Genomic DNA, 227,534 nt, shown 5'->3' on the forward strand with positions numbered 1-227,534 from the left:
AACGGCACGGTCACGGCCCCGGCCAAGATCGCCAAGCCGTACGGTGTGCTCAAGGTCGAAGCGCACGTGGGGCGTGAGGCCGGGCGCGAGCAGATCACCGTCCTGCACCCGCTCGACGGCCTGGAGCTGTCCTCGCAGCGCCTGTCGATCGCCGACGCGACGCCCGCCGCCGCGGCCACCGTCGCGGTGACCGGCCGCGACGACCAGGGCTACACCGCCCCGATCGACCCGCGAGACCTCGACCTGGACTACGACCACAACGTCGTCGACATCCAGTCCGTGGACGGCAAACTGAAGATCGTTCCGCTCGCCAACGCGAGCACGCTCCTCACGGCGTCGGTCGGCGACACGTCGGTCCAGCTCCCGATCACGGTCGGCGTCCAGACCACGACGTTGTATGACTTCAACGACGACGTGCTCGCTCGCTGGCGCAACAACAGCACGGCGGCCACGACGTTCTCGGTGGACCCCGACGGCCTGCGGATCGACTTCAACGCGATGCGCAACGTGGGCATCTCGGCGGCGTCGGCGGCTCAGCGCATCCCGGTGCCCGGCCAGCCGCTGCGCCTGCGGGTGCGGCTCAAGTCGAGCATCAGCGTGCCGAGCGGCCTGACCTACCTGGCCTACACCGACGGGACCGGCAAGGGCACCGGCATCTACGGCACCGCCCTGACCGCGAGCAACGACTGGCAGTACGCGACGTTCACGCTGCCGGCGAACGCGGCGTTCCCGATCTCGATTTCGGGATTTCAGGGCATCAACACGAGTGTCGCCCAGCAGAAGGCGGGCACGTTCGTCCTGGACCGCGTCGAGGCCGACGTCCCGACCTCGATCGAGTTGCCCGCCCAGCCCGCGCTGCGGGCCGACCCGCTGATCTCCAGCGACGGTTCGCTGCTGCAGAGCAACAAGACCTGGCAGTTCGCCACGCTGTCGGACGTGCAGTTCACCGCCGACAACCCGGCGCTGACCCAGGTCGCCACGTCCGCGATCAAGCGGATCCGCGCCACCAAGCCGGACCTGATCGTGCTCAACGGCGACATCACCGACCGGGGCCTGCCACAAGACCTCACCCTGGCCCGTCAGGTGCTCACCGACGCCGGATGCGACCTCATCCCGGTCGGCCAGGAACCGGCAGCAAACAGCACCCCGGATGCGAAGGCCGGCTCGGTGCCGTGTTACTACGTGCCGGGCAACCACGAGTCCTACGGGCTCAACAACGTCCAGTCCGACCTGACGAACTTCACCAACCAGTTCGGCCGGCCCTATCGGACGTTCGATCACAAGGGCACCCGGTTCATCCTGCTGGCCAGCTCCCTGGGATCGCTGCGCGGCACCGCGTGGGACCAGCTGCCGATGATGCAGCAGGCGCTCGCCGAGGCCCAGAAGGACACCTCGGTGCACAACGTCATGGTGTTCGCCCACCACCCGGTGGACGACCCCGCCGAGACCAAGTCCAGCCAGCTCGGCGACCGTGACGAGGTCGCGCTCATCGAGAACATGCTCACCGATTTCCGTGCGGCCACGAACAAGGGCGCGGCGATGGTCGGCTCCCACGCCCAGATCGCCAACGTCCACCGCGTGGAAGGCGTGCCGTACATGGTGCTGCCGTCTTCGGGCAAGGACCCGTACGGCACGCCGGATCGCGGCGGGTTCACCGGGTGGGTCGACTGGTCGGTCGATTCACGGCAGAACGCCGACGAGCAGTGGATCGAGGCGAACGTGCGCGCGTTCGCGCAGTCCATCACGCTCGATGCCCCGGCCTCACTGGAGGTGGGCACGGCGGCGCAGCTCTCGGGCAGCATCGTGCAGCCGCAGGGCGTGTCGGCGGGCACGCGGGTGGTGCCGCTGCGCTATCCGATGTCGGTGGACTGGGACGGCTCGTCCAATCTGGCGATCGGCAGCGGCAAGGACGCCGTGGAGGAGGCTCGCGACGCGGGCAAGGTCGCGATTCTTGACCCGCGGACCCGGACGCTCACCGCGCTGAACGCCGGTTCGGTGAGTGTGTCGGTGACGAACGACTCGATGCGCGCTTACACCGATGACAGCTCGCTCGCGCCGATCACGACCTCGAAGACCATCCAGGTCGTGCCCGGCGGAAAGTGACCGTCGTCAACACCGGCACGCAACCACTGCGGATCGGCCCCTGGGCGGTCTGATGCGCGAGGCGGCCTGACTGAGGGCGAGCACGTACGTGCTCGCCCTCAGTGCTGCCCGGCCGGATGACGTGAACCGCGCGTTGCCGTAGGAGCCTCCGCGGCTGTTCTTCATCGGTCAATGCTTGAAGACGCTTACGTCTCCGGGCTCGGTCTCCAGCGCCTGGCGGTTGAACAACAGCAGACCGAGGAAGAACAACCCGCCCGCCAGGAGCAAGCCGACCACGATCAGGACAGGGACCAACGCCCCCGCCGGCACCACCAGCATGAACAGCGCGACGACCGACCACACCAGTGCGCCGATCGCGACCGGCAGCTCGAAGCGCCCGAGGTCGAACGCGCCCTCCTTGCGCTCCAATCGTCTGCGCACCCCCAGGTAGAGGACGATCGTCAAGCCGTAGATGATCGCTGGGAGAATCGTCGCCGCCGTGATCAGCTTCAACAGCGCGGCACCTGGCAGCGCGACCATCAGGACGACACCCATGACGAAGATCAGGATCGTCGCCGGGACCGGCGTATGCGTGCGCGGGTCGACCCGCCGCATCAGCCGGTGGGCGGGGAAGCGTGCGTCGCGCGACATCGCGAAAACGATCCGCGAGCACGCGGTCATCACCACCAGTCCGGCGCCGAAGAACGCGAACGTGATCGCGACCAGCAGCGTCCTCTCCATCACCGGGCCGAGCTGATCGCGCATGATCAGCGCGACCGGGGAGTCGCTGGCGCTGACCCGGGGGATGTCGTCGATCGCGACGGTGAGCGCCACCAGGAACAGCAGCCCCAGCAGCCCGGCTGCCACGACCGATCCCACGATCGCACGCGGGACGTTGCGATAGGGATCTTTGGCCTCCTCGGCCAGGTTCGCCGCGGCGTCGAAGCCGACGAGCGTGGCGAGGCCCATGAGCATCGCGAACATCAACCCGCCCCCGACGGCGAAATAGTCGGGGGCGTTCTCGGTGACACCGCGGGAGGTGAGGTTGCCGACCGCGCCGTCGCCCGTGATCGCCACGGCGATGAAGAGCGCGATCGCCACCACCACGACGAGCACCAGTTCGAGTCCCACCGCGCTCGCGTTGATCATACTGACGATGCGCGTCGAGCCCACCGCGAACACCACCTGGATGAGGAGCACCACGAGCGTGATCAGGCGCGCGGTGCCCTCGTCCGGCGCGATGCCGATGAGCGGAATGAACGCCTGGCTGGCCAGCGCGTTGTCGACCGCCACCACGGCGATCGCCAGATAGCAGAAGGTCAGCCAGCCGAACCCCCAGCCGACCTTCGGGTTGGCCAGCCGCGAGGCCCATTGGTAGGAGGAGCCGCTGAGCGGGATACGGGCCGCGAACTGCGCGACTATCAACGCCACCAGGGTCTGCCCCACCGCCGCGATGACCCAGAGCCAGATCCCGACCGGCCCCGCGTTCTGCAGCACGTCGTCGTACGTCGCGAAGATGCCGACCGCCACCGAGATGAACGCGAACGAGATCGCGAACACCTGAAAGGGGCCGAGCGTCCGTTTCAGCTCCTGCTGGTAGCCCCCAAGCTGGACGGAGTTCTCGCCGCTCTGCTCGCCCGCCAAAGCTTCCGCCATCTCGGCCACCTCACCTTGCGTGGAGGGGGCACAGCCAAACCTAGAGCAGCCGAGCCGAATGCTGCCCCGAAGACTCTCTTCAAAAGATCCTTTTTCCGGAAACTACTGACCTTCGAACCCGTGGTGTCGCAACAGCTGACAAGCACAGGTCTGTGCAGTACGCGAGGCCTCGGAATCCATGTCGTCGAACGCCGATCTGGGACGCGCCGTTGGCTCGCGGAGGGCGGGCGCTGCTGGTGCGGCGGGACTGGGACGGGCCTCATGATCTTGAGTACGCGGTCGACGGTGTCTATGCCACAGGCTTCAGCGTCACCACCCCTGGGGAGCGGTGGGGCCGTCACCCCGATGCACTCGATTCCTACACGCAGGGGTTGCGGTTCGACCTGATGGATTCGAGTTGGGAGAGCGATCCCGACCTCACACCGGGATGGATGGAGTACACCGCATGGGAGGAGGCCCGGATGGAGAGCGGACGGGATTACGGGGAAGAGGACGACGCTCTGCCACCGGAGGGAAATGACTGCATGCGACTCGCTTATAGCGGATACGACCCGCCCAGGGCGACGTGCATCACCTCGGCCCTAACGCTGGTCGGCAGGGTGACGGGGCGGGAGTTCGACAGGGAGTGGATGAACGGGATCCACCCCCGCTACGTGCTCCCCGGGTAGTGCGGCGGACGGGGAATCCGGTCGGCCTGGTGAGGTCGGTGTCGCAGCCACCCGGATCGGCGGCATTCCCTCCGGTCAGTCTTGTATGGCGAGCAGCGCCTCCCGCGCTGCGGCGAGTGCCTCCTCCTCAGAGGCTCCGGCGTGCAGAGCGGCCCTGGCGAACTCCTCGGCCGCCGCGGCGAGCTGGAGGCGGAACTGGTCGGCCGTGCCGGTGATGACGGCCGCTCGGCCGCGGCGTAGCTCCACCAGCCCCTCGTCACGCAGCTGCTGGTAACCCCGCAGAACGGTGTGCAGGTTGATGCCGAGGGTGGCGGCCACGTTGCGCGCCGAAGGGAGCCGGTCCCCGGGGGCTGCCATGCCGTTGGCCAGCGCGGCGCGTACGGAGCCCGCCACCTGGTCGGCGAGCGACTGTGCCGATGAGGGGTCAACCGTGATCAGCACTACGCGGTCCCCACTTGTCGTTCTCTGCTCAACCATCCGTTGACCAGCGCGGCCGCCGTCTCCGCTTCGCGCGTGGAGTAGACGAACCACCGGTCGTCACTGAGTGACAGGGCGAGCACCGGCCCCTTCCCGCTGACGACGCCCCAGCCTGCGTTCCCGTCGTCCAGCTTGTATCGTCCGGGGGGAGCTTCGCTCCTGGCATCGGCGAACCGTACCATCGAATATGGCACGGTCCGGCGCAGGGCGGGCAGCCAGGGGAGCCTCACCGTAACCCCCGAGCCGTCGATCTGCAGGCGGGTGCGCGCCTGCGCCGCTTCGAAGACCGTCCACAGTGCCAGCAACGCCGTGCCCTGCCATGCGCTGGAACCATCGGACACGGTCCACGCGGTGACCGCGGCCATCACCGCGGCGATCAGCAGCCTGCGCGCCGACCAGGCGGAGGCCACGAACATGACACGCTGCACCGGGCCGAGCGCCATGGTGGGCGCGTGCGGCGGTGGCGTGGCGGTGGCCACGGGCGGCGGTGGCAGCGGACCTGCCGCCACCCAGCCCAAGGCGAGCGCTCCGGCGGTGGCGGTGATCTCCACCGCCAGGTGCCAGGTGGGCCGGGCTACGGCGCCCGGGGCGTCGACCAGGGCCAGCAGCCACAGCGCGCCGGACACCGGAACGGTCACGCCGATGAGGGAGCTGCCGACCACCAGGACCCGCTGGACCTGAGGTAAGCGCCAGTAGCGCAAGAACGAGACGACGAACAGCGCTTCGAACCACACCACCACCCCCCAGAGCGGCTGCGAGACCCAGCCTTCCCAGGTGGCCGCGGTCTCGGTGTCGACGGCCCAGTTTTGGATGTAGACGCGGTCGGGAAGGCGTTCGCTGTACAGGGCGACCAGGACCATGGGTACGACCAGGAGGAGCAGCGGGCCGGAGGCCGTCAGGATCAGGCGACGGAGCCTGCCCGGCGCGGCGTGATCGGGGTAATGAGGAGATGCGGGGGACAGTGGGATGAACACGGCATAACCTCCAACTGTTTGCCTTTGACTATAACGGTGCAAACAGTCTCTTGGAGGGTGACAGAATGCTTCCCAGGCCGGGCGGCTCCCACCTCTGTGCGTCCCGGTCGGCGAAGGCCAGGCAGAGCGCAGTACCGGCCGCGCGGCCGGCCGGTTCAGGTCCACCCACACACCGACTACCGTCCACACGTCTGATCACAGACCCTCCGACACGACCAGGGGCGCTCCGCCTGGCTCGAAAATCGGAAGGTCGGCGGTTAGGCCTCACCTCTGACCGTCCCCACGCCTCCGTGGACGCAAGCCCCTGGCACCGCCAGGACGGTCAGGCGGCACGCCGAGCAGCGGGTACTGCTGGACGGTCATGACATGATCATCTTTCCGCGACAGGCCCAACGAGCATCGGGCGGTCGAGCATGTCCGGGCTGAACGGCACCCCGGTGACCTTCGCCGCCAGGGCGAAGCCCCTTGGCACGGCGGTGTCGTAGTTGTCCTCCCAGGCGGCGTCCCACGCGGCCTCGTCTTCCGGTTTGTCCAGCCCCATGCCCAGCTCCCGCATGAAGCCGTTGAGCCGGTCAGGGTCGGAGCCGTAACGCTCGTGCGGGTGCCGCAGTCGGTAGCCGGTGACGACCGTGCCGTCGATCGCGTACTCGAAGCTGTGCTCGGCGGCGTAGTCGTGCCGGGTGACCGCCAGCACCTCACAACCCCGAGACAGCTCGGTCACCACTTCATGGAGCGTGACCATCCAGCCGTAGGGCTCGATGGCCACGCACCACTCGCCGGCCTGGAAGACGCCCACGTAGCCGCCGCCGTCCCCGCCGTCCGTCTCGTTGACGAACTCGTAGGCCTTGTCGTCGAGTCCGCTGAAGTCCGACTCCTGGCCGGAGTCCTCACCCCGGCTGAAGCGGCGCACCACCTCCGCCGGGTCGAGCCCGCGGAAGAAGGCCACGCTGAAGATCACGCCCAGTGCGCCGCCACCCTCGTTCATGTTGAGCCACTGGAACGGGGTTAAGGGGTCGGATGTCGTCATGCGGGACATAGTGGCAGGTCATACCGACAATCAGCCGAGATCGGCTGTCACCCCGACGAAGGCCGGCACTGGAGTTGACCCGTTTTGATGGACACCTGATTTCTGCGGAGGAAGCGCTGTACAGCAGCCGATACAGCAACACCGCCTCACACGATCACACGCCACCGGTTGGCCCAGGTACGGGAGGCCGCCGGTGACCGGAACGTCACCGTCGCGGGCGGCGCACGGACGGTGAATCAGTACTTGGCGGCGGGATTGATCGACGAGTTGCGCCTGCACGTCGCGCCGGTGATCCCCGGTAAGGGCGAGCGGCTGTTCCACGACCTTGGGGACACCACTCGGCGACGCGTCGGGCATCGCTCTGGTCATCCACCCGGGGTACCGCGTGATCCGCCGGCGCCGTCCGCGGCCTACATGACCGGTGGGCCTTGTTCGATACGGCGCAGTACCGGCCCGAGCTTGTCGAGGTCTTCGCCGCCGATGTGCTGCCGCTCGTCCCACCAGGTCGCGCCGGCGTCGGCCAGCGGGCCGATCAGGTCGCGCGCCTTGGCGGGGTCGGCCGGGCTCATACCGCCGACGACGATCTCGAAGGGGGTTTCTCGGCTGTCATCGCGGTGCTGGTGGAGGAAAGTGGCGAGGTCGCGGACCTCGTCTGCGGGCGGCGGCTCGCCGTGCGTGGCGGAGGCGAACAGCGGCACCGCGCCGTCCCAGCGGGCGGCTCGGCGCATCGGACGCCGACGTGGCCAGTACCCCGCGATCCAGACCGGCGGGTGGGGGCGCTGCACCGTGGCGGGCAGCAGGGTCACATCGCGCACCTGGAAGTGCGGTCCTTCATGGTTCACCGGCTCGCCCGACCAGTAGCGCCGCAGCAGGTCCAGCCCCTCGTCCAGGCGCTCGGCGAGCACGACCGGGTCGGTCGGCTCCCCGAAGCTCCCGAACTCGTCGTCGATTGGCGCGCCCAGACCCGCCCCGAAGATCACCCTCCCACCACTGAGCGCGTCGAGGGTGGCCACCTGGCGGGCCAGTTGCTGGGGACGACGGCGGGCGACCGGGGTGATCAGCGTGCCCAGCCGGATCCGCGAGGTGGCCAGCGCCGCGGCGGTCAGCAGCATCCACGGATCACCGAAGGTACGGCGGAGCTGCTTGCGGTGCACGATGTGGTCCCAGACGAACAACGCGTCCCAGCCCGCACGTTCGGCCGCCACGGCCACCGATGCCACGGTCCTGGCGTCCGCGAAGTCCCCGAAGTTCGGGATGTTGATCGAAAAGTGCATCTTCACATACTCCCTCAGGTCGTTCTCACGCTCGGGAGCAGGTCCCCGTCCAGCGTTCGAGCTTGCCCGATCCAAGCGGAGCGGCAACACCCACACCGGCCAGATCTTCTTCACGGAGTTTCTGGTGCGTGCCGGGCAGCAGGCGCGCATGCCCTTGTACCGTGGTGTTGAGATCAGGAATCCACGCTGGGAGCACGCCGCATGCGCTGGCAGGTCCACTCCGAAGAGCCGCTCTACACCGACCAGTGGCTCGACGTCCGAGTGGCGGATGTGGAACTTCCCGACGGCAGGCACCTCGACCACCGCCTCATCCGTACGGCACCGGGCGCCGGAGCCGTCGTCACCGACGACGACCGGCGGGTGCTGCTGATCTGGCGGCACCGGTTCATCACCGACTCGTGGGGCTGGGAGATCCCCATGGGTAAGATCGACGAAGGTGAGGAGCCGGTCGCCGCCGCCGCGCGGGAGGCCGAGGAGGAGACCGGCTGGCGACCCGGACCGCTGAGCCCGTTGCTCTACACCCAGCCGACCAACGGCCTCTCCGACTCCGCGCACCACATCTTCCGCGCAGGCGGTGCCACGCACATCGGCCCGCCGACCGAGGCGTGGGAAGCCGAGCGCATCGAGTGGGTACCGCTCGCCGACATCCGTCGATTGATCGACAAGCGCGACATCCTCTGCGGCACCAGCATGGCCGCCCTGCTGTACATCCTCACCGAGCCGTAGCCCGCGGGAATCCGTGACGTGGTGACGCAGGCCCAGCCGTTTCGCGGCCTTTCGGAGATGCCGCATCGCCGGCGTTGTGCCCGGCACCCTCCGAGGAGTCGATGCCGTACGGTGACGCGGTCATGGTCGCGGTGCGCCTCCTCCACTGAGGAGGATCCCGTCACCGAGCCTGAGCTGGAGCGGCATGGTGAGTCTCGCCGTGTTCTGGGCCACCGGAAAGCCCTCCACGCTCCACGTTATGCTCGCCGTGCAGTCGCCCGCGCGCAGGCTCATCAGGCGACCGTTGCGAATGCTCGCCTGGAGTAGGCCGACGCCGAACTCCAGGTCGATGCCGAAGCCGATGCGGGCCACGTACTGACCCTCGACGTACACGTCGACGTAGGGGGAGTGCTTCGACGTGATCGTGTGTCCGGTCAGGCGCACTATTTCGGTGCTTCCGGGTTGTTCGACGCTCCTGCGTGCGGCGAGCCCCAGCTCCCGGTACTGCAGCCAGCCGCCGAGCAGGACCGTGCCCAGCTCGATGCCGCGCAGCAGTTCGCCGCCCGCATCGGCGACCCTGCCGTTGAGCGCGCCGCGGAAGGCCGAGCCCGCTCGCTGGGTGCCGTCCTCGACCTGCTCGAGGGTGCGGCGCGCGTCGAGGGCCCGCGACAGCTCCGCCGCCGCGTCCCTCGGGTCCGGGAAGAGCAGGAGATCGGCGGTGCCCGGCTCGGTTTCGATGTGGACTGTCACGATACGACCTCTCTCAGTTCCTGGCGGCCGGGGTCCGCGAACAGTTCCACCCGAATGTCCGGCACCGGGGCGGACGGGGCCGCGCCGGGCGGCGGAGAGCCGGTCAGGTGGATCTCCAGGCGCGGGGCGGGATCGGGGTGCGGATCGCAGTGGATCGACGGCACCTGCTGGGGCTGGGTTTGAGGTGGGAGCTGGGGATACGGCAGGGTCTGGGCCGAGGCCGAGGCCGGGGCCGGGGACGAGGCCTGCTGCGGGTCGCTCCCTCGCACGGTACGGCGGGCCCGCAGGGTCCGGGCGACGAGGACGACGATGAGGACGATCGCCAGTCCCGGGAGCACGATCCCTACGAGCGCTACGGGGATCAGCGGTGAGGAGGAGCCATTGCCGGTCCCGGGGATCTCCCCAGGGCCCGTTTCGTTTCCGCCGTCGTCCGGGTTCAGCGTCTCCGTCACCGCCTCCCGCAGCGACACCGTCACGGTCGCGCCCTCGGCGACCTGGCTGTCGGCCACGGGATTCTGGCGGTCGATCTTCCCCGTCTCGGGTGAATCGGGATCCACGCTGAGCACCAGGCCGGCCTCCGAGAGCCGCAGCGTGGCCGCTGCCGGGTCGAGGCCGATCAGCGACGGCACGGTCACCTGCCGCCCCGGCCTCACGGGCGGTGGTGGAGGAATGACGACCTCGGGCGGGGGCGGATTCGGGGAGACCAGGTCTATTCGCACGGTCGTGCCGAAGCTCACCAGCCGGTCCGCGGGCGGATCCTGGCGGGTGACCTTCCAGCCAGTGCTCGCGTTCGCCGGCTGCGGGTCCTTGCCCAGGCCGGCGGCGTCGAGGGCGGTTTCGGCGTCGGTGCGGGAAAGACCTCGCACATCGGGGACCTTCGGGCCGACCGTGAGGACGACCGTGTAGACGACGTCGTCCTGAGCGGCGAAGCCACGGTCCGCCGAGCAGTCTTCCACCACGTAGTCGATGACGTAGGACGTCGAGGTCGGCAGGAGGGTCTGGGGAAACACCTGAATGTTGATGTCCGCGTCCGGCACGTTCCGAAGCGTCTCGCTCGCCACCTGGAGCTCCTGACCCCGTACGTCGGGTGGCTCACAGCCGTCGGGCACGATCGGCGTGGGGGACGGTGACACCGGGCTGAGGACCACGGCCAATGACACGGCGAGCATCGAGAGGTGGCGAAGCATCGGCTACTCCGCGGGGGATGCGGTCACGACGCCCGGGACACGGCTGGTGCTTGACATTTGATTCACTCCCCTTGAACGAGGTCACTTACCCAGGGCGATGATGATGAGGAAGAGCACGATCAGCACGGCCCCCGCCATGACCGCCCACCTCACTTTCCCTTCCGAACCTTCCGAACCTGCCGAGGTGGCCGGCACCGGAGGCGTGACAGTGATCGGGGCCGGTGTCACGGCCGACTCGCCCGTCGGCCAGGGCTTCTTGATGAAGCCGTCCACGTTGACGTAGAGCCGCTCCCCGATGACCATCCTCGGCCACACCGCGGCCGCCTCTCGGAGCCGCTCCCGCACACCGGGCGGCGGCAGGGTACGGCTGCACTCGATGAGCGTGTCGGCGAGGGCCGACGGCATGACCCTCCGGAGGACCACCGGATCCGGCTGCCAGGTTTCGACCGTCTCCTGGACGCAGCGCACCACCGCCCAGGCGAACTTGTAGTGGTCCGAGGTCACGTCGAAGGCCACCCCACGCTGCTCCACCGGAAGCTTCCACTGCTCCGGGTCGACGGGAGGCATCGCGCCCTCACCCAAAAGCGGCACGCAGGAGTCGCAGTCGAGGAGATACGCCCTGGGGCGCGGATCGATCGTGAAGACGGCGTTGCGCAATTGCAGATCCCCCACCGCGTACCCGTGCTGGTGCAGCCAGGTGACGGTGTCCAGCAGCTCACCGAGCACGGCCAGCTTGTATGGCGGCTCGTAGTACGCCTTCTTCACCTCGTACCGTTGCGCGATCCGCCTCGCACGGTCCGGGCTCCGGGTGAGCTCGTCGAGGTGACGCGGGGTCTCGGTCGTCTCGCCCGAGCCGGAGGTCCGCTGTTCGAACATCGACCTTTCGGCGAGCCTGATCAGGATGCCCTCGGCCCTGGCGGGCGTGCCGACGACGGCGATCGGCCAGGCGCACCTCTCGTCCAGCACCGCACGCTCCTCGTCCGGGAGCTCCCTGCGCCAGCGGATCATGGAGTGCAGCGCGGGGACGCGCACCTCGTCGGCGGTCTCGGACTTGTACCTCTTGAACAGGTAGGTGCGCTGGTCGGGGGCGACGCAGAGCCGCAGTCCGTCCGTCTGCCCTCCGTCGCGGAGCACCGGCCCCTCCCCGGTGAATGTCAGCTCGCCGACGCGGACGATCATCGGAAGATCTGTCACGGCACGGCCGTATCGTGGCGTCCGGCCCAGATCGCGACCACCGTCCGGTCGTCGTCGAAGGTGGAGAGGCGGAAGTCGACCTCCCGGACGAAGTCGACCAGGCTCGGCGGCGTGCGCCAGGTCTGGGACAGCCGCTGGGTCAGCGGGGTCAGGCCGCCCGCGACGCCCGCGGCGAAGCCGTCACTGCTGAGCACCAGCAGGTCACCCGCGCGCCACGAGAACACCTGGACCTGGATGTCGGCGAGGTCGCCCGGAATCGCCGCCGTCACGTTGTCGCCGCCTCCTCCCTCGCCCGCCAACGCCTGCCACCGGCCGCCGGTGACGAGGATGGCCGGGGAGTCGCCGACGGCGGCGCACACGGCTTGCCCCTCTCCCTCCGAAGGGAGGACGGCCACGGTCAGAGTGGTCCCGGGCCGTGCGGAAGGGGCGCGTTCGGTATTGGTGCCCGGCCGCGGCGAGCCCAGGGACTCGGTGGTCCGCCGGACCGTGTCGGACACGTAGGCGAGCACGGATTTCCAGTCCCAGCTCTGCGGGCGTTCGCCGGACCGCAACGCGGAGTCGATCCCGTCCAGCGCGGCCCTGACGGCGACCGTGGACGCGATCTCCGCGTGGCGCGCGCTGCCCAGGCCGTCGGCCACGACCGCGATGACCCAGCGCTCGTCGCTGCTGAGCCGCACGCCGTACGCGTCCTGCCGGGTCTCGCCGCGGAAGCTGTGCGTGCGGCCCCGTACCGTGGCGGCGCGCACTGTCGTGCCCTTGACCAGGCCTCCGTCGAGCGCCAGCCCGGCATCGGCCGAGGTGGTGCTCCAGGGCAGGTGCACGGCGATCGGCCTGGGCTCGGGACCGACGACCACGCGGGTGTCCCGCGTGGCGGCGGACTGCGGCGCATCGGGTGTCGCCACGTCCGATTGCCTCCCCCCACGCACGGCGGTCGTCGAGGGACGCCGGCTGAGGAGGTAGAGCACGGTGAACGCCGCCGCCCCGCCCAGCAACAGGGCCAGGATCATCTGTGCCAGAGGGAACCCGGACGACGTCGGCACGTTGTCGCCCGCCCAGTCCCTCGCCACGTCGGCCGGCCTCTTCCCGTTGTTCTTCACCTCGGTGAGCAGACGGTCGACGACCTGCGGGGTGAGCGTGTCCGTCACCTTCTGGAGCACCCGCTCGGCCTCCGGGTCCCCCTTGGCGACCTGGTCGCTGGCGAACACGCTCAGCGTCCGGGGAGGCAAAATATTGTCCAGGTCTCCGAGCGTGACGAGGTCTCCCTTCTTCGAGCCGTCCGGGACGATCGCGCCTCCCGTGAAACCGGACCCTGTCAGGGCGGCGTCGAAGGCGGCCTGGTCGGCCTGATCCCTGACGTCGAGTCCCCGGTCGGTCAGCGCCCGCTTGAACACGCCGAACTCTGGCGGGACCAGGACGGTGACGCCGGCTATGTCGTTCTGATACCTCTGCGCGAATTCGGCGATCGTCCGGACGCCCTGCTGCAGCGAGGGGGACACGACGAGCACCGCGCGGCTCTGGATCGCCGTCCTGCCCACGAGTGTGTGCCCAGGGAGGGCGGTGGGGAGTCGCCGGTCGTCCGGCGTCGGCGGGGCCGGCGACGCGGCCACGAGCACGTCGAGGTCGTAGTCGACGGCGACCCGTGCGTCGTCCGGCTGCTTCGCGTAGTCCGCGACCTCGGCCACCTTCTTGGCGACGCCGTCGACGCCGGCCCGGTCGAGCGCGGCGGCGTAGATCTCGGCGACGAGCTGCTCACGCTCTCCCGCCCGCGCGTTGACGATGATCTGCCGCCCCGAGTCGCCGGACCCGCCGCAGCCCGCGACGGCGAACCCGATGACGAGGGCGGCGACCGCACTGGTACGGACCCGGCCCGGCGGGCCCATCAGGAGCCTCCGCACGGGAGTCGGCGCATGCCGGCCGGAATCGGGATCACGAAGTCGGAACTCCTGATCGAGCTGCCGATGCTGTCCTGGACCGCCTGGGCTATCGCCGCCACCACCTTGACCGCCTGGATCGACTCGTCCGCGACGTACGCCAACGGGTTGTTCCGGAAGGAGGTCGCCACCTGGCAGAGGGTCTGCTCGGTGACCTGGCCGAAGCCCATCGCCGTGATGTGCGGGCGGTGCGGGAACGCGGGGTCGATCAGCCTGGCACGGGCGGGCAGCCAGACCTCGGCAGGCTGGCGGGCATTTCCGACGAAGGGCTCGCCGTCGGTGATGAAGAAGACCACCGGGGTCTTGAGCTGGTACTGCCCGGCCAGGCGGGCGCAGTCGGCCTGGATGAGCTGCCGCAGGGTCAGGAACGCCTGCTCGTAATTGGTCTGACCGCCCTTCGGCAGCGCGGGGATGTTGCTCGCGTCACAGGGCCGGGTGAGCGGAAGCACGACGTCGGCCCTGTCATGGAAGGCCACGATGGACACGTGCGCGGCCTCGCTCACCCCCGGATCACCGGCCTCGAGCTGAAAGAGCAGCTCCCCGACACAGTTGGAAAGGATGTCGAACGGAGTCTGCCTGCCGTCCTCGCGGGGGGCGTGCATCGAGTGGGAAACGTCGCACGTGATGTAGAAGGGAAATGCCCTCGGAAGGGCATAATTGTAGGCAGGCTCCGGAGAATGCGACACGGCGACTACTCTCCTCAAGATCGCTGACGCGGACGGCCCGAGTGCGCGATACGGGCCCCCAGAGCGGACCCCATCACCCCATTAGATACGTCGCGAAGGCCTCGGCATTACTCATTTTCGGGAATTCATATTCGGGAATTCATAGCCGCGGCACGGTGACAGACCCTGACGACGCCGGTCTGTAGGGTCGGGAGCCGGCGCGGTTTGCCGTGTTTCATCGATGATCTACTCCAGGTCGATCACCGGTCCAGGCGCACACCAGGACCGAACCGGAGCGGAAACGGGCGGAACTCTCGAGACAGAAGCGCAATTGTCACTTCTTCAAGCGCGCTGACCTCGGCTTTTGGCAGAGGCGTAATCATCGAGGAATCGGCGATCCGGGCGAGTTCTTCACCCAGCGCATCCAAACCGATCTCTGATCTCATGATCTCTCCTCGGCGCTCCCACGCCGGGTCGGAATAGCGATCTACAACGCGAAGGGATTCGCCGGTCCAGTGGCCAGACCGTGGTTCCCCTCCTATTGGCCGAAACCGTCCGGCCTCGCCGCTCCACAGCGGTCCTACCCGTCTCGAACCGCTCCCGATGTGCGGGGATGAGAAATAACGAAGGGCACAGATCGCCGCGCATGATGCCCATCATGTAGATCGGTGTCGGAGGTTTGCCGAAACCTGAGCGCATCCGCATACGGATGCCGTACGTGCCGATTCCGGTGAGGTTGCAGATCATACGGACCCGCTCAAGATTCTCGCGAGCAGTGCAGTCGGCCCCACTGATGGCTTGGTGAAGACGTCGGCGGCGGACGCTGCTCGCTCGTGGATGACGCGGGCGTAGACGTGCAGGATGATCGCCGGGTCGGCGTGGCCGCGGCTCGACGTAATGGGGACGCTCATCGAGGGTCAAAAACGATCTATGAAGTATCTCCCCAGTGCGCACGGCGGTCTCTTTCGAGATACATACCCTTAAAGGATTGTTCGACGCTTGGGCGGGTTGGACAGGTGGTGGGTAAGGGGGGACCGCCATGACGACCAACGACGACCTGGAGGACTGGGCGGGGTATGGGTTCAGCGAGGAACTCGTCAGAGCCCTGTTCCACGGTCTGCGCGTGGGTCTGTACGTGGTCAGCCATACGGGGAAGATCCTCCTGGTCAATCCGTATGCCGAGAGGCTGCTCGATCGTCCCGCACGGCAGTTGATCGGGGCCGACCCCCACGACCTGCTCCACCGCAACGCCGACGGAAGCCCGATCCCCCGGGAGGACTGCCAGATTCTGGCCGCGTTCGCCGAGGGGGTGTACGTCCGTAGCGAGGAGGCGTGGTTCACTCGCGGATCCGGAGGCCTGGTCCCGGTGGGCGTGATGGCGGCCCCGCTCTCGTTGGGCGCGAAGAAGGACATGGGCTCAGTGGTCCTGTTCTACGACCTGTCGCGGCACAAGGCCGTGGAACACAAGCAGGCGGCCGCCCTGGCGGCACTGGAGAAGCTGACCGACCGGTTGTCGCTGATGGCCGAGACCAGCACCGTGCTGGCCTCCACCCTGAAGGTGGATGAGGCGCTGCGGCGGCTGTCTCGTCTGGTGGTGCCCCGGCTGGCCGACTGGGCGATGATCGACCTGCTCGGCCCCAGCGGCGACAGGGTGGACAGGGTGGCGGTCGTGGTCAAGCAGGGCCGGAGCGGTGTCGAGTGCAAGCAGTGGGAGGGGCCGCTTCCGGCGTTTCCGGAGACCTCCCAGGCGCCGATGGCGCAAGTGCTGCGCGGCGGCCCCGCGGTGTTGTTCGGCCCTGAGGATCTGGCCGAGCGAATTGACCCGGAGGAGGAGTGCAGTGTCCAGCGGCGGCGGCCGTACGAGGAGTTGGGTGCCCATTCGGTCATCATCGCGCCGCTGCGTACGCCGCGCCGGGTGCTGGGTGCGCTCACCCTGGCCCGGTCCGAGACCTCCCCGGTGTACGACTCGGCCGATCTATCCCTTATCGGCGACATCGCCAGCCGAGCCGGGCTCGCCGTGGACAACGCGGACATGTTCGAGGAGCAGCGTCGGTTCGCCTCCTCCACCTCTCACGAGCTCAGAACGCCGCTTGCCGGTCTCCGCGCCCGGCTCGAGGAGGCGGTGCTCTACCCCGCCGACGTCGACCCGCACGAGACCATCAGGGAGGCGCTGGCGGTCACCGATCGGCTGGAGACGATCGTCGACGACCTGTTGGTGTTGGCTCGGCTCCGTGCCGGAGGGCCGGCCGCGTACGAGGCGATCGACGTCGGCGCGCTGGTGGTGAAGGAGGTGGCGACCATGGCGGGTCGCGTGCCGGTCCACGTCGACGCGGGCCGGGATGTGAACGTTCTGGGCAACCGGATCCAGCTGATCCGGGTCATCGACAATCTCCTGGTCAACGCCCGACGACACGCCGACAAAAGGGTCGAGGTCACCGTGGGACGAGTGGAGGACTCGGCCGTCATCATCATGTGCGACGACGGCGCTGGAATCGCGCCGCAGGACCGAGAGCGCGTCTTCGAGCGCTTCGTCCGACTGGACGAGGGTCGACGCAGGGAGCCGGGAGGTACCGGGCTCGGCCTGGCCATCTCGCGCGACATCGCCCACGCCCACAACGGGACCCTCACGATCGAAGACTCACCGCGTGGTGCCCGGTTCGTCCTCCGGCTTCCGCTGACAGACAGGCGTCCGTAGCTTTCGCGGACCTCCGGCCGTCCTCGAGCGGCGGCTCAGGCGTGGGTCGCCTTTGGACGACAGGACTTCACCCGGGAAAAGGATCACGAGTCTGTGAAGCCGGCAGGTTGGAAGGTCGAGGGGAGTCAGCGAGCACCACCAGGCGGGTGAGGTCGGCCGCGGCCGGAGCGGCGCATGCGACCACGTACAGCACTCCGGGCCTGTCCATGCGCTTGATCCTCTATAGCCGCGCTCGCGTATCTCCGCCAGCGGTCTGGGCTCTGGCTTGATGGCGGCGTCGCCGGGTGGACCAGCGGAGCCCAGAGGACGGCATCGCGTGTGGGCTGGACGAAAAGTGTTTCGTGAACAGGCGCTGGGTCTCGTTGCAGGTGAGTGAAGTCAACCCGTCCGGGGCGGGATGGCGGGCATGTTCGTCAGCGCAAGGCCAACGGCACGTACGGGCCGAAAACGTGGCGCAGGCGGATGCGCACGGCGCCGCGGATCAGGTCGATAGCGTCGCGCGGATTGGGTCGGCTTCGGCCACTATCGGCTGTCGCGAGAAGAACGCCGAGCATCTCTTCCTCGTGCACCGCCCGGAAGGCTTGGGGATACCAGGCGATCAGGCGGCGGTAACGGCGCTCCAGTTCGCTCATGCCGTGCCCCCCAGGAGTCGCAGTCGCGCCGACGCGGCATCGGCGTGCAGTCGGAGGCGCTCGGCCTCGGCGTTCAGACGGATCGCGCCCTCGCCCGTCAGCCGGTAGTAGCGGCGGATTCGCCCGTCCACGATCTCCTCACGGTCTGTCGCGATGAGGTCCTCGGACTGCAGCCGGTCGAGCGCAGCGTAGAGAGTCCCTGCACGCAGGCGCACTTGGCCGCCGGAGATCTGTTGGACGTCGGTGATGATGCCGTAACCGTGCTGGGGCTTCGCCGCCAGCGCGGTGAGGATGAGGAAAGTTGGCTCCTGCATTGCCTTCATGTCATCTTTATATACCGATGATCTGTACAACGCGCGATCGGTGAGAGGAATCTATCTCCGCGGGAATGATCGAAGCCCGTCCAAAGATCATGGAGGTGCATGACGCCTCAATGCGCGGTCTTGCCGCCACGGGAAATCGGCTCCCTCCCCTATCAAAGGGACAACAGGCAAGATGAACCACCGGCTCCGCCGCGATGGTCACATCGTTGCGCGCTGCACCGTCTTGCGACTTGGTTCTGCGCGTGAGTTTTGGCACCGGTGCCGTGCGAGTCTTGGTACCAGCGTGTAGCCGAGCGGTGACGGTTCAGCGAGTTTGGGTACCACTGCCCAATGTGGTTAAGCCTTGATTGATGCGGCCGCCCTGGCCGCCAGTTCGATCTTCGCGCAGTAGGCTGCACGGGCTTCCTCGTCGATCTGCTCCTCGTATTCGGGGCGCAACCCGGTCCGGCCGTCGAGGCCCTCGCGCAGGATATCGGCGTGCCCGGCATGCCGGGTGGACTCGCCGAGGACATGGACCATGATGGCGAACAGGTTCGTGTGCCAGGCCGGCGTTGACTCCGGCCACCACGGCACGTGGCCGGGGGCGTCGAGGGGAAGCTCGTTGATCGTCGCGTCCGAGTGTTCCCACGTGCGCCGGTAGAACCCGATGATCTGTTCGCGGGTCTCATCCTCGGTCGCCCAGTGGCTGCTGTCGGAGTCCTGCCACCGGGGCAGGGGTTCCGGGGAAGGGCGGTCGAAGACCTCGCCGAAGTACCTGGCCTCGACGGTGGCCATGTGTTTGACCAGGCCGAGGAGGTTGGTCCCGGTCGCTGTCAAAGGTCGGCGGGCGTCGTATTCGGACAAGCCGTCGAGTTTCCAGAGCAGCGCCTTGCGGTCCCGTCGCAGTCTCTCGTGCAGGTTGTCTTTCGCGAAATCGTCGATCATGGGTCACGATTCTGTCATGCTGCGCCGGTGGGCTCAGGTTGCGAGCTGCCTGGCGTCGGCTCCGCCGACTATCGCTCACAGCCACACTGCGATCGGCATAGCCGTCCGACGCCGGATCATCGACGAGTGCGAACAGACACTCCACACGCCTGACCGCTGGGCAGACGACTGGCCCGCCCACGCGATCAATATCTGGCACATCCTCGGTGCCCTCGCCTTGCCCCATGAGCTACACACCTTGACTGGCGAGAGACTTGGCGCCCTTGAGGGCCCTCCGCTCCCGAAGCTGACCCCAGCCCCAAATAGGTCTGCGGTGCGGGGCGGCCGGGTCAGTGGGCGGCACCGAGTTCGATGAGCAGGACGCCGCCGATGATGAGCCCGATGCCCGCGATCATGGCCCTGGTGAGCGGTTCATCGAAGAGTACGCGGGAGGCCAGGGCGGTGATTGCGGATCCTGATCGTTTCCGAGCGGTAGAGCGCCAACACACCCCTAGGGTAGATCAAATGCCCCCCGTTTTCCGTCGTTACGTCACCGCCGACGGGTTCAGCCAGTCCGGCACCCAGGTCACGCGTGTGGCCCTCCCGCTGGTCGCGCTGCTGGTGCTCGGCGCGGGCCCGTTAGAGATCGGCCTGCTCGGCGCGGCCCAGATGATCGGTTTCCTCCTCTTCGGGCTGCCCGCCGGCGTGTGGGTGGACCGGTTGCGCAGGAAGCCCATCCTGGTGACGGCCGACGTGCTGCGCGCGGTGTCCCTGGCCTCCATCCCGATCGCCGCGCTGTTCGACGCGCTCACGCTGGCGCAGCTCTACGCGGTCGCCGTGATCGTCAGCATCGGCACGGCCTTCTTCGACGTCGCCCACATGAGCTTCCTGCCCTCCATCGTGACCAAGGAGCAACTGCCCAAGAGCATGGGAATCCTGGAGTCCGTGCGCAGCCTCTCCGTGCTCTTCGGCCCCGGGCTCGGCGGCTGGCTCGTGCAGGTGCTCACGGCGCCGATCGCCATCGTGGTCGACGCGATCAGCTACATGATCTCCGCCACCCTGTTGGCGACCGTCAAGGCCAAGGAGACCCCCTCCGGGGGGCGTGTGAGCCTGATGGAGGGCCTGCGCTACGTGCTCGGCCACCCCATCCTGCGCCTGGTCGGCCTCGTCGGCGCCATGAACATGTTCATCAACGGCATCTGGGGCATCGTCCAGCCGTTGTACCTGATCAACGAGCTGGGCGTGAGCGCGGCGGTCTACGGCCTGATGATCTCGGGCGCGGGGGCGGGCGGCCTGCTCGGCGCGCTCCTCGCGTCACGCGTGATCGCCCGCTTCGGTCACGGCCCCACGATGTTCGGCACAGCCGTCCTCATGCTGCCGCTCTTCGTGCTCGTCGCCTTCACGGGACCCGGCTGGCGGCTCGCCCTGTACCCGATCGGCATGGCGCTCATCTTCCTGGTCGCGGTCATGAACGACATCGCTCAGGGCAGTTACCGCCAGGCAATCTGCCCAGAAGCCCTGCGCGGCAGGATGAACGCCAGCCTCCGCTTCCTCATGTGGGGTTCGCTGCCGCTCGGCGGTCTCGTCGGCGGGCTGCTGGGCGAGGCCATCACCGTTCACCAGCTCCTGTGGATCGCCTGCCTCGGCACCGCGGCGGCCCACCTACCCTACGTGCTGGCTCCCGCCATACGAAAGCTCAAGATCACGGACGACGGCGGCCTTCGGGACCTCACCTGAATGCCGCGGGAACCGGCCCTCCTGCTCGAAGAACTTCAGCAACAGACGGGAGCGGAGGGCCTTGAGGACTGGTACCAAAACTCGTTCACCGAACCGATCCCGAAGATCGCGAACTGGTACCAGAATTCACACGAATCGCGGTCCCAAAACTCGTTCGTCAAACCATGCGACTGATGTGCGACGACCACGCTGCAGCGGCTGCCGCTCCTTTGCTTGCAGGGTTCCAGTGATCTTGCTAACGCCGGTGCCAATCCGAAATCGGAGCGTTGGTGGGCAGGCGGTAGCGGAAGCGCTGTACAACGGCCCGTACAGCAACACCGCCTTAAACGATCACATGCCACCGACTCGCAACCACCGTCTGAGCAGGGCGAGATCCTGCTGACGAGGCATTTGCCCTTGCCTAAGGATCAGAAGGCTGGGGTTTCGAGAAGACGTGGGAAAGATCAGCCCCCGGGACAGGTGCCACAGAGCGTCTAATCCCACCTGATGCTTGATGGCCGGCTTAGGGATCGCGCATCGATTCCTCATCGTCCGTGACCGCGGGCCCAAGAGGGAGACGCTACGTTCGCTCATGCCGATGAGCGCGCATCGGCTGGGTTCCGGCCGGAGGTCACGCTAGCGCGGCGGGTTTGACCTCGCCCCTGGGGCATGGCACAAGCTGGGCGGGTGGACAACGAGGACCTCATGCTCGCCGGCGAGTTCGGCGCGGCCAGCCGTCTGTCGCCGAAAGCTCTACGGCTTTACGCCGAGCAACGACTATTCGTCCCGGCGAGCACCGATCCGGTTACCGGGTACCGCTACTACCGGCGGGACCAAGTGTCCCGGGCCCGCCTCATCGCGCGGCTGCGGAGCTTGGACCTGCCGCTGGCCCGGATCGCGGTGCTGCTCGACCTGCCGGCCGAGTCCAGGCAGGCCGAACTTCGGGCGTGGCTGGACGCGCAGGAGGCGGACCTGCGGCACCGTCGCGAACTCGTGGAGACCCTGAGCGACGGCGACGAACCCGCTTTCGGCAAGGTCCGCACAAGACAGGTCATCGAGCACAAGTTCCTCTACCGCGAGCAGCGTCTTCACGTCGATGCGCTCAACGACTTCACCGCCGAGTCGCAGGCCCGGATCCGTACCTGGCTAAACGATGCCGGACTGCCCGGTGACGGGCCGGTGCAGGTGCACTTCCACGGCCTGGTCACCCGCAACAGCGACGGGCCGGTCGAGGTCGGCATCGCCTTCGCCGGCTCCGTCGAGCCGGTCGACGATCTTCGGATCCGTCTCGTTCCCGCGCATCTGGAGGCTTACCTTCCGGTGCCGAAGGCCTATTCGGTGTTTCCGCATGTTCTTCGGGTCTATGACGCCCTTGAGGCGTGGATCGACGCGAACAAACTCCTCTGCACCGCCAGTCCGGTGGAGATTCATCCCGGCACGGGTGGCGCCGTCTTCGACGTCGCCTATCCCGTCGTTTCGCAGAAAGGCTGAACAAAGTGCAGCCCTACATCGGTTCCGGACCGTACTGCTACAGCAATTCACTGGCCATGATGCTCGGCGACCATGCCCCCTCGCCTTCGGTGATCGAGGTGCTCACCGGTTCGCCGTTCGGCTTAGAGATGCTCGCCGGTCACCTTCCGCTGTTCGATCCGTACGGCTGGGATCCCGATCAGGGCCTGGACACCGCGATCGACCTGCTCGGCTGGACCTGCCGTCGGGAGGGCGCCGAGGACGACGAGGAAGCGATCGCGAAGCTGCGTGACGCGGTCAAGGCGGGTCCGGTGCTTGTCGGTCCGGTCGAGATGGGGCTGCTGCTCAACCATCCCGGTTTCGGCCAGCCGATCGAGGCGGATCACTTTCTGCTCGTGCTGGACGTCGATGACGATCGGGTCAGGTACCACGACCCGCACGGCTTCCCGTATGCGACGTTGCCGGTGCCGGCGTTCCTCGCCGCGTGGCGTGCGGACACGATCGGCTACAAGTCCACGCGGTACACGATTCGCAGCGACTTCCAGCGGGTCAGAGAGGTGTCCGAAGAAGCGGCGTTGCGTGCTTGTCTCCCGCAGGCGGCGGCATGGCTATCGCAGCGCGATGACGTCGAAGTGCCGCCGGGAACCATCGGCGGCCAGGACGCCAGCGACCGCCTCGCCGAGATGATCCTCGCCGGGCTGGATCCGGGAGTCCACGACCACATGGTGCACTTCGCGATCCGGGTCGGGGCGCGACGCCTCGCCGACGCTGCGACGGCGCTCGCCGGTCTCGGCCTGCACGAGGCCGCCGATGTCGCCGGCGAGCAGGCCCGCCTTGTCGGCAGTCTCCAGTACGAGCTTGTGGCCGGCTCGGCCGAGCGGGCCGCGGAAGCGGTGCGAACGCTGGGCCCGACCTACGCCATCCTCGCTGCGCTCCTCAAACGCGCCTGACCCCGCTTTAGCGGGCCTTCCTAGAGTGGCGGGCAGGCGTATGCTCGCGCGAAATAGTCCGATCACAACATCGCGGCCCGCAACACACCCGAGGCAACGGCGCACTCATTTGCCGCTATGGGTGCGCTCGCGCCAAGTGCGGCACCGGTATCGAGGCATATCCTGTGGGGCCTGCACCCAGGCAGTCCGGCGCGGCAACGCAGCAGTGGACAGCGACGTCACCAGGTCATTGGCTCCTGGGCCATCTTGGCTTGACGCGATCTGGATCGGCAAGCGGAACGAGCCGTCGCTCGCCGAGACGGGTGATGACCGCCAGCGGCCTGGTCGCCAGGTTGACGACTCGGGCGAGCCCCGGGCGGCCCTGCCGCTGAAGTAGCCGAGGGCCGATGTCGGCCATAACCGCAGCAAGGCCGGGCATTGGGCGACCGAACAGGGTCAGTTCGTGGATCAGGCCGGCTGGGTCAAGCCGTAGAAGCTGGGCTTCCTCGATTTCCTCCCGACCAGCATGGGCGTGGTAGAACAACGCACGGGTGTAACCGGTGCCGACCGCCGTATGAAAGCGGATGCCGCTGATGACGTCGAATGCGGCGCCCAGCATCTCAACGACTTGATCTCGGCCGCGGAAGCGGAACTGTGCGGTCAGCGGTGAAATCACCTCTACGTCGTCCGCCAGACACCGAGCGGCTGCCAGCGCGTCACCGCTTTCCCCGGCGGCTTGCCACGCTGCGATCGTCTCATCGTACGAGTCGGCTTCGCTCACGGCGTCCATCGTAGTCTCTCGCTTCGCGATCGTCGGGTTGGTTGATCTCGGCGATACGGCCCCCTGAGTTGTGCTGGCTACCGACGCCAGAGCGTCCTCAATTGCCGCAAGTCGCACATCCGGCACGAGTCCGGGTTAATCATGTCAACAATCAACCGAGACCGCAGTGTCAAGCATCAATCGAAGTAGGACACCCTTACCGGTCTAGGTGAGGCTTTCCAGACGCTGGGCAAGCTCGTTGATGCCCTGGCCGGAAGGCCACCCCTCCAATATCCAGCCACGCTTGACGGATCGCCCCCGTCCCGGTTCCGGGCATGGCCCGCAGCGCGTCCAACAGTCGCTCTAATCGAAGACTCGAAATGAAGGATCGCGTGAATTCGGAGCGCAGGCCGCGCCCCTGGGTGCAGTCTGAGGTCCCAGGGGCGCGGCTGCGTCAGTTCGACCGCGACCTTCCCGTGCCTACTTCTTCGGCACGTACAGCCGGATGTTGTCGATGCGGGCCTGGCCCTCACCGACGTTCGTGTACGGCTCACCGATGACGAAGTAGTCGGGGTAGGCCGAGCCGGCCGGCCACTGGTTGTCCCACGTCTTGGAGCCGAATGCGCCCTGCGCGGTGTGCGACGTGTTGAACTGGCCGTTGTACTCCTCGGCGTCCACGTTGTAGTGGAAGATCGGGACGTTCGCCCCGATCACGCCGGCGTCGTCGTCGATGAAGCCCCGGGTGAACCGGTAGGTCTGCTTGCCGACGTTCTTGAAGACGCCGCTGACCTCCATCGTGTAACCCGCCGGGGTGCGCTCGATGGCGAAGGCGTAGTCCTTGTGGGGCATCAGCTCGGGCTGCAGTTCCACGGCCGACTTCTGCACGCCGGAGACCGGCCGGCGGTCGCAGCTCGTCACGAACGTCTGCGACTGGCCGAGCGAACCCGTGAAGTAGAGCATGTTCACCGTGGTGCGGTTGCTCTGGTCCCAGGGGTACTTCTCACCGGTCAGCGAGTTGCAGACGTCGTAGCCGTTCGTGTTCCGGGACGGGGCCGGGCTGAACTGGTCCATGAGCACCTTGCGGTGCCAGTGGTACATCGCCAGGTTCCGGGGCATCGCCGGGAAGTCCAGGATCGACATGTAGTGGAACGCGTTGTACGCCTCGTTGCTGTCCTCCCGCACGGAGTGTGTGGCGCAGGGGTCGGCCGGGTCGATGTCGTTCGGGTCGCCGACCCAGGGGTAGAACGTCTTGCACTCCCCGAGGGTGTACCCGTTGTACTTGCCGTCGTAGAACAGCGAGCCGTTACGCAGGCCACCGAAGTCGAGCGTCTTGAGCTCGTACTCGATGCGGTAGTACTTCGGCAGCGGCTCGGTGTTGCGGATGATCGCGCCACCTGTGTATTGAGGCACGGCGATCTTGGCGACGGCGCCTACGGTCTCCAGCTTCTCCGTCTTGATCGACGGACGTTCGGCAGTGTCGGTATAGCTGTCGTCGACCCGCCCGCCGCTCTCTCGCGCGGAGAGGGACGCCGTGAGCCAGCCGTCCTTGCCGAACTCGGTCTCCTGCCGGTAGGTCCGCATGGTCGCCATCGACGCGTCGAACTCGGGACCGAGCTGAAGGCGGTAGAGGTCGCCGTTGTCGTCGTTGAAGTCGTCGACCGGCTCGCTGTAGTCGTCGAGCACCCACGGGCTGGCCTCAGTACGGATCTTCTTCTCGAACGGCTCGTCGTACTTGAGCTTCCAGCGGATGGGGACGGGTTCCGGCTCGGGATCGGCGGCCGCGCACGGCGGCGTCACGCCGTCGTCGTCCTGGATGATCGCCAACTTCACGCTGTGGAAGGTCACCCCGGCCGAGCCCGCCTCGACGCGGAAGTCGGCGCCGCCGTTCTCGCGGTTGGCGAACCGGGCGTCCATCAGCTCGAAGCCCGCCGTCTTCCACGTGTTCGACCCGGTGCGGTTCACCGAACCCGTCGAGCCGTACGCGCTGCTGGTCGAGTCGTACTGGACGCGGAATGTGGCCCCGCCCTCGTCGAAGTACTCGACCTGCAGGCACGCGACGAACGCGCCATCGAAGGCGACCGCGTCGTCGACCTGGAAATACATGTGCTGCGCCGGTGCCGAGGTCTGCACGGTCTTGCGTGCGCTCAGCCCGCCAACCGTCACGGGTGCGGTCGTGCCGTCACCCTGCTCGATCTGGCGGAGACCGTTCTCCTCGTTGACCTCGCCCAAGATGATCGAGGCGCTGGGCCCGTCCGCGGCGGCCGACGTCGCGGCGGTCGGCGTCGCGGCGAGGAGCAGAGATGCCCCCAGGGTGACCACGCTCAGGGCCGCCACGGCCGAGCGACGTCTGCGATTGCGAGTTTTTGCTCTCATTGCGCTTCCTTCTTCGTTGAGCAAGGCGTCCGTTCGTGCCGCTCCGGGCCTCGGGGCCGCGCGTGAGGCGCGGCCCCCGTCACGGGTGCCGATGTGCGCTGGTTCGGTTCACTCGTCGGTCACGCTCGCGCGCGGTAACTCCTTCCCGCCACCATCGGTGAGCACGAGCGTCGCGGTCGCACCGGACTCGACAGGTGCCGAGAGTTCGTGCGAGACGTACGCGTCACCCGTGAGTCGCACTCGTCAGCGTGCTTCCGGTCGAGTCGTCGACCAGGGCGGCCGTCACGTCCTGGCCGATGAGGGTTGTGAACACGCTGGCCGTGACCGACACACCTTCGTCGTCGTGGGCGAACCCGACGTGCGCGGCGCCGTCGGCGGTGGCGTTGGTGACGTCGGCGAGCCCAAGCGCCGGCGCCAAGGACTCCGTCCACGAGCCCGTCTGGTGCGGCTGGAGGACCGCCGGGGAGAAGAACCTGTCGGACGTACCCGCCCAGAGCTCGATGTATGGCCGTTCGGACGACCCGCGCCGGAATATGGTTGTGTCGAAGGAGCCGTTCTGTCCCCACTCCCAGAACTTCATGCCGGGCGTGATGGTTTTGTCCCCGACGCGGACGGCGCTTTCACGGTTCTCGTGGTTCACCACGCCCCAGAAGTTGTTCTGCGGGGTGGTGGCCAGATCCTGACCGTAGGCGATGCCGTCGCCACGCCACTCGCTCATCTTCTTGATCTTGTCGAGCACGAGATAGCGGTCGGTCGGCGTCTGCGGGTGAGCCGGCTGCTCGACGTCGGCCATCCAGCGGTAGGCCGAGTCGCACCGGAAGGTGTCGACGTTCGTGACGATGTCCATCGTCGGCGAACCCCAGGTCGACTCCTCGCCCGGTGCAAGCGTGGTACAGGTCCAGTACTCGTAGCTCTTCGCCGTGTCCGTCGGGTTGTGCAGCGCCACGGACATGTCCACGGACGGGCTGTCCTCGAACACCGTGTAAGGGACCTCGGCTTCGATCTGCGTGGCCCCGTACGCGAATCGGCTGGGCCGGTCGGGATGGTCGATCGTGTCCTTCTTGGTCATCGTGATGTCGACGAGCCGGTACCGGCCGCCGCCGTCCTTCTCCAGGACGCCGAGCTCAAGCAGGGATGCGGCGTAGCGGTGGGCCGTGCTGACCGCGACATGGGACGCGGCTGCCAGATCGTACGGGCTCGCACCCGCTGTGCCGGCGGACGCCACCGTCTCCAGCAGTTCGAACGTCTTGGTCGTACTCGACGACTTTCTTGTCGCCGGTATTTCTGTCGTCACCATTCGAATAACTCGAATCCTCTTCGATTTGGTACTGATCACAGCCTTGATAAATGCGAGACCCTTTGTCAAGGGTTTCGATTCGTGGACTTTCCTGGCTGATCGACGGATTCCTAACCGGGCATTCGAGTATGTCGAATCGACGGTTCATCCTGACACCGGCGTGGGCCGTCGACGGCCGCGGCCACGGTGATGGGCACCGCGGCAACCGGTTACGCCGCTTGTCGCAAGGGGAGACAGACTCCCGCCGCACGTCGAGCGCGAGCCCGGTCACCGGCAGGCGGCGTTCGAAGGACGTCAGGCGCACGCTTGCTCGTGCCAACCCTGAGGTCCACTCGGTGGACTTGGCCACCAGCTGCGTTGTCAATGGCCAGTTGCTAAGTGAATCAGAACAACTTGAGGAGGGCCTTGCATTAATTGTGGAAGGCCTCCAGATCGCTGTAGAGCGGGATTTCCCCGATATCGTCCGCGTGGCAATAATGCTCCTCCGCAACCTTTATCAGCAGAACCCTTCGGAGGTCGCGGAGACGTGGCGCAAGGCGACCTCAACTGAACCGCCGGAGTGGATGACGCAGTGATCATCTTGGCGCAGAGGGTGGGCCCGTCCATCAAGCAAGCGAAAGCCTTCAGCCAGCCCTAAGCCACGCCGCACGCCCGATCCCTAATTGCGAGGAGAATTGGTAATGGCGTTCCAGGGTCTTTTGATGACGGGCGGCCAGGTGCTGGGTGTGGCGGGCGCTGCGGCGGCGTGGAAGTCGTTGCCGTCTTCTCGATAGTCGATATTGCTAGCCATGACCGCCTAAGCGATGACAAAGCAGGCTGTCGGCGACGGCGTCCTTCTTAGCGTGCTGTTTACCGAAGCCGCGGCCCAGGCGGCGCAGCCGGGTGCCGATGCTGGACCGGGTGCGGGCGGTGACCCAGGTTGCCTCGACCATCGCGGCCCTGAAGCTGGCTTTGGCGGCGATGGCGCGATTGCGGGACACGCACGGGATGATCAAGCGGGGGCGGCACTGGTACAGGTTGTTTGCCCAGGTCAGATCAGTTGGCGGAACGGTTCCGGCCGCGCTCTCCTAATGCGGGTGTCGCATGTTCGAATCATGCCGGGGGCACCTGATTGACCTTGTGGTTTGCCGTGTGACCTGGGTGTTCTTCCCGGTACGGCTTGCGCCCGTGTGCAGCCGTAGGCCGTCGGGAGCAGCCCTCGGCCGGAAAGCCGTACCCCACCGGTGCTATCGGGTGACAGATAGCCACTACCCGGACGCCACAACCTCGCCGGCCGTGACCTGAGGAGGGTTCGGAAGCAGGGAGATAAGATTCTCCCGCACGAAGTCCGCAGCCCTTTTGGTGGATTCTTCGGCCCCAGCTTGATCTTCAAAGACGCCAGTGGAAACCATTACCCCACCCCCTGCGTCGACCCAGTAGTAAGCCACGAACCCGGGGACCTGGCGAATGAGCGGCACGAACCCCTCACTCACTCGGCGTCCCGCCTCGGCGGGATCGGTTACCCCCTCGTATCGCCGTACCGTTGCGTACATAGCTGGCCTCCTCCCTAGGCTCAAGATCACCCATGAGGGCGACATACCCCCACCCAGCGTCCTCAGCGCCAAGGGGCTGTAAATGAATAACACGCTCAGGGTCACACGGCTGTAAGTGTGACGGTGGAGTTCCATTCCGGCTGCCAGTCGTGGCGGCGGAGGCGGGTTCGCTCCAGTTCCCGCATGTCCTTACAGGTGATCTTTGTGCCTCGGGTATTCGCCCGAGCCGCGTCCGGCGTGGATGGTCAGCCGGTGCGGGTGGTGGTCCCGGCGATGAGGTTGGAGTTGACCCGGTTTGGTGGACACCTGATTTCTGGGGAACCCTGGTTCCCGGAAGAAGGAGTTCACTGTGCCGAACAACTATCCGCCGGAGTTTCGCCGGCAGATGGTCGAGCTGGTGCGCGCGGGACGGTCGCCGGAGGAACTCGCCAAGGAGTTTCAGCCCTCCGCCCAGTCGATCCGCCTCTGGGTGCGCCAGGCCGACCTCGACCAAGGCCGCCGTGACGATGGCCTGACCAGTGCCGAGAGGGATGAGCTGGCCAGGCTACGTCGCGAGAACAAGATTCTCCGCGAGGAGAAGGACATCTTGCGTAAGGCCGCGGCTTTCTTCGCGCGGGAGACGGATCTGCCGAGATGAGGTTCCGGCTGATCCATGCGGAAAAAGACCACCATGGTGTCTCCCTACTGGCCCGGGTGCTCGGTGTGTCGCGCCAGGGCTACTACGCCTGGACCAAGCGCGGTCCGTCGACGCGTACCCGCCAGGACCAGGTGCTGACCGAGAAAATCCGCACGCATCATGCGGCCTTCGATGAGATCTATAGGGCGCCACGGATCCACGCTGACCTGCGCGAGATCGACGGCATCGGCATCGGGCGCAAACGAGTGGCCCGGCTGATGCGCGCGGCCAGGCTGGCCGGGGTGAGTCGCCGTAAGGACTGCCGCACCACGATCGCCGACCGGCGAGCGGTCGCCGTAAGTGACCTGGTGCAACGGAAGTTCACCGCGGCCGAGCCGAACCGGATCTGGACCGCCGACATCACCTACGTGCCGACCTGGCAGGGCTTCCTCTACCTCGCGGTGGTGCTCGACGTGTTCTTGCGGCGGATCGTCGGCTGGGCGATGGCCGAGCACATGCGCACCGAACTGGTCACCGACGCGTTGGCGATGGCAATTCATCAGCGCCGCCCTGAGGCCGGGGTGATCCATCACAGCGACAAAGGCGGTCAATATACCTCGATCGCCTTTGGCCGACGCTGTGAGCAGGCCGGCGTGCGCCCCTCGACCGGCCGCACCGGCACCTGCTTCGACAATGCCATCACTGAGAGCTTCTTCGCCTCGCTGGAATGCGAGCTGATCGACCGGCGGACCTTCCGCACCAGGTCAGAGGCCGAGCGCGCGGTCTTCGCCTACATCGAGAGGTTCTACAACCCGCGCCGCCGTCATTCTGCCAACGGACAGCTCAGCCCCATCGAATACGAGCGACGCCAAGCTCTCAAGCCCATTCACGAAGACGACTATGCTGCCGCGTAGTCGAAAGCCCTGATGTGTCTACCGAACCGGGGCAACTCCACAAAGCACAGCAGAGCCCATTCTGTTAGGCGCACTTAGAGCACGTGTTGGGCGGCTGATCTGACGTATATGCCGACCGCGTCCGGGTGGATGTACACCCATTAGTGATGGATCTATACTCGCGGCTAATTGCGTCTGATGAGTGACCAGATAACCGATTGCGCAGGGCGACCGTTGGGCGGACCTGGGAGGTGGCATGCTGGTCAGCGACGTCATGACGGCATTTCCGGCCTACATACGGCTCGGCGCGACCATCCGGCGGGCGGCTGAGATGGTCAGCGTGTCGGAGGTCGGCCAGCTGATGGTTCTGGACCACGACGGCCGGTTCGTCGGGTCACTGTCCGAGGAGGACCTGGTGCGGGCCATGCTGCCCGGCTTCGACGATGTGACCGCCGGCGGCGGTACGCTCGCCGACGCGTTCCGGATTTTCCTGGAGCGGGGCCGCGACCTCGCCGACCGTGTCATCGACCCCCTCGTCACGCGCGACACGGCGACGGTCCGACCGGTCGACGAACTCGCCCGGGCGGCGATCGTGATGATCGAACGCGGGATCCGAAGGCTTCCCGTGGTCGACGATGGGACCCTCGTGGGCACGCTGTCCCGGGCCGATCTGTGTCGCGCGGTGATCTACCATTCTTGAACTCCGGTTGATCCTCGCTGATCGGCACACCCGAGAGACCAGCGAGCGGGTGTGCGTGCTGCCGGCCACTCTCGGCAGGGACAGCGGTGCGGCGGCGGTTGTGCTGGACGACGGCGCCGTCTCCCGGCGCCACGCGCGGCTGGAGTTCGTCGACAACCATCTGGTGCTCACCGATCTCGGCAGTTCCAACGGAACCTACGTGAACGACGCGCGGGTGACGCGCCAGGTGCTCGTCCCCGGGGATCGAGTGCGCATCGGCCGATACGAGCTGACGTGGACGTTCCTCGACCCGGAGGTTACGGCGTTAGTCGATCTGAACCAGCTGACCATGCTGCGGCCGGTTGGGCCGTCGCGTGTCGCCGCACGACGCGTGGTGGAGGCCGCCGAGGCGCACAACCGGCGGGTCGGGCACGAACTCGATGGATTCCTGTCGCTTGCGCACGGATTTCTGCCGGCCGAGCCGCCGCTGCTGGCCTTCCCGGAATCGCACCAGGCCTGGGACGAGATGACCGGCCGGCTCCCCGACCTGTTCCGTCGGCTGTCGCTGCGCCGGGCCTTCGACGCAATGCCGGTGCTCGACGCCCGGCCTGCGGCGTTGCCCGACCGATACCTTTTGCGCGCCTCGACTTTGCTCGGCGTTTTCGCCCACGCCTATCAGTACATGGCGATCGATCCGCCGACCGCTCTGCCCGAGTCGCTGCTGCGACCGTGGACCACGGTCTCGCGCCGACTGGGCAAGAAGCTCCCGGCCGTCTCCTACATCGATCTGTTCTTCTACAACTGGCGGCTGCGCGATCCCGGCGGGCCGCGGGCGCTGGACAACATGGACCTGCTCGTGCCGACCTGGAACAACGCTGCGGAGCGGGTGTTCTACCTGGTCACCACCGAATTCGCGATGGGGCTCACGCCCGTGCTGGGCGCCATGCTGGATGCTCAGGAGGCCGTTGTCGCGGACGATCCGGCCGCCTTGGAGAGCGCGCTACTGATGATCCTCGACCGGCTGCAGCACGTCACCCAGACCATTTATCCGCAGATCGATCCCAACCCCCGCGCCCGGCATCCGCTCGACCAGGTGCTGTGGGCCAAGACGGTCGGCACCGCGGGCGTCCCGATCTTCGACGGCGCACCCAGCCCGAGCGGCACCGCGCAACCGCAGATCCACGCGCTGGACGCGTTTCTCGAGCGCCGGGACTACGGTTCGGTGGTCGGGCAACAGAGCGTCTATCTCGCCGGATTTTTCCCGCGGCACTGGCAGGAGTTGGTGGCCGCGCTGCGCGAGGTGTCGGTACGCCAGTACGTCGAGGACACCCGCAACAGCACCTTGCGCGGCATTTACAACGCCATGCTCGACGCCTATGTAGGCGACCGCGGCTGGATGGGCCTGCACCGCATCAAGGCGTACGGCTTCCTGGAGGTGGCGTTCAAGGTTGGCCGGCAGGTGACGACCGGTGCCCGGTTCACCGGACTGTTCAAGGATCGGACCTGGGACAAGGTGGACGGCGAGCTGGCCGTCGTCCGCGAGGAGCGCCGCCCACCGGTGGGTCCGCCGGTGGTGTTCGGGACCGCCCGCCGAGGCCGTGTCGTCACCGGAGAGTCCGGCGCCTGGACCTGCTACTTGGAGATCGACGTCACCGGGCAGGGTGTGCACCACTTGCCCGGTGACCGGGTCGGCGTGCTGGCCGAGAACGACGAAGAGCTGGTGCGCCGTACCGTCGCCGCCCTGCAGGCGACCGGCGACGAGCTGGTGCCTCTCACCCCGAAGTGGCGAGCGACGGTGGCCTACCGGGCAGGCTACGGCGAGGTCGACGTGCTGCCGCTGCGGACATTGCTGCGCTTCGCCCGGCTCCGGCCGATCGGACGGGAGGTGGCGAAACAGCTGGTGAAACTGACAGCCGTGGGCGCATGGCAACGAGTGGTGGACTCCCGTATGGAGGACCAGTGGGAGCTATGGGACGTCCTGAACCTGTTGTACGCGGGCGGATATGACGTCACCCGGTTGTGGAAGGCCGATCCACGGGAGGACGATGCGTTCTGCGCGGTGATTCCGCCCGAGCCGTTCCGGTTGTATTCGATCGCCTCGGCGCCGCCGCCCGGCCAACCGGCCACCACGCTGCGGTTGGTGGTCGCTGGCCTCGACTACACCTCCGCCCGGACGCCGTGGTCGTACCCACGGGAACGGCAAGGCACGGCATCGCATTTCCTGCGCCGGGCGAGCGTCGAGGGTCGGCACCGGCTGTCGCTGCAGATCACCTCCGCGCCCCGGTTCCGGCTGCCGGCCGATCCTGCCCGGCCCGTCCTCATGTTCGCGGCCGGTTCCGGGATCGCCCCGTTCCTGGGGTTCGTCGCCGCGCGCACCGGGTCGGGCGAGAATCGGCTCTATCTGGGGATCCGGACGCCGGAGGAATTCGTTGAGCGCACAGACTTGGACGCGGCGGCGGCCGCGGGCCGGCTGAAACTCTCCGTCGCGTTCTCCCGCGCCGATGCCGCGATCGAATTCGACGGCTTGCGCCACGTCGTCCAAGCCGGACAGCGGCGCCGGGTGGACGACGTGATCCGCGCCGAGGCGGACGCACTCTGGGAGTTGCTGCGGTCCACCGATGAGGGCGGCCGCAGCGCATTCGTCTACGTGTGCGGCAGCGCACGGTTCGCCGTCTCCGTACTCAAGGCGTTGACCGACATCGTCCCCGGCGACGGCCGCGAATTCCTCCGCCAACTGGTGGCCGACGGACGTCTGGGCGAGGACGTCTTCACCACATATATGGGCCACGCGCAGCAGGGTCCCCGCTTCGAGGTGTCGGATCTGGCGCAGCACACCACCCCCGACGTGGGCTACTGGATGGCGATCGGCGGCGCGGTGTTCGACGTCAGTGAATTCCTGCACCTGCATATCGGCGGGCCGCACATCATCCGCAATTACGTCGGGCTCGACGCGACCGCGGCGTATCGGAAAGTGCTGCACCACACGCACGCCGAGATTGACGCACAACTCGCGATGTACCAGATCGGCCATCTGCGCCGGCTGCAGTTCGGCGCCCGGTGGGGCGTGGGGCTCACCGAGGACGGTCTGCACGCGCTGCCGCTGGAGGAACTGTTCCGGACCTGGGTACGGTTCGTGTACCTGCTGGTCGGCATGGAAAATGCGTTGACCGCCGACTACGGATTCACCACGTCGGTCACCACCTTGGGCGAAGATCCCCGGGAGTTGACGCCCTTCAAGGCGCAGTACGTCCTCGAGGCCCACCGGCGGTTCATGGTCAGTTATCTGGACGGGCTGGTGCACGAGGAACTTCGCACCTTGTGGCAACTCACCGTCGGCTTCTGCGATCCGCACCTGGACATCCGGTCCTTCGACATCGATCTCGCCGCCATGTCCGCGCGGTCGGATGTCGGGCTGGTCCGGAATTCCGTATCCGCCGTTAAGGAGCTGCTGCTCGCCGGGGACGATTTCCGGCAGGTCACGGCGCTGTGCCGCATCTACGCGCACGCCGACGTCCAACTGCTACGCGACCTGAAAAATGCTGTGCTGGAAGGAATTCGGGCGTTCGAGATCCACGAGGCCGACGTCGTCGAGCAGGCGGGAGCCACGCTGCTGAACGCGGCGCACGAGGCGCTCGCTGCGGTCTCGGCCTACTACCAGCGCCTCGCTGAGCAGATCCGCGGCCAGGGCATCACCGTCAATGGTGCGGTCGAGGAGGCGATCCCGGTCGACCGGGGCCTGCCCGGCCACGGTGGTCCACTACCGCTTCCCGATTGACGCTCGATCGCGACAAGGGATCAGCGGCGGCGGACGGGAGGACGGTCTTCGTACGATCTGGATCGACCGGGGAAGCCGGCCCAAGCACGAGCACAACGCCGATCATGTCGTCGGCGATGCCCTGGAGACCATGACGATTTCGGCTACCTGTCACCCGATGAGCGGAGCTCCTCGCCGCGGGCCCGTGATCGGAGTGAAAGATCGCCCCGGTCAGGTCCCCGTCCCACGTGACGACGGCGGCCCGCAGCGCGTCGGTCACCAGTTCGATCCGCAGGTGATCGGCGATCGACCAGCCGGCCAGGCGGCGTGAATGCAGGTCGAGCACGGTCGCCAAATACAGGAACCGGCCGTCGCAGGCGGGCAGGTACGTGATGTCACCCACATACCGCTGGTTCGGCGCGTCCGCGGTGAAATCCCGATTGAGCAGGTCATCCACCTTCTGGTGAGAGGACCCGGGCACCGTGGTGCGGACCTTCTTGCGCAGATGCAGCCCGACGATGCGATGGACGCGCATCACCCGGGTCACGCGCTTGTGATTGACCCACAGTCCCACATCACGCAACTCGGCGGTGATGCACGGCTGCGCCGGTTTCGTCCTGCTCCGCCACCGCATCCTCTTGGGCTGACGCTACGTCACCACCGAAAGAGAGACAGAGCCGTTTGATTGACAGACCCGGGGGCGGCCGGGCATAGAGTGAAATGCTGCTCATCGGCTGTGGCCACGACGTATTCGAGTGGACCAGGCATCAGGATTCATCGTTCTCGACGATCGAACGGATCAGTTTCTTCTGTTGGACAGCTCAATCCGAGTCGCGCAGACTTCGCTATGGATCTCGTCGAAGGAGGCAGACCGATGGAGTACCGCACCTTGGGCAGCACCGGCACGGTGGTGTCCTCGCAGTGCCTGGGCACGATGACGTTCGGCAAGGAGAGCAGCGAGGAGGTGTCGCATGCTCAACTCGACCGGTTCGTTGAGCGCGGGGGGAACTTCATCGACACCGCCAATGTGTACTCCGGGGGATTGTCCGAGGAGATCGTTGGTCGCTGGTTGGCGGCCCGGCGGGGGCTACGGGATCAGCTCGTCATCGCGACGAAGGGACGTTTTCCGATGGGGGGTGGGCCCAATGATGCGGGCCTGACCCGCACCAACCTGTCCAGGGCGTTGGAAGCGAGTCTGCGGCGGCTTGGGGTCGAGACCGTCGACCTCTACCAGGCGCACGCCTGGGATCCCCTGACCCCGATCGAGGAGACGCTCGGCTTCTTCGACGACGCGGTGCGCGCCGGCAAGATCCGCTACGCGGGCGTCAGCAACTTCCTTGGCTGGCAGTTGCAGAAGGCGGCGCTGCTGGCGCAGTTCCGTGGGCTCGCGCCGATCGTGACGCTGCAGCCCCAGTACAACCTGCTGGTGCGTGACATCGAGTTCGAACTGGTGGATGTGTGCCGCAACGAGAATATCGGGATCCTGCCGTGGTCGCCGCTGGCCGGTGGCTGGTTGACTGGGAAGTACACGCGTGACCATGCGCCGACCGGCGCGACTCGGCTCGGCGAGGACCCGCAGCGTGGCATGGAGGCCTATGCCCCGCGCAACGCGCAGGAGCGCACCTGGCAGGTCATCGACACGGTGCGGCAGGTCGCCGAGGTGCGTGGCGTGTCCATGTCACAGGTGGCGCTGGCCTGGGTCGCGGGCCGGCCCGCGATCACGTCAGTGATCCTTGGCGCACGCACGCTCGAACAGCTCGACGACAACCTCGGCGCAGCCGAGTTGCACCTGTCCGAGAAGGAGACAGACCTGCTCACCGAGGCTAGCTCGCCAATCGTGTCCGACTATCCGTACGGCACACCGGGCATCCAGCAGCGCTCGCGTGTCCTGAACCCTCCCAATTGATCAAGAGTCCTTCGCCGGGAGCAAGGACTTCCAGACGGAGCGAGTGTCCCGGTCGACCATGGCGACAATTACCATTACGACAATCATCGGTGCAGGTCAAGCCGCACGTTGGTATTCCTGAGGACACCGCCGAGTCGGTCATGTCGGCAGACGTCAAGTCGGGTGATCTGGGCTTGGTCGGTGCCCGGGGCAGGGAGCGGTCGGAGTGGGGCGGCCTGCCGGAGGATCCGGCGAGCCCGGTGTTCGTTGTAGAACGTCTCGAACTCGCGCAGGGCATGTATGAGGTGGCGCTGGTTCTGCAACTCGACATCTCGTCCGACGGCCGCGCAGTGGTCAGCCACGCCGGCTCACGCCTGCTGACGGACCTGCCACCGGCCTCACCAAACGCTTTCACCAACGCACTGCGTGAACTTATTGCGGCGACGGCATGGTGAAGTGGCTCGAGTCGACGGTTGGTTAGGGCGTGGGCGTGGGCGTGGACCCCGGGGCGACGATGGTGATCCCATGGGTGGCCCACACCGCGGATACACGGTCGGGGTCCGGCATGGGGACGTCCGGGCCGGGGACTTGCAGCTGCTGGGCGGGGTCGCCCAGCTCGCGGATGAGATCCTCGAACCCGGCTGGATTACCGATGAGCAGCAGTCGGCCCGGTCCGTCGTCGGACACCCGGAAACCGTGGGGCACGTCGCGCGGCAGGAACACCAGCGACCCCGGGCCGATCTGCCACGACTGCGACCCGCACACAAAGGAGAACCGACCATCGAGGATGTAGAACGTCTCGTCCTTGCCGCTGTGGATGTGCACCGGCGGCGCATAGCCGGCGGGCACCAAGGATTCGACAATGCTCAGCCCGCCGTGCGTCGATCCTCCGTCCAGCTTGTTGATGGCCAATGACCCCAACCACCAGAACGCGTCGCCCTGGTCCTTGTCGAGAACGAAGCCTTGCGGGGTCGTTCCGGGTTCCGAGGCAGAGCTCACTGTGGCCTCCGATGCGTCTTGACGGGCTGGTCGGCGTCAGATATCACTCTATGTGAGCGGTTGAGAACTGCCACGCAGCCTGGGCCGGTGTTGACTATCCGCTGTTCGCGCCGGCCACGGTGGGTCCGGGGATCGGGCTGTGAGAGCATCATCCGGGGCTGGATCAACCGGCGATGCGGTCCACGGCGGGGCGACGCGTACGGCGAGCAGGTGAGGTCGGCCCGAAGGCCGCACGCCAGACGATCCGCGGTCACCGCGATGTCGGTGCTGTAGTTCACGTAGTTTTGTGCCCGGCTGTCAAGCAGAGCGGGGGAACAGTCTGAGCGCGTTGTCCCGTTCCACGCCGCGCAGTTCGTCCCCGGTGAAGCCGTCGAAGCCGGTGAGGTTGGCACCTCCCGGCTGATCGTGGACGGCGCACGACCCAGCTCGCGTGCGATCTGTCGGATCGACACCTTCTCCCGCACCCGGTCGGCAATGTGAATGCGCTCGTCTTCGCGCAGGTAGTGAGAGGGCTCATCAGAAGGCGGTGCCTCCGATCCAACAGGAGGCACCGCCTTCTTGTCGCCGCCAGGCGAGTGGTGACCGTTGCGCCACTTTCTGCCCGTGCGCAGGTTGATACCGACGATTCGGCATGCCTCGCGGCTGCTGAGGCCTTGATCCATAAGGCGGAAGTATTCCTCCCGCTCATGGGTCAACCTCTTCGGCCCCTGCGGTTTCCGGTCCTTGCGGATCTCGAAGTTCATCGCATCCCCTGAGCTGGGGTGTTGCGACGACCTCTAGAACTTAAGATCTCCCGGAGGGCCTTTTTTGTGCCCGTACAGCAGTGTTGTACAGCTACGCGGGCTCACACAGACGATCTCCTACGGACAGCAAGCGTCAAGGTCGGGGCGGCGCAGTTGGAGTGAGAACGACGAGCATTAAGGGCTGGCGCCCCAGCCCCGGTCACGTCCAGCGGAGTGGTGTATGAGTTGATCTCCCTGCGATCCTATTGCTGCAGTTTAAGCCGTAAGTGTCTGCAGGAGGGGGTCCTGCGGTGTGTCGCCGACGCGTTCGGATTTGCGTCAGATGCCGGGGCTGATGGCCGGTGGGGTCCGGATGACCCGGGCTACGTCAGCGGGCGCGCTGTAGTTCAGGGTGTGCCCGGCGCCGGGCACTTCCACGAGCTTTCCCTGGGGAAGCAGGCTGGCGACCCGCCACGCCCACGCCTGGGGCACGATGAAGTCGTGTGCTCCGCGCATCACCACGGCGGGAGTGCGCACGTGCTGGAGTTTGTCCTCGATTGGGTCGGCGAGGGCGGCGGCGAGTGTGGCGAAGTAGCGGCGCGGGCCGCAGACGAGGTAGTCGCGTGCCAGCACCGGTATGAGGCTGGGATGCTCGAATCTCATGTTCGCCGCCAGCCGGATCCCCTGCCGCCACGCGGAACGTGCGTCCGCGTCCATGGTGGGGCCGATGAGGACTACCGGCCCCAGCAACTCAGGGGCGTGTGTCGCCAGATCGACGACAACCTGGCAGCCGACGGAGTTGGCCACCAGCGGTGCGCCGCCGCGCCCGGTGGCGCGCAGCCATCCGGCCAGTGCCAGGGACAGGCCACGGATGTTCAGCGGCTCGCGTGGGCCGGGCGTCCGGCCGAATCCCGGTAGGTCGACGGCGACCACCCGCGATGCGGGGACGAGGTGCCGGGCCAGGGGGAGGAAGTAGCGGTGCGAGCAGCCAAGGCCGTGAACGCACACCACCTCGGGCGCGGACGGGGGCCCCAGCACGGCGGCGTGCATGCGCGTCCCCGCGGCAGCGGTGATCTCTCGTCCGGTCCAGCCGGTCAACACAGCAGGCGCCGCGCGCCCATGACGACACCGACCAGGGCCGCCATCGCGGCGATCCAGCGCACGGTGGTCTTGCGCCCGCCGTCCCACGAACCCGGCCCAGGCGCCGGCTCGTACAGGTTGCCCGACGTGGCGGGCGCCCGCTCCTTCCGGGACAGATGGGTGTGGTCAACCTGGGTAGCCATCATCCGTTCGGTGCGACCGGGAAACATCTTGGACTGCCGTACCAGGGCACGTCCCGCGGGGCCGACGACGACCTTGTCTTTCACCCTCATGCCGATGGCTCCCCGAAATAGAAGGTCAACAGACCTGCCACGGCCCGTTCTCCTTCCCTCCCCCGGAGGTTTGCACCGAAACAGGACCGCCCCGACCGGGGTGCCCGATGCCCGCGCTGCCAGAGGACGTCTGAAAACCAGGCCGGGGTTCCCCTGAATGCGGACTGGTGGTGAACCAAATCCCGGGGACATCGAGCGTGGCTCGATGGTTGATCATGTGGAGCTTTCTGAAGCTGGAGGAGATTTTGTGGTGAGACCTCTTCTACCGGAAGCTCCACACTGTTTCGCAGGCGGTCATGTTCAGTGGGGTGCTGTACAGCAGCCGATACAGCAACACCGCCTTACACGATCACACGCCACCGACCCGCAACCACCATCTGAGCAGGATGAAACGCTGTTGACCAGGCATCTGCCCTTGCCTACGGATCAGAAGCTCAAATCCCTGCCCACCACGTTGTCCGATCAGCGGGCATCCCAGGTTCTGGATTTCAGGTCGAAGGCCAGTTGCAGGGAGATGTCCTCAGATAGAGGTGAGCCGAGCCGCCACCGCGTGGGAGTGAAACCCATGGTCATCCGCCGCCAGGGATCTCTGTCCAGGATGGTCCCGACCCAGTATGTGCTCTCCCGGAGCATGTTCTCTGCGATGGAGAACTGGGGTTCGGCAACCATGACCGACTCCGTGTCATCGTCGAGAAGCGCGGATCCTCCGAACAGCGCGATCAAGCGGGTAAAGATCCGAGTGGGCATGGTCGGGTCAACGCTCTCCACGTGGAGATAGCAGTCATCGTGGCCTGAATAGAACACGCGTGACCGCGGGAATTCGCGCAAGAGGCAAGAGCCTTGGCTCCAGAGGCGGGAGGCGAGTGCGACTTCGTCCGCCACGTCATCGGAAAGCGGACCCTCCACGTCCAGGACATCGGCACCATAGTGGCTCCAGCTGCCATCAAAGAACCGGTTGAGATCACTCCAGTCCATCGTGAGCAGGTCGCTGGGCGCTGATCCGTGGGCTTGCGCCCAGGTGATGTCCTGGGCAGTGGCCTGGATCCCTTGTTGCCGAGCGATCTCGCGTGGTCGAAGGGGATCGCCGTCAGGGTCGAGCCAGGAGTATTGATCGATGTTCAGGACCACAGCGGTGCTCTGTGTTGTCGGGGTGAGCACGTCGATGAGGTCGCAGGTCCGCGCCGCGGTTCCGTTGACGATATGGACGCCGTGGGAGGCGCTGACGTTGATCGTCAGTGGAAAGCCGGGGCCGTCGAGACCGAGTCGGTTGGTTCCGAAGGCGTTCCAGCCGTCGACACGGACGTCCTTCATGAGCCGCTGTCATCGTGCCGGGTTGCTGCCGACTCGATGATCAGTTGCTCGGGGCGCGGAAGGGCCGCTGGTTCGTCTTCGACGGAGTAAACCTCAAAGCACGACAGGTAGCCGTCCTCGACGAAAAGGAGCGCTCCGGAACCCTCATCGCGAAGATGCGCTGAGATGAGCACGCCGTTCTGCACAGGTGCGCTGGCGGCCCGCGGAGCCGACTCGACGCGGAGATCTATCGTGGCGCATCCGCACGTGCAGCGGCCGGTGACAACGGCGGTCGGAACCTGGGCGCGTAGTTCCTCACTTCCGGGGAAGTCCTGCGCCAGCATGGCCAGCACCACGGCCTGTTCCTCAGACGTCATACGGCGATCGGTCATGGTCACGTGATCTACGGTACGCGAGCGGAGTCCGCGAAAAATCGGCAGAACCGCCGCCACGGAATCTCCGGTGGAGATCGGTGGGCGAAAAAGCCTGATCTTGCTAACGCGGTTGCTAACGACGCCAATGCCGTTTAGATACGGGTTTGGGCTGGTAGCTTCCCCTGATGGCGGAGTGGATCAAGACCGGTGGGCCGTCCCGATTGACGGATCTGGTGGCACTGGGTGCGCTGACGTCGTTGCTGCCGCGGGCGGTCCTGGACGGGGCAATCGAAAAGTACGAGCGCCGTGAGCAGCGGGTGCGGAAGCTCCCTGCGCACGTGGTGGTCTATCTCCTGATCGCGCTGTGCCTGTTTCCCGACGATGACTACGAGGAGGTCGCCGAGAAGCTGACCGGGATGCTCGCGTTGATGCCGGGCTCGCGGTGGGAGCCGCCGACGCGAGGTGCGGTGACGCAAGCCCGGCAGCGGCTGGGCGCCGAGCCGGTCAAGGAAGTGTTCGAGTGTGTGGCCCGCCCAGCCGCCTCCCCGACGACGGAGGGTGCCTGGCTGGGGCGATGGCGGCTGATGGCGATCGACGGATTCGTGCTCGACCTGCCCGACACTCCGGCGAACCTCGAGGAGTTCCCCAAGGACAGCGCGGGCGGCTACGAGACGGTATTTGCGCAGGCCCGGGTCGTGGCCATCAGCGAGTGCGCCAGTCACGCGATTGTCGCGGCGGATGTGTCGGGCTGCTGGGACGGTGAGCAAACCCTGGCCTACTCCTTATATGAGCGGCTGGAGGAGGACATGTTGCTGCTCGCCGATCGCGATTTCTACAGCTTCTACGCCTGGGGCCAGGCCCGCCGTACCGGCGCCCAACTGCTGTGGCGAGTGCAGGCCGGGCTGCGCCCGTACTGGCTGCGGGATCTGGACGACGGGTCCTGGCTCGCGGTCATCACCAACCCTGTGGTCGGCCTGCACAGGTCGCAGAAGGATCGACTGCGTGAAGACGCCCGCCAGGGCCGCTCCCTCGATCCCGACCGGGCGGTGATCGTCCGCGTGGTCGACTACACCGTGCCCGACCGCAAAGGCGACCACATCAGGCTGATCACCACCATCCTCGACCCGGCCGAGGTCACCGCCGGGCGCCTGGCTTCCTGCTACCACCAGCGCTGGGAAGCCGAAACCGGGTTCGACCAGTTAAAGACTCATCTGCGCGGGCCGGGCCGGATCCTGCGCTCCCGCACTCCCGACCTGGCGCGCCAGGAGATCTGGGCCTACCTCCTCACCCACTGGGCCCTGGCCACTCTGATCTGCGTTGCGGCCACCACCGAGGGGGTCGACCCCGACCGGATCAAATTCCTGGCCACCCTGCGCATCGTGCGCCGCTCGGTCACTGACCGGGCGGCCTTTCCCCCCTGAGCCCCACGACGGCCTTTGGACCCGCACCGTCCACCAGGTCGGCCGACCTCGCAACCGCAACCCCGCCCGCCGGCACCGCAGCTATCCCCGAGCCGTCAAGCGCGCCCGACGCAGCAGCTACAGAGAACGCCGCCCCTCCGACAAGGGCATCCGGCACGCGGGACCGCCCACCGTCGCGTTACTGCCGCGGCAACCTCGAATCAGAGCATGATCGTTAAATAAACGGCATTGGGCTAACGACGCCCCTGGACATCGGTGGACGTCCCTGGAAGACGATCAAGTGGAGAGGGGCTTTGAACAGGCGTTTGTGACACTCGTAGACGTCGATGGACGAGCTCGGCCTTACTACGGATCAGATGTTCGGTGCGGAGTTGCCACCTGGCCCTAAGCAGCACGAAGAGCATTGGCCCCGAAGGACAGAGTTTCTTTCAGCGATCGACGTACATGGCAAAGGGGCTCGGAGGAGGGTCGTAGGTGACCCGCACACGCAGCTCCCAATGGCTGGGCTTGTCTGTGTTCTCCCTGGCTGGTCGACCGCACGGGCAAGTCCATGGATCGGTGTCGTCAATGTCTTCGATCGGTGGCCAGAATCGGAACCACACCTCCCGCGTCTGAGGCTCCTCTCGCCCTGCTGGCCAGTGCTCGATATGGAAGCGGTAAGGCTGGTTGGCGTGAATCAGAAGCGGCAGGCTGATCGGCGTGCGGGATGTGCCGTTCCAGCCTGCGGCCTGCACTCGATATGCGCGTGGCACGGTGATCGTAGCGAATAGGCTCGGCGACCCACCGATCGCGCTGTCTTCAAGAGTGGCTGCGACCTTCCCAGGATGTGGAGGCGCCAGCCTGTCGTGCCGATCCTCGCGCTCATCGTGACGTCGTTCGGCCTCAATCCCGGAGAGTCTTGCAGCCTCATCAGCCGACCTGCGCGCCGCTCTGGCGGATACTGCGGCGAAATACCCCGCTCCCACAGCGACGACAAAGGCGGCCAAAGCGATCCAGTCCCCAGCGTCCATAGCCGATTACCGTAGCTGTGGAAGGACCATGAGGGTGGAGTAGCGGAGAAGTTCTTGGTCACGTCCAGCGGAGTGGTGTACAGCAACACCGCCTTACACGATCACACTCCGTCGGACCGCATTCACCGTCCGATTAGGACGAGGAGCCGCCAATAAGGCTGTGCCCTTGCAATGAAGGGAACAGCGTTGGATGACTCCCCCTCTGCGGAACATGTACGGAATGATCAAGAACAAGATGATCGGCAACTGTGTCGTTTCGGCAGGTCACGGTAGCCATGCAGGGCGAGAGGCGATCGCACTTCTAAAGCGGTGCCTTTCGGAATCGGTCATCTCCGCATGAAGGGGACCGTATAGGAGGGCTGTCGGCCATTCATCGCGTCAATCAGGTCGTTCTCGGTCAGGTTGAGTGTGAAGGCGCTACCTGCTTGTTGTGGGTCCCAACCGTGATCAATGGCCCTGCGTATGGTCGCCGTCACGAGCGCGGGTTGTATGGCCATCGCTCGTTCCCCGTACCAGGCATCCGGCCGAGAGCAAGGAAGCGACACCAGGAGAACGCGCCCCGGCCCATCAGCCGATTCCACTGCAAAGGTCAGCGGTCCCCAACTGTTTGCCTCGCAGTACGTGGGCTTATGGCGGACCCGCCAGCGGTAGGCGATGCCGTCGACCGTGATGAGCCGTGAGCCCTTCTTGGGGATCGACATGAAAACAGCCTCCTGCTCTGGTCCGTGGGAGAGCCGAAACCAATGACAAGTGACACGAGACGCCCGCAAGCTTAACCCCTGCTCAGTCGCATGATCGAGTGATTTCCGCAGGTGGCTGGATCCGGTGCCGGAGATCACTCAGATTTACGAGGGCAGGGCGCAACAAGGGCACACGATGGCGCGGGACGCTCGGAAACGCCGAGAACCGGTGAGAGCCCGAGATGCAGGTGAAGTGCCCGCCTGGGATATCCGCCCAGGTCTGGGACCGGGCCTTCTCGACGCTCAGGGGGTATGCGTCGACTCCTCCTCACGGGAGGGGCGCGAAGCCTCCGCCGGTGACCAGAACTGCACTTTGAACAGGACCAAGCTGATGATGTCCGTCGTGAAATCCTCATCGCTGAGAAACTTGCGGTGGATTCGGAACCGCCACTCTTGATCTCGGCGGCCGAGGTCGAACTCCTCGTTGTACGTAACGCCCCCGGACCAGGAGCTGATCGCGTAGACCTTCCCGGAGGTCAGGTGGATGCTTCCCGACTGGCTCTCATCCCAGTCCGTGGCGGCCGGCTCGCCGTCCCAGAGCTCGTACTTGATGAGCGCGTGATCGCAGTGGGTGGGGTCGAGCGCGATGGCGTTGAGGCTGCTGTCGGCCCAGATCTCGCCGGTGGCGAAGAAACCGGAGATACGATCCTTCGCGTCGACGTCTTCGACGTCCACGATCCCCTCCAGGTACCGCTGTATCTTGCGCGGGTCGAGAAGCGTTTTGATGATCTCTGCCATGGCGCTCCCTGCGAGTGTGCTGGATACATGCGCGCTGATCATGGCGCACGGAGCCGACAATTTGGACAAGAAGGCTGCGCCACCGGCGTTCCGTCACGGCGGGGCGCCAGCGGGACCAGTACGCCGCCCGTCCGCCTGCTCGGCTGAATAAAAGGCGAAGAGATGGAGTGTGGTGACGAATGCTCCGTGAAATGATCACGACATGATCGATGCTCGGACCGGTTGGTACTTCATGCACGCTTCGGTCAAGGGCGTGGTGCTGGTGGACGGTCGAGTGTTGCTCTGCCGGAATCCGCGGGGAAAGTGGGAGCTTCCGGGAGGATGGCCATCGAAGGATGATGCCACTCTGGCGGATGTCGTTCAGCGGGAGGTTCGGGAAGAGAGCGGTCTTGACGTGGTGGCGGGTCCGGTCGTTGGTGCGGAGATCTTCGATATCGAGGGCGCGGGGAAAGTGCTCATCGTGGCCTTGCGTGCCACGGTGAGCGGTCCGGTTTCCCTGCGCCTCAGTGGAGAGCACAGCGACCTTCGATTCTTTCCATTTGACCAGCTTCCCGAAGACCTTGAGTCCGGATATGCCCCGCTGATCAATGCGGCGAGCCATACCGCATAGCCCGAGTCTGGGTGACCAACTGGGTGACAATGACCCTGGACGGAGCCGGACACCTGTGGACCACCGTGGACCGCACGCCGAGCTCAGAGCCGGTATCGGCCCTGATCAGGTACGTGCCCCGGTTGCCTGGGGGTCAGGAGGGCTTGGTGGCTGAGGGCAGGACGCCTACACCTTCGCGATCTCGACGCTTACGATGACGCCATGGGCCTGGGTAAGGGGAAAACAGAGCACTCCGGAGCGCGTGACATGAGCCGCAAGCATGGGCACTGGGGGTTCACGGAGGAGGCGAAGGCGTGGGCCAGTAGAGCTCGCCGGCGCGATGAGAAGGACGAACTGGAGACCGCGCTCGACGAGCTGACGGACGATGAGTCCGAATAAGAGGCGAGGGCGCTAGCGGGTCCAGTGTTTGATTGTCGGCCGAACTGTCCTTACCTACCTGTTCGTGGCGGTCAACTTCTTGAAATCGTTGTGGAACGGTGTAAACCGACGAGCTGAGGCGGCTGTCTTCCTGGGTGGCACGTGTGGCAACGAGTCACACGGCCGAGGAAGGCGTGACAATGGCTTACCGGTTTAACTCACCCCCTGGATGGCCGGTCCCGCCGGAAAGCTGGCGCCCTCCGAAGGGATGGCAGCCGGATCCATCCTGGCCTCCGGCACCACTCGGTTGGGAGTTCTGGGTAGCCGCGCATGAGCCGCCGGCGCCTCCCGCGCCCCAGGTCCTGCCGCAATCCACTCCTGCGCCCGTGCTACCGGAACGGAGCGGCGGAGGGCTGTTCGGCGGGAAAAAGAAACTGGAGGCGGAAAACGCCGAACTGCGCGCATGGGTCGAGCGGCTGGGCGGCATGGATGCCATGCGGGTCTCCGCGATGACCGGGGCGTTGCATGCCGAACATCGGGGTCTGCAGACGGCTATCGCCGATGCCACGCGGCGCCTGCACGAGATCGAGCAGCAGATTGTGCAGACCGAGGAAATCGCGCTGCTGCAGGAGGTTGGCGTCTACGAATACCGGCACCCACTGAGCGACGCGGTGGCCTACAAGGACCGGCTGGCACAGGTCAAGACCCGCATCAAGGCGATGTCCAAGGACAACGAGGCGGTGCTGGGCTCCACCGGCTGGCAGGTCAACGGGTCGGCGGCCGAGGGACGCCGGATGGTGCGTGATTTCTCCAAGCTGATGCTGCGCGCCTACAACGCCGAGGCCGACAACTGCGTACGCACGATGCGCCCCTACAAGCTGCAGTCGGCCGTCGACCGCCTGGAGAAGGCCGTGGAGATGATCGTCAAGCTCGGCAAGACGATGAGCATCCACGTCAGCGGTGACTACCACCGGCTGCGCATCTACGAGCTGGAGCTGACCGCCGACTACCTGGCCAAGCAGGAGGAGGAAAAGGAACTCATCCGTGCCCAGCGCGAGCAACAGCGCGAAGAGGAGGCCGCGCGCCGGGAGTTCGAACGGGAGAAGACCAGGCTCCGAAAGGAGGAGGCCCACTATCGCTCCGCGCTGTCCAAGCTACTGGCCAAGGGTGATGAGGCAGGAGCGGAAGAGCTCAAGGCGAAACTGGAGGAGATCGGCGCGGCGGTCAGCGACGTCGAGGCACGCGAGGCCAACATTCGAGCCGGCTACGTTTATGTGATCTCCAACGTCGGCGCGTTCGGTGAGAACGTCGTCAAAATCGGCATGACCCGACGCCTGGAACCCGAGGACCGCGTCCGGGAGCTGGGCGATGCCTCGGTGCCGTTCAGGTTCGACACCCACGCGCTGATCTTCAGTGACGATGCGGTCGGCCTGGAGGGGCGGCTGCATGCCCTGTTGAACGACCAGCGCGTCAACAAGGTCAACCACCGCCGAGAGTTCTTCCACACCACGCCCGCAGAGGTCAGGGATCTCCTGGAAAAGGTCGCCGGTCAGCATCTTCTTGAGTACCGGGATACTCCTGAGGCCCTGGAGTGGCGTCAGTCGGTTCATGCGAAGCCGGCAGCAGTCTGAGACCGCATCGTGCAACTGATCGCCAGGACGCCCAGGGCACATTTAGGGCACATGGCGTTGGAAGGCAACCGAAAGTACTGTCAAATGATGGCAGCGTTTTCGCAGCTCAGGCGAGGTTCCCCTGATTCCGATGCAGGTCAAAGACGTGTGGAATTAGAACCCGGCCTACAGGCCGACTCGTCCGCCCTGTCCTCCTCTGACCTGCGGTGAAGCCTTGATCAAGCAAGATCAAAGCGGCCGGAGGGCACAATGGGGGCACATTCACGTGAGCCCACTCGCCGCGGCGAAGGCGTGGTCCAGGGCCGTACGCGCCCGCTCGGACACCTCGGGGACCAGCAGTCCGTGGAGATCCACGATTGTGGTGACGGCCGCAGGCGATTATTTTTCCGCGCCGGGTCCACGAGCATCGGACGGTCGAGCACGTTCGCCGGGAATAGCACCCCGGTGACCTTTGCCGCCAAGGCGAAGCCCTATCGCACGGCGGTGGGATGGTCGTCCTCCCACGCGGCTTCGTCCTGCGGTTTGTCCGGCTCCATGTCGGCTCCTACATGAAGCTGTTGAGTCGGTCAGGGCCAGAGCCGGAACGCTCGCACGGATGCCCCATCCGATAGTGGGTGACGGTGTGTCATCGATCGAATACCTTAAGTGGCGCTAGATGTGGTCGTGTTGGGTGACCGCCGACCTCTCATGGCCTCGCGCCAGCTCCGTGGCCATCTTGCGGAGCGTCATCGCCAGCCGCGAGGCTCGATGGTCACGTACCACTCGCCAACCTGGAAAACGCTCACGTGGCTGCCGTCGGCCTCGTCATCCCTCTTGTGGACAAACGCGCAGATCTTCCCGTCGAGTTCGCCGATGTCCGACTCCTGGCTGCGGCTGAAGCGGCGCATCAGCTCCGCCGGGTCGAGCCCGCGGAAGAAGGGCATACTGAAGATTGCGCCCAGTAGTTCGTCTCCCCGGCTCTCGCACACGTCGAGCCACTGGAACGGGGCCAAGGGCTCGGTCGTCGTCATGCGGGACATGGTGGCAGGCCGTACCGACACCCGGTCGGGATCGGCCACCACCCCAACGGGAGCGATCCGGGATCACCCGGATCGACGCGAGCAGGGCACGACGAGGGCGCACGAGTGTATGAGACGACCGGAAACACCGGGAACCGGCGGGAGGCCGAGTTCTGCGGGCACTGCGACTGCACCCGGTCAGGTCGGCGCGCTCATCTTTTCCAGTACGCCCATGAGCGAGCCCACGCGGCGGCCTCCGTGATCGCCGAGCCGTAGTGTGCCGATCCGCCAGATGGCGTCCTGTGCCGCAGTCTTCGCATCGTCCCCGAGTGCCGCTTCCAGGACCTTAAGTGCCCTGAAGGGTGCGTGCCAGCGTTCGATGGTCGAGGGTGGCGCGTCGGCGCCCGGGTACTGAGTCAACAGGTCCTCGCTGAGGTGGCGCACCTCGTCGCGCAGTTCGGCGAGCACGGCCGGGCCGGGTGTCTGCGCCAGCGAGGTCATAACGCGTCTGGCCAAGGGGACGTCCAGGCCGGTCAGTTCACAGGCGGTCTCCGCTATCAGGGCGGCGACCTCGCGGATTCTGCCGGGGGCGGGATCGGCGATGAGATCGGCCACGCGCGGGTCCCCGGCGAGGTAGGCCAGGTGATCGATCCTGTCCTGGTCGGCCGCTAGCGTGTCCACGGTGTCCTGCGACGCGTCCAGGATAGCGCTCAGGTGCTCGCCCGCCAGCCACCTGGCATCCAGCCGCCTGTGGGTGACGGCCTCTCCCAGTGCCAGCCCGGCCACGCGGGGATCGTCCTGTTCGGCGAGCTCGGCCCAGGCCGACAGGGCGGGAGGGAGCTCTTCGAGTTCTTCGAGCTCTTCGGGATCGAATAGGTCGAGCACGGTCAGCAGCCGGCCGTGCTCGGCGTAGACCAGCTGCCCGTCTCCGTTGGCGTTCCAAAACACGCTGAGTGCCCGCCCTCTGCGGGACAAACCGGTCAGGACATCCGGCCGCGACCCCTGGAAACCGTTCGGCTCCACCAGTACGGTCCACTCTCCGAGGGGGCCGGCCAGTGCCGCGCCGGCATGGACGGGAATCGCGTCGTACGCGGCCTGGACCGTCTCCGCGTACGTCCGGCTGCCGACCCCGTCCTCCCGTCGGCCCGCTGCGGCGAGCACATCGGTGGCGGGCAGATCCTCGACCCAGGTGATGCACAGCGGCACGGTCAGCGTCTCCTCCACCAACCGGCCGTAGTACGCGAGCACCTCCGCGTCCAAGTGCTTCTCCTTTGACCTACCTCGAACGGCCCGGCCTGCCGAAGTACCGGAGACCGGGCCGAACCGCCCACGATGCGCCTGACGGTTACGGGGCTTCGGAATCAGGAACGATCTGCTCGTCCGCGAGTGTATCGGTGCCTGGTGGCGGCGGGTAGTACCCGTTTATTCCCGGTTGCTGACTGTCTGAAATCCGTAGCACGAACTTCTGTTTTTCCAGTACACGGTTGCGCTCGAACCACCAGCCTAGCCAGGAGCCGGAAGTGGAATTATCGGTGGCTAGGATTGCGCGTGCCGAGTAGTTCGTGCCCGCCTTCGATGCCCCTTGGTGCGAAGCGGCGAAAGGAAACTCATCGCACGATCTTACTATAGTGACCCCGTTGATCACCAACTTCTTCGTGTATCGCTTGCCAGGCGGACGAGGCCTCGGGTCGCTGAAGCTGATGTCGCATTGCTTAATGGCGATCTTTCTGTTCTCCCCGCCTAATCCCTTCCTGGAGGTATCGGTGTTCCGCTGCAGCGCTTTGTTCCAAGTGGCGCCCGGAACCTGTTTGCCGGGGTCACCTGGAACAGTGCTGGAGGCATTGTTCCAAGCATCCCAGATGTGCTGTGCCGACTCCTTGACCGGATTGGTGATCAGCTGGTTGTTCGGACCCTTGACTTGGTTCGCCTTGCTCAGCTCGAACACCGGGCGGCCATCCTTGAAGACCACGCAACCACCCTGGGACGTCTTGATGGCGGGAGAGCTGTCACACCGGAAGACCGGGTTCTCCGTCATCAGGTAGCCGTAAGGGTCGTCTATCTGCTCCGTCATGTGAACCTGTGGCTGCAGCTTGCAGCGGTGCCTGTGGTCAGGGCCCGCGAAGTCCGCGGCGTTGGAGGTGAAGGTGTAGTTGCCGCCGTTCTGGGCCCATCCCTCGGGGCTGTTGTAGATGAATTTGTTGAGACCTACCGGAGCCACTGAGCATTTGTTCGACGGATTGAACGCGAGTCCCAGGTTGAACGGGAACACCTGCGCTGCCGCTTTGGCGCCGGCCACGGCGGCCGGGATACTCGACTTCCCATCACGGTCGACCTGATCCAGATAGACGAACAACTTGAATTGCCGACTCTTGTACTGGTTGGCCTGCCGAGCCTGATCGTTTTTGGATTCTCCGGTGAAAGAATGGGCGATGAGCGTGATCCGGGCGTCGTACCTGAGCGAACCCATAGTTCTGCCGTTCACTGTGTGCGTGACGCTGGAGCCGATCTCACCCCACATACACCAGTTATAGGAGTTCTTCACCGCGTAAGCTTTCGGCCCGGTCAGCGCGCGGCATTCTGCGGGGTTCTGGATACGGTCGTAGCTGAACGCCGGCTCCGCCGCCTGGGCGCTCACCCGGGGAGCGGACGGAGAGGCGGGTGGGTCCACGGTGAACGTCTGCCAACCAGACCATCGCCCGGTCACACCACCGGTGGTGGCACGAGCCCGCCAGCGCACCTTCCAACCATCGGAGAGCTTGCCGGTCGGCACCCGGACCAATCCCACGGACCCGGCTCCGGACTTGGCGCTGCCGACCCAGATCAGCCCCTTGCCCTGGGACGGCGCCGCCGGATCGTGCTCGACCTCGACCTCCGCGACGGCCCTGCGCTTTCCCCCGGTGGTCTTGACCAGGAGTTCCGGCGTGCTCGTCCCCACGACGGCACCGTCGGCGGTCTTGCGTGTGTGTGTCCACGCCCCTTCCACCGACGGGGCGGCTTCACCGGCCTGGGCCGAGGTTTTCGCCCGTTGCTTCTGCGCCATCGACACGAACGACCCGATGCCGAACCACCACTCGTAGGGTTCGGCCATGGTGTTGCCCGCGCTGTCTCTGGCGCCGCTGACCGTGACCCAGTACCAGGAGTCAAGCCCCGTATCTGGGGTGAATGTCAGCACCCTTCTGTCGGCACTCATTGTCGTCTGGCCCGTCAGCGGCCCGTCGAAGATGTCCTCAAGCAGCAGGGACGCGTGGGTCACCGGCTCGCTGAAGGTCACCCTGACCTGGGCGTCGGGGCTCACTTCCTCGTCGCTGTCGGCCGGCTCCACGTCAATGACGGTCGGCGCGGTCGTGTCCGGTCCGGGGGTGGGCGTCGGATTCTGACCGCCACCGTCATCGATGTACGTCACCTTCAGCACGGGCGGGTGCGGATCGAACGTATTCGACGTATCCGCCTCGGACGCGTGGTAGCCGCGATCGTACATGGGAGCATCCGCCGACTCATCGACACCGCGCAGCATGAACCCGTAGCCGTTCTGGCCCGAGGCCCAAGTCTGGACGATGTCCTTGACCTGCCAAGTCCAAGCGACATCCACCTCCGGGGCGTCGTCGGCGCATCCACCAGGATCCCGGGCGACCACTTGGCCGATATCAGTCGTCGGCGGCTGGTTGTCCCAGGTCAGTGTCTCGGCGTTCCACGCGCTGGTGACCTGCTGTGCCACGATGCCCGACGTACTGGTCCCACAACCGTAGGCGTCGTTGTTCCATAATTCCAGCTCGGCGGTGACGATCGCCTTGCCCGCAAGCGCCGACGCGTCGAAACCTAGGTAAGTACGCTCTGTAGCTTTGGAGAACTCCTCATAATTGTATGAACCGGCCCAGAGCGTCGGCCCATCCGGCCCCACCGACCCCAGGTCGTCTACCCAGGTGTCGCTCTGCACCGGCAGGGAGATCGTGCGCTGCTCGCCCGGAGGATCGGTCGGGGTGGGCGTCGGCGTGGAGGTTGACGACACTATGGTGAACAACCAACTGTACGGCGCCACCATCGGGTGCCCATCAACGTCCTGGGCCCCGCTGACCTCCGCCGCGTACTGGGTGCCCAGCGTGAGGGGCGCGGCTGGTGTAAACGTCACGGATTGGCTGGACGCCCCGACAGCTGACGCGCCCTGAACCGTCTGTCCGGCCGGGTCCTTGAGAGTGATCTGCACCCCGTTGATCGGTTCGCTGAAATGTGCCTCGATGCGGACATCCGGCTGCGCGTTTGTCGCCCCGAGGTCGGGTACGGTCCTGATCACGGCGGGTTCGTCGGGATCGGGCTGGGGGTTGTTGGGATTGAGCGAGTTCTACAACTCCTCGCTCACATCGTCGGGGCGCGCGAACGCCACTCCGGGGTTCTCCACGAACTCCGTCGCCGCCCCCTGCATCGCGTCCGCTGCCTCCTCGGAGACCTCACCCGCCTCTACCGGCGTGTTTGACCGATGCGTGACAGCGCGAATCTCATCGGGGGTCGCGTCGTCGGGGAAACCCTCACCCACCTTGAACCACGAGATCTCGTCAACCGGGGGATGTGCCGCCGGCGTGTATTCGATCATAAGGGTGGGCGGGTGGCGGTAGCCCGGGTAGGGGTCGCCGCTGTGTTCGCTGGAGTAGTACTGCCGCCAGTTGATGGTCGCGCTCTCGCTGAGGGCCCGTAGCACCATTCCGTGGTTGGGCTCGTCTCGTTCGATCCAGCCGCGGGCCATGCTGGTGACCCGGTGCACCAGCTGCTCTTCCTTGGCGCACCAGCTGGCGGGGTCGGCCTCGTAGTTGTAGCCGGCCGCGTTCGCGCCTTGCAGGCTGCTGGAGAACGAGGGCTGCCTGGACCAGCTCAGGTTGTTCGTGCCGCCGTTGAGGGTCCAGGTGGAGGTGACCTGGGCGGCCGCGATCGACCCGAGGTTGTTGCCGCACAGCTGACCGCCGGGGCCGCCGGACTTGTAGTTCCACATCCACAGGTCCGCGTCCACCACGGTGGCACCTTCGAGCGCGGGGTCGTCGGTGTCAAACTTCAGGTACACCCGGGCGATGTCGGCGCTGGTGGAGGTGGTGCCGACACGCAGCCAGCCGGCTGCGGCGTTGTTGGTGCTGGGGCTGTTCTTGCTGACCCAGGCGTCGTCGGGTTCTCCGCCGCCGAACCATTCGGAGGCGGCGGCGATCGTCACCGGGTAGGCCACCGCGGTGTCGGCCAAGAACTTCTCGTCCGGGGTGAACACCAGCTCCGACGTCGTGCCGGAGGTTTCCACGCGCGCGTCGACTGGTGAGGTCCTGCCCTCGTCGGGGGAGGCCTCTACCTTGGCGTCCATGGCGGTCAGCACGATCGGCGCCGCCGCCGCCTTGCCCTTGGCGTCCTTGAGTTGCGGCAGTCCTTGGGGCGTCGTGCCGAACGTGGTGCCTTCGGGCAGGGTGAGCGGCAGCCGTACGGTCACCGGGCCGGCCGGTTTGCGCCGGAAGACCACCTGGGAGATGAATCCGTCGGCCAGGGCCATCACCACCAGGTCCGCTCCCGGCGCCACGGCGTCGGGGTAGGTGACCGTGCTGCCGGAGATTTTCGGCTCGGGCAGCGCCCGGGTGGCTTTCAGGCCGGTCGTGCCCTGCTCGCCGTCCGCCGACACCAGGTGTTTGGTACCGCGTCCGCCGAAGGTTAGCGGGCTTTTGACGCGCGTGGCCTGGAGCTTGCCGTCGCGGGTGACGATGCGGGTGTCGATGGGCTCCCAGGCGCCGCTGGCCGGGTTCTTCAGCTGGACGGGGCGGGTGTACAGCTCGGCTCGCAGGTTCTTGCCGTTCGGAGTCGCCCAGACCTTCATGGTCTCGGTGAACCGGGAGGGCACCTCAACGGGTTTGCCGGACGTGGCCGCTTTGTCCCAGGCGGTCTTGAGCGTTGGGTCCGATGCGGCGCCTGATTTTGTTGTCGATGCGGAGGCCGGGGTGGGGGGTGGTGTGGGGCCCTGGGCGATCGCGGGCGCGCTCATCAGCGCGAGCGGCAGCGTGAGAGCCGTGATCAGGGCAGCGCGACGGCGCGTCCGGGCGGATAAGCCCGACGCTAATCGTGATGTGTTCACTCCAGCCTTTCGAACGTATATGGCAAAGTGAAGTGATCATCACACAAGGCAGCAATAAAAGTAAAGATCGCTGTCAGTCCAAATATCGCGGCACCCGCGGGCGCCGTCCTTCATCAGGCCGGCCAGTCGATCAATGAACACGGCGAACCGCTGCAGGCGGGTCGCCCTTGAATGCCCGTAGAGAAATTCCTCATACCACAGACAGATCTCGGCGCAGATCGTGCTGTTACTCGCGTTGGTTCCGTTCCGGGGTTGAGAAACAATGGAACAGCCATTATCGTTGATAACGATCTTGCTTCTCGCAGCCGCCTCGACCTGGCCAAACATGAAGTTCCGAGAAGCTAAGACCATCTGAAACGAAGGTCGCCACCACGAAAAAGCTGCCGCGCCACCCTACCTAACCTACGACGGGATGCCCCAGTACTAACGGCTGCCCTGCCGTTCCTCAACCCCGGATTCCAATGGGTGTCTTTGTGGTGCTCGGGTCGGCCCGCCTGACCTCCTATGCCTTCGTGAACACTCAACCCAATCTTGCCCATCAGCCCGCTTTGACGGCCGGAAGAGTAAGCGACATAGTCACCTACTCATGCCTGCGGGTTCCTTTATCCAGCCCGCATGCCCGGCAGTAGAAAAATGTGACCTTCGTCATAGACTTTAAGGAGCGTACTTCCTGGAAGGTATTGTCGTTCACATCATCTGAGGTGGGACTCTGTGACGCGCCGATATTCTGTGCACCCATTTGGGATCCCGGTACTACATTCGTAGATCTTGATTCGTTTAGCTTCGTGATCAGGCGGAGTTGGTTCATCGTCTGTGCGTGACCTGTCGCCTCACCTACGATCTCGTCGTGTCCTGGGATGTCGAGCTGACCGCGCTGACCGAGCGGATCACTGGTCCGCTGTTCACTCGACCCGAACCTCGCCAGACGTTCTCCGATCTGGTGCGTGCCCTGCTGGCCGACGTACCGCGCAAGAATTCCTGGCAGTTGGCCGACCACGTCGGTCATCGCACCGCCTACCGGTTTGAGTGGCTTCTGAATGGCGCCAAGTGGGACGCCGACGCGCTGCGTGATGAGATCCGCAGCTATGTGCTGAAGCACCTGGGCCGCGACGATGGGGTGTTGATCGCCGACGACACCCAGGCGATTAAGAAGGGCGGCAAGTCGGTCGGGGTGGCGCCGCAGTACTGCGGCGCGACCGGCCAGGTGGAGAACTGCCAGGTCATGCCGATGCTGGCCTACGCCTCCAGCGCGGGGCATACCTTCATCAACCGACGCCTGTATCTGCCCGAGAGCTGGGTCGATGACGCCGACCGGCGAGCCGCCGCGGGCGTGCCCGCCCACGTCACCTTCACCAAGCCGCACCAGGTGATCGCCATGCTGACCGAAGAACTGATCGCCGGCACCCCGTTCGGCTATTTCTGCGCCGATTCCGGCTACGGTCGTGACCCAGCACTGCGTGCGTTCTGCCATGAGGAGGAGATCGCCTACGTGATGGCCGTCCCGGTCGATCTGCCCCTGATCGCCGTGCAGGGCACGGCCGAGCCGCTCGGGCATGTGCTGGATCGACTACTGGCCCGCGGCGGGGTCGGCCTGTGGGAGCGCCGCTCGTGTGGTGCGGGCACGAAAGGGGCGCGGTTGTATGACTGGGCGGCCGTAGCGGTGGCCGTCAAGGACCAACTCCCGACCTGCGGTTTCGCCCACACCGTGCTGATTCGCCGGTCCATCGCAGATCCGGCCGAGGTGGAGTTCTTTCTGGCCCACGCCCCGACCGGCACCGCCATCACCGAGCTGATCAAAACAGCGGGACTGCGCTGGAAGATCGAAGAGAACAATCAGAGCGGCAAGGACCTGCTCGGCCTGACCCAATACCAGGTCCGCAAATGGGCGCCCTGGCACCGGCACGTCACCACCGCCATGCTCGCCCTGGCCTTTCTGGCCGTCACCCGCGCCAGCCTGCCCACCGACCCCGCCGACGCCCCTCCCAGGGCCAACCAGGGAAAAGACCGTCCGCCACCGGAGAAGACCAGCTGATCCCACCCCGGCTGATCCGGCCTTCACTCGCCGAGATCCGCCGCATCCTGGCCCGCCTGCTCATTCCCGCCGTCAACGCGATCGGCCATGTCCTGGCCTGGTCCGCCTTCCGCCAGATCCACCAAACCCGCGCCCTGATCAGCCACTACCGCCAACGCGGCGATCCTCTACCTCAAGATCTACGAATGTAGTACCAGGAAGCGCCTCTTAGGTCTGCTCTTGTTCCGTCGCTGTTCTGTGGGACATCGGAATCAGCGAGAAGTGATGTGAGGCGTTCGCAAGCGTAACCGCTGATCATCGGCAAGATCGAGCTGTCTTCGCAGGTGACCACGTTACGGGTCGGAGGTCACCCAGATCTACGAGGGCAGGGCACTTCCAGGGCACATGGGCGCGAGAAGCAATGCGAAACAACGAGAACCAGTGAACGCTAAAAGCCCAGCTCAGAATGCCTTCTAGGAGATCACCGCAGGTCAGTCACGATGACGGATCAGATCTCGATGTTTTGAGCCCACAAGCTGTCTACCCGGATGTTCGGACATAGTCGGACGACTCGGGGCATAGGTTATGACCCTCCATTCGGTTACTTGAAATCGCGGCGTGCCGCTGAGGACAGCAGGAGAGTCGTGATCACCAGGGGGATTGCCACGAAGAACACCGCCTGAAGGACGGACATCCTCCACTCGGGATTCTGGGTGCGGGCTGCCCAGTCTGGGCCTCGTACCAGGAGGGACAGTTCGGCCAGCAGTTGTGAGAAGAAGGCAGCGCAAGCGCAGACCGACACGACGACCGCGGCCCAGCGGGCGGTGGCCCGCCGGCGCAGGACGCCCACGGCGAGCGCTGTCAGGCTGACGATGAGGATCGCGGTCGGTGGGAGTAAGACCATGACGAGGATCCCGTCCATCTCCATGGCCTCGCGGCGAGCCACGTCCCAAAGGACCGCTGACAACACCGCGCCGCCTATCAGGAAGACCGCCGCCACGGTGGTCGCCCAGGACGCCCGATGCTCTGCATGTTCGGAGCGAGGTGTGCCCTGCGTGAGCAGATCTCGCGCGGCGATGCCGACTAGGACACCGGCGACGGCGCCGAAGGGGGCGCCGATGATGGCCAGTCCGCCGATTCCCAGGCCGAAGATCGCTGACGTCTCGGGCCCGATTACGGCTCCGGCGACCGCGCCTGCGATGGCGGCCATCCCTGTGTGGTGCGGACGCAACAGGTTGAGGCCCGCTGCCTTCGATACGTTCGTCTCCATGCCTTAAGAGTGGGGGACGAGGGCTCCGCGGGCTATCCGTTCCCGTACTCAGATGGTGGGAGGGTTACGATGCTCAGCTGCCCAGCAGCGAAGCACGACAACAGGGCCGTGCATCCCGCACATTGGCAAGCACTACCTCATGCCGGAGCAGCCCGAGACCTCACATCGACATATCGCACGCTTTCAGCGTGGGGATGTTGTTGGTGATTTCTGTTCCGGCCGTGCGGGTGTGGCTGATCGATTTGGGAATCCGGAGGCTTAGAGGGCACATCTGTCAATGTGAGGTCTCGGGACATGCTTAACCGGTCGTTCTCATGACACGCTTGACGACTGCGCGGCACCATGTTCACCCGGAATGATGGTCGGATCGAACTCCGCACGGGTGGCGAGCGTGGATCAACAGGCGTTGGTGGAGTACCGGTACCGGGCGGTGCGCGAGGTGCTGGCCGGTTCGCCGATCGGGGAGGTCGCGGCCCGGTACGGGACCTCACGCCAATCGGTGCACACCTGGCGGCAGCGCTTTCAGCAGGAAGGCATGCCCGGACTGGCCGACCGCTCGCGGCGGCCCCGCACCAGCCCGACCCGGCTGTCGGCCGAGATCGAGGCGCTGATCTGCGAGATGCGGCGGCAGCATCCGCGCTGGGGCGCCCAGCGGATTACCCACGAGCTCGGCGCATGCGATCTGGAGCGGGTGCCGGGCCGGGCCACGGTGCATCGGGTGCTGGCCCGGAACGGGCTCATCACCGCTCAGCAGCAAGAGCACAAACGCACCTGGCGGCGCTGGCAGCGTGAGGCACCGATGCAGCTATGGCAACTTGACCTGGTCGGCGGGGTACCGCTGGCCGATGGCCGGGAATGCAAGCTGGTCACCGGCATCGACGACCACTCCCGGTTCGTCGTGATCGCCGCCGTGGTGGCGATCCCGTCCGGGCGCGCGGTGTGTGCGGCGTTCACCGCGGCGATGCGCCGCTACGGCGTTCCGTTCGAGGTACTCAGCGACAACGGCAAGCAGTTCACCGGCCGGCACATCCGCCCGCAGCCGGTCGAGGTGCTGTTCGAACGAGTGTGCCGGGAAAACGGCATCACGCAGCGACTGACCAAACCCCGCTCACCGACCACCACCGGCAAGATCGAGCGATTCCACAAGACCCTGCGCCAGGAACTGCTCGACCACGTGGCACCGTTTGAGTCGCCGGCCGCGGCTCAGGAGGCCATCGACGCCTGGGTGCACACCTACAACCACGCCCGCCCGCACCAGGCACTGAACATGGCCACCCCGGCCAGCGCGTTCCGCTCGCATGGGCCCACCCGCGACGACGCCCCGTCCTCTGCGCCCGCTGTGCCCGCTGCCTCCGCTGAACCCCACCCCGCGCCGATGCCGTCGCCGCGACTGATGATCGAGGTGGTTGAGCCGCCTCTTGCGCCTTCACCCGCCGCAGCGGTGGAGTTCGACGTCCGCGTCCCGCCCAGCGGGGAGCTCAGCCTGGTGCCCGGCAAACAACGCGTCGGGGTGAGCCAGGGCCTGGCCGGTCGAACCCTGACCGTTTGGGCCGGCCTGCGCAGCATTCACCTTTTGCTGGAGGGGCACCTGGTGCGCACCGTCGCCTCCCGGCTGCTGCCCGAGGATCTGGCTTACCTGGCCATGCGCGGGGCTCGCCCAGCGGGAGACGAACCCGCTACCGCGGCGCTGCCCCGGTTCAACGGTCGGCCGGTGCTGGCTGCGGGCCAGGCCGTTGAGGTGGATCGCAAGGTCCACCGCGATGGCCACGTCCTGATCGCCGGCATCACGTGCCAGGTCGCCTTCGCGCTGGCCGGACGCTCGGTCACGCTACGGCTGGACGGTCATCTGATGCACGCCATCGCCGACGGCGCCCTGGTCGGCACCTGGCCCTGCCCGATCAGCGCCGACCAATTGACCGGCCTGGCTGGAGCGCGAGCGGCATCAGCGTCGCTGCCGCCGCCTCCGTTACCCGCAGGGTCAATCCGCGCGCAGCGACGCGTTCACGCCAGCGGCCGGATCATGATCGCGAAACAGTCGATCAAGCTTGGGTCGCGTCACGCCGGCAAGCTCGTCACCGTCGTCATCGAAGACACTCACTTCCGGATCCTCCACGGCGAGGAAGAGATCGCCGTCAAGCCACGCAAGGACCTCACACCCATCACCCGGCTCTACGTTCGCGGCAAGGACACCCAGCCGGGTAACTGACGTCAATCATGTCCCGAGACCAATGCGTCAAGGATGTCCTGAGACCTCACATCGACAACATCGGGGGCACATGGCGTCGGAAGACAGTGGAGAGCACTGTCAATTGATGGCAGCGTTCTGGCAGCTCAGAGGCGATGCCCCTGATTCCGCCGCAGGTCATGAGCAGGCCGAATTAGAACCCGGCCTACAGGCCAACTCCATCGACGCCGAGTTACATCACTTCAAGGTGATCATGTCCATGCCCGGGACAACTCCACTCCTAGCGCGGCTGTTGGTTGAGGAGTTGGCAAACGCAGAGCCCCGCCGCCTGTGGTTGGCGACAGGGCTCAGGAGGTGCAGGATCAGCCTTTGTAGTTGAACACCTGGCGCAGCGTGTGCTGGATCGTGACCAGGTCCTTCTGGTCCGCCATCACCTGGTCGATCGACTTGTATGCCTCCGGATGCTCATCGACCAGAGCTGCGGCACGGTTGGTGTTCCAGGTGCGGCCGCGCATCGCCTCGGTCAGGGACACGGCGGTCAGTTCCCGCTTCGCCCGAGTGCGTGACATTCTGCGGCCGGCTCCGTGAGAGCAGGAGTTGTACGACATCGGGTTACCGAGCCCGCGCACGATGTACGAGCGCGTGCCCATCGAGCCCGGAATCACGCCCTCGTCGCCGGTGTCGGCCTTGATGGCTCCCTTACGGGTGATCCACAGGTTCTTGCCGTCGTGCGTTTCCTGTTGGGTGAAGTTGTGGTTGCAGTTGATCGTCCGGAGCCGTTGGCCCTTGCCGATGACCCGGAACAGGGCGTTGCTCAGAACCTTGTCCATCCGGGCACGCGAGGCCATGGCGTATGCCTGTGACCACAGCATGTCCTCGATGTAGGCGGTGAACTCCGGCGTCCCCTGGACGAGGTAGGCCAGGTCCGGATCCTCCAGGCCGATCGCCTGCTTCTTCATCATCTTCTTGGCGTCGACGATGTGCCTGGTCGCGAGCAGGTTGCCGATGCCGCGCGAGCCCGAGTGCAGCACCGTCCAGACCCGGTCACGCTCGTCGAGGCAGACCTCGACGAAGTGGTTGCCGGACCCGAGAGTGCCGAACTGCAGGGACACCTTCTTCTCCTGATGAGGGGTCAGATCGGTGTGCGGGCGGCCGAGGTCGCTGAGTGCGCGGTCCATGGACGGGTCGTCGTGGCCCTTGCCGACGCCGGCGGGAATTCGCTTCTCCACCAGCGACATCAGGGCGTCGAGGGTGTCCGGAAGGTCGGCGGCGGTGAGCGTCGTCTCGGTCGCGACCATGCCGCAGCCGATGTCGACGCCGACGGCGGCCGGGATGATTGCTCCTTCGGTGGGGATCACCGAGCCGACCGTCGCGCCGATGCCGATGTGAGCGTCGGGCATGAGAGCGACGTGTCCGGACACAATGGGCAGGCGGGCGGCGCGCGCGGCCTGCATGATCGTACCCTCGTCGATCTCGCTGGCCCACGACACCAGGTTCGGTGCGGGCTGGTTCGGCATCATGATCTCCTTCGTTGCGAGATCCAGTTTGCCTAGGTCTGTCGCAAGATCCCACTGGTTTTCGGACAGGCGAAGCGCACCATGGTTACTCACCATTCTTCTCCGGTCCCGCCGCGTCATTGTTCGTGGCCCTCGATTAGCGTCAACTCATCTGCGCGGGTTGCGTGGGGAAACGGTGTACGTCGTGGGTGGTGCACACGCGAAGACGGAGTTGACGCCTCAATCGGGCTACACAGGCGGCAGCTATCGGGGGCGGGGGAGGACTGGACCAGGAGACGTCTTGGATGCTCCTGGCAGGCGTGGCGGCGCCGTCCCTCCAGATCCCACGCCGCCACGCCCGTCTGTGAGGTCAGGAGACCATCCGTAGCGGAGCACGCTGCCGGGACTGATCTTCCAACCGTGTCTCGATCTCCAGACCGGATGCCAGGTCTGCCAGGGTTGTCCCGCATCGGACCTCTGACAGGCCGAGATCATGCATGTGGGTCGAGAAGGGGCCGCGCCGGATGGCGTACCAGCCCGCGCCGACGCCCGGACTGATCAGCCAGCGCCGTCCGTAGAGCTCACTTAACTGGTTGAGAGTCATTGGTTCCCTGGTCACGGCTTGCGGGCCACCCCGCACCTAAGGGCCCGTTCCCGGTCGCTGAAGTAGGTGACGTGTTCGGGGTGCCAGTCGCAGACACCGACCAGGCCGGGGTCGAGCAAATCCATCCCGTCGAAGAACCGGCTGACGTCCTCGGCGCTGCGCAGGATTACCGGGGAGCTTGCGTGCCGGTAGTTGGCTGCCGCCGTCTCCAAATCTGGTCGCCGTTCCACATGGGAGATCACCAAGTGTGAGCCGGGTGCGAGGCCGTTCATCAAGGTCTTGACGATCCGGTATGGATCTTCGTCGTCGGTGATGAAATGGAGGACCGCCACCAGCAGCACCGCCACGGGGCGCGACAGGTTCAACAGTCCCAGCGTGTCGACGGTGTCCAAGATCTCGTCGGGCGTGCGCAGGTCCTGCTTGATCACCCATGTGTGATCGTCGGACATGAGCAAGGCCCGCCCGTGAGACAGCACGACGGGGTCGTTGTCGATGTAGACCGTCCGGGCACCCGGGGCGAAGCGCTGGGCGACCTGGTGGACGTTCTCTCGCGTCGGTAGGCCCGCGCCGATGTCGAGGAACTGGTTGATGCCCATCTCACCGGCGAGGTAGCGCACCGCCCGTCCGAGAAAGAGACGGTTCTCCCTCGCCATGGTGATCACGTGTGGAGCCTGCCGGATCACCTCGTCCGCGCACGCACGGTCAGCGGCGTAGTTGTCCTTGCCGCCGAGGTAGTAGTCGTACATCCGGGCGACGTTGGGCGTGGTGGAGTCGATCCCGGGTGGCGTGTGATCAGATCTCGCGGCGTCCGCGCGTAGTACTGACATGACCTGGTCTTCCCTCCTGGCAGCGGGGTGCGGCTGGTGGCGTCTGCGCGCCAGGAGGAACCGTAGGTTCGGGCCGATGGCCGAACCCGTACCGCGGTGAGGGCAAAGAACCCGCACTTTTGTGCGGGTCCGCGGGTCAGGCGATGCCGGCCCGGGTGGCCAGGCCGCGAAGTTGCGGGGTGCTGGCTCGATGCTCGCGTTTGAGGAGTTGGGTCAGCAGGTCGCGGGTGCGCCCGCCGTAGCGAACGAGTTCGGGGGAGAGACGTTCGGCCGCAAGGAGCGTGTTCACCGATGCGGCGTCCTTACGCTGGACGGCGTAAGCGCGTGCAAGGTCCAGGTGAACCTGAGCGCGTCGCCCGATCAGCCCGGGGGCCAGGTTGCCGACATCGAGCGTCTCGGCCTTGGCGATGGCCTGGCGTGCGTCTCCGGACTCCGCCGCTGCCGACACTTCGTGGATGGTGACGTTGGTCAGCCCAAAGGCGGTCCAGAAGTCGTTGCGATCCTCACCGATGCGCTCGGCGGCTTGCCGGGCTTGCGCAAGGAAAGTTCGTACGGCTGCCTGGTCGTACTGCGCGGCGGCGGCCGTGACCGCCACCAGGTAGAGCGCGCCGAGCATCGACAGCGACCGGGGACCGGTGTGGTGGGGGGAGCGGTGCAGGGCGTCGGCCGCGCGGAGCACGAGTTGGAGTGCCTTGTCCGGCTCGCGCAGACGCACGAAGACATAGCCGAGCCGATAGGCGCTCACAGCGGCCAGCAATGGCCGTTCGGCCTCTTCGGCGGCGGCCAGCGACCGGTCGGCGGCCAGCCAGGCGAGGTCGGATTCCCCGACGCGGCGCAGCGTGGTGGTGGCGCAGTGGTAAGTCAGCGAGCGCAGTGTCTGGTAGGTCCGGCGCCGATCGACTGGAGCATGACGGCTGCCGAGTTCGGTTGCGACGATGAGTCCCGGCAGACGTCTGCCTACCTCGTCGTACTGCGTCGACTGGTAGAGCCGATTCACCTGGCGGATCTCGTGACGCAGCCAGACGAAACTCTCCGGTGAGCCCTCGGCCTGGCGGGGATCGATCAGAGAGGCCAGGCCGTCGTAGCCCATCATGGCGTGGCGGATCGCGGATGCTGCCTGGTAGTGCGTCATGGCATCTGTCCTCGTGGTGGTGAGGTCATCGGCGGCCAGGCCCAGGATCTCACCCAGCGCTTTGATCACGCTGTGGCTGTCCACCGAGCGCTGCCCGCGCTCGACCTGGCTCAGCCAGCTCTCTGACCGGCCGATCAGCCCGGCGAGGACAGACTGTGACAGGCCACGACGGCGACGTGCCCGAGCGATCCGCTGACCGATGTCCTGGAGGGCATCCACACCATCACTCCTGTGAGTGTCGTCCCCCGACAACGCTGCGCAGTTCCTGCATGACCTCTTCCCAGGATGGCATGCGCGCATGTGACGGCGCGGCAGGATCGAACAGCACCCGCACTCCCATCTCCCGCAGCGCGTCCAGGCTCCGGCCGAAGGCCAGGTGCCGAGCCAACGCGTCTTTGAGCAGGGGAACGGCCAGGATCGGGACGCCGAATCCCATCGTCTCGCACAGCAGACCGACCGCGAAGGTGTCGGCGATCCCTCCGGCCCATTTGTTGATGGTGTTGAACGTCGCCGGAGCCACCACCACCGCATCGGCAGCAGGCAATCCCTTCGGCTCGTCCGGCATGCGGTAGGCGCTGCGAACCCGGTCGCCGGTCAGCCGCTCCAGTTCCTCGGCGTCGACGAACCGGGCACCCATCGGCGTGGTGACCACGTGCACCTGCCAGCCGTCGTCCTGGGCGAGCACCACCAGGCGGGCGAGGTCGGCCGCGGCCGGAGCGGCACACACGACCACGTACAGCACTCCGGGCCTCTCCATACGCGTGATCCTAATCAGGGCCGGACCATCCGGCGTAGTGATCGAACGGCCGCGATACCGCTGGCCGAACTCGATTGGCGTGCCCTTCGGGTGCCTGTTGGCATTCCGCCAGCCGCATCACTCCGTACAGGGCCCTGTCTCTCCTTCGTTAGCCGGGGTCCGACTGTTCCTGTTCTCGGGTCATCCGGCGAGCGGTGGTGATGCGTTGCCGGGCGAGTTCGGCCCAGAAGGGTTCGCCGTGCCGGTGGCCGCTTCCGCCGTAGTGCCACTCCGAGACCGTGAGCGTCTTGCCCTCGGCAGGGTCCGGCAGGCCGAGGATCATCCGGGCCTGCTCGGCCCGGTAGTCGGCACGGGTCCGGCGCAATGCGCCCAGGGTGGTGGAGTAGTGGCGGGACTTCGTGGAGAAGTGCCCCTGTAGCCGAGCATGTGCGACCACTGCCGCAGTGGAATCTCCCGATACTTAGGTAGGTCGGCCAGCGCGAAGCAGGTGTAGATCATGCGGCGTGCGTGCTCGTTCACCTTCAGGAAGGCCACGTCCCGTGGATGGCGGATCGGGCGGTCCACAGTTCCCGCCGGAGGCGGATGACCGCATGGAAGTGGACCAGACCGCGTGACTGGTATTCGGCGACCTTGGCGTACGACAGTCGGAGCGTCCGGCGCAGCTCCACCCGGCTGACCCCGAGCCGCCGGGCGAAGACGCCGGGAACGGTCTTGGTGAACTCCTGCCAGAGCCGGCCCGCGTGCGCGTTCCACAACACCGCGCCCTGGTAGTTGTAACAACTCACGCAGAGCGGCTGCCCCACCTGGGGATCATCGCGGTCATGACGCAGTCCGCAGCCCTCGGGCTGCCCGTGCGCGCACACCGGGCGATCGCGACGCGGACGGCACGGCAGCGTCTTCCCGCCCTTCTCTCGATGGGCGTACACCGAGCCGAAGGACGGGGCGGTGAAGGTGGCGAACACGCGGGGATGACCGCTGACGTCTTCCGGGACGCCCTTGCCGCCGCGTAGGCCGGAGATGATCAGGTGATAGGTGTCGTCCTTGTAGGTGGCCGAGCACGCCGGACAGCGGGACGCGCGCCGGTTGCCGCACGCGGTCAACAGGAACCCGGTCGGCTCGTCGGCGGTCCGGTAGACATCCAGGACCTCACCCGTTCCAGCGTCCAGGGTGATCCGCTCACCATGGAGCCGGACAGGCTGAGCACAGCCGCCCGTGGCGTACACCATGCGCTGCCATCGGTCGAAGTCCGGCATGGCCGCGCGCTGCATCGCGGCCAGGATGTCAGGAGAGAAGGAGGGAGCCTCACTCATGCGGCGTCCCTCCCGCTCTCGTCGGCGGGTGGGGGATCGGCCGTCTCGTGCTCGTCAGCGACACGGACGCCGAGCAGGGCGGCGATGCGCTGCCACTTCTCGTCAGACCACGGCGGAGATTGTGCGGCTTGTTGTCTGCCCCACTCCTGGGCAGACAGGGGGGTTGGTCGGTTCAGGCGGACTCCTTCCCTCGTGGGTGGAGCCACCGCCGCAGCTGACGGACACGACGCTGTGCACCCGCCTCGGGGCAGCCTGAAGACAGCCGTTGGCGTGGGGTGCGCATCAGCGAGGAAGATCGATTGGAGTGCGGCGAGAGAAGTGAATGGCGCGCTCTACGTGGATACCTGCCGCCGGGCCGGCTGCTACCGACGATCGTCGGTGATCATGAAATGTATTTGTCCCGGATGCTTGTATGCGCCTGAGGTGATTCGCCGAGATGCTCGCTGGGTCGTGCCGTGAGAGGGTCGGTGGCTTCTTGCGTAGATCGGTTCTACCACCGGATGGGCGAGTTGAACCAGCTCGATGTTCTCTTGCCGTTGGTTCTCAATGTTGTGTGAAGTCGTCCGTTGCCGTCCGTCTGTGTCTGTCGACGTCCGTAGACGTCCCTCTGTTCCCCGTGGTTCGGGGTGAAAAGTAAGAGAGCTGTCGCCCATGGGTAAGGGAGGGCGGCCCCCTCGAAGCCGCAAGACGTCCTGGACGTCCTGGGACTCAGGCCCGCCAGATCGGTTCGAGCTTGCTGTGGTCGAAGGTGCTCCGGCTGCCGTTGCCCTGGCCCACCGGGTGAACGATGATCGCGTGGAACGCCTCGCGGACGTAGGCCCGCTTCTGTGACATGTCCAGGCGGTCGTCGTCGGTCTCGGAGAACCACCGTCGCCGGACGTCGGTGATGTCGGCCTGTGCCCGCTGCACCGCGACCGAGTGACGCTCTCGCTCGGTGGTCAGCCGGGCGATCTCCGCCTCCAGCCGTTCGGCCTCCGCGAAGAAGAGCGGGTTGCTGATCTTCTTCATGTGCCAGTGCTGGCGGAGCTCCCTGAGCTGCTCTTCGGCTTCTTCCAGGTTGCTCGCCCCGGCCCACGGCCCGACCTCGGGCGCCGTGACGGTCCGCTCTTCGAGCTTGGCCAGCACCGCTTCGGTGATGTACTCGTCCACTTTGTCCCCGCGCCGGGCCAGCCTGCCGCAGCCGCCGTAACTCCTGGAACGGCACTGGTAGACGTGGTGATCGAAGTCGGGATGCTGCGCGACCCTGAGCTTGGCCATGCACAATGTGCCGTCCTCCCGCGGTCGCCCGCACCGCAGGATGCTCGTCAGGAGGTATCGGTGCTCCCGGAAGTCGTGGGGGAGGTCGCCCACCACGCCGTGCTCGCCGACCTGCTTGCCCCGCCGCGCATCGAAGATCGCTTGCACGGCCTCCCACTCCTGGGGAGTGATGACCGCCTCCCACTGGCCCACCACCGCGGCCCCGTTGGCGTCCTTGAGGATCTCGCCCTTGATCCGTCGCCACCCGCACAGCCGAGGATTGCGGAGGAGCTGCTTAAGAGTCTGCGGGGTCCAGGCGTTCCCGCGCGTGGTCACGAACTCCTGGCGCTGCCAGTCCATGACGATTGAGTTGAGTGAGTGTCCGGCGATGAGCTGCTTCACCGCCTGCCTGATCGCGTCGGACTGGGTGGGATCGAGGGTGCGCTTGTCGTCCTTCCAGCCGAAGGGGCGGTAGCCGTTCGGGATCGTGCCCTCTTCCGCGCGCTTGCGGTGCCACTGCGTCACGCGCCGCCGCATCTTCTTGACCTCCATGCGGGAGATCACCGCGCCCATCAGGCCCATGGACTCCACGTTCTCGCTGTAGAGATCCTTGGTGTCCCTGGCGTCGGCGAACACCCGCCCGTCGACCACGGTGATGGCGTCGATGAACCGTTCGTAGTCGCCGGCACGCCTCACGAGACGATCCTCGGCGACGACCACGCAGCCCCGCACAGTAGTGCCGTCCGGCAGTTTCCCGGCTCGCAGGACGCGGAGCATCTGCTCGAACTCGTCGCGCACCACGCCGTCCTTGGCGGCCGACTTGTCGTTGTCCGTGAACGATCGCACGATCTGCCAGCCGAGCCGCTCGGCGGTTCTCCGGTTCACCTTGCGCTGATCGGCGACGGTGTGTTCATCCTTGGCCTTGTCCGCACTCGCCCGTTCGTAGCTGACCACCGGGACGAGATCCATGCGCGCCTCCCCAGAAGCTCATGCCTGGAGCAATGTTGTACCACCACAACTACGTGGCCGAGGAGCGGTACGACGACGTGGATGTGCTGGTTACCCGCAAGGGCGCGATCCGCGCGGGATCGGGGGAGCTGGGCATCATCCCCGGCTCAATGGCGACCGGCACCTACATTGTGAAGGGCCTGGGGAACGCGGAGGCGTTCAACTCGGCCTCACACGGTGCCGGTCGCCGGATGAGCCGGACCAAGGCGAAGAAGACCTTCACGCTGGCCGACTTCAAGGCCCAGACCGACGGGGTGGAGTGCCGCAAGGACTCCGGGGTGATCGACGAGATCCCGGGCGCCTACAAGGACATCCAGTCGGTCATGGCCGCGCAGACCGATCTGGTCGAGGTCGTCGCTCGCCTCCGGCAGCTCATCTGCATCAAGGGCTGACCTGGTGTGACAGCCTGCACCGCAGCTGTGGAGCCCCCGCCGACGGAGCCGCGCCCGAGGCTCAGGGGCGGGTGGCTTCCACCAGCCAGACGGCGCCGGGGATGCGAACCCCCTCCGAAGTCTCGTACGCCCTGAGACCCGCCCGCAGTTCCTCCCGCGTCCGTTCGACGACGGCCTGGTCGACCCCTTCCAGATTGAAGCGGACCGGTCCTTGGCCGAGGATGAACTCCGCGGCGTCGGCGGCGTCGCGGCCGTAGTCCATCGGCGCCCCGACCGGGGTGACGCTCACGTCGGCGAACCCGGCCTCACCGAGCACCTCGTGGATGCGGGCCGGGTCGACCAAGGATCCCATTCCCCGCGCGGCGGGGGAAGGGCCGCGCATCAGCGGCTTCAGGGCCGCGGTGGCACGGGCGTAGTCACTGTCGGGGGTGCCGCCCTGCGGGCTCATGAACACGAGCCGCCCACCAGGCCGCAGCGCTCGCCGGATGTTGGCGAACCCGGCCACCGGGTCGCCGAAGAACATCACCCCGCCACGGCTGATCGCGACGTCGAAGCCGCCGTGGGGAAAGGGATGGACCTGGGCGTCCCCCTGCTCGAACCTGACGTTGACGATGCCCTGCTCGGCTGCGTCGGCGCCGGCGCGTTCCAGCATCGGCGCCGAGATGTCGACGCCGAGAACGTCTCCTCGGGACGCTCTGCGTGCGGCCATCAGGGTGGGCTGTCCCGTGCCGCAGCCGATGTCGAGGACGCGGTCGTCCTCGTGGATCGCGGCGACTCGGAACAGGTCGTCGTCGAAGGCGGCGACTATCGCGTTGTAACGGGCGGCGTTGTTCGCCCAGTTGACGCCTTCCCAGCCGTTCCACGCTTCCGCGTGGTGGGTGTTGGCGATGGCCTGCATGGGTTGTCCTCCTGCCTTTTGCGTGGCGGGCGCTCAGGCGGCCGCCACTACTAGAGTTGAACTCTAGATCTGATATCTAGATATAAGCTCCAACCATGAGTCAGGTCAACAGCGAGAGCAAGCGGACTCGCAAGCCCAAGGAGACGCGCAGGCGCATGCTGGAGGCCGCGCGTGAGCTGTTCGTCCAGCGTGGATACGGCGCGACGGCGCTTCAGGAGATCGCCGACCGCGCGGGCGTCGCCGTACAGACGATCTACTTCACGTTCGGCAACAAGCGCGCGCTGCTCAAAGAGCTGGCCGACGTGTCGATCGCGGGCGACGACGAGCCGATCGCGACGATGGATCGGCCGTGGTTCCAGGAGGCCCTCGCCGCCGAGACCGCCGACGCCCAGTTGCGGCTCCATGTCCACGGCACGACAAGGATTCTGGAGAGAGTGGCTCCGATCGTCGAGATGCTGCGCGCCGCCGCCTTGGCCGACCCGGGGATCGCCGAGCTCTTCGACCAGGACACCGACCCGAGGTTCACCGTCCACACGACGGCTGCCCGGTCCCTGGCGACCAAGCCGGGGATCCGCCATGGAGTGACGGCCGAGCATGCCGCCGACCTGCTGTTCGGCCTGCTCAGCCCGGAGCTCTATCTGCTGTTCGTCCGCGACCGCGGCTGGTCGCCCGACCGGTGGGAGAGCTGGGCCTACGACACCCTGAGCTCCCAGCTCTGCTCAAGGTGAGAGGGTCCTCGTCATCTCCGGCGACCTTCCACCTCGTCCACATCACCGTGAGGGTGTCCTGGCAGGAGGTCGGGGCTGAGAAGGTGGCTCGTCCGCATCGAGGACGGACCGATCGTCACTTTAAGGAATCAACCATCCGTAAATGATGTTGTTTGCAGATGGAGCCTGTGTTTTGGGCCGGGCAGGGGGCTGGCCTTAGGCTGGCCCCCTGTTCGAATCGGCGACTGAATGGGAGGTGACGCCCATGTTGCAGGATTCGTTCGGCCGTGTGGCGACTGATCTGCGGGTGTCCCTCACGGACCGCTGTAACCTGCGCTGTTCCTACTGCATGCCGCCCGAGGGTCTCGAATGGCTGCCGAAGCCCGAGTTGCTCACCGCCGACGAGATCGTCCGGCTGGTGACCATCGGGGTTGAGCGGCTGGGCATCACCGAGGTCCGCTACACCGGCGGCGAGCCTCTGCTCCGCCGCGAGTTGGTCGACATCGTGACCCGCACCGCCGCGCTCCGTCCCGCCCCGCAGGTCTCGCTGACCACCAACGGCATCGGGCTGAGCCGTACGGCCGCCTCGCTCGCCGAGGCGGGCCTGCACCGGGTGAACGTCTCGCTCGACACCCTCGACCGCGAGACGTTCAAGACGCTCGCCCACCGCGACCGGCTGGCCGACGTGCTGGAGGGGCTGGCGGCGGCCGACGCGGCCGGGTTGCGTCCCGTCAAGATCAACGCGGTGCTGATGCGCGGCATCAACGACCACGAGGCCGTGCCGCTGCTCCACTACTGCCTGGAGCGCGGATACGAACTCCGGTTCATCGAGCAGATGCCGCTGGACGCCCAGCACGGCTGGCGCAGGGAAAACATGATCACGGCCGATGAGATCCTCGCCAGGCTGAAGGAGGACTTCGACCTCACCGACGACGACCCGGTGGAGCGCGGCAGCGCTCCGGCCGAGCTGTTCCTCGTCGGGGGAGGGCCTTCCAGGGTCGGGGTGATCGGTTCGGTCACCCGGCCGTTCTGCGGAGCCTGCGACCGGGTACGGCTCACCGCCGACGGGCAGATCCGCAACTGCCTGTTCGCCACCGACGAGTCGGACCTGCGGGCCGCGATGCGTTCGGGCGCCGATGACGACCAGCTCACCGAGCGCTGGCTGGCCGCGGTCCGGATCAAGAAAGCCGGGCACGGCATCGATGACCCGTCCTTCCTGCAGCCGTCCCGTCCCATGTCGGCCATCGGCGGATGAGTGCCCGCCGCGCGATGCCCGTGTCCTGGGGGGCGGCCGCGTGAAGCAGGTTCGGATGAGCGCCCGTCATGACGCCCGCGTTCTGGCGGGCGGCTACGTGAGCAGGCTCGGATGAGCGCCCGCTACGACGCCTGCGTCCTGGCGGGCGGCCGCGCGAGCAGACTTGGAGGGCAGGACAAGCCCGCCCTCCAGGTCTCGGGCCGCCCACTGATCGAGTCGGTGGCGGCGGCCGTGGCGGACGCGGGAAGGCTGATCGTCGTCGGGCCGGACCGTCCGGGGCTACCGCACGCGATCTTCCGGCGGGAGGATCCGCCCGGTGGCGGCCCCGTTCCGGCGCTGCGTGCCGGGCTGCCCGAGGTGGACGCGCCATGGGTGGCGCTGCTCGCGGCCGATCTGCCGTTTCTGACCGCCGAGCACGTGTCGGCGTTGCTTGACGCGGCGGGCGGCGACTTGACAGGCGACATGACAGAGGGCGTCGCGGCGGGCGACGGCATGACGGATGGTGACGCGGCGGACGGCGAAACCAGGGCGGGCGCGGTGCTCATCGACGACGGCGGCCGGGAGCAGTGGCTCGCCGGAGTCTGGCGTACGGCGGTCCTCGTGCGGGCGCTGGCCGGCTACGAGGGCCGGTCGTTGCACGGGCTGCTCGCCCCGCTCTTCCCGGTCAAGCTACATCTCACCGGAGAACCGTGGTTCGATTGCGACACCGTAGATGATCTGCAGCGTGCCCGGAGCGGTGAGCCGGGCTTTGAGAGCGGAGGTGCGGGCGCCGAGTGGGAGCCGTGAGAACGGCGAGAACGCGAGGCGACCGCGGCCGCGGACGAGGAGCGAGAGTTGAACGTGCTGATGGAGTGGACCGCGCTGGTCTGCCGGGAGCTGGGCGTCGATCCCGCGAAGATCGATCGGGACGAGGTGCTCGACCTGACCAAGGAGGTCGCACACGGGGTGGCCCGCCCGGCCGCGCCGCTGACGGCGTATCTGCTGGGGCTTGCCCAGGGGGCGGGCACGGCGCCGCCGGACGCCGTGGAACGGCTGACCACGCTGGCGCGTAACTGGGAGCAGGCGACCACGGAGACAATGGGCGACAAGTAGGCAAAAGTCTGCCGTGCGCTGGTGAAAGTTTGAGAAAAGGCAACGCCGGGTGGTTACGGGGGCAAACCACCCGGCGCCGCTTCATCGGCGTTCCGACGGGGGCCCGGAACGCCGGCACCAGTGCCCCGACGGGGGACCAGGGCACTTGGCTAAAGCGTACACCTACTACCCCTGAGATGCGTCAAGACTTAGTCACGACCCGATCTCGCGTCGGTGGCGTGGAATCTCGCTTTGTCCGGAATCTTCCACGTCAGAGCCATGAGATGGTCCCTTTTGGGGGGCGTTTGCCCCAATCACGGCAACGTATGGCAAAAAGATCGCCCCGGCGAAGAGCAGCAGTCGCACGGGCAGCGGAGCAGGCACCGTGAAGGCCAGGACCAGGCAGATCAGCCGGATCCCCATCTTGATGAAGTAACTCTTCTCCCGCTTGCCGATGTCTTCGCTCAGAGACGGCTTGGCATCGGTCACCCGGTGCACTACCGGTCGTCTGCGCCATCCCCTCACAAATCTCAATTTAGACCTCGAATCAGGTGGATGCGAACGGTCATATGATCATGGCTTCCGGGGAAGGAAGATGTGGTGACAGATCGAACGTATCGCGTGACCGAGATAGTCGGCACATCGGGGGAGAGCGTTGAGGATGCGATCCGCAACGGCGTCCGCCGCGCTTCGCAGACCCTGCGTCATCTCGACTGGTTCGAGGTGACGGAGGTCAGAGGACACATCGTCGACGGCGAGGTAGGTCATTTCCAGGTCGGCATGAAGGTCGGGTTCCGCCTCGAGGACGGCTGACCCCTTACAGAAGGGGTCAGCCGTACGGTCCCGGTTCGATGCCTGGCATGGCCGACGGCGACCTCGTTGAGGAAGCACTCCCGGGGGATCGTCAGGGAATCAGACCCTCGGCGCGCGCCGCCTGCTCATCGTTCGGTCCGCTCCGTCGGCGCCAGGTAGGGGTGTTGGGCGGCCTTGTGCGCCGTGTAGGCGTCATGGGCCCGCCGCGTGGTGTCGAGATCGCTGACCTGGCTGACCGGGACGTCCCACCAGGACTCGCTGTCCGGAGCGTGGACGGTGGGGTCGGTCTCGACGTGGATGACGATGGGACCGCCGTCCGCGGGAGCGGCCTTGGCGTCCCTGATCGCCTGCTCCAGCTCCTTGCGGCTGCGCGCCTCGATCACGGTGGCGCCGAGGCTCCGGGCGTTGGCGGCGAGGTCTATCGGCAGCCTCTCCCCGTCCAGGCGGCCGGTGGCGTCGTTGCGGAAGCGGTAGGCGGTGCCGAACCGCTGTGATCCGAGCGACTCCGAGAGCGAGCCGATGGAGTGGAAGCCGTGGTTCTGCACCAGGACGACGATGATCTTGAGTCGTTCCTGCACCGCGGTGACCAGCTCGGTCGGCATCATCAGGTAGGAGCCGTCGCCCACCAGGACGAACACGTCCCTGTCCGGGTCGGCCAGCCGTACGCCGATGCCGCCGGGGATCTCATAGCCCATGCAGGAGAAGCCGTACTCGACGTGGTAGGACTTGCGGTCCCGGACCCGCCACAACTTGTGCAGGTCTCCGGGCATGGAGCCGGCCGCGCACACCACCACGTCCCTCGGGTCGGACAGCTCGTTGACACAGCCGAGGACGGTGCCCTGGGTGAGCACGCCGTCAGCGAGCGCGTCGGTGATCTCCGCCGGCGGGTTGTGGGCCGTCTCCACCCGGGCGTCCCAGTCCCGCCACAACTCCGCCTGCCGGTCGCGGTACGCCGGGTGCACCGCGTACCCGTCCAGGGCGGCGGTCAGCGCGATGAGCGCCTCCCGGGCGTCGGCCACGACCGACAGCCCCGAGAGCTTTCCGGCGTCGAAGCGGGCGACGTTGACGTTGACGAAGCGGACGTCCGGGTTCTGGAAGGCGGTCCGCGAGGCGGTGGTGAAGTCGCCGTAACGGGTACCGACGCCGATGACCACGTCGGCCTCACCGGCGAGGGCGTTGGCGGCGGTCGTGCCCGTCGAGCCGACGGCGCCCATCGCCTGAGGGTGCTCGTGCGGCAGCGAGCCCTTGCCCGCCTGGCTCTCGCCGACCGGGATGCCGGTCGCCTCGCTGAACGCGCGCAGTGCGTCCTCCGCGCCGGAGTAGTGCACCCCGCCGCCGGCCACCACGAACGGGCGTCGCGCCGAGCGGATGAGCGCGGCGGCGTCGGTGATGTCGATGGCCTCGGGAAGGGGCCGGCCCACTCGCCAGACCCGCTCTGCGAAGAGCTCCACCGGCCAGTCGAACGCCTCGGCCTGCACGTCCTGGGGCAGCGCCATGGTCACCGCCCCGGTCTCCACCGGGTCGGTGAGCACCCGCATGGCGCCGAGCAGCGCCGAGGGCAGCTGCTCCGGCCGGTTGACCCGGTCGAAGAAGCGCGACAGCGGGCGGAAGGCGTCGTTGACGGTGAGATCCGCGGCGTACGGCGCCTCGAGCTCCTGCAGCACCGGCCCGGCCACCCGGGTCGCGAACGTGCCCGAGGGCAGGAGCAGCACCGGGAGCCGGTTGACGGTGGCGAGCGCGGCCCCGGTGAGCATGTTGGTCGAACCGGGGCCGACGGACGCGGTGCAGACCCACGTCTGCAGGCGGTCCTTCTGCCGTGCGTAGGCCACCGCCGTGTGGACCATCGCCTGCTCGTTGCGGGCCAGCACGTACGGCAGGCGCTCCTCGCCGGCGGCGAGCTCGTTCTGCAGCAGCGCCTGGCCGATCCCGGCGACGTTGCCGTGACCGAAGATCCCGAGACACCCGGCGAACAACTTCTGGCGCCGCCCGTCGCGCTCGCTCCACTGGTTGGCGAGGAAACGGACGACGGCCTGGCCCACGGTCAGGCGCACCGTCCCTGCGGTCGAGGTCATCGCAATCCTCCGATCGGAAGCCTGGGATCGACGTCCTGCTGGGCCCACGACTCCCGCACCCATCCGTGCGCGGGGTCGTCGCAGATCAGCCAGGCCCGTGTCGTGCCGGGGCCGGCCATCACGTTGAGGTAGTAGAGATCGTAGCCGGGAGGCGCCATCGCCGGGCCGTGCCACCCGTGCGGCACGAGGACGACGTCACCGGAGCGGACCTCGGCGAGGATGTCGATGGGCCGCGCGTCCGTGCCGTAGACCCGCTGGTAGCCGACGGGATCCGCGCTCCCGGCAGGGCCGCCGGGCTCGGTCCTGACCTCGAAGTAGTAGATCTCCTCGAGCTCGGTCTCCACGCCGTCGCGTTCCTCGTCGTGCTTGTGCGGCGGATAGGAGCTCCAGTTGCCCGCCGGCGTGACGACCTCGCAGGCGATGATCGAGTCTGCGTCGAGCACCTGCGGGACGCCGAAGTTGCGCACCTCGCGCGAGGCCGTACCCGCTCCGCGGAGCTCGACGGGAACCTCGGCGACGGCCACATGCCGGAACGGCGGCGGCACCTGCCGCTTGGTCGCCTTCGCGCCGCAGAGCGCGATCCTCACCGGGTCCGTCCCGGGGTTCCGCACGGTGAGGTGCGACCCCCGCGGGACGTAGGCGACGTCGGTCGGACCGGCGAAGACGCTCTCCCGCCCGGCGAGCCGGGCCTCGTGGCGCTCACCCGCGTGGTCGACGGCCGTGACCTCGGCGCCTCCCCGCAGGGGCACGACGAGGACCTCGTCGTCGCCGGTGGCGACGGTCACCTGACCGGCCGGCTCCAGCGTGGCCACCCGCAGGCTCGTGTGCGTCCATCCGTCGAGGGCGTCGTCGATCGACACCTCGAACTCGCCCGAGACGGCCGTCCCGAAGGGGCGGACCCAGCGTTTGCCGTTGCTCACGGCCGCCTCCCGTGCACGAGACCCGCGGCGATGTCGACCGCCGCGGCCACGTCGCCGTCCGGCGGGAACAGCAGCGCCCGCCCCACGACCAGCCCGCGCACGGCGGGCAGGTCCAGAGCCCTGCCCCACGCGGCATACGTCTCGTCGGGGTGCCCGCCCGGATCTCCGCCGAGCAGGAGGGCCGGCAGCGTGGTCGCGTCCATGACCCGTTCCAGCTCGTCGACGACCGGCAGTTTCAGCCAGGTGTGCCGGCTCGTCGCGCCGAGCCCCGCCGCGATGTGGATCGACCTGATGGTCGAGTCAGGGTCGAGCAGGTTCCGCACGCGGCCGTCCTGGCGGACGGACAGGAAGGGTTCCACCATCGCCATCAGGCCCCGCTCGGCCAGATCGGTGACCGCGCGGGCGCTCGCCTCGAGCGTCGCGACGGTTCCGGGGTCGCCGTAGCAGATCCGGGTCAGCATCTTCCCGCCGTCGATGCCGCTGGCCGCGATCTCCTTGGCCGTGTAGGCGGTGAACCGGTCGTCGAACTCGAAGGCCGAACCCTGCAGACCGCCCCGGTTCATCGAACCGATGGCGACCTTGCCCTCCAGCGCACCCATGAGCAGCAGGTCGTCGAGCACGTCCGGCGTGCCGAGCACGCCGTCGACGCCCGGGCGGGACAGCGCCGTGGCGAGGCGCTCCAGCAGGTTGCTGCGCGAGGCCATCGCATGGCTGTCGTCGCGGACGCCGAGTGCGCCGCGGGCAGGATGGTCCGCGGCCACGATGAGCAGCCGGCCGTCCTCGCCGACGAGCTCACGGCGCCTCCTGGCGGCCCACCCATCGGTGATCCGCCGAGGCTCGCGCACCCGGATCTCGGTCAGCTCGGCGATGCTCGCATGGCTCACACGGCTCGATGTTGTCGTCATCGTCCCATCTCCTGTTCCCGGCCGGCGAGGGCGGCCTCGACCTCGGCCTCGGTCGGCATCGCACTGGAGCACTCGAGTTTCGAGGCGACGATGGCGCCGGCCACGTTGGCGAACCGCAGCACGCGGTGCAGGTCCCAGCCATTGAGCAGCCCGTGGACGAGCGCACCGCCGAAGGCGTCCCCGGCACCGATGCCGTTGACGACCGTGACGGGGAGGGGGGGGACTTCGACCCGCTCGTCGGCGGTCGCGGCGAGCACACCCCTGGGGCCCTGCTTGACGATCGCGAGCTCCACCCCGCGTTCGAGCAGGGCGTCCGCCGCGCGCTGCGGATCGGTCTCGCCGACGGCGACCTCGCACTCCTCGCGGTTGCCCACCGCCACCGTGACGTGATCGAGGGCCTTGCCGACCTGTACGGTGGCCTCGCTCGGGTCCGGCCAGAACATGGGCCGGTAGTCGAGGTCGAGGACGGTGTGCGACCGCCGTTCGCGGGCCTCCCAGGCGGCGAAGTGCGCGGCGCGCGACGGCTCCTGCGACAACCCGGTGACGGTGGCCCAGTAGACCGAGGCCTCACGAATCGCGTCGAGCGGGAGCTCCTGCGCTTCGATCATCAGGTCGGGGGCGGTCGGGTAGCGGTAGAAGTACAGGGGGAAGTCGTCCGGGGGGAAGATCTCACAGAAGGTCACCGGCGTCGGTGGGCCGTCGACCTCCGTGACGAACACGTCGTCGACGCCGAAGTCACGCAGCGCCCGGTGAACATACCGGCCGAACGGGTCCCGGCCGGTGCGCGTGATGATCGCGGACCGGTGCCCGTACCGGGCCGCGGCCACCGTCACGTTGGTGGCGCTGCCGCCGAGGAACTTCCCGAAACGCTCGACGTCCTCGAGACCCACGCCGGAGTCGAGCGGGTAGATGTCCACCCCGACCCGGCCCATGGCCACGAGATCGTATGCCGCTGGGGCCGTCGTCATGCCTTCGCCGTGCCCGGGTCGCCTGCCACGGCGAGCAGGTGTGCGATGCTCGCCCGCACGTCCGCCACCGGCCCCGGCCCTTCGCCTCCGGCGGCCGGCGGGCCGGCGAGGATGGTGTCCTGCTCCAGGACGTACCACCCCGCGTACCCACTGCCCTCGAGCGCGGCCACGATGGCGCTGATGTCGACGTCGCCCTCGCCGAGCGGGACGTACATGCCGCCGGCCACGGCCTCGGTGTAGGTCACGTCTCCGGACTGCACGCGCCTGGCCCAGTCGACCCGGACGTCCTTCAGATGGGTGTGGACGATCCGCTCGGGACTGCGCTCGGCGATGGCGACGGGGTCGCCGCCGCCGATGAGGAGGTGCCCGGTGTCGAGGCACAGGCCGATGCGGCTGCCGGCGAGCACCCGCTCGGTCTCCTCGCCGCTCTCGATCATCGTGCCGACGTGGGGGTGCAGCGTGGCGACGAGCCCGTGGGCTGCGGCGGCGTCGGTGATGCGGTCGAGGTTGCCCAGCAGGGCCGACCATCCCGCATCGTCGAGGACCGGACGGTCGTCGTAGCCCTCCTGGCCGGTGGCGGCGGCGATGACGACGGTGGAGGCCTGGGCCGCGACGAGCCCCTCCATCGCGCGCTCGACGTCCGGGAGGGGGTCGTGACCCGGATCGTGCAGGACGACGGGGACGAACTGCCCGACCGCCTTCAACCCGTAACCGGCCAGCGTCGCCGCCTTGGCCTGGGGGTCGTCGGGCAGGAAACCGTCAGGGCCGAACTCGGTGGCGCTGAGGCCGAGGGCGCGCATCTGGCGCAGTACGGTGTCCGGTTCGAGCTGGAACCCCCATCCGGGGACCTCGCTGACGCCCCAGGAGATGGGCGCCCCGGCGACGCGATCGGCCACCGGGCGGCGGTCGCCTGACGACGGGATGTTCGCGGTGCTCACAGTGGTCATGTCCTCAGATTCCCTTGATCTCGGAAAGGGCGACGGGCCTGCGCTCCGCCCGGGAGAGTTCGCACGCCTCGGCGATGCGGGAGGCCTCGAGCGCGTCGCGGACGGTGCAGGGGGAGGTCCGCTCGCCGCGGACGACCTCCGCGAACGCGGTGAGCTCGGCCTGGTACGCGGGGAGGAAGCGCTCCATGAACGACCACTTCTGGGGACCCCGGGGGAAGTCGACGCCCTCCTCGGCGGAGCGCATCGCCAGCGAGTGGTCCAGCCCGACGGCGATCGTGCCCTTCTCGCCGTGGACCTCCATGCGGACGTCGTGGCCGGCGCCGTTGTAGCGGGTTGAGGAGATCAGGGCGATCGTGCCGTCGTCCAGGGTCAGCAGGGCTCCGGCGGTGTCGACGTCACCGGCCGCGGCGAAGAAGTCGGCGCCCTTGTTGGCGCCCGTCGCGTAGACGGAGGCCACTTCCCGCCCGGTGACGAACCGGAGGATGTCGAAGTCGTGCACGTTGCAGTCGCGGAAGATGCCGCCGGAGGTCGGGATGTAGGACGCGTGCGGCGGGGCCTGGTCGTGGGTGTTGGCCCTGATGGTGTGGACGAACCCGAGCTCCCCCGACTCCACCGCGGCCCGCGCCCGCCGGTAGCCGGCGTCGAACCGCCGCTGGAAGCCGACGTGCACCTGCACGCCGGTGGACGCGACGAGGTCGGCCAGCCCGATGGTCTCCGCGAGGGTGGAGGCCACCGGCTTCTCGCAGAAGGTGGGCACTCCCGCGGCGATGCCCTGACGCAGGAGCGGCGCGTGGGCGGGGGTGGCCGTGGTGATCACGAAGCCGTCGACGCCCGACGCGAGCAGCGCCTCGGCGTCCGGAGCGACTTCGATCCCAAGCTCGTCGGCGACGGACTTGGCCGCCCCGAGGTCGGCGTCCGTCACGACGAGCTCGTCGACGAAGTCGAGAGCCGCCAGGGTCCTGGCATGGAAGGCGCCGATCCGTCCGACACCCGCTAGCCCGATGCGCATTCGTGATCCCCGTTTCGATACGTGTTTGGGTCGTTCCAGCCGTGGCATGAGGCCTGTTTCGGCAGCTGACGATGGGGGCAGCGTGCCCGTTGACCACATGCTACGGCAATGCTTTGTCCTGACATATTGTCATAACGTCCTGCCCGCACGCGAGACTGCACCCGGCTCGTGGGCGTCTCGATCGACCGCCGGTGACGGCGGCCGGATGGGGGGCGCCGCCGCGCGACCGGGGAGCGGGCGGCGCATAGCCCGGCCTGCTCCCCGGTCGCGCTGCGGACACTGCGAACACAGCGAACACAGCGGGCCGCGTGACTAGCCCGCTGCAATGCGCAGCCTGATCGTGCGAGCCTCGGGGCGAAGCGCGAACTCGGGCCACACGTCCGGCCCACAGGCCCGTGAGCCGAGCCCGTGCTGGGCCGCATCGACGATCAGGTGACTCGTCGTCGAATCCGGCAGCTGGAACGGGTGTCCGGCCCGTGCGATCTGCTGTGGGGTGTGGCGGCTGAGCGTGAAGCCGGGGCGACGTCCGCGCGTATCCGGCAATGTCGCGATGCGTAGCACCGTGGTGCCGGCACTCGTCAGCGTCAGCTGTCGCAGCCGGGAGCGGTGCCCGGTCTCCTGGGGCCGCGCGTAGTCAACGGAGAGGTCGCCGATGGCGGAGGAGAAACGGCCGGTGCGTGCCGCGCGGAGACTGTCGGGGTAGGACTCGAGCGGGCCGAGACCGAACCACTCAGCGCCGTCGACGGGAGCGGCGCCATCGGGCAGGTCGAAACGGATCCCGATCCGCGGCCACACCGTCAGCCAGCCCCTCGAGGGCTCGATCTCCACACGCAACTCGAGCTCGTCGCCCTGAACCGACCAGACGGACTCCACGATCACCGACAGGGCGGAGTTCGCCGCTGAGACCTTGGCGATCGTCCGCAGGGCGCCCGCGGTGCGCTCCACGGACAGCCGCCGCGTGGTCAGCCGGTCGAGACCGTCGCGACGCCACAGTTCGGCGTTGGAGACCCCGGCGATGCCGGCGTCGCTCTCCTCGACCTCTTCCGAGGCGCCTTCGTCGTTGTCGGTCGGGGCACGGAACAGTTCCAGCTGCGGGCCGGCCACGGCGCGGCCGGCGAGGCGCACGAGGGACCCGTCGACGAACTCGGCGATTCCCAGCGTCAGCGTTCCGTCGCTCTGCCGCCAACCGGTTTCGCGTCGGACGGCGGGCACGGGGCGAGGCGCCGAACGGTCCAGCTGGGCGGTCGCGATCACATGCCCGTCGGGCGCCCAGGCGGTCGCGGCCGCCAGCACCGCGTCAATGGTGAGCCACGTCTCCGAGTCCGGCGACACCGGGATCCGTGGAAGCGGCACCCGCGCCGACTCGCCCGCCGCGACGACGGGGACCTGGAGGTCCCCGGAGTCCACGAGCGTCCCGTCGTGCTCGACGCGCCAGTGGAAGCGCAGGTCAGAGGTGTCGGCCGAGTGTCGCAGGTTGGTGATCGCGACCTCGTCGCCGTCGAAGGCGAAGCGGACCGGCGCCACGACCGCCTTGTACTCGTGGAGGCTCGGAGTCGGGACGTCGTCGCTCAGCAGCATTCCGTCCATCACGAAGTTGCCGTCGTGGACGACCTCTCCGAAGTCGCCGCCGTACGCGTAGAAGGGTGTCCCATCCGGGGTTGTCGTCAGGATGCCGTGATCGCGCCATTCCCAGACGAAGCCGCCGTGCAGCCGCGGATGCTCGTGCACCAGCGCCTCGTACTGGTCGAGCGCCCCCGGCCCGTTGCCCATCGCGTGGGCGTACTCGCAGAGCAGGAACGGCTTGGTGCGCTGCCGGGCGCCCTGCGCGGGAGTGCAGTTCAGCAGCCTCGCGCGTGAGCCGTCGGTTCCGATCTGCTCGGTCTCGAGCACCGAGGAGTACATCCGTGAGTAGACGTCGGTGTACTCGCCGGCGTGGTCGCCTTCGTAGTGCACGGGTCGTCCGGTGTCGCGGGCGTGGACCCACGCCGACATCGCAGCGAGGTTGCCACCGGTTCCCGCTTCGTTGCCGAGTGACCAGATCACGATGCTGGGATGGTTCTTGTCCCGTTCGATGGTGCGCTGGATGCGGTCGAGGTAGGCCTCACGCCACGCCGGGTCATCGCTGGGATTGCCGGCCCAGCCCAGTTTGTCGAAGCCGTGCGTCTCGAGATCGCATTCGAGGATGACCCAGAATCCGAGCTCGTCGGCAAGGTCGAGCAGTCGTGGATGCGGCGGGTAGTGGCTGGTGCGGATCGCGTTCACGTTGAACCGCTTCATGCGGGCCAAGTCCTCGCGGGCGTGCTCCTCGTCGAAGACGCGGCCGCGTTCGGGGTGGGTCTCGTGGCGGTTCATCCCGTGGAACACGACGCGGCGGCCGTTGACCAGGAACCGGTCGCCGCGGATCTCGACCGTACGGAAACCGGCCCGCAGGGCGATGCTCTCCGCGGCCGTCGACACGGTGACGTCGTACAGGCGAGGCCGCTCTGCCGACCAGGGCTCCACGCCGTCGACGTCGAGCGGGGCCACGTCGGCGGCCGTCGCCCAGACCTGCTCGATGCCGAGTTCGGGGAGGCGAAGGGTGACCGGGAACGCCGCCGCCTCGGCGGTGATCTCCGTCTCGATCCGTCCGCGCCCGCCGTCGAACCCGGTCCGCAGCCAGACGTCCTCGATGCCTCCGGCCGGCCGTGCGGTCAGGGTGACATCACGGAAGATGCCCGGCAGCCACCACTGGTCCTGGTCTTCGACATAGCTGGCCGCCGACCACTGGTGCACTCGCACGGCGACGACGTTGTCTCCCGGGCGCAGCGACGAGGTCACGTCGAACTCATGGGCGAGCCGGCTGCCGGCGGCGCCGCCGATCTCGTCGCCGTTCACCCACAGCGTGAAGAGCGACTCGACGCCGTCGAACCGCAGCACGACGCGCTCGGCGTCCGACCAGTCGGCGGGTACGTCGAAGTGGCGGCGGTAGTCGCCGGTGGGGTTCTCGTCCGGGACATGGGGTGGGTCGATCGGGAACGGGAACTGCACGTTCGTGTAGATCGGCCGGCCGTAGGCTCCGTCACCCTGGAGCACCCAGTGGGAGGGCACCGGGATGCCGTCCCAGCCGCTGTCGTCGAAGTCTTCGGCCGCGAAATCCTCCGCCACCGACGCCGTGGGCGACAGACGGAAACGCCAGAGCCCGTTCAGCGAGCGGCGGGGGGCGTCGGAGTGCAGCCACGAGCGCGCCGTGCGCAGCGCGCCCCGCCCCGGTGCGGTGTCCGAAACGTAGGCGGAAAGTTGGGAGGGCACGAGGTCACAACCCTTTCTTGAGAACAGCGGTCGCAGTTGTCTATCGGACCACGACCGTTCGGATCTCCCACGGACCGAGGGCGAGTTCGAGTCCGTCCGCGACCGGCGCCGCGGAGAGGGGGCGGCCGAGCAGGTCGACCGTGGTGGCCTCGGTGAACGCGCCGGTCACGCGGACGGCCGATCCCGTGTCGCTCATCGCGGTCAACCGCACCTCGGTGCCGGCGCCGCGATCGTCGTCGGTGACGCGGCGGATGCTCGAGACGAGGATGTCCGTACCGTCGACCCGCACGCCGGTCGCGTCGGGGGGCAGCTGACCCCCGGCGGGCGCGGTCCCGCGGGCGACCAGCACGTCGTTGCGGAAGTCCTCGGCGAGAGCGACCGCGTTCGCGCCCTGCCAGCCGGTCGCCGAGGGCACGACGGCGAAGCGGTTCTCGACGCGCACGCCGAGATCCTGCGCGCCCGGTGCGGGGATCTCGCTCGCCGCGGGCTCGTCACGGAGCGGATGGATGTTGACGCTGATCGAGCCGATCGCGCGCAGCAGCGTGATGGCCAGTTCGGAGCCGTCGCCGACGAGTTCGTACTCGGTGGCGTGGTCGAGCAGTACGTTGGCGGCTCCGGCCGACACGAACGAGCTCGCGGGGAAGGTCGGGATCGGGTATTCGCCCCAGCCACCCTCGGCGGTGAGCCCGCGCTCGGTGACGGCGAACTGCCCGGCGGACGCGGACACGGCCGCCGGCTCGGGCAGCGGCACGTGGAAGCGGAGCCGGTGGTCGGCGGAGGAGTTCAGGAACGACGTGGAGACGCGCACGAACGGCTCACCCACGCGCACCTCCACGAGGGTCTCCACCGGGGTCGGCACGGTCCGGTCGCTGCGTAGATCACGCTCGGAGGAGAGCGCGGCGGGCCATTCGTAGACGCGGGTGACACGCATCCTCGAACGCAGCGGGCCGTTCTCGAGGAGTTCGACGGAGACCTCCGCCGGCTCCGACACGAGCACGTCCTTCGCCGGCGGAGCGTAGTTGTAGCTGTCGCCGCGGTCACCGCCGTCGACGAGGCGGCCGACTCCGTGCAGCACGGTGCCGTCGGCCCCGGTCACGTCCAGGGTGCCGTCGGCAGTGACCGCGACCTCGACCAGTCCGTTGGAAAGCGTGCGGGCCGTCGCCGTCGCGGGGGCGGACGCCGTCGACCGCGCGGCGGTCCGGTCGCTCGGTTCGACCCGGAAACTCGCAAGCCCGGAGGCGGGGACGTTCACGGGCACCAGCGCGGTCGCGCGGGCTTCCTCCAGCGTCAGCACCCTCCACTCACCCGGATGAGCGGCGGCCGCGGCGGCGACCTCACGGCGCAGGATCAGCAGGTCGAACGGTCCGCCGGCCGGCACCTCGGCGAGGTGGAAGACGAGCGAGCCGGGGGTGAGCTCGTAGTGGTCGATCAGGCGGCCGAAGAGCTCGCGGCGGTGGATGCGGCGCAGCACGCGTTCGAGCTGCGAGGCGTCCATGCGCTCGTCGCTGAGCACGGTCGGGGCCTGCGAGGTCAGCTGGGCGGGATGCGCCGAGCCGTCGGCGGCGGTCGCGACCAGAACGGTTCCCTCGGGCGGGGCCACGACGTCCACCTCGACCAGGGCCGTGCGCGGGAACGGCAGCGGGTTGGCGACCAGGTAGCCGTCGCTCGGCACCAGGGCGGCGGGCTCGGCGAGGGCCGCGTCCCGGACCGCCCGCGCGGCGTGCGCGGCTTCGGCGAGACGCGCCTCGACCTGGTCGGAGGTCTCGTCGGTGCCGGAGCCGACGACCGAGTCGTGCGCGGACGACTCGATGATCTTGTGCCACGCGAGCGAGAGGAACGGCGAGTCGTCACGCTGGGACCACAGGGCGTTCACCCGCTCGGCGTGGTCGACGGTGCGCTCGGCGACGGCCATCCGCTGCTTGAGCCCGAGCCGTACGGAGAGCACGCCCGGGAGGATGTTGCCGCGCACGTGGCTGCGCAGCTCACCGGTGACGACGGCGGAGACCTCGTCGCGCACGTGCTTGCGAATGTACTCGTCGAGCGTCGCGATGGTGATGGCGCGCTCGTCGCTGGACGCCCGCCGCAGCCAGGTCGCGAGTTGCGGGTCGGGCGCGTTGTGGTCGGTGCCGGCCATCGCGAGCAGCGGATCGTCACCCCACCGCTCGGCCGTCATCTCCGCGTACTCGCCGAGCGCGCGCCCGATCTGGTCGGGCACCAGCAGGACGTCGAGGCCGTTGTCGTAGCCGTCGAAGAGGAACTCGGTGCGCACCTCGGAGCCGTCGGGAGCGCGCCAGCGGAAGGCGTGACCGTCGACGGAGCCGGGAACACCGCGCCACAGCGCCGCGTGCTCGATTCCGGCGCGCGCCAGGATCTGCGGCATCTGCGCGACGTGGCCGAACATGTCCGGCAGGTAGCCGATGGGCATCGAGCCGCCGAGGTCCGCCGCGGCCGCCCATCCCATCTGCAGGTTGCGCACGATGGTCTCGCCGGAGCACAGGAACTCGTCGAGCAGGATGAGCCACGGCCCGATGGCGAGCCGGCCGCCGGTGACCAGCGCCGTGACCCGATCGCGGTTCTCCGGTCGAATCTCCAGGTAGTCCTCGATCGCGGCCATCTGCCCGTCGACGGTGAACCGGAAGTCCGGGTTCGCCTCGGCCGTCTCCAGCACGGTGTCGAGAGCGGTGACAAGCCGGTGCCGGAACACCTGGAACGGCTCATACCATTCCCGGTCCCAGTGGAAATGGGGCACGAAGACGGCGGAGTTCTGCATGGGGAGAGGGGACCTTCTGCTGGTGGGAACGTGGGAGACAGGGGGGCGGTGGTACGGGGTCACTTGATCGAGCCGGAGGCGAGTCCGGTGCGCCAGAACCGCTGAAGGAGGATGAACAGGATGATCACGGGCACGATCGAGACCAGCGAGCCGGTGATCACGGATTCCTGAAGAAGCGGGGCACGGGCGGTCTGACCGTTCCACTGGTAGAGCCCGAGGGTGATCGGAAAGAGCGACTCCTTCTGGAGCATCACCATCGGCAGGAAGAAGTTGTTCCAGATGCCGACGAACTGGAACAAGAAGATGGTCACCAGCGACGGCGTCAGCAGCTTGAGCGCCACCGAGAAGAACGTGCGGAACTCGCCGGCGCCGTCCAGGCGCGCCGACTCGAGGATCTCCTCGGGGACGGCGGCGGCGGTGAAGATGCGGGCGAGGTAGACGCCGAACGGGCTGACGATGCTGGGCAGGAACACCGCGAGGTAGGTGTTGACGATCCCGGTCGCCGAGAACAGGAGGAACAGCGGGAGCGCGAGCGCGGTGGTGGGAACGAGGACGCCGCCGAGGATGACGGAGAACAGGAACTCGCGGCCCCGGAACTTGAACTTGGCGAGCGCGTAGCCGCACAGCGCGGAGATCAGGGTTCCGACGGCCGCGCCCAGCACCGCGTAGATCACGCTGTTCAGGGCCCACCGCCCGAAGATGCCGTCGCTGCGGCTGAACAGGGTGTCCAGATTCTTGAACAGGTCGAAGTGCGAGAACGTCAGCCCGAAGGTGGAGGCGAGGTCGCCCTGTGGTTTGGTCGCCGCGACGATCAGAAAGTAGAGCGGCAGCAGGAAGTAGATCGCCAGGAGGAACATCAGAGCCATGGCGGCCGTGCGGCTGACGCGGCTTTCGCGGGTCGGGGTCTGGTTGCTCACAGTCCGGCCCTCTTCGAGGTCAGTCGCATGAACCCGAAGCTCAAGACGAAGGTGATGACGGCGATGACCACGGAGATCGCCGCTGCCTGCTGGTAGTTGTTCCCGGAGGCCACCGCGTACGCGAGCATGTTCGGGGTGAACGTGCTCGAGATGTTCGAGGAGATCTGGCGCAGCACGGCCGGCTCGGCGTAGAGCTGCAGCGTGCCGATGATCGAGAACACCGTGGTGAGGATGATCGACGGCGCGATGATCGGGACTTTGATCCGCCACGCGATCGCCCAGTTGCTCGCACCGTCGAGCTTGGCGGCCTCGTAGAGCTCCTGCGGGATCGCCTGCAGTGCCGAGAACATGATCAGCATGTTGTAGCCGGTCCACAGCCAGGTGGAGACGTTCGCCGCCGACCACAGCACGGCGCCCGGGCCGAGGAAGTCGGGCTGGAGGCCGATGGCTTTCAGCAGGTCGACGAGGGGGCTGAGCTGCGGCGAGTAGAGGAACGACCACATGATCGCGGCGATGACGCCGGGCACGGCATACGGCATGAACGCCGTGATGCGGAAGAACCCCTTCAGCTTCAGCAGGGGAGTGTCGAGCAGCAGCGCGATGATCAGCGCGACGAACAGCATGACCGGCACCTGCACGATGCCGAACAGTCCGATGCGCCCGATGCTGGACCAGAACTCCGTGTTCTGGAACACCTGAACGTACTGCTCGAAGCCGCCGAAGGCCGTGTACGACGTGCCGTACTGGCCGCCGGTGCGGCGCACGACGAGGAAGCTCTGCCAGACGGCGTAGGCGATCGGCACCAGGTAGAACAGCACGAACGGGAGGAAGAACGGGAGCAGGAAGGCGGCGATGGTGCCCGCCCGGGGGCCGCCGCCGTTGTGACGGCTGCGGCCTCCGGTCGTTGCCACCACGCGGGTCGCGCGGGTTGCGATGTCAGTCATGCCGCGGTCAGTTGCCCGCGACGGCCGGGATCGCCAGATCCTGCATCGATTTCAGTGCGGACGCCTGGGCGGCCGAGATCGCGTCGGTGAGCTTGCCGTCGCCGGCCGCCGCCTTGGCCAGCGCATCCTGGAGCGCCAGGTTCACGGTCTTCTGGGTGGGGCCCCAGGCGAAGCTGGTGTCGATGTTCTTGGACGACTCGGCGAAGACGTCGAAGATCTTCTCGTTGTTGTAGTACGGGACGCCTTCGGAGAGCGCGGGAAGCTCCAGCCCGGCGGTGGCCGCCGGGTAGAGACCGCCCAGCTTGTTCTCCATCGCGAGGGCTTCCGGGTCGCTGTTCAGCCAGGAGTTGAACTTGACCGACTCGTACAGGTGCGTGTTGCCCTTCATGAACGCGACGGTGGATCCGCCCCAGTCGCCGGACGCGGCGCTCGAGCCCCACGTCGGCATCGGGACGATCGACCACTTGCCGGACTGGTCGGGCAGGTTGTCACGGAACATGCTGTAGCCCCAGGCGGCGCCGATGTAGCTGGCGATCTGGTTCTTCTGGTACGCGGCGTACATCGGAGTCGAACCGTGGGCGAGGTCGGTGCGGACGAGCTTGGCGTCGATCAGCTTCTGCCAGTACTCGGCGACCTGCTTACTCTGGTCGGATTCGACGGTGACGTGCCACTTGTCGCCGGAGTAGCCGTACATCTTGGCGTTGTTCTGCCAGAGGAGCCCGTTGAAGAACTCGGCGTTGTTCGGGTCGAAGAACGTGATGCTGAGGTTGGGGTCCGCGTCGTGCAGCTTCTGCGCGTCCGCCGCGTACTCGTCCCAGGTCTTCGGGACCTCGAGGTTGTGCTTCTTGAAGATGTCGCTGCGCACGAAGAGGGCCATCGGGCCGGTGTCCTGCGGGAAGGCGAACACGCCGGTGTCACCGAAGCTGCTCTGCGACCAGGTCCACGGCACGAACTTCGACTTGGCCGCGACGGCGTCCGCGCAGGCCGAGGCGTCCACGAAGGCGTCCTGGGTGCGCAGGCTGGGGAGCTGGTCGTAACCGACCTGAGCGAGCTCCGGCGCCTTGCCCGCCTTGAGGGCGTTGCCGATGATGCCGTACTGGTCGGTGGAGATGTTCTTCATCTCGACCTGGATGTTCGGGTTGTTCTTGTTCCACAGGGCGACGACCTGGTCCATCCCCGGAACGGTGTTCCAGTACTGGAGGGTGACGTTGCCCTTCGCGGGCTCACAGGCGGCCGCGGGCGCGGCTGCGGATGCGTCACCCGACGGGGTGGGGGACGAGCACGCGGCGAGTCCGGCGGTACTGGCTGCCGCGGCGATGACGACACCCGCGAGCCGGATGCGCGTGACTGTGTTGCTCATGTTTTCCTTCCAGACAACGCCTGGCGACGGTGCTAGACCGGTCGACGTTGACACCTCAGGCAGGGGGATCTTGGGATGCCTTCCGGTGGGCATCGACCATGACGCAACGGTGTCGGTTCCAACACCGAGCGCAGTGGCGGGAATTAGCAAATCATGTGTTCATAATCGGCCGCAACACTTTGTGAGGTCAAAACTTTGTGAGGACAAAGTTGGACGTGATCACTCCGCCGCGAGAAGCAGCGCGGAAGGCCGGGGCGAGAAGGTGTTGTCGAGCACCAGGGTCGCGGCTCCGACGGCGGCGACATCGACGGGGATCGCGGACTGGGCGAACCGGATGGGGTGCGGCGGAATCAGGGCGGGATCGCTGCGCACCGCATCCGGCAGCGCACCGAGGATCACCGGGGAGACGCGCGTCCAGAACGGCCCGCCGAAGATGACCCGGTCGATGTCGAGGAGATTCACGATCACGACGATCGCGCGGGCCAGGGAACGGGCGGCGTCGGTCAGGATCGCGATCGCCTCGGGGCTCCCGGCCGCGGCGAGGGCCGCCAGCCTGCTGAACGCCGCATCCACGTCGACCGTGTCCTCGAGGTTGCCGGCCTCGGCCGCCGAGAGCACGCCGTCGAGCACCGCACGCGCGACGAGCGCTCGCGGAACGGTGATGTAGCCGACGCAGCCGCGCCGGCCGCAGGTGCACACCGGACCGTCGGGATCGACGGTGATGTGACCCCCGTCACCCGCGTTGGAGCTGATGCCGCGAACGACCTCGCCCGCCACCGACAGGCCGGTGGCGAGACCGGTCCCGTAGTACATGAACGCGAAGTCGCGGCTGCTGTCGGGGCCCGCGAACCACAGCTCGGCGACGACCGCGGCCGTCGCGTCCTTCTCCAGCAGCACGGGCAGGCCCGTCGCCTCGGCGAGCGAGCGCCGCAAGGCCACCCGATGCCAGGTGGGCATCATCGGCGGGTTCAGGAGCACGCCGTCGTCGACGTTCACCGGGCCGGGCGACGCGATACCGATGCCGAGGATGCGGGACCTGTCGACGGCGGAACTCTCGATGAGCGCCTCGATCGCGTTCGCCATCTCGTCGATGACCGCGCTCGGGTCTCCCGCGGTCGGTGTGCCGGTGCGCGAGTGGTCCCGAACCTTGCCGGACAGGTCGACGAGTACGTAGGTCACCGCTGCGGGATCGATGTGCACCCCGACCGCGAAACCGCCGTCCGGGTTCAGTTTGACGACCGCCGCCGGCTTGCCGGGGCCGCTCATGCGCGTGCCGTGCTCGTCGACGAGACCGGCGTCGAGAAGGCGCCGGCAGACCTTCGTCACCGTCATCCCGCTCAGGGCCGTCAGGGCGGCGAGTTCGGACCGGGTGATCCCCTCGGGGCGCCGGCGGATGGCGTCGAGAACGACCGTCTGGTTGTACTCACCGACGGCGGGAAGGTTTGTTCCCGTGCGATCCAAGGCTGCTCCCCACGCGCTGTGGCCAGTGGAAGCCTAGCGGTGCCCTGTTCGGACTCGAACGCCACATCTCGACGTGCGGGACGACACCTACGGACGCCCTTCCCCGTCTCCGGGCGTCCGTAGGTGATCGATGCAGGTCAGGACCGTTTCCGGTCCGGGCGGGCGATTCGGCTCAGGTGTTTCGCACGGGGCGGGCCCCGGACCCGTCCTAGCTGGCCTGGCTGACCGTCGACATGTTGAAGTCGGGCACCCGGATCGGGGGCATGATCGCGCGGGTGAAGTAGTCGCTCCACTCGCGCGGCAGGGTCTGCTCGGAGGTGCCGATCTCGGTGAGACGGCGCAACAGGTCGACCGGGCTCTCGTTGAAGCGGAAGTTGTTCACCTCGCCCACGACCTCGCCGTTCTCGATCAGGTAGACGCCGTCACGGGTCAGCCCGGTGAGCAGAAGGGTCTGCGGGTCCACCTCGCGGATGTACCACAGGCAGGTGAGGAGCAGGCCGCGCTCGGTGGAGGCGATCATCTCCTCCAGCGAGCGTCCGCCCTCGGGGCCCCTCATGATCAGATTGTCGATGTCCGGGGTCAGGGACAGACCGGTCAGCTCGGCCGAGTATCGGGTCTGCAGCAGGTTCGCCAGCCTGCCCTCGGCGATCCAGTCGGTGGGCGCCAGAGGCAGCCCGTTGTCGAACACCGAGCTCTGCCGGCTGGAGGCGTGCGCCACCACGAACGGCGCGCACTCGATGCCCGGCGCGGCGGGAGCCCCGGACAGGTGGATCGGCAGTTCGGAGAGGGTCTCCCCGACGCGGGTCCCGCCCCCGGGACTGGAGAAGACCGTGCGCCCCTCGAGCGCGTCGCGGGCTCCGGCCTTCCAATAGAGGTAGATCATCAGATCGCTCACCGCCGTCGGCGGGAGCAGCGCCTCGTATCGGCCCGCGGGCAGGTCGATCCGGTTCTTCGCCCACTCCAGGCGCTGGGCCAGCGAGGCGTCCAGAGCCGCGACGTCCACGTCGGAGAAGTCGCGGGTGGCCACGCCGGTCCAGGCGGAGCGCTTCATGTCCGGAGACTTGGCGTTGAGCTCCAGGCGGCCGGTGGGCTGGGTGTGCCGGAGCCGCGTGCCGGTGGAGGTGCCCATGAAGGTCGTGGTGACGATGTGCTCGGCGAAGCCGTACAGCTTGCGCCCGCCCGCCTCGGCCGCGGCGAAGGCCTCGCCGAGCGCGGGGGCGAACGCGCCGAACACCTTGATCGACGTGACATCGGCGGGGGCGTCCCAGTCGGCCGAACGATCGCCCTCGACCAGCGGCCGGGCGTCCTCGGACGGCTGGGCGTCTTCGGCGGCGTGATCGGCCGCCGCGACGATGTCGGCGAGCTGCTCGGGGCGGACCGCCGCCCGCGACACCACGCCCACGCCCCGGCCCACGATCGAGATCACGGTGAGCTGCGAGGAGCGGGACACGCCATTGGTGGTGAGGGTGTTGCCCGCGAACCGCAGGTTGGCGCTGGAGCCCTCGTCCACGATGACGACGACGTCGTCGGCCGTGGAGAGGTCCAGAACCTTCTCGATCATCTCCTGGGGGCTCATCCCGCTCCTGTCCTCATCGCTCGTCGAGCCGGTCGCCGATGCGCTGTGTTCATGGGGTCCGTCGGGTCGCACGCGCTGCTCGCTCAACTGCCACTCTCCCGCACGGTGTTGAGAATGCGCACATCGCGGAAGAGCGCGGACGGGCTGCCGTGGCTGACCGGGGCGACCTGGCCCGGCTGGCCCTTCCCGCAGTTGAACGCGCCGCCCAGCACGTAGGTCTGCGGCCCGCCGACAGCCTCCATCGACCGCCAGAAGTCGGTGGTCGTGGCCTGGTAGGCGACGTCGCGCAGCTGGCCGGCGAGCCTGCCGTTCTCGATCTTGTAGAACCGCTGGCCGGTGAACTGGAAGTTGTAGCGCTGCATGTCGATGGACCAGCTCTTGTCGCCCACGACGTAGATGCCGCGATCCACCCCGGAGATCAGCTCCTCGGTGGAGGGGCCGCCGGCGGCGGGCCGCAGCGAGACGTTGGCCATGCGCTGGATCGGCATGTGGCCGGGGGAGTCGGCGAAGGCGCAGCCGTTGGAGGCGCCCAGGCCCTTCAGCAGCGCCATCCGCCGGTCGAGCTGGTAGCCGACCAGGACGCCGCCTGCGACGATGTCGAACTCCTTGGCCGCCACGCCCTCGTCGTCGTAGCCGATCGTGGACAGGCCGTGCTCCGTCGTACGGTCGCCGACGACGTTCATCGCGGGCGAGCCGTATGCCAGCTTGCCGAGCTGGTCGAAGGTGGCGAAGCTGGTCCCGGCGTAGGCCGCCTCGTAGCCGAGGGCCCGGTCCAGCTCGGTGGCGTGCCCGATGGACTCGTGGATCGTCAGCCACAGGTTGGACGGGTCGACGACCAGGTCGTACTGCCCCGCCTCGACGGAGGGGGCCCCGAACTTCTCCTCGAGGTACTCGGGAATGCGGGCGAGCTCGCCCCGGAAGTCCCAGGTGGGGCCGGTGAGGTATTCGTACCCCCGGCCGACCGGCGGGGCGAGCGTGCGCATCGACTCGAAGCGGCCGCCCTGGACCTTCATGGCCTCCACCTCGCAGTGCAGGCGCACCCGCTGCTGGGTGGTGGAGGTGCCGGCCGTGTCGGCGTAGAACTTCTGCTCCTTGACCTGCATCAGCGAGGTCTGGACCTGGTCCACGCGCGGGTCTCTCAGCAGACCGCCCGACCAGTCGGCGAGCAGGGCCACCTTGTCGCGCATCGGCACGTCGAAAGGGTCGATCTCGTAGGAGGAGACCCAGGTGACATCGGAGTGGACCGGCTCGGGGGCCAGCTCGATGGGCTCGCGGTTGACGGCCGCGGAGACGACGGCCACCTCCACCGCCTGCTCGGCGACCTTGACCGCCGCCTCGGGGGTCAGCTCGAGGCCGGCCGCGAAGCCCCAGGTGCCGTTCTTGACGACCCGTACGGCGTAGCCGAGGTCGTCGGCGTCCATGGAGCCTTCGAGGGAGGTGTCGGACAGACGGAGGGTCTCCGCGCGGACACGCTCGAGCCGGAAATCGGCGTGCTCGGCACCGAGGTCACGGGCACGCTGCAGAGCCGCGTCCGCCAGTTGCCTCAGGGGCAGGGCGAGAAAGTCGGAATCGATCTGGCGCATGTCAACGATCCTAACCCTGCGATCTTGTCCTTCCCGGACAAGAGGGTTACCCCCGGGTAGACGATAACGTCAGCTCCATGGCTCGATCTGTTCTCATAACCGGCGGTAATCGCGGCATCGGCCTCGCGATCGCCCGCGAACTCGCCCAGGCCGGCGACGCCGTCGCCGTGACCTACCGCTCCGGAAACCCTCCCGAGGGGTTGTTCGGCGTGCGCTGCGATGTGACCAGCATGGCCGACGTGGAAGCGGCATTCGGGAAGGTCGAGGCCGAGCACGGCCCGGTCGAGGTGCTCGTCGCCAACGCGGGCATCACCAAGGACACGCTGCTGCCGATGATGAAGGAGGAGACCTTCACCGACGTCATCGACGCCAACCTCACCGGCGCCTACCGGGTGGCCAAGCGCGCCACGCGCGGCATGCTGCGGCTCAAGCGCGGTCGCATCGTGCTGATCTCCTCGGTGGTCGGCATGCTCGGCTCAGCCGGGCAGAGCAACTACGCCGCCTCCAAGGCGGGCATGATCGGTTTCGCCCGGTCCGTGGCCCGGGAGCTGGGCTCGCGCGGCATCACGGTCAACGTCGTCTCCCCGGGTTTCGTGGAGACCGACATGACGGCCGAGCTGGACGCGGCCTACCAGGAGCAGATCCGTAAGAGCATCCCGCTCGGCAGGCAGGCCACCCCCGAGGAGGTCGCGAAGGTGGTCGCCTTCCTGGTGAGCGCGGACGCCTCCTACATCACCGGCGCCGTCATCCCCGTGGACGGCGGACTGGGCATGGGCCACTGACGTGACCTCTCCACTTCCGGGGTGAGAGGCTCTTCGCCCTCCTTGAGGAGGGGCTGGGTGACGGACGGGTCCCGCCCGTTGGAACACACGAACGACACATCAGATGAGGAACGGCACTCATGGGAATTCTTGAAGGCAAGCGGCTTCTGATCACCGGGGTGCTGACCGACGCATCCATCGCCTTCTCCGTGGCCAAACTGGCCCAGGAACAGGGGGCGAAGGTCGTGCTGACCGGCTTCGGCCGCCTGAGCCTCGTCGAGCGCATCGCCAAGCGGCTCCCCGAGCCGCCTCCGGTGCTGGAGCTCGACGTCACCAGCACCGAGCACCTTGAATCCCTCGCCGACCGGGTCGGCGAGCACGTGGACGGTCTGGACGGCGTGGTGCACGCCATCGGGTTCGCCCCGCAGAGCGCCCTCGGCGGCAACTTCCTGAACACCTCGTGGGAGGACGTGGCGACGGCCATCCAGGTCTCCACGTATTCGTTCAAGTCGCTCGCGGTGGCCGCGCTTCCGCTGATGAAGGGCGGCGGCGCGGTCGTCGGCCTCGACTTCGACGCCACCAGGGCCTGGCCGGTCTACGACTGGATGGGCGTGGCGAAGGCCGGCCTGGAGTCCTGCTCCCGCTACCTGGCCCGCGATCTCGGCAAGCACGGCATCCGGGTCAACCTGGTGGCCGCGGGCCCGATCCGGACCATGGCGGCCAAGAGCATCCCCGGCTTCACCGAGTTCGAGGAGAGCTGGCCGGCCAAGGCGCCGATCGGCTGGGACATCAACGACCCGACCCCGGCGGCCAAGGCGTGCGTCGCCCTGCTGTCGGACTGGTTCCCGGCCACGACCGGTGAGATCGTGCACGTCGACGGCGGCGTGCACGCGATCGGCGGCTAGGCGTCGCCGGTCACCGCTAGGCCACCCGGTGCCGCCCCACCCGGAGCGGCTCGAACGGCATGGACTCCTCGCCCATCCGCCTGGTGTACAGCAGGCGGACGGCGAGGATCGCCGCGACCAGCAGCGCCGTGCTGAGCACCGTGCCCAGCGCGTCGGACGACCGGGTGGGCTTGAGCGGACGTCGATCCGGCATCTGCCTCTGAAACTCCTGCATCAGCGGGCCCGGCCAGAGCAGCTCCACCCGGGGCGCCTCGGCGTCGACGACGGGGGACGGTTCGGAGATCACCGGTTCGCCCACGTCGGTCGTGAGCGTCCGGGTCTCCGGCGGTCGGAAAGACGCGGCCGGCAGCGGGGCCGTCTTCTCCCGCGTGGGTTCGGGGCTGGGGCTGGGCGACGGGCTGGGACTCGGCGACCCGGACGGCCGGACCGTCGGCTCGGGGGTCGCGGAGGGCTCAGCGGGTTCGGAGGGTCCGGGAGTGCCGCCCGCCGACGGGCCCGCGCACTCGGAGGAGGTCGCCAGGGGCAGGCAGACGCCGCCGAGGACCTTGGGCAGCAGGCTGCCGTCTTCCGACCTCTCCACCGGTTCGGGGGCGGGCGCGCCGGTGGCGTCCGGCGTCGATGAGGACGAGGTGGCCACCGCGGTGTCACCGGCCCGTGCGGCATCGCCGGAGCCTTTCTCGGTCGTCTCCCTGGGGGCGTCGAGGACTCTGACGCTGGGCAGCGGGACGGAGATGCCGTCCGTGAGCTCACTCACGGCCTCGCCGAGGGTGTCGACGGTCTTGCAGATCCCACCCGTGACGGTGCCCAGCAATCCCTTCTGCGGGCAGTCGTCCCGTTGCGTGGCGGCGCTCACGGGGGCGGCCGCGACCGCGGGGACTCCGCCGCCCAGTGCCAGCACCAGCACGCCGGCAGAGATCGCAGTTCGCATTCGTCCCCCTTTAGACATCAACGAAGTCGTCTCGCCGACACCCGAATGCCCCCTGCCAAAGCGTCTCGCCGACATCCGAGCGCCCCTCCTGTCACCCATTGACAGTTTTGTGGGGGGACCCGGTTTTTCCACGGAAAGTTGCGATTCGGTATCGACTAGTGATACGCGAAACGAATTCTCGTTCGGTTTCCATGCCTGTTTCCGTCTGTGGTTCGGTGCGCTCTCCCACCCCTGCCGCCCCTCAGTCGGCCGAGACATCGTCGAGTGCCTCCCTTATCTCCACGGGCAGCGTCAGGTCCTCGGCCTGCAGCACCCCGGCCAGCTGGGCGTGGGTACGGGCGCCGACGATGGCGGAGACGACCCCCGGCTGGTCGCGGACCCACGACAGGGCGACCGACAGCGGCGAGACCCCCAGCCCCTCGGCCGCGGTCGTCACCGACTCCACGACCCGGCGGCACCGCTCATCCAGGTAGGGCTTGACGAAGTCGGCGAAGTGCGGGGTCGCGGCACGGGAGTCGGCGGGGATGCCCGTGCGGTATTTCCCGGTGAGGACTCCGCGCCCGAGCGGCGACCAGGCCAGCACGCCCGCACCGACGTGCTCGGCGGCGCCGAGCAGCTCGCGCTCGGCCTCCCTGGCCAGGAGCGAGTATTCGACCTGGGCGGCGACGATCGGCACCCGGCCGGAGACCGCCCGCTGGCCGACGGCCGCCGCGGCGAGTTGCCAGCCCGCGTAGTCGCAGACCCCGGCGTAGGCCGCCCGGCCGGAGGACACGATGGCGTCCACGGCGGCCAGGGTCTCCTCCAGCGGGACGTCCGGGTCGAAGGCGTGCAGTTGCCACAGGTCCACCTCGTTGACGCCGAGACGGGTCAGCGAGGCGTCGATGGCGGCGATCAGGTGCTTCCTGGAGGCGTCGCGCGGACGGCGGCCGGACGGGGTGAGCACGGCCTTGGTGGACAGCACCAGCTCCGAGCGCGGCACCGAGTCGCGGATCAGCCGCCCGATCAGCCGCTCGGCCTCACCACCGGTGTAGACGTCCGCCGTGTCGATGAGGGTGCCGCCAGCCTCGGCGAACATGCGGAGCTGCGCGGCGGCCTCCTCGGCGCTCGTGTCGCGTCCCCACGTCATCGTCCCAAGTCCCAGGCGGGATACCGACAGTCCGCTCCGGCCCACATAGCGCTGCTCCATGATCCGGCCAGATTACCGCCCGGGCACTTAAAAGTAGTGGAGTGAGGCCTGCAAGACTTACCCACGTGACGACCCTGCTACTGGCCAGACACGGCCTGACCCCCCTCACCGGTCCCGTCCTGGCGGGCTGGACCCCCGACGTCCATCTCAGTGAGGCCGGACAGGCCCAGGCGGAGGCGCTGGCCGTACGGCTGGCGTCGCTGGAACTGGACGCCATCGTCTCCAGCCCGCTGGAGCGCTGCCAGGAGACCGCCCAGGCGATCGCCGGCGGTCGCGCGACGGAGGTGCTGACCGACGAGCGCTTCGGGGAGTGTCACTACGGCGACTGGACGGGCCGCCCGATCGCCGAGCTCGCCAAGGACCCTCTCTGGCCGGTCGTGCAGGCCCATCCGAGCGCCGTGACGTTTCCCGGTGGAGAATCCTTGTCCGCCGTACAGCATCGCGCCGTGGCGGCCGTCAGGGAGTGGAACGAGCGGCTCGGGCCGAAGGCCGTCTACCTGGTCTGTAGCCACGGAGATGTGATCAAGGCCATAGTGGCCGACGCCATGGGCCTCCACCTGGATCAGTTCCAGCGGATAACCGCTGATCCCGCATCGCTCACTGCCATTCGATATACGCCCTTGCGTCCCTTTGTGCTCAGGCTCAACGACCTGGGTGGAGATGTGGCGGCATTGAGACCCGCGGAGGGTTCGGAACACGATGACGGGGGAGAAAACCTCACCGGGAGCGATGCCGCAGTCGGCGGCGGATCCGGGACCACGTAAGGTCGGGCTATGCCGGTCTTCGACTACGACCCACCCGAGAGGTTTGTGGCCGGTGCCGTGGGGCAACCGGGATCACGAGCTTTCTTTCTGCAGGCCCGTGGCCAGGGCCGATTGACCACCGTCGGGCTGGAGAAATTCCAGGTCGCGGCGTTGGCCGACCGTCTCGACGAGCTTCTCGACGAGGTGTTGCGGCGCAGCGAGGGCATTGCCCAGGTGCCCGCCGTCGCCCCCGTCGCGCTGACCGACAACGCGCCGCTGGACGTGCCGATCAGCGAGGACTTCCGGGTCGGCACGATGGCACTGGCGTGGGACTCGGAAACCGCGCAGGTGATCATCGAGGCTCAGGAGGCCGTCGCGGAGGACGAGGACGAGGAGTTCGAGCCGTCCCCGCTCGCCGAGCCCACGGTGCTGCGCGTCCACATCAGCCCCGGTGCGGCCAGGGCCTTCACCAAACGCGCCATGGCCCTCGTCGCGGCGGGGCGCCCCCCCTGCCCGCTGTGCGCCCAGCCACTTGATGCCGAGGGGCATATTTGTGTGCGGCTCAACGGTTACCGGGGTAGTAGTAGCGCTGCATCAGGTGGAGGAGGCGAATGAGTGCCGAGAGTGAGCCGACGCTGAGCGCGGTGCCCGCGGCGGGGCTGGACGACGAGACGGCGATACGCCTGCTTCGCGAAGGTCAGCTGGAGGTGGCCGGTCGCCTGATCGAGGCGACCAACATGACGCTCTACTGTTCGGTCCGGCTCGCCGGGCTCTCCGCGGCCTGCGTCTACAAGCCGGTACGCGGTGAACGCCCGCTCTGGGATTTTCCCGACGGCACGCTGGCCGCCCGTGAGGTGGCCGCCTACGAGGTCTCGGCCGCGACCGGGTGGCGGATCGTCCCGCCCACCGTCTACCGCGACGGTCCCTTCGGCCCCGGCATGTGCCAGCTCTGGATCGACACCGACTCCGAGACCGACCTGATGGTGCTGATCCGCAGTCGCCAGCCCTCCCTGCGCCGGATGGCCGTGTTCGACGCGGTCGTCAACAACGCCGACCGCAAGGGCGGCCACCTGCTGCCGCTCGCCGACGGCCACATCTACGGCGTGGACCACGGCGTTTCCTTCTCCGCCGAGGACAAGCTCCGCACCGTGCTCTGGCAGTGGCGCGGCAAGCCCCTGTCCCGCGACGCCATGAACGTCCTCACCCGCCTGGAGCGAGACCTGGAGCAGGGCCGCCTCGGCCGCCGTCTCCGCGAGCTCCTCACCCTCGCCGAGGTCGAGGCCACCTGGGCTCGCGTACGCAGGCTCCTCAACACCGGCCTGCATCCCCTTCCCTCCAAGGACTGGCCGGCCATTCCCTGGCCCCCGATCTGAGGTCGTCCCCGGCGGGACCTGTACCCTCCGGGCATGTGCACGGTTGCCGTCAGCATCGATCCGAGCGCCGAGATCCCCCTGATCCTCGTCGGGGTGCGCGATGAGTTCATCGACCGGCCATGGGTCCCTCCGGGCGAGTACTGGCCCGGTCTGATCGGTGGGCGCGATCTTCAGGCGGGCGGGACCTGGCTGGCCGTCGATCCCGCGGCCAGGCGGATCGGCGCCCTGCTCAACGGCCACGGTGTGCTCGCCCCCGAGCGGACCCGCCGCTCCCGGGGCGACCTGCCGCTCCGGGCCGCGGCGGGGGAGCGCATCCCCGAGACGGACCTGGTCCATTACGACCCCTTCCACCTGCTCTCCGCCGATCTCGGCGGAGTCCGTCTGTGGCACTGGGACGGGATCGCGCTGAAGCGGGACGACCTCCCGCGAGGGACCCACATGATCGTCAACAGCGGCTGGGAGCGCGGGGAGGAGAACGAGCGCGTCGCGTTCTTCCGGCCCCTGTTCGCCAAGGCCCACCGCCCCTCGGAGCTCGATGGGGACTGGAAGGACTGGCGCGAGACGGCCACCGGCGCGGGGTTGCCCTCCGAGGACCCCCGCACCATGATCGTCCGTCACGAACTGCCCGACGGGCGAATCTTCGGCTCCCTGTCGGTCACCCTGCTCGCCCTCGCCCCCGGCGGGATCCACTACGAGTTCACCGGTGATCCTCGCGACCCGGAGGCTTTCGACCGTGTTCCCGTGGAATGATCCGGCGAGTTCCGGCGGTTGAGGTGATTGCCCTGTAAACCACCATCCCGAGCCGATCGGGGTGGTCTGTCTGCTGGATAGGCTCAATACATGCGATCGTGGTCTACGCCGAAGGTCCCTCGGCTTCCCGGTACCGGTGCTTCTCTGCGGCTTTTCGACACCGCCGCACGAGAGACCGAACCCACTCAGCCGGGTTCCACGGCGGGGATGTACGTCTGCGGCATCACGCCCTATGACGCCACCCACCTCGGTCACGCCAACACATACCTCGCTTTCGACCTGGTGAACCGGATGTGGCGGGACGCCGGGCATGAGGTGGACTACATCCAGAACGCCACCGACGTGGACGACCCCCTGCTCGAACGTGCCGAGCAGATCGGCATGGACTGGCGAGAGCTGGCCGAGCGCGAGATCGAGCTCTTCCGGACCGACATGGAGGCGCTGCGGATCCTGCCGCCGCGCGAATACGTCGGAGTGACCGAGGTGATCGATCAGGTCGCCGAGCTGATCGGGCGCCTGCGCGACAAGGGCGCCACCTACGAACTCGACGGCGACATCTACTTCGACGTCGCCGCGGCGCCCAAGTTCGGCTCCGTCTCCGGATACTCCGAGGGGCGGATGCTCACTCTGTGCGCCGAGCGCGGAGGCGATCCGGGGCGGCCGGGCAAGAAGCACCCGCTCGACTGGCTGCTCTGGCGTGCCGAGCGTCCGGGAGAGCCGTCCTGGCCCTCGCCGTTCGGTCAGGGCAGGCCCGGCTGGCACATCGAGTGCACCGCGATCGCGCTGGCCAACCTGGGCAGCGGCTTCGACGTCGCCGGCGGCGGCTCCGACCTGATCTTCCCGCACCACGAGTGCGGCGCCCACGAGGGCCACGTCGCCACCGGCGAATGGCCCTTCGCCAAGGCGTACGTCCACGCGGGCATGGTGGCCCTCGACGGCGAGAAGATGTCCAAGTCCAAGGGCAATCTGGTCTTCGTCTCCCGGCTCCGTCAGGAGGCCGACCCGATGGCCATCCGGCTGGCCCTGCTGGCCCACCACTACCGCACCGACTGGGAGTGGACCGCCGACCAGCTGACCTCCGCGGAGGCGCGGCTGGCCCGCTGGCGCTCGGCCGTCGCGCTGCAGGCGGGACCGGAGGCCGGCACCGTGCTCGATCGGGTCCGCGCCCGGATGACCGATGACCTGGACACCCCCGGGGCGCTCACGGTCATCGACGACTGGGCGGAGCGGGCACTGTCCGCGGACGGCGCCGACGGCGCCGACCCGCGGGCGCCCATGCTCGTCAGGGACATCGCAGACGCCCTGCTCGGCATCTCCCTCTGAACCTTCCTCTGAGCATCTCCCCCTGAGGGGATCCCGGTTCGGCGGGATCCCCCGAGCCGCCCCTTCGACGGCGCGGCTCGCTCCGGGGCTCCCGTCGAATCGACGGTTTTCCGAGGGCGCGTCCCGCCCTTAGGGCCGAGGGCTCGAAGGGGTGGACTCCCGGCTCCGAGGGTTGGCCCTTCGCGGCCCTGAGGGCGCGCCTGAAGACCGCGTCCGGGGGAGTGGGTAGTTCGGGAGCGAGCCGCCCCAGGGCGTCGCTGAGGCGCTCATCTCCGATGCGCGTCCCCGCGTTCGTTCGGAGGCGCGTCGGCTCGGGTGCGTGCCCGTTCGTTGACAGGAGGCGCATCCGTGCGTCCAGGGGGTCCGTGGCGTTCGGGATGGGCATCCGTGCGTCCATGAGGACCCGTGCCTTCGGGAGGCGCATCCGTGCGTTCAGGAGAGGCGTCCGTGAGGCGGTGCGCGGGGCCGACGGCAGTGCGCAGGGGGGGTCAGACGGAGACGGTGCACGGGGGCCGGAGACGCGCCCTGGGCCGCCCTCGAAGCCGATCGTCGTCGAAGAGTTCGGTGCCGGATGTCAGAGAGCCCGCTGCCGGGCTTCAGGGCGCTCCGCGGGCGTGGAAAGACCTCTCCGGCATAAGCCCGAGCATGCGTGAGGAACGGAGCCGGTCCGGCATAAGCCCGAGCACGCGTGAGGAACGGAGCCGGTCCGGCATAAGCCCGAGCACGCGTGAGGAACGGAGCCGGCTCCGAACGCGCGTGAAGACCTGATGTGCTTCTCATCACTCTGCCCGGATGGCCGTCGCCGACTCCGAAAGCACGTCAAGGCCTGCCTCGAACGCGCGTGAAGACCGGTCTGTCCCGAGCGGAAAAACCCCTGGAAATGATCTGAGCCCGCATCGCCGAAGCGATGCGGGCTCAGTCTGAAGCCTAGCGATCGGATCCTTAGATCAGATACAGATCAGATGACCTGAACCTGGTCGGCCTGCGGACCCTTCTGGCCCTGCGTGGTGGTGAAACTGACACGCTGGTTCTCCTCCAGGCTGCGGTAGCCTCCGGAGTTGATGGCCGAGTAGTGCACGAACACATCGGCGGTGCCGTCATCCGGTGCGATGAATCCGAAGCCCTTTTCGGCGTTGAACCACTTAACGGTGCCCTCAGACAAAACAACTTCTCCTCATTGGGAGCCTCACCGAACCGCCAGGTCGGCGGCACGGGGCTGCGTTGCGGACCCTACCATGCACCCGCGGAAACCTTCCGGAGAAACTGGAATGCCCGCTGTCGGCGGACTTCTCATAAGCACTTGAGATGATAAGGCTTTGCTGAGAACTACGACTGCAACCATGAAAGAGTATCAACGTGACTCCTGATGTGCAAGTCGTGGGATCGAGGCGAGAAAACGTTCTTGCTCGTCCGCCGGGAGATGGTCGATGAAAAGGGTGCCGTCGAGATGGTCGGCCTCGTGCTGGAGGACCCGCGCGAGCATGCCGAGAGCGCGGACGACGACGGGTTTGCCGAACATGTCCCGGCCGCGGGCCGTGACCATGTAAGAACGTTCCAGCGGCCACCACAGATCGGGCGCGGACAGGCAGGCCTCGTCGGCCACGATCTTCCGTTCGGACGGCTCTAGGCGGGGATTGATCAGATGCCCGGACTTGCCGTCCAGTTCGTAGACGACGACCCGCAGCGGGACGCCGAGCTGGGGGGCGGCCAGCCCCGCGCGGCCGACGCCGGCGCGCATGGTGGCCTGCAGGGATTTGACCAGCCCTCGCAGTTCGCGATCGAAGGTGGTCACGGATTCGGCTACGGTGCGTAGCACTGGATCGTTGAACAGTCGGATCGGCTGAACAGCCACGCGCAACTCCCCGAGGCGACGAACGGGCATGGACATGGTTCCCATTGCCGTCTGCCTCAACCGTGACCGGGAGATCTTCCATATTTCCGGGACGTTGCGAGTGCGCGACCTGTGCATTGCGTATTTCCACGGTTAGTCACGTGTAACCGACGCACCATCACAGAACGTGAATGTGCGTAATGTCGTCCTCCTAGATTTCGAGATTGACGCCCCCAAAATCGCAGGAGGAATGATCGTGAAGCGCTGGATCAGCGAGTGGCGGCCCGACGACCCCGGCTTCTGGGAGGAGGGGGGACGGAAGGTCGCCCGGCGCAACCTGATCTTCTCGATCTTCGCCGAACACCTCGGCTTCACGCTCTGGACGGTGTGGAGCATCGTGGCCGTCCAGCTCGGCGCCTACAGGTTCTCCACCGACCAGCTCTTCTGGATCGTCGCCCTGCCCAACCTGATCGGCTCGGCGCTGCGCATCCCCTACACCTTCGCCCCCGCCAGGTTCGGCGGCCGGAACTTCACGGTGGTCAGCGCGCTGCTCCTGCTCGTCCCCGCGGGGCTCCTGGCCGTCGCGGTCAGCGACCCCGGCACGCCCTACTGGGTGTTTCTGGTGATCGCGGCCACCGCGGGGCTGGGCGGCGGCAACTTCGCCTCCAGCATGGCCAACATCACCTACTTCTACCCCCAGGCCAAGCAGGGCTCGGCGCTCGGGCTCAACGCGGCCGGCGGCAACGTCGGTGTCAGCTCCGTCCAGCTCGTCATGCCGTTGATCATCGGCGGGTTCGGCCTGGCCGCCGCCGGGCTGTTCTGGATCCCGTTCATCCTGGCCGCCGCGGTCGGCGCCTACTTCTTCATGGACAACCTGACCTCCGCCAAGGCCAGTCCCAAGGACCAGCTGAAGATCGCCGGGCGAGCCCAGACCTGGATCATGTCGGTCCTGTACATCGGCACCTTCGGCTCCTTCATCGGGTATTCCACCGCGTTCCCCCTGCTGATCAAGAGCCAGTTTCCCGAGCGGGCGTCCCTGGTCACCCTGGCCTTCCTCGGCCCGCTGCTCGGCTCGCTGGTCCGGCCGGTCGGAGGCTGGCTGTCGGACAGGCTGGGCGGGGCACGGGTGACGCTCGTCAACTTCGCCGCCATGGCCGGTGCGGCGGCACTGGTCTGGCAGGGACTGGCCCAGCACGCCTTCGTCCTGTTCTTCTGCGCCTACATGCTCCTGGTCGCCACCACCGGCGTCGGCAACGGCTCCACCTACCGGATGATCCCGGCGATCTTCCGGGCCAGGGCCACCGTGGGGATCGCCCCCGGCACGCCCGCCTACGAGGCCGCGACGGCCGTCGGCAGGCGCGACTCCTCCGCCGCGATCGGGATCATCTCGGCGATCGGCGCCTTCGGCGGCTTTTTCATCAACCGGGGATTCGGCAGTTCCATCGCCGCCACCGGGGGAGCAGGCGCCGCGCTTGCCGCGTTCGCCACCTTCTACGTGGTGTGCGCGGTCGTGACCTGGGCCTGTTATCTGCGGACCGTCGGTCCCGTGCCGAGCCTGGCGGCCGCTCGCGTCTGAAGCCCCAAAGCCTAGCTCACATCCGGCTCATCCCGAATGTGAACACGGTTAGCGGCTTGTAGCACACCGGTAACAGGGGGGACCCAGCTGTGAAACGGCCTGAACGCACCATCGGACCTATGCCGATCTCACTTCCCACCCGGACGCCTGTGAAGGCGGGGACGGCGACGCACTGCCCCTACTGCGCCCTGCAGTGCGGCATGAACGTCACTGTGGACGTCACCGTGGGGAAGACGGTCACGATCACCCCGAGAGAGGACATTCCTGCCAACGCGGGCGGTCTGTGCCAGAAGGGCTGGACCGCCGGTGAGCTGCTGACCAGCGGAGAACGGCTCACCACGCCCCTCCTGTACGGCCGGCCGGTCGGCTGGAACGAGGCACTCGACTTCGTCGCCGACCGGATTCGTGCCGTTCAGGAAGAGCACGGCCCCAACGGCGTGGCCGTGTTCGGCGGCGGCGGGCTCACCAACGAGAAGGCCTACCAGCTCGGCAAGTTCGCCAGGATGGTCCTGAAGACCAGCCAGATCGACTACAACGGCCGGTTCTGCATGTCCTCGGCCGCCGCGGCCACCAACCGCGCCTTCGGCATGGACCGCGGCCTGCCCTTCCCGATCACCGACCTCGCCCGTGCCGACGCGGTCCTGCTCGCGGGCGGCAACGTGGCCGAGACCATGCCGCCGTTCGTCCGCCACCTCACCGCGATGCGCGGGCGGGGCGGCCGGCTCATCGTCATCGACCCGCGGGTCACCGCGACGGCCAGGCAGGCCGACCTTCACCTCCAGCCGACCCCCGGCACCGACCTGGCGCTGGCCCTGGGCCTGCTGCACATCGTGATCACCGAGGGGCACGTGGACGAGGACTACGTGGCCGCCAGGACGAGCGGGTTCGACGCGGTCCGCACCTCGGCCGCCGCCTGGTGGCCCGAGAGGGTGGAGCGGATCACCGGCGTTCCGGTCGCCCAGATGCGCGTCGCCGCCGCGATTCTCGGCGACGCGGACCGGGCGGCGATCCTCACGGGGCGGGGCGCCGAGCAGCACGCCAAGGGCACCGACACGGTGAGCGCGTTCATCAACCTGGCGCTCGCGCTCGGGCTGCCCGGCCGTGAGGGGTCCGGCTACGGCTGCGTCACCGGGCAGGGAAACGGCCAGGGAGGCCGTGAGCACGGCCAGAAGGCCGACCAGCTCCCGGGATACCGGAGGATCGACGATCCGGCCGCACGGGCCCATGTGGCGGCCGTATGGGGCATCGAGCCGGAGGACCTGCCGGGCCCCGGCCGCTCCGCCTACGAACTGCTGGATGCGCTCGGCACCGCCGACGGGCCCAGGGCACTGCTGCTGTTCGGCTCGAACCCGGCGGTCTCCGCGCCCCGGGCAGGGCACATCGCCGAGCGGATCAACTCGCTGGACCTTCTTGTGGTCTCCGACCTCGTCATGTCGGAGACGGCCGCGCTGGCCGACGTCGTGCTGCCCACCACCCAGTGGGCCGAGGAGAGCGGCACGATGACCAACCTGGAGGGCCGTGTGCTGCTCCGCCGCCAAGCGGTCGCTCCGCCGTCAGGGGCGCGGAGCGACCTTGAGATCCTCCGGGGGCTCGCCGTGCGGCTGCGCGGCGCCGAGGGCTTCTCCACCGACCCGCGAGAGGTCTTCGACGAGCTGCGCCGGGCCTCGGCCGGGGGGATCGCCGACTACGCGGGCATCACCTACGAGCGGATCGTCGCCGAGACCGGGGTGTTCTGGCCGTGCCCGGCCGAGGACCACCCCGGCACCCCGCGGCCCTTTCTGGACCGTTTCGCCACCCCCGACGGCCGCGCCAGGTTCGTGTCCGTCGAGCATCGCCCGCCCGAGGAGGACATCGATCACGAGTATCCGCTGTACCTGACGACGGGGAGGGTGCTCGCCCACTACCAGAGCGGCGCGCAGACCCGGCGGATTCCAGCGCTCAACGCGGTGGTCTCGGGTCCCTTCGTCGAGCTCCACCCCGATCTCGCCGAGCGCCTGGAGGTGTCCTCGGGCGAGACGCTGCGCGTGATCAGCCGCCGCGGCGAGACGGAGGGCGTGGCCAGGGTCAACCCGGCGATCCGGCCGGACACGGTGTTCATGCCCTTCCACTGGCCCGGGGTCAACCTGCTCACCAACCCCGCGCTCGATCCGGTGTCGCGGATGCCGGAGTTCAAGGTCTGCGCCGTGAGAGTGGAGCGCGCCGGATGACCCGGCTGGTGGTGGTGGGCAACGGGATGGCCGGCGCCCGCCTGGTGAGCGAGGTCCGCGCCAGGGACAGGCACGTCACGGTGACCGTGTTCGGAGCCGAGACCTGGCAACCCTACAACCGGGTGCTGCTGTCGAACGTGGTGGCGGGGACGATGACGCCGGACCAGGTGCGGCTGCTGGACCCGGCCTGGTACGCCGACCATTCGGTGACGGCCCTGCCGGGCGTCGAGGTGACCTCGATCGACAGGGAGACCCAGGCCGTGATCACCGCCGGGGGCAGGCGGGAGCCGTACGACGTCCTCGTGCTGGCGACCGGCAGCCAGGCCGTGGTGCCGCGGGTGCCCGGGGCGGCCGGGGCCGTCGCGTTCCGGACGCTGGACGACTGCCGGACGATCCTCGAGGCGGCCGGTACGGCACGGCGCGCGGTGGTGGTCGGCGGCGGGCTGCTCGGCATCGAGGCGGCCCGGGGCCTGGCCGGGCGCGGCCTGCCGGTGACACTGCTCCACCTGGCCGGGCACCTGATGAACCGGCAACTGGACGCCGAGGCCGGGCTGGTGCTGGGGGAGACCCTCGCAGGGCTGGGCGTGGAGATCAGGACCGGCGTCGTGGTGGAGGAGATCCTCGACGACGGTGTACGGCTCACCGGAGGCGAGACGGTCGAGGCCGACCTGGTGGTGCTCGCGTGCGGGGTCCGTCCGGTGACCGGGCTGGCCAGGGACGCGGGACTGGAGGTGGCGCGCGGCATCGTCGTCGACGACGAGATGCGGACCGACGACCCGTCCATCTTCGCGATCGGCGAGTGCGCCGAGCACGACGGCACGGTCTACGGCCTGGTCGCCCCCGCCTGGGAGCAGGCCGCGGTGGTCGCCGACATCGTGACCGGGACCGACAAGACCTCCCGCTACCGGGGTTCGCGGATGGTCACCCGGTTGAAGGCCAGGAGCGTGGAGCTGGCGGCGATGGGAGAGACCCACCTGACCGAGGACGACGCCGAGGTCGTGCGGTTCAGCCACCGGGCGGCGGGCACCTACCACAAGCTCGTCATCCGTGACGGTCGCCTGGTCGGCGCCATCCTCCTTGGCGCGACGTCCGCGGTGGGCAATCTCACCCAGCTGTTCGACCGCGGCGGGCCGCTGCCGGGCGACCGGGCGGGGCTGCTGTTTCCGGGCCTTTCCGGCAGCGCGGTCGCCGAGAGCCCGGTCAGGATGCCGGACGCGGCGAAGGTCTGCCAGTGCAACAACGTGACCAAGGGACAGATCCGGGCCTGCTGGGAGTCCGGCGCCCGGGACGTGGAAGCCGTGGCCGCCGCCACCCGGGCCACGACCGGCTGCGGCGGATGCCGCGACGTGGTCGAGGGCGTCGTCGGCTGGCTCTGTGAGCAGGAATGGGTCTCCGCATGACAAATGGTCTTCGCGTGTCGGAGCGGCGAGCTGACGTAGTGAGTGGAGCGTCTCGCGAGGGACGAGCGGGCCGTGGAGCGAATGAGGAGGCGAGTGCGACCGATGTGTCGGAGCGGCGAGCTGACGTAGTGAGTGGAGCGTCTCGCGAGGGACGAGCGGGCCGTGGAGCGAATGAGGAGGCGAGTGCGACCGATGTGACAGCTTCGGAAGGCGTGACCGTGTCGCGGGTTGTCGTGGTGGGGCACGGGCCGACGTCGCACCGGCTGGTCGAGGCGCTGGTCGACAAGGGATTCGACGGGCGGATCACGGTGTTCGGGGAGGAGCCCCGGGCGGCGTACGACCGGGTGGCGCTGACCTCCTACCTGGCAGGAAGGAGCGCCGCGGATCTCACCTACCCCCTCCCGGAGGGGGTCGTGCTGCGGCTCTCCTCCAGGGTCGTCGAGATCGACAGGAAGAACCGGACGGTCGTCACCGCCGACGGCCACGCCGAGCCGTACGACGTGCTGGTGCTGGCCACCGGATCCAGCCCGTTCGTTCCGCCGGTCCCGGGCAGGGACGCGGAGGGCTGCTTCGTCTACCGGACGATCGACGACCTGGACGCGATCAGGGAGGCCTCCGGGCGGGCCACGACCGGCGTTGTCATCGGCGGCGGGCTGCTGGGACTGGAGGCCGCCGACGCGCTGCGCGGGCTTGGCCTGGCGACCCACATCGTGGAGATGGGCGGCTGGCTGATGCCCCGGCAGGTCGACGAGGGCGGCGGCGCCGTCCTGCGCAACCACGTCGAGGCGCTCGGGCTCAGCGTGCACACCGAGGCGGGGGTGAAGGAGATCGTCGCGGGCCCGGACGGGCGGGTCGCGGGCCTGCTCAAGCCGGACGGCCAGACGATCGAGGCACAGGTCGTGGTCTTCTCCGCGGGCATCAGGCCGCGCGACGAGCTGGCCCGGCAGGCCGGGCTGGAGGTCGGCGGGCGCGGCGGGATCGCCGTGGACGACGGAATGCGCACCGGCGATCCGGCGATCTACGCGGTGGGGGAGTGCGCCCTGTACGAAGGCACGGTCTACGGGCTGGTCGGGCCGTGCTTCACGATGGCCGAGGTCGCCGCCGACCGCATCCTCGGCGGCGAGGCGGTCTTCACCCGGGCCGACATGTCCACCAAGCTCAAACTGCTCGGCGTGGAGGTCGCCCAGTTCGGCGCCATGGACGGCGCGCTGAATGTGACCTTCATGGATCCGGTGAGCGGGGTCTACCAGAAGTTGTTCGTCAGCGACGACGCCCGCACCCTGCTCGGGGGGATCTGCGTCGGCGACGCCACGCCGTACAACACCCTCAAGCCCTTCGTCGGCCGGGACCTGCCCGGCGCGCCGGGCGAGCTGCTGTTCACCGGCGGCCCGGCGAGCATGGACCTACCCGACGACGCCCAGGTCTGCTCCTGCAACAACGTCACCAAGGGCCAGGTGTGCGCGGCCATCGCCGGCAACGGCCTCACCGACGTGGCCGGGATCAAGGACTGCACGCGTGCCGGGACCACCTGCGGCAGCTGCCTCCCGATGCTCAAGCAGATCCTGGTCAAGGCGGGCGTCGAGGTCTCCAAGTCGTTGTGCGAGCACTTCGCGCACAGCAGGGCCGAGCTGTTCGACATCGCCTCGGTGCGGGGCATCACGACGTTCTCCCAGCTCATCGCCGAGCACGGCACCGGGCGTGGCTGCGATGTGTGCAAGCCCGTCGTCGCCTCGATCCTCGCCTCGCTCGGCAACGGGCACATCCTCGACGGCGAGCAGGCCACCCTGCAGGACACCAACGACCACTTCCTGGCCAACATCCAGCGCAACGGCACCTACTCGGTGGTGCCGCGCATCCCCGGCGGGGAGATCACCCCCGACAAGCTGATCGTGATCGGCGAGGTGGCTCGCGACTTCGGCCTCTACACCAAGATCACAGGCGGGCAGCGGATCGACCTGTTCGGGGCCCGCGTGGAGCAGCTCCCGCTGATCTGGAGGCGCCTGGTGGACGCCGGGTTCGAGTCCGGCCACGCGTACGGCAAGGCGTTGCGGACGGTCAAGTCCTGCGTGGGCTCCACCTGGTGCCGGTATGGCGTGCAGGACGCCGTGGGCCTGGCCATCGACCTGGAGCTGCGTTACCGGGGGCTGCGCTCGCCGCACAAGCTGAAGTCGGCCGTCTCCGGGTGCGCCCGTGAGTGCGCCGAGGCCCGGAGCAAGGACTTCGGCATCATCGCCACCGAGCAGGGCTGGAACCTCTATGTGGGCGGCAACGGCGGGTTCACCCCGCGGCACGCCGACCTGTTCGCCGCCGACCTGAGCACCGCCGAGCTGATCCGGACCATCGACCGGTTCCTGATGTTCTACATCCGCACGGCGGACCGGCTGCAGCGGACCTCGGTCTGGCTGGAGAACCAGGGCCTCGCCTATGTCAAGGAGGTCATCCTGGAGGACTCCCTCGGGATCTGCGCCGACCTGGACGCCCAGATGGAACGGCACGTCGCCACCTACGCCGACGAGTGGGGCGCGATCCTCGAGGATCCGGAGAAGCTGAGGCGTTTTGTCTCCTTCGTCAACGCTCCGGGAACCCCTGACCCCTCCATCGCCTTCGAGACCGAACGTGACCAGGTCAAGCCGGTCCTGATCCCTCTGGAGGTGGTCCGTTCCTGATTTCCCTCCGTGACCTCAGATCGCGATCGATGACAGACGAAGGAGAGAGGACTTTTTCCGATGACCATCCTGCGTGAAGACGTGGAGACGACCTACTGGACCCCGGTCTGCTCCTACACCGACCTGCTCCCCGAGCGCGGCGCCTGCGCACTCGTCGACGACCACCAGATCGCGCTGTTCCGGACCTTCGACGGTGAACTGTTCGCCGTCGGCAACCGGGATCCGTTCAGCGGCGCCCAGGTGCTCTCCAGGGGGATCGTGGGCACCAGGGCGGGCGAGCCCAGCGTCGCCTCTCCCATGCACAAGCAGGTGTTCTCGCTCGTCACCGGGAGGTGCATGGACGACCCGGCGATGGCCGTACCGACCTATCCGATTCGCATCCTCGACGGCACCGTAGAGGTGGGCGTGAGATGAGTTGTCCGCGGAGTGAACGAGGAGTGGTGAGCGACAAATGAATGCGGAGCGAGCCCGACGCAGTGAGCGCAGTGGCCGGCGAGGGACGAGTTGTCCGCGGAGTGAGCGAGGAGTGGTGAGCGACAAATGAATACTGCCGTGCTGGACAGCCCCGTGGGGTCCCCGGAGACCGCCCCCGACGCGTTGGCCGGGTTCACGATCGGGGTCACCGCCACCCGGCGGCGTGAGGAGTTCTGCGCGCTGCTGGAACGCCGGGGCGCGAGAGTGGTGCGTGCCCCGGCGATCCGGCTGGTGCCACTGGCCGAGGACGCCGAGCTGCTGGCCGCGACCCGTGCCAGCCTGTCGGCCCCGATCGACGACGTGGTCGTCACCACGGGGGTCGGGTTCCGGGGCTGGATGGCCGCGGCCGAGGGCTGGGGGCTGTCGGTCGACCTCACGGCGCACCTGACCGACGCCAGGCTGCTGACCCGCGGGCCCAAGGCGCGCGGCGCGGTCAGGGCCGCGGGGCTGAACGATCACTGGACGCCCTCCACCGAGTCGTGCGAGGAGGTCAAGCAGCATCTGCTCGCCCAGGACCTGCGGGGCCGCCGCATCGCCGTACAACTGCACGGTGAGCCGCTTACCGGCTTCGTGGCCGAGCTGCGTGAGGCGGGGGCCGAGGTCATCGAGGTACCGGTCTACCGCTGGCTTCCCTACCGCGACACGTCGCCGCTGCGCCGCCTGATCAGCCAGGCGATCTCCGGAGGGGTGGACGCGGTCGCCTTCACCAGCGCCCCGGCCGTGCTGGCCATGCTCAACGCGGCCCGCGCCGACGGCCTGGAGGACGCGCTGATCGCGGCCTTCGCCGGGCCGGTCGTCGCGGCCTGCGTGGGACCCGTCACGGCGGGCCCCCTGGAGGCTCGCGGGGTGCCCACCGTGCTGCCCGACCGTGCCCGCCTGGGCGCGCTGGCCCGCACACTCGCCCGGCATCTGCCCGAGCACAGCGTCACCCGTCTGGTCGCGGGCGGCCACCAGCTGGAGATCCGCGGTCACGCCGTCGCCGTGGACGACGAGCTCAAGCCGCTGCCGCCGGCCCCGATGGCGGTGCTCAAGCGCCTGGCCGACAAGCCCGGCCACGTGGTGGCCCGTTCCGAGCTGCGGACCGTGCTGCCCGGCGGCGCGTCGCGCGACTCCGCGGAACACGCCGTCGAGATGGCCATCACCCGCCTGCGCCGCGCCCTGGGCCCCTCCGGCATCGTCGAGACGGTCGTCAAGCGCGGCTACCGCCTGGCCTGCGACCGCGGCGAGGTCATGTGACGACGCTGGTCCTGGCCGGGCACGGGACCCGCAGCGAGCGAGGGGAGGAGACACTCGCCAGGCTGCGGGACCTCATCCGGCGGACGCGTCCGGGAACCCGCGTGGAGCAGGCGTTCCTGGAGATCAGCTCACCGTTGCTGGCCGACGTGCTGCCCGGTCTGCCCGGCCCGGTGGTCGTGGTCCCGCTGCTGCTGGCGGGCGGGTACCACGTCCACATCGACCTGCCCTCGGTGGTGGCGGCGACCAGGCCGGACGCGGTGGTGGCGGCCCCGCTCGGACCGCACCCGCTGCTCGCCGCCATCCTGGCGAGGAGACTCGCGGGCGCCGGGCTGAGGGTCGCCGACTCGGTGATCCTGGGCGCGGCGGGATCGTCCGACCCGGCCGCGCGGGCCGACGTGCGGGCGGCGGCCCGGCTGCTGGCGGTACGGCTCTCGCGCCCGGTCACGGCGGCCTTCGCCGCGACGGGGACGCCCTCGGTCGGGGAGGCTCTGGAGCGGCTGCGGTCCGGCCCCTCGCCGCGGATCGCCATGGCGTCGTACCTGCTGGCCCCCGGGTTCTTCCAGGACCGTCTGGAGTCGTCCGGCGCCGACCTGGTCGGCGCCCCCCTGGGGGTGGACGCCGACCTGGCCGCGCTGGTGTGGACCCGATTCGATCAGGCCCGCTGGGACTCCAGCCTCAGCTCCCGGACGATCTCCTCGGCGCTGTCGTCCCGGGAGGGGACGAAGTCGACGCCCACGAACATCTCGTAGTAGGCGTGGCGGAAGCACCCGGCCAGCAGCAGCCGGGCGCTGGCGAGCGGGTCCACCTCCGGTGAGATCCGGCCCGCCCGCTGCTCGGCGGCCAGATAGTCCGTCAGGGGGACGACCTCCGACATCGGGCCGAGCTCGGTGTCACGCATCGCCTCACGGAAGCGGACGGTGACCGTGGGGGAGGTGAAGGCGGGCAGCGCCGCCGACTGGACCTCGGAGTAGTAGTCGATGCCCGCCCGTGCGATGGGCAGCAGGTTGTCGCTGACCTTTCCCTTGCCGACGAGGTACATCAGATCGTCGAGAATGCGGAGCCAGACCGGGAGACGGTCCTGGAGCAGGGCGAGGAACATGTCGACCGCCTGCCCGGGGGTGTTGTCTCTCAGGCGTGGATATGAGGGTGCGTGCTCGGGGTCCTCACGCTTCATGAATACGGCCATCTCAAGGACGCGGCGTCGCGTTTCCTGTGCTTTCTGGTGCGGGTCGAGATGTGGAGTCGCCATGGTCGCCCTAACGTGCGCAGTCACATGGACAATGTGTGGCATGGTGATGCGGCCGTTCACCGATGTTTACAGAGCCGTGTTTCTCCTGGTTGTGGAATCGTTGCAGGCTGGTCATCCAACTTCGGTGTAGCCCCAGACGAACCGGGTGGGCCGATTATTGCCTGGTACCCGTGCGAAAAGCAGGGGCTAACGGTAACTATGTGCTGTGGGTTTCAGCTGTCAGCGTCACGATCACGACGGCGGAGATAGCGCTCGAACTCCGCGGCGATGGCGTCGCCGCTCGCCTCGGGCAGCTCGGCGGCGTCCTTCCGCTCCTCCAGCTCCTTGACGTATTCCGCCACTTCGCTGTCCTGCGAGGCCAGCTCGTCCACGCCGTGCTCCCAGGCCCTGGACTCCTCGGCCAGCTCGCCCAGCGGCATCGGGATGTCGAGGAGGTCTTCCATCCGGCTCAGCAGCGCCATGGTGGCCTTGGGATTGGGCGGCTGGGCCACGTAGTGCGGGACCGACGCCCACAGCGACACCGCGTGCATCCCGGCGGCTCCGAGGGCGTGCTGGAGCACGCCGACGATGCCGGTCGGCCCCTCGTAGCGGGTCAGCTCCAGGTTGATCGCCCGGGCCATGCCCTCGTCGGTCGCCGAACCCACGATCGGCACCGGGCGGGTGTGCGGGGAGTCGTTGAGCAGCGCGCCCAGCAGGACCGCCAGCTCCACTCCCAGCTCCCGGCAGACCACGACGATCTCCTCGCAGAACGCGCGCCACCGCATGTTGGGCTCGATGCCGCGCAGCAGTACGACGTCGCGGTCGATGCCCGGCGGCCGGGCCACCGACAGCTTGGTGGTCGGCCAGGTGATGGACCTGGTCAGACCCTCGCCCATCTCGACGATGGGGCGCGTCACCTGGAAGTCGTAGTATTCCTCCGGGTCAAGGGAGACCAGCGGGGTGGCCTTCCACTCGTCCTCGAGATGCGCGATCACTCCGCTCGAGGCCTCGCCCGCGTCGTTCCACCCCTCGAACGCGGCGATCAGCACCGGGTCGACGAGCTCGGGTAGACCTTCGATTTCGATCACGCGCCGCCTCCTCTTTGCCTCGCCGTCCTATTCGGCTAAGCCTATGCGGTGAGGGGGGCTCCACGTCACCTTCCCGAGGCGGTACGAACGATCAGCACGTCGCGGACCGCGCGCCGGGAGACGGGCGAGAGGCCGAGCGCGCCGAACGAGGCGTAAAGAGCCCAATAGGCCTGAGGAGGCGGCGATGGAGCCGCCGGCGGCGACGACGAACGGCGCGGTACACGGAGCGGGCCCGGCGCGTCGGGCGCGATGGCCGGTGGGGCGGGAGTGGCCTGTGCGGCGGATGAGAAGCGGTGGGATGCCGATGGGACGGAGCGGGCCCGGTCATTGACGAGCGGGGCGGGAGTGGCCCGTGCGGCGGACGAGAAGCGGTGGGATGCCGATGGGACGGAGCGGGCCCGGCCGTTGACGAGCGGGGCGGGAGTGGCCTGTGCGGCGGACGAGAAGCGGCGAGACGGCGATGGAATGGAGCGGGTCGGGCATCGGTCCGTGAGGTGGGAGTGGCCCGGGCGGCCGACGGGGAGGGAGCGGGTCCGGCGTGGTGAGCGCGGTGGCGGGCGCCCGATGACGTTGGCGTCGGGCCTCTCACGAAGGTGGGCGGGCCTGCCGGACAGGCCGTCCGATCGCGACCTTGGAGAATAACGTTTGAACTGTTCCCAGTAGGCTTGGGCCCATGACAAGCACTCCGTCTTTCCGTGATGTCCTGGCCGAGCGCGTGATGGTCGCCGACGGGGCCATGGGGACGATGCTGCAGGCCCATGACGTCACCATGGATGACTTCGAGGACCACGAGGGCTGTAACGAGGTTCTCAACGTCACGCGCCCCGACATCGTCCGCGCCGTGCACGACGCCTACTTCGAGGTCGGCGTCGACTGCGTGGAGACCAATACCTTCGGCGCCAACCTCGCGGCCCTGGGGGAGTACGACATCTCCGAGCGGGTCTTCGAATACTCCGAGGCCGGAGCCCGGGTCGCCAGGGAGTCCGCCGACCACTGGGCCACCCCGGACCGGCCGCGTTTTGTGCTCGGCTCCATCGGGCCGGGCACCAAGCTGCCCACGCTGGGGCACAAGCCGTACCAGACGCTGCGCGACTCCTACTACGACAACGCGGCCGGCCTGATCGCCGGAGGCGCCGACGCGTTGATCATCGAGACCTCGCAGGACCTGCTCCAGGTCAAGGCCGCGGTGATCGGCTCCAAGCGGGCCATCGCCGACGCCGGCCGGGACGTGCCGATCATCGCGCAGGTGACCATCGAGACCAACGGCGCGATGCTGCTGGGTTCGGAGATCGGCGCGGCGCTGACCGCGATCGAGCCGCTCGGCGTCGACGTGATCGGTCTCAACTGCGCGACCGGCCCCGCCGAGATGAGCGAGCACCTCCGCTACCTGGCCCGGCACGCGCGGACGCGGCTGTCGTGCATGCCCAACGCGGGGCTTCCGGTGCTGACCTCCGACGGCGCCTACTACCCGCTCAGCCCCCAGGAGCTGGCCTCCGCCCATGAGACCTTCGCCCGCGACTACGGGCTGTCGCTGGTCGGCGGGTGCTGCGGCACCACGCCCGAGCACCTGCGCCAGGTGGTGGAGCGGGTGCGCGGCCAGGAGGTCGTGGCGCGCCGCCCGCGGCCCGAGGCTGCCGCGGCCTCGCTCTACCAGAGCGTCCCCTTCCGCCAGGACACCTCCTACCTGGCCATCGGCGAGCGCACCAACGCCAACGGTTCCAAGGCGTTCCGCGAGGTGATGCTGGCGCAGAACTGGGAGGAGTGCGTGGAGATCGCGCGGGCCCAGGCCCGCGACGGCGCTCACATGCTCGACCTGTGCATCGACTACGTCGGGCGCGACGGGGTGGCCGACATGAAGGAGCTGGCGTTCCGCTTCGCCACCGCCTCCACGCTGCCGATCGTGCTGGACTCCACCGAGCCCCCCGTCCTGGAGGCGGGCCTGCAGATGCTCGGCGGCCGCGCGGTGGTCAACTCGGTCAACTACGAGGACGGCGCCGGCCCCGACTCGCGCTTCCACAAGATCATGACGCTGGTGCGCGAGTACGGCGCGGCCGTGATCGCGCTGACCATCGACGAGGAGGGCCAGGCCCGTACGGCCGACTGGAAGGTCCGGGTGGCCAGCCGGCTGATCGAGGACCTGCGGGACAACTGGGGCATGCACGTCGAGGACATCCTCGTCGACACCCTCACCTTCCCGATCGCCACCGGCCAGGAGGAGACCCGCCGCGACGGCCTGGAGACGATCGAGGCGATCGCCGAGCTCAAGCGGCGCTATCCGGGCGTGCAGACGGTGCTGGGACTGTCCAACATCTCCTTCGGCCTCAACCCGGCCGCCCGCATCGTGCTCAACAGCGTGTTCCTGAACGAATGCGTCAACGCGGGCCTGGACGCGGCCATCGTGCACGCCTCCAAGATCCTGCCGATGGCGCGCATCCCCGAGGAGCAGCGCCAGGTCGCCCTGGACATGGTCTACGACCGGCGGCGCGAGGGCTACGACCCGCTGCAGCGCTTCATGGAGCTGTACGACGGCGTGGACGCCGCCTCGGTCAAGGCCGACCGGGCCGCGGAGCTGCTCGGCCTGCCCCTGTGGGAGCGGCTCAAGCGCCGCATCGTGGACGGCGAGCGCAAGGGGCTGGAGGCCGACCTCGAGGAGGCGCTGGCGCAGCGTCCGGCTCTGGAGATCGTCAACGACGTGCTGCTCGACGGCATGAAGACGGTCGGAGAGCTGTTCGGTTCCGGGCAGATGCAGCTGCCGTTCGTGCTGCAGTCGGCCGAGGTGATGAAGACCTCGGTGGCCTATCTGGAGCCGCACATGGACCGCGTCGAGGGAGAGATCAAGGGCCGCATCGTGCTGGCCACGGTCAAGGGCGATGTGCACGACATCGGCAAGAACCTGGTCGACATCATCCTGTCCAACAACGGCTACGAGGTGGTCAACCTCGGGATCAAGCAGCCGGTGTCGGTCATCCTGGACGCGGCCGAGGAGAAGCAGGCCGATGTGATCGGCATGTCCGGGCTGCTGGTGAAGTCCACCGTGATCATGAAGGAGAACCTGCAGGAGATGAACTCCCGCAACATCTCCGACAAGTTCCCGGTGCTGCTCGGCGGCGCCGCGCTGACCCGCGCCTACGTCGAGCAGGATCTGGCGGAGATCTTCCAGGGGGAGGTCCGCTACGCCCGCGACGCCTTCGAGGGACTGCGCCTGATGGACGCCTTCATGGCGGTCAAGCGCGGCGAGGAGGGCGCGAGCCTTCCTCCGCTGCGCGAGCGCCGGGTCAAGGTCGGCGCGACGCTGGTCAGGACTCCGGAGGAGGAGCTGCCCGCCCGCTCCGACGTCGCCGCGGACAACCCCATCCCGAAGGCCCCCTTCCTGGGGGAGCGCGTCATCAAGGGTGTCTCGCTCGCCGAATACTCCGCGTTCCTGGACGAGCGGGCGACGTTCATGGGCCAGTGGGGTCTCAAGGCCGCGCGCGGGGGCGAGGGGCCCTCCTACGAGGAGCTGGTCGAGACCGAGGGCCGGCCGCGCCTGCGGATGTGGCTGGAGCGGATGCAGACCGAGGGACTGCTGGAGGCGGCGGTCGTCTACGGCTACTTCCCGTGCGTCAGCGACGGCGACTCGCTGATCATCCTGGACGACGCGGGCAACGAGCGGACCCGGTTCACCTTCCCGCGCCAGCGCCGCGACCGGCACCTGTGCCTGTCCGACTTCTTCCGCTCCAAGGACTCCGGCGAGGTCGACGTGGTCGCCTTCCAGGTCGCCACGATGGGCAACAAGGTCTCCGAGGCCGCCGCCGAGCTGTTCGCCAAGGACGCCTACCGCGACTATCTGGAGCTGCACGGCCTGTCGGTCCAGCTCACCGAGGCGCTGGCCGAATACTGGCACGCACGCGTCCGCGGCGAGCTCGGCATCGGCGGCGAGGAGTCGCTGGAGGACATGTTGAAGGTCAACATCGCCGGCTGCCGCTACTCCTTCGGCTACCCCGCCTGCCCCAACCTGGAGGACCAGGTCCAGCTGATGGAGCTGATCGATCCGGGCCGGATCGGCGTGGAGCTGTCGGAGGAGTTCCAGCTCCACCCCGAGCAGTCGACATCCGCACTGATCGTTCACCACCCCGAAGCCAGCTACTTCAACGTCTGACGTCCACGTCCGCACGACCAGAGGGGTTTCGGGGAAATGGACGCTGTCCTTTTCGACATGGACGGGCTTCTCGTGGACAGCGAGAAGATCTGGTTTCAGGTCGAGACCGAGGTGATGGAACGGCTCGGCGGCGACTGGGGGCCCGACGACCAGGAGCAGCTGGTGGGCGGATCCATGGCCGTCACCGTCGCCTACATGCTCAAGGTCTCCGGCGGGGGCGCCGAGCCCGCTGAGGTGGAGGCCTGGATGCTGGAGGGCATGGTCGAGCGGCTTGCCGGCGGCGTGGAGATGATGCCCGGCGCCGCCGAGCTGCTGGAGGAGGTACGGCAGGCGGGCCTGGCCACCGCCCTGGTCACCTCCTCGACCCGGCCGATCGCCGAAGCCTGCCTGGAGAGCATCGGCAGGCACAACTTCGACCAGGTGGTGACCGGCGACGAGGTGGCGAGGACCAAGCCCGATCCGGAGCCGTACCTCACGGCCGCCCGGCTGCTGGGCGTCCGGGCCACCCACTGCGTCGCGCTGGAGGACTCCCCGAACGGGGTGACCTCGGCCACCGCCGCGGGCTGCCGGGTGGTGGCGGTGCCGAGCGTGCTGCCGATTCCCGCCGCACCGGGCCGTCTCGTCGTGGGTTCCCTGCGCGAGGTCGACGTCGCGGTCCTGCGGGCGCTCTCCCGTGGCGAGCGGTGATCGGGGTTGTGACCCTTAGGGGATGATCCCTCCTTAGGGAGGAGGATCTAGCTCGATTCGGCGTGCCAGGATGGATGAGGTAAGCCGATACGAGGGACGGTCCGCTATGTCGTTCAGCCAGATCGCATGGTTGCCGCTCTGTGCCGGGGTCACCGGTGTGGGGCTGGTACTGAGTTTCCTGTTACTGCGCCGCCGGGGGGCCGCGGCGGGGCTGCGCGGCGCGGCCTGGTCGCTGCTGCCGCTCGCGGCCTACCTGACCGGTGCGCTGCCCACCGTCTGGCAGATCGGCACGGCGATCGCCGGCTTCTTCACGGGCCTGGCGTTTAACCCCGCCGTGTGGGCCGGAGTGGCCGTGACCGGCCTGTCCGTGGTGCTCTTCCTGGTCTCCGGGGTGCTGCGCGGCCGCCGCAGAGCCGCCGCCGCACCCGCCGCCTCGGAAACGCCGGCGGCGAGCCCCTCGGCGGGGCGGGGCAAGCCTCTGGCGCCGGGTGGGCCCGTACGGCAGCCGGAGCAGCAGCGCAAGGCGGCTCCCGCCGTCAAACCGGCCGCGAAGCCGGCCGCCAAGCCCGCGAAGCCCGCCGCCGAAGATGACTTCTCCGACATCGAGGACATTCTCAAGCGTCACGGCATCGGATGACCCCACATGTCATAGATTTGATGATCTTCGGGGCCGGGGGGCCGAATGACCGAGATGTCACTCTGAGTCATCGGTCTCTGGAATGTCACGAATCCGAGACGGAAGCGGAACGGGGCCGGGACATTTGCTTCAAGATCAAAACGAATGAATTTCACGTGAATCACAGTTAAGCCACATAGCGCCCTAAAGGACTGGTCGGCGCAGATCAGCCCATAGATTCTGCGTCTACGGACCACTAAAAAGTGGCCCGTAGACTTCAGGGCGCGAGACCCCGACCCGGGGGACGTGCTCACGGACAACGTCGTCTGGGATCCAGGGGGCCACTGTATGACCGCACCGCTCGATGTCTCCGGCCAGGCCATGGAGGCCCAGCCGGAGGCTGTTCTTGAAGGTGTGGGCGGGAAGGCCATCGAAGGCCGTTCGCTCGGCCAGATCGCTTGGATACGCCTCAAACGCGATAAAGCCGCCATCATCGGCGCTTTCGTCGTTGTCTTTCTGACGCTGATCGCGATTTTCGCGGAGCGTCCGTTCGGCGGGTTGATCGCGCTCTTCGGTGACCTGCCCAATGTGCCCCACAACAACCTCATCGACCCGATGACCAGCGCCCCGAAGGCCGGCTGGGGTGGGATCAGTCTTGAGCACCCGTTCGGCCTGGAGCCGGTCAACGGGCGCGACCTCTTCGCCCGCGTCCTGTCCGGCGCCCAGATCTCACTGCTGGTGGCCTTTCTCGCCACGCTGGTCTCGGTGGTGATCGGCGCGCTGCTGGGCGTGGTCGCCGGCTTCTTCGGCGGCTGGGTCGACACGCTCATCAGCCGGTTGATGGACGTCTTCCTGGCGTTCCCGCTGCTGCTGTTCGCGATCGCCATCGTGGGCGCGCTGCCCGACCAGGCGCTCGGGCTGCAGGGAAACGGCCTGCGGATCTCGGTGATCGTGTTCATCATCGGCTTCTTCAGCTGGCCCTACATCGCGCGCATCGTGCGCGGGCAGACCCTGTCGCTGCGCGAGCGGGAGTTCGTGGACGCGGCGCGGTCGCTGGGAGCGGGCAACGGCTACATCATCTTCCGGGAGGTGCTCCCGAACCTGGTGGCGCCGATCCTCGTCTACGCGACGCTGCTCATCCCCACCAACATCCTCTTCGAGGCCTCTCTGTCGTTCCTCGGCGTGGGGGTGAACGAGCCCCAGGCCTCCTGGGGCGGCATGCTCACCCGGGCCGTGGACTACTACCAGATCGCCCCGCACTTCATGATCGTCCCGGGTCTAGCGATCTTCATCACCGTCATGGCCTTCAACCTGCTGGGCGACGGGCTCCGGGACGCCCTCGACCCGCGAGCCCGGTAGCGAAAACGCGACCGCTCCTCTATATCACCGTCACTCACGACAAGGGGTACACCACCACGATGAGGAAGATCAACGTCCTGACGTTAGCCGCGATGGGCACGACGCTGGCCCTGGGCCTCGCCGCCTGCGGCGGCACGGCCGGCGGCGGCGGCAACGCGACCACCGGGAGCGGTGCCAGCGGCGCCGCGGCCTCCACCGCCAAGTACAACGACGGCTACACCAAGGTCGTCAACCCCTCTGACGCCAAGGGCGGCACGCTCAAGTTCGCGTTGACGGACGAGCCCGACTCGGTGGACCCGGGCAACACCTACTACGCCTGGAACTGGGACTTCACGCGTCTGTACGCCCGCCCGCTGATGACCTACGCCGCCGAGCCGGGCGACGCGGGCCTGAAGCTGGTCCCGGACCTCGCCGAGGGTGCTGGTGAGGCCAGCGCCGACGGCCTGACCTGGACCTACAAGCTCAAGAAGGGCATCAAGTACGACGACGGCACCGAGGTCAAGGCCGCGGACGTCAAGTACGCCGTCGCCCGCAGCAACTTCACCGACGAGCTCACCGACGGTCCGAAGTACTTCGCCCAGTACCTCGACGCCGACGGCTACAAGGGTCCCTACAAGGACAAGAACCTCGACGACTTCAAGGGTGTCGAGACGCCGGACGACTACACCGTCGTCTTCAAGCTCAAGCACCCGTTCGCCGAGTTCGACTTCCTCGTCGCCAACCCGCAGACCGCGCCGGTGCCGCAGGCCAAGGACACGGGCGTCGACTACGAGAAGACCGTCGCCTCGACCGGTCCTTTCAAGTTCGAGAGCTACGAGGTCGGCAAGCAGCTCAACCTCGTCAGGAACACGAACTGGGACCAGGCGACCGACACCACTCGTAAGCAGCTGCCGGACCGCATCGAGGTGCAGTACAAGCAGAACGCCGAGGACATCGACAGCCGCCTGATCGCCGGGCAGATCCAGGTCGACCTGGGTGGCACCGGCGTGCAGTCCGCGGCTCGCGCGAAGATCGTCGGTGACCCCAAGCTGAAGGACTCCACCGACAACCCCTTCACGCCGTTCAACCGCTACGCGATGATGTCGACGCAGGTCAAGCCGTTCGACAACATCGAGTGCCGCAAGGCCGTCCAGTACGCCACCGACAAGGTCGCCACCCAGGCGCCGTGGGGTGGCCCGCTCGGCGGCGAGATCGGCACGACCGCGATGACCCCGACCACGGTCGGCTACAAGGCGTTCGACCTGTTCCCCAACGGCGCCGACCACACGGGTGACCTGGCCAAGGCCAAGGAGTCCCTGGCGGCCTGCGGTCAGCCGAACGGGTTCGCGACCAACATCGCGGTCCGTGGTGACCGCACCAAGGAAGTCCAGGTCGCCGAGGCCATGCAGGCCTCCCTCGACCGCGTCGGCATCAAGCTCACCATCAAGAAGTACCCCTCGGGTGACTGGAGCGCGCAGTACGCCGGCAAGCCGGACTTCGTGCACAAGAACAACCTGGGCATCATGGTCGCCGGCTGGGGCTCCGACTGGCCGTCCGGCTTCGGCTTCCTGTCGCAGATCGTCGACGGTCGTTTCATCAAGCCCTCCGGCAACTACAACATGATGGAGCTCAACGACAAGTCGGTGAACGACCTGCTCGACAAGGGCATCCAGACCACCGACGCCACGGCCCGTAACGAGATCTGGGCCGAGGTGGACAAGAAGGTCATGGAGTCGGCGGCGTTCCTGCCGTTCGTCTACGAGAAGACGCTCATCTTCCGTCCCTCGAACCTGACCAACGTGTATGTGCACCCGGCCTACGGCATGTACGACTACACGTGGCTCGGTGTCCAGCAGTAGTTCTTCCTCCAGCTAGCCAAAGGCAGGTGAAGGCCTAAGGTGCCCGGGAGCGATCCTCCCGGGCACCCCGGCCGAACGATCGTGGTCGCTTTCATCGTCCGCCGCGTGATCGCCGCCGTGCTGATGCTCGCCGTTGTCAGCGCGGCCACCTTCGCGATCTTCTTTCTCATCCCGCGTGCCCTGGGACAGACCCCCGAAGGCATGGCGTCGCGTTACGTGGGGCGAGACGCCACTCCCGAGGCGATCCAGGGCGCGGTCAAGCGAATGCACCTGGACGACCCGATCCTCGTGCAGTACGGACGCTTCGCACAGGGCATCGTCGCGGGTCAGGACTACTCGCTCGGCCCGAAGAAGGCGGAGTGCCCGGCGCCCTGCTTCGGCTTCTCCTTCAACAACAACCAGCCCGTCTGGCCGACGCTTCTCGACCGCCTGCCCGCGACGCTGTCGCTGGCCTTCGGCGCCGCGATCGTCTGGCTGATCAGCGGGGTCGGCATCGGTGTCATCTCCGCGCTGAGACGTGGCACGTTACTCGACCGGACGGCGATGACGGTGGCGCTCGCGGGCGTGTCACTGCCGATCTACTTCACCGGCCTAGTCTCGCTCTCGGTGTTCGCCTACACGCTGGGCATCTTCCCCGGCGGAGGCAGCTACACCCCCATCACTCAGAATCCGGTCATGTGGTTCCAGGCGCTCATACTGCCCTGGATCACCCTGGCGTTCCTCTACGCCGCGCTCTACGCCCGTCTCACCAGGGCGGGCATGCTGGAGACCATGAGTGAGGACTACATCCGCACGGCCCGTGCCAAGGGTCTCAAGGAGAGCACGGTCGTCGTCAAGCACGCCCTGCGCGCCACGCTGACCCCGATCCTCACCATCTTCGGCCTCGACCTCGGCCTGCTGCTGGGCGGCGCGGTGCTCACCGAGAGCACCTTCTCCATCCAGGGCATCGGCAAACTGGTCATCGACGCCATCCGGGGCAACGACCTGCCCGTCGTGCTGGGCGTGACCCTGTTCGCGGCGTTCTTCATCGTCCTGGCCAACCTCATCGTGGACATCCTGTACGCGGTGGTCGACCCGAGGGTGAGGCTGTCATGACGACTCCGCCGCAGTCCTTCCTGGAACTGCGCGACCTGCGCATCCACTTCCCGACCGAGGACGGCCTGGTCAAGTCCGTCGACGGCCTGTCGTTCAAGCTCGACCGGGGCAAGACCCTGGGCATCGTGGGCGAGTCGGGGTCCGGCAAGAGCGTGACCAGCCTCGGCATCCTGGGGCTGCACAAGGGCGGCGGGGCCAAGATCTCGGGTGAGATCTGGCTGGACGGCGAGGAGCTCGTCACCGCCGACCAGGACCACGTGCGGACGCTGCGCGGCAAGAAGATGGCGATGATCTTCCAGGATCCGCTGTCGTCGATGCACCCGTACTACTCCGTGGGCGCCCAGATCATCGAGGCCTACCGGATCCACCACAAGGTCAGCAAGGCGGTCGCCCGCAAGCACGCGATCGACCTGCTCGGCCGGGTGGGCATCCCGCAGCCGGACAAGCGGGTGGACGACTACCCCCACCAGTTCTCCGGCGGCATGCGCCAGCGCGCGATGATCGCCATGTCGCTCTCCTGCGACCCCGAGCTCCTGATCGCCGACGAGCCCACCACGGCTCTGGACGTGACCGTCCAGGCGCAGATCCTGGACCTCATGACGGACCTGCAGCGCGAGTTCAACTCCGCGCTGATCATCATCACCCACGACCTCGGCGTGGTCGCCGAGCTGTCGGACGACATCCTGGTGATGTACGGCGGCAAGTGCATCGAGTACGGCAGCGCGGAGGACATCTTCTATCGGCCCGAGCACCCCTACACATGGGGTTTGCTCGGATCGATGCCCCGCCTGGACCGCGAGCCCACCGAGCGGCTGCTCCCGATCAAGGGCACTCCGCCCTCTCTGATCAACGTGCCGTCCGGCTGCGCCTTCAACCCCCGATGCACGTTCACCGACCGGACCGAGGGCAGGTCCACCTCGGAGGTGCCCGAACTCGCGGAGACGGAGGGCGGCCATCTGGTCCGCTGTCACATGTCCCGCGAGGAGCGGCGGTCCATCTGGGACAACGAGATCAAGCCGATGATGGAGAGCACGTGAGCGAGCCAATGAGCAGCACCCCCGAGGGCGCGCGACCCGCGAAGGAGGAGGCGTGAGCTCGCCTGACGAGAGGGACGCCGCGATCGCGGCCGACCCCGACGCGCTGCTGTCCGTCCAGGGGCTGCAGAAGCACTTCCCGGTGACCAAGGGCATGCTCCGCCGCCAGGTCGGCGCGGTCAAGGCGGTCGACGGGGTCAGCTTCGACGTCCGCAAGGGCGAGACGCTCGGCCTCGTGGGCGAGTCGGGCTGCGGCAAGAGCACCACGGGACGTCTGGTCACCCGGCTGCTGGAGCCGACGGGGGGCAAGGTCCTGTTCGAGGGCCACGACATCACCCACATGTCCCAGGCGAAGATCCGCCCGCTCCGCCGCGACATTCAGATGATCTTCCAGGATCCCTACTCCTCGCTCAACCCCCGGCACACGGTCGGCGCCATCGTCGGCGCGCCGTACCGGATCCAGGGCATCAAGACGGAGCAGGGCACCAGGAAGGCGGTCCAGGAGATCCTGGAGCTGGTCGGGCTCAACCCCGAGCACTACAACCGCTATCCGCACGAGTTCTCCGGCGGCCAGCGCCAGCGCATCGGCATCGCCCGCACGCTGACGCTCAGGCCCAAGCTCATCATCGCGGACGAGCCGGTCTCCGCCCTGGACGTGTCGATCCAGGCCCAGGTGGTCAACCTGATGGCGGACCTGCAGAAAGAGCTCGACCTGACCTACGTCATCGTCGCGCACGACCTGTCGGTCATCCGGCACATCAGCGACCGGGTCGCGGTCATGTATCTCGGCAAGATCGTGGAGATCGCCGACCGCAAGGACCTGTACGAGTCGCCCATGCACCCGTACACCACCGCCCTGATGTCCGCGGTGCCGGTCCCCGATCCGGCCCGCCGCAAGGACCGCGAGCGCATCCGCCTCCAGGGCGACGTGCCCAGCCCGCTCAACCCGCCGGTCGCCTGCCGGTTCCACACCCGGTGCTGGAAGGCCCAGGAGATCTGCAAGACGGTGGAGCCGCCGCTGATCGAGCTGGCCCCCCGTCACCGGGTCGCCTGCCACTTCCCGGAGAACGCCCCCGGGGCGGCGCCGGTGGCCGCCGGGACGATCACCGTCTGAGCATCCGGAGAACGCCTGTCCCGTACGGCATGCCGTACGGGACAGGCGTTCTCGCGTTTGCGACGTTTTACCGCCACCCTTGACCGTCGACTGTCACATTTGCGCTACAGCCTCTCGCCGGGACTGGTCAGCCCTGCCCGCCACGTAGATCCTGCGATCATCAGAAGTCCGCACGACGGCCGCGACTGGGCCGCAAAACGGCGATGAGGTGCAGCATGCGACGAAACGGTATGCCCCTGCGCGGTACGTTGGCGGTGATCGCGGGCACGGTCCTGATCATCTCGACGGCGGCCTGTGGCGGTGACGCGGAACCGGGGGCCACCGCGACCGATGCGGCGAAGGGCTCGACCTTCATCTTCGCCTCCTCGGCGGATCCCAGCATCCTTGATCCGGCTTACCACAGCGACGGTGAGTCGTCCCGGGTGACCAACCAGATCTTCGAGACGCTCGTGACGACCGAGAAGGGCGGCACCGGGGTCGCGCCCAGCCTGGCGGAGAGCTGGGAGGTCAGCGAGGACGCCAAGACCTACACCTTCAAGCTGCACCAGGGAGTGAAGTTCCACGACGGCGAGGTCTTCAACGCCGCCGCGGTCTGCGCCAACTTCGAGCGCTGGTACAACTTCACCGGACTGTCGCAGTCGGACTCGGTCTCCTACTACTGGGTGACGGTGTTCCGGGGCTTCGCCAAGAACGAGTCCGACACCCTCGGTAAGAGCCTGTACGGCGGGTGCGCGGCCAAGGACGACAACACCGTGGAGCTCAAGCTCACCGAGCCGTCCGCCGCGGTGCTGTCGGCGCTGACGCTGTCGTCGTTCGCCATCGCCAGTCCCAAGGCGCTGAAGGACTACAAGGCCGACGAGGTGGGCGGGACCGCCGAGTCGCCGCTGTTCACCGGGACGTTCGGCACCGAGCACCCCGTCGGCACCGGGCCGTTCAAGTTCGCCTCCTGGACCCGCGGCGACAAGCTGGAGCTGGTCCGCAACGACGACTACTGGGGAGAGAAGGCCAAGCTCAGCAAGATCATATACCGGCCCATCGAGAAGGCCGCCGACCGGGCGCAGGCGCTGCGCGCGGGTTCGGTCCACGCCTTCGACTACGCCGACCCGGCCGATCTGGAGTCGCTCAAGAGCGCCGGGGTACAGGTCATCGAGCGGGCGCCGTTCAACATGGGCTACCTCGGCTTCAGCCAGAAGACGAAGATCATGCAGAACCAGAAGATCCGTCAGGCGATCGCCCACGCGATCAACCGCGAGAACGTGGTGAAGACCAAGTACGGCGCCGGCGCCAAGGTCGCCAACGCGTTCATGCCGGACAGCCTGTGGAGCTACACCGAGGACTTCGCCAAGTACGACTACAGCGTGGACAAGGCCAAGCAGCTCATCGCCGAGTCCGGCGAGGCGAACCCGACGCTGGAGTTCTGCTACCCGAGCGGCGTCAGCCGCGCCTACATGGTCGACCCGGCCGGCAACTTCCAGCTGATGAAGGCCGACCTGGAGGCTGCGGGCTTCAAGGTCAACCCGAAGACCTCGCCCTGGAGCCCCGACTACCTGAACACCACCCAGGCCGGTGACTGCCCGCTCTTCATGCTCGGCTGGAACGGCGACTTCGGCGACCCCGACAACTTCCTGGGCACCTTCTTCCAGTCCTTCTCCAGCCAGTGGTCGTTCAAGAACGAGCCGATCTTCAAGGTGCTGAACGACGCCGAGCAGGAGCCGGACCAGGCCAAGCGTGAGGAGCTGTACAAGCAGGCGAACGCGCTGATCGCCGAGTTCGTCCCGGGCGTGCCGTACGCGCAGAGTCCCTCGTTCTCGGCCGCGGCCAAGAACGTCCAGGGGTGGGAGCCGAGCCCGGTGCTCAACGACGTCTTCGCCACGATCTCGCTGTCCTGACGGATGCTGAGGTTCGTCGTCAGGCGACTGGCGCTGCTCGTCCCGATCCTGCTGGGACTGTCGATCCTGCTGTTCCTGTGGGTCAGAGCTCTGCCGGGAGGGCCCGCTGAGGCCCTCCTGGGGGAGCGGGCCACGCCGGAGGCCGTAGAGCGGGTCAGAAGGCTCTACGGCCTGGACCGGCCCTGGTACGAGCAGTACTTCACGTGGGTGGGCAACCTCCTGCGCGGAGACCTCGGCGTGTCCACCCGGACCCAGCACCCGGTCCTGGAGGAACTGCTCCGGACCTTCCCGGCCACGATGGAGCTCGCCCTCACCGCGATGATCTTCGCGGTGGGGGTGGGCATCCCCCTCGGCTACTTCGCCGCCCGCCGTCACGGCAGCTGGCTCGACCACCTCTCGGTCGCCGGGTCGCTGTTCGGCATCACGATCCCGGTCTTCTTCCTGGGCTACATGCTCAAGTTCGTCTTCGCCGAGAAGCTCGGGATCCTGCCCACCGACGGCCGCCAGGACCCGCTGCTCGACGTCGTGCACCCGACCGGGTTCTACGTGCTGGACGGCCTGGTCAGCGGGAATCTCGAAGCCTTCGCGGACGCCTTCCAGCACCTGATCCTGCCCGGGATCGCCCTCGGGACCATCCCGCTGGCGATCGTGGTGCGCATCACCCGCGCCTCGGTGCTGGACGTGCTCCACGAGGACTACGTGCGCACCGCCGAGGCCAAGGGCCTCAAACCGGCCACGATCCGGGGACGGCACGTGCTGCGCAACGCGATGCTCCCGATCATCACGATCATCGGGCTGCAGGTCGGCCTGCTGCTCGGCGGCGCGGTGCTGACCGAGACCGTCTTCGCCTTCCCCGGGTTCGGCAAGTTCATCGCCGACTCGATCATGGCCAGGGACTACGCGGTGCTGCAGGGCTTCATCCTGTTCACCGCCGTGGTCTTCGTCCTGGTGAACCTGCTGGTCGACATCGCCTACGGGCTCATCGACCCGAGGGTGAGGGTCGCGTGAGCGGACACGACGCCTGGACGAGGTGGAGCGCATGAGTCTGTCCCAGGCCGAAGTGGTCCTCGCCGGAGACTCCGGAGACGGGGCCGGGGGCAGTCTCGGCAGGGACGCCTGGCGCCGGCTGCGGCGCAACCCGGTCGCGATCGCGGGCGCGATCCTGGTGTTCCTGTTCGTCGCGGTCGCCCTGCTCGCCCCGTGGCTGGCACCCTTCCCGCCGGACAAGCCGGTCGGCCAGGTCACCCCCACCTCCATCCCCGGCCCGTCCGCCGAGCACTGGTTCGGCCTCGACGACCTGGGCCGTGACGAGTTCACCCGCATCCTGTGGGGCGCCCGCTGGTCCCTGGTCATCGGCGTGGTCTCGCTGTTGCTCGGCATGACGGGCGGCCTGCTGCTCGGCCTGCTCGCGGGGGCCTTCGGCGGGGTGGTCGACACCGTCGTGATGCGTTTTGTCGACATGGTGCTGGCGATCCCCGGCCTGCTGTTCGCCATCGGCGTCGCCGCCATGCTGGGGTCGGGGCTGGAAGCCGTGATGATCGCCATCGCGGTGGTGAACGTACCGATCTTCGCCCGGTTGCTGCGCGGCCAGATGCTGGCCCAGCGCCAGTCCGACTACGTGCTGGCGGCCACGTCGGTCGGGGTGCGACGGCGCCGGATCGTGCTCGGCCACATCCTGCCCAACTCGCTGACCCCGGTCATCGTGCAGGGCACCCTCACCCTCGCCACCGCCATCGTGGACGCGGCCGGCCTGGCCTTCCTGGGCCTGTCCAGCAACGACCCCAGCATCCCCGAATGGGGCCGGATGCTGGCCGACACCCAGCGCTACCTGTCCAGCGCGCCGCTGCTCGCGGTCTTCCCCGGACTGGCCATCATCTTCGCCGCACTCGGCTTCACCCTGCTGGGGGAGTCGCTGCGCGAGGCCCTCGACCCCAAGTACCGGCGGTGACGAGTGAGTCTGCTCAAAGTCGAAGAGCTCAGCGTGGTCTTCCGCCAGCGAGGCCGCGAAGACGTGCGCGCCGTGGACGGCGTCAGCTTCTCCGTGGCCCCCGGCGAGACCGTCGGCCTGGTCGGGGAGTCGGGCTGCGGCAAGTCCGTCACCTCCCTCGCCGTCATGGGGCTGCTGCCCAGGCGCGGCGTGCTGGTGGAGGGGAGCATCGCCTTCGACGGAACCGAACTGCTCACCCTGCCCGCCGACAAACTGCGCACCCTGCGCGGCAGGGACATGGCCATCGTCTTCCAGGACCCGATGAGCTCGCTCAACCCGGTCGTGCCCATCGGGGTCCAGGTGACCGAGGTGCTCGTACGGCACCGCGGCCTGAGCTCGGGGGAGGCGCGGGCCGAGGCGGCCGAGCTACTGCGCCGGGTGGGCATACCCGACCCCGCAAGGCGGCTGAGGGAGTATCCCCACCAGCTCTCGGGAGGCATGCGCCAGCGCGCGCTGATCGCGGCGGCGCTGGCCTGCAGCCCCCGGCTGCTCATCGCCGACGAGCCCACCACCGCGCTGGACGTCACCATCCAGGCGCAGATCCTCGAACTGCTCAAGGGACTGGTCGCCGACACCGGAACCGCGCTGGTCCTGATCACGCACGACCTGGGGGTGGTCGCCGGAATGTGTGACACCGTCCACGTGATGTACTCCGGCCGGATCGTCGAGCGGGCGTCCCGGCACGAGCTCTTCGCGAGCCCTCGCCATCCCTACACCGCCGGCCTGCTCGCCTCCGTGCCCCGGCTCGACCGGCCGCGCGGCGAGCGGCTGGAGCCCATCCAGGGCTCCCCGCGCGACACCCTCCCGTGGTCGCGGGGATGCGCGTTCGCCCCCCGCTGCCGTAATCGCGTCGACGAGTGCGCCCGGGCGGCACCGGAGCTGCACGGCGGCTCGCACAGCCTGCGCTGCTTCAATCCGATCGAGGCCAAGGCGGTCAACCGATGAGCTCCGAGCCGTTGCTGTCGATCCGCGGGCTGAAGGTGCACTTCCCGGTCAAGAAGGGCGTGCTGCTGCAACGGGTCGTCGGCCAGGTCAGGGCCGTCGACGGCGTCGACCTCGACGTGGGGCAGGGCATGACCTACGGCCTGGTGGGGGAGTCGGGCTGCGGCAAGAGCACGCTCGGCAAGGCCGTGCTGAGACTGGTGGAGCCCACGGCCGGAACCGTCGTGTTCGACGGCGTGGACGTCGGGGCGCAGAGCCCGGAGCAGACCCGCCTGCTCCGGCGGCACATGCAGATGGTCTTCCAGGACCCGTTCGCCAGCCTCGATCCCCGACAGAGCGTGGAGTCGGTGCTCACCGAACCGCTCAGGACCCACGGCTTCACCGGGGACGGCTCCAAGCGGGTGCGGGAGCTGCTCGACATCGTGGGGCTTCCCGCCGGAGCCGCGAGACGCTACCCCCACGAGTTCTCCGGTGGCCAGCGCCAGCGCGTCGGCATCGCCAGGGCCATCGCGCTCAACCCCCGCCTGATCATCGCCGACGAGCCGGTCTCCGCGCTGGACGTCTCGATCCAGGCGCAGATCGTCAACCTGCTGGAGGACCTGCAGGAGCAGCTGGGTCTCACCTACGTCGTGGTCGCCCACGACCTGGCGGTGGTGCGTCACGTCAGCGACGTGATCGGCGTGATGTATCTCGGCGCGCTGGTGGAGGAGTCTCCCTCCGACGAGCTGTACGCCGAGCCGCTCCACCCCTACACGATCGCGCTGATGTCGGCGATTCCGATTCCGGACCCCGAGGTCGAGGAGCGCAGGCAGCGGATCCTGCTCACCGGGGACCTGCCGTCTCCGGTGAACATCCCGCCCGGCTGCAGGTTCCACACCCGCTGCCCGTTCCGGCAGCCGACACGCTGCGCCGACGAGGAGCCCGGGCTCCGCGAGGCGCGCCCCGGCCGCAAGGTCGCCTGTCACTGGGTCGAGGAGATCGCGGCGGGCCGCATCCGGGCCGCCGCCAGCGCCCATGACCCCACCGCCACCGAGGTCGGCGTCCCCGTCACCTGACGGGGTGTCACCGGGCGGACTCGGGGCCCGGCGGCCGCCGGTGAGTGAGTGCCTCCGTCGTCTGGACCGGTCGGGAGTCCTGGCGTCGGACCGTGCCCTCGCCGGTGGTCGGGGGGCCTGCGGGCACGGCGTCCGTCAGGGGATGGCGCCGGGGGTGATCAGGCCGGTCTCGTAGGCGAGGACCACGGCCTGGACACGGTCGCGTAGGCCGAGCTTGGTGAGCACGTTGCCGACGTGGGTCTTGACCGTCGTCTCGCTCACCACGAGCTCGGCGGCGATCTCCGCGTTGGACATGCCCTTGGCGATCAGCCGCAGCACCTCCAGCTCGCGCTCGGTCAGCCGGTCCAGGCGGGCGGGGGTGGACTGCTGGTAGGCCGAGGGCAGGTGCGCGCCGAATTTGTCCAGCAGCCGCCTGGTGACGCTGGGCGCGACGATGGCGTCTCCCGCCGCGACCACCCGGATGGCCTGCACCAGCTCGTCCGCGGGGACGTCCTTGAGCAGGAACCCGCTGGCCCCGGCCCGCAGCGCCTCCACGATGTACTCGTCGAGGTCGAAGGTCGTCAGCACCAGCACCCGGGGCACGTGGGTGCCTCTCGCGGCCTCCCGGACGATCCGGCGGGTCGCCTCGATGCCGTCCACGCCGGGCATCCGGATGTCCATCAGGACCACGTCCGGCAGCAGCGCACGGGCCTGGTCCTGAGCGGCCTTGCCCTCCCCGGCTTCCCCGACCACGGTGAGATCCGGCTCGGCCTCCAGGATCAGGCGGAAGCCGGTGCGCAGAAGTGGTTGGTCGTCCACCAGCAGCACTCTGATCGTCATCACATGTCCTTGAGGGGGAATCGGGCATTGACCTCGAACCCGCCCCCGGAACGCGGGCCGATCCTCAGAAGTCCACCATAGAGGGCGACACGCTCGCGGATACCCACCAGACCGTGACCGCTCTGTTCCCCATCGGAGCCGCCGGCCGGTGGGCCGAGGCCGTCGTCCTCGATCTGGATGGCCAGCTCGCCGGGCTCGTGCCGTACGGTCACCCAGGCACGGGCCTCGGGCCCCGCGTGCCGCAGGCTGTTGGTCAGCGCCTCCTGGACCAGCCGGTAGGCGGCCAGGTCGACGCCGGGGGAGAGCCGGCCCCGCTCGCCCTCGATCCACAGCTGCGTCCGCAGCCCCGCCTCACGCATCTGGTCGACCAGCGTGGGGATCTCCCGCACCCCGGGCTGCGGGCCGCGCTCGGCGGGCGTCCCGTCGGTCCTGAGCACGCCCACGATGTTGCGCATCTCCGCCATCGCGGTCCGGCCCATCTCCTCGATCGCCGACAGCGCCTCCCTGGCCCCGTCGGGGTTGGTGGCCAGCACCCGGCGCGCGGCGGAGGCCTGGACGGTCATCACGCTCACGTGGTGGGCGACCACGTCGTGCAGCTCACGGGCGATGCGGGAGCGCTCCTCGGCCCTGGCCGCCCGGGTGTCGGCCTCCCGGGCGCGTCCCATGCGCCTGGCGCGGTCGCGTAGCTCCGCCTGGTAGGCCCGGCTCAGCCGGACGCTCCGGCCGGCGATCCACAGGGTCATGGTGAGAACGGCCACGAGCAGATGGGAGCTCCAGTCGCCGAGACCACCGGCCACCACCGCGGAGAAGGTGTGGCCGGTGAAACTCAGCGCCAGCGCGCCCAGGCTGAGCGCCAGGCCACGCCGGCTGGCGATCGTGTAGACCATCGCCAGCGCGGCGAGCCAGACCAGGGAGGCGCTCTGTCCCGTCGACGCCAGCGTCGTGTCGATGACGATGACCAGGAAGAGCATCAGGAACGGCCAGCGGCGGCGCAACGCCGGGGACAGGCAGCCGATCACGATCAGGGCGAGGCTCAGCGTGTCGGGTTCTCTCAGCGCGACCGGGTCGCCGAAGAGGGAGGGAAGGTAGGAGCAGGGGACCGCGAGGGCCGCCAGCACCGTCGCGGAGATCGCGTCAGGAATCAGCGGATGGTCGCGGAGCCAGGATCGCAGGCTGCCGAAGGTGTTGCGCACACAATCAATTTAGGTGCCCCACCTCCACGGCCACCCTGCCACAGGGGGATATCCCCTCTCATCCCCACGGAGGACCCGGGACTCCCGTCACGGTGAGCAGGTCCTCCCGCCACGGCGACAGGACCCCGCGAGACGGCGATGGGAGGCCCCGTGCGACGGTGCGGGAGGCCCCGCCCGGGGAGAGGAACGCGCGTGCCGCGGGCGGTCAGAGCTCGTCCGTGGCCGCTCTGCCGGCCCGGGCCGAGCTGTCCGCCCTGGGGGTGCGGCGGGTGCTGCGCACGGTGTCGCCCGGCTGCCGCTCGGGCAGGGGCGGGGGAGTGCCGCCGAACTCCGGGCACAGCTCCTTGTAGGAGCACCAGTCGCACAACCGGCTGCGCCTGGAACGCCACTCGCCGGTCTCCAGCGCCCGCTCGATGGCCTCCCACAGGGCCTGCACCTTGCGCTCGGTGGCGCGCAGATCCGCCTCGTCGGGGGTGTAGCGCAGGACCTCGCCCCCGCCCCCGAGATACATCAGCTGGAGAAGGCGGGGCACCGAGCCGTGCAGCCGCCACAGCACCAGCGCGTAGAACTTCATCTGGAACAGGGCCTTGGCCTCGAAGGCGGGCCCCGGCGCGCTGCCGGTCTTGTAGTCGACCACGCGGACCTCGCCGGTGGGCGCGACGTCCAGCCGGTCGATGTAACCGCGCAGCATCAGGCCGTTGGCGAGCATCGCCTCCACGTACAGCTCCCGCTCGGCGGGCTCGAGGGAGGTGGGATCCTCAAGGGTGAAGTAGCGCTCCAGCATGGTGCGGGCCTGTGCCAGCCACTGGGCGTGCTCCTGGTCGCCGGCGAACATCTCGCCGTAGGCGGGCTCCTCGGCTAGCAGCTTCCGCCACTGCGGCTCCAGCAGGTCCTGGGCCGCGGTGACGGTGCGCTCGGGGGCGGGAAGGTCGTAGAGGCGCTCCAGCACCGAGTGGACCATCGTGCCCCGCACGGCGGCGGGGGACGGGGGCTCCGGGAGCCGGTCGATCACCCGGAACCGGTAGAGCAACGGGCACGTCATGAAGTCACCGGCGCGGGACGGCGACAGGGCTCCGATGATCGTGGGCTCGGTCAGTGGCATGTCCGCACTGTAGGTCACAGTGGCGACAGTTTGTGCTCAAGGTGGTCTCGGAGCGATCGGGAAGGGCCTGACGGCGCGTAGCATCGAGGCCTGAAGGTGGAGTTCAGCGAGGAGTGGTGAGCCAGAGGTGAGCAGCGAGAGTCCGCGCCAGGACAACCCAGGACTGCGGATGGGACGGCCGTTCGGCATCCCGGTGTACGTCTCGCCGACCTGGTTCATCGTGGCGGCGTTCATCACCTATTCCTTCCAGCCGGACATGGCCTCCCGGTTGCCCGAGCTGAGCGTCCCGGTGACCTATCTCATCGCGTTCGTCTTCGCCGTGCTGCTGTACGTGTCGGTGCTCCTGCACGAGTTGTCGCACTGCGTGGTCGCCAAGATGTACGGCCTGCCGGTCCGCCGCATCACGCTCTACCTGCTCGGCGGCGTCTCGGAGATCGAGCGTGAGCCGGAGACCCCCGGCCGGGAGTTCATGGTGGCCTTCGCCGGGCCCGTGCTCTCGCTCGGGCTGGCCGGGATCGGCCTGATCGCCTCCCAGTTCATCGACCCGTACAGCGTCATCGGCGTCCTGGTCTGGCAGCTCTGGGTCTCCAACCTGATCGTCGGGATCTTCAACCTCCTGCCGGGGCTGCCGCTCGACGGCGGGCGCATGCTGCGCGCGGGCATCTGGAAGGCCACCCGCAGCGCCACCTCCGGCACGATCGCCGCGGCCTGGGGAGGCCGCGCGCTGGCCGTCGTCCTGCTCGTGGTCCCCATCGGGCTGGCGCTGGTGAGCGGGCAGCCGCAGGAGCTGACCACGCTCCTCTGGCCGGTGCTGCTGGCCGCCTTCATCTGGTTCGGCGCCACCCAGTCCCTGCGCAGCGCCCGGGTGCGCGCCCGCATCCCGAAGGTGAACGCCCGCGCCCTGGCCAGGCGGGCCATCGCGGTGACCGGTGACGTACCGCTGGCCGAGGCCCTGCGCCGGGCCGCCGAGGCCAAGGCCGGGGCGATGGTCGTGGTGGACCACGAGGGCCACCCCACGGGAATCGTCAACGAGGTCGCCGTGGAGGCCACCCCCGAGAGCCGCCGTCCCTGGGTGACCGCGGGCTCGCTGTCGCGCAGCCTCGAACCGTCGCTGGTGCTCGCCGCCGACCTGGAGGGGGAGCCGCTGATCGACGCCATGCGCGAGACCCCCGCGGGCGAATACCTTCTGGTCGAGCGTGGCGGTGAGATCTTCGGGGTGCTGGCCACGTCGGACGTGAACCGGGTCTTCAGCGGGGTCTGAGCGACCCGGCCGTCATTTCCGCGAGTCTCACCGGGCATTCACCGGAAAGTGAGCCGGCGAGGGAAGATAGCCCTGTTTGTCCCACTCGTTTTCGGCTTTCACCAGGACTAGTGTTTTGATCGACTGTTTTGATCTACCGAACTGGTTGGCCATGTAGCTATAAGAGACGCACCACGTAGCTTAGGGACGATCAATTGGCATCCCCCCACGCGTCGGCGACGGCCGGTGATCTGACTCCGGAGTTGCTCGGCTCGCCCCAATGGACCGATCAAATGGTCGCCGCCGCCGGAATCCCCATATACGACACTCCCTTCCTCACGGTGGGCGGCGGCATGGGGTCCTTCGTGACACTCGACTACCTGCGGATCTACGGCGTCCCCACCTCCCAGATGCGGGTGGTGTCCAACATCGACCATCCGTGGCAGACCTACGAGTTCCTCACCCGGTGCTCGCAGATCCCGCGCAAGGAACGGATCCGCTCCGACTCCTCCTCCCGCCCCGACAACCTGTGGGGATTCCCCTCCTACGCCCTGGAAGAGGCCTGGAAGGAGAGGAAGCCGTCGTATCTGTGGCAGATTCTCACCGAGCCGCTGCTGAACGACTACTGGACGCCGCGCGCCGGTACGGTCTTCGAGAACCTCGAGCGTGAGGCCAAGCGCATCGGCTACTGGGACATGCTGGTCAAGGGCCAGGTCCGGATGATCCGCCGCCGGTCGGACGGCGGCTACTTCACCGTGATCACCCCGCCCGGGGGGGCGGCGCCCACCAAGCGCATCGTCTTCCGCTCGCGCTTCGTCCACGTCGCGGTCGGTTACCCGGGTCTGAAGTTCCTGCCGGACCTGCAGGAGTTCCGCACCAAGCACGGTGACTACCAGCACGTCGTGAACGCCTACGAGCCGCACGAGCAGGTCTACGAGTTCCTGAAGACCCGCTCCGGCACGGTCGTCGTCCGCGGCGGCGGCATCGTCGCGTCCCGGGTGCTGCAGCGTCTGTTCGACGACCGGGAGAAGCTGAACCTCAAGACCCAGATCATTCACATCTTCCGGACCTTCGTCACCGGCTCCCACGGGCCGAACGCCTGGTCGCGCAGGAAGGGCGGGAACGGCTGGGCCTACCAGGGCTTCAACTACCCCAAGTCGGTGTGGGGTGGCCAGCTCAAGGCGGAGATGCGCAAGCTGGAGGGCGCCGAGCGCGCGCAGAAATACAAGAACATGGGCGGCACCAACACCCCCTACCGGCGGCGCTGGCAGGAACAGATGCGAGCGGGCCGCGAAGGCGGTTACTACCACGCCGTGCAGGGCACCGTGGACCGGGTGGAGCGGACCCCGGACGGGAAGCTGGTCAGCTACGTGCGCAGCGGTGACGGCATCGTCCGCGAGCCCGTGTCCGACTACATCATCGACTGCACCGGCCTGGAGGCCGACATCGCCGAGCACCGGGTCTTCGCCGACCTGCTCCAGCACGGCGGGGCGGGCCGCAACCCGGTCGGCAGGCTCGACGTGGAGCGCCACTTCGAGGTGAAGGGAACGGCGAGCGGCGACGGCGCCCTCTACGCCTCCGGATCGGCGACGCTCGGCGGCTACTTCCCGGGCGTCGACACCTTCCTCGGGCTGCAGATCGCGGCCCAGGAGATCGCCGACGACCTGGCAGGACGGGGATTCGTTCGGAAGATGGGGCCGTTGCGGTCGACCTCGCAGTGGTTCAAATGGGCCCGTAACTCGCCGGTGTAAGGAGCGATTCCCCGTGGTTCCAACCCTGCTGGGGCGTATTCAGACGAGGCTCTTCCTGCTCGCCACCGTGGGCGTGATCATCACCTTGCTGGTCGTGCCGGTGCTTCCCGGCCCCTCGGGGCCGCTCGGCGACCGCTACGCGGGCGGGTTCCTCGTCCTGGTGGCGGTGGGCGTCCTGGGGATCGTCTGGGAGCTGATCTATCACTTCCTCATGCAGTTCCGGTGGGAGAAGGACTGGCCGACCCTGTTCGGTTTGCTGACGCTCGTACCTGAGGGTCTAGTGCTGTACTTTTTGTTACGGTCCAGTGCAGTTGATTTCATTGATCCGGTTCCGCCGGCCGCCTTCTGGACGCATTTCACACTCGTCTGGGTATGCATGTGGCTGGTGGCGAACGGTCCCATGCGTGTGCCGTTCATCCGGTGGCGCTTCCGGGGAGGGAGAGTTCTTTGACCGACCAGGGCTTCGGGGTGGTGCGTCCGCTTCCGGGCAACGGGCTGGTGGCTCACGTGGGCGGCCTGCTGCTGGTGTGTGACGCGGCCGAGGCCGTCGTCGAAGACCTGCTGGGGGCGGTGAGGGAGACGGCGTCCTCGGGCGGTGACGGCCGTGCGCTGGCTCGCCGCGTGGCCCAGGTGCTCGCCGTCATGATGGGCGAACCGGTGGCGTGCGCCGTCGCGGGTCCGGTGAACGGCGGAGTGGCCGTGCTGGTCAGCGGTCCGGCGTCCGCCTCGGTGACCGGCGCGGCCGGTGAGGTCCAGCTGGCCGGGCGTGACGCGCTCACGTGGTCCGACCGGCTGGTGCCGGGCCCGGTGACCCGGGTCGAACTGAGCCTGCCGGAGGCCGGGACGGCGCATCCGCTCGCCCGGTTCGCCCGGCTGGACTCCGGGGTGATCGTCGGTGGCGGGGTCTGGTGTGACCTGTCCGAGGTGAAGGCGGAACAGCCTTCCGCCCGGTCCGCGCCCTACGCGGAGCCCGCGCCGCACCGGGAGGCGGCCCAGCCGGCTGTGGCTCAGCCGGCTCCGGTTGCCCCGGCAGCCCCCGCCCCCGAGTGGCAGGCGCCGCAGGCGGAGGCCGTGGAGGCGGTGGAGGCCGTACGGCCCGCTCCCTACCCGATGGGCCCCGCGGAGCCCTACGTGTCCGCCCCGCAGCCCTCCGAGGCGCCGCGACCACCCCGGGAGCCGCAGGCCGCGCCACAGGCATGGCACTCCGAGCCCATCCCGGCGATCTCGCCGCAGAACCAGGGACCGGTCTCCGGCCCCATACCGGTCGTCCGGCACGAGGACATAGCGACCGCCAGGTCGAGCGGGATGGGCGGCGACCCGATCGACGTCCGCGACCAGTCGTTCGACTACGAACCGCTGACGCCGGGCGGTCCGCCGTCCGTGCCGGAGCCGCAGGCGCCTGCTCCCGAGCCCGAGTCACGGCCGCTGGTCTACGGGGTCGACTGCAAGAACGACCACTTCAACGACCCGCGCGTGCCGTACTGCGCGGTCTGCGGCATCGCGCTGGTGCAGCGCACGCTCGTCCCCTACAAGGGTCCGCGCCCGCAGCTGGGAGTGCTGCTCCTGGACGACGGCATGACTCTTGGACTCGACACCGACTACCTGGTGGGCCGCGACCCCGAACGCGCTCCGGAGGTGGCGGAGGGTTCGGTCCGTCCGGCCAAGGTCACCAGCCCCGACGGGTCGGTGTCCCGCCGTCACCTGCGGGTGGCGCTGGACAACTGGGACGTCAACCTGGTGGACCTGGGCTCGGTCAACGGCACCCAGATCCAGCCGCCCGGCGACCCCAACTTCTACGACATCCCGCCGAACGAGCCGGTCGCGATCCTGCCCGGCACGACCGTGCGGATCGGGGTCTCCCGCACCATGCGCTACGAGTCGCACCGCAACCGCTAGAGGACCGGCGTCCTTCGGGCGTCGGTCCAGGCTGATCGCGCAGCCCGAGCCGTCCGAGCTCGTTCGCGCTCGTCTCGTGTCTCGGCGACGTGGGCGGGCGGCCCACCGCCGAGGGGGCGGCGGATCGGCTCTACGCGCTGATCGGCTCTACGCGCTGCTCGATCGAAGCCGGTCGAGCTCGGCGCCGAGCAGTCTCTCCAGGCGTTCGGCGCCCAGCCGGTCGGGGTAGAGCAGGCGGTGCACGCTCAGCCCGTCGACCAGGGCGAGCAGTCGTTCGGCGACGTCGTCGAGATCCTCCGCGGTGGTGATCTCTCCGGCCTCGGCCGCCGTGCCGAGCAGGCTGCGGACCAGGTAGCGCAGCTCCTCGGCCTCGGCGCGCTGCGCCTCCAGCAGGGCCGGGCTGGTCATGCTGCGGCTCCAGAAGCCGATCTCCAGCCCGCTCTCCTGGACGCGCTCGTCGTCCAGCGGCAGGTTGTCCAGGAGGAGCTCGCGCAACGCGGCCAGCCCGGTCAGGCCGGCGAGCTTGCCGCGCAGGCGCTCCACGATGCGCCGGTGCGAGGAGTGCAGCGCCGACAGCATGATGTCGTCCTTGTCGGCGAAGTAATGGGTGAGCACGCCGTTGGAGTAACCGGCCTCCCTGGCGATGGCCCTGGTGGTGGCGGCCTCGATGCCCTCGCGCAGGATGATGCGGCGAGTGGCCTCCACGACCTCCTCGCGGCGCTCCCTGTGATTGACGATCTTCGGCAACGCGATCCCTCCCGGGCTGACTCGTTGACATTGTAGTCGGACGCCCGTCTATTATCCGCTCAGGATATGAGGAGGACTCGCTATGACCGTCGTCACCCTCGGGGTGCACATCGTGGACGTGCTCGCCAGGCCCGTGGAGTCGATCCCGGACGGGCAGGACACCCACCTGCTGGAGCAGATCCGCATCACCGCGGCGGGCGCCGCGGCCGGGACCGCCGTCGACCTGGCCAGGCTGGGCGTCGACGTCTTCTCGATGGGAGCCGTCGGCGACGACGAGCTCGGGGACTTCCTCCTCATGGTCATGGGGCGGCACGGGGTGGACGTGACCGGGATCGTCCGCAAGGACGGCGAGCAGACCGCGGCCTCGATCCTGCCCATCCGGCCCGACGGCGGGCGCCCGTCCTTCCACGTCCCCGGCGCCAACCTGAGCCTGTCCCCCGCCGACCTGGACCGCGAGCGCGTCCTCGGCGCGAAGGTCGTGCATCTGGGCGGCATGGACGTGACCTGGGGTCTGTACGACCCGGCGTTCTTCGCGCTGCTGGACGAGGCGCGACGGGGCGGCACGGTCGTCACCATGGACCTGCTGTCCAACATGCCGGATCTGATGCAGGGAGCCCGGAGTTTCCTGCCGCACATCGACTACCTCCTGCCCAACGAGGAGCAGGCGCTCCTGATGAGCGGCGCGAGCGGGGTCGAGGAGGCGGCGACCGCCCTGCTGGGCGAGGGGCCCACGGCCGTGCTCGTCACGCTGGGCGGCGAGGGAAGTCTCATCGCCACGGCGTCCGGAATCACCCGCGTCCTCGCGCTCGACGTTCCGGTCGTGGACACCACCGGCTGCGGCGACGCCTACTGCGCCGGGTTCATCGCCGGTCTGGTCGACGGCCGCGAGGTCGTCGGCGCCGCCCGGCTGGGCACCGCGGTGGCCGCCCGCGTCGCGGGAGGCCTCGGCTCGGACGCGGGCCTGGACGGCGCGCGGAATCTGCGAGACAAGGAGTGAAGGAGAGACCTATGTTCAACGACGCCAACCTCAGGGAGCGGGCCGCCAAGGTCGTGCCCGGCGGCATGTACGGCCATCTCAACGCGGCCCTGCACGGCCCCGGCTACCCGCAGTTCTTCGTGGGGGGCGAGGGCTGCCGCCAGCGCGACGCCGACGGCCGCGAGTACGTCGACCTCATGTGCTCCTGGGGCCCCATCGTGATCGGCCACCGCCACCCCGCGGTGGAGGCCGCGGTCGCCGCGCAGCTCGCCGAGGGCGACTGCCTCAACGGCCCAGGCCCGGTCTACGTGGAGCTCGCCGAGCTGATGGTGGAGACCATCCCGCAGGCCGAATGGGTGATGTTCTCCAAGAACGGCACCGACGCCACCACCCAGGCCCTGATGATCGCCCGGGCCGCCACCGGCCGGACCAAGGTGCTCATGGCCCACGGCTCCTACCACGGGGCCGACCCCTGGTGCACGCCCAGCCTCTCGGGCACCACGCCCAACGAGCGCGCCGACCTGATCGAATACACCTACAACGACCTGGCCAGCGCCGAGGCCGCCGCGGCCCAGGCGGAGGGCGACGTCGCCGCGATCATCGTGACGCCGTTCAAGCACGACTCCTTCGAGGACCAGGAGCTCGCCGCGGGCGAGTTCGCCCGGGGCCTGCGGGCCCTGGCCGACCGGATCGGCGCCGCGCTGGTGATCGACGACGTGCGCGGCGGCTGGCGGCTCGACCTCGGCGGCTCCTGGGAGACCCTGGGCGTCCGCCCCGACCTCTACGCCTTCAGCAAGGCCATGGCCAACGGCTACCCGATCGCCGCGGTCACCGGCGTGGACTCCCTCCGGGGTCCGGCCCAGACGATCTACTCCACCGGCTCGTTCTGGTTCAACGCCGCCCCGATGGCCGCCGCCAAGGCCACCATCGAGACCCTGCGCGACATCGGCGGCGTCGCCCTGATGGAGCGCGCCGGCACCCGCCTGCGAGAAGGTCTCGCGGCCCAGGCCGCCTCGCACGGCTTCGTGGTCAACCAGACGGGTCCCGTACAGATCCCGTGGCTCTCCTTCGAGGGTGACGCCACCCTGGAGAAGGCCATGTTCTGGTCCTCGGCCTGCCTGCGGGAGGGCGTCTACCTCCACCCCTGGCACAACTGGTTCCTGTCGGCGGCCCACACCGACGCCGACATCGACCGCGCGCTCCAGGGCACCGACGCCGCCTACGCCAAGCTCAGGGCCGCGTTCGGCGCGGACTGACCCGGGGAAGCGGGGAGACATCCGGTAAGGGCTGCCCGATATCTGCCGGAAGCATCGGGTTTTCTGTGCGCTCCGGTTCCTTGTCGATCCTTGACCGGAACCGGGCGCCGCCGTACGCCGATAACCTTGCGGGCATGGGTTTTCGCAGGCATGGGCCGTTTCAGGCCGGGGATCAGGTTCAGCTCACCGACCCCAAGAACAAGCGTCACACGGTGACGCTGAAGGAAGACGGCGTGTTCCACACGCACAAGGGCGGGATCCCGCACAGTGAGCTGATCGGTCAGCCCGAGGGCTCGGTGGTGCGTTCGTCCGGCGGCACCCAGTACCTCGCGTTCAGGCATCTGCTCTCCGACTACACGCTCTCCATGCCGCGCGGCGCGGCGGTGATCTACCCGAAGGACTCGGCGCAGATCGTCGGAATGGCCGACATCTTCCCCGGCGCGCGCGTCGTGGAGGCGGGGGTCGGCTCCGGGGCTCTCACCTGCTTCCTGCTCCGTGCCGTGGGGTCGGAGGGAACGGTGACCTCCTATGAGCGGCGCGAGGATTTCGCCGAGGTCGCCACCAAGAACGTGGAAAAGTTCTACGGCGGCCCGATGGATCAGTGGCGCCTGGTGGTCGGTGACTTCGTGGAGTCCCTCGACGAGAGCGACGTCGACCGCATCATCCTCGACATGCTGGCTCCGTGGGAGTGCGTCGACGCCGCGTCCAAGGCACTCACTCCGGGTGGTGTTATCTGCTGCTATGTAGCGACCACGACCCAATTGTCCCGTACCGTCGAAACTCTGCGCGAACACGGGAGTTTCACCGAGCCTCATGCGTGGGAGACCCTGGTTCGCGACTGGCATGTCGAAGGGCTTGCGGTGAGACCCGATCACAGGATGGTCGGCCACACCGGCTTTCTCGTCACGGCCCGTCGCATGGCCGACGGGGTGACACCGCCACCCCGCCGTAGGCGTCCGGCTAAGGGGGTACAGGTCGAGGAGTCCACGTCTACGTCCACGCCGCATGATGACGATTCGGCCACGACAGTACGCTGAGGAGTCCACGGGAACAGACTGCCGTGTTCTTATGCTTCTAGGCACTAAACGCACTAAAAGGGATTAATCACTACGCACTTAATGTAGCCATACGAACACCGCTCAGCTAGGTAAGCGAGAGCCCCCAGATGGGTAGGGTTTTGAGTAGTCGGTCTCGACTGGGAAGGAGGTGACGCCGTGGCAGCTCGCGACGACGCTGAGGCTCGAGCCGCGCAGCGCGAACGGGAGGTCGCTGACCTCACAACACAGGTCTCCTTCCTGCAGGAGGAGATCACCGCGTTACGTCGGAAGCTGACGGAGTCTCCCCGGCAGGCCAGGATTCTCGAAGAGCGTCTCCATGACATACAGGCGAATCTCGCGGCCGTCACCGGCCAGAACGAGCGTCTGGTGGCCACCCTCAAGGAGGCCAGAGACCAGATCGTCGCCCTCAAGGAGGAAGTAGACCGGTTGGCGCAGCCGCCGTCCGGGTTCGGTGTGTTCCTTGAAGCCAGAGAAGACGGCACGGTGGAAGTCTTCACCGGTGGCCGCAAACTCCGAGTGAACGTCAGTCCGGCGGTGGATGTCGACTCGCTGAAGCGTGGCCAGGAGGTCATGCTCAACGAGGCGCTCAACGTGGTCGAGGCCCTCGGATTCGAGGAGCTCGGCGAGATCGTGATGCTCAAGGAGCTCCTTGAGGACGGCCAGCGCGCGCTGGTGATCTCGCACGCCGACGAGGAGCGGGTGGTGAAACTGGCCGACTCCCTGATCGGTCAGCCGATCCGGGCCGGCGACTCACTGCTGCTGGAGTCGCGTTCGGGTTACGTCTACGAGCGCATCCCCAAGTCGGAGGTCGAAGAGCTCGTCCTGGAGGAGGTGCCCGACATCTCCTACGAGGAGATCGGCGGCCTCATGCGGCAGATCGAGCAGATCCGGGACGCCATCGAGCTTCCCTACCTGCACGCCGACCTCTTCCGGGAGCACAAGCTTCGCCCGCCCAAGGGGGTCTTGCTGTACGGCCCGCCCGGTTGCGGCAAGACGCTCATCGCCAAGGCCGTCGCCAACTCCCTGGCCAAGCAGGTCGCGGAGAAGACCGGCCAGTCCGGCAAGAGCTTCTTCCTCAACATCAAGGGTCCCGAGCTTCTCAACAAGTACGTCGGTGAGACCGAGCGGCACATCCGCCTGGTCTTCCAGCGGGCTCGGGAGAAGGCCTCCGAGGGCACCCCGGTGATCGTGTTCTTCGACGAGATGGACTCGATCTTCCGGACCCGAGGCTCGGGCGTCTCCTCCGACGTCGAGAACACCATCGTTCCCCAGCTCCTGAGCGAGATCGACGGTGTCGAGGGGCTGGAGAACGTCATCGTCATCGGCGCCTCCAACCGCGAGGACATGATCGACCCGGCGATCCTGCGGCCCGGCCGCCTGGACGTCAAGATCAAGATTGAGCGGCCGGACGCCGAGGCGGCCAGGGACATCTTCTCGAAGTACCTCATCTCGGAGCTCCCGCTCCACCCCGAAGATCTCTCCGAACACGGCGACAGCCGTGAGGGGACCATCGCGGGCATGATCCAGCGGGTCGTCGAGCGGATGTACACCGAAAGCGAGGAGAACCGCTTCCTCGAGGTGACCTACGCCAACGGTGACAAGGAGGTCCTGTACTTCAAGGACTTCAACTCCGGCGCCATGATCCAGAACATCGTGGACCGCGGTAAGAAGATGGCGATCAAGCAGTTCCTCGAGACCGGGCAGAAGGGCCTGCGGATCCAGCATCTGCTGGCGGCCTGCGTGGACGAGTTCTCCGAGAACGAGGACCTGCCCAACACCACCAACCCCGACGACTGGGCTCGGATCTCCGGTAAGAAGGGCGAGCGGATCGTCTACATCCGCACCCTTGTGACGGGCAAGCAGGGCACGGAGGCCGGCCGTTCCATCGACACGGTGGCCAACACCGGTCAGTACCTCTAGCAAAACGCCGACGGCGTGGTCCCCTCCGTCGAGGGGACCACGCCGTCGGCGTTTTGTGCCGTCAATTCCGTTTTCACACCCGTCACAGGAATGAACAGAAGTGAACGGGCGTCACAGGGAACCCAACTGATCGAAATGCCGTCCAAGTGGCGTGCGTGAACATTTCGGCTCGGCACCCAGGTGACCGGCACGGGGCCTCGCGAGGTGGTCCGGGAAAGCGGCCGCCTCGCCGAACTCGACCTCCTGCGTTTTGTCGCCGCCCTGGCGGTGGTCTCCTTCCACTACTTCATCGCCTTCGCCTCGGTGTGGGGGGATCGCCCGGCCGAGCTGTTCCCCGCGATCTCCACGCTGTCCGGGCTCGGCATCCTCGGCGTCGAGCTGTTCTTCATGATCAGCGGTTTTGTCATCCTGATGAGCATCTGGGGCCGGGGGATCGGAGCGTTCGCCCTCTCCCGGCTGGTGCGGCTCTTCCCGGCCTACTGGGTCAGCGTCGCCGCCACCGCCGCCGTCTACGGCCTGACCGCCGCCACGGCACTGGACCCCAAGCTCAGCCTCGGGGAGTACGGGATCAACCTCACGATGCTCCAGCGGGCCTTCGGCGTCTACGACGCCAACGGGGTCTACTGGTCGCTCTGGGCCGAGCTCCGCTTCTATCTGCTGATCTCGGTCCTGGTCCTCGTCGGGGTGACGTTCAACCGCTGCCTGATCTTCATGGGCGTCTGGCTGCTGGCCGCGGGGATCTTCTCGAACAGCGACGCCGCGTGGGTCGACCTCGTGGTGATGCCCAAGTACGCGGCGTACTTCGTCGGCGGCATGGCCTTCTTCCTGATGACCAGGTACGGGCCCAAGCTGATCCTGTGGTGTTTCGCCGGGGTCAGCGGGGGCCTGGCGGTCAACGCGGCGATGGAGCGGGTCGCGGGACGGATCGAACTGGTCGGCTACGCCGCGATGCCCGTGCCCGGCTGGGCCGTCGCCGTCGTCGTGATCGGCTTCTACGTGCTCATGGCGGCGGTGGCGCTCGGCGGGCTGCGCCGGATCCGCTGGCGTGGCCTGACCGTCCTGGGCGCGCTCACCTACCCGCTCTACCTCTTCCACCCCACGGCCGCCGTCCTGATCATTCCCCTCCTCCGGGACACGCTGCCGCCCTGGCTGACCGCCGTGGTCACCGTGGGGGCCGCGATGGCCTTCTCCTACCTCGTGTACCGGGTGGCCGAGCGGCCCATCCAGGAGTTCGTGAAGGCCAGGAGGCGCGGGAGGTCTCCGCTGCCGCCCGTCTCGCCACCCGCTCCACCCACCGGGATGCCCTTCATGACAGGCGAAAAGGCCTCGGTGCCATAACTGTCTGACCACCGGGCATAGTGAAGGGTCTAGGGTCGGGAATACATACCGAGAAGAGAACAGTCCCGGATGAACAGAGGGTGCGCATGACGGTACGGCGGGTGATGGGCATCGAGACCGAATACGGCATCTCCGTGCCCGGACAGCCGGGGGCCAACGCGATGGTGACCTCCTCCCAGGTTGTGAACGCCTACCTGGCCGCCTCGACGGCCAGGGCGCGGCGCGCGCGATGGGACTTCGAGGAGGAGAATCCTCTGCGTGACGCGCGAGGTTTCGACCTGGCCAGGGAGGTGGCCGACCAGAGTCAGCTCACGGACGAGGACCTCGGTCTGGCCAACGTGATCCTGACCAACGGCGCCCGGCTGTACGTGGACCATGCCCATCCCGAATACTCAACTCCCGAGTGCACCAACCCGCGAGCCGCGGTGATCTGGGACAAGGCGGGGGAGCGGGTCATGCACGACGCCGCGGTCCGTGCCTCGGCGGTGCCGGCCAACGCCCCGATCCAGCTCTACAAGAACAACACCGACAACAAGGGCGCCTCCTACGGCTGTCACGAGAACTACCTGATGCGGCGGGCCACGCCGTTCGCCGACATCGTCAGGCATCTGACGCCGTTCTTCGTCTCCCGGCAGGTCGTCACCGGCGCGGGCAAGGTCGGCATCGGCCAGGACTCGCGCAGCGAGGGCTTCCAGATCAGCCAGCGGGCCGACTTCTTCGAGGTCGAGGTGGGCCTGGAGACCACGCTCAAGCGGCCGATCATCAACACCCGGGACGAGCCGCACGCCGACCCGGAGAAATATCGCCGCCTGCACGTCATCATCGGTGACGCCAATATGTCGGAGATCTCTACTTACCTGAAGCTCGGATCCACCGCGCTGGTCCTCGCCATGATCGAGGACGGTTACTTCACCCGCGACCTCACCGTGGACAACCCGGTCCAGGCCCTGCGGGCGGTCTCGCACGACCCCACGCTCAAATACGAGATCTCGATGCGCGACGGCCGCAAGCTGACGGCCGTCCAGCTCCAGATGGAGTATCTCGAGCTGGCGCGCAAGTATGCCGAGGAGCGCAGCGCCAACGGTGTGGACGAGCCCACCAAGGACGTCCTCGACCGCTGGGAGTCGGTCCTCACCCGCCTGGCCGAAGACCCGATGCAGCTCTCCAGGGAGCTGGACTGGGTCGCCAAGCTGGAACTGCTGGAGGGTTACCGCACCCGCGACAACCTTCCCTGGTCCCACTCGCGCCTGCAGCTCGTCGACCTCCAGTATTCCGACATCCGGCCCGACCGCGGTCTGTACAACCGGCTGGTCGCCCGGGGCCGGATGCAGCGTCTGGTCACCGAGGAAGAGGTCCAGCGGGCCGTCGAGATCCCGCCCAGCGACACCCGCGCCTACTTCCGCGGCCGTTGCCTGAGCCAGTACAGCGAGTCGGTCGCCGCCGCCTCCTGGGACTCGGTCATCTTCGACATCCCCGGCCGCGAGTCGTTGCAGCGCGTTCCGACCTTGGAGCCGCTGCGCGGCACCAAGGCCCACGTGGGCGAGCTGTTCGACCGCTGCCGGACCGCCGCCGAGCTGGTGACGGCCCTCACCGGCGAGCAGTGATCCTTCGGCTGTAGGGGAGGGGGCCGATCGGACCCCTCCCCTACAGCCATGCCCAATTGGTCGCAGTGTCCGGATTGACGGGGGATAGGTAACCGGGGTACGTTCCGGGGGATTTGTGGCGGTGCGAGGGAAATCCGGTGAAATACCGGTGCGGTCGCGCCACTGTAACCGGCACTTCGGCGCCGGAAGCCAGGTCACTCGACCGCCACCAACCTACGAAAAAGGGACGCGTAAATCCCGAAGGAGGTGCCTGTGAGCCAGATCTCGGCTCCGCAAGCCCAGCCCATCCCCCTGTCCTCGCTCACCTGGTGGCTGCTCGCCGTACCGGTGCTGCTGCTCCTCGCCTACCTGGTCACGTTCGACCAGGGAGCGATCTCGCAGACCGGTAACTACCTGCACGAACTCATGCACGACGGGCGCCATCTGCTCGGCGTTCCGTGTCACTGAGCCATAGGTGATCACCAAACTCATCGTCCGGGGACTCCTCGTCGGACTGCTCGCCGGGCTGTTCGCGGCCGCCTTCGCCTACACCGTGGGCGAGCCGCGAATCGACCAGGCCATCGCGATCGAGGAGGCGGCCTCGGCCGCCGCCCCGGCCGCCGAATCCCACTCCGAGGCCGCGGAACCCGCGGCCCACTCCCATGATGAGGACGAGGCACTGGTCAGCAGGGACGGGCAGCGTTTCGGGCTCTTCCTCGCCCTGGGCCTGTACGGTCTGGCCGTCGGGGGCCTGTTCGCCCTCGTCTACGCGACCCTGCGCGGCCGGGTCGGACCCCGATCCGAACCGGTGCTGGCGATAACCCTCGCGGCCGCCGCCTTCGGCGCCATCGTCCTCATTCCCTTCCTGAAATATCCAGCCAACCCACCCGCGGTGGGTGACCCCGAGACGATCAACCAGCGCACCGTGCTCTATCTGGTCGCGGTGCTCATCGGGATCCTCGCCGTCGCCGCGGGCACCGCCGCCTACCGGTATGCCGCAGAGCGTGAGCCCTGGCTGCGGTGGCTGGCGGCGGGCGCTTCGACGCTGATCCCCGTGGTGGTGGCCTGGATCCTTCTTCCGGAGATCAACGAGGTGCCCGCGGGCTTCCCCGCCGACCTCCTGTGGGACTTCCGGATCGCGTCCATCGGCACCCAGGCGGTGTTCTGGACCGGCATCGGCGTGCTGTTCGCCTTCGCCGCGCGCAGGCGCAGCACGGTGTGATGACCGCCCCCTCGGGGGTCACCCGTCTGCTGCTCGTCTGCCACGCCTCAACCTCGGCGACGGTACGGGCCGCGTTCCCGGGCGACGAACCGCTCGACGGACGCGGCCTGCGCCGGGCCACAGACCTGGCGCGGGAATTCGGTCACGGCTCGGCGGCCTGCCCCGCCGAGCTGCGCTGCGTCCAGACCGCGGCGGCGCTGGGCCTGCGGATCGACCCCGACCCGCTGCTCGCCGACTGCGACTACGGACGCTGGAGCGGCCGGACGCTCGGTCAGGTCGAGGCCGCCGAACCCGAGGCTCTCGCGTCCTGGCTCGGCGACCCCGCCGCGGCACCCCACGGAGGAGAGTCGATCACCGTCCTCCTCGGCAGGGTGGCCGGCTGGCTCGCCGGCCGCGCCCCCGGGCGGCTCGTCGCGATCACCCACCCCTCGATCATCCGCGCCGCGGTCGTCCACGCCCTCGGGGCACCGGCCGCGGCCTTCTGGCGGATCGACGTCGCACCGCTGGCCCGCGTCGCGCTCACCGGCCGTGGCGGGCGCTGGCAGCTGAGCTACACCCCATGACGACATGCAAGGAGACCTCGAAGGTGCGTGACTCCCGCTATCCCTTCACCGCGGTCGTGGGATCGGAGGACCTGAAGCTCGCGCTGATCCTCAACGCCGTGTCCCCCCGCTCCGGCGGAGTGCTGGTCAGAGGGGAGAAGGGCACGGCCAAGTCCACGATCGTGCGAGCGCTGGCCGCGCTTCTGCCACCCGTCGAGGTGGTGAGCGGCTGCCGCTTCTCCTGCGACCCCGCCGCCCCGGACCCCGAGTGTCCCGACGGGCCGCACGAGGCCCGGACGGAAACGGCGGAGCCTCCGGTTCCTGCGGCCGGTGCCGTACGGCCCGCCCGCCTGGTCGAACTGCCGGTCGGCGCCTCCGAGGACCGGCTGGTCGGCTCCCTCGACATCGAAAGGGCCCTCACCGAGGGCGTGAAATCCTTCGAACCCGGTCTCCTGGCGGGCGCCCATCGGGGCGTCCTCTACGTGGACGAGGTCAACCTGCTCCATGACCACCTGGTCGACCTGCTGCTCGACGCCGCCGCGCTCGGCACGTGCTACGTCGAGCGTGAAGGCGTGTCGGTACGGCACGCGGCCCGGTTCCTGCTGGTGGGCACCATGAACCCCGAGGAGGGGGAGCTCAGGCCGCAGCTGCTCGACCGCTTCGGGCTGACCGTGGAGGTCCGGGCGTCGCGGGAGCCGTCCCAGCGGGCGGAGGTGGTCCGGCGGCGCCTGGCGTTCGAAGCCGATCCGGAGGGGTTCGCCGAGAGATGGTCCGGCGAGGAGCGGGAGCTGGCGCGGCGGATCGCCGAGGCACGGGCCCTGCTGCCCCAGGTGGTGCTACCCGACTCCGCGCTGTGGCAGATCGCCACGATCTGCGCGGCGTTCGAGGTGGACGGGCTCCGGGCCGACCTGGTCACCGCGAGCGCGGCGATCGCCCATGCCGCCTGGCAGGGCCGTACGGCGGTCACCGCCGACGACGTGCGCGAGGCCGCCAGGCTCGCCCTTCCGCACCGCCGCCGCCGTGACCCTTTCGACGCTCCGGGCCTGGACGAGTCCAAGCTGGAGGACCTCCTGAACCAGATCCCCGAGACCCCGGACGGCTCGGGTCCCGAGGACTCGGATCCGGACGACTCTCCTCCGGAGGGTCCGGGGCCCGATGACCCGGGTCCGGAGGGTCCGGGCGGCGGTGGCGACCCCGCTGACGCCGCCGAATCCACTGATTCCACAGCCCCCGCGACGCCGGATGTTCCGGACCCCGGCGCCCCGGACCCCGGCGCACCGGGCGCACAGCCCCCCGCCGATTCGAAGCCGGCGACCGGCTCCGGCGGCCGCGAACAGACCTTCGACGCCGATCCCACGACGAGGACCAGGCTGTTCACGGTCCCTGGGGTCGGCTCGGGAGCTCCGGGACGGCGGTCCAGGGCCATGACCCCCCTCGGCAGGACCACCGGCGCCCGCGTCCCCGAGGCGCGCCCCGGCTCCCTGCATCTCAGGGCGACCGTCGGCGCCGCCGCGCCGTACCAGCGCGAACGCGGCAGGAGCGGCCCCGGCCTGGTCCTGAGGCGCGGCGACCTCAGGGAGGCCGTCCGCGAGGGCCGCGAGGGCAACCTGGTCCTGTTTGTCGTCGACGCCAGCGGATCCATGGCCGCCAGGCAGCGCATGCGCGCGGTCAAGACCGCCGTGCTGGGCCTGCTGCTCGACGCCTACCAGCGTCGCGACAAGGTCGGGCTCATCACCTTCCGGGGCACCCGCGCCGACCTCGTCCTGCCCCCCACCTCCTCGGTCGAGGCCGGCGCGGCCCGCCTGCGCGAGCTGCCCGTCGGGGGCCGTACCCCCCTGGCCGCCGGACTGCTCCGCGCCGCCGAGGTGCTGAGGGTCGAACGCCTGCGCGACCCGGCCAGGCGCCCGCTGCTGGTCCTGGTCACCGACGGGCGGGCCACCTCGGGCACCGTGGAGGAGTCCTACCGCGCGGCGGGACTCCTGGCCGGTATAACGAGCGTGGTGGTGGACTGCGAGGGCGGCCACGTCCGCCTGGGCCTCGCCGGAGCCCTGGCGGGGCGGATGGGCGCCGAGACCGTGCGCCTCGACGACCTCACCGACCTCGCCGGCATGATCCGCGAGCGCCGGAACGCCGCATGACGCGGAGACCTGAGCGGCGCGTGACGCCGAGAACTGAGCGGCGGAGCGCCGCATGACGCAGAGAGAGGACTGACGATGCCGCAGGGCAAACCGGTCAGCGTGCCCGAGGACGGCCTCACCACCCGGCAGCGCCGTGCCCGGCCGCTGCTGATCGTCCATACGGGCCCGGGCAAGGGCAAGTCCACCGCCGCCTTCGGCCTGGCCCTGCGCGCCTGGGACCAGGGCTGGCCGATCGGGGTCTTCCAGTTCGTCAAGTCCGCCAAGTGGCGGATCGGCGAGGAACGCGCCCTGCGGGTGCTCGGCGACTCGGGGGAGGGCGGATCGGTCTCCTGGCACAAGATGGGGGAGGGCTGGTCCTGGATCCAGCGTCCGGGCAGCGAGGAGGACCACGCCGCCGACGCCCGCGAGGGCTGGGAGCAGATCAAACGCGACCTCGCCGCCGAGACGTTCCGCCTGTACGTGCTCGACGAGTTCACCTATCCGATGAAGTGGGGCTGGATCGACGTCGACGACGTGATCGACACCCTGCGCACCCGGCCCGGGGCCCAGCACGTCGTCATCACCGGCCGCGACGCCGACCCCCGTTTGCTCGACGCCGCCGACCTGGTGACGGAGATGGGCAAGGTCAAGCACCCCATGGACGCCGGGCAGAAGGGCCAGAAAGGCATCGAATGGTAGCCCGCCTGGTCATCGCGGCCCCGGCCTCGGGAGCGGGCAAGACCACCGTGGCGACCGGGCTGATGGCCGCGTTCACCCGCCGGGGCATGGCGGTCTCCCCGCACAAGGTGGGCCCCGACTACATCGACCCCAGCTACCACGCCCTGGCCACCGGCCGCCCCGGGCGCAACCTCGACCCGTGGCTGGTGGGGGAGGAGCGCATCGCCCCGCTCTTCCGGCACGGCGCCGCCGGGGCCGACCTCGCGGTGGTCGAGGGGGTGATGGGCCTGTACGACGGCGCGGGCGCGAGCGAGTTCGCCTCCACCGCACACGTCGCCAGGCTGCTGGACGCGCCGGTGGTCCTGGTCGTGGACGCGGCCAAACAGAGCCGGTCGGTGGCCGCGCTCGTGCACGGGTTCGCCTCCTACGACACCCGGATCAGGCTCGGCGGGGTGATCCTCAACCGGATCGGCTCCGAACGGCACGAGAGCATCTGCCGTGAGGCCCTCGCCGAGAGCGGCGTCCCGGTGCTGGGCGCGATCCGCCGCAGCGACGCCGTCGCCACCCCCTCCCGCCACCTGGGCCTCGTCCCCGCCGCCGAACGCCGCACCCAGGCCGCCCAGGCCATGGACGCCGTCGCGGCGCTGATCGCCGCCTCCTGCGACCTGGAGGAACTCCTGCGGCTCGCTCGCACGGCCCCGCCGCTGCTCGCCGACCCGTGGACCCCTGGTCCCTCCGCTCCCGGCGGGGTGAGGATCGCGGTCGCGGGCGGTCAGGCGTTCACCTTCGGCTACGCCGAGCAGGCCGAACTTCTGACGGCCGCGGGAGCCGAGGTCGTGCCCTTCGACCCCCTCACCGACGAGACCCTGCCGGAGGGGGCCCGCGGCATCGTCATCGGCGGCGGGTTCCCCGAGGTGTACGCCGCGGAACTGTCGGCCAACGAACCGTTGCGCAAGGAGGTCGCCGCGTTCGACGGGCCGATCTCGGCCGAGTGCGCGGGCCTGCTCTACCTCGCCCGGCAGCTGGACGGAAGGCCGATGTGCGGAATCCTCGACATCGAGGCCCGGATGACCGGCGCCCTCACCCTCGGTTACCGTGACGCGGTGGCCGTCCGGGACTCGGTGCTGACCAGGGACGGGGAGCGCTACCACGGCCACGAGTTCCACCGCACCGCCGTCGATCCCGCGCCCGACCGGCCCCTGTTCCGCTGGCGGGGAGGCGCCGACGGATTCGGCGACGGCCGGGTGGCAGCCTCCTACCTGCACCTGCACTGGGCGGGAAGTCCTCACCTGGCCCCCCGGTTCGTGGAGGCGTGCCGCGCCCGGAGTTTTTGATCTACTATGTAAAGGAGTTGGGGGGTCTCTGCGTCATGGGCAGTCGCGGTGGCGGCGCCGTCGTCGCCGTGCCCCTCACCCCGGGGATCGCCGACAGCATGCGTACCGCGCGCCTGGCGCTGATGCGGACCGCCGGGTCGCACTGGAGCAGCCCCTCCAGGACCGGGTGGAGCGGCCCGGCCCTCAGCGCCGGCCGCAGATCCCTGGTCGTCTTCATGCCCAGCGCCGCCAGCTCGTCCGTGGCGGAGTACGGTGGCCGGCCCTCCACCGCGAAGTACAGGCTCGCCCCGAGCGACCACAGGTCGGCCGCCGGAGTCGCCGGCAGGCCCCGCAGCCGTTCCGGCGCCATGTAGCCGGGGGTGCAGGCGGCCGGCCCGGTCGTCGAGATGCTCGAATTGCCGTTCAGCGCCGCGAGCCCGAAATCCGTCAGCACCACCCGGTCGCCGGTCAGCAGGACGCTGCCGGGGTTGATGTCCCGGTGCAGCACGCCGGCTTCATGCGCGTGGCGCAGCCCGCCCAGTAGCCGCAACCCGATCCATGCCGTCCGGCGGACCGACAGATGGCCCAGACGCCGCACCGTCTCCTTCAGCGTGTGGGTCTCCAGCAGCTCCATCACGATCCAGAGCCTCTGGCTCTCCTCCAGCAGGTCGTGCACCGAGATCACCGCCGGATGGTTCAGCCGTCCGGCCGAACGCGCCTCGCGCAGTGCCCGGCGGCGCGCGTCGCGCAGGTCTGCCCCGTGCTCGCGGAACTTCGGCCGGATCTCCTTGATCGCCACATCCCGCCGGAGCAGGGAGTCGTGGGCCCGCCACATCACGTTTGTGCCCTCTTGCTCAACCGACGAGATCAGCCGGTAGCGACCCCCCAGTAAGCGGCTCTTTCCCCTACCTGTACCTGTTCCCATGAATCACCCGTCGCCTCTAGAAGCCGGGGCCCTCGACTGATTCATATCTTCACGTGAAGTAGCGCACTACGCGATTACATTGGGTGATTATATGTAACGATTCGGTTGCGCGAATATGGAGAGCCTTGCCCTGGTTCTTCCCAATTTCTGATCAAAGAATCAGCCGTGGTGCGGGTGGCGTGGCGAACGCGGTCGGACGCGGGCTCACGCCGCGTCCGCACCGTCCTCGGATCGCGCTCAGGCCGCGCTGAAACAGCGCGAGTCCGACAGCATCTGCGACGTCCGCTCCGCGCTCAGCCGGGCCTTCGGATCCTTGCGCAACAGCCCGCGCAGCACCGGCTCCAGGGCGCCCGCCCGGCGCGGCGCGCGCGGCGGCTCCTGCAGCGCCGCGACCAGTGCCTGCATCGAATCCACCGTACGGAACGGTGTCCTGCCCTCCACCGCCATGTACAGGGTCGCCCCGAACGACCACATGTCCGCCTCGCGGGTCCCGCCCTGGCCGCGCAGCGTCTCCGGCGCGATGAACGCCGGCGTGCCGCGCATCGAGGTGTTGGCCGTGCCTTCCGGCGCGGCGAAGCCGAAGTCGGCCAGCACCACCCGGTCACCGGTCAGCATGATGTTGGCGGGCTTGATGTCACGGTGGATGACCCCGCCGTCGTGGGCGTGCCGCAGGGCGTCCAGCAACCGGCGTCCCATCGCGGCCACCAGGTCCACGGGAAGGGGGCCCGCCTGCACGATCGTGTCGTGCAGCGTCAGGGCCTCCAGGAACTCCATCACGATCCAGAGCCGCTCGGCCTCTTCGGCGAGATTGTGCACCGTGACGATCCCCCGGTGGCTCAGTCGCGCGGCCATCCGGGCCTCGCGGACCACCCGGCGCCGCTGCTCCGCCGCGGCGGGCCCGGGGGGAAGAGCGATCTCCTTCAACGCCACCTCTCGCTCCAGTAATAAGTCAAAGGCACGCCATACGACACCTGTCGCCCCTTGGCCGACGCGGGAGACGAGTTTGTACCGGCGGGCGATGATGGTGCTCACCACCCAATGATCGCAGTTTCGAACGCCCAAGGCCTACCTGGAACGGTCCGAACACGCCCGCGAACGCTCAGCAATCCGGATCCGCGAGGTGGGAGCCCTCAGACGAGACCGATGCCGAGTAGTAATGTCCCCGCGCCCAGGGACGCTCCGCCGAGGGTGACCAGCCAGATCAGCCGGTTCGGCTTGGTGTCCGAGGGGCGTGCCACGGACAGGAAGAAGCCGAGGGGCATCAGGATCGGTGCCGCCACGATCAGGATCCGGGACAGGTCTCTGAGGCCTTCCGACAGGTCGGCCTGGTCGATGTAGATCATTGCCACGAGGGCGAAGAGCACCAGCACGCCCGCGTGCGCGTGCCCGGCGCGCCACAGGCCGCGCCGTACCGGGTTGTCCAGGTAGCCCGGGATGTTGCGCATGATGTGCGCGAGGAGGGAGATCCCGCCGAAGGCGACGGCGGGCACGGTGATCAGAAGCACTCCGGCGGTGCTCAGCGAGGACGGTGACACGGGGGTCCTTTCATTGGATAGTGCTGCTAGCCAATTATTGGATAGGTGGACTATCTAGTCAAGCGGGCTCGAATTTGCCTTTTGGGGTCGGCGGGGGGTTCTCTGACGTACAGGACTCTCGGAGCGACCTCGGTGACCTCCCGCAAAGATCGCGGGGTGATCCGCGCGCAATGTCTGTCACTTCGGGGAAAGATACGAAGCAGATACGTCCCCCTAAGCGGAGGTGCCACAGATATGGCAAGCAAGGACACTGGTGGACAGAAGCAGACAGGCCGGAGCGACAAGGAGGTGGAGGAGACCGCCGCGGCGGACACCTCTGACGTCCAGGAGCGTCAGGACAAGCTCTCGGACGACGTCGACGCGATCCTCGACGAGATCGACGAGGTTCTTGAGGAGAACGCCGAGGAGTTCGTGAGGTCGTACGTGCAAAAGGGCGGCCAGTAGGGCGCGCGTCCGGATCCAGGAACAGGGGCGAGGCCGGATTCGATGACGAGTCCGAACGCCTGGCCCCGCCGTGGGGCGGCCGGCCGGTCGCCGGATTCGGGCCGGACGGCGGGTGGCGGGCGATCGCGCCCGCTGCCGCGGGGAGCGCCCACGCGGATGCCCTGCCCCGGGATGCCCGGCGTCGAGCGGTGAAAGGCCGTCAAGGAACACCCGGGGGTTTCCGGGGGGCGCCGACACCGGCCGGCACGTGAGGGGACCGGGTCACGCGCCGGGTTCGGCCGTGACCGCTTGAAGCTGTGATCTTTTAACGTTGTGAACCTTTGGAATCCGAGGGGGATGATCGCCGGCCGCACGCGCCGTCACGCCCGGGTACGCGGACCGGCGAGGTCGGGGACCACGCGACGACCGCCGGCCGCGGGCACGCCGCGGCGTCATCGAGGCCGGTCGCGAGCCTGCGGCCCGGCTCGTGGCTGTCGCGTCGCCACATGTCACCACATGTCACCGACCGTCACGGGCTCCACCTTCGACGCCGCCGATGCCCGCGGGCATCGGCGGCCACACGGGCGAACCCGGCCGGAAAGATTGAATGATCCGGACACAGGTGGTTCGCGCTGAGCTGATCGAGGGAAGTGCAAGCAGCACGGCAAGATGAGTAAGGTCGGGCCTTAAAGACCGTACCTTTGGAGGGAGTCGCGTGGGATCGCACAGGGACTTGCCCGCCGGCATGGTGAATCACATTTTTACCGACACCGGAAGCTCCTCGTTCACCGAGTTCGTCAGGTCCCACTCGCCGGACTTGTTGCCCGGCCGTAACGACGTCTTGGCGACTCCGGTCGGCGACCAGATTCCTCATGCCACCACGATCGTCACGGCGATATGCGCCGGTGGTGTCGTGATGGCTGGAGATCGCCGGGCGACCTCCGGCAACATCATCTCCCAGCGTGACATGGAGAAGGTGTTCCGGACCGACGACTATTCGGGTATGGGCATCGCCGGAGCGGCGAGCACCGGCATCGAGATGGCGCGGCTCTACCGGGTGGAGCTTGAGCACTACGAGAAGAGGGAGGGCCGCACGCTCTCGGTGGCGGGTAAGGCCAACCGGCTCGCCACGATGATTCGCGGCAACCTCCCCATGGCGATGCAGGGGCTGGTGGTCGTGCCGCTGTTCGCCGCCTACGATCCCGACCTCGACGGTGGCCGGATCTTCAGCTACGACGTGGGGGGCGGTCCCTACGAGCAGCACCAGCACCACGCGATCGGCTCCGGCTCGATCTTCGCGCGCGGCGCGCTCAAGAAGCTCTACCGTGAGGGAGCCTCCCCCGACGACACCGTGCTGATGCTCGTCCAGGCTCTCTACGACGCGGCCGACGACGACTCGGCGACCGGCGGCCCCGACCTCGCCCGCAGGATCTGGCCCGTCGTCGCGGTGATCACCGCTGACGGCTACCGCCGGTTGTCCGACGAGGAGGTGGCCGGGTTCGTCCAGACGGTCGTCGACTCCCGGATGACGTCTCCCGACGGCCCGACCGCCCCGCTGCGCTAACACGAGAGGATCACTCCAGGTGTCCATGCCTTTTGGATATGTCTCGCCCGAGCAGCAGATGCGGGACAAGGCGGATTACGCGCGCAAGGGGATCGCGCGGGGCCGTAGCGTCGTCGTCCTGCAGTATGTCGACGGCATCCTGTTCGTCGCGCCCAACCCGTCCCGGGCCCTCCACAAGATCAGTGAGATCTACGACAAGATCGGCTTCGCCGCGGTCGGCCGTTACAACGAGTTCGAGGCACTGCGCCTCGGCGGCATCCGCTACGCCGACATCAACGGCTACACCTACGACCGTGACGACGTCACCGCGCGTGGCCTGGCCAACCTCTACGCGCAGAACCTCGGCCAGATCTTCACCGAGTCGATGAAGCCGTTCGAGGTGGAGCTGGTGGTGGCCGAGGTCGGCGACTCCTCCGACGAGGACCACATCTACCGGCTGACCTTCGACGGCTCGGTGTTCGACGAGTCGGGCCTGGTGGCGATGGGCGGCCAGGCCGAGGCGGTCGCGAACCGGCTCAAGGAGCGCTACCGCGACGGCCTGCCGCTGGCCGAGGCGCTGGAGGCGGCGCTGTTCGCGCTGACCGAACCGGGTGGTGAGCGCTTCCCGGCCAACCAGCTGGAGGTGGCGGTCCTCGACCGCAACCGGCCGCACCGCAGGTTCCTGCGGCTCAACGGCCCGAGGCTGGAGCGCCTGCTGTCCGCGGGTTCCGCCGAGGCCGAGGCGTCCGCCGAGACACCGGCGGTCCCGCCGGCTCCCGCTCCGGAGAAGAGCGACACCGCTCCGACCGCTCCCGAGGGTGACATCGACACCGGCTCGGACAGCTGATCACACGATGAGAGAACCGCCGTCCCCGCCGGGGCGGCGGTTCTCTCATGTCACGGATCCGCCCGCCACACACCGATCGACACCGCCGAGGAGGCGGCCGGCCCCGATCACCGCCGAGGACGGCCGGATCGTCAAGGTCGTCGAGATCTTCTGGCGGGGCGGCGGCTGATCCGGTCCGGCGCGGGCGGTCCCGTACGGCCCGCACACGGGCGAAGACCCAGGCACCGGCCGTATCACGCTTAGTCGTCCCCCGCCGGGGGCATAAGCCGTACGACCGAAAACCCCCATGATCCCTCCCACGAGAGGGGTTCGGCGAATAGTGTGAGGCAATGGATCGTCGCATCTTCGGGCTTGAGAACGAGTACGGCGTCACCTGCACGTTCAGGGGACAGCGGCGGCTGTCACCCGACGAGGTAGCGCGTTATCTATTCCGCCGCGTCGTTTCCTGGGGCCGATCGAGCAACGTCTTCCTCCGCAACGGAGCGCGTCTCTATCTGGACGTGGGCAGCCATCCCGAATACGCCACCCCCGAGTGTGACAACGTCGTGGAGCTCGTCACCCATGACAAGGCCGGCGAGCGCATCCTCGAGGGGCTTCTGGTCGACGCCGAGAAGCGGCTCCGCGAGGAGGGCATCGCCGGTGACATCTACCTGTTCAAGAACAACACCGACTCGGCCGGAAACTCCTACGGCTGCCACGAGAACTACCTGGTCGGCCGGCACGGGGAGTTCGGCCGCCTGGCCGACGTGCTGATCCCCTTCCTGGTCACCCGGCAGATCATCTGCGGGGCCGGCAAGGTGCTGCAGACCCCGCGTGGAGCCGTCTACTGCGTCTCCCAGCGGGCCGAGCACATCTGGGAGGGCGTCTCCAGCGCCACCACCCGGTCGCGCCCGATCATCAACACCCGTGACGAGCCGCACGCCGACGCCGAGCGGTTCCGCCGCCTGCACGTCATCGTCGGTGACTCCAACATGAGCGAGACGACCACGCTGCTCAAGGTCGGCGCGACCGACCTGGTGCTGCGCATGATCGAGGCGGGCACCGTGATGCGCGACCTGTCCCTGGAGAACCCGATCAGGGCCATCCGGGAGGTCTCCCACGACATGACCGGGCGACGGCGCGTGCGGCTGGCCAACGGCCGGGAGGCGTCCTCGCTGGAGATCCAGGAGGAATACCTCTCCAAGGCCCGTGACTTCGTCGACCGCCGCGGCGGCGACGAGATCAGCCACCGGGTGCTGGAGCTGTGGGAGCGCACCCTCAACGCCGTCGAGACGGGCAACCTCGACAAGGTCGCCCGTGAGATCGACTGGGTGACCAAATACCAGCTGATCGAGCGGTACCGCAAGAAGTACGACCTCCCGCTGTCGAGCCCCCGGGTCGCCCAGCTCGACCTCGCCTACCACGACGTGCATCGCCGCCGTGGCCTGTTCTACCTGCTGCAGAAGCGCGGTGCGGTGGAGCGAGTGGCCTCCGACCTGAAGATCTTCGAGGCCAAGTCGGTTCCTCCGCAGACCACCCGGGCGCGGCTGCGCGGGGAGTTCATCCGCAAGGCGCAGGAGAAGCGGCGCGACTTCACCGTCGACTGGGTGCATCTGAAGCTCAACGACCAGGCGCAGCGCACCGTGCTGTGTAAGGATCCTTTCCGCAGCGTGGACGAGAGAGTGGACAAGCTGATAGCCGGAATGTGATGGTCACGCTTCGGCAAGATCAGCCGCTGTCTTACCCTTTCTGTATGTGAGGACGGGTAGTGTGGCGCAAACCTGACGTCTGCCTGAGGGATATCTATGCGCCGCCGCAGCTTGGCCGTACTTGCCGCAGTGCCTTTGTTGTTTGCCGCAGCCTGCGGTTCCGGAGGCGGTGAGACCGCAGCCTCAAGTAGTCCCGCGGGAGCCTCGAGCAGCCCCGCGGGAGCCGGGGTCACGGCACTGAAGGTGACGGGAGCGCCCAACGCCAAGCCGACCGTGGCCTTCCCGGCGAAGGTCGTCGAGACCTCCTCCTACCAGGTGCTCACGCCTGGCACCGTCGGCGCGCCCGCCAAGGACGGCAGCAGCGTGGTGGCCAACTTCACCGTCTTCACCTGGGACGGCAAGGAGAACAAGCTGGCCGGCTCGACCTACGACGACGGCGGCCCGCAGGTCGTCACGCTCGACGCGCAGGTCCCGGAGATCCTGCGCAAGGGCTTCACCGAGACCAAGGGCGGAGGCCGGTTCCTGTCGGTCGTCGCCAAGGACGCGCTGCCCGCGGAGCAGCAGGCGCAGGCCCCTCCCGGCCAGTCGCAGGTCTTCGTGGTCGACGTGGTCGGCGTCCCCGAGAGCAAGGCCGCACAGGGCACCGCGACCGACCCCGGTGTCAAGGGCGTCAAGGTGGAGAACCCGGGCGGCGAGGCCGCGCCCAAGCTGACCACCAAGACCAAGGAGAAGGCCCCCAAGGATCTCGTCGTCAAGACGGTGATCAAGGGTACGGGAGCCGAGGTCAAGTCCGGCCAGTCGATCCTGGTGCAGTACGCCGGGAAGATCTGGGGCTCCGACGTCGAGTTCGACAGCAGCTGGGCCCGCGGCGGCGCGCCGATCATGTTCCAGATCGGCACCGGCAAGGTCATTCCCGGCTGGGACAAGGGCCTGGTCGGCGTCCCCCTCGGCAGCCGGGTGCTGCTGAGCATCCCGCCGGACCTCGGTTACGGCAAGGCGGGCTCCGGCGACAAGATCAAGGGCACCGACACCCTGGTCTTCCTGGTGGACGTGCTGGCCGCCTACTGACGGACGGAGCGCGGCCCGTTTCACGCCGGGCCGGGTCCGCTCCCGCACCGCACCTGATCGACCGCCGAAGCCCGGCCGTGCGCCCGCACGGCCGGGCTTCGGCGATTGCCGCGTCGAGCGTGTGGGACGGCCGCCCGGGGGAGACCGCGAGACCTCTGCCGGCCGCACGAGTCACACGAATGGGGCGAAGGCACGAACCCGCCCGCCGACGCGGCGCGAGCATGCCTCCACGGTGCGTCGGCGGGCGGGTCTTCGGCCTACAATCCGGGCTGTGAGCAGTGACGACCTCGATACGGTGGCAGCCCTCCAGGACCCGGTGCGCCGGGCGGTCTACGACTACGTGGCCTCTCAGGGGCGTGAGGTGGGGCGCAACGAGGCCGCCGAGGCGGCGGGGGTCCAGCGGACCCTGGCCGCGTTCCATCTGGACAAACTCGTCGATGCCGGGTTGCTTGAGTCGGGTTTCAGGCGGCTGACGGAGAAGACCGGTCCCGGCAGCGGCCGACCGGCGAAGGTCTACCGCAGGGCGCCGGGGGAGTGGCAGGTCAGCGTGCCCGCCAGGGACTACCGGACGCTGGCGCTGGCGCTGGCCGAGACGGTGGACCTGCTCGGCGGGGACGAGCGGGCCGAGGAGGCCGCGCGGCGGGCCGGGAGCAGGCTCGCGGAGAGGGGCGAGGATCTCGGCGAGGTGCTGCGCCGGCGCGGCTATGAGCCGTACGAGGAGGGCAGCCGGGTGCGGCTGCGCAACTGCCCGTTCCACCTGATGGCCGAGGAGCATCCGCTCCTGATCTGCTCGATGAACCTGGAGCTCTGCCGGGGGCTGCTGGAGGGGCTCGGCGAGGACCCGGAGAGGGCGCGGCTGGATGCGCGCCCGGGGGAGTGCTGCGTCAGTTTTTCTAAAACTAACGAACATTGACATAGAAGCATCGCGGATGGTCTGCTGATCTCATGCATCTGGCCCAGCTCAATGTCGCGCACATGCGCGCGCCCATGGACTCCCCGGAACTCGCCGACTTCATGGCGGCCCTCGAACCCATCTACAAGATCTCCGACGCGACACCGGGCTTCGTGTGGCGGCTCAAGGAGGGCGACACCCCCCAGGACCTGATCCAGCACGCCTACGGCGACTACCTGGTGGTCAACCTCTCGGTGTGGGAGTCGCGCGACACGCTGTGGGACTTCGTCTACCGCAGCGCGCACCTGGGCGTCATGCAGCGCCGCAGGGAGTGGTTCCTGCGCATCGCGGAGCCGTACACGGTGATGTGGTGGATCCCCGAGGGGCCCGAGCCGACGCTGGCCGAGGGCATGGAACGCCTGGAGCTGCTCAGGGCCGAGGGTCCCACCCCGCGGGCCTTCACCTTCAGGGAGTTCTACGACAGCAACGAGGCCGCGTGGCGGCCGGCGGCGGCCGAGGTCAGGAAGTAGGCGAGGTCCTCGTCCAGGCCCCGGCCCATCGTGGACAGCCGCACCGGCGCGTCACGCAGCGCCTCGTACAGCCCGTCCACGGGCACCCCGACCAGCTCGTGCCGTACGGACAGCGGCTCGGCCTGCTCGGTCACCCGCCTGCCGAAGTCGCCGGGAAGCTCCGGCACGGCGACCTGGGCCGGGGCCAGCGCGACCCTCCCGTAGGCGGTCAGCGAGTGGTGGGAGACCCCGATGTGGCGCTCGCGCCGGTCACCCTCGCTGACCCGCAGCGCCGCGACGGGGCGGCCTCCGAGAACGGCGGCCGCGTTGACCGCCTCGCCGGCCGAGACGCCCGAGAAGCCCCAGCGGGTGCCGGTGCCCAGGTTGCCCGGACCCTGGGTGACGATCGCCACGTCGGCCTCCAGGACGTGCCTGGCCGCCAGCAGGCCCGTGTGCAGCGTCACGGCCTCCACGTCGCCGCCGAAGGCCTGGCCCACCGTGACCACCCCGCACAGCCAGCCGGCCTCCCTGAGCTGGGCGCAGGACATGGAGAACCAGGCGGGCAGCGCGCCCCCGTCGAGCATCACGTAGGCGACGCGCGCGGGCCGGTGCCCGCCGTTCTCCTCCCGGGCCTCCCTCTGCTCCCGTCCGGCGTCCTCGGGACCGGCCGGTCGCGGTGGGGGGTGCGAGCCGTACAGGCCGCAGAGGATCGCGGGCAGGGCCGAGTGCAGGTCAGCGATGATCACGGGCATGCCGTCCAGGGAGTCGGCCTCGCGGAGCACCTCGTGGAAGGGCGAGTCCTGCTCGTCGGCGCCGAGCACGGTGGCCTGCAACGGGGTGTAGCGTGCCTTCACCAGGTGGCCGGGGCCGTGCGGATCTTCCGGCAATCGGTCGGGGATTGCCACCACCATGGCGTAACCTCCCGTACCAAGACCCATCGCGAGCGCGGTCGTGTTGAGCAACACCGCGTCGCCGGGTTCCGGGCGTCCCACCAGGGCGGGATAGGCCAGTGCGCGCGCGCTGCCATCCTCGGTGGTGACGTCGAGTTCCACCGCCCCCGGCCACTCGCGCCGGATCCGCACGACTTCGCCCCTGCGCCATCTGATCACGGGGGGAAGAGTAGCGTCACTTGAACAGGGAGGGAGGCCGGATGTCGCGCCGGAAGACCGAGCGACTGCTCAATCTCGTGATCTGCTTGCTGGCCACGCGGCGGCCGCTCAGCGCCGAGCACATCCGCCAGGCGGTGCCGGGCTACGACTCCGAGAACGACGAGGCCTTCCAGCGGATGTTCGAGCGGGACAAGAACGAACTGCGCGAGATCGGCATCCCGATCGAGGTCCACAAGGACCCCTGGGAGGAGGACCCGGGCTACCGGATCGTCCGCCAGGCCTACGAGCTTCCGGAGATCACCCTGGAGCCCGACGAGGCGGCCGTGGTGGGCCTGGCGGCCCAGGTGTGGCAGCGGGCCAGCCTGGCCGAGGCGGCCAGCGGGGCGCTGCTCAAGCTGCGCGCGGGCGGGGTGGAGACCGACGAGGCCGGCGGGATGCTCGGCGGGGCCCTGGAGTTGCGGGTGGACACCCGCGACCCGTCCTTTCCCGCGCTGTGGGAGGCCGTGCGTGACCGGCGCGCGGTTCGCTTCGCCTACCGGGGGGCGGCCGGCCAGAGCGTGCTGACGCGCACGGTGGAGCCGTGGGGAGTGGTCAGCCGCCGCGGCCGCTGGTACGTGGTGGGTCATGACCGCGACCGCGACGCGCCCCGGGTGTTCCGGCTCAGCCGGATCAGCGGGACGGTCACCACGATCGGCCGGCCCGGGGCCGTGGTGGTGCCCGAGGGGGTCGACATCAAATCGATGGTCGGCTACAGCGACGACCTGAACGTCACGGAGCGCACCGCTCTCATCCGGGTCAGGGAGGGCACCTGCCAGGGGCTGCGCCAGGTCGCCAGGGCCGTACGGCCGGGCGCCGACGGGTGGGACGAGCTGGACGTCGACTTCACCGACCCCGGGCGACTGGCCGGGTGGGTCGTGGGCTTCGCCGCCGACGCCGAGGTGGTCGGACCGCCGGACGCCCGAGACGCCGTGATCTGCCGCCTGAAGGGTGCACTTCTGTGAGTACGGCCGACCGCCTGCCCAGGTTGCTGGCGCTGATTCCCTACCTGATGTCGCACCCCGGCGCCCAGGTCCCCGAGGTCGCGAAGATCTTCGGACTGAGCGAGAAGCAGCTCATCGACGACCTGCAACTGGTCTGGATGTGCGGACTGCCCGGCCACACCCCCGGCGACCTGATCGACGTGTCATGGGACGGCGGGGAGATCCTCATCGACAACGCCGACACCATCGCGCGTCCGCTGCGCCTGGGGGTCGACGAGGCCAGCGCCCTGCTGGTGGCCCTGCGGATGCTCGCGGAGATGCCCGAGTTCGGCGAGCGCGACGCGCTGACCAGGGTCATCGCCAAGTTCGAGCAGGCCTCGGGCGAGGGGGCGGAGGTCAGCAACCAGGTCACGGTCGAGGTGGACGCCACGCCCGACGCGCTGCCCGGCGTCAACGAGGCGCTGCGGCGCGGCAGACGGCTCTCGCTGCGCTACTACGTGCCGGGGCGCGACGAGGTCACCCCGCGCGAGGTCGATCCGATGCGGCTGGTCGTGGTGGACGGCCGCTCCTACCTGTCGGGCTGGTGCTACCGGGCCGAGGCGGTGCGACTGTTCCGGCTGGACCGGATGCTCACCGTCGAGGTGCTCGACGTGGCCGCCGACCCGCCCGCCGACGCCGTGCCCGACGAGGTGACGTCCGGAGTGTTCCGGCCCTCGCCCACCGACGAGCTGGTGGAGCTGGAGCTGACCCCGGCGGGCCGCTGGGTGGCCGAATATTACCCCTGTGAGCAGGTCGAGGAGCTCGGAGAGGGGCACATGCGGGTGGCGCTGCGGGCCCGTGACCAGGGCTGGCTGGTACGGCTGGCACTGCGCCTGGGCGACACCGGCCGGGTGCTCTCACCGGCCTCGCTGGCCGAGAGCGTACGAGCCGCCGCGACGTCGGCACTTAATCGTTACGAGTCGGTTTCCTGACTTCCGGCGTTAGTTAGGATGTCACCGTATGAGCTGGATCATCGCTGCGGTCGCCGTGGCCTTCGCGGGACTGGTCGTCCTCGGTTTCCTGGGCGTTCGCGTGCTGCGGGCGGCCACGGAGCTTGGCCGAGAGGTGAACAGAACGCGGGAGAGGCTTGAGCCCGCGCAAACCCTGTTCAGGCAAAAGACCGGGACAATACAGGGCCCGAAGGGATGAGTCTGTCCCAGAGCAGCGTACGATCGGGCCAGAGAACGCACGTCAGAATGCACGTCGCTCGGCGTAAGGATGTGTCATGCCCAACCTCGGACCCACTGAACTCATCATCATCGGGCTGATCCTGGTGCTGCTGTTCGGTGCAAAGAAACTGCCTGAAGCCGCTCGTGGCCTCGGCCGTTCCCTGCGCATCTTCAAGTCGGAGACCGCCAAGCTCCGCGATGACGACGAGACGGAGACGGCGACCGCCACGGTCGTCCAGGCGCAGCCCCAGCCCGCCGCCCCGGTTCCGCCGCCGATCACCTCGGCCCCGGTCTCCCCGCTGAGCGCCGAGGAGCAGGCCCGCGCCCTTGAGGAGCAGGCCGCCAGGCTCCGCGCCCAGGCCGGTGTGCCCAGCACGCCCAAGACCCAGTAGGCGGTAGTAGCCTCAAGATCGACCCTGATCACCCGACTCGTCAGACCAGGATTCGCGAATGGCGCTGCTGAAGTGGCCCAAGCCGGGCCGGAACGGGGCGACACCGCCCCCCGCCGACTCGGCTGAGGGCCGTATGCCCCTCATGGATCATCTCCGTGAGCTGCGTAACCGGTTGGTCATCGCCCTGCTCGGGCTGGTTGTCGGCGTCATCGTCGGTTTCATCTTCTTTGATCCGATCTGGCGGTTCGTCTCGGAGCCGTACTGCGGCCTGCCCCAGGCCCAGGAGCTGCGGCCAGGACAGTGCACGATGCTGATCCTGGGCGTCTTCGACTCGTTCTTCGTGAACCTCAAGGTCGCGGCGATGTTCGGCCTGGTGGTCTCCTCACCGATCTGGCTCTGGCAGATCTGGGGCTTCGTCACCCCGGGCCTGTATCGCAACGAGAAGCGCTACTCGGTCCTGTTCATCATCCTGGCCGTGCCGCTGTTCCTCGCGGGTGCGGGCCTGGCCTACTTCGTGATGGACACGGGTCTGTCGATCCTGCTGGGGTTCGCCCCTCCGGGAACGCTGACCGGCATCACCATCGACGAATACCTCAGCTACGCGCTGATCATGCTCGTCATCTTCGGCATCTCCTTCGAGCTGCCGCTGCTGATGGTCTTCCTGAACATCATCGGGGTGCTGCCGCACCGGCTGGTGGCCAAGCACCGCCGCATGGTCATCTTCATCATGTTCGTCTTCGCCGCCCTCGCGACCCCGGGTGGCGACCCGTTCACGATGATCGCGCTGGCCCTGCCGATGGTGGTGCTGTTCGCCCTGGCGGAGGGGTTCATGTACCTCCGGGAGAGAAGACTGCCGAAGGGCGAGGACTTCTCCCATCTGGACGACGACGAGGCCTCTCCTCTGGGTGACGACGGCAATCCGATCGAGGACGTGAGCCCCGTCGATGATCTGACTCCTATCGATTCGGGAACGACCGACCCCGATCCGCGTAAATAGAGGATAAATTCCGGTCTGTGCCCGGAGAGATCGCTGTCCTCGTCAACCCCGCCGCCCGTAACGGCCGCTCGCGGGGCCTGCTCGCCCCGGTGCTGAACAGGCTCCGGCAGGGGGGCGCCGAGGTCTCAGTGATCATGGGTGAGTCCGCCGCCGACACCCTGGAACGCGCCTGCACGGTCGTGGCGGAGGACCCCGCGGCGCTGGTGGCCTTCGGCGGGGACGGGCTGGTCCATCTGGCCGTCCAGGTCGTCGCGGGGACCGGCGTGCCGCTGGGCATCATCCCCGTCGGCACCGGCAATGACATCGCCGGCGCCCTCGGCGTCCCGGCGAAGGACACCCTGGCCGCCGCGGACACCGTGCTCGGCGGCAGAATCCGCACGATCGACGCCGCGAAGATCGGCCAGGACGAGTGGTTCGCCGGGGTGGTCTGCTGCGGTTTCGACTCCCGCGTCAACGAGCGGGCCAATCGGCTGACGTGGCCGTACGGAACGGCGAAATACCTGGTCGCGCTGGCCGAGGAGCTGCGATCCTTCCGGCCGATCCCGTTCCGGCTGGATCTCGACGGAGAGGTGATCGAGCGTGAGGCCATGCTGGTCGCCGTCGGCAACACCAGCTCCTACGGCGCCGGAATGCGCGTCTGCCCGGGCGCGCTCCCGGACGACGGCCTGCTGGATGTGACGATCCTCGGCGCCATGCCCAAGAGCGAGTTCCTGCGCATCTTTCCCCGCGTTTACAGGGGTTCCCACATCACCCACCCCTCCATCACGGTCAGGCGGGTCCGCCGCGTCACGCTGGAGGCTCCCGGCGTGATCGCCTACGCCGACGGCGAGCGGGTCGGTCCCATCCCGCTGACCTGTGAGATCGCGCCCGGCGCACTGCGGGTCCTCGTCTGACGCTTCCCGGCGTCGTGGCCGGAGCCCGCACCCGGGATCGGATCCGCCCTGCGAGTGGGATTCACGGTCTCACGAGGGGGATCCACGGCGGACGGACCGGAATCCTGATATCGGTAGGCTGGAGAACATGACGACCCCAGCGGAACGCTACGCTGCCTTCCGTCAGAGCCAGGCTGAGAGTGGGCCGGCGCTGACCTCGTTCCGCGGTCTGTACGACTTCGAGCTCGACGACTTCCAGCTTGACGCCTGCCGGGCGCTGGAGGCGGGCGACGGAGTCCTCGTGGCGGCGCCCACCGGGTCGGGCAAGACCGTCGTGGGAGAGTTCGCGGTGCACCTGGGCCTGCAGGAGGGCCGTAAGTGCTTCTACACCACCCCGATCAAGGCGCTGTCCAACCAGAAGTACAACGACCTGGTCAAGCGGTACGGCGCGGCCAACGTCGGCCTGCTCACCGGCGACAACAGCGTCAACGGTGAGGCTCCGATCGTCGTCATGACGACCGAGGTGCTGCGCAACATGCTCTACGCGGGCTCCGGCACCCTGGCCGGGCTCGGCTTTGTCGTCATGGACGAGGTGCACTACCTGGCCGACCGGTTCCGCGGCGCGGTCTGGGAAGAAGTGATCATCCACCTGCCCGAGTCGGTGCGGCTGGTCGCCCTGTCGGCCACGGTCAGCAACGCCGAGGAGTTCGGCGAGTGGATGGGCGAGGTCCGCGGCGACACGAGCGTCATCGTCGACGAGCACCGCCCGATCCCGCTCTGGCAGCACATGATCGTCGGGCACCGCCTGTACGACCTGTTCGTGACCGACGAGGACGGCCGGCGTCCCCACATCAACCCGAACCTGCTGCGGATCGCCAAGGACGAGGAGCGCCAGGCGTTCGGCAAGGGCCGACGCGGCTACTCGCGGCCCCGCAGGAACGGCCCGCCCGACCGGGCCGCGGCCATCGAGCGCCTCAACGCCGACTTCCTGCTGCCCGCGATCACTTTCATCTTCTCCAGGGTCGGCTGCGACGCCGCCGTCCTGCAGTGCCTGCAGGCCGGGATCCGGCTCACCACCGACGCCGAACGCCACGAGATCCGGCAGATCGTCGACGAGCGCACCGCGCACCTGCCCGACGAGGACCTGACCGTGCTCGGCTACCTCGAGTGGCGTGACGCCCTGGAGCGCGGCCTGGCCGCCCACCACGCGGGCATGCTCCCGGCCTTCAAGGAGGTCGTCGAGGAGCTGTTCACCCGAGGGCTGGTCAAGGCCGTGTTCGCCACCGAGACCCTCGCCCTGGGCATCAACATGCCCGCCCGCTCCGTGGTGATCGAGAAGCTCGACAAGTGGAACGGCGAGACCCACGCCGACCTCACGCCCGGCGAATACACCCAGCTCACCGGGCGGGCCGGCCGGCGCGGCATCGACGTGGAGGGCCACGCGGTGGTCCAGTGGCAGCCGGGCACGGACCCCCTGCAGGTCGCCGGCCTGGCCAGCACCCGCACCTACCCGCTGCGCTCCAGTTTCCGCCCCTCCTACAACATGGCGGTCAACCTGGTCGGCCAGGTGGGCAGGGAGCGCGCCAGGACCCTGCTGGAGTCCTCCTTCGCGCAGTTCCAGGCCGATCGGGCCGTGGTGGGCCTCGCCAAGCAGGTGCGCCGCGCCGAGGAGGCGCTGGAGGGTTACCGCGAGGCGATGACCTGCCACCTGGGCGACTTCGAGGAGTACGCCGCGATGCGCAGGGCCCTGTCGGACCGGGAGGCCGAGCTGTCGCGCCAGCGCGGCTCGGCCCGCAGGCTGCAGGCGGTGCGCTCGCTGGAGGCGCTGAAGCCCGGTGACATCATCCGCGTCCCCGGCGGTCGCCGGGCCGGTCTGGCGATCGTCCTCGACGCGGGTCTCAACTCCCGCGGCGAGGGCCCGTCCCCGCTGGTGCTGACCATCGGAAAGCAGGTCAAGAAGCTGTCACCGGCCGATTTCCCCGTCCCGGTGGAGCCGGTCGAGCACCTGCGCATCCCGAAGAACTTCAACGCGCGCTCGCCCAAGGAGCGGGCCAACCTGGTCTCGTCCGTGCACGCCAAGATCGGTGACCGCGACTTCGGCAAACCGGCCAGGGCACGCGACCACGCGGTCGAGGACGACGAGATCCTCCGCCTGCGCAGGGAGATCCGCCAGCACCCCTGCCACGGCTGCGACGAGCGGGAGGACCACGCCCGCTGGGCCGAGCGCTACTACAAGCTGTTGCGCGAGAACGAGGGCCTGCGCCGCCGGGTCGAGGGCCGCTCCCACGTCATCGCCCGCACCTTCGACAAGGTCTGCGGGGTGCTCGACCAGCTCGGCTACCTCGACGGCGAGAGCGTCACGGCCGAGGGCCGCCGCCTGGCCCAGCTCTACACCGAGCTGGACCTGCTCACCGCCGAGTGCCTGCGCGCCGGGCTCTGGAACGACCTGGACCCGGCCGAGCTGGCCGCCAGCGTGTCCTCCCTGGTCTTCGAGTCCCGGCAGGCCGACGACGCCCGCCAGCCGAAGGTCCCCGCCGGCGGGGTGCAGAAGGCGCTGGCGGACATGGTCCGGCTCTGGGGTGAGCTGGAGGCCATCGAGGGCGACCACGGCCTGTCGTTCATCAGGGAGCCCGACTTCGGGTTCGCCTGGGCGGCCTACCGCTGGGCCAAGGGCTACAGCCTGGACGCCGTGCTCCGCGACGGGGTCAACGGCTCCGAGCTGGCCGCCGGTGACTTCGTGCGCTGGACCAAGCAGCTGCTCGACCTGCTCGGCCAGATCTCCGACGCCGCTCCTCCGGGGAGCAAGGTCAGGCAGAACACGGGCAAGGCGATGGACGCCATGCGACGCGGGGTGGTGGCCTACTCGTTCCTGACGTGAGGGCCGAGGGTGATTGGCTGACCGCCCGGTCAATACGTTGTGACGGCTGGTGGGCGGAAAGTAACCTCCGGGACTGTTTTTGGGGTTAACACACCGGAAATCTCCATGGGGAAGCAGTTGATCCCGCACAGGGAGGTAAGGATGTTCGCCCTCATCGCCGCACTGCTCTTCGCGCTCGCTCTGATCTTCCAGATCGCCGGAGTGGCGGTCGGCACCGTCGTGACCGTCGCCACGCTCTCCATCGCCGGGCTGCTCTGCGTCGCGCTGCACCTGATGGGTGTCGGTGCGGGCTGGAGCCTGAAGAGGTAGTTTCCCCCCGCAGGTCGAGGTCGCGTCCGGGCTCCGGACGCGACCTCGGTCGTCCGGCACGCTCGTACCGGGCATGGTGACGGCGGTCAACCCAGCCTGAAACGGGCCTCCGGTCCGGTACATTCACACTGGGCATGACGCCGACGGTCAGATCAAGCTGAAACGGACCTTCGGCCGCGGTCGTCCGGCCCGTTTGCACCGGGCATGGCGACGACGGTCAGACCAGGCTGAAACGGACCTCCCGGGTGGCCGGGTCGGCGCGCGTCAGCCGTACCCGGACCGTTTCGCCCAGTGGCAGCCGCTCACCGTCGCAGCGGGCCACCACCGCCGGGTCGGTGATCTGCACCTGGGCCCACGGCCGGTTCTCCTCCACGTCGATCACCACGGCGTCGAACACCTGGCCCACCCGCTCGCGCAGCACAAACGCCTCCACCAGGTCCACGCACGCCCGCTCGACCGCGTTCGCCCGCCGCCCGGTCGTCTGCATGATGTCCGGCAGCTCGCCCATGGCCTTCTGAACGTCCTCGGGCACCGGCACGCCCGCCGCGATGGCCAGGCAGATCTCGGTGGCGTAACGGTCGATGAGGCGGCGCAGCGGCGCCGTCACGTGCGCGTACGGCGCGGCCACCGCGGCGTGATACGCCTGGACGGGCGGCTCGCCGTTGAACGCCACGTATCCGGCCCCGCGCAGCAGCACCGTCGACTCCTGCAGGAACGCGGCCTGTCCGGGGACCTTCGGATCCAGGGCGTGCACGACGTCGCCGTAGGCGGCGCCCTCCGGCCACGGCACTCCGAGTGCGACGGCCATCCGGCGGACCTGGGCGACCCTCTCCGGGGGGGCGGGCGGCAGCACGCGCAGCAGGCCGATCTCGGCGTCCAGCATCATCGAGGCGGCGGCCATGCCGGTCAGCAGGGAGATCTGAGCGTTCCAGGCCTCGGCGTCCAACGGGACGCGCAACTCCACCCGGTAGCCGTCCCCGTCGGGGACGACCTCCTGATCGGGGGTGGGCAGGGTGACCCCGCCCCTCTCCCGTTCCAGGGTGAGCCGGAGCCGGCCGATCTCGGCCAGCAGCCGCAGGGTCCCGTCGGCGGTGCCGGTGTCGACCGCCGCCTGCACGTAGTCGTAGTCGAGCCGCTCCCTGCTGCGGACAAGAGCGCGGGTCACGTCGGCGCCCACGATCTGGCCGTCGGCGTCCAGGTCGACGCACCACAGCGCGGCCGGCCGGGTCACCCCGGGCAGCAGGCTGGCGGCACCCTCCGACAGGATCGCCGGATGCAGCGGCACCCGGCCGTCGGGCATGTAGACGGTCTCGCCCCGGTCGCGCGCCTCGATGTCGATCACTCCGCCGGGCCTGACAAACGCCCCGACGTCGGCGATGGCGTACCAGACGCGGTAGCCGCCGGGCTGCTCCTCCAGGTGCATGGCCTGGTCCAGGTCCATGGAGCCCGGCGGGTCGATGGTGATCAGCGGGAGGTCGGTCCGGTCCAGCTCGGGAAGAGAGGGAACCTCGGAGACCCACTCGGCCTCGTCGGTCACGGCCCGGGGAAACTCCTCCGGAAGCCTCATCTCCCTGCGGATCCGTTCGAAACCATCGTCGAGTCGCGGATGGGACTCTCCGGGCACCCGGATGCTCTTATGAGGCACAGTGAGTCAACCTACCGCTCCTTGCCGTATGCCTCATAAAAGGGCTTCACCGGCCGCCCCGAGGGCTCCGTGCGGGGCCGCGCCCGGAACCGTCGTGAGGGGGGCGAGAGGACGGGGCGCCATCGTCAGGAGGCCGGGCGGCGCTCTCGGTCAGGACGCGGCTTCGAGCACGGCGGACAGGCGGCCCAGGGGGCTGCCGAGGCCGTAGCGCTCGGCCAGCGCGGCCAGGGTCTCCGGATCGCGCGGTTTGACGGGAAGAGTGAGATCGATCGCCGGAATCGGCACGTCGCGGGCGACCTGGACCACCGCCGGGGCGACCCGGAGGTAGTCGCGGGCGGCGGACAGCTTGGCCCGCTGCCCCGAGGTCAGCTCGTCTCCCTCCTCCGCGGCTCTGAGCAGGGCCTCCAGCGAGCCGAACCGGGTGATCAGTGCCGCCGCGGTCTTGTCGCCCACCCCGGGCACGCCGGGAAGGCCGTCGCTGGGGTCGCCGCGCAGGGTGGCGAAGTCGGCGTAGGAGCGCCCGGGGATGCCGTACTTGGCGGCGACCGCGGCCTCGTCGACGAACTGGAGGTTCTTGACCCCTCGCGCCGTGTAGAGGACGCGGACCGGCTGGGCGTCGTCCACCAGCTGGAACAGGTCCCGGTCGCCGGTGACGATGTCGACGTGCCCGTCCGCCCGTACGGCGAGCGTGCCCATCACGTCGTCGGCCTCGTATCCGGCCACGCCGATGCGGGCGATGCCCACCGCGTCGAGCACCTGCTCGATCACCGGAACCTGCGGGGCCAGCGTGTCCGGGGTCTCCTCGGCGTTGCCGGAGACGACCCGGTGCGCCTTGTAGGTCGGGATGGCCGCGACCCGGAAGGCCGGGCGCCAGTCGGCGTCCATGCAGGCGGCGAGCTCGACGGGGGAGTGCTCCCGGACCAGCATGGCGATCATGTCGATGACGCCGCGGATCGCGTTGACGGGCATCCCGTCGGGAGCGGTCATCGACTCCGGAATCCCGTAGAAGGCACGGTAGTAAAGAGACGGGGTGTCGAGAAGCATCAGGCCAGGCATGGCGACCATTTAACCAATCAACCGAACACGCGGTCGATGAATCACGCCGATCGACCGGGTGCGTCGATCGCCTCAGCGGCGATCACCTGAGCGGAGCGATCGATCCGGCACCCCGATCAGCCGAGCACCCCGATCGCCAGCACGCAGGTGTCGTCTTCGGGGTTGGGGCCTCCGATCAGCTCGATGAGGCGGTCCAGCCCGTCGTCCAGATCTCCCCGGAGCAACGCCGCCGCCTCCAACGTCAGCGCGAGGCCCTCGTCGATGTCTCGGGTGCGCCGCTCGACCAGCCCGTCGGTGAACAGCAGCAGCAGATCTCCCTCCCGCAGCTCCACCCCCGCCAGATCGTACGGTTCGTTGAGGGTGGCGCCGAGCAGCACCCCGTTGGGCGGATCGAGCTGGATGGCCACCCCGTCGCGGACCAGGATCGGCGCCGGATGCCCGGCCTGCCCCCAGGTGAACACGCCGGTGGCGGGGTCGAGATGGCCGACCACCGCGGTCGCCGTGGTCTCCACCAGCCGGTGCAGCACCAGGTCGTTGAGCCAGGCCAGCAGCCGGTCGGGGGACTCGCCGGTCATCGCGAGGCCGACCAGCGCGTGCCGGAGCTGGGCCATTCGGGCGATCGCCGGCAGGCCGTGCCCGGACACGTCGCCGATGGCCAGCACCACCCGGCCGTCGGGCAGGGCGATGGCGTCGTACCAGTCGCCGCCCAGACCGGCCTTGGCGCCCGCCGCGACGTAGCGGACGGCGATGCGGGCGTGCGGCAGGTCGATGGTGGCACCCAGCCCGGGCATGATCGCCTCGCGCAGGGCCCCGCTCATGTGCCGCTCCTCGGCCGCCTGCTCCCGGACCTCCATCAGCTGACTCCGGGACTCCGACATGATCCGCTCGGCCCGGCGCCGGCCGGTGATGTCCTGGATGACGCCGTGCACGGCGGCGCACGCGCCGGTCGCGACGGGGTCGAGCGCCGCGCGCAGATGGCGCACCTCTCCCCGGCGGCGGATGCGGAACTCGACCTCGCCGGACTCGGACCGGTGCACGACGGTCCACAGCAGCTGGTCCAGGCTCGCCTTGTCGACCGGCTCGGCATGGCCGACCAGATCGCGCAGGTGGATCGGACCTTCTCCGGGGTCGCGGCCGAAGATCGCGTAGACCTGGTCGGACCAGATGGACTCTCCTGTCTGGAGATTCCATTCGGCCCAGCCCAGGTCGCCCAGTCGTGCGGCGTGGGCGAGTCGTGCGCTGAGGAGTTGTTGTTCGACGGCCATGTGCTCATCCAGCTCTCCGCGCAGCCGCTGCACCATTTCTGCCGCGGTGAACGGGGCCGAATCGGTCACGCGGTCGTTTCGTGGGTGGAGGGGTGGCTGGTGGCCGCCCACTACGCCGACCATGTAGCTCGCTCTCGAGATGTGTGGCCTTACGGATATTTTGCCAACAAAACGTGATCGTACTTCAACGGATTGTAGTGCCGGGTTCGCTTTCCCGGCTGCCGTTCCGGACTTTCGCTCTCCGCTCCAGGGCCGGATGCGATGTCGATCCGCCCCGGATTAGATTGGTCGCTGTGACGATTGATGCGACAACGGAGTCCTCTGATCTTTATCCTGTTACCCGCCTGGCCGCGGCTAGGGAGGCGACGGCCGCCGCCGGAATCGACGCGCTGCTGCTCACGCCCAGCCCCGATCTTCGTTATGTGACCGGCTACGAGGCGCTGCCGCTCGAGCGGCTCACCTGCCTCGTGCTGCCGTCCGCGGGCGAGGCCTTCCTGATGGTGCCCCGCCTGGAACTGCCCGCCGCCGAGCACTCCCCGGCGTCGCGGCTCGGCATCGAGTTTGTCCCCTGGGACGAGACCGACGACCCCTACGCGGTCGTCGCCGCGCGCCTGGGCAGCGTCGGCAGGGTAGGCCTGGCGGACCGCATGTGGGCGATGCAGTCGCTGCGCTTCCGTGACGCGATCCCCGGCGCCGAGCAGGTGCTCGCCGGGAGCGTCCTGCGCGAGCTGCGCATGCGCAAGAGCCCGGCCGAGACGGCCGCGCTCCGCGAGGCGGGCGCCGCGATCGACGCCGTCCACGCTCAGGTGCCCGGTTTCCTGCGGGCCGGCAGGACCGAGCGCGAGGTCGGCAGGGACATCGCCGAGGCGATCATCGAGGCCGGGCACTCGACGGTCGACTTCGTCATCGTCGCCTCGGGGCCCAACGGCGCCAGCCCGCACCACGAGCTGTCCGACCGGGTCATCGGGGCGGGTGAGCCCGTCGTGGTCGACATCGGCGGCCAGATGCCCAGCGGCTACTGCTCCGACTCGACCCGGGTCTACTGCGTGGGAGAGCCGCCGGCCGACTTCGTGAAGTACTACGACGTGCTCCAGCGCGCCCAGCAGGCCGCCTGCGACGCCGTACGGCCAGGCGTGTCGTGTGAGTCGATCGACGCCGCCGCGCGCGAGATGATCGAGGCCGAGAGCTACGGCCAACATTTCATCCACCGCACCGGCCACGGCATCGGCCTGGAGACCCACGAGGAGCCCTACATCGTCGCGGGGAACACCGAGCCGATGGCGCCGGGCTTCGCCTTCTCCGTCGAGCCGGGCATCTACCTGCCGGGGGTCCACGGCGCCCGCATCGAGGACATCCTCATCTGCACCGAGGACGGCGGCGAGCGGGTCAACCATCGACCTCACGAACTCATCATTGTGTAACGGATGCCACAATCGGGATGACCGGGCACCCCGGTCATCCCTTTTTTGTTGTTCGCACCCATGATCTGGAGAGTGCGGAGATGTCTGTTGAACGCGTTCTGCCGACCGGCGACGCCCACGACCTGCTGGACCTGGTCCGCGACCTGATCGGCAAGGAGGTCGCGCCCCGGGCGGCGGCCGACGAGTCCGCCGGGCGCTTTCCCCGCGAGGTGTTCACCACCCTCGGCCGGGCGGGGCTGCTCGGCCTGCCCTACGCCGAGGAGTACGGCGGCGCGGCGCAGCCGTACGAGGTCTACCTCCAGGTGATCGAGGAGCTCGCGGCCGGCTGGCTGGCGGTCGGTCTCGGCCTGTCGGTCCACACGCTGTCGTGCTTCCCCGTCGCCGCGTACGGCACCGCCGAGCAGCGTGAGGCGCTGCTGCCGGAGATGCTCGGCGGCGACCTGCTCGGCGCCTACTGCCTGTCCGAGCCCCAGTCCGGGTCCGACGCCGCGGCCCTGACCACCCGCGCCGTCGCCGATGCCGACGGCTACACCGTGGACGGCGTCAAGGCGTGGATCACCCACGGAGGCGTCGCCGACTTCTACAGCCTGATGGCGCGCACCTCCGGCACCGGCGGGCGCGGCATCTCCTGCTTCCACGTCCCCTCCTCGACCGCGGGCCTGTCGTTCGGCGAGCCCGAGCGGAAGATGGGCATGAAGGCCTCGCCGACGGCGCAGGTCCGCTTCGACGGGGTACGGCTCCCGCCCGGCGCGCTCCTGGGCGCCGAGGGGGAGGGGTTCCGCATCGCCATGGCCGCCCTGGACGGCGGCAGGCTCGGCATCGCCGCCTGTGCCGTCGGCGTGGCCCAGGCCGCCCTCGACGCCGCCACCACTTATGCCAAGGAGCGCCACCAGTTCGGCTCGCGCATCGTCGACTTCCAGGGGATCGGCTTCATGCTCGCGGACATGGCCACCCAGGTCGCCGCCGCCCGCGCCCTCTACCTGGACGCCGCCCGGCTGCGCGACGCGGGCAGGCCGTACGGCACGCGGGCGGCGATGGCCAAGCTGTTCGCCACCGACATGTGCATGAAGGTCGCCGTCGACGCCGTCCAGGTCCTCGGCGGCTACGGCTACGTCGAGGACTTCCCGGTCGAGCGTTACATGCGGGAGGCCAAGGTCCTGCAGATCGTCGAGGGCACCAACCAGGTCCAGCGCCTGGTGATCAGCCGAGCCCTCGCGAAGTAGGGGGCCCGCGGCGAGGCCGTCCCTCCGGCCCCGCGCCGCTTCCGGCCTCACCTTCGACGACCCGGGCCCCAAGGCGCCTCCGATCAAGCTCGCCGGTCCCGCGGCGGAGCCCGTCCGGGCTCCGCCGCGGAGCCGCGGACTTTCGGGCTTTCGGGCTTTCGGCTCTCGGGCGCTCAGAGCCCGTAGGCCTCCAGCAGCCGCAGCCAGATCTCACTGACGGTGGGGAAGGACGGCACCGCGTGCCAGAGCCGGTCGAGGGTCACCTCGCCGGTGACGGCGATCGTCGCGGCGTGCAGCAGCTCGGCCACCCCGGGACCGGTGAAGGTCACACCCAGTAGGACGCGCCGCCGCTCGTCCACGACGGCCTTGGCCCTGCCCCGGTAGCCGTCGCCGAGCAGGTAGGCGCCGGTCACCCGTCCCAGGTCGTACTCGACCACGCGCACGTCGAACCCCCGCGCGCGGGCCTCGGCCTCGGTCAGGCCGACCGCGCACACCTGCGGGTCAGTGAAGATCACCTGCGGGGCGCCGTGGGCGCCCGCCACGTCGCGCATCGAGGGCAGGTCGTCGCGCTCGCCCTTGACCCGCGCGGCGATGACGTCGCCGCACACCCGCGCCTGGTACTTGCCCATGTGGGTGAGCAGGTTGCGGCCGTTGACGTCGCCCACGGCGTACAGCCAGCCGTCGGTGATCGCGGTGGCGCGCATGCTGTCGTCGACCTCCACCGGCCGGCCGCCGGTCAGGCCGAAGGCCTCCAGGCCGAGATCGTCGCTCGCGGGGCGCCTGCCGGTGGCCACCAGCAGCTCGTCCGCCTCGATGGGCGGGCCCTCCGACAGGTGGACGGTCACCGGGCCTCCCGGCTGGGGCCGTTCCACCTTCGTCGCCTGCACACCGGTGCGTACCACGATGCCGGCCTCGGCGAAGGACTCCGCCACGAACTCCCCGGCGAACGGCTCCATCTTGCCGAGCAGCCCGCCGCGTACCAGCACCGTCGTCTCCTCGGCGCCGAGCCCGTGCATGGCCTGGGCCATCTCGCAGGCCACCACGCCGCCGCCCAGCACGACGAGCCGCCTGGGGACGCTCTTGGCGGCGGTCACCTCGTGGCTCGTCCACGGCGCGGCCTCGGCCAGGCCGGGGATCGGCGGGACGACCGCGTGGCTGCCGGTGGCCAGCACGACCGCGTGCCGGGCGGTCAGCAGCCGGGTCGAGCCGTCGGGCGCGGTCACCAGGACCCGCTTCGGGCCGTCCAGCCGCCCCCGGCCGCGCACGAACTCCGCCGGCACGCTCTTGATCCACCCGACCTGGCCGCCGTCGTCGAAATGCGAGACGGCCTCGTCGCGCCGGGCGAGCACGGCATCGACGTCGACCGGGCCCAGGGTCAGGCCGGGCATCCGGCCGACCTCGCCCATCAGGTCGATCGGGCGCAGCAAGGCCTTGCTGGGGATACACGCCCAGTAGGAGCACTCCCCGCCCGCCAGGTTCGCCTCCACGATCGCCGCGGTCAGCCCTCCCCGGACCGCTCGATCCGCCACGTTCTCCCCGGCGGGACCGGCTCCAATAATGACCACATCGAATTCGTCCGCCACGACTTACCTCCCAGAAAGGACGGGCCACAGACCGTACGCCAGCCCAGGGGCCGGTCATACCAGCTTTGCACCCCCGAGGCGGGTGCAAAGCAGTAGGGATGCGCTGAAAGGGTGATCCATCTGTGTGCCCGTGGCGGCGGGCCGTCCGGTCACTCGCCGGGTGAGGCCTCGCCGCGCAGCTCACGGGCGGCTCGTAGGACGGCACGCCGGATGTTGACGTAGCCCGTGCACCGGCACAGGTTCGAGGCGAGCGTCTCCTCAAGACGTCGCTCGTCGTGATCCAGTCTCGGGTCGTGCTCCAGCGCGCCCGCGAAGAGCATGAGGAAACCGGGTGTGCAGAAGCCGCACTGCAGCCCGTGCTCGGCGGCGAACGCCGCCTGCAGCGGATGCAGCTCTCCGTCCGTGGCCAGCCCCTCGACCGTGCGGATCGACCGGCCGGAGCACTGCACCGTGAGCAGCAGGCACGAGCGCACGGCCTGGCCGTCGACCAGTACGGTGCATGATCCGCACACGCCGTGCTCGCAGGCGAGGTTGGTCCCGGTGAGTGCGAGGTCGTCACGGAGCGTGTCGGCGAGGCTGTCACGGGGCTCCACGTCGACGCGGTACCGATCACCGTTGACCCAGAGCGTCACCTCCATGCGGCTCACCCTCTTCCCGCAGGGGGTCGCGTGACCTGGGCGGCGGCCGAGCCGAGGGCCTGGCGCAGGCTGCGCCGGACGAGCACCGCGAGCACGTGCCGCCGGTATTCGACCGAGCCGTGCGGTTCGGGCCGCGGATCGGCCTCCCGCGCGGCCGCCGCCCCCGCTTCGCTCACCGCCCCGTCGCAGGAGGCCACGGACTGCCCGGCCAGCGCCCGCTCCGCCGTGGTCGCGCGCACCGGCACCGGTCCGGCGTTGGCCATCGCGATCCTCGCCCAGGCGACGCGGCCCTCGGCGACCCCCACGGCGGCGACGGCGGCCGCGAACGCGAAGCTGCCGTGGGTGCGCCGGTGCTCGGCGAAACCGATCCCCGTCCCCGCGCCGAGCAGCGGCAGCCGTACCTCCGTGACGAGTTCCTGGGCAGTGCGATCCGTTCGGTGCGGTCCGTGAAACCACTCCGCGGCGGCCACCACGCGTCTCCCCGACGGTCCGTGGAGCCCGATCTCGGCGTCCAGCGCGACCGCGACCGCGCACCACTCGGCGGCCGGATGAGCCCAGGCGAGGCTGCCGGCGAAGGTGCCGCGCGCCCGGATCGGCGGATGCGCCACGTAGGGGGCGACATGTGCCAGCAGCGCGCCGACCGGGTCATCGACCACCGGCCGCTCCAGGTCGGCGTGGCGTACGAGCGCGCCCAGCACCAGATGCCCGTCGTCGACGCCGTGTCCCACCAGCTCCTCCACGCCGTTGACGTCGACGAGCAGGGCGGGACGGGTCCGCCGGTAGTGCAGGTCGAGCATCAGGCTCTGCCCGCCGGCGAGCACCTTCGCGGCCGATCCGTGCTCATCGAGCAACGCGACGGCCTCGTCCACGGAGCGGGCCGCCTGGTAGGCGAACGGAGCCGGCTTCACCGACTGGCCCCCGATCGCCGGGGTATGGACATATTTGAGTCCTACCAGGTCAGGGGGCCGCTAAACATGACCTACATCGGTAGCCGGGTGCCTCGCCGAGAAGATCATGATCTTCTCACCGGCCGGGCGGTCACCGTCGCCGACCTGCGTGAACCCGGCACGGTCGAGGTGGCGTTCGCCCGCAGCCCCGTGGCGCACGGGCGGTTGCGCGGGGCCCGCGTCTCCGCCGCCCGTGAGGTGCCCGGCGTCGTCGGAGCGTGGTCCGCCGCCGACCTGCCCGATCTGCCGGCCCTGCCCGCGCCGCCGGGCGGGACGCGACGGGAGGCGGCGCTGGACCGGCCCGCCCTCGCCAGAGGCGTCGTGCGTTACGCCGGCGAGCCGATCGCCGTGGTGGCGGCGGAGCGGCGGGCGCAGGCCGAGGACGGCGTGGAGCGGATCGGCCTCGAGGTGGACCCCCTGCCGCCGCTGACCGACGCGGCCCAGGCCCTGGACGACGACGCCCCCTGGCTGTTTCCCGGCCGCGATCGCCGTCCCGGCGACGGGCACGCCAACATCGCGCGGGAGGAGGACTTCGGCGAGCCCGCCGACGACGTGTTCGCCGGAGCCCAGGTCGTCGTCGAGGCCGAATACCGGCAGCAACTGCTGTTGCCCACGTCACTGGAGGCGCGGGCGGTGCTGGTGCGCCCCGAGACCGGCGGCGGGCTGACCGTGTGGGCGTCCCACCAGGCCCAGCACCGCCTCCGTGCCGACCTGGCCGAGACGTTCGGGCTGGAACCCGACGAGGTGCGGGTGGTGGTGCCCTCGGTGGGCGGCGCGTTCGGGGCCAAAAGCCAGATCTATCCCGAATACGTGGTCGTCGCCTATCTCGCCCGGCTGCTGGACCGGCCGGTGCGCTGGGTCGAGGACCGGAACGAGGCGATGCTGGCCGCCACCCGCGGGCGCGGGCAACGGCAGCGGGTACGGCTGGCCGCCGACACCGACGGGACGTTCCTCGCCTACGAGCTGAAGATCGATGCCGGGGTCGGCGCCTATCCGCACTCGGGCGCGTTCGTGCCCACGATGACGGCGGCGATGAGCGGGGGGCCCTACCGTACGCCGCGCGTGCACGCCCATCTCCGTTCGGTGCTCACCACGACGGCCCCCACCGCCGCCTACCGCGGCGCGGGCCGCCCCGAGGCGGCGTACGCCATCGAACGGACCGTGGACCTGATGGCGCGCCGGCTGGGCATGGATCCCGCGGAGCTGCGGCGGCGCAACCTCCTGCGCCCCGACCAGTTCCCGTACCGGACGCCGACCGGCCGTCTCTATGACTCCGGCGACTACGCCAGGGCGCTCGACCTGGCGCTGGACGTCGCCGGTTACGCCGACGTACGCGCGGAACAGGCCCGGCGCCGCGCCGAGGGCGGGCCGCCGCTCGGCGTCGGCATGGCCGTCTACGTCGAGCGGTCCGGCGGGGCGCCCGACACCGACGAGTACGGCAGCGTGGAGGTCCGCGCCGACGGCACGGTGGTGGCCCGCTGCGGCTCCACCCCCACCGGGCAGGGCCATCTGACCTCCTTCGCCCAGGTCGTCGCGTCCGCGCTCGGCCTCGGCATCGAGCGCGTACGGGTGATCGAGGGCGACACCCGCGAGGTGCCCTACGGCGTCGGCAGCTTCGGCAGCCGGTCCATGCAGGTCGGCGGGGGCGCGCTGTGGCGGTCCGCGGAGAGCCTGATCGCGGAGGCGCGCGAGCGCTTCGCCGACATCTGGGGCATCGACGTCTCGCACGTCGACTACCACGAAGGAACACTGATCGCGGGCGAATGGTCGACGACGCTGGAGGACCTGGTCGGCCGGACGGGTCCGCTCCGCACCGAGGAGCGCTTCCGTCCCCCGCAGGCGTTCCCGTTCGGCGCCTACGTCGCCGTCGTCGAGATCGATCCCGAGCTGGGCACCGTCGGCGTGAGGCGGCTGGTGGCCGTGGACGACTACGGGGTCGTGGTCAACCCCATGATCGTGGAGGGGCAGGGGCAGGGCTCGATCGCGCAGGGACTCGGCCAGGTGCTGTACGAGGACGCCCTCCACGGCGCGGACGGCACGCCGTTCGCCCGCACGCTGCTGGACTACCTGCTGCCCACCGCCGCAGACATGCCGCCCCTCACCCTTTCCGAGACCCGGACGCCCAATCCCAACGGTCCCTTCGGGGCGAAGGGCGCGGGGGAGGCTGGCTGCATCGGAACGCCTCCGGCCGTGGTCAACGCGGTGTGTGACGCCCTCGACGTCGATCACATCGACATGCCGCTCACCCCGGAGGCGGTGTGGCGCGCCATGACCGGCGCGACCGCGTGATCATGGCCCCCCGCTCGCGGAGCCCCGGCGGGGGTGTGGCACGCCGCGGGCCTGATCGCGGGCGAATCCGCGGAGAAGAAGTCGTCGCGGACCCCGTGCTCGCGAGGGGTCTCAGCGGCGGCGCCCGCGAGGCTTCATCGGGACCGCGGGGAGCTCCGGCGCGCGCAGCGGGGGGTCGTTCACGCCCGTCACCGTGCCGAACTCGCCACCCTCCATCCACTCCCGCCTGAACCTGGTGATCTCCTCGTGGCTGCGCCCGACGAAGTTCCACCACATGACGATCTCCTCCTCGAACGGCTCACCGCCCAGGAGCAGGACCCGGCCCGGCCGCTCGGCCCGCAGGGTGAGCCCGGAGCGACCGGTGCCGAGGTAGAGCAGCGGCCCGGGATCGAGGTCGGTCCTGTCGACCCGCACCTCGCCGGACAGGGCCAGCGCGGCGTACTCGAAGTCCGGGCGGAGTGGAAGCAGGATCTCGCCTCCCGCGTCGAGGGTCACCTCGGCCCCGACCAGGGGACTGTGGATCCGGGCCGGGGAGACGGCCCCGCCGAGCTCACCCATGATGACGGTCACCCTGACGCCGGGCGCGGTCAGCGTGGGCAGCGCGGCATGGTGTTCGAAGGCCGGGGCCACCTCGCGGTCGGCGGAGGGAAGCGCCACCCACAGCTGGACCCCGTGCAGCTCGACCTCGGAGGGAGACTCCTCCGAGTGGGAGATGGCACGGCCCGCGGTCATCAGGTTGAGCTGGCCCGGCCGGATCAACTGCTCGCTGCCGACGCTGTCACGGTGCAGGACCTCTCCCTCCAGGAGCCAGCTGACGGTCTGGAGACCGGTGTGGGGGTGCGGCGCGACGCGCATGGTCGCCTTCTCCGGCCCGTAGTGGTCCACGAAGCACCACGCGCCCACCATGCGGATATCCCGGTTCGGGAGGGTCCTGGTGACCTTCATGCCTCGCGGGCCGCCCAGCACCACGTCGCGGCCGATCAGCAGCTCGCTCACCGGTTCCGCCGCCACGTCGGCGAGGCCGCCGCACACCGACTCCTGCGGGTCCTGCTCCAGATTGCTCATCCCAGGACTTTACGACCCGGCCTCGCGAGGGGAGCGCGCGGCCCGGACGGGAGAATGCCCGTATCTTCGACGAGGTTGACTCGTTCCGGTATCTTGCGTCAACCGCCGGGTTTCGCCGTTCCGGCGAGATCGGCCTTCTGCGAGACGAGCGTTCTGCGAGATGAGGAAATGACCACCGAGACACCTCCCTCCGGATCTCGGCAGAGCCGCTGGAGTGCCCAGACGTGGTTCCACGTCGTGCTGCTCGCCATGGCCGTGCTGCTCGCCGTGTCCGCGGTCGTCGGCGCCATGGCCCTGGAGAACGCGGCGAACGCGTCCAACCGCCTGATCGACGAGATCTCGGTGGGCAGGATCCAGGCGGAGCGCCTGCAGACGACCCTGGTGAACCAGGAGACCGGGATGCGGGGCTTCGTTCTCACGAGGAAGGAGGAGTTCCTCGAGCCGTACACGGCCGGCCGCCGCGACGAACGCGTCACGTCAGGACAGATCAGGGCACTGAAACCGGCGACGGCCATGCTGCGCAGACTCGACGACGTGGAGCGGCTGACCGGCGAATGGCGCTCCCGGTACGCGGAACCGATGATCGCGGACGTCAGGAGCTCCGGGCCGGAGGCGGTCAGCGCGGAGCAGACGGAGGAGAGCAAGCGGGCCTTCGACCTGGTCAGAAAGGCGCTCGGAGCCCAGAACGCCGCCTGGTCCCAGGCCAGGGAGAGCGCGCACGCCGAGCTGGAGGACGCCCGCTGGGCGCGGGACGTGACCTTCTTCGCCATCCTGCTCGCCTTTCTGATCACCATCGTGACGGTGGCCGTGCTGCTGCGGATCGCGGTCTTCGGTCCCCTGGCCCGCCTGAGGGAGGCGTCGCGCCGGGTGACCAGCGGGGACTTCGAGTATCACGTCGACACCGGCGGGCCCGCCGACCTCGCGGAGCTGGCCCGCGACATGGAGGCGATGCGCAGGCGGATCGTCACCGAGCTCGAGGAGACCCGCGTCTCCCGGCAGCGGCTCGCCACGCAGGCCGAGGAGCTGAAACGCTCCAACGCCGAGCTGGAGCAGTTCGCCTACGTGGCCTCCCACGACCTGCAGGAGCCGCTGCGCAAGGTCGCCTCCTTCTGCCAGATGCTGCAGCAGCGCTACGCCTCCCAGCTCGACGACAGGGCCAACACCTACATCGACTTCGCCGTCGACGGGGCCAAACGCATGCAGGTGCTCATCAACGAGCTGCTCACCTTCTCCCGGGTGGGCCGGGTCAACCAGGACCCCGTCGAGATGGACCTGAACGACGTGGTCAAGCGGGCCCTGGCCAACCTCGCGGCCGCGATGGAGGAGTCCGAGGCCGAGGTCGAGGTCGGAGACCTGCCCGTGGTGGTCGGTGACCGGACCAAGTTCGTGATGCTCTGGCAGAACCTGATCGGCAACTCCCTGAAGTTCCGCAGCCCCGGCCGTGCGCCCCGCGTCCGGATCGAGGCCGAGGAGCGCGACGGGGAGTGGTGGATGACCGTGACCGACAACGGGATCGGCATCTCGCCCAACTTCGCCGACAAGATCTTCGTGATCTTCCAGCGGTTGCATCAGCGGGACGCCTACGAGGGCACGGGGATCGGCCTGGCACTCTGCCGGAAGATCGTGGAACACCACCGCGGCAAGATCTGGCTGGACACCGAGTTCGAGGACGGGACCCGCTTTGTCATCACCCTGCCCGTCACGCCGCGGGTGGAGGTCCCCGGAGAGACCGTGGCGGCCTCCGGCGGTACCGCCTGACATCCGCTCGCACGGTCCGGAACGCCGGTCCCACCGGGGCCGAACGCGGTTTGGGACCATGCCGTGACCATGGGGCGGCACGGATGACCTCCGGGTGCCGTTACCGTTGATCGAGTGGAGGAGATCGACCGCCAGATCGTGACATTACTGGCCAGGGATGGCCGGATGAGCTTTACCGATCTTGCCAGGGAGACCGGGCTGTCGGTGTCGGCGGTGCATCAGCGAGTGCGTCGGCTGGAGAAGCGCGGGGTCCTGCGGGGTTATGCCGCGCTGGTGGACTACGACGCGATCGGGCTCTCGCTCACCGCGTTCGTGTCCATCAAGCCGATCGACCCGGCCGCCGCCGACGACGCCCCCGACCGGCTGGCCCATCTGAGCGCCATCGAGGCCTGCCACAGCGTGGCCGGGGACGAGAGTTACATCCTCAAGGTCCGGGTGGCCTCGCCGATCCGGCTGGAGGAGCTGCTCAACCAGATCCGCAGCGCGGCCAACGTCTCCACCCGCACGACGGTCGTGCTCAGCACGCCGTACGAGCACCGCCCCCCCGAGCTGGCGGGTCCGGACGCCGTCAAGCCGGACGAGCGCGCCTGACCGGCTGCCATTTCTGATTTGCCGGTTATGGGCTAATTGATCCAAGCTGAACGGATGCTCCCCCGAAAGATCGTCATCGACTGCGACCCGGGAATCGACGACGCGCTGGCGATCGTCCTCGCTCACGGGAGTCCCGACCTGGAGATCCTGGGAATCACCACGGTCGGCGGCAACGTCGATCTGGCGGGGACCACCGACAACGCGTTGCGGCTCCGCGAGTTCCTGGGGTTCGCCGACGTCCCGATCACGGCGGGCAGTGCGGGCGCCCTGCTGCGCCCCCGGGTGAACGCGGCCGAGGTTCACGGCGCCTCGGGCCTCGGTGACGCGCTGCTGCCCCCGGCGACGCTCCCGGTGACCGGCGGGCACGCCGTGGACTTCATCATCGAGACGCTCAGGGCCGACCCCGGCGAGGTGACCCTGGTCGCCATCGGCCCGCTGACCAACGTGGCGCTCGCCGTGCTCAAGGAGCCGAGGATCGTCGACTGGGCGCGAGGGCTCACGATCCTCGGCGGGTCCTACACCCGGGGCAACTTCTCTCCCGCCGCCGAGTTCAACATCGCCGCCGACCCGGAGGCCGCCGCGATCGTCTTCGGCGCCGGCTGGACGGTGACCATGATCGGTCTTGACGTGAGCCGCGGCGCCGTGACCACGGAGGCGGTGGCCGACCGCATGCGAGCCATGGGCAGGCTCGGCTCCGACCTGCTCATCCCGTGCGTGGAGTTCTACGGTGTGATCACCGCGGACGGCGGGCCCGCGATCCACGACGCCTGCGCGATCGCGTATCTGATCGACCCGTCGCTGATCACGGTCGAGCCCGCCGTCGTCGACGTGGAGACGGCGGGACGCTTCACCTCCGGCATGACCGTGACCGACTTCCGGCTCGGAGACCGCACGCCCAACGCCCTGGTCGGCACCTCCCTCGACGCCGGCCGCTTCTGGGACCTCCTCCTGGCCACCTACGCCCAGGTCGCGAGGACGATCGAAGACCAGACCCCGGAGCTGGCACGCCTCCCGTCACCGTCCCCCTGACCGGCGGCGGGGCGTCGGCCGGATCAGGGGATGATCCTGCGCCGGCGGAGGTCGCCGAGGATGTCCAGGAACATCGCCTCGGTGTCGACGTACTCGTGGAAGCCGAAGCGGCGGGCCTTCGAGCCGTCGGCGAACATGTCGTAGTCCCAGGAGAACACGAAGTCACCGAATCCCCAGGACGACACGTCCTCGTACGGGTGCGGCTCCAGCCCGTACTTCTCGGTCATGGCGTTCCAGAGCGGACTCTTGTCGGCCATGACGACGTCGAGGGACATCGGCAGCGGGTCGGCCACCTCCAGGTCGAAGAAGCGGGCGATCTTCGGCCACATCTCGTTCCAGCGGAAGAGGTCGCCGTTGTTGATGTTGAACGCCTGGTTGGCGCATCGCTCGTCGGTCGCCGCCCAGACGGTCGCCTTGGCCAGCAGGCCCGCGTCGGTCATCTCCAGCAGCTTGTCGTAGGCGCCGGGCCTGCCGGGGAAGCGCAGCGGCAGGCCGAGCTCCTTGGAGATCGCGCCGTAGACCGCGATCACCATGGCCAGGTTCATCGGGTTGCCGAGGGCGAAGCCGCACACCACGGACGGGCGGATCGCCGACCACGTCCACTCCGCGCCTCTCTGCCGTTCTTCGAGGAAGGCCTGCTGGTCGACGTTGAACTCCGGCGGCATGTGGTGCGGGTCGCTCTCGCGAGCCGGCGTCTTGAAGGGGCCGAGGTGTGCGCCGTAGACCTTGTATCCCTGCATGAGGCTGATGTGCCGCAGGCCGTTCGCCACCGGCTCGACCGCGTCGACGACGTTGACCAGCATGGCGAGGTTGGGCGGCACGAGCTCGGCCCAGGTGGGCCGCTCCTGGTAGGCGGCGTAGAAGATGTGGGTCACCTCGGTGAGCGCACCGAGCCTCTTGGCGCAGTCGTCGGGGTCAAGGAGGTCGACCGACACGTACCGGACCCGTCCCGTGGCCTCTCCGCCGCGGCGTGACAGCCCGATCACGTCCCAGTCGCCGAGCGCCGCGAGATGGTCGACCAGGTTGCGGCCGATGACCCCGTGGGCACCGACGACGAGGGCGACCTTGGACTGGGTGCTCATCAAAACTCCTTGGGCGCGGAGAGCCCGGGCCTCAGCCGTGAGGAGGAAGCCGGGGACGTCTCCTGATCTGTGCGGATTGGTCCGCCGAACGGTCGGGCACGGTTCGTGACCGGGGGAGCCGCGACCGGTGGTGCGAGGTCGATTCTCCGACAACGTGCTCTCATACGTCCAAGTCATACTTTGCATGCTTCTGATAAATTTTGTGCATGGTGAGCCTGAGGCAGCTCGAATACCTGGTGACGGTCGTCGACCAGGGCTCCTTCACGCGGGCCGCCGAGATCCTCCACGTCACGCAGCCGGCTCTCTCCCACCAGGTCAGAGCGCTGGAACGGTCGGTCGGCTCGCCCCTGCTCGAGCGGCTGCCCCGGGCCGTTCACCTCACGGCCGCCGGCCGCGCGATGCTGCCCCACGCGCGGGCCGCCCTGGCCGACGCGGCCGGCGCCGTCTCGGCCGTACGTCAGGCGATCGGGCTGGCCGGGGGAGAGCTGCGGCTGGCGACGGTCTACTCGGTCAGTCTCGGCGTGCTGCCCGCCGCGCTGAAAGCCTGGAGCCGGCTCCATCCCGGGGTCGACGTCAGGCTCTTCGAACACCGGCACGCGGACGAGCTCGCGGAGGCGATGGCGAGCGGGCAGGCCGACCTCGCCGTCGGCCCCAGGCCCGAGACCTGGACGGGACCGGTGCGCACGATCGGCGTCGAGGAGTTCGTCGTGGCGGTCTCCTCCGACGACCCCGCCGCGGCCGGGCAGGCGACCGAGGTGGATCTGGGGGCCCTCCGCGACCGCCGCTGGATCCACTACGCGCCGGACAACGGCCTGGCCGACATCCTGGACCGCGCGTGTGCGGAGGCCGGGTTCCAGCCGAGGATCGCGGTCCGCACCGAGCAGACGGCGTCGGCCCCGATCCTCGCCGCCGCCGGCCTCGGACCCGCGCTGATTCCCGCCAACATCGTGCCGAAGGGATACGAGGGCCGCACCCTCGGGCTCAGGCTCCCCGTCACGAGGGCTCTCGTCGCCTACGCCCGCACGGAGTTCGACGCCGTCAGCGGGGCCTTCCTCGCCCTGCTCGGCGAGAACGTGGCCGGGAAGCTCCTCCGCCCGCAGGACGCGCACCCCGCGGCAGGGGAGAGCCTTGCCGGCGTGAACTCGACGCCCCGGTGACGTGGACCGCACGGGTGCGGTCCACGTCACCGGGGCTCATGCCGGGGCGTGAGCCCCGGGTGTCATGTCAGGGTGTGAAAGTAGGCGCGCAGGCGGGCCTTGGCCTCCTCGGTGGCACCGAGGGCGTCCAGGCCGAGCAGCGCGGCGCCCATGATGGGCGGGGCGTCGGCGACGATCAGCTTGGCCTGGGGGGCCTGCTCGGCGAAGCGCCGCTCGATCAGTTCGCTCAGCAACGGGTCGCGGGCGGTCAGCACGCCGCCGCCCAGGACCACCTCCATCGGGGTGTCCAGCAGGTCCAGGCGGCGCAGCGCGACCACCGCCATCACGGTGACCTCGTCGGCCATCCGCACCAGGACCGAGCGGGCCACCGCGTCACCGGTGGCCGCGACGGCCATCAGCGCCGGCACCAGCTCGTTCAGCCTGAAGCCGGGCAGGTCGCCGAAGTGGATGCCCAGGGCGACGTCCTCGACGGTACGGGCGCCGAAGTGCTCGCGGACGGCGCGGTCCAGCGCGGTGGCCGGGCCCCGGCCGTCCTCGGCCCGTACGGCGTGCCAGAGCGTCTCCTCGCCGAGCCCCATCCCGCCGCCCCAGTCGCCGGTGAGCCTTCCCAGGGCCGGGTATCTGGCCACCTCGCCGGTGGGGGAGACCCCGACGGCGTTGATGCCCGCACCGCACACCACGGCCACGCCCGCGGGCCCGGAGGCCCCGGCGCGCAGCAGCGCGAAGGTGTCGTTGCCGACGACCACGTCCCCGCCGTACTCCCGGGCGGCGATCTCGTCGCGGATGGCCTCCTCCTCGACGGGGAGGTCGGCGCCCGCCAGGTAGGCGGCCACGTGGTCGGCGAACGGGGGCGTCAGGTCCGGGTCGAGCAGCCGCAGGGCGTCGCCGATCACGTCGACCGCGGCGCCCACCCCTACGCTCTGCGGTTCGAAGGCGGCGCCGCGGCCCTCCGCCAGGACGGAGCCGTCCTCGCCGACCAGCGCGACATCGGTCTTGCTGTTGCCGCCGTCGACGGCCAGCACGGTTCTCACACGTTCGCCCAGGGCAGGTACCGGCGGTTGGCGTCGATGAGGCGCTGGGCCAGGTCCTCCGACAGCGAGGCTTGACCGATCAGCGGGTGGGCCAGCAGCGCGTCCGCGACGCGCTCCCTGCCGCCGTGCAGCGCGGCCTCCAGCGCGAGCGTCTCGTAGGCGGTGACGTGGGCGATGAGCCCGGCGAAGAGCGGCTGGACCTCCTCCACCGGCAGCGCCGTCGCACCCGTGGCGGTGATCGTGGCGGGAACCTCGATGACCGCCTCGTCGCCCAGGAACGGCAGCGTGCCGTTGTTGCGGAGGTTGACCACCTGGGTGTCGCCGCGGTCGCCGAGCAGCGAGGCGATCAGCGCCACCGCGGCCTCGGAGTAGAACGCCCCGCCGCGCTTGCCCAGCAGCTCCGGCTTGGTGTTCACCGACGGGTCGGCGTACATCTCGAGCAGGGTGGTCTCCATCGCCGCGACCTCGGCGGCGCGCGACGGCTTGCTCCTCTGCTCCTCCACCACGAGGTCGTGCTCGTAGAAGTAGCGCAGGTAGTAGGAGGGCACCACACCGAGGTGGCGGACCAGTCCCGCGGACAGGCCGACGTCCTGGGCGATCTCCTCGGCGTGGTTCTCCAGCAGCCGGGGGAGCACGTCCACCCCGTCCAGGAGCACGGAACGTTCCCAGGTGAGGTGGTTCAGGCCGACGTGGCCCAGGGAGATCCGGTCGGCGGTGACGCCCAGGTTCGCGGCGAAACGGCGCTGGAAGCCGATGGCCACGTTGCACAGGCCGATGGCCCGGTGCCCCGCCTCCAGCAACGCCCTGGTGACGATGCCCACCGGGTTGGTGAAGTCGATGATCCAGGCGTCGGGCGCGTGCGTACGGATCTTCTCGGCGATGTCCAGCACCACCGGGACCGTGCGCAGGGCCTTGGCCAGCCCGCCCGCGCCGGTCGTCTCCTGGCCGACGCAACCACACTCCAGGGGCAGCGTCTCGTCCACGTTGCGCGCCGCCTGGCCGCCGATGCGCAACTGCAGCATGACCGCCTGCGCCCCGGCGACGCCCTCCTCGACCGAGGTGGTCGCGAGGACCGTGGCCGGGTGCCCGGCGTGGGCCAGCATCCGGCGGGCCATCCCCGCGACCAGCTCCAGCCGGTGGACATCCGGATCGACCAGTGCGATCTCGGTGAGGGGAAGCTCGTCGCGCAACCGTGCGAATCCGTCGATCAGCTCTGGCGTATACGTCGAGCCGCCCCCGACAACGGCGATTTTCACCCTTTTACTCCTGTCAGCGTTACGCCCTCGATGAAGACTCTCTGGGCGAAGAAGAACACAATGATCACGGGTGCCGTGACGAGCAGGGTCGCCGCCATGGTGAGGTTCCACTGCACACTGTGCAGTGCCCGGAAGGACGCCAGCCCGATGGAGAGCGTCCAGTTTGCCTCGTTTGTCTGGGCATAGAGCAGCGGGCCGTAGTAATCGTTCCAGCAGTAGAAGAACTGGAACAGTGCCACCGCCGCTATGGCCGGCCGTGCCATCGGCAGGATCACCCGCAGGAGGGTCATGAAGTCCGAGCAGCCGTCCACGCGGGCGGCCTCGGTGTACTCCCTGGGAATCGTGATCAAAAACTGCCGGAGCAGGAAGATGGAGAAGGCGTCACCGAGGAGCATGGGCAGGATCAGCGGCCACAGCGTGCCGGTGAGCCCCATGCGTGCCCAGATGAGGTAGACGGGGACGGCGATGACCTGCGGGGGCAGCATCATCACCGTGATCACCGCCAGGAAGGCCAGCTTGCGCCCCCGGAAGCGGAAGCGGGCCATCGCGTAGGCCACCGGGACCGACGACAGCAGCATGAACGCGGTGCCGAGCGCGGCGTACATGAACGTGTTGGCCGTCCAGGTCAGCAGGTTCGACCTGGCGAACACGTCGGCGAAGTTGCCCCAGTTCCAGGTGTCGGGCCACAGCTCGCCGGTGAGCGCCTGATTGTCGCTCATCAGCGCGGTCAGCGCCACGAACACCAGCGGGCCGAGGAACATCAGCGCCAGCGCCACGGCGATGGCGTGCCGGGCGATCCAGTAGAGGGTCTTCCGGACGCGGCTGCCACGCCGGCTCGCCTGACGGACGGGGGCGGTGGCGGTGGGCCTCGCGGCGAGAGTCGTCACCTGTTGCCTCCATCGTCGTCGGTGAACACGCGGAACTGCCGGAGCAGGATGAGAGTGAAGATCATGGACGCCACGAACAGCACCAGGGCCAGCACGCAGGCGTAACCCATGCTGTAGTCGCGGAAACCGGAGTGGAAGAGCCACTCGGGCAGCGTCAGCGTGGACAGCTCCGGATAGCCGGGCACGAACGTGCTGCCGGCGGAGTCGGTGACCCCCGAGGCGACCCGGGCGGCGATCATCGCCTGGGAGAAGTACTGCAGGGCGTAGATGACACCGGTGACCGCGGAGAACATCAGCACCGGCGAGATCATCGGCAGCGTGATGCTCCGGAACTGCCGCCACGCGCCCGCCCCGTCGATGGCCGCGGCCTCGTACAGGTGCTTGGGCACATCCAGCAGCGCCGCAAGGAAGATCATCATCGTGTTGCCGATGCCCCACATGGCGAGCAGGGTCAGGCCGGGTTTGGACCAGTCCTTGTCACCGAACCAGTCGGGTGCGGCGATCCCGAAGAACTCGAGGGCCTGGTTGAGCGGGCCCGTGGGGTTCAGCAGGAAGACGAAGGCGACGGTTCCGGCCACCACCGGCACCAGGGACGGCAGGTAGAACACCGTCCGGAAGAAGCCGGCGCCCGCCTTCAGCCGGGTGAGCAGCTGCGCCACGCCCAGGCCGAAGATCAGCTGAGCGGGGACCATGAAGACCACCAGCCACAGCGTGTTCTGGATGGAGATCCAGGCCCGGTCGTCGTGGAAGAAGTAGCGGTAGTTGTCCAAGCCGATGAACTGCAGCGTGAACAGGTCGTACCGGTAGAAGGAGAAGTAGACGGTCGCCACCAGGGGGTAGGCGAAGAAGACCGCGAACCCGATCAGCCAGGGCGACATCCAGAGGAGGGCCTTGAGGCCCTCGCCGCGCCGCCGGCGAGGCGGCGCGGCGTAGGTGGTACTGCTCATCGAGGCTCAGCCCCCGGAAAGCTTCAGCTTGTCGTCGATGCGCTTGTCGACCTCCGCCAGCCCGGCGTCGAGGTCCTTGACGGACCCCTTCTCCCACCGGACGAAGAACTCCTGCAGCGTGTCCTGGTTGAAGGCGCTGTTGACGTTGGAGGGCATCGTGCTCGTCTTCGGGTGGGCGAAGACGTCGAGGAAGGTCTGGAAGTTCGCGTCCTTCTCCAGGGCCGGCGACTCCATCGAGGCCTTGGTGGTCGGCACGTTGCGCAGCGCGTTGGAGAGAGTGACCAGCGCGTCGGTGTCGGTGGTCAGATACTTCACCAGCTCCCAGGCGGCCTGCGGGTTCTTCGCGCCCTTGGGCACGCCGATCACGGTGCCCGCGGTGAAGCCGCTGCCGTAGAGGTCGGGCTTGTCGTCGGCGACCGGGAGCGGCGCGGTGCCGTAGTCGAGGCCCTTGGCCTCACTGCCGATCATGGCGTTGCGCCACTCGCCGTCCAGGGCCATGGCGACCTTGCCCTTGTAGAACGGGTTGGCGGCCGACCACTCCTGCCCCAGGCTCTTGCGGAACTTGTCCAGATTGTCGTAGCCGTACCAGTCGACGAGCTCCTTCTGCCACTGCAGGAGCTGCTTCCAGGCCGGGTCGGAGCCGATCGCCGAGGTGCCGTCCGGCTTCTCCCAGGTCGCGCCGACCATCGGCGCGAGGTGGGAGGGGACGTTCTCGTAGTACTGGAAGCTCGGGATGAATCCGGCGACCTTGATGGTGCCGTCCGCGTCGCGGACCGTGAGCTTCTTGGCGAGGGCGGTCAGCTCCGACAGCGTCTTGGGCGGGGCGTTGCCCTTCATCAGGGCCTTGTTGTAGTAGAGCCCGTAGGAGTCGGCGAGCAACGGCATCACGCAGCGCTTGCCCTCGAACTCGGTGTAGGAGCGCGAGGCCGCCGACAGCACGGACAGGTCGATGCCGTCCTGCTTGATCACCGGGGTGAGGTCCTGGAACACCCCGCTCCTGCACCACTGGGCCACGTTGTCGGTGGTGAAGGAGGACGCGACGTCCGGTGCCGTCCCGCCGCGTACGGCCTGGGTGATCTGGTCGTCCTCGACTCCCTTGACCAGCTTGACGGTGATCTGCGGGAACTTCTTGCGGAATCCGGCGACGGCGTCCTCGAACGCCTTCACCTCGCCGGGCGCCGAGAACCCGTGCCACAGCTCGATGGTGGCGGCCGGAAGGGCGGCGGAGGCGGAGCCCGCCGGCTTGGGCTGGGTTCCGAGGGCGGGCGCGCCGGTGGTGCCCGCGGTGCAGGCGGTCAGGGTCGTGGCGGTCAAGGCGGCTATGGCGAAGGTGAGAGAGCGTCGATGCACGACGGCTGCCTCCTCTGTGAGGTGATCAGGAGGGGGTGGGAGCGGATCAGGAGGGAACGGTGGAGCTGAAGACCTCGTCGCGGGTGGCCCTGAGGGCGAGGTCGAGTGCGCCGGCGAGGACGGGGTTGCCCTCGACGGTTGACAGCAGCAGCGGTGGCCGCGGGATGGTCAGCGCGTGCAGCTCGTGTTCGACGAGCTCACGCAGGGTGTCACCGCCGGCGAGCAGGGTTCCGCCGGTCAGCACGATGAGCTCGGGGTCGACGACGGAGGTGATCGAGGCCAGCCCGACGGCGAGCCGCGCGGCGATGTCGCGGAGCCCGGCGCGCGCGTCGTCGGCGCGCTTGGCCGCCGCGGTTGTGGTTCCGGCGGTCTCGGCGGCCTGCACGGCGTTCCGTACGGCCTGCGCGGAGGTGGCGCCGCGCAGGCCGTACGACCTCAGGATCTTCAGTACGGCGGGGCCGCCGGTGAGAGCCTGGTAGCCGTGGTTGGCGTAGCGCCCGGCCTCCCTGGCCGTCGGCGCGCCGGGGGCGGGCATGTAGCCGACCTCGCCGGCGCCGCCGGTGGCGCCCCGGTGTAATCGGCCGCCGATGACCAGCGCGGAGCCGAGTCCCTCGTCGGCCCAGAGCAGGACGAAGTCCTGGTGGCCGTGGCCCACGCCGTGCGCCTGCTCCGCCTGGGCGACGAGGTTGACGTTGTTCTCGACGGAGATCTGGATGCCGAGACCCTCGCTGAGGGTGGGCACGAGGTTCGGGATGTGCCAGCCCGGCATGTCCTTGCTGGTGGCGTAGCCCAGCCGGCCGGTGCCGGGGTCGAGCGCGCCCTGCACCCCGATGACCGCGCGCCGCAGCCCGGCGGGGGCCCCGGCGCCCTCCAGCGCGGCGCGGACCCTGTCCACCACCTCGCCGCCCGGGCGTCCCGGGGTGGGCAGCCGGTGCTCGCCGATCGTCGCGCCGGTGAGGTCGGCGACCCTGACGTCGATGTGCGCGGGGGTGACGTCCAGCGCGGCGACGTGCGCGGCGTCCGGGTTGAGCTGGTAGACCTCCGCGGTGCGGCCGGGCAGTCCCTCGCGGATGCCGCTCAGCACGACCAGCCCCGCCTCCTGGAGGCGGACGAGCAACTGCGACGCCGTGGGCTTGGACAGGCCGGTCAGCGCGCCGATCTCCGGGCGGGTGAGCGGCCCGCGTTCCAGGAGGGCCTGCAGGGCGGCGCGATCGTTGATCGCGCGCAGCAGGCTCGGGGTGCCCGGCGTCGGCTGGTTCACGGGTGACTCCGTCCGCACATGTCCATGCGTCACCGCTGAAGCGGAGTTAGGAAAGTTTCCTAACTTGGAGTGAATGTAAGGAGGACCCGCGATGCTCGTCAAGAAGACAGGGAGTGCCGCAATCAACCTGTGATGGCAAGAGAGGGGATAAACTTCTCGACGGAGCTGCTAGGGTGATGGTTTGTCATAACAACCAGCCCAATGGCCCGGAGTATCCCATTACTAGCAACGATAATGGAGCGACGGCAACCCGTCAAATCGAGCTCGCCAAAGAGCAGGAGTACGTCTCCGGTCTCTACGAACGACTCGATCTGTTGCGCGTGCGCACTCAGCGTCAGCTGGACGGCGTGCTCGCCCAGGGCGGGAGCGGCGGCACGCACCAGAACCGCTCCGAGCGCGACAGCTTCGCCGGGATGTACGCCGAGCGACTGGGCCGCCTGTGGGCGGTCGAGAACGGCCTGTGCTTCGGACGGCTCGACAACGCCGACGACACCTCCCTCTACATCGGCCGCATCGGCCTGGCCGACGACGAACAGCGGCGGTTGCTGATCGACTGGCGGGCCCCGGTGGCCCAGCCGTTCTATGGTGCCACCCCCGCGGCCTCCATGGGTGTCACCCGCCGTCGCCACCTGCAGACCAAGGGCCGCAAGGTGATCGGGGTCGACGACGACCTGCTCGACCTCGACAGCCTCACCGACGAGGACGTGGCCACCCTGAACGGCGAGGCCGCGCTGCTGGCCTCCATCGGCGCCAAGCGCACGGGGCGCATGCGCGACATCGTGGCCACCATCCAGTCCGAGCAGGACCGCATCATCCGCTCGGACCTGAACGGCGTGCTGGTCGTGCAGGGCGGTCCCGGCACCGGCAAGACGGTCGTGGCCCTGCACCGGGCGGCCTACCTGCTCTACACCCACCGGGAGAAACTGGCCCGCAGGGGCGTGCTCATCCTCGGGCCCAACCTGACCTTCCTGCGCTACATCGAGCAGGTGCTGCCCTCCCTGGGCGAGACCGACGTGCTGCTGTCGACCGTCTCCGAGCTGTATCCGGGGGTCGTCCCCGGAGTCAGGGAGCGCCCCGAGGTCGCGGCGATCAAGGGCGACGTGCGGATGGCCCAGGTCGTGGAGCGGGCCGTACGCGAACGGCAGCGGGTGCCGCGCAAGCCGGTCGAGATCCGCCTCGACAAATACACCCTCAAGCTCGACGGCAACATCCTGGAGGCCGCCCGCAACCGGGCGGCCCGTTCCAAGAGGGCGCACAACGAGGCCCGCTCGATCTTCGTGCGCCACCTCCTCAACGCGCTCGCCCGGCAGGCCGCCAGGCAGCTCGGCAGGGGCATGATCGACGAGGACGAGCTGGCCGACATCCGCGAGGACCTCCGCACCGAGCGGCCCGTCAAGGCCGCGCTGAACAGGCTGTGGCCCTATGTCACGCCGCAGCAGCTCCTGATCGGGCTGTTCACCTCCCGCGAGCGGCTGGACTACGCCGCGGGCGAGTTCGGCGAGGCCGAGCGCGAGCTGATGCTGCGCGAGCCGCCCCGCAAGGGGGAGAACTGGTGGGCCGAGTCCGACGTGCCGCTGCTGGACGAGGCCGCCGAGCTGCTCGGCGACATCGACCCCGGGGTGCTGCGGGCCGGGGCGTGGATCGCCGAGGAGGAGCAGGCGGCGTCGCGCGCCGCCGCACTCGACGAGCGCCAGCACCAGCTGGCCTACGCCAAGGAGGTGCTGGAGATGACCGGGCTGTCCGACATCATGGACGCCGAGAAGTTCGCCTCCCGGCACCTGAACGACGACGTCTACCTCACCACCGCCGAGCGCGCGGCGGCCGACCGCACCTGGGCCTTCGGTCACATCATCGTGGACGAGGCGCAGGAGTTGTCGGCGATGGACTGGCGGATGGTGATGCGGCGCTGCCCGACCCGGTCGATGACGATCGTGGGCGACCTGGCGCAGACCGGCTCCTCGGCCGGAGCGCCCTCCTGGGGCCGGATGCTCGACCCGTACGTGGCCGGGCGCTGGCGCGAGGAGCACCTCAGCGTCAACTACCGGACCCCGGCCGAGCTGATGGTCGTGGCCGCCGACGTGCTCGCCCTGATCGGTCCCGGACTGGTCGCGCCCACCTCGGTCAGGGAGACGGGCGCCCGGCCCTGGGCCGTCTCACCGCTGGAGTCGCTCGGCGACGTCGTCAAGGCCGAGATCGTCGAGGGCGGGCGTCTGGTCGTGATCGTCCCCGAGTCCCGCGTGGAGGAGTTCGGCCAGATCGTGGTCAGGTCGGTCGACGGCGCGGTCGCCGGGCCCGGGACCAAGGCCCTGGACGCGCAGGTGGCGGTGCTGACCGTCGCCGAGGCCAAGGGGCTCGAGTTCGACGCGGTCATCGTGGTCGAACCGGAGCTGATCTTGAGCGAGTCCCCGCGCGGCGCGAGCGATCTTTACGTCGCGCTGACCCGCGCGACCCAGCGTCTTGGCGTCGTCCATGGCGGATCACTACCCGAAGCGCTTGCTCGACTTGAGCGACATCGGATCACATGAGACCATTGACGGCTCTCGTCGATCATGTCCCAGCTGCGAAAACTTGATGTTTCCGCTGTTAGGGACACGGTTGACATCTGCGCTGGGGTCGGTAGTTTGCTGCCCAGTCCAGCACGGGACTGGCCGGTTGGCCGTCTTTCGACCTCGCCGGTTCCTGCGCCCGTGACGGAGGTGACTCCGTCCGTACAGCCAGGCGCAGGGCCGGCGGTTCGTCGAGGCGGGGCACTCCATCCGGGCGGGGGGTTGGACCCAAGGAGGGGTCCGGGCACCCAGTAGACAACGGTAATCCGCGCTCGCCGCCGACGGGACGGAACCGGTCCGAAGGGTGATCCGGGCCCTCTTCCCGCTCCCGTGCGGAGCGCCGCAAGCGTCGGGGCGATCCACAAGGCGTCCATCAGCCTTGGGATCGCCCCGTTGCCGCGCTCCTTGTTGTTCTCCCGGCGACCGCGTTCACCATCGCGCTCACCGGACATTCAGGGCATATGCCCCGTCCTTGGTTCAGAGGCACCCAGGAGGGAGCCTTGGGGAGCGGGCGACCTGGGCGGTACCGTTCGGGCTAGAAAGACCATCAGGTGTCAATCGCCCGTACGACATACCAAGGAGCCTCACCCGTGGTGCAGGACAAGACGGCCGCCCCGGCGCCGCGGACGGCGGTGACGGGAGACCCCGTCGACGGCCTGCCCGGGAGGGCGACCGCCGCAACCTCTCGCCGGGCGCTGATCGCCCGGGTCGCGGGCGCGATCGCCGGCGGACTGCTGCTGTTTCTCGCCTTCCCCCCGCTCGGACTGTGGTTCCTCGCGCCGTTCGGCGTCGCCCTGGCCGTCCTGTCGGTACAGGGCGCGCGCCCGCGCCGCGCCGCGTGGCTGGGCCTCCTGACGGGGCTGGCGCTCCTGCTGCCCGGCCTGCACTGGGTCAGCCCGATCGGGATGGACGCCTGGCTGGGGCTGGTGGCCATGGAGAGCGTCTTCTACGCCGTCTGGGGTGCGTGTGCCGCGCTGGTCGTCCGGCTGCCCCTGTGGCCACTGTGGAGCGCCGCGCTGTGGGTGGCGATGGAGTGGGCCAGGGGCGCCTTCCCGTTCGGCGGGTTCCCCTGGCTGCGGGTGGCCTTCAGCCAGGGCGAGTCGGTCTTCACCCCGTACGCGGCTCTCGGCGGGGCGCCGCTGGTGAGTTTCGCGGTGGCCCTGTGCGGCGGCCTGATCGCGCTGCTGGTGCTCCGGCTGACCCCGGCCCCGCGCTGGGAGCGGGCGGTCGCGCTGCCGCTCATCGGGATCCTGGCCGTGCCGGCCGCGGCGTTCGCCGTTCCCCGGCCCGGTGACGAGGGGAGGACCGTGACCATGGGGATCATCCAGGGCAACGTTCCCGGGCGCGGCATGGACCCCCTCGGGGACGTGCCGGCGGTGGTCCTCCAGAACCACACCCGCATGCTTCACGAGATGGCGCAGTCCGTACGGGCCGGAAAGACGCCCCGGCCGGACGTGGTCGTGCTGCCGGAGAACTCCACCGACATCGACCCCCTGCGCAGCGACTTCGCCTATCAGGAGATCGACGCGGCGGTGAAGGACATCGGAGTGCCCGTCCTGGTCGGCGCCGTGGTCGGCGTCGGGGAGAACAACCGGGCGACCCGCAGCCTGATCTGGGACCCGGTCACCGGGCCAGGCGCCTACTACGACAAGCAGAAGCTGGTCCCCTTCGGGGAGTACACCCCGCTCAAGGACCTCGTGCTGGCCCTGTTCAAGCGGGCGGGCCTGGTCGGCAAGCAGTCGGTGCCCGGCACCCGTGACGGCGACCTCAAGCTGGGCCCGGTGACCATCGGCGCGATCAACTGCTACGAGGTGGCCTTCGACGGCGTCGTGGGCGGCACCGCCAGAACGGGTGCCTCACCGCTGGTCGTGCAGACCAACAACGCCACCTACGCGCTGACCAACCTGCCGGCGCAGCAGCTGGCCATGTCCCAGATCCGCGCGGTCGAGCACAACCGGGCGGTGGTCACCGCCGCGATCACAGGTGTGTCCGCCTACGTGACCCCCGAGGGCTCGATCGCCTGGCGCACCAAGGAGCTGGTGCCGGCGTCGACCGTCCTGACCATTCCGGTCAGGACCGCGGAGACGATCGCCACGCGTGTGGGTGCGCTGCCCGAATGGGTACTGATACTTGTGGGCTTGGGCGCGTTGGCGGCCGTCTGGCGGCGCCGGACGCGTAGCCTGGTGCACTCGGGGAAGCGGGAGGACGACCAGCAGGTGGGAGACGCATGATGGAGCGGATGCTTGGCCGGGTGCTCGTCATCGTCCCGACGTACAACGAGCGGGAAAACCTGCCGATGATCGCTGAGCGGCTGCGCAAGGCCGTTCCCGAGGCGCATCTGCTGATCGCCGACGACAACAGCCCCGATGGCACCGGCGCGGTCGCGGACGAGCTGGCGGCGGACGACGACCAGATCCACGTGCTGCACCGGCCGGGCAAGCAGGGCCTGGGCGCCGCCTACATCGCCGGCTTCCGATGGGGGCTCCAGGAGGGCTACGACGTCCTCGTGGAGATGGACGCCGACGGCTCCCACCAGCCGGAGGAGCTGCCGAAGCTGCTGGAGGCCCTGGGAGACGGGGCCGACCTGGCGATCGGCTCCCGATGGGTGCCCGGCGGCAAGGTGGTCAACTGGCCCACCTCGCGGGAGTTCCTGTCGCGGGGCGCCAACGTCTACACCCGGGTGATGCTCGGCGTCCCGGTCCGCGACGCCACCGCGGGGTTCCGCGCCTACCGCGCCGCCACCCTGGAGAAGATCGACCTGAGCGACGTGGAGTCACAGGGCTACTGCTTCCAGGTCGACCTGACCCTGCGCACGGTCCGCGACGGGCTGCGGATCGCCGAGGTGCCCATCACGTTCGTGGACCGCACGACCGGGTCCAGCAAGATGAACAGGGCCATCGTGGCCGAGGCACTGTGGCGGGTCACGGTGTGGGGCGTCTCCGGCATGCCCCAGCGCCTGCGCCGCCCGCGCTAGACGGCCGGGTCACCGGCCGGGCCGCCGCGACCCGTGCCCTCACGGCGGAACGCGAAGCGTCCCTGCGGCGTTGTCATGTCGTACGGCTGCCGCGTGAGTTGAGGAAAAGATGCGCCTTCTGCTGTTCCTGGTCTTCCTTGTGGTCCCGGTCCTGGAGATCTGGGTGCTCATCCAGGTCGGTGAGGTCATCGGCGGCTGGCCCACGGTTGCCATCCTGCTCGCCGACAGCCTGCTCGGCGCCTGGATCGTCCGCCGCGAGGGCCGAAGGGCCTGGCGTAACCTTCAGGGCGCGCTGCAGAGCGGCCGGATGCCCGACCGGGAGCTCGCCGACGGCGCCCTGATCGTCGCGGGCGGCACGCTGCTGCTCACCCCGGGCTTCCTCACCGACGTGGTCGGCTTCCTGTTCATCCTGCCGTTCACCCGGCCGCTGGTCCGCAGGCTCGGCGCGTGGTTCTTCGCCCGCCGCATCCGCACCCTCGCCCAGAGCGCGGCGGGTCCCGGCCTCGGCTCGCCGTTCGGCGGACTGGGCTCGCCCTTCGACGTGATGCGCGGCCAAAGTGACCCGAGCGGTCGGAGCGGCGCCTCCGGTCCGGTCATCCACGGCGAGGTCGTACGGGACGAGCCGGGCGGGACGCGCGGGCCGGGTGGCTCCGACCGGGATCTCACCGATCGCTGAGCTCGGCCAGGCGGCGGAGCGAGAGCCGCAACAGCGGCGCGCTCAGCGGACCGACCAGTGGCCGGCCCAGCCGCCCGACCGGGCCGAACGGCAGGTCGAGATCCTCCTCCCAGACGATCGTGCTGCCGCCCTCGCGGGGCAGCACGCGGAAGGTTCCGGTGCCGCGCACCAGCCGGCCCGTGTGCCGGACCTTCACGGTCCTGGGCGGGTCCCATTCGGTGATCTCCATGGTGTCCGTGAACCCGACCGGGCCGACCCCGGTGAAGGCCGCCAGCCGGCTTCCCGCGCTGCGGCCGTCACCGGCGGCGACGTGGGCTCGGGTCAGGAGCATCCACTCGTCATGCCGCGACCAGTCGGTCAGGACGGAGAACACCCGCTCGGGGCGGGCGTGCGCGTCCACCGAGACGCTGATCCGAGAATGAGTCACCCTCCGATCGTTCCCCGTGACCGGGACCTGACCCCTGCGGGAGGGGCGGGGGCGGGGGCCGGGCGGAGGACTGCCAGGATCTTCCGGTGGACGCCGCGAACAGAGGACCGGCGGCAGACAGGGGGAGCAATCACATGACCGCATCCGCGAAGGAGGCCGGTGCGACCGTGGTCAGGCCGGTGCCCTGGGACGACGCCGCGGCCGTCGCACTGCGTGAGGCCATGGAGGAGGAGATGGGCGCCCGCTACGCCGACCTGCTCGCGTCCGCGCCGGACTACCTGCCCAAGGGCATGAACGTCGAGCCCGAGACCGTCGTCTACACCGGCATCGCCTACACGGGGGAGGGCGTGCCGGTCGGGCACGTCGCGCTGCGCCGGCTCGACGGCGACCTGGAGCTCAAACGGATGTTCGTGGCCCCGTCGCACCGGGGCACGGATGTGGCACGCGCGCTGCTGGCTGCGGCCGAGGACGCGGCTCGCGCGCTCGGCGCGTCGCGGGTCGTCCTGCAGACCGGACATCGCCAGCCGGACGCGGTGAGGCTGTACGAGCGCGAGGGCTATGCCCCCATCCCGCTCTTTCCTCCCTACGAGCGGCTCGCGGGCTCCCACTGCTTCGCGAAGCCCCTGGTCTGAACCGTCGCGGGGAGAGCCACGGAAAAGGGCGAGGTCCGCCGGTCCGGCCAGACTGTTGGCCGGACCGGCGGACCTCGCCGGGGTGCTGCTGTGGAGCCTGGGCGATGCCTAGCGTGATGCGGTCTCGGGGCTGTCGACGTAGATCTTGCCGAATTCGATGGCCGGGGCGAAACCGGCGAAGTTCCGGTTGACCTGGGCCTTCTCAGCCGTGCTCGGATAGGGACTGGTACAGCTCGTGCCCGCGCTCGCGCCGGACATCAGGTCCGTGCACAGGCCGGTGCGACGGTCGGGCAGACCCAGGATGTGGCCGATCTCGTGGGCGGCGATGCGCAGCGGGTTGTGTCCCTCCACGGTCGCCTCCCTGCCCATCCAGATCGTGCCCCGGCCCAGACTGGTGGGCTGGGTACGCGGCCAGCCGTTGTCGGCCCGCACCACGAAGTCCGCCGGGCTTCCGGCCACCAGCCGCACGCCGGTCACGCTGGAGTTCCAGACCTGGGCCGCCTGGTCGACGGCGGAACGGAACTCCGCGGCCCGGCTCGCGTCGTACCGGAGCACGCGGACGGCCGCCACCGTGCGGTCAGCGTGGCCGGCTGCCCCGTGGGTGGTCGCCGCCTGGACGGGGGTAGCCGTCACCAGGAAGGTGAATCCCAGGATGAAGGCGACGCTTAAGCGGATGATCCTTGACATCTTTTCCGGTTCTCCTCGGCCATGGGGGGTTGCTCGGGAAGAGCAGCTGGTGAGGAGAGCGGTCAGCCGACGCGGAGCGTGAGGCCGTACGTCGAGAGGATCTCGTTGACCGGCTGGTAGTACGTGGTGCCGCCGGAGCTGCAGTTACCGGAGCCGCCCGAGGTCACGCCCTGGGCCTGGCTGCCGGAGATGAACGAGCCGCCGGAGTCGCCGGGCTCGGCGCAGACGTTGGTGCGGGTCAGGCCGCTCACGGTGCCCTGCGAGTAGGTCACGCTGGTGTTGTGCTGCTGGATGGTGCCGCAGCGCCAGCCGGTGGTGGAGCCGGAGCGGCAGATCGAGGAGCCGACCACGGCCTGGGTGGATCCGCGGACGGTGACGTTGGCGCCACCCGAGCCCCTGACCAGCGGCTGGGCGGTGTTGCCGGTGGCGGCGACCCAGGCGTAGTCGTTGCCGGGGAAGGAGGAACCCTGGAAGGTACCGGTCGGGCTGGTGGTGCGGCTGCCCGCCCTGCCGCAGTGTCCCGCGGTGACGAAGCCCGGGGTGGTTCCCCTGGTGACGGAGAAGCCGACGCTGCAGCGGCTGCCGCCGATGTAGTAGGCGAGGCCGCCGATGATGTTGATGTAGGTCTGGGGCTTCTCGGCGGAGGCCGTCACCCGTACCGCGCTCTTGTCCACGCCGGCGGCGGCGACGAGGGCCTCGGCCCCCGCCTGCTCGGCGGCCTGGACGACGACGCTGTTGGTCGGGATGTCGACGTACCAGAGGGACGCGCCGGCCTTCGCCTCCGCGGACGCCGCGTCGAGCCGGTCCTTGACGGCGTTGAGCTCGGTGAGGGTCCGGCTGACGACCACGGGCTGGGCGCCCTGGGCCTGGATGGCCCCGGCCGCGGAGGCGTCGCTGGTGGCGACGGAGAGCTTGGAGGCGTCGGCGTTGAGCCAGGAGCCGGCGTACTTGTCGCCGAGCGCCTTGCTCAGGGTGGACTCCGCGCTCATGGCGCGGGACTCGTTGGCCAGCCGCGTGACGGCCTGCTCGGCGGTGAGACCGAGGTCGCGCTGGAGCGCCTCGATGACTGCGGGCTGGGGCTGGGCCGGGGGAGCGGCCTGGGCCATGGCGGGGGCGACGGTGGCTGCCAGGTACAGGGCCACGGTGGTGGCTCCGGCGAGGAGGGGGCCTCGACTCAACATAAGCACTCCTTGTGAGGGGTGATGTCAAGGTATTGGCTGAGCCTCGCCGAGGGATGTCCCAAAAAATCCCTATCGTGATGTTATGGGGGTCTTGATCATCCGGGCGGACAAGAGCGCGGCCCGACGCATGGGATCCGGCTCCTGACGGGAACCAATAAGGACGGTGACAAATAACTGGTTCTAGGCACCCGGAACTCGGGGGGATAGATTGCTGCATCGTACGGAGGGGTGATCGGCCCCGGCCGTCGCGACCGTCCCGGGATTCGCGGCTGGAACGTTCCGTACCGGATGCCATAGTCCGGATTTCACAGGAGGACACGCGCCCATGAGTCACGAAGCCGCCGTCGACGGTGGAACCGGGCGCGAAGAGCAGGTATCACTGCCACGCCGTGCCGACGCGCCCCGGTGCCCGTACACGGAGCAGGGGGATCGTCGCTGCGTCCTGCCGCCCGACCACGAACTAGAACACGTTTTCCCTCATCAGAAGGCCCCCGCCATGTGCCCGGAGGACTGACGGATCGAGGCCGCCGGCGGCCTCGGCCGCGCCGGCTCCGGAGGACGGTGCGCCGAGCTCGACGTACCGGGTTCAGTGCCCAGGGTCGGAGCTGTCGAACAGGGAAGAGGGACGAGACTCGGCCGGCCGGGCCGCGGGGGCGGGAGCGGGAGCGGGGGGAAGGACGCTGCCGTCGCGAGGCTGCCGGAGCTGGGAGAGCAGTGCGGCGTCCTCGCGCATCTCCTGCTCGGAGGGGGACAGGAAGATGGTGAGGAGCAGGCCCAGGGTGATCAGGCTGATCCCGATGATCAGGGGAAGCATGAAGTCCATGGCCGAGGCTCCGGGCATGGACATGGCGGTGGCATCGAGGGTGACGGCCATGGAGAACATGCCGGTGTAGTGCATCCCGTTGACCGCGACGCCCATCAGCAGGGCGGCCCCCGTGATGGCGAGGGCTCCGCTGGCGCGCAGGCTGAACCAGAGCGCCACCGTCGCGGCCACCACGGCGATCAGTACGGACAGCGTCACCAGGAGAGGGTCGTAGTTCACGTGTGCGGACATGTTCATCGCCGCCATGCCCAGATAGTGCATGCCGGCCACGCCGAGGCCGGTCAGCAGCCCGCCGCTGATGAGCGAGACGGGCCCGGTTCCCTTGGCGGAGACCAGGAACAGTCCGGCCCCCACGACGACGATGGCGAGAAGGGCCGAGGCGATGGTGAGAGGCACGTCATAGCGGATCGCCGTACCGCGGACCTCGAAGCCCGTCATCGCGATGAAGTGCATCACCCAGATCCCGGTTCCGCCGATGGACAGGGCGGCGCCGCCCAGCCACAGAACACGGGACTGGCCTCCCGCCTCGCGGGCACGGGCCGCGAGCAGGAGCCCGAGCAGGCAGCCGATACTCGACATGATGTAGGAGGCCGCCGGGGTGATGAACCCGTGGGCGAAATAATCGATGGAGGGCATGGAGGCTCCTGGCGGTACAGGTCATCGTTGGAACGTGCCATAGCCGGATCGGAGATCGCTGGCTGACTGGCCGATCAGAGAGGTGCTCACATTACAGCCCTGGCGTTCCGAATGGCCATAATGGGTGAATTGAGAGCGCCTTAACCGACTACGGCAAGTCGGCGTTTCCCACCTAAGGTGAACACTCCAGGAGAGGAGGCGGGCCAATGACGATGCTCGCCGGTCAAAGACGAAAAACAGCTCTGCCCCCGATCTGGCCAGGTGATCGCTACGAGGTCGTGTGTGAGCGTGACGACCCGCACGGCAACACGCGCGACCTCTACCACTTCGCGCAGTACGCGGTGCACTCGGCCCGCGGCCTGGAGACGGCGGGACTCGCCCGCAGGGTGCGCGTGGTCAGGCTCGAGGACGAGGTAGTGATCTACGATCGCGTCAACGGCATCGACCTGCCCGCCGGCGAGTGGTGATCTGCGACGCGGACGGGGGCTAGGGCCCCCGGAGCGCGGGCGGTAACTCTTTCTCCCGTGGCAGGTCGCGGGCCTCCCCACGTATTCCGGTTCACCGCTGCGGGCAGAAAACGGGAAACCGGGTCGTGGCAGAACCTTCGGGTAAGGAAGTACTTGCGGGCAACCGGACCTCTCTCGCATCCGCAGGATGAGGACGGACGCTCCTCGAGGGGTCGTGGACGGATGCCGGTGTCACAGCAGACGGGAAGCGTGATGGATTCTTCGGGGGGCTGCGCGCGGATGCTGGCCGGGCTGGTCGAGGCCAGTCATCTGAGCGCGATCGAGCAGTTGCCCGCCTTGGTCGAGCAGCACGCCGCTCACACCGGCCTGTACGACGCACTGATCTATCTGGCCGATCTGCAGCAGGAGGTGCTCCGCCTGCTGACCGGCCGGGGTGCAAACGCCGGCGAGGGCGCGGACCCGGAGCTGGCCGAGCTGCGGATCGACGGAACGCTGGCCGGGCGGGCCTTCCAGGACGTGCGGGTTCTGCCCAAGCCCGGGGCCGGCGGCGGCGTGGACTGGTGGTGGGTGCCGCTGCTGGACGGCACCGAGCGCCTGGGGGTGCTGCGCGTCAGCGCCCGGGCCGCTGACGAGCGGACCCAGGAGAACATGCGGCACCTGGCATCCGTGGTGGCGCTGCTGGTGGTGAGCAAGCGCAGCCACAGCGACTCCTACGCCCGGCTGGTCAGGACCCGGCCGATGGACGTCGCCGCGGAGATGCAGTGGAACCTCCTGCCGCCGCTCACCTTCGCCAACGAGGAGGTGGTGATCGGGGCCGCGCTCGAACCGGCCTACGAGATCGGCGGTGACGCCTTCGACTACGCCCTGGCCGGTGAGAGAGTCCATCTTTCGATCTTCGATGCGATGGGTCACGACGCGTCCGCCGGGCTGACCTCCAACCTGGCGCTGGCCGCCTGCCGTAACTACCGTCGCCAGGGCGCCGACCTGATCCGCGTCAGTGAGGGGATCGAACAGGTCCTGATCGACGAGTTCGGCCGGGCCAACCGTTTCGCCACCGCGATCCTGGCCGAGCTGAACACGCGCACCGGCGTGTTCAGCTGGGTCAACCGGGGTCACCACCCTCCGGTGGTGCTCCGGGGCGGACACTGGATCACCAGTCTCCAGTGCCGGCCGGCCCATCCCATGGGCCTCGACCTCGGCCTGCCCGTGACGATATGCAGTGAACAACTCGAACCCGGCGACCGCGTGCTGCTCTACACCGACGGCATCACCGAGGCACGTAACAGCGAGGGCCGGGAGTTCGGCCTGGAGCGGTTCGTCGACTTCATCATCCGGCGCAGCGCCGACGGCCTGCCGGTGCCGGAGACCCTGCGCCGCCTCATCCGCAGCGTGCTGCAGTATCACGACGGCCGGCTCCAGGACGACGCCACCGTCCTGCTGGTGGAATGGCACGGAGCCGCCCACCGGAAACTGCGCCTCTGACGGGGATGGACCGGGAGCGTTTCACCGGGCCGAGCGGGATCCGATCCGGTAAGCCACCGCCAGGTGGGCACCGACCACCTGGCGGGCTGCTGTGCCCCGAGATGAGACTGTGCCCCCGGAGGGTTTCCCGGTGATCTTGTCACCGGGAAACAATTTGTTGATCAAAGATCTGAGGGATAGCACGGTGCGTACTCTCGCGCATGGTCATCCACTCCCGGTTGATCAGAGGAAATGAGCTGGCAGGACTGGAGAATCAGCTGGCGGCATCAGGTGTGGCTCAGACGGTGTGGACGCCGGCCGCGGGCGGGTGGGTTACCTGCGGCTGCGGCTCTTCTGCCTTGGCTCGAAGGATGTGGGCAGCGAGGGCGGCGACTACACAGAAGGCCATGGGCAGGAAGAACGTGTAGTTCAGTGGTATGAGGTGGGTGAGGGGTCCGATGATGGCGGGCCCGGCGAGCATGCCGAGGTAGCCGAGGCCGGCGACGCGGGAGACGTTGGCCCCGGCGGCGGTGGGGTCGACGTGGCCGGCCGCGCTGAAGAGCTGCGGGATGGTGCCAGACAGTCCGACACCGAACAGCGTCCATCCGGTGATGGCCAGCGGAATCGACGGTGAAAACACGATCATCGTCAGGGCGAGCGCGGCCAGTGCCGATCCGTAGCGGACGATGGCGACTGGGCCGAAGCGTGCGGCGACCCGGTCGGTGAGGAAACGCCCGATCGTCATGGCGACGGCGAAGGCACCGTAGGCGAGGGCAGCGGTGGCGGCGGGCGCGTCGAGCACGTCGCGCATGGCCAGCACGCTCCAGTCGTTGGCGACGCCTTCGCTGAGCATCAGCATCAGAGCGAGCGCGGCGAGCGCCCAGATGCGTAGAGGCGTGGTCCGCCAGGTGGCGGCTTTGGCGGTGGGGCGTTCCAGTGTGTCGGCGGCTTCGGGCCGCGGTAGCAGTGCGGGTGCGACGACTGTGGTGACGGCGAGGGCGAAGAGGCTGACCGTGGTCAGGGTGGCTGTCGTGCTCCAGCCCCAGCTGAGGGTGCGGGCACCGATGAGTGCGGCGAGGACCCCGCCGATGGAGAACACGGCGTGGAACGCGGACATGATCGGGCGCTGGTACTCGGCTTCGACCTGGACGGCGTGGGTGTTCATGCTGACGTCCAGGCAGCCGTTGCCGATGCCGAGCACCAGCAGTGCCACGCCGAGCGTCCACGCGTTCACGGCGAGCGCCGGCAGGACGAGTGCCGCACTGCACAGCGCCGCGCTCAGCGGCACGACCCTGCGGGAGCCGAAACGGTCGGTGAGCGGCCCGACCAGCTGCATACCGGCGAAGGCGCCGGCGCCGAGGAGCAGCAGGAGCCAGCCGAGTACGGCGTGGCTGATTCCGGCCCGATGCTCGACGGCGGGTATATGGACAACCCAGACACCCAGGACGAGACCGTTGAGGGCGAAGTAAACGAAGGTGGCCAGTCGCGCGGCCCGCAAGGCTCTCATCACATCTTCGAACTTATCAAACATAATTATTGTTTGAAAGATTGATTTTCGAACGCACTTGGTGTTCTATGCGTATATGGCGAGCGTGGACCGACACCGACAGATCACCGATGCCGTACGGCAGGCCGGGCAGCTCAGCGTGGCGGAGCTGGCGGAACTGGCCAGCACCTCGGAGATGACGATCCGCCGAGACCTGGAGATCCTGGCCGAGCAGGGCCTCCTGGAGCGTTACCGCGGCGGGGCCAGAAGCCTGCTGCTGCGCGGAGAGGAACCCCCGTTCGCGCTTCGCGAACATGACGGCCAGCAGGTCAAGCAGCGCATCGCCGCAGCGGCAGCCGACATGATCGCCGACGGCGAGGCAGTCGTGATCGACAGCGGCACCACCTGCCTCGAAGTGGCCCGCGCACTGACCCACCGACGCCTGACCGTCATGCCGATGTCCCTGCACGCAGCCAACGCATTGGTCGGCGCGCCCCAACTGAGACTGCTCCTGCCCGGCGGGGAACCGCGCCCCGGCGAGCTGGCGCTCACCGGCCCCCTGGCGGAGGCGTCACTCGCCGCGCTGCGCTTCGACACCGCGGTCATCGGCTGTTGTGGCCTGAACGCCTCGAACGGCCTGACCGCGTATGACCTGGCCGACGCGGCGATCAAGCGCGCCATGATGGCCTCGGCCCACCGCGTCATCGCGGTCACCGAGGCGGCCAAGTTCTCCCGCACCGCCCTCGCCTTCGTCGCACCGGCATCCGCGCTGCACGCCGTCGTGACCACAGACGACGCCCCCAACGACGAGGTTGACGCGCTGGATGCCGCCGGCATCGCCGTGCGGAGGGTGTGACCCGATGGCGGACACCGTGCTCTTCGACCTGTTCGGCGTCATCGCCCGCCAGCAGTCCCCATCCGGCCAGGAGTTGCTGGTGGCGATGGCGAGCGTCTCAGCCTCCGCGTTCTGGCAGACTTACTGGGCGCTGCGCATGCCCTACGACCGTGGTGAAGTGACCGGATCCGAATACTGGCGGCAGGTAGCAGCCGCCCTTGGCACCACCTTCGATGACCACCAGCTCGCCCGCCTCATCGCCGCGGACATCGCGAGCTGGAGCGCCATCGACGACGACATGGTCGCCCTGGTCGAACATACGGCGGCATCGGGGCGGCGAATCGCATTGCTGTCGAACATCCCGGAAGAACTCGCCGTGCACTACGAACAGCACCACCGCTGGTTGAAGCACTTCGACGTGGTCGCCTTCTCCTGCCGAACCGGCCAAACGAAACCTGACCTGGACGCCTACCGGTGGTGCTGTCAGACCCTCGGCCTCGCACCAGAACGCATCCTGTTCGTCGACGACCGCGCCGAGAACATCCAAGGTGCCAAGGCAATCGGCATGCGCACCCACCTGTTCACCGGCCCCGCACAGGCCCGTCAGGCCATCACCGAACTGGACCCGGTGCCGCGGCGACGATAGCCCGGCCGGCGCGGTGCGCACGGAGCCGGCGCCCGGACCGACAGCGTCATTGCCACACTGCGGGTGTGTCCGTTGCCAGACGTCCGCGGGTAGGCCGAAGCAGCCAGCGCATCGTCGGAAGGCTTCGGCCAGAGCCGAACGACTCGGTATGCCAAAACGCCCTCTCGTGCCGCGTTCCGCGCGTTGATCTTCGCTACGAAGGCATGGTCATGATGGTCAGGCCGATGACGGCGAGGAGCCCGAGTGCGGCTGGGATGAGGAAAACCAAGGGTAGTCCGATGGCGGCGGCTCCGAGTCCGCCGGCGGCACCACCCAGGGCGGAGGCCAGGGAGGTGGAGCTGAGGAAGATGGCGGAGGCGGTGGCGACAGCGTTGGGGAGAAGCCGTTGGGCGACGATGATGCCGAGTGCGGCGAAGATTCCCCATACGCCGCCCATGAGGATCTGTCCGGCGAACAGCCCTGCGGCGGTGCCGGTGGTGGCGAAGCAGATGTTGGCGGCGACGCCGAAGGCAGCGCCGATCACCATCAGCCGCGTCATCCCGATTCTGCGTGCGACGAGTACCGCCAGCGGCATAAGGATGATCTCGACCAGTGGCTGGATTCCGATGATCGCGCCGCTGAGCTCGGCGGGGAAGTTGAGTTGGCCGTTCATGTAGATCGGCAGGTACGCGTACTTGATCGGTTCTCCGGCGTACACGAGCACGTAGAGCGCGGTGAACGTGATCAGCGGCAGCATGTCGCGCACGCTGGGTCCGCGTGTGTCGGGTTCGGTGGTTTGATGCGCGGAGGTGGTGGCAGGTGTCCTGAGCGTCCCTAGCGGGAGTATCTGCGCGAGCGTGCAGGCGGCCGTTGCCAGGAGCATGGTGTGCAGTGAGGTCTGGGCGGCCAGGAATGTCCCGGCGACCGGGCCGATCACCCAGCCGGCGGTCAGGGCCATCCGTACGACGGCGACTACTGCGTCGTTGTTCGGGTCCGGGTGGGCTTTCTGCTCGTCGTGGACGGCGGCGAACAGTTGGGAGGTGGCGGCGCCGCCGAACGCGCCGATGACGGCGCCGATGACGTAGGGCATCCAGAGCTGGGTCGAGTAGGCGGTGCCTACCCAGCCCGCGAAGCCCAGGAGGGCGCAGATGCGAAACAGTCCCAGGCGTCGGCCCGTGCGGTCCGAGCGTCTGCCGATCAGATAACCGGCCACGGGCGTGGTCAGGCTCGTGAGATAGAAGAGTCCGGCTGCGCTGAGTGAGGCACCGAGGTCTTTGACGAGGAAGGATGCGATCTGCGGCGCGGCGGCCGAGAACCCGAGAGCGGACAGGAACACCGAAATGGTGGCGCCGCGGTAGAGCGGCGAGGCGAACGTAAGCCGCAGCGCCGACGTGCGCACCAGCGGTTCGTCCAGCGCCACGTCGGTGGCCTCGACCTGCTCGTGAAGTGCCATTCCTGCCGCCTTCGCGGATTCTAGTTTCGGGTGCTGTCTCGGAGGACAAGGTCGACCGGGAACCGCTGTCGGTGGCCTGGCGCCGGGTCGCCTTCCAGAAGCAGGCGGGTGGCGGCGGCGGCCATGTCCTCGACAGGCAGGCGCATCGTAGTCAGCGTCGGGTTGCTACATACGGACGCGATGCTGTCGTCGAAGCCGATGATGCTCACGTCGTCGGGGACGCGTCTGCCGGTAGCGGTGATGGCCTGGACGGCTCCGGCGGCCATCAGGTCGCAGGCGATGAACATCGCGTCGATGTCTGGGTGCTGTTCGAGCAGCTTTTTGGCTGCGTGGTAGCCGCCTTCACGGTGGAAGTCGCCGTCGGCGTCGACCTTGGTCAGTCCGAGGCGTCGAATGGCTCGCAGGTACCCGGTGCGGCGGTCGATGGCGCAGGGGTTGAGGGCGGGCCCGTGGATGGCGGCGATGCGGCGGCGGCCGAGCCGGTGGAGTTCGTTGACGGCGGTGTACGCGCCGCCGATGTTGTCGGCTTGCATAGCGGGAACGGATGAGGCGGTGGGCACCATCGAGACAGTGCGGCGGCACCGGCGGTAGAACCGGGTCGCCAGTGCCGGGGTGATGTCGGCGAGAACGGCCCCGATGGTGGTGTTCTCAGCGATCTCGTCGATCATTTCGGCGGCTGTCTCATGGCCCAGGGCGTGCAGTCGCAGTTGCGCGTTGACGACTTCCAGGACGGGCATCATGCCGGCCAGAACGCGGCTGAAGTACGGATGGGTCCCGAGCCAGTCGATGCCGGGACCGTAGGTGATCGCGATGACGTCAACGGTGCGTTGGCGGCCGGAGGCCAGAGCTCTGGCGGTCTCGTTGGGCTGGTAACCCAACTCGGCCACAGCCGCTTGGACCCGGACGCGCAGCGGCCCGGACGCGCCGGGCGCGTTGTTGATCACGCGGGACGCGGTCGCGCGGGACACGCCGGCCACGCGCGCGACATCCTCGATCGTGGGCTTGTACCTGCTCATGGGGGCCTGCACTCTCCGTCACGGCACCTCGAAAGCCGCGGTGTTCGAACCGTAGACCTGAGAGCGCTCTCAGGTGAAACGGCCGCGGCGCAGGGTGGACCACCAGTGACGGACACAGCGGCGGTCGCCGGGACCCACCACACCGGACGGTTCACCCAGGTTCCCCGGCTGGCGAAGTACCTTCGTGCTGTGCCCCTGACCGCCTGCCGAGATCAGCCGGCGGTGACGTCCGGCGGGTAGGGGCTGTTTCCGGCCTGGACGGCCGCGACCATCTGGGCCGTGTAGGCCTGTACGGCGCTGTGCAGACCGTGCCCGAAGCTCACGCGGGCCACCCCGAGGGCCGCCAGCTCCCCGATCGACGGCGTGCCGGGACGGAACAGGACGTTGATCGGGCCGTCGATCCCCTCGGCCAGCGCGCGGACGACGCCGGCCTCGGAGACGAAGATCGGGTAGACGCAGTCGGCGCCGGCTCGCAGGTACAGGCCCCCGCGCCGTACCGATTCCGCGAGCCTCTCGGAGGGCGTGCCCGTGCCGTGCATGTAGGTGTCGACACGCGCGTTGATCACCAGGTCGACACCCGCCTCGGTGGCGGCGGCCCGGACGGCGCCCAGGAACGCGGCCTGCTCGTCGGCGTCGACCATCTCGCCCGTACGGGGGTCGGAGTCCTCCAGGTTGCAGCCGACCGCGCCGGTGGCGGCCAGGCGCGCGACCAGCTCCGCCGGCTTCAGCCCGTAGCCGCGCTCCATGTCGGCGGTGACGGGAACGCCGACCACCCGGACGATCCGGGCGACCGCGGCGAGCATCTCCTCGACAGGCGCCGCCTCCCCGTCGTCGTATCCGAGCACCGGGGCGATCGCGGCGCTGCCGGTGGCGATCACCGGGAATCCGGCCGCCTCGACGGTACGGGCCGACGCGGCGTCCCAGACGTTGGGCACCACCAGCGGATTTCCCGGCACGTGCAGCGCCCGCAGCGCTGCGGCCTTCTCGTTGGCTGTCGCGTTTGTCGTGCCTTCGTTGGTGGTCTTGGTAGCCATGCGACGACTCTAGGCGGCAGGCGGTCCGGTGTTAAAGGCCAATGACGCGATAAGGGATTGGGCCACTTTCGAGATCGTCCCGGTGCCGGGCGGGATCGGCCAGGGGGAGGGCAGGGCGAGGGGCATGTTGAGGGCACGGCGAAGGCACGACGATCGTTTCCCGCCGGTCCCGGCCGGCGGTTCCTCGCGGATGTCAGTTCTCCATGGGCATCAGCTCCCGGGCGAACCCCTCCATGAAGTTCTCCGTCTCCGGCGTCCGCCCGGCCGGCCGTATGACGAACTTCGTGATCCCCGCGGCGACATAGCGCTCGATCCGCTCGCGGCACGCCTGCCAGCCAACGGGGACGAAGTCCGCGGGATCGGCGTCGGGACGGCGCCCGCGGATCGCGGCCGAGAACTCGTCGGGGATGGAGCCGAAGGCGACGGCGAGGCTGACGCCGTAATGGTCGGGCTCGATCTCGCGACCGGCCTCGGCGGCGTGGCCCTGGATCGTCTCCCGGGCCACGGCGGCCTCCTCGGGGGTGATGTGGCTGGCGAGCCAGCCGTCGGCGAAGCGGCCGACGCGGCGTAGCGCGACCGGGCCGCCGCCGCCCAGCCAGATGTCCAGCGGCTTGGCGGGGAGCGGCCCGACGCCGGCGTCCTCGACGGTGTGGAACGTCCCCTTGAAGGTCACCGTCTCCTGCCTGAGCAGCAACCTGAGCAGCTCCAGCGACTCGTCGAAGACGGCGCCGCGGGAGTTTCCCGCGATGGGGAAGGCACTTTTCTCGCTGGGTCTGGCCGGGTGGAGGCCGAAGGCGGGCAGCACCCGGCCGGGGGCCAGCGCGGCCAGGGAGACGAGCTGCTTGGCGACCAGCACCGGGTGGCGGCCCGGCAGGATGGCGACGCCCGTGCCGACCTTCAGCCGGGCCGTCCTGGACAGCGCGTATCCCATCCCGATGAACGGCTCGACAGACGGTCCGAAGACGACCTCGGACAGCCACAGCGAGTCGATGCCCAGGGCTTCGGCCCGGTCGACGGTCTCGGCGAAGTGGGCCGCGCTCTCGGTTGCCGTCGGGGCGATTCCAATTCGTACCTTCATCCGCCCATTCGACCACGATTCAATCTGCAAACCCAGGCGGGAGGTCGTCGGGAGACGGTGAGCGGAGCCCGGAGGGAGCCGGAGCCGGGAGGCGCGGCCCGGGCGGGGCGTGGAAGGGCGTGAGAGGTCACAGGGCGTGAAAGCGGAGAACTCCGGCACCCTGGGCGGGTGCCGGAGTTCTCCGTCTCTCTGAGTCCGTCTGAGTCGGTCAGGCGCTCTTTCGGCGCTGGGCGCGTAGAATCGCCAGGCGCTCGTTGAGCACCTCCTCCAGGTCTTCGATCGTGCGGCGCTCCAGCAGCATGTCCCAGTGCGTCCGTGGGGGCTTGGCCTTCTTTGCCTCCGGCAGCTCGCCATCCACCCGGAGTGCGGTCGCGCCGCACATGCGGCACTCCCAGGTCGCCGGGATCTCGGCTTCAGCGGCAAGCGGAACGTCGAATCGATGGCCCTTCGGGCAGGTGTAGGACACCTCCTGGCGCGGAGCCAGATCGGTGTTGCGGTCGTTCTCGTAGCTGGTCGCCCCGAGCCGGGTACCGCGTAGCGCACGCTCGCCCATGTCTGAATGCCTCCTGAGGGCCCCGTCGTGAGGGGTTTGTCTCCCACGGCGTACAACGCTTGATACCGTGTGTGGATTCCCACAGACGGGGTGATCCAATCGCGCGTTCTTGACCCGGTCTGTGAGAAGGCCCTTTCCGAGGGGTCTTCAGATGCGTTCCGGCACTGGATTTCCGGCCGCTCTGATGGCCTTGGGCAGGTCGATGAGGGCGAGCAGCACGAAGCCGAGCACAAAGAAGATCACCAAAGAGATAATGCCGAGCCGGTAGCTGTCGGTTAGTTGGAGCGCCAGGCCGAGGGTGAACGAGCCGAGGAATGTCGAGCCCTTGTCACTGATCTCGTACAGGCTGTAATATTCCGCCTCCTTGCCCACCGGGATCACGTGGGAGAAGAGCGACCGCGACAGGGCCTGGGTGCCGCCCATCACGATCGCGATGGCGAACCCGAGCGCGAAGAACGCCACGGCCGAACCCCTGGGCAGGAAGTAGGCCACGCCCACCACCACGACCCAGGCGATCAGCGCGTTCATCACGACGCGTTTCGCTCCCCAGTGGGTGGCGAGCCGGCCGAGCAGCAGGGCGCCGAAGAAGGCGACGAACTGCACCATCAGGATCGCCGCGATCCTGACGGTCTGGCTCAGCCCGAGCTCCTTGTCGGCGTAGGTGGCCGAGAAGGAGATGACGGTCTGCACACCGTCGTTGTAGATCAGGTAGGCCACCAGGAAGCCCAGCGTCAGCGGGTAGCGGCGCAGCTCCCTGATCGTACGGCCCAGTTGCCGGAAGCTTCCCGCCACGGCCTGACCGGCGGTCTCGGCGCCCGGGGCGAGCGCCCGCCGGTTGCGCAGCCGCAGCAGCGGGATGATCGTGAACCCGCCCCACCACAGGCCCGCGGAGGCCAGGGCGAGGCGTACGGCGTCGCCCTCGGAGACGCCGAAGGAGTCGTGGCCGAGGAAGAGCGCGAGGTGGACGGCGAGCAGCAGGCCGCCGCCCAGGTAGCCGAAGCCCCAGCCCTGGGCGGAGACCTTGTCACGCTCGTCCGCGGTGGAGATCTCGGGCAGGAACGAGTTGTAGATCACGAATGCGGCCGCGAAGGCGGTGTTGGCCAGTACGAACAGCGCCCCGCCCAGCAGGTAGCGCCCGTCCGCGACGAACCAGAAGCAGAGCGTGGCCCCGGCGCCGAGATAGGCGAACAGGCCCATGAGCTCCTTCTTGCGGCCGGTGTGGTCGGCCAGGGCTCCGGCGATGGGCATCAGGATGATCTGCAGGATGGCCGCGGCGCCCACCACGAAGGAGTAGTAGGCGCTGGGCCGTACGTCGAACCCCAGCACGTCCACGTACGGGCGGCCCTGGGCGGCGGTCTCCGCGATCGTCGTCAGGTACGGCCCGAGGAAGACCGTCAGGACCGTGGTGGGGAAGGCGGAGTTCGCCCAGTCGTAGAAGTACCAGCCGCGCTGTTCGCGGCGGCGGGCCTGGGGGGTTTCCTCGACGACCTGTTCGGAGGTCATGGGTCCTCGCTCGTTGGGGGATCAGCCGGCGGGCCGGCTGGGGGGCGGGGGTGTGCGGCTTACACAGCTCACACGGCTCACATGGCTGACACGGCTCACGTGACGTGCGTGGCTCACACGGCTTACGGGGCTCACACGGCTCACGTGACTTACGGGACCTATGGGGCTCGCAGGGTTCACGTGGTTCACGCGGTTCGCACGGTTCACGCGGCGAGCCGGCCGGGATGCCACTGGCCGCGTGCCTCCAGCACCTCGCGGAGGCCGGAGATGTTGTCGGTCATCAGGCCGTCCACACCGAGGTCGAGCAGGCGCTCCATCTCCCGGGGGTCGTTGATGGTCCACACGTGGATCTGCATGCCGAGGGCGTGCGCCGTACGGATCAGGGCGGGCGTGGTGATCCGCAGGCCGCGGAAGCCCACCGGGATCTGCGCGCACGGCACCCCGGCGCGGGCCAGTCGGGTGAGCAGGCGACCGTAGCCGGAGGTGGTGGCGGCGGCGCGCAGGGCCGCGACGCCGCGCGGGCCGAGCGAGGAGCACACTTCGTGGCCGACCGCGGCGCGGGCGCGGGCCAGGCGTTCCTCGGAGAAGGAGGTCAGGCAGATCCGATCATGGGAGGCGGTCCGTCTGATCGCCTCGGCCAGCGGCGCGATGGCCGAGGACTCCTTGACGTCGATGTTGAAGCGCGCCTCGGGCCAGGAGCCCAGCAACTCCTCCATGAGCGGGATCTCGTCCACGCCGCCGATCCGTGCCTCACGCACCAGCCGGTACGGCAGGCCCGCGATCCGGCCCCGCCGGTCGGTCACCCGGTCCAGGGTGTGGTCGTGGAAGGCCAGCAGCACCCCGTCCGCGGTCGCGTGGGCGTCCGTCTCCAGGTAGGTGTAACCGAGCTCCACCGCCCGTGCGAACGCGGCATGGGTGTTCTCGCGGCCCTCGAAGGCCCCGCCCCGGTGGGCGAAGGCCAGAGGGGCGGGATGGTCGAGGAAGGCGTAACGACGCTGCACGTGCAGGAGTATGCCCGCTACGAGTGCGACTCGTCATCGCGAGAGGGTGAACGTTTGGGTCACAAGGTCATTGATTTAAGTTATTTCGAGTTATAAGGCGATGAAAGATGGCTTATCGGCCTGATTTGTGATCTGAAGCCGGCGGCGCGAGTTCGAGCGTGGTCCGGCGGCCCGCTTGTCAGTCTGATTCGTGGTCCGGCAACGTCTTCCCCGCCCATTCCTGGCGGCGGGCCTCGGCCATCGCGATCGCCGCCGCGACCCCGACGTTGAACGAGCCCACCCTGCCGACCTGCGGGATGTAGCAGACGCCGTCGGCGGCCTCCAGCAGCGCGGGGGAGCAGCCGTGGTCCTCGCTGCCCACCACCAGGCACACGTCGCCGTTCAGCTTGGCCTCGGAGAGGGGCACGGCGTCGCCGGTCAGTTCCACCGCGACCACGGTGAACCCGTCCTCCTTGGCGGCCCGTACGGTCTCCAGCACGGGGACCGGCTCCTCCCAGGCCACCAGGCGGTCGGTGCCCAGGGCGGTCTTCTGCGCCTTGGGGTTGGTCGGGGGAGTGGCGTTGCCCGCCAGCCAGATCCGCTCCACCCCGAAGGCGGCGGCCGTACGGAAGATCGAACCGACGTTGAACGGGCCGGTCACCGACTCCAGGATCAGCGCGAGCCGTCCCTCGGTGCTCCTGCGCCACGTGCGGTTGAGCCGCTTGACATCGGTCGGCCGCAGCTGCCTGCGCGGGTTGTCCGTCATCGGTCGTTCACCGTTCCTCGTTCGTTTCCGCGGTCGTTCCGTGTCTGCCCGGTGCCCGTTTGGCGTCCGCCCGCGTTCGTCTCGCGGGGAGCGGGGACCTACGTACCGGGCCTGCCTGTGGGAGGCGCGTGCGCCGTCCGTTCACCGCGCCCGATCCGCTTCCTGCCCGGCCCTCACCTCAAGGATCCGGTAGGACGACCGGGAGGTCGTGCGGCCGGTGGGCCAGCCCTGCTCGTTCAGCCAGCGCTGCAGGGAGTCGGACCCCAGGTGCTTCTGGACCACCAGGTAGGCGACGCCGTCGGGGGTGAGGCGCGTCAGCCAGCGCGTCAGCATCTGGTGCATCGCCGCCTTGCCGATGCGGATCGCCGGGTTGGACCAGATCGCCGAGAAGCGGATCTCGGGCGGAACCTCGTCGACGTGCAGTGACCTTACTTTGTCAAGGGCGGCGGTCCGGGCATTTCTGGCGCACAGCTCCACCGACCTGCGGTTGACGTCGACCGCCCACACCGTGGCCCGCGGAGCGCGCGAGGCCAGCGTCAGCGCGATCGGCCCGTAACCGCAGCCCAGGTCCAGCAGATCGCCCTCCGGCGGGGGAGGAGGCACGCTCTCCAGCAGGATCCGGGTGCCCTGGTCGACCCGCTCGGGGGAGAACATCCCGCTGTCGGTCTCCAGCTTCAAATGAAGGTCGGGGAGCACGAGCGTGACCGAACCGGGACGGCTGGCGGTCTCAGGCTGCTCCTCGAAGTAATGTGCCACGTCGTAGAACGTTACCAATGGCCGGGACCGGCTCAGGGCAGCCGCGATCCCAGCACCAGGGCCATCCCCGCGGTCAGCAGCCCGGCCAGGAGCGCCGCCACGACAAACCGCTGGCTGATCTCCTGGTTGACCATCCGGTAGCCCAGCGAGGTGCCGATCTGCTCGTACACCTCCCGTAGCTGGCTGCCCGACTCCGCCTCGTACGCCCGGCCGCCGGTTCCGTTCGACAGGGTCTGCAGGGTGGCCTTGTTCACCGGCACGTTCACGTCGCGGCCGTCGATCGAGACGGTGCCGTCCTGGGTGCCGTAGGCGATCGTGGAGACCGGCACGCGCGCGTTCATCGCGGTCTCGATCGCGTCGGCCACCGAGCGGCCCGAGGTGTTGTCGCCGTCGGACAGCAGTACGACCGCGGCGGGCGGCGGGTCGGTGACCGCCTGCTGGTCGAAGGAGCGGACGGCGTCGAGGGAGCTGAACACGGCCTCGCCGATGGCGGTGCCCGCCCGGGTGCTCAGGTTGCCGAGCGAGGTGAAGACCGCCTGGTGGTCGGTGGTGGGGGAGACCACGACGGAGGCGGAACGGGCGAAGGCGACCAGCCCCACGTTGAAACGCTCCGGCAGGTCGTTGACGAACTTCTGGGCGGCCTCCTTGGCCGCGGCGATCCGGTTGGGCGAGACGTCGTCGGCCTCCATCGACAGTGAGACGTCCAGCGCGATGATGATGGTCGCGCGGTCACGGGGGACCCGCACCTCGTCGGCCGGCCGGGCCGCGCCGATGACCAGCAGGCTCATCATCACGAGGAAGAGCACCGGTGCGACGTGCCGGCGCCAGCCGGGGCCCGAGGGGGCCACGAGCGTCAGCAGCGGCAGGTTGGTGAAGCGCAGCGCGTAGCGGCGCCGGGCGAACTGGGCGGCCACGTAGGCCGCCGCGAGCAGCGCCAGCAGGGCGAACAGCCACAGCCAGGCCGGAGAGAGGAAGGTCAATGTGTCGCTCCGGACCTCGATGGCCGATGTGTCAGATGTGCCATGCGCCGATGCCGCAGGACGAACTGGGCGATGTCGAGGACCCAGTCGCGGTCGGTGCGCAGTACCAGGTGCGAGGCTCCGCAGCGGCGCAGCGCGATCCGGTTCGTCTCCCGCTGCAGGGCGGCGGCCTCCGCGTAGGCCCTGCGTACCTTGGGCGTGAGCTGGATCTGGCGGCTCCGTCCCGATTCGGGGTCGGTCAGGTTGACCAGTCCCACCGGGGGCAGTTCCAGCTCGCGAGGGTCGATCACCTCGACGGCCACCACCTGATGGCGGGCGGCCAGGCGGCGGATCGGCCGCTCCCAGGGCAGTTCCAGGCCGGGGTCGAGACTGGGCTCCGGGTCGAGGAAGTCGGAGACGATCACTCGCAGGCCGCGCCGCCGCCGCGCGGAGGCCAGCACCTCGATCGCCTCCGCGAGGTCGGGGGCTCCGGCGACGGGACGGCCCCTGGGAGCGTCCATCAGCGAGTGCAGCAGGCCGTACAGGGCCGGACGGCCGCTCCTGGCGGGCATCCGGTGGACGTACTCGTCGTGCAGGACGTAGGCGCCGAAGCGGTTGCCGATCCGGCCCGACAGGAAGCCGATCGCGCCGACCGCGGACACCACCAGGTCGCGCTTCTCCATCGCGGCGGTGCCGAAGTCCATGCTGGGCGACAGGTCGGCCAGCACCCAGGTCTCCAGCTCCCGGTCGGCGATCAGGTCTCGCACGTGCGGGACGGTCGTGCGGGCGGTCACCGCCCAGTCCATCCGCCGGATGTCGTCCTCGCCGGGCACGTAGACCCGGCTGTCGCCGAACTCGCTGCCGGGCCCCGGAAGGAGGCCCTGGTGGGAGCCGTGCAACAGGCCGTCCAGCCGCCGGACGATGGTCAACTCGAGCCGGCGCAACGCCTGCTCGGCCGTGCTCAAGGCGTCGCTGCGCGCCGCGGCTCGGTGGCTGGTAACCGGTGACTTCCCTCGTCCCTCATCCGCTTCGCTCCTTCGGTCCTCAGTCCAGT

Annotated in this window: 199 protein-coding genes, 5 pseudogenes and 1 riboswitch; of the genes and pseudogenes, 100 read left to right on the forward strand and 104 right to left on the reverse strand. The window is 68.7% G+C overall.

What is annotated here, in order from left to right:
- Positions 1-2,103, forward strand: a 2,103-nt coding sequence (locus CHC08_RS02010; RefSeq protein ID WP_179281842.1) for a metallophosphoesterase family protein, incomplete at its 5' end; no start/stop codon positions are given.
- 168 nt (positions 2,104-2,271) lie between these two features.
- On the opposite strand, the gene CHC08_RS02015 is transcribed toward CHC08_RS02010, so the two are convergent.
- Positions 2,272-3,738, reverse strand: coding sequence for an APC family permease (locus tag CHC08_RS02015; RefSeq protein WP_089205711.1), 1,467 nt, complete (start codon positions 3,736-3,738; stop codon positions 2,272-2,274).
- Between the two features lie 209 nt (positions 3,739-3,947).
- Here CHC08_RS02015 and CHC08_RS02020 point away from each other — a divergent pair, with 209 nt between their 5' ends.
- On the forward strand, positions 3,948-4,406 hold the full coding sequence (locus tag CHC08_RS02020) for a hypothetical protein (protein ID WP_143653069.1): 459 nt from the start codon (positions 3,948-3,950) through the stop codon (positions 4,404-4,406).
- 75 nt (positions 4,407-4,481) lie between these two features.
- On the opposite strand, the gene CHC08_RS02025 is transcribed toward CHC08_RS02020, so the two are convergent.
- From CHC08_RS02025 to CHC08_RS02035, 3 genes are all read right to left on the reverse strand, one after another.
- Entirely contained in the window at positions 4,482-4,847 is a 366-nt protein-coding gene (locus CHC08_RS02025; RefSeq protein WP_089205417.1) for a GntR family transcriptional regulator, read from the reverse strand.
- Positions 4,847-5,857, reverse strand: a complete 1,011-nt coding sequence (locus CHC08_RS02030) for a hypothetical protein (protein ID WP_089205418.1) — start codon at positions 5,855-5,857, stop codon at positions 4,847-4,849. Before CHC08_RS02030 ends, CHC08_RS02025 begins: the two co-directional genes overlap by 1 nt.
- Before the next feature lie 370 nt (positions 5,858-6,227).
- Positions 6,228-6,884 (reverse strand): DUF6461 domain-containing protein, encoded by a 657-nt coding sequence (locus CHC08_RS02035; protein WP_089205712.1) that lies wholly within the window; start codon positions 6,882-6,884, stop codon positions 6,228-6,230.
- Between the two features lie 231 nt (positions 6,885-7,115).
- On the opposite strand from CHC08_RS02035, the pseudogene CHC08_RS52730 reads away from it, so the two are divergent.
- Positions 7,116-7,163 (forward strand): annotated as a pseudogene (locus CHC08_RS52730) (hypothetical protein); the annotation flags it as partial.
- Between the two features lie 131 nt (positions 7,164-7,294).
- On the opposite strand, the gene CHC08_RS02045 reads toward CHC08_RS52730, so the two are convergent.
- Entirely contained in the window at positions 7,295-8,158 is an 864-nt protein-coding gene (locus tag CHC08_RS02045) for an LLM class flavin-dependent oxidoreductase (RefSeq protein ID WP_089205713.1), read from the reverse strand.
- A 201-nt stretch (positions 8,159-8,359) separates the two neighbouring features.
- Here CHC08_RS02045 and CHC08_RS02050 point away from each other — a divergent pair, with 201 nt between their 5' ends.
- A complete protein-coding gene (locus tag CHC08_RS02050) occupies positions 8,360-8,884 on the forward strand; it encodes an NUDIX domain-containing protein (protein WP_089205419.1) in 525 nt (174 codons plus the stop codon).
- A 120-nt stretch (positions 8,885-9,004) separates the two neighbouring features.
- Here CHC08_RS02050 and CHC08_RS02055 read toward each other — a convergent pair whose 3' ends face one another.
- The 7 genes from CHC08_RS02055 to CHC08_RS49295 form a co-directional block, all read right to left on the reverse strand.
- Positions 9,005-9,613: a hypothetical protein gene (locus CHC08_RS02055; protein ID WP_089205420.1), complete on the reverse strand. Its 609-nt coding sequence runs from the start codon at positions 9,611-9,613 to the stop codon at positions 9,005-9,007.
- The gene (locus CHC08_RS02060) at positions 9,610-10,800 is read right to left on the reverse strand and encodes a PASTA domain-containing protein (protein ID WP_089205421.1); all 1,191 of its coding nucleotides are present in this window, start codon (positions 10,798-10,800) and stop codon (positions 9,610-9,612) included. The genes CHC08_RS02055 and CHC08_RS02060 overlap by 4 nt, the downstream gene beginning before the upstream one ends.
- A gap of 81 nt (positions 10,801-10,881) precedes the next feature.
- Positions 10,882-11,994 (reverse strand): hypothetical protein, encoded by a 1,113-nt coding sequence (locus CHC08_RS02065; protein ID WP_143653071.1) that lies wholly within the window; start codon positions 11,992-11,994, stop codon positions 10,882-10,884.
- Positions 11,991-13,889 carry a protein phosphatase 2C domain-containing protein gene (locus CHC08_RS02070; protein WP_218825088.1) on the reverse strand — a complete coding sequence of 633 codons (1,899 nt, stop codon included), beginning with the start codon at positions 13,887-13,889 and terminating at the stop codon, positions 11,991-11,993. Before CHC08_RS02070 ends, CHC08_RS02065 begins: the two co-directional genes overlap by 4 nt.
- Positions 13,874-14,611: a vWA domain-containing protein gene (locus CHC08_RS02075; RefSeq protein ID WP_275937140.1), complete on the reverse strand. Its 738-nt coding sequence runs from the start codon at positions 14,609-14,611 to the stop codon at positions 13,874-13,876. The genes CHC08_RS02070 and CHC08_RS02075 overlap by 16 nt, the downstream gene beginning before the upstream one ends.
- A gap of 239 nt (positions 14,612-14,850) precedes the next feature.
- Positions 14,851-15,036, reverse strand: a complete 186-nt coding sequence (locus CHC08_RS47970) for a hypothetical protein (RefSeq protein WP_143653073.1) — start codon at positions 15,034-15,036, stop codon at positions 14,851-14,853.
- A gap of 297 nt (positions 15,037-15,333) precedes the next feature.
- Positions 15,334-15,501 carry a hypothetical protein gene (locus CHC08_RS49295; protein WP_179281843.1) on the reverse strand — a complete coding sequence of 56 codons (168 nt, stop codon included), beginning with the start codon at positions 15,499-15,501 and terminating at the stop codon, positions 15,334-15,336.
- Positions 15,502-15,629: 128 nt separating this feature from the next.
- Between CHC08_RS49295 and CHC08_RS02080 the strand changes: the two genes are divergently transcribed.
- Entirely contained in the window at positions 15,630-17,285 is a 1,656-nt protein-coding gene (locus CHC08_RS02080; protein WP_089205425.1) for an ATP-binding protein, read from the forward strand.
- Positions 17,286-17,698: 413 nt separating this feature from the next.
- Here the strand turns inward: CHC08_RS02080 and CHC08_RS02085 are convergent, their stop codons facing one another.
- From CHC08_RS02085 to CHC08_RS02095, 3 genes are all read right to left on the reverse strand, one after another.
- Entirely contained in the window at positions 17,699-17,917 is a 219-nt protein-coding gene (locus CHC08_RS02085) for a hypothetical protein (protein WP_089205426.1), read from the reverse strand.
- Positions 17,914-18,240, reverse strand: coding sequence for a PadR family transcriptional regulator (locus CHC08_RS02090; RefSeq protein WP_245878075.1), 327 nt, complete (start codon positions 18,238-18,240; stop codon positions 17,914-17,916). Before CHC08_RS02090 ends, CHC08_RS02085 begins: the two co-directional genes overlap by 4 nt.
- 336 nt (positions 18,241-18,576) lie before the next feature.
- Positions 18,577-19,164 (reverse strand): DinB family protein, encoded by a 588-nt coding sequence (locus CHC08_RS02095; RefSeq protein WP_089205428.1) that lies wholly within the window; start codon positions 19,162-19,164, stop codon positions 18,577-18,579.
- Between the two features lie 504 nt (positions 19,165-19,668).
- Here CHC08_RS02095 and CHC08_RS02105 point away from each other — a divergent pair.
- The 3 genes from CHC08_RS02105 (at position 19,669) to CHC08_RS02115 (ending at position 23,279) form a co-directional block, all read left to right on the forward strand.
- Positions 19,669-20,880 carry an MFS transporter gene (locus CHC08_RS02105; RefSeq protein WP_179281844.1) on the forward strand — a complete coding sequence of 404 codons (1,212 nt, stop codon included), beginning with the start codon at positions 19,669-19,671 and terminating at the stop codon, positions 20,878-20,880.
- 684 nt (positions 20,881-21,564) lie between these two features.
- Positions 21,565-22,350, forward strand: a complete 786-nt coding sequence (locus CHC08_RS02110; protein WP_218825089.1) for a MerR family transcriptional regulator — start codon at positions 21,565-21,567, stop codon at positions 22,348-22,350.
- Positions 22,351-22,406: 56 nt separating this feature from the next.
- Complete coding sequence (locus CHC08_RS02115; protein ID WP_218825090.1) at positions 22,407-23,279, forward strand: hypothetical protein; 873 nt, start codon at positions 22,407-22,409, stop codon at positions 23,277-23,279.
- Positions 23,280-23,505: 226 nt separating this feature from the next.
- On the opposite strand, the gene CHC08_RS02120 is transcribed toward CHC08_RS02115, so the two are convergent.
- The 3 genes from CHC08_RS02120 to CHC08_RS02130 form a co-directional block, all read right to left on the reverse strand.
- A complete protein-coding gene (locus CHC08_RS02120; RefSeq protein WP_179281845.1) occupies positions 23,506-24,039 on the reverse strand; it encodes a nuclear transport factor 2-like protein in 534 nt (177 codons plus the stop codon).
- Between the two features lie 459 nt (positions 24,040-24,498).
- Positions 24,499-26,391, reverse strand: a complete 1,893-nt coding sequence (locus tag CHC08_RS02125; RefSeq protein WP_143653076.1) for a hypothetical protein — start codon at positions 26,389-26,391, stop codon at positions 24,499-24,501.
- A gap of 223 nt (positions 26,392-26,614) precedes the next feature.
- On the reverse strand, positions 26,615-27,688 hold the full coding sequence (locus tag CHC08_RS02130; RefSeq protein WP_089205434.1) for a helix-turn-helix domain-containing protein: 1,074 nt from the start codon (positions 27,686-27,688) through the stop codon (positions 26,615-26,617).
- A 335-nt stretch (positions 27,689-28,023) separates the two neighbouring features.
- Here CHC08_RS02130 and CHC08_RS47975 point away from each other — a divergent pair, with 335 nt between their 5' ends.
- A complete protein-coding gene (locus CHC08_RS47975; protein ID WP_143653078.1) occupies positions 28,024-28,263 on the forward strand; it encodes a hypothetical protein in 240 nt (79 codons plus the stop codon).
- Between the two features lie 207 nt (positions 28,264-28,470).
- Here the strand turns inward: CHC08_RS47975 and CHC08_RS02135 are convergent, their stop codons facing one another.
- Entirely contained in the window at positions 28,471-28,668 is a 198-nt protein-coding gene (locus tag CHC08_RS02135) for a hypothetical protein (protein ID WP_089205435.1), read from the reverse strand.
- Between the two features lie 937 nt (positions 28,669-29,605).
- Between CHC08_RS02135 and CHC08_RS02150 the strand changes: the two genes are divergently transcribed.
- The 3 genes from CHC08_RS02150 to CHC08_RS02160 all read left to right on the forward strand — a co-directional run bounded on the left by CHC08_RS02150 (position 29,606) and on the right by CHC08_RS02160 (position 35,183).
- A protein-coding gene (locus tag CHC08_RS02150) for an IS3 family transposase (RefSeq protein ID WP_089205715.1) occupies positions 29,606-30,750 on the forward strand; the annotation gives its coding sequence in 2 pieces (ribosomal slippage) (positions 29,606-29,819 and positions 29,819-30,750; 1,146 coding nt in all).
- Between the two features lie 235 nt (positions 30,751-30,985).
- The gene (locus CHC08_RS02155; protein ID WP_089205436.1) at positions 30,986-31,429 is read left to right on the forward strand and encodes a CBS domain-containing protein; all 444 of its coding nucleotides are present in this window, start codon (positions 30,986-30,988) and stop codon (positions 31,427-31,429) included.
- Positions 31,430-31,436: 7 nt separating this feature from the next.
- Positions 31,437-35,183 (forward strand): FHA domain-containing protein, encoded by a 3,747-nt coding sequence (locus tag CHC08_RS02160; protein WP_089205437.1) that lies wholly within the window; start codon positions 31,437-31,439, stop codon positions 35,181-35,183.
- A gap of 157 nt (positions 35,184-35,340) precedes the next feature.
- Here the strand turns inward: CHC08_RS02160 and CHC08_RS52855 are convergent.
- Positions 35,341-35,763 (reverse strand): annotated as a pseudogene (locus CHC08_RS52855) (DDE-type integrase/transposase/recombinase); the annotation flags it as partial.
- A gap of 273 nt (positions 35,764-36,036) precedes the next feature.
- Here CHC08_RS52855 and CHC08_RS02170 point away from each other — a divergent pair.
- The gene (locus CHC08_RS02170) at positions 36,037-37,068 is read left to right on the forward strand and encodes an aldo/keto reductase (RefSeq protein ID WP_089205438.1); all 1,032 of its coding nucleotides are present in this window, start codon (positions 36,037-36,039) and stop codon (positions 37,066-37,068) included.
- Positions 37,069-37,157: 89 nt separating this feature from the next.
- Positions 37,158-37,502, forward strand: a complete 345-nt coding sequence (locus CHC08_RS02175; protein ID WP_089205439.1) for a hypothetical protein — start codon at positions 37,158-37,160, stop codon at positions 37,500-37,502.
- Positions 37,503-37,524: 22 nt separating this feature from the next.
- Here the strand turns inward: CHC08_RS02175 and CHC08_RS02180 are convergent, their stop codons facing one another.
- The 6 genes and pseudogenes from CHC08_RS02180 to CHC08_RS02205 form a co-directional block, all read right to left on the reverse strand.
- Complete coding sequence (locus tag CHC08_RS02180; RefSeq protein ID WP_089205440.1) at positions 37,525-38,046, reverse strand: cupin domain-containing protein; 522 nt, start codon at positions 38,044-38,046, stop codon at positions 37,525-37,527.
- A gap of 389 nt (positions 38,047-38,435) precedes the next feature.
- Positions 38,436-38,789: pseudogene (locus tag CHC08_RS52860) on the reverse strand (helix-turn-helix domain-containing protein); the annotation flags it as partial.
- Positions 38,790-39,107: 318 nt separating this feature from the next.
- Complete coding sequence (locus tag CHC08_RS02190; RefSeq protein ID WP_218825091.1) at positions 39,108-39,866, reverse strand: alpha/beta fold hydrolase; 759 nt, start codon at positions 39,864-39,866, stop codon at positions 39,108-39,110.
- Positions 39,863-40,141: a hypothetical protein gene (locus CHC08_RS02195; protein ID WP_089205443.1), complete on the reverse strand. Its 279-nt coding sequence runs from the start codon at positions 40,139-40,141 to the stop codon at positions 39,863-39,865. Before CHC08_RS02195 ends, CHC08_RS02190 begins: the two co-directional genes overlap by 4 nt.
- Positions 40,142-40,603: 462 nt before the next feature.
- Positions 40,604-41,452 carry a hypothetical protein gene (locus tag CHC08_RS02200; protein WP_089205444.1) on the reverse strand — a complete coding sequence of 283 codons (849 nt, stop codon included), beginning with the start codon at positions 41,450-41,452 and terminating at the stop codon, positions 40,604-40,606.
- On the reverse strand, positions 41,449-41,883 hold the full coding sequence (locus CHC08_RS02205; protein ID WP_218825092.1) for a hypothetical protein: 435 nt from the start codon (positions 41,881-41,883) through the stop codon (positions 41,449-41,451). Before CHC08_RS02205 ends, CHC08_RS02200 begins: the two co-directional genes overlap by 4 nt.
- A gap of 107 nt (positions 41,884-41,990) precedes the next feature.
- Between CHC08_RS02205 and CHC08_RS02210 the strand changes: the two genes are divergently transcribed.
- On the forward strand, positions 41,991-43,226 hold the full coding sequence (locus tag CHC08_RS02210; protein ID WP_089205445.1) for an IS4 family transposase: 1,236 nt from the start codon (positions 41,991-41,993) through the stop codon (positions 43,224-43,226).
- A 1,336-nt stretch (positions 43,227-44,562) separates the two neighbouring features.
- Here CHC08_RS02210 and CHC08_RS02215 read toward each other — a convergent pair.
- Positions 44,563-44,937: a hypothetical protein gene (locus tag CHC08_RS02215; RefSeq protein ID WP_218825093.1), complete on the reverse strand. Its 375-nt coding sequence runs from the start codon at positions 44,935-44,937 to the stop codon at positions 44,563-44,565.
- A gap of 282 nt (positions 44,938-45,219) precedes the next feature.
- Positions 45,220-45,714, reverse strand: coding sequence for a hypothetical protein (locus tag CHC08_RS02220; protein ID WP_089205446.1), 495 nt, complete (start codon positions 45,712-45,714; stop codon positions 45,220-45,222).
- A 202-nt stretch (positions 45,715-45,916) separates the two neighbouring features.
- Between CHC08_RS02220 and CHC08_RS02225 the strand changes: the two genes are divergently transcribed.
- The 3 genes from CHC08_RS02225 to CHC08_RS02230 all read left to right on the forward strand — a co-directional run bounded on the left by CHC08_RS02225 (position 45,917) and on the right by CHC08_RS02230 (position 48,312).
- Positions 45,917-46,324, forward strand: a complete 408-nt coding sequence (locus CHC08_RS02225; RefSeq protein ID WP_089205447.1) for an NUDIX domain-containing protein — start codon at positions 45,917-45,919, stop codon at positions 46,322-46,324.
- 246 nt (positions 46,325-46,570) lie between these two features.
- Positions 46,571-46,702 (forward strand): hypothetical protein, encoded by a 132-nt coding sequence (locus tag CHC08_RS52275; protein ID WP_275937141.1) that lies wholly within the window; start codon positions 46,571-46,573, stop codon positions 46,700-46,702.
- Between the two features lie 134 nt (positions 46,703-46,836).
- Positions 46,837-48,312, forward strand: a complete 1,476-nt coding sequence (locus tag CHC08_RS02230) for an SNIPE associated domain-containing protein (protein WP_245878076.1) — start codon at positions 46,837-46,839, stop codon at positions 48,310-48,312.
- A 725-nt stretch (positions 48,313-49,037) separates the two neighbouring features.
- On the opposite strand, the gene CHC08_RS02235 is transcribed toward CHC08_RS02230, so the two are convergent.
- The 6 genes and pseudogenes from CHC08_RS02235 to CHC08_RS02255 all read right to left on the reverse strand — a co-directional run bounded on the left by CHC08_RS02235 (position 49,038) and on the right by CHC08_RS02255 (position 55,725).
- Complete coding sequence (locus CHC08_RS02235) at positions 49,038-49,322, reverse strand: hypothetical protein (protein WP_143653080.1); 285 nt, start codon at positions 49,320-49,322, stop codon at positions 49,038-49,040.
- Between the two features lie 186 nt (positions 49,323-49,508).
- Positions 49,509-50,570, reverse strand: a complete 1,062-nt coding sequence (locus tag CHC08_RS02240; protein WP_089205450.1) for a DUF6461 domain-containing protein — start codon at positions 50,568-50,570, stop codon at positions 49,509-49,511.
- Between the two features lie 85 nt (positions 50,571-50,655).
- Positions 50,656-53,349 carry a DNRLRE domain-containing protein gene (locus CHC08_RS02245; RefSeq protein WP_275937146.1) on the reverse strand — a complete coding sequence of 898 codons (2,694 nt, stop codon included), beginning with the start codon at positions 53,347-53,349 and terminating at the stop codon, positions 50,656-50,658.
- Positions 53,332-53,601 (reverse strand): annotated as a pseudogene (locus CHC08_RS52280) (Ig-like domain-containing domain); the annotation flags it as partial. The gene CHC08_RS02245 and the pseudogene CHC08_RS52280, both read right to left, overlap by 18 nt.
- A gap of 45 nt (positions 53,602-53,646) precedes the next feature.
- On the reverse strand, positions 53,647-55,308 hold the full coding sequence (locus tag CHC08_RS02250) for a DNRLRE domain-containing protein (RefSeq protein ID WP_143653082.1): 1,662 nt from the start codon (positions 55,306-55,308) through the stop codon (positions 53,647-53,649).
- Between the two features lie 129 nt (positions 55,309-55,437).
- A complete protein-coding gene (locus tag CHC08_RS02255) occupies positions 55,438-55,725 on the reverse strand; it encodes a hypothetical protein (protein WP_089205453.1) in 288 nt (95 codons plus the stop codon).
- 490 nt (positions 55,726-56,215) lie between these two features.
- On the opposite strand from CHC08_RS02255, the gene CHC08_RS02260 reads away from it, so the two are divergent.
- The gene (locus tag CHC08_RS02260) at positions 56,216-57,430 is read left to right on the forward strand and encodes an IS701 family transposase (RefSeq protein ID WP_245878077.1); all 1,215 of its coding nucleotides are present in this window, start codon (positions 56,216-56,218) and stop codon (positions 57,428-57,430) included.
- 23 nt (positions 57,431-57,453) lie between these two features.
- Here CHC08_RS02260 and CHC08_RS52285 read toward each other — a convergent pair whose 3' ends face one another.
- Together CHC08_RS52285 and CHC08_RS02265 are read right to left on the reverse strand one after the other, a co-directional pair.
- Positions 57,454-57,585: a hypothetical protein gene (locus CHC08_RS52285; RefSeq protein ID WP_275937142.1), complete on the reverse strand. Its 132-nt coding sequence runs from the start codon at positions 57,583-57,585 to the stop codon at positions 57,454-57,456.
- A gap of 425 nt (positions 57,586-58,010) precedes the next feature.
- The gene (locus CHC08_RS02265; protein ID WP_143653084.1) at positions 58,011-58,619 is read right to left on the reverse strand and encodes a hypothetical protein; all 609 of its coding nucleotides are present in this window, start codon (positions 58,617-58,619) and stop codon (positions 58,011-58,013) included.
- Positions 58,620-59,070: 451 nt separating this feature from the next.
- Here CHC08_RS02265 and CHC08_RS02270 point away from each other — a divergent pair, with 451 nt between their 5' ends.
- Positions 59,071-60,885 (forward strand): IS481 family transposase, encoded by a 1,815-nt coding sequence (locus CHC08_RS02270; protein ID WP_218825094.1) that lies wholly within the window; start codon positions 59,071-59,073, stop codon positions 60,883-60,885.
- Between the two features lie 341 nt (positions 60,886-61,226).
- On the opposite strand, the gene CHC08_RS02275 is transcribed toward CHC08_RS02270, so the two are convergent.
- From CHC08_RS02275 to CHC08_RS02305, 8 genes are all read right to left on the reverse strand, one after another.
- On the reverse strand, positions 61,227-62,384 hold the full coding sequence (locus CHC08_RS02275) for an RtcB family protein (RefSeq protein ID WP_245878078.1): 1,158 nt from the start codon (positions 62,382-62,384) through the stop codon (positions 61,227-61,229).
- 346 nt (positions 62,385-62,730) lie between these two features.
- Positions 62,731-62,964 carry a hypothetical protein gene (locus CHC08_RS02280; protein ID WP_089205455.1) on the reverse strand — a complete coding sequence of 78 codons (234 nt, stop codon included), beginning with the start codon at positions 62,962-62,964 and terminating at the stop codon, positions 62,731-62,733.
- 11 nt (positions 62,965-62,975) lie between these two features.
- Positions 62,976-63,791, reverse strand: coding sequence for an SAM-dependent methyltransferase (locus tag CHC08_RS02285; RefSeq protein ID WP_089205456.1), 816 nt, complete (start codon positions 63,789-63,791; stop codon positions 62,976-62,978).
- 136 nt (positions 63,792-63,927) lie between these two features.
- On the reverse strand, positions 63,928-65,142 hold the full coding sequence (locus CHC08_RS02290) for a helix-turn-helix domain-containing protein (RefSeq protein ID WP_245878079.1): 1,215 nt from the start codon (positions 65,140-65,142) through the stop codon (positions 63,928-63,930).
- Between the two features lie 4 nt (positions 65,143-65,146).
- A complete protein-coding gene (locus CHC08_RS02295) occupies positions 65,147-65,680 on the reverse strand; it encodes a flavoprotein (RefSeq protein WP_089205458.1) in 534 nt (177 codons plus the stop codon).
- 148 nt (positions 65,681-65,828) lie between these two features.
- Complete coding sequence (locus CHC08_RS49300; RefSeq protein ID WP_179281846.1) at positions 65,829-66,116, reverse strand: replication initiator; 288 nt, start codon at positions 66,114-66,116, stop codon at positions 65,829-65,831.
- An 85-nt stretch (positions 66,117-66,201) separates the two neighbouring features.
- Positions 66,202-66,990 (reverse strand): replication initiator, encoded by a 789-nt coding sequence (locus tag CHC08_RS02300; protein WP_179281847.1) that lies wholly within the window; start codon positions 66,988-66,990, stop codon positions 66,202-66,204.
- A 708-nt stretch (positions 66,991-67,698) separates the two neighbouring features.
- The gene (locus CHC08_RS02305; protein ID WP_089205459.1) at positions 67,699-69,195 is read right to left on the reverse strand and encodes a recombinase family protein; all 1,497 of its coding nucleotides are present in this window, start codon (positions 69,193-69,195) and stop codon (positions 67,699-67,701) included.
- A gap of 41 nt (positions 69,196-69,236) precedes the next feature.
- Between CHC08_RS02305 and CHC08_RS02310 the strand changes: the two are divergent.
- A pseudogene (locus CHC08_RS02310) lies at positions 69,237-69,626 on the forward strand (RtcB family protein); the annotation flags it as partial.
- 61 nt (positions 69,627-69,687) lie between these two features.
- On the opposite strand, the gene CHC08_RS02315 reads toward CHC08_RS02310, so the two are convergent.
- Positions 69,688-70,524, reverse strand: a complete 837-nt coding sequence (locus tag CHC08_RS02315; protein ID WP_089205460.1) for a class I SAM-dependent methyltransferase — start codon at positions 70,522-70,524, stop codon at positions 69,688-69,690.
- Positions 70,525-70,619: 95 nt separating this feature from the next.
- Between CHC08_RS02315 and CHC08_RS02320 the strand changes: the two genes are divergently transcribed.
- The 4 genes from CHC08_RS02320 (at position 70,620) to CHC08_RS02335 (ending at position 73,578) form a co-directional block, all read left to right on the forward strand.
- On the forward strand, positions 70,620-71,252 hold the full coding sequence (locus CHC08_RS02320) for a TetR/AcrR family transcriptional regulator (RefSeq protein WP_089205461.1): 633 nt from the start codon (positions 70,620-70,622) through the stop codon (positions 71,250-71,252).
- A gap of 244 nt (positions 71,253-71,496) precedes the next feature.
- The gene (gene moaA / locus CHC08_RS02325; RefSeq protein ID WP_089205462.1) at positions 71,497-72,486 is read left to right on the forward strand and encodes a GTP 3',8-cyclase MoaA; all 990 of its coding nucleotides are present in this window, start codon (positions 71,497-71,499) and stop codon (positions 72,484-72,486) included.
- A gap of 111 nt (positions 72,487-72,597) precedes the next feature.
- Complete coding sequence (gene mobA / locus CHC08_RS02330; RefSeq protein ID WP_089205463.1) at positions 72,598-73,272, forward strand: molybdenum cofactor guanylyltransferase; 675 nt, start codon at positions 72,598-72,600, stop codon at positions 73,270-73,272.
- A 54-nt stretch (positions 73,273-73,326) separates the two neighbouring features.
- Positions 73,327-73,578 (forward strand): DUF6457 domain-containing protein, encoded by a 252-nt coding sequence (locus tag CHC08_RS02335; protein ID WP_338055656.1) that lies wholly within the window; start codon positions 73,327-73,329, stop codon positions 73,576-73,578.
- Positions 73,579-73,770: 192 nt separating this feature from the next.
- Here the strand turns inward: CHC08_RS02335 and CHC08_RS02340 are convergent, their stop codons facing one another.
- Positions 73,771-74,046 (reverse strand): DUF3099 domain-containing protein, encoded by a 276-nt coding sequence (locus tag CHC08_RS02340; protein ID WP_245878080.1) that lies wholly within the window; start codon positions 74,044-74,046, stop codon positions 73,771-73,773.
- A 111-nt stretch (positions 74,047-74,157) separates the two neighbouring features.
- On the opposite strand from CHC08_RS02340, the gene CHC08_RS02345 reads away from it, so the two are divergent.
- The gene (locus CHC08_RS02345) at positions 74,158-74,370 is read left to right on the forward strand and encodes a dodecin (protein WP_089205466.1); all 213 of its coding nucleotides are present in this window, start codon (positions 74,158-74,160) and stop codon (positions 74,368-74,370) included.
- Positions 74,371-74,495: 125 nt separating this feature from the next.
- On the opposite strand, the gene iolD is transcribed toward CHC08_RS02345, so the two are convergent.
- The 14 genes from iolD to CHC08_RS02415 all read right to left on the reverse strand — a co-directional run bounded on the left by iolD (position 74,496) and on the right by CHC08_RS02415 (position 95,090).
- Positions 74,496-76,442, reverse strand: a complete 1,947-nt coding sequence (gene iolD, locus CHC08_RS02350; protein ID WP_089205467.1) for a 3D-(3,5/4)-trihydroxycyclohexane-1,2-dione acylhydrolase (decyclizing) — start codon at positions 76,440-76,442, stop codon at positions 74,496-74,498.
- A complete protein-coding gene (gene iolB / locus CHC08_RS02355; RefSeq protein WP_089205468.1) occupies positions 76,439-77,362 on the reverse strand; it encodes a 5-deoxy-glucuronate isomerase in 924 nt (307 codons plus the stop codon). The genes iolD and iolB overlap by 4 nt, the downstream gene beginning before the upstream one ends.
- Positions 77,359-78,267, reverse strand: a complete 909-nt coding sequence (locus tag CHC08_RS02360) for a class I fructose-bisphosphate aldolase (protein ID WP_089205469.1) — start codon at positions 78,265-78,267, stop codon at positions 77,359-77,361. Before CHC08_RS02360 ends, iolB begins: the two co-directional genes overlap by 4 nt.
- Positions 78,264-79,235 (reverse strand): 5-dehydro-2-deoxygluconokinase, encoded by a 972-nt coding sequence (gene iolC / locus CHC08_RS02365; protein WP_089205470.1) that lies wholly within the window; start codon positions 79,233-79,235, stop codon positions 78,264-78,266. The genes CHC08_RS02360 and iolC overlap by 4 nt, the downstream gene beginning before the upstream one ends.
- Positions 79,232-80,182, reverse strand: coding sequence for a sugar phosphate isomerase/epimerase family protein (locus CHC08_RS02370; RefSeq protein ID WP_089205471.1), 951 nt, complete (start codon positions 80,180-80,182; stop codon positions 79,232-79,234). Before CHC08_RS02370 ends, iolC begins: the two co-directional genes overlap by 4 nt.
- 4 nt (positions 80,183-80,186) lie before the next feature.
- The gene (locus CHC08_RS02375; protein ID WP_089205472.1) at positions 80,187-81,191 is read right to left on the reverse strand and encodes a Gfo/Idh/MocA family protein; all 1,005 of its coding nucleotides are present in this window, start codon (positions 81,189-81,191) and stop codon (positions 80,187-80,189) included.
- Between the two features lie 312 nt (positions 81,192-81,503).
- Positions 81,504-84,479 carry a glycoside hydrolase family 2 TIM barrel-domain containing protein gene (locus tag CHC08_RS02380; protein ID WP_089205473.1) on the reverse strand — a complete coding sequence of 992 codons (2,976 nt, stop codon included), beginning with the start codon at positions 84,477-84,479 and terminating at the stop codon, positions 81,504-81,506.
- A gap of 40 nt (positions 84,480-84,519) precedes the next feature.
- A complete protein-coding gene (locus CHC08_RS02385; RefSeq protein WP_089205474.1) occupies positions 84,520-87,249 on the reverse strand; it encodes a glycoside hydrolase family 38 N-terminal domain-containing protein in 2,730 nt (909 codons plus the stop codon).
- Between the two features lie 59 nt (positions 87,250-87,308).
- Positions 87,309-88,166, reverse strand: a complete 858-nt coding sequence (locus CHC08_RS02390) for a carbohydrate ABC transporter permease (protein WP_089205475.1) — start codon at positions 88,164-88,166, stop codon at positions 87,309-87,311.
- Positions 88,163-89,110 carry a carbohydrate ABC transporter permease gene (locus CHC08_RS02395; RefSeq protein WP_089205476.1) on the reverse strand — a complete coding sequence of 316 codons (948 nt, stop codon included), beginning with the start codon at positions 89,108-89,110 and terminating at the stop codon, positions 88,163-88,165. The genes CHC08_RS02390 and CHC08_RS02395 overlap by 4 nt, the downstream gene beginning before the upstream one ends.
- Before the next feature lie 7 nt (positions 89,111-89,117).
- Positions 89,118-90,470, reverse strand: a complete 1,353-nt coding sequence (locus tag CHC08_RS02400; RefSeq protein ID WP_089205477.1) for an ABC transporter substrate-binding protein — start codon at positions 90,468-90,470, stop codon at positions 89,118-89,120.
- 219 nt (positions 90,471-90,689) lie between these two features.
- Positions 90,690-91,931, reverse strand: a complete 1,242-nt coding sequence (locus CHC08_RS02405; RefSeq protein WP_089205478.1) for an ROK family transcriptional regulator — start codon at positions 91,929-91,931, stop codon at positions 90,690-90,692.
- Between the two features lie 208 nt (positions 91,932-92,139).
- Complete coding sequence (locus tag CHC08_RS02410; RefSeq protein ID WP_089205479.1) at positions 92,140-93,507, reverse strand: metallopeptidase TldD-related protein; 1,368 nt, start codon at positions 93,505-93,507, stop codon at positions 92,140-92,142.
- 83 nt (positions 93,508-93,590) lie between these two features.
- Positions 93,591-95,090 carry a TldD/PmbA family protein gene (locus tag CHC08_RS02415; RefSeq protein WP_089205480.1) on the reverse strand — a complete coding sequence of 500 codons (1,500 nt, stop codon included), beginning with the start codon at positions 95,088-95,090 and terminating at the stop codon, positions 93,591-93,593.
- Between the two features lie 77 nt (positions 95,091-95,167).
- Here CHC08_RS02415 and fabG point away from each other — a divergent pair, with 77 nt between their 5' ends.
- Both fabG and fabI read left to right on the forward strand, forming a co-directional pair.
- Positions 95,168-95,872 carry a 3-oxoacyl-ACP reductase FabG gene (gene fabG, locus CHC08_RS02420; RefSeq protein ID WP_089205481.1) on the forward strand — a complete coding sequence of 235 codons (705 nt, stop codon included), beginning with the start codon at positions 95,168-95,170 and terminating at the stop codon, positions 95,870-95,872.
- A gap of 119 nt (positions 95,873-95,991) precedes the next feature.
- On the forward strand, positions 95,992-96,756 hold the full coding sequence (gene fabI, locus CHC08_RS02425) for an enoyl-ACP reductase FabI (RefSeq protein WP_089205482.1): 765 nt from the start codon (positions 95,992-95,994) through the stop codon (positions 96,754-96,756).
- A gap of 16 nt (positions 96,757-96,772) precedes the next feature.
- On the opposite strand, the gene CHC08_RS02430 is transcribed toward fabI, so the two are convergent.
- Together CHC08_RS02430 and CHC08_RS02435 are read right to left on the reverse strand one after the other, a co-directional pair.
- Positions 96,773-97,684, reverse strand: coding sequence for a hypothetical protein (locus CHC08_RS02430; protein WP_143653086.1), 912 nt, complete (start codon positions 97,682-97,684; stop codon positions 96,773-96,775).
- A gap of 241 nt (positions 97,685-97,925) precedes the next feature.
- Entirely contained in the window at positions 97,926-98,870 is a 945-nt protein-coding gene (locus tag CHC08_RS02435; RefSeq protein WP_089205484.1) for an aldo/keto reductase, read from the reverse strand.
- A gap of 65 nt (positions 98,871-98,935) precedes the next feature.
- On the opposite strand from CHC08_RS02435, the gene CHC08_RS02440 reads away from it, so the two are divergent.
- The 5 genes from CHC08_RS02440 to mshC all read left to right on the forward strand — a co-directional run bounded on the left by CHC08_RS02440 (position 98,936) and on the right by mshC (position 103,059).
- The gene (locus tag CHC08_RS02440; RefSeq protein ID WP_089205485.1) at positions 98,936-99,634 is read left to right on the forward strand and encodes a histidine phosphatase family protein; all 699 of its coding nucleotides are present in this window, start codon (positions 98,936-98,938) and stop codon (positions 99,632-99,634) included.
- Between the two features lie 9 nt (positions 99,635-99,643).
- Positions 99,644-100,228, forward strand: coding sequence for a DUF3090 domain-containing protein (locus CHC08_RS02445; RefSeq protein ID WP_089205486.1), 585 nt, complete (start codon positions 99,644-99,646; stop codon positions 100,226-100,228).
- Positions 100,225-100,986, forward strand: a complete 762-nt coding sequence (locus CHC08_RS02450) for an SCO1664 family protein (protein WP_089205487.1) — start codon at positions 100,225-100,227, stop codon at positions 100,984-100,986. The genes CHC08_RS02445 and CHC08_RS02450 overlap by 4 nt, the downstream gene beginning before the upstream one ends.
- A 33-nt stretch (positions 100,987-101,019) precedes the next feature.
- On the forward strand, positions 101,020-101,736 hold the full coding sequence (locus tag CHC08_RS02455; protein ID WP_089205488.1) for an NRDE family protein: 717 nt from the start codon (positions 101,020-101,022) through the stop codon (positions 101,734-101,736).
- 90 nt (positions 101,737-101,826) lie between these two features.
- Positions 101,827-103,059 (forward strand): cysteine--1-D-myo-inosityl 2-amino-2-deoxy-alpha-D-glucopyranoside ligase, encoded by a 1,233-nt coding sequence (gene mshC / locus CHC08_RS02460; RefSeq protein WP_089205489.1) that lies wholly within the window; start codon positions 101,827-101,829, stop codon positions 103,057-103,059.
- A gap of 958 nt (positions 103,060-104,017) precedes the next feature.
- Here the strand turns inward: mshC and CHC08_RS02465 are convergent.
- A complete protein-coding gene (locus tag CHC08_RS02465) occupies positions 104,018-104,221 on the reverse strand; it encodes a cold-shock protein (RefSeq protein WP_086571699.1) in 204 nt (67 codons plus the stop codon).
- Positions 104,222-104,410: 189 nt separating this feature from the next.
- Positions 104,411-104,911: a peptide deformylase gene (locus tag CHC08_RS02470; RefSeq protein ID WP_089205490.1), complete on the reverse strand. Its 501-nt coding sequence runs from the start codon at positions 104,909-104,911 to the stop codon at positions 104,411-104,413.
- 229 nt (positions 104,912-105,140) lie between these two features.
- Here CHC08_RS02470 and CHC08_RS02475 point away from each other — a divergent pair, with 229 nt between their 5' ends.
- The 7 genes from CHC08_RS02475 to CHC08_RS02505 all read left to right on the forward strand — a co-directional run bounded on the left by CHC08_RS02475 (position 105,141) and on the right by CHC08_RS02505 (position 115,198).
- Positions 105,141-106,466 (forward strand): MFS transporter, encoded by a 1,326-nt coding sequence (locus tag CHC08_RS02475; RefSeq protein WP_179281848.1) that lies wholly within the window; start codon positions 105,141-105,143, stop codon positions 106,464-106,466.
- Between the two features lie 119 nt (positions 106,467-106,585).
- Positions 106,586-108,673 carry a molybdopterin oxidoreductase family protein gene (locus CHC08_RS02480; RefSeq protein WP_089205491.1) on the forward strand — a complete coding sequence of 696 codons (2,088 nt, stop codon included), beginning with the start codon at positions 106,586-106,588 and terminating at the stop codon, positions 108,671-108,673.
- A complete protein-coding gene (locus tag CHC08_RS02485) occupies positions 108,670-110,073 on the forward strand; it encodes an FAD-dependent oxidoreductase (protein WP_089205492.1) in 1,404 nt (467 codons plus the stop codon). Before CHC08_RS02480 ends, CHC08_RS02485 begins: the two co-directional genes overlap by 4 nt.
- 218 nt (positions 110,074-110,291) lie before the next feature.
- A complete protein-coding gene (gene nirB, locus CHC08_RS02490) occupies positions 110,292-112,739 on the forward strand; it encodes a nitrite reductase large subunit NirB (RefSeq protein WP_089205720.1) in 2,448 nt (815 codons plus the stop codon).
- A 60-nt stretch (positions 112,740-112,799) separates the two neighbouring features.
- Entirely contained in the window at positions 112,800-113,153 is a 354-nt protein-coding gene (gene nirD, locus CHC08_RS02495) for a nitrite reductase small subunit NirD (RefSeq protein WP_089205493.1), read from the forward strand.
- A gap of 126 nt (positions 113,154-113,279) precedes the next feature.
- Positions 113,280-114,449 (forward strand): uroporphyrinogen-III synthase, encoded by a 1,170-nt coding sequence (locus tag CHC08_RS02500; RefSeq protein ID WP_089205494.1) that lies wholly within the window; start codon positions 113,280-113,282, stop codon positions 114,447-114,449.
- Positions 114,446-115,198: a sirohydrochlorin chelatase gene (locus CHC08_RS02505; RefSeq protein WP_089205495.1), complete on the forward strand. Its 753-nt coding sequence runs from the start codon at positions 114,446-114,448 to the stop codon at positions 115,196-115,198. The genes CHC08_RS02500 and CHC08_RS02505 overlap by 4 nt, the downstream gene beginning before the upstream one ends.
- Here the strand turns inward: CHC08_RS02505 and CHC08_RS47980 are convergent.
- A complete protein-coding gene (locus CHC08_RS47980; RefSeq protein WP_143653087.1) occupies positions 115,102-115,722 on the reverse strand; it encodes a hypothetical protein in 621 nt (206 codons plus the stop codon). The genes CHC08_RS02505 and CHC08_RS47980 overlap by 97 nt on opposite strands.
- A gap of 188 nt (positions 115,723-115,910) precedes the next feature.
- Positions 115,911-116,765: a PAC2 family protein gene (locus CHC08_RS02510; RefSeq protein WP_089205496.1), complete on the reverse strand. Its 855-nt coding sequence runs from the start codon at positions 116,763-116,765 to the stop codon at positions 115,911-115,913.
- Positions 116,766-117,438: 673 nt separating this feature from the next.
- Here CHC08_RS02510 and metH point away from each other — a divergent pair.
- The 13 genes from metH (at position 117,439) to CHC08_RS02575 (ending at position 134,519) form a co-directional block, all read left to right on the forward strand.
- Positions 117,439-120,903 carry a methionine synthase gene (gene metH, locus CHC08_RS02515; protein WP_089205497.1) on the forward strand — a complete coding sequence of 1,155 codons (3,465 nt, stop codon included), beginning with the start codon at positions 117,439-117,441 and terminating at the stop codon, positions 120,901-120,903.
- Between the two features lie 36 nt (positions 120,904-120,939).
- Positions 120,940-121,590 carry an HAD family hydrolase gene (locus CHC08_RS02520; RefSeq protein WP_089205498.1) on the forward strand — a complete coding sequence of 217 codons (651 nt, stop codon included), beginning with the start codon at positions 120,940-120,942 and terminating at the stop codon, positions 121,588-121,590.
- A gap of 106 nt (positions 121,591-121,696) precedes the next feature.
- Positions 121,697-122,227 carry a cellulose synthase gene (locus CHC08_RS02525; protein WP_089205499.1) on the forward strand — a complete coding sequence of 177 codons (531 nt, stop codon included), beginning with the start codon at positions 121,697-121,699 and terminating at the stop codon, positions 122,225-122,227.
- 327 nt (positions 122,228-122,554) lie between these two features.
- Complete coding sequence (locus CHC08_RS02530; RefSeq protein ID WP_089205500.1) at positions 122,555-123,565, forward strand: ABC transporter permease; 1,011 nt, start codon at positions 122,555-122,557, stop codon at positions 123,563-123,565.
- Positions 123,566-123,624: 59 nt separating this feature from the next.
- A complete protein-coding gene (locus tag CHC08_RS02535) occupies positions 123,625-125,403 on the forward strand; it encodes an ABC transporter substrate-binding protein (protein ID WP_089205501.1) in 1,779 nt (592 codons plus the stop codon).
- Positions 125,404-125,484: 81 nt separating this feature from the next.
- Positions 125,485-126,498 carry an ABC transporter permease gene (locus tag CHC08_RS02540; RefSeq protein ID WP_089205502.1) on the forward strand — a complete coding sequence of 338 codons (1,014 nt, stop codon included), beginning with the start codon at positions 125,485-125,487 and terminating at the stop codon, positions 126,496-126,498.
- A complete protein-coding gene (locus CHC08_RS02545; RefSeq protein ID WP_089205503.1) occupies positions 126,495-127,535 on the forward strand; it encodes an ABC transporter ATP-binding protein in 1,041 nt (346 codons plus the stop codon). Before CHC08_RS02540 ends, CHC08_RS02545 begins: the two co-directional genes overlap by 4 nt.
- A gap of 52 nt (positions 127,536-127,587) precedes the next feature.
- Entirely contained in the window at positions 127,588-128,646 is a 1,059-nt protein-coding gene (locus tag CHC08_RS02550) for an ABC transporter ATP-binding protein (protein WP_089205504.1), read from the forward strand.
- Positions 128,647-128,861: 215 nt separating this feature from the next.
- Positions 128,862-130,535: an ABC transporter substrate-binding protein gene (locus CHC08_RS02555; protein WP_179281850.1), complete on the forward strand. Its 1,674-nt coding sequence runs from the start codon at positions 128,862-128,864 to the stop codon at positions 130,533-130,535.
- 3 nt (positions 130,536-130,538) lie between these two features.
- Positions 130,539-131,543, forward strand: a complete 1,005-nt coding sequence (locus tag CHC08_RS02560) for an ABC transporter permease (RefSeq protein ID WP_089205506.1) — start codon at positions 130,539-130,541, stop codon at positions 131,541-131,543.
- A 31-nt stretch (positions 131,544-131,574) separates the two neighbouring features.
- Positions 131,575-132,483: an ABC transporter permease gene (locus CHC08_RS02565; RefSeq protein ID WP_089205507.1), complete on the forward strand. Its 909-nt coding sequence runs from the start codon at positions 131,575-131,577 to the stop codon at positions 132,481-132,483.
- A 3-nt stretch (positions 132,484-132,486) separates the two neighbouring features.
- A complete protein-coding gene (locus tag CHC08_RS02570; protein WP_089205508.1) occupies positions 132,487-133,467 on the forward strand; it encodes an ABC transporter ATP-binding protein in 981 nt (326 codons plus the stop codon).
- Positions 133,464-134,519, forward strand: a complete 1,056-nt coding sequence (locus CHC08_RS02575) for an ABC transporter ATP-binding protein (protein WP_089205509.1) — start codon at positions 133,464-133,466, stop codon at positions 134,517-134,519. The genes CHC08_RS02570 and CHC08_RS02575 overlap by 4 nt, the downstream gene beginning before the upstream one ends.
- 135 nt (positions 134,520-134,654) lie before the next feature.
- On the opposite strand, the gene CHC08_RS02580 is transcribed toward CHC08_RS02575, so the two are convergent.
- From CHC08_RS02580 to CHC08_RS02590, 3 genes are all read right to left on the reverse strand, one after another.
- Complete coding sequence (locus CHC08_RS02580; protein ID WP_089205510.1) at positions 134,655-135,338, reverse strand: response regulator; 684 nt, start codon at positions 135,336-135,338, stop codon at positions 134,655-134,657.
- Positions 135,338-136,531, reverse strand: coding sequence for a sensor histidine kinase (locus CHC08_RS02585; RefSeq protein ID WP_089205511.1), 1,194 nt, complete (start codon positions 136,529-136,531; stop codon positions 135,338-135,340). Before CHC08_RS02585 ends, CHC08_RS02580 begins: the two co-directional genes overlap by 1 nt.
- A 205-nt stretch (positions 136,532-136,736) precedes the next feature.
- On the reverse strand, positions 136,737-137,633 hold the full coding sequence (locus tag CHC08_RS02590; RefSeq protein WP_089205721.1) for a RecB family exonuclease: 897 nt from the start codon (positions 137,631-137,633) through the stop codon (positions 136,737-136,739).
- 169 nt (positions 137,634-137,802) lie between these two features.
- Between CHC08_RS02590 and CHC08_RS02595 the strand changes: the two genes are divergently transcribed.
- The 4 genes from CHC08_RS02595 to CHC08_RS02610 all read left to right on the forward strand — a co-directional run bounded on the left by CHC08_RS02595 (position 137,803) and on the right by CHC08_RS02610 (position 142,520).
- Positions 137,803-138,894: a site-2 protease family protein gene (locus CHC08_RS02595; RefSeq protein ID WP_089205512.1), complete on the forward strand. Its 1,092-nt coding sequence runs from the start codon at positions 137,803-137,805 to the stop codon at positions 138,892-138,894.
- Positions 138,895-139,088: 194 nt separating this feature from the next.
- Positions 139,089-140,624 carry a hypothetical protein gene (locus tag CHC08_RS02600; protein WP_089205513.1) on the forward strand — a complete coding sequence of 512 codons (1,536 nt, stop codon included), beginning with the start codon at positions 139,089-139,091 and terminating at the stop codon, positions 140,622-140,624.
- Positions 140,625-140,637: 13 nt separating this feature from the next.
- On the forward strand, positions 140,638-141,075 hold the full coding sequence (locus tag CHC08_RS02605; protein ID WP_089205514.1) for a hypothetical protein: 438 nt from the start codon (positions 140,638-140,640) through the stop codon (positions 141,073-141,075).
- A complete protein-coding gene (locus CHC08_RS02610) occupies positions 141,072-142,520 on the forward strand; it encodes an FHA domain-containing protein (RefSeq protein ID WP_089205515.1) in 1,449 nt (482 codons plus the stop codon). Before CHC08_RS02605 ends, CHC08_RS02610 begins: the two co-directional genes overlap by 4 nt.
- A 147-nt stretch (positions 142,521-142,667) precedes the next feature.
- Here CHC08_RS02610 and CHC08_RS02615 read toward each other — a convergent pair whose 3' ends face one another.
- Entirely contained in the window at positions 142,668-143,267 is a 600-nt protein-coding gene (locus tag CHC08_RS02615; RefSeq protein WP_089205516.1) for a TetR/AcrR family transcriptional regulator, read from the reverse strand.
- Positions 143,268-143,349: 82 nt separating this feature from the next.
- On the opposite strand from CHC08_RS02615, the gene CHC08_RS02620 reads away from it, so the two are divergent.
- The 12 genes from CHC08_RS02620 (at position 143,350) to CHC08_RS02675 (ending at position 157,291) form a co-directional block, all read left to right on the forward strand.
- Positions 143,350-144,264, forward strand: coding sequence for a carbohydrate kinase family protein (locus CHC08_RS02620; RefSeq protein ID WP_089205517.1), 915 nt, complete (start codon positions 143,350-143,352; stop codon positions 144,262-144,264).
- Positions 144,265-144,275: 11 nt separating this feature from the next.
- On the forward strand, positions 144,276-145,499 hold the full coding sequence (locus tag CHC08_RS02625; RefSeq protein WP_089205518.1) for an aminotransferase class III-fold pyridoxal phosphate-dependent enzyme: 1,224 nt from the start codon (positions 144,276-144,278) through the stop codon (positions 145,497-145,499).
- A 134-nt stretch (positions 145,500-145,633) separates the two neighbouring features.
- A complete protein-coding gene (locus CHC08_RS02630) occupies positions 145,634-146,536 on the forward strand; it encodes a tRNA (adenine-N1)-methyltransferase (RefSeq protein WP_239514449.1) in 903 nt (300 codons plus the stop codon).
- A gap of 177 nt (positions 146,537-146,713) precedes the next feature.
- Positions 146,714-148,477, forward strand: coding sequence for a proteasome ATPase (gene arc, locus CHC08_RS02635; protein WP_089205519.1), 1,764 nt, complete (start codon positions 146,714-146,716; stop codon positions 148,475-148,477).
- Positions 148,478-148,681: 204 nt separating this feature from the next.
- Positions 148,682-149,815, forward strand: a complete 1,134-nt coding sequence (locus CHC08_RS02640) for an acyltransferase family protein (protein WP_245878081.1) — start codon at positions 148,682-148,684, stop codon at positions 149,813-149,815.
- Between the two features lie 86 nt (positions 149,816-149,901).
- Entirely contained in the window at positions 149,902-151,419 is a 1,518-nt protein-coding gene (gene dop / locus CHC08_RS02645) for a depupylase/deamidase Dop (RefSeq protein WP_089205521.1), read from the forward strand.
- A 115-nt stretch (positions 151,420-151,534) separates the two neighbouring features.
- Positions 151,535-151,628: riboswitch (adenosylcobalamin (AdoCbl) riboswitch) on the forward strand.
- Positions 151,629-151,671: 43 nt separating this feature from the next.
- Positions 151,672-151,866: a CbtB domain-containing protein gene (locus CHC08_RS02650; protein ID WP_179281851.1), complete on the forward strand. Its 195-nt coding sequence runs from the start codon at positions 151,672-151,674 to the stop codon at positions 151,864-151,866.
- A 7-nt stretch (positions 151,867-151,873) separates the two neighbouring features.
- Complete coding sequence (locus CHC08_RS02655; protein WP_089205522.1) at positions 151,874-152,620, forward strand: CbtA family protein; 747 nt, start codon at positions 151,874-151,876, stop codon at positions 152,618-152,620.
- Positions 152,620-153,183 (forward strand): histidine phosphatase family protein, encoded by a 564-nt coding sequence (locus tag CHC08_RS02660; protein ID WP_089205523.1) that lies wholly within the window; start codon positions 152,620-152,622, stop codon positions 153,181-153,183. Before CHC08_RS02655 ends, CHC08_RS02660 begins: the two co-directional genes overlap by 1 nt.
- Entirely contained in the window at positions 153,180-155,300 is a 2,121-nt protein-coding gene (locus CHC08_RS02665; RefSeq protein WP_089205524.1) for a putative cobaltochelatase, read from the forward strand. The genes CHC08_RS02660 and CHC08_RS02665 overlap by 4 nt, the downstream gene beginning before the upstream one ends.
- A 75-nt stretch (positions 155,301-155,375) precedes the next feature.
- Positions 155,376-155,978 carry a cob(I)yrinic acid a,c-diamide adenosyltransferase gene (gene cobO / locus CHC08_RS02670; RefSeq protein WP_089205525.1) on the forward strand — a complete coding sequence of 201 codons (603 nt, stop codon included), beginning with the start codon at positions 155,376-155,378 and terminating at the stop codon, positions 155,976-155,978.
- Entirely contained in the window at positions 155,972-157,291 is a 1,320-nt protein-coding gene (locus CHC08_RS02675; RefSeq protein ID WP_089205526.1) for a cobyrinic acid a,c-diamide synthase CobB, read from the forward strand. Before cobO ends, CHC08_RS02675 begins: the two co-directional genes overlap by 7 nt.
- A gap of 4 nt (positions 157,292-157,295) precedes the next feature.
- Here CHC08_RS02675 and CHC08_RS02680 read toward each other — a convergent pair whose 3' ends face one another.
- The 3 genes from CHC08_RS02680 to CHC08_RS02690 form a co-directional block, all read right to left on the reverse strand.
- Positions 157,296-158,105, reverse strand: coding sequence for a serine/threonine-protein kinase (locus CHC08_RS02680; RefSeq protein WP_245878098.1), 810 nt, complete (start codon positions 158,103-158,105; stop codon positions 157,296-157,298).
- 327 nt (positions 158,106-158,432) lie between these two features.
- The gene (locus tag CHC08_RS02685) at positions 158,433-159,227 is read right to left on the reverse strand and encodes a serine/threonine-protein kinase (RefSeq protein ID WP_089205723.1); all 795 of its coding nucleotides are present in this window, start codon (positions 159,225-159,227) and stop codon (positions 158,433-158,435) included.
- A 98-nt stretch (positions 159,228-159,325) separates the two neighbouring features.
- Positions 159,326-159,730, reverse strand: coding sequence for a hypothetical protein (locus tag CHC08_RS02690; protein WP_089205528.1), 405 nt, complete (start codon positions 159,728-159,730; stop codon positions 159,326-159,328).
- A gap of 234 nt (positions 159,731-159,964) precedes the next feature.
- Between CHC08_RS02690 and CHC08_RS02695 the strand changes: the two genes are divergently transcribed.
- From CHC08_RS02695 to CHC08_RS02725, 7 genes are all read left to right on the forward strand, one after another.
- Positions 159,965-160,174: a ubiquitin-like protein Pup gene (locus tag CHC08_RS02695; protein WP_089205529.1), complete on the forward strand. Its 210-nt coding sequence runs from the start codon at positions 159,965-159,967 to the stop codon at positions 160,172-160,174.
- A gap of 724 nt (positions 160,175-160,898) precedes the next feature.
- The gene (gene prcB / locus CHC08_RS02700) at positions 160,899-161,717 is read left to right on the forward strand and encodes a proteasome subunit beta (protein ID WP_089205530.1); all 819 of its coding nucleotides are present in this window, start codon (positions 160,899-160,901) and stop codon (positions 161,715-161,717) included.
- Positions 161,718-161,742: 25 nt separating this feature from the next.
- A complete protein-coding gene (gene prcA / locus CHC08_RS02705; RefSeq protein WP_089205724.1) occupies positions 161,743-162,543 on the forward strand; it encodes a proteasome subunit alpha in 801 nt (266 codons plus the stop codon).
- Between the two features lie 329 nt (positions 162,544-162,872).
- Positions 162,873-164,231, forward strand: a complete 1,359-nt coding sequence (gene pafA / locus CHC08_RS02710) for a Pup--protein ligase (RefSeq protein WP_089205531.1) — start codon at positions 162,873-162,875, stop codon at positions 164,229-164,231.
- Positions 164,232-164,474: 243 nt separating this feature from the next.
- Entirely contained in the window at positions 164,475-165,299 is an 825-nt protein-coding gene (locus CHC08_RS02715; RefSeq protein WP_179281852.1) for an FKBP-type peptidyl-prolyl cis-trans isomerase, read from the forward strand.
- Between the two features lie 271 nt (positions 165,300-165,570).
- Positions 165,571-166,212, forward strand: a complete 642-nt coding sequence (locus CHC08_RS02720) for a helix-turn-helix transcriptional regulator (RefSeq protein WP_089205533.1) — start codon at positions 165,571-165,573, stop codon at positions 166,210-166,212.
- A gap of 32 nt (positions 166,213-166,244) precedes the next feature.
- A complete protein-coding gene (locus tag CHC08_RS02725) occupies positions 166,245-166,721 on the forward strand; it encodes a DUF3291 domain-containing protein (protein ID WP_089205534.1) in 477 nt (158 codons plus the stop codon).
- Here CHC08_RS02725 and CHC08_RS02730 read toward each other — a convergent pair.
- Positions 166,667-167,809, reverse strand: a complete 1,143-nt coding sequence (locus CHC08_RS02730; protein ID WP_089205535.1) for a DUF3866 family protein — start codon at positions 167,807-167,809, stop codon at positions 166,667-166,669. The genes CHC08_RS02725 and CHC08_RS02730 overlap by 55 nt on opposite strands.
- A gap of 41 nt (positions 167,810-167,850) precedes the next feature.
- On the opposite strand from CHC08_RS02730, the gene CHC08_RS02735 reads away from it, so the two are divergent.
- The 8 genes from CHC08_RS02735 (at position 167,851) to CHC08_RS02770 (ending at position 175,445) form a co-directional block, all read left to right on the forward strand.
- On the forward strand, positions 167,851-168,810 hold the full coding sequence (locus tag CHC08_RS02735; RefSeq protein ID WP_089205536.1) for a helix-turn-helix transcriptional regulator: 960 nt from the start codon (positions 167,851-167,853) through the stop codon (positions 168,808-168,810).
- The gene (locus CHC08_RS02740) at positions 168,807-169,760 is read left to right on the forward strand and encodes a helix-turn-helix transcriptional regulator (RefSeq protein WP_089205537.1); all 954 of its coding nucleotides are present in this window, start codon (positions 168,807-168,809) and stop codon (positions 169,758-169,760) included. Before CHC08_RS02735 ends, CHC08_RS02740 begins: the two co-directional genes overlap by 4 nt.
- Before the next feature lie 28 nt (positions 169,761-169,788).
- Positions 169,789-169,977, forward strand: a complete 189-nt coding sequence (locus CHC08_RS02745) for a hypothetical protein (protein ID WP_089205538.1) — start codon at positions 169,789-169,791, stop codon at positions 169,975-169,977.
- Between the two features lie 76 nt (positions 169,978-170,053).
- Positions 170,054-170,389 carry a Sec-independent protein translocase subunit TatA gene (gene tatA, locus CHC08_RS02750; RefSeq protein WP_089205539.1) on the forward strand — a complete coding sequence of 112 codons (336 nt, stop codon included), beginning with the start codon at positions 170,054-170,056 and terminating at the stop codon, positions 170,387-170,389.
- A gap of 58 nt (positions 170,390-170,447) precedes the next feature.
- Positions 170,448-171,386 carry a twin-arginine translocase subunit TatC gene (gene tatC, locus CHC08_RS02755; RefSeq protein ID WP_089205540.1) on the forward strand — a complete coding sequence of 313 codons (939 nt, stop codon included), beginning with the start codon at positions 170,448-170,450 and terminating at the stop codon, positions 171,384-171,386.
- Between the two features lie 17 nt (positions 171,387-171,403).
- Positions 171,404-172,279, forward strand: coding sequence for a YegS/Rv2252/BmrU family lipid kinase (locus CHC08_RS02760; RefSeq protein ID WP_089205541.1), 876 nt, complete (start codon positions 171,404-171,406; stop codon positions 172,277-172,279).
- A 127-nt stretch (positions 172,280-172,406) separates the two neighbouring features.
- Positions 172,407-175,136, forward strand: coding sequence for a DEAD/DEAH box helicase (locus CHC08_RS02765; RefSeq protein WP_089205542.1), 2,730 nt, complete (start codon positions 172,407-172,409; stop codon positions 175,134-175,136).
- A gap of 141 nt (positions 175,137-175,277) precedes the next feature.
- The gene (locus tag CHC08_RS02770; protein WP_089205543.1) at positions 175,278-175,445 is read left to right on the forward strand and encodes a hypothetical protein; all 168 of its coding nucleotides are present in this window, start codon (positions 175,278-175,280) and stop codon (positions 175,443-175,445) included.
- A gap of 217 nt (positions 175,446-175,662) precedes the next feature.
- On the opposite strand, the gene CHC08_RS02775 is transcribed toward CHC08_RS02770, so the two are convergent.
- The 3 genes from CHC08_RS02775 to CHC08_RS02785 form a co-directional block, all read right to left on the reverse strand.
- Positions 175,663-177,012, reverse strand: a complete 1,350-nt coding sequence (locus tag CHC08_RS02775) for an RNB domain-containing ribonuclease (RefSeq protein ID WP_245878082.1) — start codon at positions 177,010-177,012, stop codon at positions 175,663-175,665.
- A 228-nt stretch (positions 177,013-177,240) separates the two neighbouring features.
- Positions 177,241-178,146 (reverse strand): 5'-3' exonuclease, encoded by a 906-nt coding sequence (locus CHC08_RS02780; RefSeq protein WP_245878083.1) that lies wholly within the window; start codon positions 178,144-178,146, stop codon positions 177,241-177,243.
- Positions 178,147-178,262: 116 nt separating this feature from the next.
- A complete protein-coding gene (locus tag CHC08_RS02785) occupies positions 178,263-179,480 on the reverse strand; it encodes a PP2C family protein-serine/threonine phosphatase (RefSeq protein WP_245878084.1) in 1,218 nt (405 codons plus the stop codon).
- 224 nt (positions 179,481-179,704) lie between these two features.
- Between CHC08_RS02785 and CHC08_RS02790 the strand changes: the two genes are divergently transcribed.
- Positions 179,705-180,832, forward strand: a complete 1,128-nt coding sequence (locus tag CHC08_RS02790) for a M24 family metallopeptidase (RefSeq protein WP_245878085.1) — start codon at positions 179,705-179,707, stop codon at positions 180,830-180,832.
- A gap of 80 nt (positions 180,833-180,912) precedes the next feature.
- Positions 180,913-182,055, forward strand: coding sequence for an acyl-CoA dehydrogenase family protein (locus CHC08_RS02795; RefSeq protein WP_089205547.1), 1,143 nt, complete (start codon positions 180,913-180,915; stop codon positions 182,053-182,055).
- Positions 182,056-182,228: 173 nt separating this feature from the next.
- On the opposite strand, the gene CHC08_RS02800 is transcribed toward CHC08_RS02795, so the two are convergent.
- The 3 genes from CHC08_RS02800 to CHC08_RS02810 all read right to left on the reverse strand — a co-directional run bounded on the left by CHC08_RS02800 (position 182,229) and on the right by CHC08_RS02810 (position 185,184).
- Complete coding sequence (locus tag CHC08_RS02800; RefSeq protein WP_089205548.1) at positions 182,229-183,638, reverse strand: dihydrolipoyl dehydrogenase family protein; 1,410 nt, start codon at positions 183,636-183,638, stop codon at positions 182,229-182,231.
- Positions 183,639-183,787: 149 nt separating this feature from the next.
- The gene (locus tag CHC08_RS02805) at positions 183,788-184,276 is read right to left on the reverse strand and encodes a (2Fe-2S)-binding protein (RefSeq protein WP_089205549.1); all 489 of its coding nucleotides are present in this window, start codon (positions 184,274-184,276) and stop codon (positions 183,788-183,790) included.
- Between the two features lie 5 nt (positions 184,277-184,281).
- Positions 184,282-185,184 (reverse strand): FAD binding domain-containing protein, encoded by a 903-nt coding sequence (locus tag CHC08_RS02810; RefSeq protein ID WP_089205550.1) that lies wholly within the window; start codon positions 185,182-185,184, stop codon positions 184,282-184,284.
- 66 nt (positions 185,185-185,250) lie between these two features.
- On the opposite strand from CHC08_RS02810, the gene CHC08_RS02815 reads away from it, so the two are divergent.
- Positions 185,251-187,512 carry a xanthine dehydrogenase family protein molybdopterin-binding subunit gene (locus CHC08_RS02815; protein ID WP_089205551.1) on the forward strand — a complete coding sequence of 754 codons (2,262 nt, stop codon included), beginning with the start codon at positions 185,251-185,253 and terminating at the stop codon, positions 187,510-187,512.
- A gap of 111 nt (positions 187,513-187,623) precedes the next feature.
- On the opposite strand, the gene CHC08_RS02820 is transcribed toward CHC08_RS02815, so the two are convergent.
- Positions 187,624-188,577, reverse strand: coding sequence for a pirin family protein (locus CHC08_RS02820; RefSeq protein ID WP_089205552.1), 954 nt, complete (start codon positions 188,575-188,577; stop codon positions 187,624-187,626).
- A 168-nt stretch (positions 188,578-188,745) separates the two neighbouring features.
- Between CHC08_RS02820 and CHC08_RS02825 the strand changes: the two genes are divergently transcribed.
- The 3 genes from CHC08_RS02825 (at position 188,746) to CHC08_RS02835 (ending at position 191,955) form a co-directional block, all read left to right on the forward strand.
- On the forward strand, positions 188,746-190,335 hold the full coding sequence (locus CHC08_RS02825) for a sensor histidine kinase (protein WP_089205553.1): 1,590 nt from the start codon (positions 188,746-188,748) through the stop codon (positions 190,333-190,335).
- 114 nt (positions 190,336-190,449) lie between these two features.
- On the forward strand, positions 190,450-190,926 hold the full coding sequence (locus CHC08_RS02830) for an Lrp/AsnC family transcriptional regulator (protein ID WP_089205554.1): 477 nt from the start codon (positions 190,450-190,452) through the stop codon (positions 190,924-190,926).
- Between the two features lie 54 nt (positions 190,927-190,980).
- Positions 190,981-191,955: a nucleoside hydrolase gene (locus tag CHC08_RS02835; protein ID WP_089205555.1), complete on the forward strand. Its 975-nt coding sequence runs from the start codon at positions 190,981-190,983 to the stop codon at positions 191,953-191,955.
- A 23-nt stretch (positions 191,956-191,978) separates the two neighbouring features.
- Here CHC08_RS02835 and CHC08_RS02840 read toward each other — a convergent pair whose 3' ends face one another.
- Positions 191,979-193,037 (reverse strand): SDR family oxidoreductase, encoded by a 1,059-nt coding sequence (locus CHC08_RS02840; RefSeq protein ID WP_089205556.1) that lies wholly within the window; start codon positions 193,035-193,037, stop codon positions 191,979-191,981.
- A gap of 206 nt (positions 193,038-193,243) precedes the next feature.
- Between CHC08_RS02840 and CHC08_RS02845 the strand changes: the two genes are divergently transcribed.
- A complete protein-coding gene (locus tag CHC08_RS02845; RefSeq protein ID WP_089205557.1) occupies positions 193,244-194,194 on the forward strand; it encodes a LysR family transcriptional regulator in 951 nt (316 codons plus the stop codon).
- 62 nt (positions 194,195-194,256) lie between these two features.
- Here the strand turns inward: CHC08_RS02845 and CHC08_RS02850 are convergent, their stop codons facing one another.
- The 6 genes from CHC08_RS02850 to CHC08_RS02875 are packed head-to-tail and all read right to left on the reverse strand — an operon-like array spanning position 194,257 to position 200,926.
- The gene (locus CHC08_RS02850) at positions 194,257-195,225 is read right to left on the reverse strand and encodes an N-acetylglucosamine kinase (RefSeq protein ID WP_179281853.1); all 969 of its coding nucleotides are present in this window, start codon (positions 195,223-195,225) and stop codon (positions 194,257-194,259) included.
- Entirely contained in the window at positions 195,222-196,481 is a 1,260-nt protein-coding gene (locus CHC08_RS02855) for a 6-phospho-beta-glucosidase (RefSeq protein ID WP_089205558.1), read from the reverse strand. Before CHC08_RS02855 ends, CHC08_RS02850 begins: the two co-directional genes overlap by 4 nt.
- Positions 196,478-197,368 (reverse strand): carbohydrate ABC transporter permease, encoded by an 891-nt coding sequence (locus tag CHC08_RS02860; RefSeq protein WP_089205559.1) that lies wholly within the window; start codon positions 197,366-197,368, stop codon positions 196,478-196,480. Before CHC08_RS02860 ends, CHC08_RS02855 begins: the two co-directional genes overlap by 4 nt.
- On the reverse strand, positions 197,365-198,315 hold the full coding sequence (locus CHC08_RS02865; RefSeq protein ID WP_089205560.1) for a carbohydrate ABC transporter permease: 951 nt from the start codon (positions 198,313-198,315) through the stop codon (positions 197,365-197,367). Before CHC08_RS02865 ends, CHC08_RS02860 begins: the two co-directional genes overlap by 4 nt.
- Positions 198,316-198,321: 6 nt before the next feature.
- The gene (locus CHC08_RS02870) at positions 198,322-199,665 is read right to left on the reverse strand and encodes an ABC transporter substrate-binding protein (RefSeq protein WP_089205561.1); all 1,344 of its coding nucleotides are present in this window, start codon (positions 199,663-199,665) and stop codon (positions 198,322-198,324) included.
- A gap of 46 nt (positions 199,666-199,711) precedes the next feature.
- Positions 199,712-200,926 carry an ROK family transcriptional regulator gene (locus CHC08_RS02875; RefSeq protein ID WP_089205562.1) on the reverse strand — a complete coding sequence of 405 codons (1,215 nt, stop codon included), beginning with the start codon at positions 200,924-200,926 and terminating at the stop codon, positions 199,712-199,714.
- 176 nt (positions 200,927-201,102) lie between these two features.
- Here CHC08_RS02875 and CHC08_RS02880 point away from each other — a divergent pair, with 176 nt between their 5' ends.
- The 4 genes from CHC08_RS02880 to CHC08_RS02895 all read left to right on the forward strand — a co-directional run bounded on the left by CHC08_RS02880 (position 201,103) and on the right by CHC08_RS02895 (position 207,122).
- Positions 201,103-203,451 (forward strand): HelD family protein, encoded by a 2,349-nt coding sequence (locus tag CHC08_RS02880; RefSeq protein WP_089205563.1) that lies wholly within the window; start codon positions 201,103-201,105, stop codon positions 203,449-203,451.
- Between the two features lie 611 nt (positions 203,452-204,062).
- Complete coding sequence (lnt, locus tag CHC08_RS02885) at positions 204,063-205,703, forward strand: apolipoprotein N-acyltransferase (protein ID WP_089205564.1); 1,641 nt, start codon at positions 204,063-204,065, stop codon at positions 205,701-205,703.
- A complete protein-coding gene (locus CHC08_RS02890; RefSeq protein WP_089205565.1) occupies positions 205,703-206,446 on the forward strand; it encodes a polyprenol monophosphomannose synthase in 744 nt (247 codons plus the stop codon). Before lnt ends, CHC08_RS02890 begins: the two co-directional genes overlap by 1 nt.
- A gap of 109 nt (positions 206,447-206,555) precedes the next feature.
- A complete protein-coding gene (locus CHC08_RS02895) occupies positions 206,556-207,122 on the forward strand; it encodes an FxsA family protein (RefSeq protein ID WP_089205566.1) in 567 nt (188 codons plus the stop codon).
- Here CHC08_RS02895 and CHC08_RS02900 read toward each other — a convergent pair.
- Positions 207,109-207,549 (reverse strand): SRPBCC family protein, encoded by a 441-nt coding sequence (locus tag CHC08_RS02900; RefSeq protein WP_245878086.1) that lies wholly within the window; start codon positions 207,547-207,549, stop codon positions 207,109-207,111. The two genes, CHC08_RS02895 and CHC08_RS02900, sit on opposite strands and share 14 nt — an antisense overlap.
- Before the next feature lie 134 nt (positions 207,550-207,683).
- Between CHC08_RS02900 and CHC08_RS02905 the strand changes: the two genes are divergently transcribed.
- The gene (locus CHC08_RS02905; RefSeq protein WP_089205568.1) at positions 207,684-208,181 is read left to right on the forward strand and encodes a GNAT family N-acetyltransferase; all 498 of its coding nucleotides are present in this window, start codon (positions 207,684-207,686) and stop codon (positions 208,179-208,181) included.
- Between the two features lie 108 nt (positions 208,182-208,289).
- Here CHC08_RS02905 and CHC08_RS02910 read toward each other — a convergent pair whose 3' ends face one another.
- From CHC08_RS02910 to CHC08_RS02920, 3 genes are all read right to left on the reverse strand, one after another.
- On the reverse strand, positions 208,290-208,868 hold the full coding sequence (locus CHC08_RS02910) for a snapalysin family zinc-dependent metalloprotease (protein ID WP_089205569.1): 579 nt from the start codon (positions 208,866-208,868) through the stop codon (positions 208,290-208,292).
- Between the two features lie 62 nt (positions 208,869-208,930).
- The gene (locus tag CHC08_RS02915; RefSeq protein ID WP_089205570.1) at positions 208,931-210,049 is read right to left on the reverse strand and encodes a S1 family peptidase; all 1,119 of its coding nucleotides are present in this window, start codon (positions 210,047-210,049) and stop codon (positions 208,931-208,933) included.
- A gap of 586 nt (positions 210,050-210,635) precedes the next feature.
- Positions 210,636-211,508 carry an MHYT domain-containing protein gene (locus CHC08_RS02920; protein WP_089205571.1) on the reverse strand — a complete coding sequence of 291 codons (873 nt, stop codon included), beginning with the start codon at positions 211,506-211,508 and terminating at the stop codon, positions 210,636-210,638.
- A 206-nt stretch (positions 211,509-211,714) separates the two neighbouring features.
- Between CHC08_RS02920 and CHC08_RS02925 the strand changes: the two genes are divergently transcribed.
- Together CHC08_RS02925 and CHC08_RS02930 are read left to right on the forward strand one after the other, a co-directional pair.
- Entirely contained in the window at positions 211,715-211,975 is a 261-nt protein-coding gene (locus CHC08_RS02925; protein WP_143653089.1) for a hypothetical protein, read from the forward strand.
- A gap of 252 nt (positions 211,976-212,227) precedes the next feature.
- Positions 212,228-213,457 carry a PP2C family protein-serine/threonine phosphatase gene (locus CHC08_RS02930; RefSeq protein ID WP_218825095.1) on the forward strand — a complete coding sequence of 410 codons (1,230 nt, stop codon included), beginning with the start codon at positions 212,228-212,230 and terminating at the stop codon, positions 213,455-213,457.
- Between the two features lie 277 nt (positions 213,458-213,734).
- Here CHC08_RS02930 and CHC08_RS02935 read toward each other — a convergent pair whose 3' ends face one another.
- Positions 213,735-214,943 (reverse strand): MFS transporter, encoded by a 1,209-nt coding sequence (locus CHC08_RS02935; protein WP_089205574.1) that lies wholly within the window; start codon positions 214,941-214,943, stop codon positions 213,735-213,737.
- A 76-nt stretch (positions 214,944-215,019) separates the two neighbouring features.
- On the opposite strand from CHC08_RS02935, the gene CHC08_RS02940 reads away from it, so the two are divergent.
- A complete protein-coding gene (locus tag CHC08_RS02940; protein ID WP_089205575.1) occupies positions 215,020-215,778 on the forward strand; it encodes a DeoR/GlpR family DNA-binding transcription regulator in 759 nt (252 codons plus the stop codon).
- Between the two features lie 4 nt (positions 215,779-215,782).
- Positions 215,783-216,403 (forward strand): HAD family hydrolase, encoded by a 621-nt coding sequence (locus CHC08_RS02945; protein WP_089205576.1) that lies wholly within the window; start codon positions 215,783-215,785, stop codon positions 216,401-216,403.
- A gap of 193 nt (positions 216,404-216,596) precedes the next feature.
- On the opposite strand, the gene CHC08_RS02950 is transcribed toward CHC08_RS02945, so the two are convergent.
- From CHC08_RS02950 to CHC08_RS03000, 11 genes are all read right to left on the reverse strand, one after another.
- Positions 216,597-217,835: an MFS transporter gene (locus tag CHC08_RS02950; protein ID WP_089205577.1), complete on the reverse strand. Its 1,239-nt coding sequence runs from the start codon at positions 217,833-217,835 to the stop codon at positions 216,597-216,599.
- Between the two features lie 20 nt (positions 217,836-217,855).
- A complete protein-coding gene (locus CHC08_RS02955; protein WP_089205578.1) occupies positions 217,856-218,851 on the reverse strand; it encodes a LacI family DNA-binding transcriptional regulator in 996 nt (331 codons plus the stop codon).
- Between the two features lie 212 nt (positions 218,852-219,063).
- Positions 219,064-219,885 carry an isocitrate lyase/PEP mutase family protein gene (locus CHC08_RS02960; protein WP_089205579.1) on the reverse strand — a complete coding sequence of 274 codons (822 nt, stop codon included), beginning with the start codon at positions 219,883-219,885 and terminating at the stop codon, positions 219,064-219,066.
- A 193-nt stretch (positions 219,886-220,078) separates the two neighbouring features.
- Complete coding sequence (locus CHC08_RS02965; protein ID WP_089205580.1) at positions 220,079-220,963, reverse strand: TIGR03854 family LLM class F420-dependent oxidoreductase; 885 nt, start codon at positions 220,961-220,963, stop codon at positions 220,079-220,081.
- 208 nt (positions 220,964-221,171) lie between these two features.
- Complete coding sequence (locus tag CHC08_RS02970; protein ID WP_089205581.1) at positions 221,172-221,516, reverse strand: RNA polymerase-binding protein RbpA; 345 nt, start codon at positions 221,514-221,516, stop codon at positions 221,172-221,174.
- A gap of 147 nt (positions 221,517-221,663) precedes the next feature.
- Positions 221,664-223,019, reverse strand: a complete 1,356-nt coding sequence (locus CHC08_RS02975) for an MFS transporter (protein ID WP_089205582.1) — start codon at positions 223,017-223,019, stop codon at positions 221,664-221,666.
- 203 nt (positions 223,020-223,222) lie between these two features.
- Entirely contained in the window at positions 223,223-224,020 is a 798-nt protein-coding gene (locus CHC08_RS02980; RefSeq protein WP_089205583.1) for a glycerophosphodiester phosphodiesterase family protein, read from the reverse strand.
- Positions 224,021-224,198: 178 nt separating this feature from the next.
- On the reverse strand, positions 224,199-224,765 hold the full coding sequence (locus CHC08_RS02985) for a TrmH family RNA methyltransferase (RefSeq protein ID WP_089205584.1): 567 nt from the start codon (positions 224,763-224,765) through the stop codon (positions 224,199-224,201).
- 141 nt (positions 224,766-224,906) lie between these two features.
- On the reverse strand, positions 224,907-225,521 hold the full coding sequence (locus CHC08_RS02990) for a class I SAM-dependent methyltransferase (RefSeq protein ID WP_089205727.1): 615 nt from the start codon (positions 225,519-225,521) through the stop codon (positions 224,907-224,909).
- A 32-nt stretch (positions 225,522-225,553) separates the two neighbouring features.
- Positions 225,554-226,501 (reverse strand): VWA domain-containing protein, encoded by a 948-nt coding sequence (locus CHC08_RS02995; protein ID WP_089205585.1) that lies wholly within the window; start codon positions 226,499-226,501, stop codon positions 225,554-225,556.
- Complete coding sequence (locus CHC08_RS03000) at positions 226,498-227,445, reverse strand: DUF58 domain-containing protein (protein ID WP_089205586.1); 948 nt, start codon at positions 227,443-227,445, stop codon at positions 226,498-226,500. The genes CHC08_RS02995 and CHC08_RS03000 overlap by 4 nt, the downstream gene beginning before the upstream one ends.
- Positions 227,446-227,534: the final 89 nt, after the last annotated feature.

The sequence above is a fragment of the Streptosporangium subroseum genome (assembly GCF_900188345.1).
GTDB lineage: Bacteria > Actinomycetota > Actinomycetes > Streptosporangiales > Streptosporangiaceae > Streptosporangium > Streptosporangium subroseum.

Excerpts from the sequence above, each read along its gene's own strand:
- CHC08_RS02545 (WP_089205503.1), top strand. The coding sequence starts at position 126,495 with ATGACGACTCCGCCGCAGTCCTTCCTGGAACTGCGCGACCTGCGCATC.
- CHC08_RS02845 (WP_089205557.1), top strand. The coding sequence starts at position 193,244 with ATGGTGAGCCTGAGGCAGCTCGAATACCTGGTGACGGTCGTCGACCAG.
- CHC08_RS02300 (WP_179281847.1), bottom strand. The coding sequence starts at position 66,990 with ATGAGTGAGGCTCCCTCCTTCTCTCCTGACATCCTGGCCGCGATGCAG.
- iolC (WP_089205470.1), bottom strand. The coding sequence starts at position 79,235 with ATGACGACGGCCCCAGCGGCATACGATCTCGTGGCCATGGGCCGGGTC.
- CHC08_RS52275 (WP_275937141.1), top strand. The coding sequence starts at position 46,571 with ATGAGCCGCAAGCATGGGCACTGGGGGTTCACGGAGGAGGCGAAGGCG.
- CHC08_RS02580 (WP_089205510.1), bottom strand. The coding sequence starts at position 135,338 with ATGACGATCAGAGTGCTGCTGGTGGACGACCAACCACTTCTGCGCACC.
- CHC08_RS02115 (WP_218825090.1), top strand. The coding sequence starts at position 22,407 with ATGATGCTCGGCGACCATGCCCCCTCGCCTTCGGTGATCGAGGTGCTC.
- CHC08_RS02770 (WP_089205543.1), top strand. The coding sequence starts at position 175,278 with ATGTTCGCCCTCATCGCCGCACTGCTCTTCGCGCTCGCTCTGATCTTC.
- CHC08_RS02915 (WP_089205570.1), bottom strand. The coding sequence starts at position 210,049 with ATGTTGAGTCGAGGCCCCCTCCTCGCCGGAGCCACCACCGTGGCCCTG.
- CHC08_RS02520 (WP_089205498.1), top strand. The coding sequence starts at position 120,940 with ATGGACGCTGTCCTTTTCGACATGGACGGGCTTCTCGTGGACAGCGAG.
- CHC08_RS02280 (WP_089205455.1), bottom strand. The coding sequence starts at position 62,964 with ATGACTCTCAACCAGTTAAGTGAGCTCTACGGACGGCGCTGGCTGATC.
- CHC08_RS02925 (WP_143653089.1), top strand. The coding sequence starts at position 211,715 with ATGACGATGCTCGCCGGTCAAAGACGAAAAACAGCTCTGCCCCCGATC.
- CHC08_RS02840 (WP_089205556.1), bottom strand. The coding sequence starts at position 193,037 with ATGAGCACCCAGTCCAAGGTCGCCCTCGTCGTCGGTGCCCACGGGGTC.
- CHC08_RS02955 (WP_089205578.1), bottom strand. The coding sequence starts at position 218,851 with ATGAGCAGGTACAAGCCCACGATCGAGGATGTCGCGCGCGTGGCCGGC.
- CHC08_RS02435 (WP_089205484.1), bottom strand. The coding sequence starts at position 98,870 with ATGGAGCAGCGCTATGTGGGCCGGAGCGGACTGTCGGTATCCCGCCTG.
- CHC08_RS02430 (WP_143653086.1), bottom strand. The coding sequence starts at position 97,684 with ATGCGAACTGCGATCTCTGCCGGCGTGCTGGTGCTGGCACTGGGCGGC.
- CHC08_RS02895 (WP_089205566.1), top strand. The coding sequence starts at position 206,556 with ATGCGCCTTCTGCTGTTCCTGGTCTTCCTTGTGGTCCCGGTCCTGGAG.
- metH (WP_089205497.1), top strand. The coding sequence starts at position 117,439 with ATGACAAGCACTCCGTCTTTCCGTGATGTCCTGGCCGAGCGCGTGATG.
- CHC08_RS02930 (WP_218825095.1), top strand. The coding sequence starts at position 212,228 with ATGGATTCTTCGGGGGGCTGCGCGCGGATGCTGGCCGGGCTGGTCGAG.
- CHC08_RS02590 (WP_089205721.1), bottom strand. The coding sequence starts at position 137,633 with ATGCCACTGACCGAGCCCACGATCATCGGAGCCCTGTCGCCGTCCCGC.
- CHC08_RS02415 (WP_089205480.1), bottom strand. The coding sequence starts at position 95,090 with ATGCGCCAGATCGATTCCGACTTTCTCGCCCTGCCCCTGAGGCAACTG.
- CHC08_RS02370 (WP_089205471.1), bottom strand. The coding sequence starts at position 80,182 with ATGACCACTGTGAGCACCGCGAACATCCCGTCGTCAGGCGACCGCCGC.
- prcA (WP_089205724.1), top strand. The coding sequence starts at position 161,743 with ATGCCTTTTGGATATGTCTCGCCCGAGCAGCAGATGCGGGACAAGGCG.
- CHC08_RS02105 (WP_179281844.1), top strand. The coding sequence starts at position 19,669 with ATGCCCCCCGTTTTCCGTCGTTACGTCACCGCCGACGGGTTCAGCCAG.
- iolD (WP_089205467.1), bottom strand. The coding sequence starts at position 76,442 with ATGACCTCGACCGCAGGGACGGTGCGCCTGACCGTGGGCCAGGCCGTC.
- CHC08_RS02695 (WP_089205529.1), top strand. The coding sequence starts at position 159,965 with ATGGCAAGCAAGGACACTGGTGGACAGAAGCAGACAGGCCGGAGCGAC.
- CHC08_RS02780 (WP_245878083.1), bottom strand. The coding sequence starts at position 178,146 with ATGCCTGGCCTGATGCTTCTCGACACCCCGTCTCTTTACTACCGTGCC.
- CHC08_RS02960 (WP_089205579.1), bottom strand. The coding sequence starts at position 219,885 with ATGGCTACCAAGACCACCAACGAAGGCACGACAAACGCGACAGCCAAC.
- CHC08_RS02045 (WP_089205713.1), bottom strand. The coding sequence starts at position 8,158 with ATGCACTTTTCGATCAACATCCCGAACTTCGGGGACTTCGCGGACGCC.
- CHC08_RS02060 (WP_089205421.1), bottom strand. The coding sequence starts at position 10,800 with ATGCTTCGCCACCTCTCGATGCTCGCCGTGTCATTGGCCGTGGTCCTC.
- CHC08_RS02970 (WP_089205581.1), bottom strand. The coding sequence starts at position 221,516 with ATGGGCGAGCGTGCGCTACGCGGTACCCGGCTCGGGGCGACCAGCTAC.
- CHC08_RS02250 (WP_143653082.1), bottom strand. The coding sequence starts at position 55,308 with ATGAGCGCGCCCGCGATCGCCCAGGGCCCCACACCACCCCCCACCCCG.
- CHC08_RS02480 (WP_089205491.1), top strand. The coding sequence starts at position 106,586 with ATGCCGATCTCACTTCCCACCCGGACGCCTGTGAAGGCGGGGACGGCG.
- dop (WP_089205521.1), top strand. The coding sequence starts at position 149,902 with ATGACGGTACGGCGGGTGATGGGCATCGAGACCGAATACGGCATCTCC.
- CHC08_RS02815 (WP_089205551.1), top strand. The coding sequence starts at position 185,251 with ATGACCTACATCGGTAGCCGGGTGCCTCGCCGAGAAGATCATGATCTT.
- CHC08_RS02775 (WP_245878082.1), bottom strand. The coding sequence starts at position 177,012 with ATGAGGCTTCCGGAGGAGTTTCCCCGGGCCGTGACCGACGAGGCCGAG.
- CHC08_RS02315 (WP_089205460.1), bottom strand. The coding sequence starts at position 70,524 with ATGCAGGCCATCGCCAACACCCACCACGCGGAAGCGTGGAACGGCTGG.
- CHC08_RS02805 (WP_089205549.1), bottom strand. The coding sequence starts at position 184,276 with ATGGAGGTGACGCTCTGGGTCAACGGTGATCGGTACCGCGTCGACGTG.
- CHC08_RS02275 (WP_245878078.1), bottom strand. The coding sequence starts at position 62,384 with ATGATGCCGAACCAGCCCGCACCGAACCTGGTGTCGTGGGCCAGCGAG.
- CHC08_RS02285 (WP_089205456.1), bottom strand. The coding sequence starts at position 63,791 with ATGTCAGTACTACGCGCGGACGCCGCGAGATCTGATCACACGCCACCC.
- CHC08_RS02660 (WP_089205523.1), top strand. The coding sequence starts at position 152,620 with ATGACCGCCCCCTCGGGGGTCACCCGTCTGCTGCTCGTCTGCCACGCC.
- tatC (WP_089205540.1), top strand. The coding sequence starts at position 170,448 with ATGGCGCTGCTGAAGTGGCCCAAGCCGGGCCGGAACGGGGCGACACCG.
- CHC08_RS02130 (WP_089205434.1), bottom strand. The coding sequence starts at position 27,688 with ATGGTGACGACAGAAATACCGGCGACAAGAAAGTCGTCGAGTACGACC.
- CHC08_RS02555 (WP_179281850.1), top strand. The coding sequence starts at position 128,862 with ATGCGACGAAACGGTATGCCCCTGCGCGGTACGTTGGCGGTGATCGCG.
- CHC08_RS02945 (WP_089205576.1), top strand. The coding sequence starts at position 215,783 with ATGGCGGACACCGTGCTCTTCGACCTGTTCGGCGTCATCGCCCGCCAG.
- CHC08_RS02825 (WP_089205553.1), top strand. The coding sequence starts at position 188,746 with ATGACCACCGAGACACCTCCCTCCGGATCTCGGCAGAGCCGCTGGAGT.
- CHC08_RS02500 (WP_089205494.1), top strand. The coding sequence starts at position 113,280 with ATGAATACTGCCGTGCTGGACAGCCCCGTGGGGTCCCCGGAGACCGCC.
- CHC08_RS02305 (WP_089205459.1), bottom strand. The coding sequence starts at position 69,195 with ATGGATCTCGTCCCGGTGGTCAGCTACGAACGGGCGAGTGCGGACAAG.
- CHC08_RS02835 (WP_089205555.1), top strand. The coding sequence starts at position 190,981 with ATGCTCCCCCGAAAGATCGTCATCGACTGCGACCCGGGAATCGACGAC.
- CHC08_RS02820 (WP_089205552.1), bottom strand. The coding sequence starts at position 188,577 with ATGAGCAATCTGGAGCAGGACCCGCAGGAGTCGGTGTGCGGCGGCCTC.
- CHC08_RS02395 (WP_089205476.1), bottom strand. The coding sequence starts at position 89,110 with ATGACTGACATCGCAACCCGCGCGACCCGCGTGGTGGCAACGACCGGA.
- CHC08_RS02125 (WP_143653076.1), bottom strand. The coding sequence starts at position 26,391 with ATGAGAGCAAAAACTCGCAATCGCAGACGTCGCTCGGCCGTGGCGGCC.
- CHC08_RS02530 (WP_089205500.1), top strand. The coding sequence starts at position 122,555 with ATGACCGCACCGCTCGATGTCTCCGGCCAGGCCATGGAGGCCCAGCCG.
- CHC08_RS49295 (WP_179281843.1), bottom strand. The coding sequence starts at position 15,501 with ATGAGCGTCCCCATTACGTCGAGCCGCGGCCACGCCGACCCGGCGATC.
- CHC08_RS02630 (WP_239514449.1), top strand. The coding sequence starts at position 145,634 with ATGGGTTTTCGCAGGCATGGGCCGTTTCAGGCCGGGGATCAGGTTCAG.
- CHC08_RS02620 (WP_089205517.1), top strand. The coding sequence starts at position 143,350 with ATGACCGTCGTCACCCTCGGGGTGCACATCGTGGACGTGCTCGCCAGG.
- tatA (WP_089205539.1), top strand. The coding sequence starts at position 170,054 with ATGCCCAACCTCGGACCCACTGAACTCATCATCATCGGGCTGATCCTG.
- fabI (WP_089205482.1), top strand. The coding sequence starts at position 95,992 with ATGGGAATTCTTGAAGGCAAGCGGCTTCTGATCACCGGGGTGCTGACC.
- moaA (WP_089205462.1), top strand. The coding sequence starts at position 71,497 with ATGTTGCAGGATTCGTTCGGCCGTGTGGCGACTGATCTGCGGGTGTCC.
- CHC08_RS02385 (WP_089205474.1), bottom strand. The coding sequence starts at position 87,249 with ATGCAGAACTCCGCCGTCTTCGTGCCCCATTTCCACTGGGACCGGGAA.
- CHC08_RS02360 (WP_089205469.1), bottom strand. The coding sequence starts at position 78,267 with ATGACGACAACATCGAGCCGTGTGAGCCATGCGAGCATCGCCGAGCTG.
- CHC08_RS02940 (WP_089205575.1), top strand. The coding sequence starts at position 215,020 with ATGGCGAGCGTGGACCGACACCGACAGATCACCGATGCCGTACGGCAG.
- pafA (WP_089205531.1), top strand. The coding sequence starts at position 162,873 with ATGGATCGTCGCATCTTCGGGCTTGAGAACGAGTACGGCGTCACCTGC.
- CHC08_RS02195 (WP_089205443.1), bottom strand. The coding sequence starts at position 40,141 with ATGAGGGTGAAAGACAAGGTCGTCGTCGGCCCCGCGGGACGTGCCCTG.
- CHC08_RS02450 (WP_089205487.1), top strand. The coding sequence starts at position 100,225 with ATGAGTGCCGAGAGTGAGCCGACGCTGAGCGCGGTGCCCGCGGCGGGG.
- CHC08_RS02965 (WP_089205580.1), bottom strand. The coding sequence starts at position 220,963 with ATGAAGGTACGAATTGGAATCGCCCCGACGGCAACCGAGAGCGCGGCC.
- CHC08_RS02675 (WP_089205526.1), top strand. The coding sequence starts at position 155,972 with ATGGTAGCCCGCCTGGTCATCGCGGCCCCGGCCTCGGGAGCGGGCAAG.
- CHC08_RS02920 (WP_089205571.1), bottom strand. The coding sequence starts at position 211,508 with ATGCCCTCCATCGATTATTTCGCCCACGGGTTCATCACCCCGGCGGCC.
- CHC08_RS02905 (WP_089205568.1), top strand. The coding sequence starts at position 207,684 with ATGACCGCATCCGCGAAGGAGGCCGGTGCGACCGTGGTCAGGCCGGTG.
- CHC08_RS02985 (WP_089205584.1), bottom strand. The coding sequence starts at position 224,765 with ATGACGGACAACCCGCGCAGGCAGCTGCGGCCGACCGATGTCAAGCGG.
- CHC08_RS02170 (WP_089205438.1), top strand. The coding sequence starts at position 36,037 with ATGGAGTACCGCACCTTGGGCAGCACCGGCACGGTGGTGTCCTCGCAG.
- mshC (WP_089205489.1), top strand. The coding sequence starts at position 101,827 with ATGCGATCGTGGTCTACGCCGAAGGTCCCTCGGCTTCCCGGTACCGGT.
- CHC08_RS02535 (WP_089205501.1), top strand. The coding sequence starts at position 123,625 with ATGAGGAAGATCAACGTCCTGACGTTAGCCGCGATGGGCACGACGCTG.
- CHC08_RS02665 (WP_089205524.1), top strand. The coding sequence starts at position 153,180 with ATGACGACATGCAAGGAGACCTCGAAGGTGCGTGACTCCCGCTATCCC.
- CHC08_RS47970 (WP_143653073.1), bottom strand. The coding sequence starts at position 15,036 with ATGAGATCAGAGATCGGTTTGGATGCGCTGGGTGAAGAACTCGCCCGG.
- CHC08_RS02910 (WP_089205569.1), bottom strand. The coding sequence starts at position 208,868 with ATGTCAAGGATCATCCGCTTAAGCGTCGCCTTCATCCTGGGATTCACC.
- CHC08_RS02210 (WP_089205445.1), top strand. The coding sequence starts at position 41,991 with ATGGCGGAGTGGATCAAGACCGGTGGGCCGTCCCGATTGACGGATCTG.
- CHC08_RS02085 (WP_089205426.1), bottom strand. The coding sequence starts at position 17,917 with ATGAGCGAACTGGAGCGCCGTTACCGCCGCCTGATCGCCTGGTATCCC.
- CHC08_RS02565 (WP_089205507.1), top strand. The coding sequence starts at position 131,575 with ATGAGTCTGTCCCAGGCCGAAGTGGTCCTCGCCGGAGACTCCGGAGAC.
- CHC08_RS02400 (WP_089205477.1), bottom strand. The coding sequence starts at position 90,470 with ATGAGCAACACAGTCACGCGCATCCGGCTCGCGGGTGTCGTCATCGCC.
- nirD (WP_089205493.1), top strand. The coding sequence starts at position 112,800 with ATGACCATCCTGCGTGAAGACGTGGAGACGACCTACTGGACCCCGGTC.
- CHC08_RS02255 (WP_089205453.1), bottom strand. The coding sequence starts at position 55,725 with ATGTTTGGCCAGGTCGAGGCGGCTGCGAGAAGCAAGATCGTTATCAAC.
- CHC08_RS02295 (WP_089205458.1), bottom strand. The coding sequence starts at position 65,680 with ATGGAGAGGCCCGGAGTGCTGTACGTGGTCGTGTGTGCCGCTCCGGCC.
- CHC08_RS02890 (WP_089205565.1), top strand. The coding sequence starts at position 205,703 with ATGGAGCGGATGCTTGGCCGGGTGCTCGTCATCGTCCCGACGTACAAC.
- CHC08_RS02975 (WP_089205582.1), bottom strand. The coding sequence starts at position 223,019 with ATGACCTCCGAACAGGTCGTCGAGGAAACCCCCCAGGCCCGCCGCCGC.
- CHC08_RS02865 (WP_089205560.1), bottom strand. The coding sequence starts at position 198,315 with ATGAGCAGTACCACCTACGCCGCGCCGCCTCGCCGGCGGCGCGGCGAG.
- CHC08_RS02735 (WP_089205536.1), top strand. The coding sequence starts at position 167,851 with ATGTCGCGCCGGAAGACCGAGCGACTGCTCAATCTCGTGATCTGCTTG.
- CHC08_RS02410 (WP_089205479.1), bottom strand. The coding sequence starts at position 93,507 with ATGAGCCCCCAGGAGATGATCGAGAAGGTTCTGGACCTCTCCACGGCC.
- fabG (WP_089205481.1), top strand. The coding sequence starts at position 95,168 with ATGGCTCGATCTGTTCTCATAACCGGCGGTAATCGCGGCATCGGCCTC.
- CHC08_RS02595 (WP_089205512.1), top strand. The coding sequence starts at position 137,803 with ATGGGACGGCCGTTCGGCATCCCGGTGTACGTCTCGCCGACCTGGTTC.
- CHC08_RS02950 (WP_089205577.1), bottom strand. The coding sequence starts at position 217,835 with ATGGCACTTCACGAGCAGGTCGAGGCCACCGACGTGGCGCTGGACGAA.
- CHC08_RS02795 (WP_089205547.1), top strand. The coding sequence starts at position 180,913 with ATGTCTGTTGAACGCGTTCTGCCGACCGGCGACGCCCACGACCTGCTG.
- CHC08_RS02220 (WP_089205446.1), bottom strand. The coding sequence starts at position 45,714 with ATGGCAGAGATCATCAAAACGCTTCTCGACCCGCGCAAGATACAGCGG.
- CHC08_RS02880 (WP_089205563.1), top strand. The coding sequence starts at position 201,103 with ATGGTTTGTCATAACAACCAGCCCAATGGCCCGGAGTATCCCATTACT.
- CHC08_RS02445 (WP_089205486.1), top strand. The coding sequence starts at position 99,644 with ATGCCGGTCTTCGACTACGACCCACCCGAGAGGTTTGTGGCCGGTGCC.
- CHC08_RS02225 (WP_089205447.1), top strand. The coding sequence starts at position 45,917 with ATGATCGATGCTCGGACCGGTTGGTACTTCATGCACGCTTCGGTCAAG.
- CHC08_RS02200 (WP_089205444.1), bottom strand. The coding sequence starts at position 41,452 with ATGAAGGACGTCCGTGTCGACGGCTGGAACGCCTTCGGAACCAACCGA.
- CHC08_RS02745 (WP_089205538.1), top strand. The coding sequence starts at position 169,789 with ATGAGCTGGATCATCGCTGCGGTCGCCGTGGCCTTCGCGGGACTGGTC.
- mobA (WP_089205463.1), top strand. The coding sequence starts at position 72,598 with ATGAGCGCCCGCTACGACGCCTGCGTCCTGGCGGGCGGCCGCGCGAGC.
- CHC08_RS02935 (WP_089205574.1), bottom strand. The coding sequence starts at position 214,943 with ATGAGAGCCTTGCGGGCCGCGCGACTGGCCACCTTCGTTTACTTCGCC.
- prcB (WP_089205530.1), top strand. The coding sequence starts at position 160,899 with ATGGTGAATCACATTTTTACCGACACCGGAAGCTCCTCGTTCACCGAG.
- CHC08_RS02455 (WP_089205488.1), top strand. The coding sequence starts at position 101,020 with ATGTGCACGGTTGCCGTCAGCATCGATCCGAGCGCCGAGATCCCCCTG.
- CHC08_RS02525 (WP_089205499.1), top strand. The coding sequence starts at position 121,697 with ATGTCGTTCAGCCAGATCGCATGGTTGCCGCTCTGTGCCGGGGTCACC.
- CHC08_RS02080 (WP_089205425.1), top strand. The coding sequence starts at position 15,630 with ATGACGACCAACGACGACCTGGAGGACTGGGCGGGGTATGGGTTCAGC.
- CHC08_RS02725 (WP_089205534.1), top strand. The coding sequence starts at position 166,245 with ATGCATCTGGCCCAGCTCAATGTCGCGCACATGCGCGCGCCCATGGAC.
- CHC08_RS02575 (WP_089205509.1), top strand. The coding sequence starts at position 133,464 with ATGAGCTCCGAGCCGTTGCTGTCGATCCGCGGGCTGAAGGTGCACTTC.
- CHC08_RS02215 (WP_218825093.1), bottom strand. The coding sequence starts at position 44,937 with ATGTCGATCCCCAAGAAGGGCTCACGGCTCATCACGGTCGACGGCATC.
- CHC08_RS02155 (WP_089205436.1), top strand. The coding sequence starts at position 30,986 with ATGCTGGTCAGCGACGTCATGACGGCATTTCCGGCCTACATACGGCTC.
- CHC08_RS02245 (WP_275937146.1), bottom strand. The coding sequence starts at position 53,349 with ATGGTGGCGCCGTACAGTTGGTTGTTCACCATAGTGTCGTCAACCTCC.
- CHC08_RS02375 (WP_089205472.1), bottom strand. The coding sequence starts at position 81,191 with ATGCGCATCGGGCTAGCGGGTGTCGGACGGATCGGCGCCTTCCATGCC.
- CHC08_RS02090 (WP_245878075.1), bottom strand. The coding sequence starts at position 18,240 with ATGAAGGCAATGCAGGAGCCAACTTTCCTCATCCTCACCGCGCTGGCG.
- CHC08_RS02035 (WP_089205712.1), bottom strand. The coding sequence starts at position 6,884 with ATGACGACATCCGACCCCTTAACCCCGTTCCAGTGGCTCAACATGAAC.
- CHC08_RS02095 (WP_089205428.1), bottom strand. The coding sequence starts at position 19,164 with ATGATCGACGATTTCGCGAAAGACAACCTGCACGAGAGACTGCGACGG.
- CHC08_RS02265 (WP_143653084.1), bottom strand. The coding sequence starts at position 58,619 with ATGGCCGCCATCGCAGGCGCGGTCGCCGGAGCCGTAATCGGGCCCGAG.
- CHC08_RS02560 (WP_089205506.1), top strand. The coding sequence starts at position 130,539 with ATGCTGAGGTTCGTCGTCAGGCGACTGGCGCTGCTCGTCCCGATCCTG.
- CHC08_RS02625 (WP_089205518.1), top strand. The coding sequence starts at position 144,276 with ATGTTCAACGACGCCAACCTCAGGGAGCGGGCCGCCAAGGTCGTGCCC.
- CHC08_RS02110 (WP_218825089.1), top strand. The coding sequence starts at position 21,565 with ATGCTCGCCGGCGAGTTCGGCGCGGCCAGCCGTCTGTCGCCGAAAGCT.
- cobO (WP_089205525.1), top strand. The coding sequence starts at position 155,376 with ATGCCGCAGGGCAAACCGGTCAGCGTGCCCGAGGACGGCCTCACCACC.
- CHC08_RS02015 (WP_089205711.1), bottom strand. The coding sequence starts at position 3,738 with ATGGCGGAAGCTTTGGCGGGCGAGCAGAGCGGCGAGAACTCCGTCCAG.
- CHC08_RS02680 (WP_245878098.1), bottom strand. The coding sequence starts at position 158,105 with ATGTGGCGGGCCCACGACTCCCTGCTCCGGCGGGATGTGGCGATCAAG.
- CHC08_RS02475 (WP_179281848.1), top strand. The coding sequence starts at position 105,141 with ATGATCGTGAAGCGCTGGATCAGCGAGTGGCGGCCCGACGACCCCGGC.
- CHC08_RS02050 (WP_089205419.1), top strand. The coding sequence starts at position 8,360 with ATGCGCTGGCAGGTCCACTCCGAAGAGCCGCTCTACACCGACCAGTGG.
- CHC08_RS02485 (WP_089205492.1), top strand. The coding sequence starts at position 108,670 with ATGACCCGGCTGGTGGTGGTGGGCAACGGGATGGCCGGCGCCCGCCTG.
- CHC08_RS02235 (WP_143653080.1), bottom strand. The coding sequence starts at position 49,322 with ATGACGACGACCGAGCCCTTGGCCCCGTTCCAGTGGCTCGACGTGTGC.
- CHC08_RS02765 (WP_089205542.1), top strand. The coding sequence starts at position 172,407 with ATGACGACCCCAGCGGAACGCTACGCTGCCTTCCGTCAGAGCCAGGCT.
- CHC08_RS02320 (WP_089205461.1), top strand. The coding sequence starts at position 70,620 with ATGAGTCAGGTCAACAGCGAGAGCAAGCGGACTCGCAAGCCCAAGGAG.